We start from the raw sequence: 228,560 nt of genomic DNA, 5'->3' as shown, positions 1-228,560 counted from the left end.
GCGAGGTGATCGAGGTCACGCCTGGCACTGCCGTGACTTTTCTTGCGGGCTGGACCGGCGAATGCACCGTGCATGAGACCATGCGCAACATCTACATGCTTGTTTGAGGATTTTTGAGAATGACCACACCGAACTGGCCCGATCACAAAAACGTTGAGATGGAGGACTGGGGCCTCTCCAAGACGGCGATTTCAGGCGCGCCGCATGCGCATGGAAAAATCCTGTCGGTCAATGCCGATGGTTCCAGCGAATGCGGTATCTGGTCGTGCACGCCGGGTGAGCGGACGCTTGTCTTCGAGAATGACGAGTTCTGCTATTTCCTCGGCGGCAAGGGGTCTTACGTCCATGATAATGGCGAGGAAATCCCGGTCCATTCTGGCGCCATCGTGTTCTTTCCCAAGGGCTGGAGCGGCCGCTCGATCATCACCGAAACGCTCTCCAAGGCCTTCATGAGCCGCTGACGACAATAACAGGAAACACGCCAATGAGCACCGCACCATCCATGAAGAAGCCGCTCGAGCAGGCCGAGCTTGTCGACTGGGGGACGATCCCAACGATGATCGAGGGCGTCAGCCATGTCTCCGGCAAACTGATCCACAAGGGACCGAACGGCGAGAGCGAATGCGGCCTGTGGATCTGCACGCCCGGCAAGTGGGAATGCCATGTGACACGCGACGAATTCTGCCATTTCCTCGAGGGCCGCAGCACCTATGTGCATGAAAGCGGCGACGTGATCGAGATCACGCCGGATACGGCAGCGTTCTTTCCGAAGGACTGGAAGGGCGTCTGCACCGTGCATGAGACGATCAAGAAAGTGTACATGATCCGATGAGCACTGAGGCGTTCGATCCCGGCAGGCCGGTGCACTTTCTTCATCCATCCTACATTTCGTCGGGCGGAAAGCTGATGGACATCGTCAATCCCGCGACGCTAGCCGTCGAGGGCCAGCTCGCCGATACGACGGCGGATGAACTCGATGCAGTGCTAAGGCGGGTCAATGTGGCGCAGAGGCAATGGAAGCTGATCGACGCGAAGACGCGCGCGACGATCCTCCACCGCGTCGCCAACAAGATCGAAGCCACTGACATGCGCCGCTGCGCCGAACTGATGGTGCGAGAGCAGGGCAAGCCCTATCCGGAGGCGATCGGCGAGGTGGCCAATTGCGCCGGCGCCTTCCGCTATTTCGCCGAGATGGCACGCGACGAGGCGGGCAAGGTGGCCGGCACCACGCAGGCCGGGTCGTTCCAATATGCGCGCTACGAGCCGGTCGGCGTATCCGTCCACATCATGCCGTTCAATTTCCCTGTTTTGCTGATGTGCTGGACGGTCGCGGCCTCCCTCGCATCCGGCAATGGATGCATTATCAAGCCGGCGCTGGCGACTACGCTTTCGACGCTGAAATTCATGGAAGTGTTCGAGGCGCTGCCCGAGGGGCTAATCGCCTGCGTGCCTGGCGGCGCCGAGATTGCCCAGACGCTGATTGCCTCGCCCCTCACCCATGCCGTCGCCTTCACCGGCTCGGTCGCCGCTGGCAAGGCGGTCGCTTCGGCGGCGGCGGCGCAGATGAAACCGGCTGTCATCGAAGCCGGCGGTTCCGACCCGATGATCATTACCAAACATGCGCCGATCGATGTCGCGGCGGCTGGTGCCGTCACGGCAGCGTTCCATCTGACGGGCCAGGTCTGCACCTCGGCCGAGCGCTTCTTCGTGGTCGAGGATGTGCATGACGCCTTCGTCGCGGCATTCAAGGCCGAAACACTGCGGCTGCGCATCGGCAATGGCCTCGACAAGGCGGAGCTTGGTCCACTGGTCAGCGAGGCGGCGCGCGCCAAAGTGATCCGCCTCGTCGAGGACGCAAGGACCAAGGGCGCGACCGTCGTCTGCGGCGGCAAGATACCCGACGACCAGCCCATCGGCTGGTTCTACGAGCCGACGGTCCTCACCAATGTGACCATGGATATGGCGATCATGCGGGAGGAATGTTTTGGCCCCGTGGCGCCGATCATGAAGGTGCGGGACTTCGAAGAAGCAATCGAGCGCGCCAATGACAGCCCCTTCGGCCTCGGCGCCTCGGTCTTCACCACCTCGCTCGAAGAAGCGATGGAAGCTGCCGAGCGGCTCGAAAGCGGCATGGTCTGGGTCAACAACCCGATGATCGACAACGACGCCCTGCCCTTTGGCGGCTGGAAGAGTTCCGGCATGGGTCGCGAGCTTTCACGCCTCGGGCTGGATGCCTTCCGCCGCTCGAAGATGGTGATCATCGACCACAAACCGGTGCGGCAGGGCTGGTGGTATCCTTATCCCGACGACTGGTTTTACGAGACCGGCGGGCGAAAGCATGTCTAATTTTTCAGGAATTTCATCATGATCATCACCATTCTCGGCGGCGCGGGCTTCATGGGGGCGGGTATCGTCCGTGACATGATCTCGGATCGGGCCATCATCAACATCACGACGATTCGCATCTGCGATACGTCGCCGCCGCGCATGGAGGCGCTGGTCAATGAACTCGGCGACCCGAGGCTCGACCTGGTCGATCTTGATGTTACCAACCCGGCCAAGCTCGCCGCTGCAATCACGGGTGCCGATATCTGTGTCAATTGCGTGCCCACCCTGGCGGGTCACCAGATGGTGATCTTCGAGGCAGCCTTTGAGGCACGCGTGCCCTATGTCGATCTCGGCGGACTAGGCACGTATACCGTCAAGCAGATCGCCGAGAACGAGCGGTTCAAGGCGGCCGGCATGACCGCAATCACCGGGATCGGTGCCGATCCCGGCCTGTCGAACGTGATCTGCCGGGCGGTAGCCGATGAACTCGACGCAATCGAGAAGATCAATCTCTACTGGGCAGCCGAACTGGTGGGGCCGGAAAATCCGGTGCTGGTGCCGCCCTATTCCGTCTCCACGGTGCTTGCGGAATATGCGCATCCATCGACGCAGTTCCTCGACGGCCGGCATGTGAGTTGCGCGCCTATGACCGGTGTCGAAGTGATCGACCTGCCTGAACCCTGGGGCCGTTGCGAGTTCATGTATTCACCGCATTCCGAGCAGCTCACCGTGCCGCTGGCAGAGGGCATCGCCGAGAAGGGTATCCAGGAATTCACCTGGAAGCTCCACCTGCCGCATCGCGAGCACGAGGCGTGGGTCGGGCTGGTGAAGGCGGGATTCGGCGACTTCAACGAGCCGGTCGAGATTGGGGGCGCTGCTGTGAAGCCGCTCGATGTACTGGCGAAAGTTATCCAGCGAAATATCGAGAAGAACGCCGACAAAATACCGGCACAGGACAGCCACGAAATCCACTTCGCGATCGGCCGGGGAAAGAAGAACGGCCGGCCGGCGATGGCGCGTTGCGATGTGATTGTGACGCCTGACCCGATGTATGACGGCTATGTCGATGCCTGTACGTCGATGTGCGCCTCGATCGCCGTGCAGCTTTTGCTGAAGCACCCGAGGAAGCCGGGCGTCTATGCCCCTGAGGGGTATTTTGAAGCCGCGGACTTCTTCGCCGAGGCGGAGAAACGTAAGTTCAAGGTGACGAAAAGCTTCGAATATCTCGATTGATCGGCGCCGACAATTCGGCTCCGGACGTCAGGCAACACGGCTCTCCGAACGCTCTTCCTCACCCTCGCTCGGTTCGAACGGAACCGGGCGCGCGATCGCGTAGCCCTGCACATAGTCGACGCCGATCTCTTGGAGCGCCGCCAGGATTTCCTCGTTTTCGACAAGTTCCGCGATGGTCTGCCGGCCAGAGAGATGCGAGATCTGGTTGATCATCTCGACCGTCGTCCGGTCCATCCTGTCGGTCAGCATGTCGCGCACGAAGCTGCCGTCGATCTTGACGAAATCGACCGGCAGCCGCTTGAGATAAGTCAGCGACGACATGCCGACGCCGAAATCATCGAGCGCGAAGCGGCAACCCATGCCGCGCGCAGCTTTCATGAAAGCGACGGCCTCGTCTAGATCTTGGATCGCGGCAGTTTCGGTCACCTCGAAGCAGAGGGCGCGAGCGGGAACGCCGGTGCGCCTCAGTTCGCCGCACAGGAACGCGAGGAAAGTGTCGTCCCGGAAGGTAAGGCCGCTCAGATTGATCGCATAGGTGCCGCGTTCGGGATTGGCGCATCGGCTTATGATATCGAGCGCGTTGCGCACCACCCAGCGATCGATCGCGGGCATGATGCCGAAACGTTCGGCGGCGGGAATGAAGGCGTTCGGCGGGGTGATCTTGCCGTCCTCCTCCAGGCGAAGCAGGATTTCGCAGTGCTCACCAAGGGTTACGTCAGCTTTTGCCGGTGCAATGGCCTGGGCGAAGAGACGGAAACTGTCCTTCTCCAGCGCACGGTGAAGACGCTGCACCCAGCCGAGATCGACGGTGAACTGGGTCTGGGCCGCATCCGCCGACTCGAAGACATGGACGCGGTTGCGGCCCTTTTCCTTGGCGATGTAGCAGGCGACATCGGCGGCGCGCAGTGCCTCCTGAATGGTGAACTCGCCCTTGCGGAAATGCACCAGGCCGATGCTTGCGCTTATGGAATAGCGTTGGCCCTGCCACGTGAAATCGAGCGCTTCCAAAGCCTCGCGAAGCTGGGAGGCGATGGACCGCGCCTCTTCCTCCGTGGCATCAGGCATCACGAGGCCGAATTCATCGCCGCCGAGGCGGGCCAGCAGGTCATCCTGTCTGGTGTGCTTCAGCAGTTCCTCTGAGACGCGCTGCAACAGCCGGTCGCCAGCGGCATGTCCGCCACTGTCATTGACGGCCTTGAACTGGTCGAGATCGATGAACATCAGCGCAAGCGTCATGTCTGGCGCGGTCATCACCTCGCCGAGCGTCTGCTCGAACAGGCGCCTGTTGGGCAGACGGGTAAGCTCGTCGTGGTTGGCATTCCATGACAGCCGCTGCTCGATCATGCGGCGATGCGCCAGGAATGCGTTCAACCGCAAAATCGTGAGAATGACGAAGATAAGCGCTATGCCGACATTGCTCCAGAGCAGGACCTGCTGCATGCGTCGGATACTTATACCAAGCCGTTCGGAGAATTGCCGCGTCAGCGGCGCTACCTCGAGGTTGATGGCATCGAGCCGTTTCTTCAGGACCAGGCGCTCGGCATCGGAAAGCCGGGCGGTGTCATGGATAGAATCCGCAAACGACGCCGTTTTCAACATGCCGACATCAGCAGCGCGCCAATCCTCGACGGCGGCGGCCATATCGGGCACCCATCGAAAGTATTGGAACAACCAGATAAGTCCCGGGATATCGTCGGGGTGATTACCGCCTTTGCGGAAACCTTCAAACGCGGCCTCCACGTCAGGCGGATCGGCCTCGAGCGCTAGGCGCCCCTCGCGGTCACCAAGCGGTACTGCAATCGAGCGGCGATATTCCGCGAGGAATGACGGATCGCCCGAGTCCGTATAACGATTGAGATGGTATAGCGCGTGGAACTGCCCCTTGGACCACAGGCTTTCACCGGTGGCGTAAGCACGTAACGACGCTGCCACCTGCAGGCTGAAGATGGCAAGCGCCCCCTGAAGAAAGATGACGAGAACAAAAGGCCAGGCAACGGATATCAGCTTGAGACTGGCACTTCTCGCATGCATCATCGCCAACGCCCCTTCCCGATGCAAACAGCACGGGCTCGAAATCAGCCGTCATCATGAGGCGAGCATGTACACCGGACAAACATTGGTGCCAATTTCCAATATATCCGCATAATAGGCACGCTGTCGAGTGTCAGATTTAGCAGTCGTCAATACATTTGAGTGTAAATAGAATGAGGTATCATATTTTTGCCGGGCAGCCAAACCTGTGGGCCGCCCGACGATACTCGTTGTTTCCGCTACAGCGGCGTCTCACACCTTCACATACTTCCGCCAGTCGTGCTCTTCCTTGAAACCGAGAACCTCACGGATCTTGCGGTTCGAGAGCAGGCTCTCGTATTCGCCGATCTCGCGCTTGAAAGGTACGTTGGGGAAGAACCGCTTCGCCAGTTCACGGCTTGGCGTATTGGCGGACACCGTGTCGTTGGTGGCATTGAACACCTGGTAGCCCAGGCCTGATTTCTCGATGCAGAGATGGACGATCTGGCCGAGGTCGCGGGCGTCGATATAGGACCAGGCGATGCGCTTGCGCATTTCGGGATTGGCGAAGAAGATCGGGAACTGCTCGTATTCGTGCGGCTCTATGACGTTGCCAATACGCAAAGCATAGATGTCGGCGCCGGAGCGCTCGGCAAAGGCGCGGGCGGTCTTCTCGTTGATCACCTTGGAGAGGCCATAGGAATCCATCGGGTTGACGTCATAGTCTTCTTCCAGCGGGAAATGATGGAAATCGCGATGGCCCTCGGCGAAGCAGACGCCGTAGGTGGTTTCGGAGGATGCGACGATGATCTTCCTGACGCCGAGCTTCACCGCCGCCTCGATGACGTTATAGGTGCCCATCACATTGATGCGGTAGGTCTCGTTGTCCGGCTTGATCAGGATGCGCGGCACGGCGGCGAAGTGGACCACGGCATCGAAGGGCTGCACGCCCTTGCCGTGGTCAAGGTCGGGGAAATCCCGGTGCATGCTCATCGCGTTGAAGACCTGGCCGGAATCGCAGATGTCGGCCGTGAGATTGGTCACGTCGGGGTGGTTTAGTGGCACGAGGTCGATATTGTGGACCTCATAGCCGGCATTGACCAGCCACGGCACGGCGTGCCGCCCGGCCTTGCCCGAACCGCCGGTGAAGAAAATACGCTTGCCCATGACCGATCCTCCTGTTGTTGCCGCCCGGATTAATCACATTTTTCCGGGACGGCAAGGCGGAAGGTGTCAGCCGAACACCCGCCGCACCATCGGCACGATCCGGTCGGTCAGGCCGATCGGGGTGCGCGGCTGGTTGGCCGGCAGGTAGTGCGCCGGTTGGCCAGCGTCTTCCAGCATGTAGAGCGGCGGGTCGATCTCGCCGACGAGATTGACGAACAGGCGGCTGTGCGGGCTCGGCTGGCGCACGGTCACGCCATGCACGGAATCAAGCGAATTGATGAAGATGACCGCCAGGTTCTTGTCATAGGGCACCGTGCGGACGACATCGAGATTGTCATCGTCGATATAGGCGCCCTTGAACTTCTCGTGCCGCTCCGGCTTGCCCGAGAGGTCCCTGTTGTAACGGCTGATGGTCAAATCTCCGCCGATGGCGTCATAGGTCTTCGGCCGCATGTAGAATAGGCCGGAGAACAGCTTGTCGCCGGAATCGAGGTGGCTGGAACGGACTGAAGAGGCTTCGGTCACCGGCGTATTGCCGGAGATCATTGCATCCATCAGCACGTCGCGGTCGGCAAATGTGTCATGCTTGCGCACCCCGACCCGCAGTTTTTCCAGGCTCTGACGATTTGGAAAGCGCTCCGGATAGAGCGCATGAATGCCCTCGTAGAATACGTTCAGAATATCGCGATAAAAATCCTCGGATGCGTGATAGGCGATGAAATCCCGCCAGACCTGCGGCAGGTTCTTGTTGCGGCGGATTTTCCGCGACGCATAGTTCCATCGATGATTGTTGCGGTCGGCCTTGATGCCCATCGCCTCGGGCTTGGGGAAGCTCGCTTCGAGTTCGGCATAGAGATCGTCAGGCAGCGCGTTGGGGATCACGACATGCGGGAAAGGATCGAGCTGCAGGTCGGCGGCGGTGGCGCGCTGGAGGATGGAAAGGTTGCGGTTCATGGCTGTTCCGGAATGCTTTTCTCAGGTTTCGTAGCCTTGAGATAAGATGTCCCAAGACCAAAGGCAACCTTGGAATGCCGCCTGACCAATGACGGCAACGAAACATGAAAAGGCCCCGCTGTCACCAGCAGGGCCTCAATCTCTCAGATGGCAGTGCCGATTACTCGACGATGGATGCGACGATGCCGGCGCCGACGGTGCGGCCGCCTTCGCGGATCGCGAAGCGGAGCTTTTCTTCCATCGCGATCGGAACGATCAGCTCGACCGAAACCGTCACGTTGTCGCCGGGCATGACCATCTCGGTGCCTTCCGGCAGCGTGACGATGCCCGTCACATCCGTCGTGCGGAAATAGAACTGCGGACGGTAGTTGGTGAAGAACGGCGTATGACGGCCGCCTTCTTCCTTGGTCAGGATGTAGGCTTCAGCCATGAACTTCTTGTGCGGCTTGACCGAACCCGGCTTGCACAGGATCTGGCCACGCTCGACGCCGTCACGGGTGACGCCGCGGATCAGCGCGCCGATGTTGTCGCCGGCCTGGCCCTGGTCGAGCAGCTTGCGGAACATTTCAACGCCGGTCACGGTGGTCTTGGTGGTCGGACGGATGCCGACGATCTCGACTTCCTCGCCAACCTTGACGATGCCACGCTCGACGCGGCCGGTCACAACCGTACCACGGCCCGAGATCGAGAACACGTCTTCGATCGGCAGCAGGAACGGCAGGTTGATCGGACGCTCAGGCGTCGGGATGTAGGCGTCGACGGCGGCCATCAGTTCGCGGATCGAATCTTCGCCGATCTTCTTGTCGGAATCTTCAAGAGCGGCCAGAGCCGAGCCCTTGACGATCGGGATTTCGTCGCCCGGGAAGTCGTAGGACGACAGAAGTTCGCGCACTTCCAGTTCGACGAGTTCGAGAAGCTCGGCGTCATCGACCTGGTCGACCTTGTTGAGGAACACGACGATCGCGGGAACGCCGACCTGACGGGCGAGCAGGATGTGCTCGCGGGTCTGCGGCATCGGGCCGTCGGCGGCCGAGCAAACCAGGATCGCGCCGTCCATCTGTGCGGCGCCGGTGATCATGTTCTTGACATAGTCGGCGTGGCCGGGGCAGTCGACATGGGCATAGTGGCGGGCCGGCGTCTCGTATTCGACGTGAGCGGTCGAGATCGTGATGCCACGGGCCTTCTCCTCCGGCGCGGCGTCGATCTGGTCGTAAGCCTTGTATTCACCGAAATACTTGGTGATCGCAGCCGTCAGAGACGTCTTGCCATGGTCAACGTGACCAATCGTGCCAATGTTCACATGCGGCTTGTTCCGCTCGAATTTGCTCTTTGCCATTTGGATGCTTCCCTATTGTCGAAAGACGGCGGCCAACCCGTGAGCCGGGCTGGATTGCGCAGCCGTTTAGAGCTTTCGCTTGTATTGCGCAAGCAAAATTGTTGAAACCGCCGGCAACCCCGGCTGTGGCGCCGCAGGTGGTGTGTTTCCCGGCAAGATTCAAGGCCGTTGGCAGCTGACGGTGTGGTTTGTCGGCGGATGCCCATGAGCAGAACCAGCTTCAACCCGCAAGGAGGTTTTGTTTGGTCGGCCCTGACGGACCGCCGAGTACCCGACCAAGCAGAGACACGCGTTTTTTCTTCGGCCGGACCAGGTTGAAGACGACGAGCGCGATGAGGACGAGAAGCGTTGCCGGCCAGAATAGGCAGGCAAGGAAAAGCCTGAGCCTGCGACCGCGCAGATTGTCAGCGCTGCCTGCGCCCATCATCGCCAGAACGCAATAGAGAAAGATGCCCCATGCGCCCGCGATACTAAGCAACCAAACCCACATGCCCGCTCCCCGATTCTCGTTATGAGCGAGGCTAGATGTATATTAGCAATGGAGCAAGTGTCGATTATTTGTCGAAGCGAACGACAACTTGGCATGGTAAACACCCCTGTGGCCCGCAGGCGGGTGAATTGCCGTTCGGGCTCAGCCGGCGCGACAAACGAGGCCCTCGTTTCGGATTTCGGTGCGTGTAGCAGAGGGAGGACGATCAGGCATCATGGCGGCTCGTGTTTACGGCATTATCGTTGCCACCGCCGTTGCTTGTGGTGCGGGGTGGTGGACCTGGTCGCAGTATTGCGAGCAGTACGGGCTTTGTTATCCGGCGTGCCGGGTCGCCTCGAACGGCGTCGAGAGCTGGAAGCGTCTCAGCCCGGTTATCCGGCAATCCGAACAGATCACTGCCGCCGCCTCACCGGGGTCTGAATGCCTGGCGCTGCTCGATAAGGTCCGCACGGAATATCCCGGCAAGGATGTCGTCATCGATACGGTCAACATGGCAGGCGCCCGCAAGCCGGCACTCCATCATCGGTACGACTGCACTTTCCAGATTCGCGAACCGGTGTTTTATCTGGGCCGGAACGCGGAATGCGCTGTCATGGCGCCATGATCCGCAACACATTGGGCATGCCGATGAAGCGGTAGCGGACCCAACGAGCCTCCAGGCTTTCACCCACCGGGTTACAGACAGGTTTCACATGAAGGCCCAGTCCGGTTCCGCCTGATGGTGGTGACTGTTGAACACCAGTTCATCCTCTATGATGGTGCCATTGTGGACGCTGAAGCGCCAGACACCGGCACGGCCGCAATTGGACGAAGTGTCGAGCGCCAGCATCGCCGCCTGGTTTCCCGATCCCGGCATCTCGAACTGGAACGTGGAATTGCCGGAATTGACGCCGGCGCGTGCGACAGTACCGCCGAGGCCGCCCGAACCGCCCGAGGCATCGCCGGTCGTCCAGTTGAGATCGCCATAGCGGATGACGATCTCGGCATCGCCGCCGCCTTGGTCGAAGATCTCAATCTGGTAGGAGTTCGAGCGCGTGACATGACCGACAGCGTTGGTGTTGTAATAATCGACGCCGCTCCAGGTGGCGACGAAACTGTCATGGGCGCTGTTGTAGCCGTAGCTGACAGTTCCGCCGCCGCTCCTTGTGTCCACATCGGCCCAGAAAGCCGCGATGATGGGCAGGCCGGATCCTCCGCCGATCGAGCCGGGCGTGAAGCTGCTCAGGCCGCTGCCGAAGGTCAGGCTGCCGTTGTTGTTGACGAAGACCTCGGTGTACTTGGTCCCGAAGAAATTGAGGCCCTTTTCGAACGCCGAGGTCAGCGACGCCGACGAAAAGCTGTCATCGTTCGGGGCCAGCGTCGTGCCAGTGCTCGCGACGAAGGTCGAGGTAATCTCCACCGGCAGCGATGCGCCAGAGGCCGTGAAGCGCGTGGTTTCGATGCCTCTCAGGACATTCTTGTCGCCAGTGCCCTGATCGACGAGCGTGCGCGTGCCGCCAGAGACGGTGACTGTTTGCATGAACTTGAAGCCCGTGAGCTCGGCAATATCCTTCCCAGTGCCACCATCGAGCAGGTTGCTGCCGCTCCCGCCGATCAGGATATCGTTTCCATCGCCACCGAACAGGTAATCGGTACCGTCGCCACCGTCGAGCTTATCGTTGCCGTTGAAGCCATAGACGTAATCCCTACCGCCACCCGCGAGGAGTTCGTTGTCCTGCGTCTTCACGCCGATCAGCAGGTCGCGCGAGTTGCCATGGCTTGTCGTGTCGATGTTGATGAATTTGACATTCGACACAACCGCCTGATCGATCTCGTTGCCGTTCGTATATCCCTTCCTGGACGCTGGTGGAGCATCCGCATAAATCGCGTCTTTCATGATGTTGAAGTAGGTCGTTCTCGGCGCGGCGCCGAGTTCGGCGCGCATGACATTCTCGAACCGAACATTGTCACCGACATAATCGTGGGCCGCCAGCTGCGCGTCCGTCGGATCGAGGATGTTGTTGAGCGCATGCGAGAACTCATGCAGCAGCGCGACTTCGAAATTGTAGCGCACGGCCACGCCGTGCGAGTTGATCATATAGAGGTTGTCGAGATAGTGCGGCCCGATGTTGAGTATATTTGTGTCACGGTTAGCGTTGAATTTGTTGGCATTGTTGATCGTGACATCAGGTTCCACGGTCAACAGACGGTCGAACATTGCCTGCGCGCTCGGCGAGTTCAGGTATGCGTGCTTGATCGATACCAAGATCTGGCGCTTCTCCGCGACAGTATAGGTGGCATCGAGATGGATATGCTGTCTGATATCGCTATAGGCCATCGTCCCCTCCCAATGCCCAAACGCCATGGCATTCGCCCGGCGCCTTAGCCGCTGCTGGGAGCGGGTGAACGTTTCGGCCAATGCGTTAGCCAATCGTCAATTATTACACCTTCGCCTGGTAGATGTCTTGCATAAACAGCAGATTACTGAAATATTTTTTAGTAATTCCAAGTGTACCTCCAAATATATCTTTGGTTGTACTTTGGGTTTGGCCATACGTGCTTCGCACGGTACAAATCAGCCGTCCGACTATATCAGTCGGAGGGTGAGCTCGGAAATCGAAGACCGAGCGGCAAAATATCAGTTTGGTAATGTGGGACGAAGACCTGGAGCGGGTAACGGGAATCGAACCCGTGTATTCAGCTTGGAAGGCTGCTGCTCTACCATTGAGCTATACCCGCCTTGATCGATCGCAGGGACGAATGGTGGAGAGAGTTGGATTTGAACCAACGTAGGCTGAGCCAACGGATTTACAGTCCGTCCCCTTTAACCACTCGGGCATCTCTCCAGTCCGTCCGGATCTAGCGACCAAGCATTCAGACCGCAGGGCTGACCTGCAATCTGGGCCGGGTATATGACGAGCCAAGCCAATCCTGTCAACACGGTGTTCCAAAAAATTTCGGTATAATTTCAATGTGAGCCGATGACCCAGCCGAAACATAGGTCTATAGCAACCTGATGAGCAAAGATGAAAAAAGCGGCCATACGCCCAAGGACACCCATTACGCCACTCTCCGGCGCGCGCATCGCGACCAGAAGCGCGAGCGCGGCGAACTGCCGGCCAAACCGATGGGCGGCCCCAAGGCCAAGGCGCCGTTCAAGGGGCCGCAGCTACCGCCCGACACGGTGTGGCTCTATGGCATTCATACGGTCAAGGCGGCGATAGACAATCCCGAGCGCAAGCTGATCAAGCTGAAGGCCACCCAGAACGCACTGGCGCGGCTCGAACTCAGCGACGCCCAGATGGTGAAGCTGCAGATCGAGATGGTCAGCCCACAGGATATCGACAAGCTGACAGGGCCGGACGCCATCCATCAGGGTGTGCTGCTCGAAGCACGGCCGCTGCCGGTGCGGAAACTCGATTCGCTCAAGGACCGCCCTCTCCTGCTGGTTCTCGACCAGGTCACCGATCCGCACAATGTCGGCGCGATCATGCGTTCGGCGGTCGCCTTCGATGCCGGCGCGGTCGTCACCACCGAGCGCCATTCGCCGACCGAATCGGGCGTCATGGCGAAATCGGCCTCGGGCGCGCTCGAAATGATTCCCTATATCCAGATCACCAATCTCGCCGATGCGCTGGAAGAACTGGTGAAGCTCGGCTTCCAGACAATCGGGCTCGATTCGGAAGGTCCGGCGCCGCTCGAAGGCACGTTCTCGGGCAAAAAGATCGCGCTGGTGCTCGGCGCCGAGGGCAAGGGGTTGCGGCAGAAGACGCGGGCGACATGCGACAGCCTCGCCCGGCTCGACATGCCGGGCGCCATCAAGTCGCTCAATGTGTCGAACGCCGCGGCGATCTCGATGTATGCCGCACGCGCGTATCTGGCGAAATGATCAGTTAATTATCGTCGATATCGACTGGATGGCGGTCAGCGGACATCCGTCCTGGACTTCGGTCCAGGACGAGACGTTCAATTTCATCTCGCAGCGCGCCAGGTAGTTGCGCCCATCGACGCGCAGGCAGGACGTCTCGCCCAGCTGGAAGTGGACGCCGCGATTGCGGCATTTGCAATTGTGGGCATCGGCGATCGCGGGCAGAAGCATGACTGCCAGGCAGGGCATGAGAATTCTCAGAGAAAGCATGCGCACGCCCTCCAATTCCCCATCCCGTGAAACTACACCTGTTTCACGGAACGGTAAAGCGAAGGGCGTTGGGTTCCAGGGTCAGTCTGGCACGCGGCAGGTCGTCTCACCGGCACGCGGGGTGATGGTCACCGCCTTGCCGTCATACTTCAATGTCGCCTGGTATGAGATGACGCTCGGCAGTTGCTCGATCTCCTGGGCATAATCAGGCGTGCGCTTCTTCTCGGCGTCGTAGGCCGGGCCGCATTCCGGCAATTTCGCAATCGTGCCGAGGCCAAGCGTCTGGTTGAGCTTCTGGGCACAGGCCGCACCATCGAGATAGAGTGAGCAATCGGCCGAATAGGTCCTGGTATAGTCGACCGTGATATTGGCGCCGTCGACATTGATCGCCTGGAAATCCTCGCCCTCGAACGAATCTTCGAACAGCTTCTTCATGCTCTTCGTATCGATGACGACAAAGGGCATGCCGCCGTTCCAGCCATCGGCGGCCTGGAAGAAGACGAGATTGCCCTTGGTGCCGAGGAAATAGCGGGCGATATCTTCCTTGACCGGCTTTTCCTCGGGATCGTCGCGTACGCATTTGGCGGTTTCGGGCAGGATCGCCAGCTTTTCGGCACCGACCTCGCCAAGATCGACCTCCTTCACCATGAAGCCCTTGAAGCGATAGCAATTGACGACGTGCTTAGCATCGGGATTGGCCTTGTCCGCCGGCAAGTCGAGACTGTCGATCGCCACCGGTTCGTCGAACTGGGTCGGCGTGTCGTCATCCTCGGGGCTGCAGAGCGTTGGCGCCTTCTTGCCGATGGTCCATTCCAGCACGTCCCCCTTTTCCGCCAGTTGATGCTTGCCATCGGAATAGAGGACCCAAGGGTCGTCCGACTTGAAGGGCAGATTCAGTTTGGCGCCGTCGGCAAGCGTGACGGCAACGTCCTTTTCCGAGAAAAATGCGGTGAGCTTGGTGCCATCCTCGCAATTGAGCGGGAAGGGTTCGCCATCCTCCGCGGCATCCTGTGCGGCGGCCGGCGAGGCGAAAAATGTCATAGAGAACGCAATAGCAGCCAACCCTGCAAAGCCCAGTTTGCGGGATTTTTCGGCCCTTGACGGTGAATCTGTCCCATTCCGATACAACTGGACCATCTCTCATCTCCCCTGAAATATCCACGCAACCATTGCAACAGGCAGCAGTTGCGCGAACCAGCCAACATGTTCATTTTCAAGGCATATCGCAAACCGAAAGGTCTGAACATGGCTTTTGCGTTGTCTCAACTTTCCCGCCTGAGCCGCATCGCGGCGAGTTCCATCCTCATGCTGGGCGCTGCTTGCGTCGCATCCCAGGCAGGAACAAATCCGCTAGAGGATTTCAATTCAAGCGCACTCACCAGTGATTTCCGCGACCAGTATTCCGGCGTCGGCAACGCGACAGTGAACATCGACGTTCCTTATGGACTGGACGGCGCACAGAAATATGACGTCTACCTTCCCGAGAACCGCACGAACGCGCCGATCATCGTCATGGTGCATGGCGGGGCATGGACGGGCGGCGACAAGCAGGACGACGATGTCGCCGAGGCCAAGGCCGGCTTTTTCGTCGCCAAGGGCTATATATTTGTATCGCTCAATTATCGCCTGCTGCCGAAATCGGATCCGCTGATCCAGGCGGCCGACGTCGCACTCGGCATCGCCAACATCCAGAAGAACGCGATCAAGTGGGATGGCGACAACAGCAAGATCGTGCTGATGGGATCGGGCGCCGGAGGCCATATCACCGCCCTTCTTTCCTCCAATCCGTCACTGGCATCCGATCAGGGCGCTACAGTCTGGGCCGGTGCCGTCGTGCTGGAGACGGCGGCACTCAACATTCCCGGCATCATGTCCGACAGCCACGACTACCGCTATGACACGGCCTTCGGCAGCAACGCGGAATTCTGGGAGGACTCTTCTCCGGCACACCTGGTCGATTCATCCGGCGTGCCAATCCTCGTCGTATGCTCGACGGAGAGCAATGAGGATACCTGCGGCAAGGCCAATGCCTTCAAGCAAAGCGCGGACAATGCCGGCGTCAGCGTGACGGTATCGCCACAAACCCTGTCACCGTGGGAGGTCAACAGCCGGGTCGGCGTCTCGACCAGCTATACAGATACGATCGCCAGCTATATCGACTCGCTGCTCTGAGCACGGACATCGACAAGCAAAAGGCCCGGCTTTGATCAGTCGGGCCTTTTCGTATGCCACACGACGAGATCAGAGCCTGTACCTTTTACCTTGTCAGCAGTGGCTCCGATGGAAAATCTCCTGAAAATGCCGGTGTCGATCGCCGGCCTGGAGCAGAACGTGGTCGCGCTTAACCAGCTCCGGAAAATGCGCCACGACGGCGCTGGTCGGGTGTGAAACAGATTTTTTGCTTGAACGACCGGCAGAATATGGTAGGTCCTGCCCCGCTGCCCTTATAGCTCAGTTGGTAGAGCACCTGATTTGTAATCAGGGGGTCCCGGGTTCGAGTCCTGGTGGGGGCACCATTCCTGTTTGTGCGATGCCGCCCGCCAACCCATCGCGCGGGCGCGACTTCGCTCTGCTTCGTCGCACCTAATTTCCCAGAAGAAGAAAACGCGAAATTAGTCCGGCACGCAGGTCTGCCTGAAGGCGTCCCATGCGCCGTCCTGGCAGGGAACGTCGGCAAAGCCCGACCAGAGGAAGATCAGCACGGCACATACTACCACCGCCAGCACAAGCCATCTCATCGCGGACGCCTACAGCCTGCGCTTCCAGCCGGATCTCCACGCGATGAAGCAGAAAACGGCGGTTGCCACCACGAACACCGCATATGCTTGCCAATCCGAATTCATCAAGCGTCTCCTGTGCTCGCGGCCAAAACCATAGCGGCTTCGTATGGAAATCCCGTTAATGACAGGCTACTGCACCTGGATGGGCCGGAGAGCGAGGTCGGCGAGCATCCATGGAACCCTGCCCTCGCCGAATCGTTTCCTGCAAGGAGCAGGAATCCGTTTCAGGGATGACACGCGGTGGCTGCCCCACCAGCAGCAGGGAGATTCAACAATGGACAGGATACGCACCGTAAGCGGCACAGGGCCGGTTTTCATCGACAGCAATGCCGTAGGCCACTGCGCCTTCGAGATCAATGTCTACAAGGATCCCGAGGGCCGTGTGCGTGGCAGCGGCCACGTCATGGGTGAGAGCACGATTCTCGGCAAGATTTCCGCCGGCCAGCGCGTGGAGATCGGCGAGGGCGACAATGGCAAGCGCTTCGCGCTCGCAGCCGGCGAATGGTCGCCCGGTGACCGCCGGATCGACGTCGAGACGGGGCCTGACATCATTCATTAACGGAAAATCGACTGAGTGAGGAAGCGCGTCATGGATGACCCAAACATCAATCCCGCATGGGACGCATTCTTGGGTAAGGACACCAATTCCGGCGTCCTTAGACTCACCGCAAGCGTGATCGTCTTCGCGATGGTCGGCGGCACGCTGTTCTGGTTGATTGGATAACCCAATCGCCGCAAGAGCCTTTCACAACACCCGACAAGTCACTGTGCAAGCTTGTCGGGGCTTTGGACATGGACGGAATCGCGACCGGTAGCGCGCTTCTGGTCCATACGGCCAGGATTGTCATTGTCCGGTTCGGCCGGATCGACAACTGTCTGAGCCCGACCGCTGCGGGCGGGTGGAACGCCTGGCGGCAAGTCTGCGAGATTGGACCTGGCCTCTTCGATCGCCTCATGGTCTCCGACCGGATTGGCCTGATGCGCGACGTCGCGGCGGTCTATCGTGCGCGGATTGGTCATGGGACCTCCTATCGGCCGTTCGGAACGACGTCGCGCGGCAGTTCGCTGGCACGGGGCCGTTCGCGCGGCTCGTCATAGCCGCCCACCGGATCGGTCGGAGACTGCCAGTTGACGCCGCCGGTGACGGGCAGTTGATTGACGGTGGAGGGATCGGGCTGATCACCTGAAACCTCCGACATCGGCGGCGGCAATCCGCCGTCAAGGTGCACGCGGGTGGCAGGATCGTCGGCGGGGTCCTCTGGATCACCCAGCGCGGGATCATGGTCAATGCCGGGATCGGCGCCATGTTCATCTTGCAGAAAAGCCTTCTTGTCGTCGTCGGCCATGGTGGGCCTCCTGTCAGTACCAAATTCTGATATTGGACGCTTGCTCGGGCTCGTCTGGCGCCTTGCGCAGGCGCTCGCCGATCCGCGCCCAGAATGTACGCGCGCCGCGCGGCTGTTCGTCCTCCGCAAAGCCGTAGACAGGGCCGGTCTTCGGCCAGCTTTCGAGGCCGGCTAGCGGATGATTGGAATGCATTTCCAGGGAAGCGGGATTCATGAAGGCGGTCTCCTCGTCTCGGTCTGCCGGCCAAACGGCGGGCAAAGCCAAAGGTTCCGCATCAATTCCATTGTTCGTCATCGTTCGTGGCGGTCGCGGAACCGGCTTCGATCTCCGTGAATATTAGGTCCGGGTGCTGCCAAAAATCGGCAGCAGTCGCATCGCCGATGCGGCCGGTGCGAAAGCGCTGGATGTCACGAAGAGGGGGGTCAGATCAGAAGCCGTCGCGGCCACGGAACCGCCGCTGATAATCGGGATCGTAGAGCGAGCTTTCGCGGAAATCCTCGGCAGTGAGCCCCGGTCCCACGAAGATCAGCGCGGTACGCTCGATCGGCTCCTCGGCGACCAGCGCCTCGATCGTCGCCAGTGTGCCCTTGACGATCCGCTCATCCGGCCAGCTGGCCTTGACCACGATCGCCACGGGGCAATCGGCACCGTAGAGCGGTGTCAGCTCAGTCACGACCTGCGGCAGGGCGTGGATGGCGAGATGGACTGCAAGCGTGGCGCCCGTGCGGCCGAAATTCGCCAGTGTCTCCTGGTTCGGCATCGGTGAGGCACGGCCGGAGACGCGCGTCAGCACCAGACTCTGGGCGACCGAAGGGATGGTGAGCTCGCGCCCGAGCGCCGCCGCAGCAGCTGCGAACGACGGCACGCCAGGTGTCATCGTGTATTCGATCCCGTGGCGTTCCAGCCTGCGGATCTGTTCGGCCACGGCGCTCCAGACGGAGAGATCGCCGGAATGCAGGCGCGCAACGTCCTGGCCGCCGGCGGCGGCCATCAGATATTCCGCCTCGATCTCATCGAGCGACATCGGTGCGGTATCGACGACGCGCGCGCCGGGCGGGCAGTATTGCAGCAGTTCCGGCGAGACGATCGAGCCGGCATAAAGGCAGACGGGGCATTCGCCGATCAGGCGCGCGCCACGCAAGGTGATCAGGTCCGCGGCCCCCGGACCCGCTCCGATGAAATGAACCTTCATGACCGATCCTTCAAAGCTTTGACCCAGGACCACTGGGTGACGGGCATGGCCGGCCGCCAGCCCTGCATGGAGCCCACTGGCCCCGCGCGTGAAATGTCGATGCGGATCAGCGCGCCGCCGTGGCGCGCTTGAAGGCCGAGCAGTACCGCTTCCATTTCCAGCGTCACGCCGTTGGCGACCAGCCGGCCACCGGGCCCTAGCGCCGACATTGCCGCATCCATAACGCCGGGATCGCTGCCGCCGCCGCCAACAAAGATTGCATCAGGCCGGGCGAGATCGTTGAGTGCAGACGGCGCGCTGCCAGTCACCACGTGGAGACCAGGTACGCCGAAAGCCCGCGCATTGCGGGCGATGCGCTCGGCGCGTTCGGCATCCGCTTCGATCGCGATGGCGCACATGGCGGGATGGGCCAGCATCCATTCAATGGCGATCGAGCCGGAGCCGCCGCCGATATCCCACAGCAGTTCGCCCTTGCGGGGCGCCAGCGTCGATAGCGTCACCGCGCGGATTTCGCGCTTGGTGATCTGACCGTCATGCTCGAACAGGCCGTCATCCAGCCCGGATGCCAGCGGCAGGATGCGGGCGCCCTCGCCCGCAACAACTTCGATGGCGCAGATATTAAGCGGGCTAACAACCTCCTGCGAAAAACGCGCTGCAACGTGTTTCGTCACGCGTTCGTTCCCGCCGCCCAGCGCTTCCAGAACAATCAGGCCCGATTGCCCGAAGCCATTCCCGGCCAGCAGCGCTGCCAGTTGCGACGGTCCCGTCTCATCCGATGTCAGCGCCAATATGCGCGCACCGGGCTGCAGATGCGGCCGGATCAGGTCCAGCGGACGACCATGCAGCGACACCAGTGCCAGATCCTGCAAGGGCCAGCCGAGCCGCGAGGCCGCGAGGCTGAAGGAAGACGGCGCGGGGATGACGAACATTTCCGAGGGATCGATGGTTCGCGAAAGCGTCGCGCCCATGCCGAAGAAGAAGGGATCGCCCGACGCCAGCACGCAGACATTGCGACCGCGCGCTGCATTTACGAGTTCGACGGAATGTTCGATGGGCGAGAGCCACTGATGTCTCTCGCCGGTGATGAGGCTGTCAGCTAGTTCCAGGTGCCGCTTGCCGCCGCAAACCAGTTCGGCTTCGGCGATCCTGCGCTTGGCCTCGTCGCCGAGGCCCGCTATACCGTCCTCGCCGATGCCTGCTATTGTGAGCCACGGCGCGATTTTTGGGTTTTCAGCCATGGGCAAGCACCGCATCCTGATCCTCGGCGGCACGACCGAAGCGCGGCGACTGGCCGAGCGACTGGCGCAGCGCGTGGATATCGAGGCGACGATTTCGCTCGCGGGTCGTACGGTGGATCCGAAACCCCTGCCCTTGCCGACGCGTGTCGGTGGCTTTGGTGGCGCCGATGGTCTCGTTGATTACCTGGCTAACGAAAAGATCGATCTGCTCATTGATGCCACGCATCCCTTTGCGAACCGGATTTCCGCCAACGCAGCAGCGGCGTCCGAACGAAGCGGGTTGCCGGTTTTCGCCCTCTGCCGTCCTGGCTGGGAACGGCGGGAGGGCGACCAATGGATGTCCGTGGCCGATGTCGCGGGCGCGGTCAAAGCACTGGACGGCGTGGCGCGGCGCGTGTTCTTGGCGATCGGACGGCAGGAAGCCGGGCAATTCTCGGCCGTGCCTCAGCATGCCTATCTCGTGCGCAGCGTTGATCCGGTGGTTCCGCCGCTCGAAGTGCCGGACTGCCGCTATATCCTGGCGAGCGGACCGTTCGACGAGGGCGATGAAACCAGATTGCTGCATGAAAACAATATCGACGTGGTCGTCAGCAAGAATTCCGGCGGCGCAGCGACGTATGCCAAGATCGCCGCAGCGCGCGCGCTTGGCATCGAGGTCGTAATGATCGAGCGCCAAAAGCCGGCCGGTCTGAAAACCGTCGGCACGGTAGAAGCGGCGCTCGAGTTGATCGATCAAATGCTGCCTCCCGCATAAAAGCGCGGCGTATAGACGAGGTCGGGCTTGGCCTTGCGTGTAATGATCCGCGTCTCGGGTGAGCCGATCATGACACAGGTCGCCATGTCGGCGATCGATGCATCGGCCTCGGCGAGCGGCATCACCGTGATCTTCTCGTCGGGACGGCCGGCGGCGCGGCCGAAAATGACCGGCACTGTGCCCGGCAGGACCTCGCGCAGGATTTCGAAAGCCTTGCCCAACTGCCATGGCCGCGCCTTGCTGATCGGGTTATAGAGCGCAATGACGAGGCCCGCCTCCGCCACCAACCGCAATCGCCGTGTGATCACGTCCCAGGGCTTGAGATTGTCCGACAGCGAGATGGCGCAGAAATCGTGTCCCAGTGGCGCGCCCGCGCGGGCGGCGACGGCCAGCATGGCGGTGACGCCGGGCGTCACCACGATTTCGATCTCACGCCATTCCTCGGGTCCCTTGTCGATCGCCTCGCAGATCGCCGCAGCCATGGCAAACACACCGGGATCGCCGCCGGAGACGACGGCGACGTGCATACCGGCAGCAGCACGGGTGAGTGCGGCATTGGCCCGATCGAGTTCCTCGCGGTTGTCGGAGGCGATCTTGCGCTGGTCACTTCTCAGTGACAGACGATCGAGATAGGGGAAATAGCCGAAAAATTCCTCGGCCTTTTCCACCGCTTGCGCCGCCTCGGGCGTCATCTGCTCGGGGCTGCCGGGGCCGGTGCCGATGACGTAGAGCGTGCCGGTCATGGCTTGGTTTTCCAGCCGGGAACCAGCACAATCGAAAAGTACGGCGCCTCATCGTCGGATTTTGCAGCAAGTGGCGTCATTGCCGTGTTGGCCATGGTGCCGCGCTCGACGTAGAAGGCGTCGTTGATGCGGCCGGCCTCTGCCAGCGCGCGGCGGATCTTCGGCAGGTTGCGGCCGACCTTCATGATAACGGCGGCCTGGGTATCCCTTAGCCGGCGAACCAACTGGTCCTCGTCCAGCGTGCCCGGCAGGACGGAGAGGATGTCGTCGCCCTGCACGATTGGCAGATTGGCCTGGCTCCAGCAGCCGGACATGGCGGTGACGCCGGGGATCACCTCGGCGGAATAGCGGTTCGCCAGTCGCACATGCAGATGCATGTAGGAGCCGTAGAATAGCGGATCGCCCTCGGAGAGCACCGCGACATTGCGTCCGGCGTCGAGATGCGCCGCGATCATCTCGGTCGAGGCTTCGTAGAAGCCGGTGACCTGATGGACGTATTCCGGCTTCTGCCGATGAATCTCGGTGGTGACGGGATAGTAGAGTGGGAGTTCGATCGTGCCATCGCGAACGATGCCATCGACGATACCACGGCCATTGCCGCGCCGGCCTTCCTTGGCGAACCAGGCGAGTACATCCGCACTCTGGATCGCCTTGACCGCCTTGACAGTGAGCAGATCCGGATCGCCCGGTCCGGTGCCCACGCCGATCAGACGCCCGCTCATAGGCCCGGCCTCGCAAGCGAATTCAACGCGGCCGCCGTCATGGCGCTGCCGCCCAGACGCCCGCGAACGATCGCATAAGGTACGCCATAGGAATTTTCCGCCAGTGCCGCCTTGGATTCGGCCGCGCCGACGAAGCCGACGGGCATGCCGAGGATGGCAGCGGGCTTCGGCACCAGGCCGTCGCGCAGGAGTTCCAACAGGTAGAAAAGGGCCGTCGGCGCGTTGCCGATCGCCACCACGGAGCCGGCCATCCGCTCGCCCCAAAGGCGGATCGCGGCGGCGGAACGGGTGTTGCCGATTTCCTTGGCGACCCCCACGGTCTTGGGGTCGCGGAGCGTGCAGATTACTTCATTGTTTGCCGGCAGCCGAGCAGCAGTGACGCCGTGGACGACCATGTTGGCGTCGCAGAAGATCGGCGCCCCAGTGGCCAGCGCAGAACGCGCGGCATGGACGAAATCCTTCGAGAATTCAAAATGCTGGGCGGCATCGACCGAGCCTGCGGCATGAACCATGCGTACGGCGACATCGGCCTCGGCCTCGCTGAAACGGCTGAGATCGGCCTCGGCACGGATGATCGCGAAGGATTGCTCGTAAATGGCGTTCCCGTCGCGGATGTAGTCGTATTCGGTCATGTCTAGTCCAATATGAGGGCTGCCGAAATCCGGTCCGCGCCAAGCCTCGCCAGGCAATCGCGCGCGGTTTCGCCCGCTTCCTTAGCGCCTGCCACGAGGGACGCAAGCCTTTCCACGGCGATTCCCAAGTCTTTTGCGGCAATGTAGTGGGCGGGCTTGGCGGAGGCGACACCATTTACGACAAGGCCGTAGCCTGATGGCGCACCGACAAGCGTCAGCGGTGCGGCGGAGGGATGGGCGCAGCCCTTGGCACAGCCGGAGAGGTGGATGGCGAGGGAGCCGTCGAGCAGTGCGGGCGCGTGTCGTCGCAGGGCTTCGGCGGTGGCACGCGTGTCGTAGAAGGCGGACGCGCAGCCTGATGTGCCGGAACAGAGGGCGATATTGGCGCGGGGGTCGTTGGAGGATGTCCAGAAGTGGTGCCGGCGGGCGGCGGCTTCGGCTTGGAGGGCTGCATCGGGGGAAAGGCCGGTTAGGAAGAAGCCGTGCGCAGGTGATAGGCGGATTTCGGAAATGCCAATTGTTTCAATTGTGTCGATGAAAGCGATGAGATCGTCGGCGTTTGCCTGACGGTACGGGAAGGCGATGCCGAGGATGTGGTTTTCACCACGCTCTGCATCCGGAATACCCCCCTCTGTCCTGCCGGACATCTCCCCCTCAAGGGGGGAGATTGGGTGGAGTACGCTCCCCGCCTCAATCGACTTCCTGGCCAGGTTCGGGGCCAGTATACCGGGTAGAACTGCACCAAGCGGCGCGTCTGGAGCGAATGAGCCCCACGAGTCGATCTCCCCCCTTGAGGGGGAGATGTCCGGCAGGACAGAGGGGGGTGTGCCAAGATCGCGAATGCCGAGGAAAGGCTCGACGTCACGATGAACCGAAATTTCATTTGCCGACGGCTCATGGAGACTATCGAGCCCCGTGAGATCCACATCCCTGCCCCGGGCGATCGGCCCAATTTCGGCAATCTCTTCGAGCAAGCGGATGACCGCAGCGACCGCCCCATCCGCGCTTACCACAGCAATCGGCCGCGCCGTGCGATTGGTGCCACCGACAGCAAGCAGGAACTTCTCCTCATCGATCGCCGTCAGCCTTACATCGGCTGTCACATCGCCGAGATGAAACCGCCCGCGTCCGTCCACGATAACTGCCAGTTTCGGCGCCAGCACGAGCGGCGGGACATGGGTCTCGATCGCCTGCCGGATTTTTCGCGCCAGCTGGCGCGGATCGATCACTTCACTGAAATCGATGCCGGCAAGCGGCGGCACCTCGACCATCACGCCGCTGGCCGGGACGATGCCAGAAGCCAGCACAGCACGCTCGAACGGTGCGACCGTCTCGGGCCTGAGGCCCCTGATCTGCAGGCTTCCCCGGGCGGTGACTTCTAGAATGCCGTTGCCGAATTCCGCGGCCGCCTCGGCGATGGCGCGAAGCTCGGCGGTGGTGATCAGACAATCCAGCGGCCGCAGGCGGGCGAGCAGGCCGTCACCGGTCGGCATCGGCGCAGACAGCGTTGGACAGGCGCCGCGCCGGAGATCGTCGCTCACCATAGCCCGCTGTGCTGTCGCTCGTTGTGTCATCCGCCTTCCAAAACCGTTGCCCCGAACTAAACGCTTTTTGCTCCGACAGGGCAAGCAGCCCCGCAATTCGCCAATTCAAGCCTCGTCGAAATCGGCGCCCTTGCGAAGCAGGTAGATATCCATGATCCAGCCCATCTCTTCGCGGGCCTTGGCGCGGCGTTCCGCAATCTCGGCGGATTTTTCCGCGAGCCTGCCTGATATGGTGATCTCGGCCGGCGTGCCGAGATAGGCGCCCCAATAGATCATCGCATCGGGATCGTTGATATCGGAAAAGGCCTGCTGACCATCGAGCATCACGACCGACGTCTCGCTTTTCTCGGGAAAACTCTCCTTCAGTCGCCGGCCGGTGGTGATTTCCACCGGCTTGCCGACCAGATTGAGCGGGATGCGATGGGCGGCACAGAGCGCCTGTAGGCTGGTGATGCCCGCGATGACTGAATAGTCGAAGGCGACCCGATCGCGCGCCTTGACCCGCTCGATGATGCGGATCGTCGAATCATAGAGCATCGGATCGCCCCAGACGAGGAAGGCCCCGGTCCGATTGTCCGCGAGTTCGCCGCCGATCAGGCCTTCATAGATTCCGGCGATGGCTGCATGCCATTGGTCAACGCCTTGATTGTAGGTCCGGTCGGCGGTCTTGCGCTCGGGAACGGCGAACTCCACCGTGCGGCTATTCGGATTGGTGACGAAGCGCGAAACGATTTCGCGCCTGACGTCCGCGAGCTCGGTCTTCCTGGCGCCCTTGGTCGGGATGAACAGCACGTCGGCGCTATTGAGCGCGTTGATCGCCTGGATCGTCATATGTTCTGGATTTCCGGCGCCGATGCCGACGATGAGGATATTGCGCATGGGATGGTTCCTGGTCCAGGGCGAGTTTAGTCCTTCACTCCAGCACCTTCCATGCCTCGCTGCGCCATTCAGCGTCAAACAGAAACTGCCCGCCGATATCAGCCAAGGGCTTTTGATCGTTCAGGATTTGCTGTAGCACTTGCCCATCGCAACCAGATGATCGAGTGCCATGCCGCGCCAGTTCCGAGCCATTGCGTTCGCCGCCTCCACTGCCGATGAGGCGCAGATCGCGTCGCAGGAGCTTTCGGCGCGCTATGAAAACGTGTCCGCCGAGGAGGCCGATGTCATCGTCGCGCTTGGGGGCGACGGTTTTGTGCTGCAGATGCTGCACGCGACAATGAATTCCGGCAAACTGGTCTACGGCATGAACCGGGGGTCCGTCGGCTTCCTGATGAATGAGTATTCCATCGAAAACCTCCTCGAACGGATTGCACATGCGGTGGAGAATTCCATCCATCCGTTGAAGATGGAAACCGAGGATGAGCACGGCGATATCCGCGTCGAACTGGCGATCAACGAGGTGGCGCTGTTCCGTCAGTCCTATCAAACCGCAAAACTCCGGGTGCTGGTCGATGGCCGCCAGCGGCTCGCCGAACTGATCTGTGACGGCGTGCTGCTATCCACGCCTGCCGGCTCCACAGCCTACAATTTCTCGGCGCATGGGCCGATCCTGCCGCTCGAAGCGCCGCTGATGGCGCTGACTCCGATCTCCGCCTTCCGCCCCCGACGCTGGCGCGGCGCGCTGCTTCCCGAGCGCGTGCGTGTCGAGATAGAGGTGCTGGAGCCCAGGAAGCGGCCCGTGAATGCTGTCGCCGACAACAAGGAAGTCAAATCCGTCGTACGGGTGAAGGTCGAGCAGGCGAAGGATCATACCGCGTGGCTGCTCTCCGATCCCGACCACTCCTGGTCGGACCGTATCCTTGCCGAGCAGTTTTTGGACTGACGTCTGCGATTGGAGCACAAATCGCCGTTAATCACCTGATAATTCGCTCAAATCACGGGAAAAGCACCGTGAAGTGCTTGCCTCATCATGACTCTGATATATCAATATGTCTGGCGCTCTAAATGCGACACGCCGATAGCTGATATATCAGCAACGGAGAAACCATTGGCCGAAACCACAGAATCCCATGCGAGGCTCGCCTATCTCCGGCTTGAAAGCTTGATTGTGACGCTGGTGCTGGCGCCAGGCTCGATGGTGACGGAAAAGCAGTTGATCACGCTGGCCGGCTTCGGCCGTACGCCGGTGCGCGAGGCTATCCAGAAGCTCGAATGGCAGGGGCTGATCGAGGTCAGGCCCCGCGCCGGCTTGCAGATCACGGCACTGGACCCCGCCTACCCCGCGATGATCCATGAAACGCGACGCCAGTTGGAGCCCCTCGCCGCCCGGCTGGTGGCAGTCAATATCGGACCGGAGGCGCGCGAGGCCCTGATTGCCTGCGCCAAATCGATGACGGAATGTTCGGTGACCGGCGACAAGGAAGGCTTCCTGACCGCAGACAAGCAGTTCGACGAGATCCTCGAACAGGCCTGTCCCAATCCGTTCATCACCCAGGCGCTCTCGGCGCTGCAGACCCACTCGCGCCGCTACTGGTTTCACGCAGCCGATCAGACGGCGCTGGAGCGCTCGGTGGAGCTGCATGTGAAGGTCATCCGGGCGCTGCTGCAGGGCGATCCCACGGCAGCCGAGGCGGCGATGGCCGCTCTTATCGAAGGTCTTTCGGAAGACGACTGAACGCCAGGCGAAAAAATGCCCCGTCATGAAAATCATGACGGGGCTGGAGGTTTTGGGAGGAGAAAGAAATCAGTCGACGAAGGCGCGTTCGATGACGAATTCGCCAGGCTTGTTGTTGGCGCCCTCATTGAGGCCAGCGTCGATCAGGAGTTGCTTGGTTTCCTTGAGCATGGCGGCCGAACCGCAGATCATGCCACGGTCGATTTCAGGATCGATCGGCGGAACGCCGAGATCGGTGAAAAGCTTGCCATTGCGCATCAGGTCGGTAACGCGGCCCTGATGCGGATAGTTGGCATCACGGGTGACGGTCGCATAGTGCTTGAGTTTGACGCCGGCGATCTCGGAGAGGAATTCGTGATTGCGGATTTCCTCGACCAGGTCGAAGCCGTATTTCAGCTCGGAGACTTCGCGGCAGGTATGGACGAGGATGACTTCCTCGAACTTTTCATAGGTCTCGGGATCGCGGATCAGGCTCGCGAAAGGCGCGATGCCGGTGCCGGTCGAGAACATGTAGAGCCGGTTGCCGGGCAGCAGCGCATCGTTGACCAACGTGCCGGTGGGCTTCTTGCGCATCAGCACGGTGTCGCCGACCTGAAGATTCTGCAGGTGGCTGGTCAGCGGGCCATCCGGAACCTTGATCGAGAAGAATTCGAGTTCTTCGTCCCAGGCGGGGCTGGCAACCGAGTATGCGCGATAGAGCGGCTTGCCGTCGATCATCAGGCCGATCATGGCGAATTCGCCCGAGCGGAAACGGAACTCGGCGGGGCGCGTCATCCGGAAGCGGAACAGGCGGTCCGTGTAATGGTGAACCTCGGTCACCGTCTCGGCATAGACGCCGGCGGGAATGGCAACGGGTTCGATCTCTGTCTTCAATGCGGGCGCGTTCATTCGGTCCTGTTCCTCAAGGCGGTCATTCAGTCACGCTAGGCAGATATTACATTCCTGGCCGATATTGAAGGCATTGCGTTCCAACACGGAAATCCTTGGCGGAAAATGCTTTTTATTTTTGTCCGCACCAAATCAGCCGAGAACCACCATAGCCGATATGGTGGTTCTTGTCGATAAATTTGTTTGTGTACGAATGAATTTCCGCACAAGCAGCTGATTCAGGAAACCCGGCGCCAGCTATAGGACTTCGGATCTTCCGACTTGCGGGCGGTCGGCTGGTAGTGATTGTCGATGCCGGGCAGACGCCCCTCCTCCAGCCGTCGGATGGCAATCGGGTTGGTCACCGCAAAGCTGTTGATGCCGACGCGCAACATCAGCGGCAGCGGATCGATCAGCACATCGCCGACGGCGCGGATTTCGCCCTCGAAGCCCAGACGTTCGCGTAGCAGCGAGGCGTGGCTGAAGGCGCGGCCGTCGTTGAAGGCCGGGAAGGACACGGCCACCAGCGCGATCTTATCGAGATGGGGGGCAAGCGCCTTCACATTATCCGCCGGCAGGATCAGTACGCCAAGGCCAGTCTCGCCGGCTTCAGCCTTTTCGAGAAAGGTGGCCAGCGGCAGGATCGGCTTCTCGTTGCTGCCGGCCTTGGTCTCCTCGGTCTCGATCACCCAAGGGTCCTGGTTCTGAAAACCGGATTCGTTCCAGATCTTGGTCATATTGCTGCTCCTCAGGCGGCTTCGGCGGCAGCGCCGCCATAAAGAGCCGTCTTGAAGGGCTGCTGGCCCACCCGGCGATAAGCTTCCAGGAACGTCTCCTGCGGTGAAAGACGCAAGCCGAGATAGGTGTCAACCACGGTCTCGATCGCGTCGGTCACCTTTTCAGGCTCGAAGCCACGGCCGATGATATCGCCGATCGAGGTCTCGTTGTCGGCGGAGCCGCCTAGCGTGATCTGGTAGAGTTCGGCACCCTTCTTCTCAACACCGAGCAGGCCGATATGGCCGACATGGTGATGGCCGCAGGCATTGATGCAGCCGGAAATCTTGATCTTGAGTTCGCCGATCTCGGCCTGGCGCTCGGGCGAGCCGAAGCGCTCCGAAATCTCCTGCGCGACCGGAATCGAACGGGCATTGGCCAGCGCGCAATAATCCAAGCCGGGACAGGCAATGATATCCGTGATCAGGTTCGAATTCGCCGTCGCCAGGTTGGCCGGCTTCAGCGCGCGGTAAAGCGGCTCGAGATCGGCCAGCGCCACATGCGGGAAGATGATGTTCTGCTCGTGGCTGATGCGGATTTCGTCGAAGGCATATTCCTCGGCGAGATCGGCGACCAGTTCCATCTGCTCATCGGTGGCATCACCCGGAATACCGCCGATCGGCTTGAGCGAAATCGTCACCATGCCGTAATCTGGATGCTTGTGCGGCTTGACGTTCTGGTCCACCCAGCGGGCGAAATCCGGATCGGCCTTCTTCCAGCTCGCAAGGTTGGCCCAGCCTTCGGCACGGGGTGCCAATTCCGGCGGCGCGAAATAGCTGGTGATCGCCTGGATGTCGGCATCGGGCAGCTTGAGTTCGCCGTTCTTGAGTTCGTTGAATTCCGCCTCGATCTCGGCCGACAGCTTCTCGACGCCGGTTTCGTGGACGAGAATCTTGATGCGCGCCTTGTACTTGTTGTCGCGGCGGCCATAGAGATTGTACACGCGCATGATCGCTGTCGTGTAGGACAACAGGTCTTCCTCCGGCAGGAATTCGCGGATCCGCTTGCCGATCATCGGCGTGCGGCCCTGCCCGCCCCCGACATAGACGTCGAAGCCGAGTTCGCCCTTTTCGTTCTTCTTCAGATGCAGGCCGATATCGTGGACCTGGATCGCGGCACGGTCGTCCTTTGCGCCGGTGACGGCGATCTTGAACTTGCGCGGCAGGAAGGTGAATTCCGGATGCACCGACGACCACTGGCGCAGGATCTCGGCATAGGGACGCGGATCGGCGGCCTCGTCCGCCGCGGCACCGGCAAAATGGTCGGCGGTGACATTGCGGATGCAGTTGCCCGAGGTCTGGATCGCGTGCATCTCGACGGATGCGAGATCGGCCAGGATATCGGGCGTATCGGCAAGCTTCGGCCAGTTGTACTGGATGTTCTGGCGGGTGGTAAAATGGCCGTAGCCGCGGTCATATTTGCGGGCGATATGGGCCAACATCCGCATCTGCTTGGAATTCAGCGTGCCATAAGGAATGGCGACGCGCAGCATATAGGCGTGCAGTTGGAGATAGACGCCGTTCATCAGGCGCAGCGGCCGGAACGCATCCTCGGCAAGGTCGCCCGTGAGGCGGCGCTCGACCTGATCGCGGAACTGCGCGACGCGATCGTTGACGAAGGTATGGTCGAATTCATCGTAACGGTACATTTCTACTCAATCCCTTGGGTCATCACCCGTGCGGCGTCCCGCAAATCCGGTCAGATCATGTATTCGATGGTTGGGCCTTCGGCGCGGATGCGCTCTCGAAGCCGAAGCGGCCTGATCTGGCCCTCGATCTCCTCCACCTCGACAAGATTGACGTCCAGAACCTCGTTGTTGGCATAAGCCTTCTTGCCGATCGCTTCAAGACGTTCCGCGTCTTCCTTGGTATGCGCGACCTCGGACCGGCCGATCCATTCGTTCCAGTTGCCCGCCTTGTCGTACCATACGGCAATGCCGTCGTTCAGCCGGTTCGCGGTCAGGACTTGCGACGTAATCATTTCATGCTCCAGTGGACTCGGTGAGCGCCGGCTTGAAGGCAGCCAGCGGCTCGGAATGTTCGAAATTGGCGCCGGCGACCGCGTCTCCGATGATGACCATGACAGGGCCACCAAGATCGTGACGCGCCTCAAGGCCGGGCAGTTCCCGGAGCACGCCGTGCAACATGCGCTTGTCACGGCGGCTGGCATTTTCGATCACGGCGACCGTGGTCTCGGGTGCGAGACCTGCTTCCATCAGTCGGGCGGCAACGGAGGCCGCAACAGTCTTGCCCATATAGACGGCGATCGTAGCACCCGAGATGGCAAGGCTCGCCCAGTCCGGCAGGACATCGCCGGTCAGGTCGTGGCCGGTGGTGAAGATCAGCGACGAGGCGACGCCGCGCAGCGTCAGCGGCAGTTCGAAATCGGCGGCGGCCGCGAAGGCGGACGTGATGCCCGGTACGATCTCGTAGCTGATCGCGGCATTGCGGAGTGCCTGCATCTCCTCGGCGGCGCGACCATATACCAGGGGATCGCCGGATTTGAGGCGGACGACCCGCTTGCCCGCGCGGCCAAGTTCGACCAGCAGGTCGTTGATCTCATCCTGTGATTTCGAATGGCAGCCCTTGCGCTTGCCGACCGGAATGCGCTCCGCATCGCGGCGGCCCATGGCGACGACCTCCTCGGGCACCAGCGCGTCATAGACAATCGCATCGGCCTCCATCATCGCGCGCTGGGCACGAAGCGTCAGCAGATCCTCGGAACCGGGGCCGGCACCGACCAACCAGACATGGCCATCGACCTTGTCCATGGAATTCAGAAGCTTTGCAGCTTCGCGATCCGCATCGTCCTCGTAGCCGTTGTTGATAGCGTCGGCCACCGAGCCCGAGAAGAAGCGGCGCCAGAAGATACGGCGCGTCACGCCGCGTGGCAAAACGCGTTCGGCGGCGTCGCGATACTGGATCGCGAGCCGCGCCAGGCGGCCCAGCGACGGCGACAATGCCTGATCGATCTGGGCTCGGAGCATCTGCGCCAGCACGGGGCCAGCGCCCTCCGTGCCGATCGCAACGGCCACAGGCGCACGATTGACGATCGCTGGCGTGTAGAAATCGCAATGTTCTGGCTGGTCGACGGCATTGGCCGGGATTTTCAGTTCACGGGCGGCATCGACAATGGCGCGATCCTCGGCGGCATCGCCAGTGGCGGCGAAGACCAGCGTCATACCTTCCAGCATATCGCCACGGAATGGCCGCGCGACATGCTTGACATCCTTCTGGATCACCAGTGCCATCAGCGAGGCGATCGGTGCCTCGGCGATGAGCACGATGTCGGCGCGGGTATTGAGCAGCAGCCGCACCTTGGCAAGCGCTTCCTCACCATTGCCCACAACGGCGACACCCTTTCCCTCAATGCGGAAAAAGGCCGGAAAGACGCTCATCTGGTCATTCGGCTCGGACATGACTCAAATCCTGATTATCACTCATGCCCTTTTGCCAGACCGGGCGCCAGAAATGAAGCAACATGAATCTTGGCATCCGGACCCAAGTGTATTCTTTTGCTAGAGATTTCGCCAATGCGAGCATTCTGTTTTGTTGCTGGGCTGATATCAGCCAAAGATTGAAAAAACGCGACAATGAAGGACCGTCCGAATAATCTGTGCGTGTTGCGGCGCAGCGCTTTCCAATCGTCACGTACTGCCGCTAATGTCCGGAAACACCGTCCGGAGCAACCATGTATTTCAACCACACCTCTTCCGACCTTCTCTCGCGCCTCTTATCCGTGATGGAAAACGAGATCATTCCGCTTACCACGCGGGGCGTGGCGGCTGGCAACAAGGTGTTCGGCGCCGCACTCTTGCGCAAGTCCGACCTCTCGCTGGTCCTCGCCGAGACCAATAACGAGACGGAAAACCCGCTCTGGCATGGCGAGGTGCACACGCTCAAGCGCTTCTACGAGATGGGCGAGCGGCCCGACACGAAGGACCTGATCTTCCTGTCGACCCACGAACCCTGCACGATGTGCATGTCGGCGATCACCTGGGCCGGGTTCGACAATTTCTTCTATTTCTTCAGCCATGAAGACAGCCGCGATGCGTTCGCCATCCCGCACGATCTCAAAATCCTGAAGGAGGTGTTCGGGTTGGAGCCTGGCGGCTATCGCCGAAAAAATGCCTTCTGGAATTCGGTCTGGATGACGGACATGCTGGCTGATATCGATGCCGACCACCGCGCTGAATACGCGATCCGCATCGACGCCATCAAGGCGAGCTACAACGAACTCTCGGAGACCTATCAGGCCTCCAAATCCGACAATGCCATTCCGTTGAACTGATCATGAAACCCGCGAAGAATATCGATCGCCTCATCGAAATCATGGCCGCGCTGCGCACGCCGGTGACCGGTTGCCCATGGGATCTGGAGCAGAACTTCGAGACGATCAAGCCCTATACGCTTGAGGAGGCCTATGAGGTTGCGGATGCCATCGAACGCGGCGATCTCGATGACCTGCGTGATGAACTCGGTGATCTCCTGCTGCAGGTCGTCTTTCACGCCCGGATGGCGGAGGAACAGGGCGAGTTCGGCTTCGGCGAGGTGGTCGAGGCGATTACCACCAAGATGATCCGCCGCCATCCCCACGTCTTTGCGGTCTCCGATGCCGACGATCCGGTAAAGGTCAAGAAGCAGTGGGACGAAATCAAAACAGAGGAAAAGCGCGAACGTGCCGAGCGGCGCGTAAAGCGCGGTATCACCGAGGACTTCAAAGCCGGCCACCTCGGATCCGTGCCGCGTGCCCTGCCCGCGCTGATCGAGGCGCTGAAGCTACAGCAGCAGGCTGCGAAGGTCGGCTTCGACTGGTCGGAGCCGGAACCGATTCTCGACAAGATCGAGGAGGAGATCGGCGAATTCCGGGCCGCGCTGAAAAGCGGCGACAAGGCCAAGATCGCCGACGAACTGGGTGACCTCATCTTCGCGGCAGTGAACATCGGCCGGCATGTCGGCGTCGAGCCGGAGATGGCGGTACGCGGCACGAACACGAAGTTCCGGCGACGTTTTGCTCATATCGAACAATCGCTTGATGCCAACGGCGAAAGCCTTGACGAGGCGACATTGGAGCGGATGGAAGAACTCTGGCAGGAGGCCAAGGGGCGTTGAGCCGTTTCAGGCGCCAATGATCCGGTTTCGTCCCTCGGCCTTGGCCCGATAGAGCCTGCGGTCGGCGGCTGAAATCAGTTCAAGCAGGCTTCCACCGTCTTGCGGAGCAGCCGAGACGCCGATGCTGACGGTAACGGTGCGCTCGGCGGCGGCCTTCACGTTTTTCTCGATCTCGGACCTGATCCGCTCGGCGGTATCGACCGCAAGGCGGTGGCCCATATCCTGCGCCAGAATGACGAATTCTTCGCCGCCGAACCGGTAGACCATGTCGTTCTTGCGCACCGCGCCGGTCAGAATGCCCGCCAGACGCTTCAGCACCTCATCGCCCTCGAGATGGCCGTATTTGTCGTTGACCTCTTTGAAATGATCGGCATCGACCACCATGATGCTGATCTCGCGGCCATTCCGCACCGCCTCGCGGATGATTTCAGGGCCTTCGAACTCCAGCCGACCGCGATCATGGACGCCGGTCAGGCCATCCTTGCCAGTGCGCGCGAGAAGGTCCTGATAGCGCTCGCGATAGGTCAGGTCGTTGAAAACATCGGAGATGCCCTTGACCGGGCTCGCCGCGCCGTCCGACTTGAACAGCGAGAGATAGATGCCCGTGAGCGCGACGAACAACAGGTTCATCGCCATCTTCGCGACGAGCCCACCCCAGAAGACGCTCGCGGGCGCGCCGGTCAACAGATGGAGCACGCCGTAGAAGCCGATCTGGTCGAAGGCCAGCGTCAACATCCCGGCGACGAAGAAACGTGGCAGCATCCGGCGCCCGATGATCGAGCCGAGGCGTTCATAGATCAGGATGATGCCGATGGAATCGAGATAGAGCAGGCTCGTGCCCCATATCATCAGAATGCCGAGGTCGCGCAGGAACGGCTCATCGGATGGCATGCCGCCCGGCGTCAGCGCACCGCCATGCAAAGTCAGGATTTGCCCAAGAACAAAGCTGAGCAGATTGCCGATCAACAGGCCGTAGATCAGCTGGCGGACTGTCGGCGCATCCTCCTTGACGTATAGCAACAGCACCATCAGCAGCTTGCCGGCGAAAAACACCGCCGAGCCCGGCGAAATCGTCGCCATCGGCACCTGCACATAGAAGGTGGCTGCGAGATAGGTTTCGAGAAAATGCATCGTGGCGAGCACAGTGATGAACACGCCGATGCCGATGCGATGACGCCAATGCAGAAGCGTGATCAGGACCAGAAAATAGACGACGGCTTCAAGCGCCAGTACGATCACGTTATGAAGCTGCATTCCGTTTGTGCCTTGGGGCTAATCAAAGAAGATAACAGATATGCGTGTTCGCTTGCGCGGCGCTGCTGATTCTATTTAGACGCTATCAACCCGGAAGAACAGCTGAGCATACCCGTCGCGTCTGCACAGCGCGAAAACGAATGGATCAGTCTTCCCACGGGGCTGTGACGCCATTAGGCGTGCCGAGGCCGAGGCGGCGTTCCATCTCTATGGCTTCCGATTCCGACAGCCGGACGTCGAGACTGACCGAACCGTCCTCGCGGTCCTCCCGGCTATCGACGATCGCATGCTCATAGAACCAGGAGAGCATCGAGAGCTTATCGACCGGAACAACTACGGTGGCGACGGTCATGACGCCGGAAAGCTTTTCGCCGACGATGTCGAGCAGGCGACCGACGCCTTCACCGGTGATCGCCGAGACTGCAATCGTGTTGGTGGCGCCGGATGCCTTCTGAAGCAGCGCATCGCGAGATTCCGGTTCGACGAGATCGATCTTGTTCCAGACTTCGATGATGCGCTTTTCCTGCTCGCTCTCCTCGATGCCGAGATCGGTGAGGATTCGCAGAACATCAGCCGCCTGCGCGGCATTGTCGGGATCCGACATGTCCCTGATATGGAGGATGAGATCGGCCTCGAGCACCTCTTCCAGCGTGGCGCGGAAGGCGGCGACAAGATGCGTCGGCAGGTCCGAGATGAAGCCGACGGTGTCGGACATGATCACCATGCGGCCATGCGGCAGCTTGATGCGGCGCAATGTCGGATCGAGCGTTGCGAACAGCATGTTCTCGGCCAGCACGCCGGCCCCTGTCATCCTGTTGAAAAGTGTGGATTTTCCGGCATTTGTGTAGCCGGCGAGCGCGACGATCGGATGCGGCACCTTGCGGCGCTTGGCGCGATGGAGCTGGCGGGTGCGGCGCACATGTTCCAACTCGCGTTCGAGCTTGATGATCTTGTCCTGAAGCTGGCGACGGTCGGCCTCGATCTGGGTTTCGCCGGGACCGCCGAGAAAGCCCGCGCCACCGCGCTGACGCTCAAGGTGGGTCCAGCTGCGAACCAGTCGGCCCTTCTGGTAGTTGAGATGGGCAAGCTCGACCTGCAGCGAGCCTTCTTTTGTCGATGCGCGGCGGCCGAAGATTTCCAGGATCAGGCCGGTACGGTCGATAACCTTGGCGTTCCACGCCTTTTCGAGATTGCGCTGCTGTACCGGCGTCAAGGGATGATCGACAATGACCAGACCGGCATCGCCTTCGATGAGCTTTTCCTTGATTTCCTCGATCTTGCCCGAGCCGATCAGCGTCGCAGGTTTGGGTTGCGACACCTGGACGATCTCACCCGCGGTGATTTCCAGGTCGATGGCATGCGCGAGGCCAATCGCCTCTTCGAGCCGGCCTTCGCTGGTGCGCCCGTTGCCGGTTTCCTGTCCTGACTTGAGGACAGGCACAACGACGATGGCGCGCATCTCATCACGCAGGCGTTCGGTCTCGGGTACGAGCGAATCGTGGGAAGTGTCGCGTTCGTTGATTGTCATTGCTCCAAACGATGACGGGCGGCCGCTGCCACCCGATCGCTTCTTTCAGATTTCAGTGTTCGCGAGGAACCCGGCCCGTGGCCATTTGTTCCGTTCAGCCGACGCTTTCCTCGCCTTCGAACATCTGCACCGGCGAGCCGGGCATGATGGTCGAGATCGCATGCTTATAGACGAGTTGAGAATGCCCGTCACGGCGCAAAAGCACACAGAAATTGTCGAATGATGTGACGACGCCGGTCAGCTTGACGCCATTGATGAGAAAGATCGTGAGAGAAATCTTCTGCTTGCGAACAGTATTGAGAAATAAATCCTGTAGATTCTGAGAACGTTCAGCCATGTGCCCCGCCGCGTCTTTCGTTATTGCCGGCGCATTTTGCCGGATTATTGTTACTGCCTCCCGAGCGCCCGATGCCTCGTCGGACGACCCCCGTGGAATTGCTACCAAATAGATGTCTTTTCCGCAATGTCGAAAAAGGCTTCCCGGATTTTTTGGCTTACACTGCCGGGATGGCCGTTGGCAATCGGCTTGCCATCGATTTCGACGACCGGAAAACATATGCTGGTTGCGGCTGTTATGAATACTTCGCGAGACGCGAGCATCTTCTCGGCGGAGAACGCCTCTTCCCGGATCGTGATGCCGAGCTTGCCGGCGACGTCCATCAACGTGGTGCGGGTGATGCCCCGCAGGATTCCGTGCTCGGCCGGACGCGTCAGCAAGGTGCCACCCTCGTCAACCATCCAGACATTGGTAGCCGCGCCCTCCTTCACCGTGCCGTCCGCATCGACATAAATCGCTTCCTGGGCGCCTGCTTCCTTGGCCTGCTGGCGGACCAGCGCATTGGAAAGCAGGCCGACCGTCTTGATGTCGACCCGGTCCCAGCGGTTCTCCGGCACCGTTATCGCCTTGATGCCATTGGCATTCTTTGCGGCAATGATGGCCGGATTGGTGCTCTTCGCCGTCACCACGATGGATGGCTTCGTGTCGGGATGCGGGAAGACGTGGTCGCGTTTCGCAACACCGCGCGTGACCTGCATATAGAAGAGGCCGTTCTTCACGCGATTGCGCTTCAGTACCTCGCGGATCACGCGGACCAGCGCCGAGCGATGCATCGGCCAGGCGATCCTCAGTTCGGAGAGCGAGCGGCCCAACCTGTCGAGATGGCGCGTCATGTCGACGATCATGCCATGCCGGACTTCGCATACCTCATAGACGCCATCGGCGAATTGATAGCCACGGTCCTCGATATGCACTTTCGCATCCGCGTGTCTGACATAGCGGCCGTTCACATAGGCAATTCTGGTCATGCTGAAATCCCGAAAATCAAACGCCGAGGGTCTTGAGCTTGCGGTGCAGTGCCGAGCGTTCCATGCCGACGAATTCCGCGGTGCGCGAAATATTGCCGCCGAAACGGTTGATCTGGGCGATGAGATAATCGCGCTCGAACATTTCGCGGGCCTCGCGCAGCGGCAGCGTCATGATGTGCTGGTCGCCAGTCGAGGAGACCTTGGGCATGGTGTCGAGCACGTCGGCCGGCAGCATGTCGGCATTGATGGCGCTGTCCGGACCGTCGGACTGGGCGAGGATCAGCAGACGCTCGATATTGTTGCGCAACTGGCGCAGGTTGCCCGGCCAGTCATGTGCCTGGAGGATCGCCAGCGCATCGTCGCCGATCTTGCGCGGCTTTATGCCGGCATGGTCGCAGATCTGGCGCATGAAGATATCGACCAGGAACGGTATATCCTCGCGGCGGTCCGACAGCGGCGGCACCTTGACCGGCACGACCGACAGGCGGTGATAGAGATCCTCGCGGAACCGGCTCTCAAGGATCATCTTCTCGAGATTATAGGCGGTCGAGGAGATGATGCGGACATCGACCTTGACGCGCTTGGAGCCGCCGACCCGCTCGAACTGCTGTTCGACCAGCACGCGCAGGATCTTGTTCTGGGTCTCGCGCGGCATTTCGCCGATCTCGTCGAGATAGAGGATACCGCGATGGGCTTCTTCGAGCGCGCCTGTCTTGCGCGGCTGGCCGGGCGTACCCTCGGTGCCAAAGAGCGCGATCTCCATGCGCTCCGGCGTGATGGTGGCGGCATTCAGCGCCACGAACGGCCCTTCGGCGCGCGCCGACTTGCGATGTATGAGGCGCGCGACCAGTTCCTTGCCCGCCCCTGACGGACCGAAGATCATCACGCGGCTGTTGGTCGGGGCCACCTTGTCGATGGTCTGACGCAATTGCGAGACCGCCACCGACGTACCGATGAGTTCGGCGGTATCGCCGGTGCGGCGCTTGAGGTCTCGGACCTCGCGCTTGAGGCTGGAATTTTCGAGCGCACGCTCGGCGATCAGGATCAGCCGGTCGGCCTTGAACGGCTTCTCAATGAAATCGAACGCACCGCGCCGGATGGCATTGACCGCCATTTCGATATTGCCGTGGCCGGAGATCATCACCACCGGCAGTTCCGGATGCCGGTTCTTGATCTCGTCGAGCAGGCCCAAGCCGTCCAGCCGGCTGCCCTGCATCCAGACGTCAAGGAAGACCAGCCGCGGCACGCGATCGGAAATCGCGGCAAGCGCGCTGTCGCTGTCATGAGCCGTGCGGGTCTCATGACCCTCGTCGGAAAGGATCCCCGAGACGATCTCGCGGATATCAACTTCGTCATCTACTACCAGAATATCAGACGCCATGTGCCTCTACCTTCAGATTCTCGACCCCGGCGTTCTCCCCTCTTCGTGGCAGGATGACGCGGATCATAGCTCCATTTCCATTGTCGAAATCGGCTGGTGCATCGTGCAGCTCAAGTTGCCCGCCATGCTCCTCGATGATCTTCTTGACGATAGGAAGGCCAAGACCTGTGCCCTTCTCCCGCATCGTCATGTAGGGCTCGAGAATCCGGTGACGGTTCTCGTGCGGCAACCCCTTGCCGTTGTCGATCACGTCGACGATGACCCGGTCGGCGGCGGCATCGACGTGCGCGCGAATCATGATCTTGTGCTCGTCGCGGCGTTCGTCGGAGGGAATCGCTTCAATGGCTTCCTCGGCATTCTTCACCAGGTTCGAGAAGGCCTGGCCGAGCATGCGGGCATCGAATGCCCCGACGAGAGGCTCGTCACCCCATTCCTTGATGAAACGGACATGGCTGTTGCCCATCTCGCGCAGGAAGACCGTGTCCTTCAGGATATTCCGGAGATCGGCCTGCTCCATCGAGGGCTTGGGCATGCGCGCGAAGGATGAGAATTCGTCGACCATGCGGCCGATATCCTCGACCTGGCGGACGATCGTGTCGGTGCACTGGTCGAAGACGGCCCGGTCATCCGCGTTGATCTGCTTGCCGTAGCGGCGCTTCAGCCGCTCTGCGGACAGCGTGATCGGGGTCAGCGGATTCTTGATCTCATGGGCGATGCGGCGGGCGACGTCGGCCCAGGCGGTCGAGCGCTGGGCGATGACGAGATCGGTAACGTCGTCGAGCGTGATGACGAAGGACTCGTGGCCGGCATGCGATTCCTCGCGCGTGACCTGCACGCTCAGCGTCCGCTCCTTGCCACCGTGAACGATGCTGATCTGTTTGCGGAAGTCGTTACGGTAACGTGAGGTGGCTTCCGTAAGGACATCGTCAATATCAGGTGCGACATCGATAAGCTTTTTGCCGGTCAGATCCTCGGGCACTATCCCGAGCAGAAGTTCGGTCGAGGGATTGGCAATGTTGATCGTGCGGTCTTCGTCGACGCCGATGACGGCAGCCGTAACGCCCGACAACACCGCCTCGATGAAGCGACGGCGATCGTCCACCTCGTCCTTGGCCACAAGGATTTCATCGCGCTGGGTGCGGATTTCCGAGATCATCTTGTTGAAGGTGCGCGACAGCGAACCGACGTCGCCATCCACCACGCGGACCGGCACGATGACGTTGAGATTGCCGCCGGCAACATTGTCCGCCGCGTTGATCAGCAGCCTGATCGGCCGAACGATGCGATCGGCGACGGCGATGGCGGCCCAGATCGCAGCCAGCAGCACGATCAGTGTAAAGCCGAGATAGGTGATAGCATAGGCGAGCTGGGTCGTGGCCCTGCCCTCTTCCATCGCCTTGTATTCGGCGGCGTTGTTTTCCATCAGATGCAGCGCCGACATGACCTGCGGATCGACGGCGCGGATCGTGTAGAGGAAGCCATCGATCTCGCTGAGACTGATGATCGCGCCGACCAGATTGGTACTGCCTGGTGGAATGAGGGTCGGCCGACCGGAGACTGCGGCCTTCAGCGCATCGGGCGGCACATCGGGCAGAGGCGCCTCGGTGGCGATATCGGCTTTGATCTGGACGACACCCTCGCTGTTGACGACGAAGGCGCCGAGCATACCCCTGCCCTTGGCCTGCCGTGTCATCAGATCCACGAACCCCGTAGGATCGAGCGCATAGACCTGGCGGTTGCGGTCAAGATCGTTGGCCATGGAAATCGTCTGGCCCTGGAGATAGCTGGCATTCTCCTTGACATAGGCCTGGGCGACGCTGATCGAGGAATTGACGATTTGCCGCGTCTGTTGGCCGAACCAGCGGTCCAACCCGGCATTCAGCGTGATCGAGGCGATGACCGCGACGAGGATCGCCGGCGCGATCGCCACGATCGAGAACAGCGAAACGATGCGGATATGAAGACGGGCCGCGGCGCGGCCACGGGTGCGGGCCTTGATCAACCGGTAGATTTCATAGCCGACCAACGCCAGGAGCGCGATCACGAACAGCGCGTTGACGACCACAGAGGCGACGACAACATGGTCGACGGGTTCGATCGGCGTGAACCCGAGCAGGATGACCAACGTGGTGATGGCAGCCACCAGCGCGCCGCCGGCCACGGCAATGCCGGTGGTCGTGGAAATGCCGCGCCGGTCAAAATTCCGGCCGCCTCTCTCCTCCTGCGCTTCGGTCATACGTCGTCCATTCGTTTCGCGGTTGCGTGCGGCATCAGCGTCCCAGTCTCGTTATCGAAACGAAGGCACCCGCACAGACGCGCTGGGCGTGGCCAAAGGAATCGGCCGCCTTCAAGCAAACAATGCGTTGCTTTAGAGCAACGCATTGTGGCGAAAATGCAACGGACCTTGCCTTGATGTCAAGCCATGCGGGAGGAGCGATACACAGTAACGCCGAGTTCGCGAATCTTCTTGCGCAGCGTATTGCGGTTGAGACCAAGCAGATCCGCCGCCTTGATCTGATTGCCGCGCGTGGCGGTGAGTGCGGCCAGGATCAACGGATATTCCATCTCGGCGAGAACCCGGTCATAGAGACCCGCTGGCGGCAAATTGTCGCCGAATTCAGCGAAATAGCTGCGCATATTCTCTTCCACCGCTTGCGCGATGGAAACCGGACCGGAGCGCATGCCGGGCTTCTCTGCCGGGCTGGCCGCGATATCAGGCTTCAGTTCGGATTCGGCGATCTCGCGGGTGATCACGTCCTGCGGATAGAGTGCTGTCAGGCGTCGAACGAAATTTTCCAGTTCGCGCACATTGCCCGGCCAGAGATAGGCCTTCATCACGTCCAACGCCTCGTTGTCGAAACGCTTGGGTGCCATGCCCTCCTTCTCGGTCATCGCCACGAAATGGCGGACGAGATCGGTGATATCCTCGGTGCGTTCGCGCAGTGGCGGCAGACGGAGCGGCACGACGTTGAGGCGGTAATAGAGATCCTCGCGAAACAGGCCCTGGTTGATCGCCTGTTTGAGATCCTTGTTGGTGGCTGCGACGATGCGGACATCGGTGCGGATCGGCGTGCGTCCGCCGACAGTGGTGTATTCGCCCTGCTGGAGCACGCGGAGAAGGCGAGTCTGCGCCTCCATCGGCATGTCGCCGATCTCGTCGAGGAACAGCGTGCCGCCCTCCGCCTGTTCGAAACGGCCGGTCGAGCGGGCTTGGGCACCAGTGAAAGCACCCTTCTCATGGCCGAAGAGTTCGGATTCGATCAGGTCGCGCGGGATGGCAGCCATGTTGATCGCCACGAAGGGACCGTTGCGGCGCTTGCCGTAATCATGCAACGCCCGCGCCACCAGTTCCTTGCCGGTGCCGGATTCGCCGGTGATCATCAGCGTCAGGTCCGTCTGCATCAGGCGGGCCAATACGCGGTAGATTTCCTGCATCGCCGCCGAACGGCCAACCAGCGGCATGCCGTCCTGCATGTCGTCTTCCTGGCGCGGCGGCTTGCGCTTGGGCTCCGCGAGCGCGCGGCCGACAATGCCGATCAGTTCCGTCAGGTCGAAGGGCTTGGGCAGATAATCATAGGCGCCCTTTTCCGAGGCCTTGATCGCCGTCATGAAGGTGTTCTGGGCGCTCATGACGAGCACGGGCAAATCCGGCCTCAACTTCTTGACGCGCGGCAGCAGGTCGAAGGCGTTCTCATCCGGCATCACCACGTCAGTGATCACCAGGTCGCCTTCGCCGGCCGATATCCAGCGCCAGAGCGTGGCTGCATTCGACGTGATCCGTACATCGTAACCGGCACGGGAGAGCGCCTGGTTGAGCACGGTCCGGATGGCAGCGTCATCATCCGCAACGAGAATGGTGGCAGCGGTCATCTAAGGTTCCTAATCAAAATGGTGGTCCTCGCCCTGCCCGTTGGGAGAGACGGGCATCAGGACACGGAAGATTGTCTTGTTGTTCTGGCGGTCGCATTCGACGATGCCGCCGTGCCCGCCGATGATCTTGGCGACGAGGGCCAGGCCTAGGCCCGAGCCGTTGGTCTTGGTGGTCACGAACGGATCGAAGAGATGCGGCACCAGGTCGTCGGGCACGCCCGGGCCGTTGTCGATGACGCAGAACTCCAGCGGCAGCGAGATTTTCTCTCGCGATCCCGCGACTGAAATGCGGATGCCCGGACGGTAAGCGGTGGTCAGGATGATCTCGGCATCGCCCCGGTCGGCTACTGCTTCCGAAGCATTCTTGATCAGGTTGAGGAAGACCTGGACAAGCTGATCCCGGTTCGCATGCACCGCCGGCAGAGAGGGGTCGTAGTTCTCGCTGATCCTGATGTTCCGGGCAAACCCGGCCTTGGCAATCGCCTTCACATGATCGAGAACCGAATGGATGTTTATCGGCGCGCGATCCACGGGCCGCTCGTCGGAGAACACCTCCATGCGATCGACCAAAGAGACGATGCGATCGGTCTCCTCGCAGATCAGCTGGGTGAGCGCGCGGTCCTCGTCGTTGACCGACGTTTCGAGAAGCTGCGCCGCACCTCTTATGCCGGAGAGCGGGTTCTTGATCTCGTGGGCCAGCATCGAGGCCAGTCCCGTAACCGAGCGTGCGGCCGCGCGATGGGTGAGCTGACGGTCGATCTTGTCGGCCATCGAGCGCTCCTGGAACACCACGACCACCGAGCCGGGATCGGTCAGCACCGGCGCGACATAGATATCCACCAGCTTGTCTGCGCCAAGCCGTGGCGAGGACAGGTCCACCCGGTATTCGTTGACCGGCGCGCGGCGCTCGCGGACCTGGTCGATCAGCGTCAGCATCGGGCTGCCGAACGGGATATAGGCATAGATCGTGTGGCGCGCGAGATAGGCGGCGCTGGCACCGAAGAAGGATTCCGCTTCCCAGTTGGCAAACGCGATATAGCCGTCCTCATCGACGAGGATCACGGCATTCTGTATTGCGTTGAGCACCGAATTGGCAAGTTCGGCGTTCGCGGCCTTCGGTTTCTTTCGACCCTGGTCGTCGTTCATGCCGCCTCGCTCAGGGCGGGAGCCGCCGCTTCGAGAATGAGACGCCTGACGGACGCGACGACGAATTCCGGATCGCGCGAGGTCAGGACCTCGGATTTGACGCCTGACGGAACAAGCTCCGCATGGCGCTCCAGATACCACCCGACATGCTTTCGCGCATGGCGCAGACCACCCTCGGGGCCGTAGAAATCAAGCGTCATGCGATAGTGCCGCTCGAAGAAATCGGCGATTTCGCTGCGTTCCGGTGCTTCGCGCATGCCGGCGAGCACACCGGGATGCCAGGGGCGTCCTTGGGCACCGCGTCCGATCATCACCGCATCGGCACCCGAGCGGCGCAGGATATCGGCGATATCGGCCGGCGTCTCGACATCGCCATTGGCGACGAGCGGCACTTTGATCGCGGCCCGGACCTCGGCGATGCGGTCCCAGTCCGCCCTGCCCTCATAGAACTGCATACGGGTGCGGCCATGGATGGTGATCATCTGGGCGCCGAGCGCCTCGGCCTCACGGGCCAATATCGGGGCGTTGATGGAATTCTCGTCCCAGCCGAGCCGCATCTTGACAGTGACCGGCACCTTGACCGCCGCGACAGCGGCCGCAATCAGCGACAGCGCCAGTTCCGGCTCCCGCATCAGCGCCGAGCCGGACAGGCCGCCGGTCACTTTCTTGGCCGGGCATCCCATATTGATGTCGATGATAGACGCACCATTGGCTTCGGCGATGCGCGCGCCTTCCGCAAGATAATACGGGTCGCGGCCGGCGAGTTGGACGACATGCGGCTCGATGCCGGAATTCTTGAGGCGCGACCAGGATTCGGCGGTGTTGCCGACCAGTTCGCGGCTCGCCACCATCTCGGTGACGACATAGCCCGCGCCGCTTTCCCAGGCGAGTTGGCGGAACGGCAGGTCGGTGACGCCGGACATCGGCGCGAGCGCGACGCGGTTGCGAATTTCCAGCGGGCCGACGTGAAAGGCGCTTCGCAGGGAGGGTATGTTGGACTGCATATCTTTCAGGCACTCAATAATCGTGCATTATTTTTAGACATATCCGTTGGCGTTGCCAAGTGGATTCGGTGGCCGGCCTAAAAAACAAGCTGACATCCACTGGCCTTTGCCGTTAGGCGCCTATAAAGGCGAATGAAAGCAATAGCGGATCACTTGTGAATAATCATGACACTGCCTGAAGCGCCCAGGTTTGGCATATTGATCGTCGCTGCCGGGCGTGGTGAACGCGCAGGCGCCCATCCCGACGGGCCGAAGCAATACCGGCTGATCGGCGGCGTGCCTGTCATCACCCATTCGGTCAAGAAATTCGCGGCCTGGAAGCACACGGCGAGAATCGTCATCGCCATCCATGCCGATGACGAAGACCTCTATGCAAGCTGCAAGACCACGTTCCCCCCAGGAGCTGCCATCGAAACCGTTCTCGGCGGCGCGACCCGGCAGGCCTCGGTGCTGAACGGGCTCGAGGCCCTGGAGTCGAGCGGCATTACCCATGTAATGATCCATGATGCCGTGCGCCCCTTCTTCACGTCAGGCATGCTCAATGCGATTCTTGCCGCGCATATCGGAGGCGAAAAGGCGGTGCTGCCGGTCTGTCCAGTCTCCGATACGCTCAAGCGGGCTACCGACGACTTCTATATCGAAAGCACCGTCTCCCGCACCGGCCTTTATGCCGCCCAGACGCCGCAGAGCTTCGACTACCCGATGATCCTCGCCGGCCACCGGGCGGCTGCCGCGGCGGGCCTCACCGATTTCACCGACGATGCGGCGATCGCCGAATGGCAGGACATAAGGGTCAAGCTCATTGACGGCGACCGTGAAAACATCAAGCTCACCCTGAAACGCGATATCGAACTGGCGGACGAGAAGCTGATGCGAAACCACCTCCCCGATGTCCGCACCGGAAACGGTTATGACGTCCACCAGCTCGAACCCGGCGACGGGGTGACCCTTTGCGGCGTCAAAATTCCGCACGACCAGCGGCTGAAGGGCCATTCCGACGCCGACGTGGCGCTGCATGCCTTGACGGATGCGCTGCTCGCCACCTGCGGCGCGGGTGATATCGGCGATCACTTCCCGCCGTCCGACCCGCAATGGAAGGGTGCCGCCTCCCGCATCTTCCTCGAACATGCGGCAAAAATCGTGCGCGACCACGGCGGGACGATCATGAATGCCGACGTCTCCATCATCGCCGAGGCGCCGAAGATAGGCCCGCACAGGGAATCGATGCGCAGAATGCTGGCCGAAATGCTGGGTATCGAGCTCGAACGGTGTTCGGTGAAGGCGACGACGAATGAAAAGATCGGCTTCGTCGGCCGGGGTGAAGGCATCGCCGCAATCGCCACCGCGACGGTCGTCTATGGGAGAACACCGCAATGAGCAACGAAACCATCATATACGAGCTTGCCAGGGAGGTCGTGGCGCTCTGCGTCGAGAAGAACGTCATGATCGCGACGGCGGAATCCTGCACCGGAGGATTGGTGGCCGGCTGCATCACCGAAATCCCGGGTGCCAGCAAGGTGCTGGAACGCGGCTTCATCACCTATTCCGACCAGGCCAAGACAGAGATGCTCGGCGTGATGTCGATCACGCTCCGGCAATACGGCGCCGTCTCGAAGGATGTCGCGCTGGAAATGGCGCATGGTGCAATGTCGCGCTCGGAGGCCGGCATTTCGGTGTCAGTCACCGGCATTGCCGGCCCGGACGGCGGCTCGACCGGCAAGCCAGTCGGTCTCGTGCACTTCGGCGGCCGCCACTACAAGGGCGCGATGATACACCGCGAGATGAACTATGGCGATATCGGACGGCACGATATCAGGATGGCGGCGGTGGAAACGGCGCTGGAAATGATCATCGAACTCGCCAAGCTGGGCTGATCGCCTACGCTGCTGGGCTGTAAATCTTGTCCGCCCGCTTCTCGAAGGCCTCTGAGAACATGCGGAAGGCGCGATCGAACATCGAGCCCATCAACGCGCCGAGAATGCGGCTCTTGAACTCGTAGTCGATGAAGAAGACGACATCCGAGCGCCCCTCGCTCGTGTCCTCGAAGCGCCAGATATTGCTGAGATATTTGAACGGCCCGTCGATATATTTCACCTCGATCACACGCTCCTCGGGCTTGAGGAAGACCTGGGTGGTGAAGGTCTCACGGATCGCCTTGTAGCCGATGCTCATATCGGCCACCAGCAAGGTCTTGCCGTCGCGTTCCTTGCGGCTCCGCACCGTCAGGGCCTCGCAAAGCGGCAGGAATTCCGGATATTTTTCCACGTCGGCCACGAGCGCGAACATCTCGTCGGCGGTGTGGCTGGCTGGGCGGCGGGTTTCGAACTGGGGCATGATTTCGCGGCAATTATTGTTTCACTCGACTTATGTCGCCCGCGGCTTTTGCACAAGTAAGCCACTTTGACATTTTCGCCGTTGCGATGCGATAATCGGCGACAAGGCGCTGGCAACCGTTACCGCCCTGCCGTTGCCTGACCTTGTCTCGCATTCCTCGCACGCACAATTCGATACGCTTTGATGATCGCATCGGCATCGATCTCCGCCTGTTCGAGATCGGTCTGATAGTTGCACACAGAAAGCCGCATCACTTGCCGGCCGCGCCACTTGGCGCCTCCGGCGAACAAGCGGCCATCCCGCTGCAGTTCGGCGACGGTTTCGACCGTCATGGCATCGCCTGCTTCGTCGCCGAGATGTCCGCCGAAGCGGATGATCGCCTGATTGAGGACGACGTCATTGACGACCCCAATACCAACTTCCTGCGTCGCCAATTCGGCAACCCGGCGGGCTGCGGCGCAGTTCCGCTCGATCATCTCGGCAATGCCCGCGCGGCCGAGATGTTTGATCACTGCCAAGGTGGCGAAGCCGCGCGCCCGGCGGGAAAGCTCCGGCACGTAATGCGACGGGTCGCGCTCGTCCTCCGCCGCCGCCGGCAGATAGCTTGCGGCGATGGTCATGGCGCGGCGGTGCACAGCCTCATTGCGAACGATGGCGTAACCGCAGTCATAAGGCGTCTGGAGCCATTTGTGGCCGTCGGTCGCCCAGCTATCAGCAAGCTCGACACCCCTCGTCAGATGTCGGTACGATGAAGTCACCTGCGCCCAGAGGCCGAAGGCGCCATCGACATGGACCCAGGCTCCCCTCGCCTTCGCCATCGGAACGATCGCAGTGAAATCGTCGAAGCAGCCGGTGTTGATCTGGCCGGCCTGCACGATCACGATGACCGGCCCTTCCACGCTGGCGATTGCGCGCTCGAATTGCGGCACCACCATCCGCCCCTGCTCGTCCGTCGGTACGCGGACGACCCGATCGTGACCAAGACCAAGGAATTGCAACGCGGAAAACACCGTCGTATGGGCGTCGTCTCCGATGACGACGCTGATCTGCGGCGCGCCAAACAGGCCATTGCGATCGGCATCCCAGCCGGCCTGATCGAGGACAAAGCTGCGGGCGGCTGCGAGGCCGGTGAAGTTTGCCATGGTGGCGCCGGTCACGAAGCCGACTGAAGCGCTCGGCGGCAGACCGAGCATTTCCACCAGCCAGCGGCCCGCGATCAGCTCCGCTGCCGCCGCGGAAGGCGTCGCGATATGGTTGCCGGCGTTCTGGCCCCAGGCGCTGGTAAGCATGTCTGCCGCGACGCCGACCGGATGCGAGCCGCCGATAACCCAGCCGTGGAAGCGTGGCCCGGTCATGGCGTGCAAGCCGGGTTCCGCCTTTTCGACGAGATCGCGGATGACAGCATCCTCCGAGATTCCCGCTTCGGGCAACGGCTCGGAAAACAGATCGACGCAATCCGCATACATCCGCGCCGGATGATGCGGCCGTGTCGCCGAGCCCTCGCGAAAACGGGCAGCCTCGCGCGCAGCCTGCGAAAAAAGAGCGGCTATATCCATGACGTCCTCCTGATGGGCATCAAAGCCTTGATCAGGAGTGTCCTTCAACCTCGCTCAGGCTGCAACCCGAAAATATCGGACCAGGATGGCTTCAAGCGACGGCCTTGGCCAGCATCTTCTCGCGCGCCGCCTTCAGACGGGCAAAATCGTCGCCGGCATGGTGCGAGGAGCGGGTCAGCGGGCTCGAGGCCACCATCAGGAAGCCCTTGGTATAGGCGACCGTCTCGTAGGACTTGAACTCATCGGGTGTCACGAAGCTCATCACCTGATGGTGCTTGCGGGTCGGCTGGAGATATTGGCCGATGGTGAGGAAATCGACATCGGCGACGCGCAGGTCGTCCATCAACTGCAGCACTTCGTTGCGCTCTTCGCCAAGTCCAACCATGATGCCCGACTTGGTGAACATGGTGGGATCGAGTTCCTTGACCTGTTGCAACAGCCGGATCGAGTGGAAGTAGCGGGCCCCCGGACGGACCGTCAGGTAGTTCGACGGCACGGTTTCGAGATTGTGGTTGAAGACATCTGGCTTGGCGGCCACGACGCGCTCCAGCGCACCCGGCTTGCGCAGGAAATCCGGTGTCAGAATCTCGATCGTCGTCAATGGCGACGTCTCGCGGATCGCCCGGATCACGTGTTCGAAATGTTCGGCACCGCCGTCGTCAAGATCGTCGCGATCGACGGAGGTGATGACGACGTGGCTGAGGCCCATCTTCTTCACCGCCTTGGCGACGTTGGCGGGCTCTTCGCGATCGAGTGCCAGCGGGCGGCCGGTCGAGACGTTGCAGAAGGCGCAGGCGCGGGTGCAGATCTCGCCCATGATCATGAATGTGGCGTGCTTCTTGTCCCAGCACTCACCGATATTGGGGCAGCCGGCTTCCTCGCAGACGGTGACGAGGCGGTGTTCCTTCACCAGCGCCTTGGTCTCCTGGTAGCCCTTGGAGACGGGGGCGCGCACACGAATCCAGTCCGGCTTGCGCAGCACTTCGGTATCGGGCCGATGCGCCTTTTCGGGGTGCCGGACCCGCTTGTCGAGGCTCACAGTGTCGAGAATGGTGACCATCAGATTCCCCGCGGACGCAAAAACGAGGCCGCGGCGACACGCGCCACGGCCTCATTTGAAATAGTTCTAAAGTGAGACGGATTCAACTGCCGCGGCGAAGCATGCGCCCCAGCGCGATCAAGATGCAGGCGCCGATGAAGCCAATGATCAGATAGGCGATCCAGCCCGTGTACCCGACGTTCAGCAACGATCCGAGAATGAAATTCAGAAGCGCGGCACCGACGATGCCGAGAATGATGTTCATGAACAAGCCCATATTGGACTTCATAAACATTTCCGCGAACCATCCGGCCAGGCCGCCTATGATGATTGCCGCGATCCAACCTACGCCATTGAGTTCCATGGAAAATCCCCGATTCTTGAGTGTCTGACACGTCAAGAACGCCGAAAGCAGGGAAAAGTTCCATCGGGCCGCTGGTCATCAGGCGTTCAAGGCCCTGCCATAGGCGTCGAGCACGCTTTCCTTCAGCGTCTCCGAAATGGTCGGATGCGGGAAGATCGTGTGCATCAGCTCTTCCTCCGTCGTTTCGAGGTTCATCGCCACGACGAAGCCCTGGATCAGTTCGGTGACTTCCGCGCCGACCATATGGGCGCCCAGAAGCTCGCCGGTCTTCTTATCGAAGATCGTCTTCACCATGCCCTGGTCCTCGCCGAGCGCGATCGCCTTGCCATTGGCGACGAACGGGAAGCGGCCTACGCGGATTTCGCGGCCATCGGCCTTCGCCTTGGCTTCCGTGATGCCAACCGAAGCCACCTGCGGGTGGCAATAGGTGCAGCCCGGGATCTTGAGCTTGTCCATGGGATGGACATTGGGCAGGCCGGCGATCTTTTCGATGCAGATAACCGCCTCATGCTCGGCCTTGTGGGCGAGCATCGGCGGGCCGGCCACATCGCCGATCGCATAGATGCCCGGTACATTGGTCTTGCCGTAGCCATCGATGGCGATGAAGCCGCGATCGGTCTTCACGCCGAGGGTCTCTAGGCCAATGTTCTCGACATTGGCCTGGACGCCGACCGCCGAGATCATCCGGTCGGCGGTGATCTCCTGCGTCTTGCCGTCCTTGAGTTCGACCGTCGCGGTGATGGAATTAGCTGTTTTGACGACCTTCGTGACCTTGGTGTCGAGCAGGATCTTCATGCCCTGCTTCTCGAACTGCTTCTTGGCGAGCGCGGAGATTTCCGCATCCTCGACCGGCATCACCTGTGGCATGATTTCCACGACGGTCACGTCGACGCCCATGGTGCGGTAGAAGCTGGCGAATTCGATGCCGATGGCGCCCGAACCCATGACCAGCAGCGATTTCGGCATCTCATCCGGCTTCATCGCCTCGAAATAGGTCCAGATCAGCTTGCCATCAGGCTCGATGCCCGGCAACGCACGCGGACGGGCACCGGTGGCAATGATGATGTGCTTGGCGGTATAGGTACCCTCGCCCAGCGTGTTCTTCGGCAGCGGCGCCTGCGGCTCGACCGGCTTCTTGGTGGTCTTGGCGACGACGATCTCGCCGGGTTTATCCCCTGAGGAAGCCTTGGTCAGCTTCGCCTCGCCCCAGATCACGTCCACCTTGTTCTTCTTCATGAGGAAGCCGACGCCGCCGTTCATGCGCTGGGCGATGCCGCGCGAACGGGCGACGATGGCCTTGAGGTCGGGTGACACGGTGCCCTCGATCTTCAGCCCGTAATCGCCGGGATGCTTGGCATAGTGATAGATCTCGGCCGAGCGCAGCAGCGCCTTGGTCGGGATGCAGCCCCAGTTCGAGCAGATGCCTGCGAGATGCTCGCGCTCGACGATCGCGGTCTTCAGCCCAAGCTGTGCCGCCCGGATCGCGGCGATATAGCCGCCCGGACCGGAACCGATAACTATGACGTCATAAGCGTTCGACATGGGTGTTCCACTTCCTGGCAAATATTGGTGAGGCCCGTGGGCCTCACATTCCGAGCATCATGCGGACGATGGGCTCCAGCCCGCGCCCGATGGCGGCGGTATTCTCGGCATCGAGGTGAATGCCGTCGATCGGCGTCGTCTTCGCCACCGCACCGGCATCGAAGAAGCCGCAGCCGAGGTCGTCGGCAAGATCGCGATAGACGGAGGCGAGGTTGTGGCTCTCGCCGATCCGGCCTGCGAACATCGGCCCCAGCAGCGCATGGTCCGTCTCGCAGAACGGCGGCGGCGAGACGAGCAGGATGTCCGGCTCGCTCTCCATGCCCATCGGCCAGGCGTGATGACGGATGATCTCCACCAGCCGCGTCAGGCCATGGCCGACGATCACCGCATTGTTGGCGAAGACCGGCTTGAGGTCATTGGTGCCGAGCAGGATGATGATCAGGTCCAGCGGCGCATGGGTTTCGAGGATCGTCGGCAGCAGGCGCGCGCCGTTGCGATCACAATCGGCCGTGTGGTCATCATAGACGGTCGTGCGGCCATTCAGCCCTTCCGGGATGACCCGCACGCCGTGACCAAGGCCTTTCTGCAGCACGGACGGCCAGCGGTTTTCGTAGGCGTGGCGGGTATCGTTTTCCGCATCCACGCCCCAGGTCAGGCTGTCGCCAAAGCAGAGAACTGTTTTCATGTTGTTCTCCGATGTCTTAAACCAGCATGCCCATCGGGTTCTCGATATACCGCTTGAAGGCCCCGAGCAGTTCCGCACCCAGTGCGCCATCCACCGCGCGGTGGTCGGTTGACAGCGTCACCGTCATCACCTGCGCAATCACCATCTGCTTGTTCTTCACGATCACCCGCTCCTGCCCGGCGCCGACCGCAAGGATCGTCGCATGCGGCGGGTTGACGACGGCGGCGAAATTGGAGACGCCCATCATGCCCATGTTGGAGACCGAGGTCGTGCCGCCCTGGTATTCCTCCGGCTTCAGCTTGCGTTCCTTGGCGCGCTTGCCGAGGTCCTTCATTTCGTTGGAGATCGCCGACAGGCTCTTGAGCTCGGCATGGCGGACGATTGGCGTGATCAGGCCTCCCGGGATCGAGACGGCGACCCCGACATCGGAATGCTTGTGCTTGACCATGTTGCTGTCGGTCCAGGAGACATTGGCATCCGGCACGTCGCGGAGCGAGAGCGCGAGAGCCTTGATCACCATGTCGTTGACCGAGAGCTTGTAAGCCGGCTTATCATCCTTCTTCGGTGCCGCATCGTTGAGCTGGGCACGCAGTGCCAGCAGCGCATCGAGCTCGCAATCGACCGATACGTAGAAATGCGGAATCGTCTGCTTGGACTCGGTGAGCCGGCGCGCGATCGTCTTGCGCATGCCGTCATGCGGCACGAGTTCGTATGAGCCTGCCTCGAACAGCTTGAGCACGGATTCCTCCGACGCACCCTTTGGTGCGGCTGCCGGTGCTGCCTGTCCAACCGATGGGGTCGCTGCTGGTGCTGCCTTGGCGCCACCGGAGGAGACGGCTTTTTCGACATCCGATTTCACGACGCGGCCATGCGGGCCGGAGCCTAATATGGCTGAAATGTCGAGTCCGGCTTCCTTGGCCAGACGGCGTGCGAGCGGCGACGAGAACGTGCGCTCACCGGATTTTGCTTGCGGCGCCGAACCCATCGGGCTGGCAAACGCACCGCCGGTCACGACGTCGGATTTGGGTGCAGCGGCGGGCGCGGGCGTCGCGGCAGTTGCCGGAGCAGCCTCGGCCTTTGCCGGAGCAGCGCCACCACCGGATGCGGCAGCCTTCACATCCTCGCCTTCGCCAGCGAGAATCGCGATCACGGCATTGACCTTGACGCCTTCGGTGCCGGCTGGAACGACGAGCTTGGCGATCGTGCCTTCATCGACGGCCTCGACTTCCATCGTCGCCTTGTCGGTCTCGATCTCGGCGATCACGTCGCCGGATTTGACGGTGTCGCCTTCCTTGACCAGCCACTTGGCGAGGTTGCCCTCTTCCATGGTCGGCGAAAGGGCGGGCATGGTGATATTGATGGGCATGACCTTGCCTCCCCGTTACTTGTAGCAGACGGCTTTGACCGCATCGACGACTTCGCCGACATTCGGCAGAGCCAGCTTTTCGAGATTGGCCGCGTAGGGCATCGGAACGTCCTTGCCCGCGATGGTGATGACGGGTGCATCGAGATAGTCGAAAGCCTCGCGGCTCACCCGGTTGGCGATGAAATCGCCGACCGAGGACTGCGGATAGCCTTCCTCGACGGTGACCAGACGGCCGGTCTTCTTGACCGATTCGATGATCGCCGGCAGGTCCATCGGGCGGATGGTCCGGAGGTCGATCAGTTCGACATCGATGCCGATCTTTTCGAGTTCGGCGATCGCCTTCAGCGCATAGGTCATGCCGATGCCCCAGGAGACCATGGTGACATCCTTGCCCGCGCGATGCAGCCGCGCCTTGCCGATCGGCAACAGGAAATCATCCATCTTCGGCACGTCGAAGGTCTGGCCGTAGAGGATTTCGTTTTCCAGGAAGATGATCGGGTTGGGATCGCGGATCGCGGATTTCAGCAGGCCCTTGGCGTCGGCCGCCGTATAGGGCTGCACCACCTTGAGGCCTGGAATGTGGCTGTACCAGGCGGCGTAATCCTGGCTGTGCTGGGCGCCCACACGGGCTGCGGCACCGTTCGGGCCACGGAACACCATGGGCGCGCCCATCTGGCCGCCGGACATGTAGAGCGTCTTGGCGGCGGAGTTGATGATCTGGTCGATCGCCTGCATGGCGAAGTTGAAGGTCATAAATTCGACGATCGGCCGGAGACCCGCCATCGCAGCGCCGACGCCGAGACCGGCAAAGCCATGTTCGGTGATCGGGGTATCGACCACGCGCTTGGCGCCGAATTCCTGCAGCAGGCCTTGCGTCACCTTGTAGGCGCCCTGATACTCCGCGACTTCCTCGCCCATGACGAAAACGTCGGGATCGCGCCGCATTTCCTCGGCCATGGCGTCACGCAGTGCTTCGCGGACGGTGGTCGGCACCATTTCGGTGCCCGCGGGGATCGACGGATCGGCCGGAATATCAGCTTTCGGCTGGGCAGGAACGGGTGCGGAAGCGGCCGGTGCCGGCGCTTCGCTTGTCACGGGCGCCGGAGCAGCTTCAGCCTTGGCGGCAGGCGCCTTGGCGTCGGAGGCGCTCTCGCCGTCCTGCAACAGCAGCGCGATCGGCGCGTTGACCTTTACGCCCTCGGTGCCGGCGGCGACGAGCTGCTTGCCGAGCACGCCCTCATCGACGGCCTCGACTTCCATCGTCGCCTTGTCGGTTTCTATTTCGGCGATGACGTCGCCGGATTTCACGGTGTCGCCTTCATTCTTCACCCATTTGGAGAGGGTTCCCTCCTCCATGGTGGGCGACAGCGCTGGCATGAGAATCTCTATCGGCATCTTGGTTCACCTGTGGATAGTGTGCGGCGGCAGGCGCCTTGAAAAAGGTATCCGAATGAATGATGGAGCCAATGGCGGCTCCATCGCCTCACGCTTCGAGCAAAATATCCGTGTAGAGCTCGGAAACATCCGGCTCCTTGTCGGCCTGGGCGAAATCGGCGGCGTCGGCGACAATGTCGCGGACATCCTTGTCGATCGCCTTCAGGTCATCCTCGCTCGCCCATTTCTTTTCGAGCAACCGGGCGCGGACCTGTTCGATCGGGTCGTGCTCGGAGCGCATCTTCTGCACTTCGTCCTTCGAACGGTACTTCGCCGGGTCGGACATGGAGTGGCCGCGATAGCGATAGGTCATCATTTCCATGATGATCGGGCCCTTGCCGCTGCGGGCATGTTCGGCGGCCTCGTCGGTCGCGGCCTTGACGGCGCGGACATCCATGCCGTCGACCTGCATGCCGGGAATGTTGAAGGAGGCGCCGCGATGGGAGAAATCCGTCTGCGCCGAAGCACGGCTCACCGAGGTGCCCATGGCGTAGCGGTTGTTCTCGACGACATAGATCACCGGCAGCTTCCAGAGGGCCGCCATATTGAAGCTTTCATAGACCTGGCCCTGGTTGGCCGCGCCGTCGCCGAAGAAGGCGCAGGAAACGTTGCCGTTGCCGCGATACTGGTTGGCGAAGCCGAGACCGGTGCCGAGCGACACCTGGGCGCCAACGATGCCGTGGCCGCCGTAGAAATTCTTCTCCTTGGAGAACATGTGCATGGAGCCGCCCTTGCCCTTGGACAGGCCGCCCCGGCGCCCGGTGAGCTCGGCCATCACACCGCGGGCACTCAGGCCCATGGCCAGCATGTGGCCGTGATCGCGGTAAGCAGTGATCATCTGGTCGCCGTCCTTCAGCGCCATCTTCATGCCTATCACAACGGCTTCCTGGCCGATATAGAGGTGACAGAACCCGCCGATGAAGCCCATGCCGTAGAGCTGGCCGGCCTTTTCCTCGAAGCGGCGGATCAGCAGCATCTCGCGATAGGCCTTGAGTTCGTCCTTCTTGTCGAACTCGGCGATCGCCGGCGCCTTGGCCTCGCTCTTCTGAGTTTTGCCGGCGGCGGGTTTGCGAGCGGTCAGCGTCGCGGTCTTTCGCGTTGCCATACAATCCTCCCTTTTGAGCTTCGAGTTGCGGGGGAGGATAGAGAATAAAACCACACGCAGCAATGCCATAAATGCATGGCACACATTCGCTTTAAGTCACTGAAATGTCATATAAATTCAACTATTAACTTAATTCAAGTTAATATCAACTGCGCCGCAGCATAAATTCTTTGCAGCGCACACAATTGAATTCAATGGCTTACTTGAAAATCACGATTTCGTCGCTGCGGGAAACGTTGAGCGAGTAGCGCGCCTTCTCGTCGAGCATATCTTTCTCGAGTGACCCGTCGCTCATCAGCGAGACCTGGCGTTCGAGTTCCCGGCGCGCCTTGACCAGCCCATCCAGCTCGGCGACGCGCTCCAGGCGGCGGCGTTCGAAATCCTTCGCGGCATCCATGCCGAGATCGCCGTGGACGATGTGATAACCGAAATAGGAGAAGAAACCGGCGGCGAGAACAGGTGTCACCAGACGCCCGAGATACCGCTTCTTATGCTGCTTGGTCCACATTGAAATGCCTTGATACGCAGTACGATGGAATCACCATGAATCAAAATGTTTAAGCAAGCGTTGACCATGAATCCGGGGCCAAAAATAAATCCGGGCGGCATCGCTGCCACCCGGATTCATAAGTGATTCAAATTGTTTAGCTCTTGAGGATCGCGCGGCCTTCGTAGCGTGCGGCCGAGCCCAGCTCCTGCTCGATGCGGATGAGCTGGTTGTACTTGGCGGTGCGGTCGGAACGCGCCAGCGAGCCGGTCTTGATCTGTCCGCAGTTGGTGGCGACGGCGAGGTCGGCAATCGTCGAATCCTCGGTTTCGCCCGAGCGGTGCGACATGACGGCGGTGTAGCCGGCCTTGTGCGCCGTCTCGACGGCTTCGAGTGTTTCGGTCAGCGAGCCGATCTGGTTGACCTTGACGAGGATGGAATTGGCGACACCCATCTTGATGCCGTCGGTCAGGCGCTTGGTCTGGGTGACGAACAGGTCGTCGCCGACAAGCTGGACTTTCTTGCCGCAGAGATCGGTGAGCGTCTTCCAGCCGTCCCAATCGTCCTCGGCCATGCCGTCCTCGATCGAGGCGATCGGGTAGCGGGCTGCGAGATCGGCGAGATACTGGGCCATTTCACCCGGGCTCCGGACCTTGCCCTCGCCTTCCATATTGTACTTGCCGTCCTTGAAGAATTCCGTGGAGGCGCAGTCGAGGCCGAGGAAGACATCCTCGCCCGGACGGTAGCCGGCCTTTTCGATCGACTTCATGATGAAATCGAGCGCATCCGGGGCGCTGGCGAGGTTGGGCGCAAAGCCGCCTTCGTCGCCGACATTGGTGTTGTGCCCGCCGGCGTGCAGTTCCTTCTTCAGGGTATGGAAGATTTCCGAACCCATGCGGACCGCGTCGCGCAGCGTCTCGGCACCGACCGGCAGGATCATGAATTCCTGGAAATCGATCGGGTTATCCGCATGCGCGCCGCCATTGATGATGTTCATCATCGGAACGGGGAGCGTGTGCGCATTGACGCCGCCGACATAGCGGTAGAGCTGCAGGCCAGAGGCCAGCGCGGAGGCCTTGGCGACGGCGAGCGAAACGCCGAGGATGGCATTGGCGCCGAGGCGGCTCTTGTTCGGCGTGCCGTCAAGCTCGATCATCGCGGCGTCGATATCGCGCTGGTTTTCGGCTTCCATGCCGGAGATCGCTTCGAAGATTTCGGTGTTGACCGCTTCGACAGCCTTTTCGACGCCCTTGCCGAGATAGCGCTTGCCGCCGTCGCGCAGTTCGACCGCCTCATGGGCGCCGGTGGATGCGCCCGAGGGAACCGCGGCGCGACCGAGGCTACCGTCTTCCAGAAGCACATCGACCTCGACCGTGGGGTTGCCGCGGCTGTCGAGAATTTCCCTGGCCAGAATATCGATGATGGCTGTCATGTGCTTATCCCTGTCGTGTTGGCGGTGGATGCGGAGGTGTGCCCATCCCTTAGCCGAGATTTGCAAAATTACAATGGCAGCGCGGAAATTCGCCCTTGGAGCCAGAGAGCCGATGGATCGCGATCGCGGCCGGCAGCCTTTGAAGCATGAGCGAAGTTTTTCAGCGCTGCAACCAGGCATTAACCATACAGTACTACTGTTTGATGAGAGTTACGGATTCGCATGCACGGATCCGGGGGAACAAGAAGACATCGGCGCGCGGAAACGGCGCCATTGGGGGTCAACAAATGGCGTTCACCATTGCGAGAAACCTTGTAATCGGCGGCCTTGCGGTGTCGATTGGCATGTTTGCTTCATTCGGCCTGCAGCAGACCGCACTGCAGCGGCTGAAGGTCAATGGACCGGTTTACGAACAGGTGATCTACGGCAAGGACCTGATCGCCGACATATTGCCGCCGCCGCTATTCGTCGTCGAATCTTACATGCTGTCCTTCGAGGCCGGCGAGTTTCCCGAACTGTCAGAGGCCAATCTCGCCAAGATCGCCAAGCTGAAAGCGGCTTATGACGACCGTCGCGCCTATTGGCAGCCCACCCGCCTGCCCCAATCCCTCAAGGACGAATTGAACAACGAAGTGATCGCCAAGGGCGACGCGTTCTGGGCGGTGATGGCCGACGAGATCATTCCCGCGCTCAATGCCAAGGACAGCGTCAAGGTCGCGACCGCCACCGGCAATCTCCGGACCGTCTTCCATACACATCAGGACGCGGTCGAGAAGCTCGTTACCAATTCCGACACGTTCCTGAAGGGCGAAGAGCTGCACGCAGCAACAGAGGTCGAGACCTGGACGCTCGCCGCCAGTGCAGCCGCCCTGGGCGCTCTCCTGCTTCTGATTTCGGGGCTCTATCTTCTGCGCCGCAAGGCGATCCTGCCGATATCAGGCATGGAGGCCTACATGGGCAAAATCGCGGACGGCGATTATTCGGCCGAAGTGCCCTATGCGGAACGCAGGGACGAGATTGGGAAAATGGCGCAGGCAGTGGTGGTTTTCCGCCACAATTCGCTCGAGCGCAGGGAGATCCACCAGCGGGCTGCCGAAGCCAAAGAGGCCGAGATCGAACGCGAGCGGCAAGCGGCGGCCGAGAAAGCAGCCGAACAAGCCGAGCGCGACGACCTCATCCGGCATCTGACGGAGGCGCTCGGCGAACTGTCACGCGGCAATCTCGAATACCGCATCAGGCAGCGCTTCTCCGCGGCTTACGAAATGCTGCGCAACGAATTCAATGCGAGCCTGGACACGCTCTCCGCATCGATGCGGGAGATCACCGAGGCGACCGGCCAGTTGCGCAGTTCCTCCGCCGAAATCGCCAGCGCGACCGACGATCTCTCGAAGCGGAGCGAACAGCAGGCATCGACCATCGAGGAGACCGCTGCCGCGCTGGAGGAAATCACGGCGAATGTGCAGAGTTCTTCCTCTCGGGCCATCGAGGCCAGCAAGATGATGGCCGAGACCAGCCGGGGTGCCGAACACTCGGCCGGCATCATGCGCGAGGCGATCCAGGCGATGGAGAAGATCGCGGGCTCTTCGGGTCAGATCAGCCAGATCATCAACGTGATCGATGAGATCGCATTCCAGACCAATCTGCTGGCTCTCAATGCGGGTGTCGAGGCGGCGCGTGCCGGGGAAGCCGGCAAGGGTTTCGCTGTCGTCGCGCAGGAGGTGCGTGAACTCGCTTCCCGCTCGGCCAATGCGGCCAAGGAAATCAAGGTGCTGATCTCGGCTTCGTCCGATCAGGTCTCGACCGGCGTGGCGCTGGTCAACCGCACGGGCACGGCGCTCTCGGAAATCGAGGAACAGGTGGCCAGGGTAACCAGGCTGATCGGCGCTATCGTCACCGCCGCGCAGGAACAGTCGATCGCGATCGGCGAGATCAACGCCTCGGTCAGCACGATGGATGAGGTGACGCAACAGAATGCGGCGATGGCGGAAGAGACCAATGCCGCCTGCCAGGGACTGAACGAGCAGGCCCAGGCGCTGGAGCGGATCATCGAACGGTTCCGCGTCGCGAATGCGCCGGCTGGCGGCCGGATCTCGCGCGCGGCCTGATTTTCCATGATTTCAAAGAACAAAGGCCGGCTGATGTGCCGGCCTTTTGCCGTCAGGCTGCCTTGGCGATATCATCGATAGCGATGAGCTTTTCCAGCAATGCCGGCATGTCTTCAAGGCGCACCATGTTGGGGCCGTCGGACGGGGCATTGTCGGGATCCTGATGCGTTTCCATGAAGACGCCGGCGACGCCGACGGCGATGGCGGCGCGGGCGAGAACCGGCACCATGGCGCGGTCGCCGCCGGTCGAGGCACCCTGCCCGCCCGGCTGCTGCACGGAATGGGTGGCGTCGAAGACCACAGGCGCGCCCATCGCCGCCATGATCGGCAGCGCGCGCATGTCGGACACAAGCGTATTGTAGCCGAACGAGGCACCGCGCTCGCAGAGCAGGATGTTCGGGTTGCCGCTGTCGTTCAGCTTGGCCAGCACGTTCTTCATGTCCCAGGGCGCCAGGAACTGGCCCTTCTTGACGTTGACGACGCGACCGGTCTTGGCGGCGGCGACCAGAAGATCGGTCTGGCGCGACAGGAAGGCCGGGATCTGCAGGATATCGACGACTGGTGCCACCTCGGCGCAGTGCTCTTCGGTGTGTATGTCGGTCAGGACTGGAAAGCCGTATTCCTTCTTGAGGTCGGCGAAGACTTCGAGCGATTTTTCGAGCCCGATACCGCGCTTGCCGGTCAACGAAGTGCGGTTGGCTTTGTCGAAGGAGGACTTGTAGACGAGGCCCAAGCCCAGCTTGCCGCAGATTTCCACGAGCTTGCCGGCCATCATGAAGGCGTGGTCGCGGGTTTCCATCTGGCAGGGGCCCGCGATCAGCGTGAAGCGGCCGGTATTGGAGAAGCTGACCTTCTTGGTGCCCTCGCCGGCGGTGACGACTGCGTTGGTCTTCGACATCTGATTACTCCGAGAATGCAAAAAGGACGCCCTGGCCGGGCTCGTGCGGCACGACGATCATGCTGCGGGATTTCAAATGCAGGATGCCGGCTTCGACAAGCACCCGCTCGGTGACACGAATATCCGAGACCTTGAAGACGACCGCTTCACCGCGCAAGCCGCGCTCCGCCGACATTGAAAGGCCGAACAGCAGCCTCAGTTCAAGCGGATCGAACACCATTATGTCGGTATTGGCGGACTTGACCACCAGTACATCGAGGTCGTCGGCCACATTCTCCTGGCCGGTCACCGCCTGTAGATATGCGGAGAAATCAAGCGGTTCCTGCTCGGACAGCACCACGGTGCGGATGCCGATCACGCCGTTGGCGTGTTTTTCCAGCGCGGAGCGATCGGATGACGGCATGTTGATGCGCTGGCAGGTGAAGGCGAAGAAATCGGGTGCCCTGAGGTCGGCGGCGAAGGAGAGCTTGAAGCTCGGCGTGATCTCCGAACCATCGGGAAATTTCATCACCCGCGAGAAGGTCAGCTGATCGCCCGCCGATATGCCTTCGGCTTTGAATATCGCGTGGTCAGCATCGGCGTCATCGGTGCCCATGACGATCGCCGACAGACCCTCGGGTCCATTGCGGAACCGAAACGCGGCATCGCGGGCGACGAACTGGTTACCGGATTTCGCGGAAGCAGACGCTTCCTCTTCGCTGGCGACGCCGAGCGGCTCGAGATAGGTCTTGTCGGCGAAGAAGACGCAGGCATTTTCGGTGCCGAAGGGATGACGCGCATCAGCAGCGACCGTGAAGCCGAGCCGCGCCAGCCGCGCGCGGGCCGTGGCGATGTCGGTGACCGGCAGGACAAGATGATCGATAGGGCGGACGGGCATGCGAGTCCTTTCGATTTCGTTGGCGCCCTTTCGCATGATTGGGGCAGCAGGATCAAGGGGAATGCGGGTGGGCGCTGACATGGGTTCTCGTTCACGCGGGCCGTTTGCTCCGTGGTTTGACCATGCATGACCCCGATCCCTTCGCTCTTGGCAAAAAGGATCGGCCGGGGCACGTCGCCGTGCCGAGGTAATAGGCCCGCCTGTGGAACGGGCCGTTAAGACACGTCGCCGTGCCCCGTCAAACGGTGTCTCCATCCCCGAACTCGCCAGCACTGCCCCCGTATCTCCATCTTTTCGGGACTGGAGAACGATAATGTGTGCGCTACAGCGCACGTCCGGGGCGAAACTCAGCCTTTCGGCTGCCGTCCCCAGAGGACTGGCCCTTCTCGCGGACGCCCTGCATGGAGACTTACGTCGCTTCTCCACACCGGTCACCGGTCCCGCCTCGCCCTGACGCCTCAGGGTGTAGCCGATGCGGAACGCGAGGGATTATGGCATGGGTTTGGGGATTTGGGAAGATGGATGAGGATTATTTTCCTATATTGAGTGATAGGTTATTGATTTAATGAAAGGAAAAGTCAGGATCACGCTTAATCCAGTTCAAGAAAGACCCCGCCCCGAACCCCTCCCCACAAGGGGGAGGGGCCAACCTGTGGCACTCACCCGGACCAAAGCACCGTCTACCAAAATGCACCGACGAGAGTGCTTAGCGTTCAACGTTGAGCAGGGCAAAGCGGCGCAGCGGGTTAAGCCCCTCCCCCTTGTGGGGAGGGGTTGGGGCGGGGTCCTAATAAAGCGACACACCCCTAGCCTGCGGGAAAGATGACGGGTTTTGCTTTCTCGCGCAAACTGCGATAGCGAATATCTCGGGAACTCATCCCATCTCTACTCAGCAACCAACACAGGAGGCTACCATGTCCAAGAAACACCTCCACGACGTGAGCTTTTGAGGTCACGTCCAAACGCCGCAAATCCTTCCCATCCGAGACACGGGTGAAAACCGGGATCCGCGTGATCCACGGCGATGTCGAGCTGATCGAAAAACTCGGCCGCAACGACCCCTGCCCCTGCGGTTCACGGAGGCGGTTTCAAGAATTGCTGCCTGAAATCCGGCGAGTATGACGGGTCGCTCAGGGATCATTACTTTTAGAGAGCGGTAAATCGAAATATCGGGTCTGGCGCAAGCGCCGGACCCGTATTGCCTTGGATTGTTCGGCCGTGTCATACCGACACCCATGGCCTTCACCCTCCGTCAGCTCCAGTATTTCATCGCGGTTGCCGAAAACGGCACGGTCAGCGGGGCCGCGCAGGCGCTTTCGATCTCGCAATCCTCGGTGACGGAGGCGGTCAAGGAGTTGGAGTCCGATCTCGGGGTGGCGCTGTTCGAACGGCATTCACGGGGGTTGACGATCACCCATGACGGGCACCAGTTCCTCAGGCATGCGCAAAATATTCTGAGCCAGGTGTCGGATGCACGGCGGACCTTCGCCGACAAGAAGGACGAGATGAGCGGCTCGCTCAATCTCGGCGTCACCTCGCTTGTGGCGGGCTATGTGCTTTCCGATCTGCTCCGGCGTTATCGCCGCGCCTATCCCGGCGTCGATGTCACGGCGATCGAGGACAATGGCAGCTATCTCGAGCACCTGCTGATCGGCGGCGAGCTGGATATCGCGGTGATGACCATTTCCAACCTGCGCGACCGCATGGCGCTGCAGGCCGAGATCATCGAGACCTCGCCCTATCGGCTCTGGCTGCCGCTCGGTCACAAGCTGGGCGGCGCGGATATCATATCGGTCAAGGACATCGCGCAGGAGCCGCTGATCATGCTGACGGTCGACGAGATCGAGGAGAATACCGGCAAGCTGCTGACCGCGCTCGGCGCCAAGCCTCACGTCGCCTTCCGGACGCGGTCGGTCGAGGCGGTACGCAGCCTGGTCGCGACCGGGGCCGGGATCGCGCTGTTGCCCGACCTCGTCTATCGCCCGTGGTCACTGGAAGGTGACCGAATCGAAAGCCGAGACGTCTCGGGCGCACTGCCGGTGGTGCAGGTGGGCCTGGTGTGGCGGCGGGGGTCTAGTTTGCCGGCGTCGGCGAAGGAGTTTCTGCGGGTGGCGGAGACGGCGCGGGCTGTGCGGGACCGGTGAGGGTTCCTCTGGTTACAAGAGGGGCAAACTCCGAATGCCAACGCTCGATATCGGAAAAACCGATATCGATATTCTGAATAAAGAATTTGCGAAAGCGGCGAAAAAGAGGCTTCATGTCAACCGTGGGAACAAATCCAAAAACGGGAGACCAGAATGAAGACTTTTCTGAAGTCCACGACAGCACTCCTCATCGCCTCCAGTTTTGCCAGCCAGGCCGTTTCGGCCGAGGCGCTGAAGGAAATCGGGCCGGGTGAAGGCGAAGTTTCGATCGTCGCCTGGGCCGGCTATATCGAGCGCGGCGAAACCGACAAGGGTTACGACTGGGTCACGGAATTCGAGAAATCCACCGGCTGCAAGGTGACGGTCAAGACCGCCGCGACATCGGACGAAATGGTGACGCTGATGAACCAGGGCGGTTTCGACCTGGTGACGGCCTCGGGTGACGCCTCGCTCCGCCTGATCGCCGGCGGCAAGGTGGCGCCGATCAACACGGCACTGATCAAGAGCTGGAGCACGGTGGACGACCGCCTCAAGGATGCACCCTGGCACACCGTGGATGGCGTGCATTACGGTACGCCCTACCAGTGGGGCCCGAACGTGCTGATGTACAATACCAAGGTTTTCGGCGATAAGGTGCCCGACAGCTGGGGCGTGGTGTTCGAGGAACAGAACCTGCCCGACGGCAAGACCAACAAGGGCCGGGTGCAGGCCTTCGACGGCCCGATCTACATCGCCGACGGCGCGCTCTACCTCAAGGCGAAGAATCCGGAACTCGGCATCAAGGACCCTTACGAGCTGAACGAAGCCCAGTACACCGCCGTGCTCGAACTTCTCAAGGGACAACGCTCGCTGGTCGGCCGCTACTGGCACGATGCCATGGTGCAGATCGACGACTTCAAGAACGAGGGCGTGGTGGCATCGAGCTCGTGGCCGTTCCAGGTCAACCTGCTGGAAGCCGACAAGCAGCCGGTGAAATCGGTCTTCCCGAAGGAGGGTGCGACCGGTTGGGCCGACACGACCATGCTGCACGCCGAGGCCGCCCATCCAAACTGCGCTTACATGTGGATGGAACATTCGATCTCACCGAAGGTGCAGGGCGACCTCGCCGCCTGGTTCGGCTCGAACCCGGCAGTACCCGCAGCCTGCAAGGGCAATGCGCTGCTGACCGACACGGGCTGCGCGCATAACGGCTTCGAGAACTTCGACAAGATCAGCTTCTGGAAGACGCCGGTGGCGAAATGCGCCAGCCAGGGTGAATGCGTGCCGTATCATCGCTGGACGAGCGATTACATCGCGGTGATGGGCGGGCAGTAAGCGTATTTGGCATGGGGTGGGTTGGTATTCACCCCTCACCAACTTCGGCCAGGGGTTCACTCACGTTCACCCGGCCTTCGTATCCTCTCCCACAGGGGGAGAGGTAGGTGCCGCACGCGCCTTCGTCACTTGAAGCACGGGTGTGCCGCAAGTCTACCTCTCCCCTTGTGGGAGAGGATAGCAAGTCCGAACGAGACAAAGTCGAGTTCATGGACGCGCTTGGTGAGGGGTAATCTCTTCACAAGTAGTCAATTTCACGGAGACCCCCATGACCCCGGCAGTCACATTCCGCGCCGTGTCGCGCCATTTCGGCCAAGTGAAGGCTGTCGATCAGGTCAATCTTGAGATCGCCGAGGGCGAGTTCTTCGCCATGCTGGGGCCGTCCGGCTCAGGCAAGACGACGTGCCTCCGGCTGATCGCCGGCTTCGAGCAGCCGACCGGCGGCGAGATCGCGATCTTCGGCGAGAACGCCAATGGCGTGCCGCCGTGGAAGCGCAACGTCAACACGGTGTTTCAGGATTACGCGCTGTTTCCGCATATGAGCATCCTCGACAATGTCGCTTACGGGCTGATGGTCAAGGGTATCGACAAGACGACGCGGCTGAGGGCCGCTGAAGAAGCGCTCGCCATGGTCGCGCTGCCAGGCTACGGCACGCGCAAGGCCGGCCAGCTTTCGGGCGGCCAGCGGCAGCGCGTGGCGTTGGCCCGCGCGCTGGTCAACAAGCCCAAGGTGCTGCTGCTCGACGAGCCGCTCGGGGCGCTGGACCTGAAACTTCGCGAACAGATGCAGGAAGAGTTGAAGACGCTGCAGAAAGCGCTGGGCATTACCTTCGTCTTCGTCACCCATGACCAGGGCGAGGCACTTTCCATGGCCGACCGGGTCGCGGTGTTCAACAATGGCGGCATCGTGCAGGCGGGTACGCCCGAGGATATCTACCAGCGGCCGGCGTCGAAATTCGTGGCGGATTTCGTCGGGTCCTCCAACATCCTGCCGCCGGATTTCACCCAGAAGCTGACCGGCACGCGGGCATGGTCGACCGTCCGGCCGGAGACGATCAATCTTGGCGCCGCGACCGGCGATGCTCTGGGCATATCCGGCACGCTTGCGGCCCGCAGCTTCCTGGGCTCGGTGACGCGCGTCGGCGTCGATGTCGAGGGATTGAGGCTGCATGCCAACCTGCCGGCGGCGGCGACACTGCCGGCCGAGGGTGAAACCATCGTGCTCAATTTTGCGCGTAACGCGCTGCACGCGCTCGGTGATGCGGCATGAGCATGGTCACCTCACCCGCCGTGATCGCAAAAGAGGACGGCCTCGTCGGGCGGCTGTCGTCCACCTTCTGGCGGCGGCCGAAGCTGCTGCTGGCCTTGATGCTCGCCCCGCCAATTCTCTGGCTCGGAGTGATCTATGTCGGCTCGCTGTTCGCGCTCTTGGCGCAGAGTTTCTTCTCGCTCGACGATTTCACCGGCCAAGTTAAATACGAGCTGACGCTGTCCACCTATGCGCAGCTCTTCCGACAATCCAATTTCGACATCATCGTGCGGACCGTGGTTATGGCGGCGCTGGTGACGATTGTCTCGGCGATCATCGCCTTCCCCATCGCCTATTATGCCGCGCGCTATGCCAAGGGGCGGTGGAAGGCGCTGTTCTATCTCGGCGTGACGCTGCCGCTATGGTCGAGCTATCTGGTGAAAATCTATGCCTGGAAGATGATCCTTGCCAAGGAAGGCATCATTTCCTGGGTATTCGCCAAGCTGTCGCTGACCTGGCTGCTCGAAGCCTATCTGTCGCTGCCCGTGGTCGGCGGCAATTCTCTCTCCATCAGCTATACCGGCACGCTGCTGGTGTTCGTCTATGTCTGGCTGCCCTATATGATCCTGCCGGTGCAGGCCGCACTTGAGCGGGTGCCGGGCAACCTGATCGAGGCGAGCTACGATCTCGGCGGTTCGCCGAAGCAGACTTTCCGCCACGTGCTGTTGCCGCTGGCACTGCCCGGCATCATCGCCGGCTCGATCTTCACCTTCTCGCTGACGCTGGGTGACTACATCATTCCCGGCATTATCGGCTCGTCGCGGCTGTTCATCGGTCAGGCGGTCTATACCCAGCAGGGCACGGCCGGCAACGTGCCGCTCGCCGCCGCCTTCTCGGTTGTCCCGATCATCATCATGGCCTTCTATCTCTGGATGGCGAAACGCCAGGGGGCTTTCGATGCGCTCTGACAAGATCAATTCCGCCCCCCTCGCCCTGAAGCTTGCCGCCGGTGCCGGGCTGCTGTTCCTGTCGCTGCCGATCCTGCTGATCTTCGTCTATGCGTTCACGACCGAGGAGAAGAGCTTCAAGTGGCCGCCGCCGGGCTTCACCCTGCAATGGTTCGGCCGTGCCTGGGACCGGCCCGATGTGTGGGCGGCGCTGTCGCTTTCCGTGCAGGTCGCGGCGATCGCCACGGCGGTCGCCCTGGTGCTCGGCACACTGTGTGCGGCGGCCGTCGCCCGATCGAATTTCTTCGGCAAGGAGGCGATTTCGCTGCTTGTCATCCTGCCGATCGCACTCCCCGGCATCGTCACCGGCATCGCGCTGCGCTCGGCCTTCGGTATCATGGAGATCCCCTTCTCGTTCTGGACCATCGTGCTGGGGCACGCCACGTTCTGCGTGGTGGTCGTCTATAACAATGCGGTGGCGCGGTTCCGGCGCATGTCCGGATCGTTGATCGAGGCGAGCTACGACCTCGGCGCCAATGGTTTCCAGACCTTCCGTTACGTGATCCTGCCGAATATCGGCACGGCGCTGCTGGCAGGCGGCATGCTCGCTTTCGCGCTTTCCTTCGACGAGGTGATCGTGACGACCTTCACCGCCGGCCAGCAGACAACGCTGCCGATCTGGATGCTGGAGGAACTGATCCGACCGCGCGAGCGCCCCGTGACCAATGTCGTAGCCATGCTGGTGGTGCTGGTGACCTTCCTGCCCATTCTGGGCGCCTATTATCTGACCCGAGACGGCGCGGAGACCGCCGGATCCGGAAAATGAGCGAGGAGAGTAAAATGGATACGCAAATGCTGATCGGTGCGAAATTCGAAGCCGGGACCGAGATGGAGGAGCAGATCCTCAACCCGCGCACCGGCGAGACCGTGCTCGCGCTGCCCGAAGCCTCGACATCGCAGATCGATGCCGCCGTGGACGCGGCCGAGGCGGCCTTCGTGAGCTGGTCGGAGACGACGCCGGCGCAGCGCTCGAACTACCTGCTGAAGATCGCCGATGCGATCGAGAAGGATGCGGAAGGCTTTGCCGCGCTCGAATCGCTCAACTGCGGCAAGCCGATCAATGCCGTGCTGAACGATGAAATCCCGGCGATCGTCGATTGCTATCGCTTCTTCGCCGGCGCCATCCGCTCGATGCATGGGCCGGTGGCGGCGGAATACCTGGCCGGCTTCACCTCGATGGTCCGCCGCGATCCGGTTGGGATCATCGGCTCGATCGCGCCGTGGAATTATCCGCTGATGATGGCGGCCTGGAAGCTGGCGCCGGCGCTCGCCGGCGGCAACACGATCGTCATCAAGCCCTCGGAACAAACGCCGTTGACGACGCTGAAGCTCGCCAAGGTGTTCGCCGACATCCTGCCCGAGGGCGTGGTCAATGTCGTGCTCGGCCGTGGCGAGACGACCGGCAACTACCTGATCAACCACCCCAAGATCAACATGGTGTCGATCACCGGCGATATCGCCACCGGCAAAAAGGTGCTGGCGGCAGCGGCCAAGACGGTCAAGCGCACGCATTTGGAACTCGGCGGCAAGGCCCCTGTGATCATTTTCGACGATGCGGATATCGACGCCGCCGTCTCGGCGATCCGCACCTTCGGCTATTATAATGCCGGGCAGGATTGCACGGCCGCATGCCGCATCTATGCGCATGGCAAGATCTACGAGAAGTTCGTCGCCGACCTCGCGGCAGCCGTCTCGACCATCAAGTTCAACCAGGCCGACGACACCGAAAACGAGATCGGGCCGCTGATCTCCAAGCGCCAGCGCGACCGCGTTTCGAGCTTCGTCGAGCGTGCCGCCGAACTCGGCCATATGCAGATTGCCACCGGCGGCAAGAACGGTTCGGACGAGGGCTTCTTCTTCCAGCCGACCGTCGTGGCCGGCGCCAAGCAGGACGATGAGATCGTGCGCCGCGAAGTGTTCGGCCCGGTCGTGTCGGTCACCAGGTTCGGTGACGATGATGATGTCATCGGTTGGGCCAACGACAGCGACTACGGGCTGGCCTCGTCGGTCTGGACCAAGGACGTGTCTCGCGCCATGAAGGCAGCGGCCAAGCTGCAATACGGCTGCACATGGGTGAACACCCATTTCATGCTGACCAACGAGATGCCGCATGGCGGCGTCAAGCAATCGGGTTACGGCAAGGACATGTCGATGTACGCGCTTGAAGACTATACCGTCGTCCGGCATGTTATGATCGCACACTAGGATCGAGGAGCAGCGGATGGGCGGTAAGGTGATCGACAGGGATCAATGGGCCGACCATCCGGAACTCTGGAAGGGCGAATTCCAGGGCGGCGCGCATGGCGTCGATGTCTCGGTGGTTTTTTACGCCACCGACGAGATCGGCGGCGGGCCAAAGCTGCACAGCCACCCCTACCCCGAGACATTCATCATCCGGCTCGGCCGGGCGCTGTTCACACTCGGCGACGAGAAGATCGAGGGCAAGGCGGGGCAGATCCTGATCGCGCCCGCTGGCATGCCGCACAAGTTCGAGAATCTCGGACCCGGCCGGCTGGAGACGACCGATATCCATCTCGCCGGCGCGTTCTCGACCGATTGGCTGGAGTGACGCCATGGACGCGATGACGGCGACGATGCGCATTCTTGAGCCCTATCCCGGCATCTATGCCTATTACGACGGGCGGATCGAGGGCAAACGGCTGCATTCCGAAGGCCCGAACTGGGTGGATGATGGGGCATACAGCCTCGGCATTGCGTCCTATGCTGTTGTCGGTGACGGGCACGCTATTGTCTACGATACGCATATGACGATCGAGCATGCGCGGGCGATCCGCCGGCATCTCGAAGAGCTTGGCGTTGCAACGATCCAGGTCGTGCTCAGCCACTGGCATACCGACCATATCGCCGGCAACGTGGTTTTCGCCGATTGCGAGATCATTGCTCTGAAATTGACAGCCGACACAATGGAGGCGAACCGCGCGAAGCTGGAAACAGGCACGCCGCCAATCCTACCCCTGGTGATGCCGACGCGAACCTTCGAGGAGTCGATGGCGCTGGAGATTGGCGGACGGCGGGTCGAGCTTCACCATTTCAACATCCATAGCGCCGATGGTTGCGTGTTGTGGCTGCCGGAGGAGCGAATCCTGCTTGCCGGCGATACGCTTGAGGATACGGTGACCTATATTTCGGAGCCGGAGCATATCGAAACGCACATCGCCGAACTCGAGCGGATGGCGACGTGGCCGATCGAGCGCATTCTGCCCAACCATGGCGATCCCGACCGGATCGAAATCGGCGGCTATCACAAGACGCTGATCGATGCGAACCGGGAATATCTGGAACGGCTGATCGATCCCGAGGAATCTAGCCGCGCGCGCACCCAGCCTCTCCAGGAGTTTCTCGATAACGATATCTCAACGGGCGCGGTCATCTATTTCGCGCCCTACGAGACGGTGCATCGGGAAAATGTCGCGGCGGTCGGCCGCGACAATCCCCACGATTAACTGGCCGCGCGGCGGTAGAAGGCGAGCGAGCCGGCAAGGGTCAGCAGCGCGCCACCGCAGATGCGGTCGAGCCAGAGTGCGCCGTTGCGCTTGAGCAGGCGCACGGCCTGCGAGCCAAGCACCGCGTAGGCCAGCATGATCAGGAAGTCGATGGAGGCGAAGACAACGGCGAGCACGGCATATTGCTCGACCTGCGGCGCCGACGGCACGACGAATTGCGGCAGGAAAGCCGAGAAGAACAGGTAGCCCTTGGGATTGGTGACCGCGACCAGGAAGCTTTTGAGGAAGAGCGACAGGCGCGAACCGGTGCCGGCATCCGTGGCATTCAATGATTGGCCCAGCGATCCCTTCGAGCGCAGCAGCATGACGCCGAGGAAGGCGAGATAGCCAACGCCGATCCATTTGACCACCGAGAACCAGAACTCCGAGGCCGCCAGCAACGCGCCGAGGCCGAGAGCGACGGCGCCGATCAGCACGAAATCGGAGAGGACCGCGCCGAGCATGCCATAGATCGACCGGCCGATGCCGTGGCGGGAACCGTTGGTCAGCGCGAGCAGCACGGTGGGGCCCGGCGTGGCAATGCCGACGAAGGCGACGGCAGCGAATGCGAGGATCGTGAGTTCGGTCATGAGGGGGCTCCCGGGTTGTAGTGGTAGTTATGCAGCGCGGGAGGGGAAAGGCAAGATGCGCGAGAGCAGTTGAGTCGAAGAGCACATATCAACTACTCTAACGGCAAAGGGTCAGAGGCAAGCGCTCTGCCATTTTAGACATTATTTGGTGGGCGACCCGGCGTCGGAGGAAGACCTGCCTGGCGCCGGAAGGAGACACAAAGATGCAGTTTGATCAGCTCTGGGCAAGCTGGAACATGGGAAACTGGATTGAGACCGCCCCTCATCTGCCTGCCGGCATCTTCTCCCCGCAAGCGGGGAGAAGGGACTTGTGGCACGGTACGCTCCAACCGCCAGCTGTGCGAGAGAATGGGTTCGCAGGAAGTGCGGGGCAAATCCTTGCCTACATCGCCGCCACGGGATGCGGCGAGCCGTCGTAGGCCCCCCAGATCGACTGATCGAAGCAGATGACCGAGCCGGTCATTAGGCCCGATTCCGAGGACGAGAGATAGACGCAGGCGCGGGCGACTTCGGCGGGGTCGACGAGGCGGCCGAAGGGCTGGCTGGCGGCGGCCTTTTCCAGCCAGTCGGCGGGAGCATTGTGGAATTCGCGCTGGATGCGGTCCTCGCCTTCCGATGCCATCCAGCCGATGTTGAGGCCGTTGACGCGGATGCGGTTGCGGAGCAGCGCGTAGGCCGTGTTCTTGGTCAGCGTTTCGAGCGCGCCTTTTGAAGCGCAGTAGGCGGCGATGAAGGGCTGGCCGGCTTTGGCCGACATCGAGCCGATATTGACGATCGTGCCTTCGATCGTCTCGCGGCGCATGATCTTGATCGCCTCCTGCATCAGGAAAAAAGGCGCGCGGACATTGGCCGCGAACATGCGGTCGAAGAGTTCCGGGCTGGTATCGAGGATGGTGCCGCGATCGGTGATGGCGGCGGCATTGACCAAAGCGTCGACGCGGCCGAACTCCTGGTCGGCGCGGGCGATGACGGCGCGGACGTCATCGACATTTTCAAGATCGGCCTGCTGGTAAACGACCTTGGCGCCGGTGACTTCGGAAATCTCCCTGGCCTTGGCCTCACCCTTGGCGGCGGTGCGGCCGCAGATGACGATGCCCTTGGCGCCGCGCTCGGCGAATGTTCGGGCGATGGTGGCGCCCAACCCTTGCGTTCCTCCGGTGACGACGGCGATCTTGCCTTCAAGACGGGCTGCATTCTCGGACATGTGCTTCTCCTCCATTTATGACGCGGAAACCCCTCTCCCCGCCAGGCGGAGAAAGGGGTCGATTCTCAAACTATTTGCTGGGCTCAGGTCAGCTTCTTTTCGGACTGCAGCGCAAGCTGTTTCGTGAATTCCTCCGACGACCAGCCGCCGTCGAGCGCCTCGCCGAAGAGTGCGGCCTGGGTCTTGGGAGCCAGGCCGCCCTTGGGAGGATCGCGGTCGAGGTTGGTGGGGAAGGAATAGCCCTCGGCGGTCGCTGCGATGGCGTTGTCGGCGCTCGCGCGGTCGATGCGGCCATCGGCCAGCATGGCTTTCAGCGCCGGGAAAAGCGTCGCGCTCATCTTCTCGCGGCCGACCGATTCCATGGCGCGACCAAAGGCGGATGACACCTGCAGCAGGTTCGCCATGCGGAAAATGTCCTTCGAGCGGTTGGTTCCGGCGGCATGGATCAGCGAGGGGTTGAAGAAAACGACGTCGCCCTTTTCGAGCGGCAACTGGACGTGGTGCTTATCGAAATAATCCTGGAATTCCTGCCGGTTGGGAACGAGGTAGCCGAGCGGATAGAGCTGGCTGAAAGGCAGGAAGAGCGTCGGGCCGCTTTCGAGCGACATGTCGCAATGGGCGACTGCGCCCTGCAGCGTCAGCACCGGCGAGAGGTGATGGACGTGGGCAGGGAAACGCTCCATCTCGGCGACGGACTGGAAACCGAGGTGGTAGTCGCGATGGGCCTTCTGGGCAGAGCCACCCGGATTGACGCGGTTGACCTGCGCAGTCATCTGGTAGTGCGGGCCGAGCCATGCTTCGGAAGCGAGCGCAATGATCGGATTGGCGTAGTAGTGCGCAAAATTCTCGGGGTCGGCGAGGCAGTGCTTTTCCAGCGAGTTCCAGATGCGGTCATTGGCGCCGGGCTTGGCGAAATGGTCGCCGCCGCCGACCTTGCCCTGCTTCTCGTCGGTGATCACGGCGTCGAAAACACCGGTCGCCTTGTCGATAATAGATGTGTCGGTATAGGCGCCCTTGAACACCGCGACGCCGGGGCCGCGGGCGAAGATGTCGCAGATTTCGGCGAGAATTGCCTTGCGGCCGTCAGGCGTCTTCGTCGATTCGAGGACGGAAGTCGCGTCGTAGATGACGACGTTCTTCTCGATCGCCTTGGCGTGCGGGTAGTCGGAGAGCTTGGCCGTGAGCGCGATGGTCTGGGCGAAATCGTCGATGTCGCAGGCGGATTCGGTGTACCAGACGCGGTTGCTGCGGGCGGTGACGGGATTGTCGGTCTTCATGATTTCCTCCCTCGGGTTCGATTGCCCGGATTATAGGGGTGATTGCGGCCGGGCGAAGATGTGCTATCCATCAAAAATCCATCAAATCTGGACGGCACTGCAACATGGCCCACGCCTTTCTCATCAAGGACATCGCCTTCCAGGCGGGCCTGAGCACCGCAACGGTGGACCGCGTGATCAACGGGCGCGGCGGCGTGCGGCGGCAGACGGCGGCGCGCATCGAAGCGGCGATCAACGAGCTCCGGCAGCAGGAGAATGCCGCCGCAATGTCAGGCCGCACTTACGTGTTCGACATCGTGATGGAAGCGCCGGATCGTTTCACCAATGCGGTGCGTCGGGCGTTCGAGACCGAGGCTGCCGCGTTCCTGCCAACAATAGTGCGTTCGCGCTTCCATTTCACCGAACAGATGCGCGATGCCGATCTGTCACGGCTTATGGCGCGCATCCGGCGGCGCGGCAGCCACGGGGTCGTGCTGAAGGCACCGGATACCGGGGTCATCCGCGAGGAAGTCGCCATGGTTCGGGCGGCAATCCCGGTCATCACGCTGGTGACGGATCTCCCCGATTCGGGGCGCTTCGCGTATGCCGGCTCGGATAACCGGGTGGCGGGCGAGACCGCCGCGTATCTTATCGGCTCCCGGATCGGGTCGGCGGGCGGCACGGTGCTGCTGACGCTTTCATCGAGCCGCTTCCGGGGCGAGGAAGAGCGGGAGAGAGCCTTCCGTCGCATCGCGAGCGAGCGCTATCCCGATCTCGCGATAGTGGAAATCAGCGAGGGTTACGGCAAGGATTCGGCGACCGGCGCGCAGGTGCGCAAGGCGCTGGAGACCAACCGGATGATCGATGCGGTCTATTCGATCGGCGGCGGCAACCGCGCGATCATCGAGGCATTCGAGACGGCGGGACGCCCCCTTCCCGTCCATGTCGCGCACGATCTCGATGAGGATAATCTGGCGCTGCTGAAGGCGGAGAAACTGTCCTATGTGCTGCACCATAACCTGAATGCCGATGCGGCATCGGTGTTCACGACGTTCCTCGAAGGGCGCAAGGCTCTGCCGAAAATGAAAAGACCAGCGCTGTCCGCGCTGGTCATCATCACACCGTTCAACATTCCGGCCTAGCTGAACGGATAGAAGCCGTTACTTCTTCACGACGAGCTCGTAGGTTTCGGCATCTTCGCCGGCCCAGCCGCCGCCGAGTGCCTGGCAGAGCGCGACATAATTGATGTTGAGGTTTTTGGAGACCTCGGCCAGCTGAAGCTGGGCGCCGTAGAGCGATTCCTGCGCATCGAGAACGTCGCTGAACTCGGTGGTGCCGGCGTCGTTCAGCTCGCGGGCGAGCTGCTCGGCCTTGGTGAACTCGGCAACCGCGGTGGAGAGTCGCGAAGCGCGCATCTGCTCCTGCCGGAGTGCCACAACGGCGTCCTCAACTTCCCGAGCCGCTTGTATGACGGTCTGCCGATAAGCGAGATATTGCAGACGCGCACCGGATTTCGACAGATCGACCGCCGCATGCAGAGCGCCGCGATTGAATATCGGCAGGGTGATCGAGGGTCCGAGATTCCAGTTCGCGACCTTTCCGGCATTCGCCGTCCGCGACGCAGTGATGTTGCCGTTGAGGACAAGCTGCGGCCAAAGGTCGGACTCGGCGACGCCGATATCGGCCACCGCAGCGGCCAGCAGGCGTTCCTGCTGGCGGATATCGGGCCGGTTGCGGAGCAGATCCGCCGGGATACCCTCGGAGAACCGGACGCGTGGGCGCTTGACGGCGTTGTACTTCGTGTAGAGCGAATCGAGTTCGGCCGGCGTCTTGCCCAGCAGCGTCGCGATCAGGTTGATGTACTGCAGGCGCGCTTGCTCGAGCGCCGGAATGTCCGACGACGTCAGCGCGGCATTGGCCTTGGCGCGCGTCGAATCGAGTGTCGATGCCGAACCAGCTTCCACCTTCGCAATGGTGATGTCGGCGGTCTCGTTCTGGACCTCCAGGGAGCGCTTCGCGATCTCGATCTGGCGGCCGAGGCCTTGTACGTTGACATAGGCGTCGGCAACGGCGGCTATAATATCGAGGCGGGCCGCGTTCAGAGCCTCGCGTTCGGCCTCGATGCGCTCTTCTTCGCGCTCCTTGGTGCTTTTCCAGCCCAACGGATTGATGTACCAGGAACCGGACAGACCTTTCGTGGCACTCGATGTGTTGTTGGTAACCCATTTGCGTTTCGTGACCGGCACGGCGTCCACGCCGCCGGGGATCGCGACTATTTGCGTTCCTACCACAACAGGCTGCTTGTTGCGCTGCCCTGAAAGCGCGGCTGCAGCCACGGCATCAACCTGCGGCAGGTAGGCGTTGTTGGCAATCTTTGCCGTAGACATCGCTGCCTTGACGCGCTCGCGTGCGGCTTCGATGGAAAGGTTCTCGGCAAGCGCTTCGTCGATCAGGGCATTAAGGTTCCTGTCGCCGAAATTGGCCCACCACTTTGTGTCTGGATGAATCGTTTCGCCGCGCAGACCGGCGCGATATTTGTAGTTTTCCGTCAGCGTGACCTCGGGGCCAGCGACGAACTTTTCGGTCGAGCAGGCCGCCAGAATGGAACCGGCGGCGAGGAGGACAACAACGTTTCTCATATGTGGCATACTCGATGAATAAAATGTGGCCGGCGGCCGTAAAGCCGTCAGGGCTAGCTTCGCGCAGGCTGCACGCAATAAAGAGGAACCTGCCGTTTCATCGAACGTCATATCCCCTGCCCGCGCCTCACCATAGACATAATGCGGTGCGCGAACACAAGTCTCTTAACAAAAATTTACGAAGTGGGGCGAAAAGGTCACGCTAGGTCGAAATGCACGGCTTTCAAGCCCGAAGCGTCGATATTTTCGAGCGTGATGCGATCACCGCCGGCCCTGATCACCACGTCGTCGCCATCCGTGGACATGTGGTTGCGCCTCAGATCGCGAAAACTGTCGATGCCCTTGAGTCCCGCGAGACCGAGCACGTCGTGATCGCCTCCAACGATCTCGAAATCAGTTACCACATCGTGGCCGGAACCCGTCCTAAAGACGAATATATCGCTGCCGGCGCCGCCTTCAAGCGTGTCGTTGCCGATGCCGCCCGCGAGCCGGTCGCCGTCCTCGTCGCCGAACAGGCTGTCATTGCCGACGCCGCCATAGAGACTGTCATCACCCGTGCCGCCGTGCAGTTCGTCGTCGCCATCGCCGGCGGCGGCACCCGGCGTGAGGCGGTAGATCTTGCCGCTTAGGCTCACGGCGAGCAGGTTGCCGTCGCTGTCGGTCCCGAATGAGGAGATGTTGGAGAGATTCGCGCCTCTGATCTGATCCGTGCGCTCTACGGCGTCTTCCGCCTCGCCATCGACCATGCGCAGGGTATAAAACTTCCCCGTGATGAAGTCGGCGAAGACATAGGCGCCCTCCAGGCCGGGTGCCGGACCGTGATAAACGACCCCACCGGTCACCGAACCGCCGCCGCCATTGTGCGAATAGGTGAAGACCGGATCGGTCAAGACGAGTCCCATCGGTGGTTCGCCTGGCTCATTGTCACCGTCGTAATCGTCATCGCCTTCGCGGTAGTTCCAGCCGAAGTTCAGACCACCCGTACCGGCCGGGATAACGTCGATCTCCTCCTGCGCGTTCTGGCCGACATCGCCGACATAAAGGTCGCCGGTAGCCGGGTCGAAGGACATGCGCCAGGGATTCCGCACGCCCGACGCCCATATTTCCGGCGCGCCGCCGCTTACTGCATAGGGATTGTCATTGGGAATCCCATAATTCTTGCCCGGAAGATCCACACCATCGACATCGATGCGCAGGATCTTGCCGAGCAGATTGTCGAGATTCTGTGCATTACCAGCGGGATCGCCGCCGCCGCCGCCGTCGCCGACGCCGAGATAGAGCATGCCGTCATCCGGTCCAAAGACGATCGAGCCGCCATTGTGGTTGCCGGCATCCTGATGGGGAATCGTGATGACGGTTTCCTTGAACACGATCTTGTCGGGGTTGCCGTTCTTCGGTCCGTATTCCCGAACCTCAATGTCGCCATTCGATTTGGTCAGGTAGACGAAGAGACGGCCATTGTTTTCGTAATCCGGATGGAAGGCCATGCCGAGCACGCCGCGTTCACCGCCGGCGGCGAACCGGTTATCAGGGATATCGAGGAATTCCTTCTTCTTTCCCGTCTCCTCGTTGATGCGGTAGATGACGCCGCTATCCTTGGCGAGCGCATAGATAAAGCCGGGATCCCCATCGGCCACGAGGGTCTGCACAGCGCCGGAACCGATGTCGGCGATCTTCTTCGCCCGAATGAAACTGGAATTCTGCGAAAGATCGGCATCGCTGTGGCCATAGATCAGGTCGTCGCCCGCGTTACCGAACACAGTATCGGCGCCGTCGCCCGCCGAGATCAGATCGTTGCCGCCGAGCGCATTGATGATATCGCTGCCGCCAAGGCCGGTGATTATGTCGCCATCGTCAGTCAGGCCGTCGAGCGTTTCGGATTTGTTGGTGCCGTGTACATTGGCCATGGTCAATCCTCCAGCGCCAGCCGATGCCGGCGATTTCTCTCGTCCCACGCCAAGTTGTCATGGCTCTTTATGGCAAAGCAATGGTGGTACCGGCAGCCGGTGACAAAAACAAAGGCGCCGCCGGCAAGATCACCGGCGGCGCCTGGAAACTCTGGAAAACGTGCCTTACTCAGGCGTGGTGCTGAGGCTGATGGACGACCAGCCTGCGGATGGCGGCATTGACCGCCTCTGCCGAGGGAAACACCTGCTCGTCGAGATCCATGACATGGAACTTGACCGCGATGAATTTCAGCTTGCCGTTTTCGGGAATGGCAATCCCCACCGGTTCACCGGCATATTCTATAACTTGTTTGCTCATGACAACTTCCCTGCCGCCAGCTTCAAGGGCCGGCGCCAATCCAGATTGATTTTCAGATGACTTGTTGTGCGATCACACGCGCACGGAAAGACACATCATAATTCGCGGACCGCTGAACATTGGGCGGGCCGTCGTTCTTTGGGAAACAAGGCGATATCGAGAACGCATGTAACTCCCTCCGTCGATCGTTTTTCTTTCAAAATGACTCCCTGCCGACGTTGCGGCCAAGAGCAGCTTGCATATGGTATGCAAAGCAGGCATTTCAATGGCGAGCCTGCCGACCAGCGAGAAAATCTTTTTCAAGCATCTGATTCTTAAAGCTTTTGTGACAAATGCCCAGGCTCTGGGCGTAATATCAGGCAAATAGTAGAAGTGCCTAATTGTTGCGCAATTTCATCACTTCACGAAAATGTGTTGCGGTGCATAACTTTGCCTTAATTTCTTCCACTTTTGGCCATCACGGATATTGTCACGCGATTAAAATTGGTGTTCCAGTGTGAATGTTCCTGCCCGCCCAGTGCGACCAAAAATCGCGCCGTAACGGCCCTCCAAACGCACAATCCAGCACATCCGGTCTCACTTCGGGCCGGTTTGTGACAGAACTATTGCTGCGACGCACACGCGCGGCAAGCCGCATGCAGAGATTGGGAATGAAGGCCTTGAGTCATACGCAGGCAACTGAGTCATGGATTTGCGCGGCATCGCAAAAAAATCCGGCCACTCGGGAACCGCGCGCAACGATCATGCGTTAGGGAGCGCGTTCATGCCAGGTACAGACTAGCCCGGCTAATGGTCTTTTCAGATTGAAACTTTCTGCACCGCATAACGGAATCCAGAACATGAGCATGACTTCGCAACCGTGGACCGCCGAAAAAGCTGACACCGACGATCGCAGTATCGCGGGGAAAAAGGTTCTCCTTTACGGCATGAATTTCGCGCCCGAGATCACCGGCGTCGGCAAATATACCGGCGAGATCGCCGACTACCTGACCGGCCAGAAGGCCAATGTCACCGTGGTCACCACGCCTCCTCACTATCCGGGCTGGAGCGTGCGCGAGGGCTACAAGAACAATTATTCCACCGAGCGCAAGAACGGCGTGAACATCTTCCGCGTTCCGCTGTTCCTCAAGGAGAATATGGGCGGCATCTGGCGCCTTATCGCGCCGGTAAGCTTTGCAGCCACCTCCGCACCCGTCGTGCTCTACCACATCCTGCGCCATCGCCCGCAGATCGTCATCTGCGTCGAGCCGACGCTGTTTGCCGCGCCGCTTGCCATCCTCGCCGCCAAGGCGGTGGGCGCGCGTACCGTGCTGCATGTCCAGGATCTCGAAGTCGATGCGGCTTTCGCCGTCGGCCACATCAAGTCGCTGAATTTTCTCAAGAAAGCAGCCTACGCATTCGAGAAGTACACGCTCAAGGGTTTTGACCGCATCATCACCATTTCCGAGCGCATGGCCGAGAAGCTGGCGCAGAAGACCGGCAAGCCCTCGCAGGTGGCCATCGTCCGCAACTGGGTCGATCTCGAGCATATCTATCCGCTCGGCCGCTCCTCGGCTTATCGCCAGGAACTCGGCTATGCCGACGACGATTTCATCGTGCTCTATTCCGGCAATATCGGCGCCAAGCAGGGCCTCGACACGCTGCTCGAAGCGGCCATGCGGATCGAAAGCCAGAAGAAGATCAAGTTCGTGATCGCCGGCGAAGGCCCGGCCAAGCGCGCCCTCGTTGAGAAATACGGCACACTGTCGAATGTCAGCTTCCTGCCGTTCCAGCCGTATGAGAAGTTCAACGAATTCATGAACCTCGCAAACCTGCATGCGCTGCCGCAGGACCGCGGTGCTGCCGACCTCGTGCTGCCTTCCAAGCTCGGCGGCATGCTGGCCTCCGGTGCACCCGTGGTGGTGACGGCCGATGAAGGCACCGAGCTCGCGAATTTCCTCGGCGACAGCGCGATCATCACCCCGCCGGGCGATGCGGACGCGCTCTCGAAGGCGATCGTCAACGCTTCCAAGGGTGACCGCGAGGAGTGGAAGGACCGGCGTGCCGACCTTTCGCGCCGCCTCTCGAAGCGCGACGGCTGCATTTCCTTCATCAACGCCGTCACCGGATGACGGCAGACACGCCACAAAAAGCATCCCAGCAAGGCGCCTTTAGGCGCCTTGTCAATTTGGGCATGCTGATCGGCGGCTTCGGCATCGGCCAGGGCTCGATCTTCCTCGCCCAGACATGGCTCGTCGCGACTGGCAAGACAGAGCTGCTCGCTCTGTTCGGCACGCATTTCTCCTTCGCCATGCTGGGAATCATCGCGGTCGAAGCTGGATCGCTGACAGTGCTGTCGGCGCAGATCGCGCGAATCCTGCATACCGGGGCGGACCATGCCTCCGTATGGCGCAGCTATTGGGAGACCACGGTGTTCCGGCTCACGATCGCCCTGGCTCTGGTGCTCGTCGTCCTGGCATTCAGTGCCTCCGAGTCGCTGCCTGATTTTTCGCGGACCTATCTCATGTTCTCGCTGCCGGCGCTGGCAATCTGGGCCTTCAATGCGGCGGGCTTTCTCGACGGGCTGCAGAAGAGCGGTGTCAGCGGCATCACGGGTTCGATCGCCTATCTGGCTTCGGCAGTGGCGCTGTTTTTCGCGGCGAACCTTCCGGATCGCGAGGTCGGCATGTGGACGGGGCTGGCGCTGAGCTGCGGCTACGCGCTGACCATCATCGCACAGTTCGTGGCACTGGCGCTTGCCGGCTGGCGACCGCTCTGGGCGAAGCCGACGGCTTCCGGCGTGCGCACGGCCTTCATTGAGGAGAGTTCGATGCTCGCGGGCCTGCTGCCCGGCCAACTCTATTTCCGGGCACAGTTGGCGATAGCGGGACTGTTTCTCGGCACCTCGGCGACCGCGATGCTGGTCTATGCCAAGCAGATCGTCGGCGCGGCGAGCCAGATCGCGGGCTTTGCACGGCGCATCGAATTTCCGAGGCTGGTGCAGGCCGTGGCGGCGAACCCGGCGACAGGCATCGGACGGATGCTGCGCATCCAGAGGACCAGCTTCGTGATTGCCGGCCTTTTCACGCTTGGCATCGTCGTCGTGGCCTTGATCGTGGTGTCGCGCTTCAGCGGCTTCACGCACGATGCCTGGGCGTTCCTCGCGGTGTTCTGCCTGACGATCCTGACGGAGTCGGTGGGACAGGCACTGGTGCAGGGACTATTCGCGCATAACCGCTACCATGTAGCGGCTATGGCGCGAATCCTGGCTGTCGCGCTCGCCGTGATTTTCGGCTATCTCTCGGTCTCGATCTTCGGAGCTTATGTCTTCGTGCTCTCGGATTTCCTGTCTCATGCGACGGTGATCAGCCTGTCGCTCTGGTGGCTCATGAAAGTAACCCGCGCCGATGCCGACCGCCACGCTTGAACCCTCCGCGCCAACGCTGTTCGGCAGGCTCGCCCGGATCGACCAGTTCGGGCTGTTCCTGGCGGGCTTCATCCTGCTCTACGGTTTCGTGTCGCTGGTACTGGAGCATGGCGCCGGCATGATCGGTTTTGCCAAGACGCCCTACCTGAATGCCGGGACCTATGCCTATGCGCTCGGCTTTGCGGCGCTGATGCTCATTCTCAACCGCACCACATCGAAAGCGGCCATCCCGCATCCGCTGGCGATCCTCGTACTTCTGGCACTGCTGGTCTCGGCGATCACCGGCGTCGCCAATGGCAATGCGCAGCAATATATCGTCGGCTGGACGCTATATTTCGTCACCGGTGTGCTGATGTTCCAGATCTTCCGCCACCGAAGGGGCGATACGGGAGCGGCGGCTCGAGCGATTTCCACGCTCTTTGCCCTGCCCTTCCTGGCTCTGGTGCTCGCCTTCGCCGTCGCGTCGATCCCCTACAAGGACAATCACTACCAGTATGTGCTGTTCGAGGTGATCGCGCTCTATGCGATTCTGATCCGGAAGAGCCTGATCGAGAAGGCGATCGGCGCACTGATCTATCTCTTCATTCATCTCGGCTCGAATGACGGCTTTGTGCAGGTGGAAATCAACCGCGCCTCGATCCTCGCCGTCGGCGTGGTCGGGTTGATCTGGCTGCTCTACCGCAAATATCTCGTCACGATCTTCTTCCTGGTCTTCGCGGTCATCGGTGCCTTGACCTATGCGCTGTCGCTCGACGACCAGACCGTCGACACCCTGCCGCGCAACATCAAGGAGGCGATCCTGCTGATGAAGGGCGACGACATCTACAATCACGTCTCGTCCTACCAGCGGGTATTCGAGGGCGAGAAGGTGATGGAGGATTACCAGACCGCCAATGATGCCGAATGGCTGTTCGGCAAGGGGCTTGGCCGGACGGTGGATATGTCGGGCGCCTCCGATCCGACGCCGGGCCAGCATGCGTTGCTCGGCGCGCTAGAAGTCCACAACATCCACTTCCTGCACTTCGCGGTGTTCCACAAGTTCGGGCTGGTGGGGCTGGGGCTGTTGGCCGTGATCGTCGGTGGGCTGCTCTGGATGTTCTTCGTCGATCTCGCCACGCGGCGGCTCGACGATGTAGCGATGTTTTTCTACTTCTACCTTTTTTACGGCCTGATGTTCGCGATGCCGGCGTCGAACTTCCTCATCGCCAATCCGCTCTGGCCCGCCTTTCTCGGCATGCTGTGCTGGCTGAGAAGCGGCGCCCGATTGACCGAGACCCCAAGCCGCGCTTTGACTTGAGGCGGTTTGTCTGGCATGCGGATCAAACCTTATTTCGCGCATATTTCCGGGCTCTAAGCCCTGTGAAACCGAGACTTCCAGAAGGAAAGCCTGATGAAATTCATGATCGTCAACGCGTTTGGCCGCTCCAACCGGGGTGACTCGGTGCTGCTTGACGAATGCATTGCCGAAATCCGCGCCAAGTTTCCGGATGCCCAGATCGCGGGCGCCGTGTTCGAGGGGATAGATGCCGCGCGCGCCGTGCATCCTACCGTTGCCTGGTCCGAAAGGATCGGCAATGCCGGCGGCGGCGCGGTCGGCCGGCTCAAATCCCTCGTCTATCTGTTTGCTTCATGGTTTAGCGCATGGCTGCCCTTCCTCGGCGCGCTGCTGCCCGAGAAGCAGCGCCAGACGCTTGATGCGATTCGCGCGAGCGACGTCGTGATCTCCGCACCCGGCGGCTATATCCACGACACCAACTTCGCCTATTTCATCGCGCTCTTGCACATCCATCTCGGCACGATCATGGGCAAGACAGTGATCCTGGCACCGCAGAGCGTTGGGCCGATCGAGCGGCCGCTGTCGCGGGCCGTGGCGCGATATGTATTGGGCAAGGTGCCGTTTCTCTGCGCCCGCGAGAGCTACAGCTGGGATTTCCTGGCGCACGATCTCAAGCTGCCGGAGAAAACCGTTTATCGCACCGGCGACAGCGCGTTCTGGAACAGCCATGTCGAGGACAATCCCGAGCTGATCGACGGCGTGTATGAAAGCCTTGGTGTGGGCAAGGATGCGCCGATCTTCGGCATGACGGTCGTCAAGTGGTCGTTCCCCAAGTCGAAAGAGCCGGCAGTCATGCTGGGTCGCTACACCGATGCCGTGGCGCGAGCGGCGGACCATATGGCCGAGAAATATGGCCTGACGCCGGTGATCTTCAATCAGGTGTCGGAAGACCTCCCGGCATCGCTCGAGGTGCAGCGCAAGGCCAAGTGCCAGGTGATCGTCGACCAGACGAGCCGCGAGCCCGATGTGCTGCGCGCCATGATCGCGCGCTCCAAGGTGTTCCTCGGCACGCGCTTCCATTCCTGCATCTTCTCGATGATGGCCGGCCGCCCGACATTCGCGATCGCCTACCTGCCGAAGACCGAATACATCATGAACGATCTCAAGCTGTCGCACCGGCACACGCCGATCGACGCCATCGATTATGACTATCTTATCAAGACGATATCTCAGGATTATGAGAATTTGAGTCAAGCCGAAGCCGAGATCCAGAATGCCGTGAAGGTGTATCAGACCGAGTTCACCCGGTTGCAGGATATCCTCGCGCTGATCGGAACCAGGCGATGATCCGGCGGGTAGCGCTGGCGCTGCCGACGATCTCGCCGCTAGGCGGCGGCGTGGCTGAAGCCGCGCGGCTGCATGTGAAGGCGCTGTCATCGGCGGGCTTCGAGCAGATATCGGTCCACACGCTGGATGACCGGATGGACAAAGTCGATCCGAAGCAATGGGAGGCAGCTAGGCTCTACCAGCATCGCTTCATGGGGCCGATCAGCTACAGTTTCGCGCCCGCCATGGTGGCCTCACTGATGCAGGCCAAGCCCGATCTCGTGCATGTCCACGGCGTCTGGCAGTTTCATGTCGCGGCGGTGCATCTCTGGTCGATGCTATCAGGCAAGCCCTATGTCGTCTCGCCGCATGGCATGCTGGAACCATGGATTAGAGCACGATCGTCCAGGCTCAAGGGTGCGGTGTCGAGCCTCTACCAGAACAGATTTCTCAAGAAGGCCGGCGGCTATCACCTGCTGACGGAAAAGGAGAGCGGCGACGTCGCGGAATTCCTGACCGGTCAGCCGGCGCGCATCATCCACAATTTCGCCGAGCCGTTTTCGAGCGATGGTGCGAAGCCGGGCTGGTGGAAGCCGGAATTCGACGGTCGCGACATCTACCTCTTCCTCGGGCGTATCCACGAGAAGAAGGGCATCATGGAGCTGATGGATGCCTGGGCCCGGCTATCAAGCGAAAACGAGCAGTTCCGCAATGGCTCGGCTCTGGTATTTTGCGGCTGGAATGACGGGATCGAGGGGTTCGAGGCCAAGGTATCCGCACTCGGTCAGAAGTTCGGCAATGTGCTGTTCGCCGGGCCGCAATATGGACCTGACAAGAACCGCTCGATGGGCACGGCTAAGTTCTTCCTGCTGCCGTCCAAGAGCGAAGGCCTGCCGATGGCGATCCTCGAGGCCTGGGCCGCCGGCAAGCCGGCGATTATGTCGCCCGAATGCAATCTTGATATCGGCTTCGAACGCGGCGCCGCATTTCGTACCGGCTACACGGCGGATACGATCTATCCGTCGCTGGTCGCGGCGCATAATCTGAGCGGTGAGGATTGGGCGCGTGCCTCGGAGAATGCCAAGGCGCTGGTCGCCGCAGAATTCTCCGAACAGAGCGTGCGTGACGGATTGCTTTCGCTCTACAACGAAGCCGTGGAATGGAAGGTGAGAGGATGAGTGCACTCGACGCCGAGAAATCCAATGTCCGCGAGGGCGGTCCGAGCTTCTCGCTCAAGCACCGGATGTTTCGCGCCGCCTGGATGCTGACCTGGGCGCTGGCGGGCAGTTGGACACCCGTGCCGCTCCATGCCTGGCGGCGCCTGCTACTGAATGCGTTTGGCGCCAAACTCGCGCCCAAGGCCCGGATTTATCCCAGGACGACGATCTGGTATCCGCCGAACCTCGAGATGGAAGACCATGCCGTGGTCGGTCCGGGCGTCATTCTCTATAATATGGGTCCGATGAAGATCGGCGCCTACGCGATCATCTCCCAGCGCGCCCACCTCTGCGGCGGCACGCATGATGTCGATGATGCCAATTTCCAGCTCAAGCCGATGCCGATCACGATCGGATCGAAGGCATGGGTCGCGGCCGAGGCCTTTGTCGGCCCGGGCGTCACGGTTGGCGAAGGCGCGGTGCTTGGCGCACGTGGCGTTGCAGCCAAGGACCTGGAGCCCTGGGGCATCTATGCCGGCAACCCGGCAAGGAAGCTGCGCGAGCGCAAGCAGTTCTGATACGGTGCGCGCGATACCGAGGCTTGAAGAAGCGATCACACCAGAGAGGCCAGCAAGGCTACGAGTTGCCCCTGGCGATGCGTATCGGTCTTTTGAAAAATGGATTTGAGCCTGCTGCGGGCGGTTTCCCTGGTGATGCCAAGCGCTGATGCAGCGTTTTCGAGGGAGTCGCCGATGGCCAAAAGTGCCGCGAGACGTGCTTCTGCCGGCGTAAGCCCGAAAGCGCGGCTGAAGGCCTGCCAATCGGACTTGGCTGGCCCCATGATCTCATTGAGAAGCAGGAGCGCTCGCGCGGAAAGAAACGGGGATTTCGCCGCACCATCGACGGGCAGGATCCTGATCGCGAGGGGAGTGGCGTTCTCCCGTCGTACGATGATCGGGGGTGCGCACAAGATTTTGCCCTCGCGAAGCCCCCGCAGCCGCTCGATGACTTTGCTGTATTCCGCCGCCGCGTGACGATCGCGGAATATCAGACGCCCGCCGGCCACCTGGATGGCGGCGCCCAAGAGTTGCGTTGCAGCAGCGTTGGCATGGATGAACCTGCCGGTCTCATCGATCGCCACCACGGCTTTGCCCATTTGATCGAATGAATTGGCCACGGCGGACAAGGTGACGCGGCCAGCAAGCTCCGCAAGACTGCCAACTTCGTTCAGCCGCAAGGAAAATTGTTGGAGAATGGCTCTTTCACTCTGTTCGTATGGTCCTTGGCGTAGAGATCGATGCATCGTCAGGGACCAGATATCGGAACCACTGCGAATCCCGATGCCCGCCCACCACCTGCCGTCAAAGCGCGGCAAGAATTCTTCGAAGAACGGTGCACGATCGTCAGCGTTGGCCAGGTCCCGGTCGAGCGCAATTTCGCCTCGCATAAGCAGAGCCCTGGAACGCAGATGACTAACTCTGTCCTGTTCGGTCCAACTCTCGCGTACATAGGTCTCCAGGCAGTCCCTGAGGTTGGCAGTCGCCACAGCTCCTTCCGACCCGGTCTGAGGAATCAACCCCGCACCAATGGCGCCGACGGCCTGCGTGATTTCCTCCAAAACCTCTGCCCAACGCGCCGGCTCGGCAACGACATCAGACAAATGCATGGACGCATATTGCAAGCGCCTGATGTCAATCGCCACCATCCCACCCCAGCATGTGTGCCAAGCACGAAGGTGCACGGCAACCAACACTCCACCTCTCATAAAACCATATATTTCAGGTGACCGCAGCATAATTCGAGTATTGCACGGAAGGCTGCAAAGGAATTTCGCCGAAAACCTTCATTGCGAAAACCAGTCATGAACAACGCAGATCGTCGTATCGGCCAGGCGCGCCTTAGATAGTGCTGTTACACCACCTTTCGTGCGACGGGTATCCGGTTTGCAGCCGGTATACCACTCTCCCTGGGCGCTGGACTATGGCCGATCTCCTCCAACTGTCCTTCATCAACCCCCAAAAGGGGGTCTCATCGAAGGTTCCGCTGGTTGATGCTTCCCGGATCGATGGACACGCCAAGACGGATGCCGCGCGCCACCGGTAGCAACAAGATGACGAGACAGGGGTGGATGACCATGCATTCTTTCGTGAAACTGACAGGTACGATTGCTGTCACGCTGATTTTAGGATTGCAAGCACGCGCCTCCGGTATCGATCAGGCATCAACCTTTGACGTTGATGTCGCCATTGTCTTCGCGGTCGATTCCTCATCCTCGATCGACAGGGGCACTGCGGACCTCCAGCGGAACGGGCACGTTGCCGCACTGACTTCGCCCGAGTTCATCAAGGCCCTTTCCGGCAATCATCTCGGCTGCATCGGCATAACCTACTTTGAATGGGCAAGCCCGCAACAGATAAGAACCGTGTTGCCCTGGACGAGGATCTGCGGACGTCAGGACGCAGAAGCGGCGGCCCGGGTGATCAGTAGGAAAGGCGCCACCGGCTTCAGCCGCGGAGTGAGAGGCGGGACATCCATTTCCGCGGCCATAGGCGTTGCAAGTCTGCTTCTCGACCGGTTCCCCGGAAATGCCGATCGAAAGGTCATCGACATCTCCGGCAATGGAGAGAACAATGACGGCCTGCCCGTTTTGCAGGCCAGGGAGAAGGCGATCGACAAGGGGTACACGATCAACGCGATTGCCATTCCATCGAAAGACGAAGCTGCGCTGGGCCGCCCACTGGCATCCTATTTCGCGGAAGACGTCATAGGCGGTTTCCAAGCCTTCGTTATGGTTCCACGGTCGACAAGCGACTACACAAAGGCGCTGCGTCGGAAGCTGGTAACGGAGATAGCCCTGAACATTGGGCCGAACCTGGCTAACTCCGAGGAACGCCTCGGGTGGCGGCTCGTTACAACAGTCGCGGACGCTCGATATGGCGCATCCAAATGGTAGCATTGGCTGCAACCGAATGCGGCGTCGCCTGCATATCTAGAACTCAGCCCTTTGCGATTCTTTTGTTGAACGACGCCCGCGAGCCCGCAGCCGCATAGAGCGGAAGTTTTTTCAGGTCGGCGCGGGTCAGGATCACTCCGGCCAGCTTCGCCCGCACTTCCGGTTCGCTGTCGAGCAGATCGGCGATGAGCTGCGGCGTTGCCCTGCCCCATTGCGCGGCAAGCACGAAATTATCGATCACGGGTTCGGCGGCGCGGGCATCGGAGGCGGTCGAGAGCGGAGCAAGATCGATGATGATGTGCTGGTACTGGCCGCGAAGCTCCGACATGAAGGTCTTGGCGCGATCGGAATTGAAGAGACTGGCCGGCTCGACCGTGCGATCCTTCAGCACCATGGGCAGCAGGGAAATATTGCTCCTGGAATCATAGAGCAAGGTTTCGTCGGTGCTCTTGTTCTGGAGCACGGCGTCGACGAGGCCCTGTTCCGCTTCGGCGGCGAGCCAGTCGCTCAGGCGCGGGTCGCGGGCATTGCCGTCGATCAGCAGCACGCTGCGGCCCTGGTTGGCGAGGTGGGCGGCGAGGTTGGCGGCGATGATGGTCGCGCCGTCGCCGGCAAGCGCCGAGGTGACGCCGGTCACCGTGCCCTGCCCATCCTTCTGGTGGCCGATCAGCGCCACGGCGGCCGAGCGGATCGTTTCCCCGAAGACCGAATAGGATTCGAGCACCGAGCGGCGGGCAGGTTCGGGCAGCGGCGCGCCCTTGCCGATCGTCATGGTGCCGAGATTTTTGGTGCCGCCGCGCGGCAGGTAGCCGAGGAAGCGGATCCCGAGCGCCCGCGCAATGACATCGCCGTCGCGCGCGCCACGGTCGGTCAGTTCGCGGAAGCCCGCTATGGCGCAGCCGATGACGGCACCCAGGATGGCGCCTACCGCGACGAGGAAGGGCACACGCGGCGCCATCGGTGCGGCGGGCAGCCGGGCATCACTCATGACGACGACATCCATGCCGGGCAGTGCGCGGGCGATCATCATGTCCTGAAGCTTCGCCTGCAGTGCGTCCTTTGCCGGGCCGCTCGCGCGGTCGATCTCGCTCTGCAGCGCCGCGCGCATGCGCGAATTGGCCATATCATTGTCCTGCGCGATCTTCTGCTTGAACGCCTCGGCAAAGGCCTGCGCGACTTTCTGGGCGACTGCCGGATTGGGATGGGTGTAGGAGATCGCGGCGACATAGGTGCGGCCGACGCGCGACGCCTTCACATTGGCCTGCAGGGCGGCTACGACCTGATCGAGATCGAGCTTCCTGGCGGCTTCGTCTGTCGAGGCCATTTTCATGCCCAGGCGGGCGCCGATCCGTGCGATCAGTTGCCTGAGGCCTGAAGCCGCAGGCTTGGCGAAGTCGGCGTCGTTGACTAGATCCAGCCGGTCGGCGACGATGGTCGCGACCGAGGCGGATCTCGCCAGTTCGAGCTGGGAAAGGAACTGGCCCTCCTCTTCGGGCGTCGTGGTCTCGATGCCCTGACGGACCGGATCGGCCGCAGGGCCGGAGCGCACCATGATGGTTGCGGCCGAGGAATAGACCGGCACCTGGCTCTGGGCATAGATGAAGCCGAGAACCGCGCCAATGATCGTGAGAAGCGCCACGATCTTCCACCGACGACGAGCGACGGCGAAAAGCTGTTCGAGAACGTGGAGGTCGGGATTGGCAGTGGCCGGAAGGTTCAAGGAAACACCCTGTGCTCGAAGAATTTGATGTGGCTATTGGGGTATAGAGGCAGGCCGCGGCGCAATCAAGTTCGGGCCTGCGTCGGACTTGCAGGATCACGGAATGTCGTCTACGTCTCACCTGCCCGCAATCATGCGGGCGATGATCTCAGGGCGGGGTGCGATTCCCCACCGGCGGTAAGTGGAGTATTCCACAAGCCCGCGAGCGCTTTCCGGCCTGCCGGAAAGGTCAGCAGATTCGGTGTGATTCCGAAGCCGACGGTATAGTCCGGATGGAAGAGATCGGTTTGCCTTCAGCACCCGTGCGCGCATGGGTGATCGTCGGCGTCCGCTTGCCCTGATTCATGCGTTGGGAAAGAAAGGACACGACCATGAATCTTGAACTATCCAATATCGAACAATCCAGAATCACATCCTCGCGCCGCATTGCGTTCGTCTCTGCGCGCTGGCACCGGGACATCGTCGATAATTGCCGCGATGCCTTCGCTACGGAGATCGCCGCCCTCACCGGTGGGCGCTACGAGATCGACTATTTCGAAGTGCCGGGCGCCTTCGAGATTCCGCTTCGTGCCAAGCGGCTTGCACGAGGTGCGCGCTACGACGCCGTGATCGGCGCGGCGCTGGTGGTGGATGGCGGTATCTACCGGCATGAATTCGTGGCGCAGGCTGTCATCAATGGCCTGATGCAGGTCGGGTTGGAAACCGATGTGCCGGTGCTCTCGGCGGTGCTGACGCCGCATCATTTCCACAGCGGTGCCGAGCACCAGACTTTCTTTGCCGAGCATTTCCGCGTCAAGGGCCGGGAGGTGGCTGCCGCTTGCCTCGCAATCGTCGAGGAAGCCGGCGCACTCAAGGCTGCGGCGTAAGAACGAAAAAACCCGGATGCTCGCGCATCCGGGTTTCCTTGCCATTGCTGGCGGAAGAGATCAATTGCCGTTGACGGCGTCCTTCAGGCCCTTGCCTGCGGAGAACTTCGGAACGTTGCGGGCCGGGATGTTGACCTTTTCACCGGTCGACACGTTGCGACCGACAGAGGCTTCGCGGCGGCTCACGGAGAAATTGCCGAAACCGACGAGACGGACATCGCCGCCCTTCTTGAGTTCTTCCTGAACGGCGTCGAACACGGCGTCCACTGCGGAGGCCGCGTCGGTCTTGCTCAGACTGGACTTCTCTGCGACTGCTGCCACGAGTTCACTCTTGTTCATGTTTCCACCCCTTTCCTAGCTGGTTTGAAACGACTCACGTTGTTCTTGGGGCAGTTAAAGACTTCGACTGCCCGACCGCAACCCTGATACAGAAGTTTCCCGAGAAATCCAGCCTGTTTAGACGATTTTTCATAAAGAAATGGCCGGTCTGGAGACCGGCCATCCGCAATTTTGGGTCAGTTTGCCGCCAGAGATACACTCGCTGGCCAGAACCTGACAATCTTTCCGCTCAGTGAGCGATCGAAAGTCCCGCATCATCGACGGCGCCCGGCTTTACCGGTGCGGGGTCGAATGATTCGTTCCACTCGATCGCCACGGGCTGGCGAGCAAGCGCATGTTCGAGAACCTCGCCCACGCGGGAGACCGGAATGATCTCCATATTGTTCTTCACATTGTCAGGAATATCCGCCAGATCCTTGGCGTTATCCTGCGGGATCAGAACCTTCTTGATGCCGCCTCGCAGTGCCGCGAGCAGTTTTTCCTTCAGGCCGCCGATCGGCGACACCCGGCCGCGCAGGGTGATTTCACCCGTCATCGCGACATCGTGTCGGACCGGAATGCCGGTCATGACCGAGACGATCGCCGTGACCATGCCGATACCCGCCGACGGGCCGTCCTTCGGGGTTGCGCCATCCGGTACGTGTACGTGGATGTCGCGCTTTTCGAAGAGCGGCGGTTCGATGCCGAAATCAAGCGCCCGCGAGCGGACATAGGATGCCGCCGCCGAGATCGATTCCTTCATCACGTCCTTGAGGTTGCCGGTGACCGTCATGCGGCCCTTGCCCGGCATCATCAGCGCCTCGACGGTGAGCAATTCGCCGCCGACTTCGGTCCAGGCAAGACCGCTGACCACGCCGACCATATCCTCGCGTTCGGCTTCGTCATGACGGAAGCGCGGCACGCCAAGATACTGGTGCAGGTTCTCCGTGGTCACGTCGACCTTCAGCACCTTGTTGCGCAGAATTTCGGTGACCGCCTTACGGGCAAGCTTGTTGAGCTCGCGTTCGTAATTACGGACGCCGGCTTCCCTGGTATAGGCGCGGATGACTTCCATCAGCGCTTCATCTGATATCGAGAACTCCTTCGGCTGCAGCGCGTGGTCGCGCATCGCCTTGGAAAGCAGGTGCCGCTTGGCGATTTCCAGCTTCTCGTCTTCGGTGTAGCCGGCAATACGGATGATCTCCATGCGGTCCATCAGAGGTGCAGGGATATTCAGCGTATTGGCCGTGGTCACGAACATGACGTTCGACAGGTCATATTCCACTTCGAGATAGTGGTCCATGAAGGTCGAGTTCTGTTCCGGATCGAGCACCTCGAGCAGAGCCGACGACGGGTCGCCGCGGAAGTCCTGGCCCATCTTGTCGATTTCATCGAGCAGGAAGAGCGGATTGGCCTTCTTTGCCTTCTTCATCGACTGGACGATCTTGCCGGGCATCGAGCCGATATAGGTCCGGCGGTGACCGCGGATCTCGGCCTCGTCACGCACGCCGCCAAGCGCCATGCGGACATATTCGCGGCCGGTCGCCTTGGCGATCGACTTGGCGAGCGAGGTCTTGCCGACGCCGGGAGGACCGACGAGGCACAGGATCGGGCCTTTGATCTTGGAGGAGCGCGCCTGCACGGCGAGATATTCGACGATGCGTTCCTTGACCTTGTCGAGACCGAAGTGATCCTCGTCGAGGATTTTCTCGGAGTTGATAAGGTCGGTCTTGACGCGGCTGAACTTGCCCCAGGGCAGGCTCAGCAACCAATCGAGATAATTGCGCACGACGGTCGATTCGGCCGACATCGGGCTCATCTGCTTGAGCTTGCGGAACTCGGCATCGGCCTTTTCGCGCGCTTCCTTGGAGAGCTTGGTCTTGCCGATACGGGCTTCCAGTTCGGCCATTTCATCGCGGCCGTCCTCGTCGCCCAGTTCCTTCTGGATCGCCTTCATCTGCTCATTGAGGTAGTATTCGCGCTGGGTCTTCTCCATCTGGCGCTTGACGCGCGAGCGGATGCGCTTCTCGACCTGCAGGACGGAGATCTCGCCTTCCATGAAGCCGAGCGCCTTTTCGAGCCGGCCCTTGACGGACACGGTTTCGAGCATTTCCTGCTTGTCGGTCAGCTTGATCGACAGATGCGAAGCGACCGTGTCGGCAAGCTTCGAATAATCGTCGATCTGGCCGGCGGCGCTGACGACCTCGGGAGAGATCTTCTTGTTGAGCTTGACGTAGTTTTCGAATTCGGAAACCACCGAGCGCGACATCGCCTCGATCTCGACCGCGTCCTCTTCGGGCTCGGCAAGGATCGACGCGGTGGCTTCGTAGAAGTCCTCGCGGGCGGTGTAGTGTTCGATGCGGGCGCGCGCCCTGCCCTCAACGAGCACCTTGACGGTGCCATCGGGCAGTTTCAGCAGTTGCAGCACGTTGGCAGCGGTGCCGACCTCGAAGATCGCCGAAGGCGGCGGATCATCGTCGGTCGCATTTTTCTGGGTGACGAGAAGGATTTGCCGATCGGTTCCGATCACCTCTTCAAGCGCGCGGATGGATTTCTCGCGGCCCACGAAGAGCGGAACGATCATGTGGGGGAATACCACGATGTCGCGCAGCGGCAGAACGGGGTAATTCTCCTGACTTCCTTCAGTCGGGAATGTCTTTTTGGTCATTTCTTTCCCTTTCAAGTCCAAGCCTTAGACAAGGCCAGGGCGGCAATCCCTCACTAGGCGATGCCGACCTGTAGTAGCCGTTTCCGGCCACGCTAACAGGTGGCTATGCCGGGTGGACAATTCAAGCCTGATTCAGGCCACTCGAAACACCTGATGTCAAATGCCTGTCACAATCCCGAGATCAAATTAGCCAAGGCGGATGTTGCGAACCTTGCGCACAAGCCCGGGCCGGCAGAATCGTCGGGAAAGCAACGCTTTCACAGTCTTTTTTGCGCCTGTTGGGCGGGACGCGCAACGAAAAACATGCCGATATCGCGGGAATATTGCATCGCATACAATGAAAAAGGCCCGGATTTTGCCGGGCCTTGGATGGTATGGGCGGTGGGTAAGTGCCTTAGGCTGCCGACAGCATCCTTGTCTCGTCCTCACCGAACATGCGCTCCAGGTTGAGGAAGCAGATCATGCTGTCCTGGTAGGTAATGATGCCATCCGCGTAAGACACGGCCGCACTGATGTCAGGCACCGGCTGAAGCAGTTCCTGGCCGATCGTCAGGATATCAGAGACCCCATCGACCAGAAGCCCGATCGCCATGCCGTGAACCTCGGCCACGACGATGGCGCTACGCTCATTGGGTTCGGCCTTGATCATGCCGAGCTTGCGGGCGAGATCGATAATCGGAATGACGGTTCCCCGGAGATTCATCACGCCGAGAACATCCGGTGGCGTATGGGGCAGCGGCGTCGCCGGAGCCCAACCACGGATTTCGCGGATCGAGGTGGTGCGCACGCAGAAATCCTGATTGTGGAGGCGGAAGGCGATGATCTCCAAAATCTGGTTTGCGTTGCCGGCATTGCTGGAGTGAGATGAGAACATCAGAATTCCGACCATTCCTGTTTGAGTGCCGCGTTGCCCAAGCGTGCCGCACTCCATGCGCTGATTTTATCGGCTATTGACTGGAACAATGAGGCCTATTGCTTAAATCAAACTTAAGTCAAAACGCGAGTAATCGCATCCGACCGACGCTAAAGGTCATGTGGTATGGCCAAACGAAAAAGGCCCGGAAAAACCGGGCCTTCAATTCGAAGTTGGACTGGCCTCAAGCCGAAGCGGGAGCCTTGTCCTCACGCCGGTCGGCATAGATGTAGAGCGGACGGGCATTGCCCTTGACCACTTCATCCGAGATGACGACTTCCTGGACGCCGTCGAGCGTCGGTAGCTCGAACATCGTGTCGAGCAGGATCTTCTCCATGATCGAGCGCAGGCCACGGGCGCCGGTCTTGCGAACGATCGCACGCTTGGCGATTTCGCGCAGAGCGGTCTCGTGGAAATTGAGCTCGATGTCCTCCATCTCGAACAGGCGCTGGTACTGCTTGACAAGCGCGTTCTTCGGCTCGGACAGGATCTGGATCAGCGCATCCTCATCGAGGTCCTCAAGCGTCGCGATGACAGGCAGACGGCCGATGAATTCCGGGATCAGGCCGAAACGGACCAAATCTTCCGGCTCAAGGTCGCGCAGCACATGACCAACGCGGCGTTCGTCGGGAGCGGCGACCTTGGCGCCGAAGCCGATCGAGGTCTTTTCCGAGCGTGCCAGGATCACCTTTTCGAGGCCGGCAAAGGCGCCGCCGCAGATGAACAGGATGTTGGTCGTATCCACCTGCAGGAATTCCTGCTGCGGGTGCTTGCGGCCGCCCTGCGGCGGAACCGAGGCAACCGTGCCTTCCATGATCTTGAGCAGCGCCTGCTGGACGCCCTCGCCCGACACGTCGCGGGTGATCGAGGGATTGTCCGACTTGCGGCTGATCTTGTCGACTTCGTCGATATAGACGATGCCACGCTGGGCGCGCTCGACATTGTAATCAGCGGACTGGAGCAGCTTCAGGATGATGTTCTCGACATCCTCGCCGACATAGCCGGCTTCGGTCAGCGTCGTCGCATCGGCCATGGTGAACGGCACGTCGATGATGCGCGCGAGCGTCTGGGCGAGATAGGTCTTGCCGCAGCCGGTGGGGCCGACCAGCAGGATGTTGGACTTTGCGAGTTCCACGTCCTGATTCTTGGTGGCGTGCGCCAGGCGCTTGTAATGATTGTGCACCGCGACGGAAAGGATGCGCTTGGCCTGCTTCTGGCCGATCACATATTCGTCGAGCACCTTCATGATGTCCTGCGGGGTCGGGACCCCCTCGCGGGACTTCACCATCGAGGACTTGTTCTCCTCGCGGATGATATCCATGCAGAGTTCGACGCATTCGTCGCAGATGAAGACGGTCGGACCCGCGATCAGCTTGCGGACTTCATGCTGGCTCTTGCCGCAGAAAGAGCAATACAAGGTGTTTTTGGAGTCACCGCCGTTGCTTCCGCTGACTTTGCTCATAATACTTTCCTTCCAGAACGCCCGCGACACGAATGCCGGTACACGGGGGTCAAATCCTGACACCCCGGCATTGAGCGGAACTTGCCGCTGTTACAACGGGGCCTTGGGGACGCTAGCCAGGGCAGACAAACACATCTGCCAACAGGCGGCAACGAATCCCCCTCATCAGAGGGAGCCTATGTCATATTTCTTCAACATAGGCTTAATGTCCATTATTAACGAGCCCAAACCCAACCGCCTAGTCCCTTTCCATGACATTCTTGTCATGAAAAGGGCAAAACGGTGGATTACGCAGGCATCAAGCCTCCGTCTCGCCCTCGGCATCGACTCGCGACGTGATGACCTGATCAATCAGGCCCCAGTCCTTGGCCTCTTCCGAGGTCATGAAGTTGTCGCGGTCGAGTGCGCGCTCGACTTCTTCATAGGTGCGACCGGTGTGCTTTTCATAGATCTCGTTCAGGCGGCGCTTCATCTTGAGGATGTCGCGGGCGTGGCGTTCGATATCCGAAGCCTGGCCCTGGAAACCGCCCGAGGGCTGGTGCACCATGATGCGCGCATTCGGCGTCGCAAAGCGCGCGCCCTTGGCGCCGGCGGCGAGCAGAAGCGAACCCATCGACGCGGCCTGGCCGACGCAGAGCGTCGAGACCGGCGGACGAATGAACTGCATCGTGTCGTAGATCGCCATGCCCGAGGTGACGAGGCCGCCGGGCGAGTTGACATAGATCGCGATCTCCTTCTTCGGGTTCTCGGATTCGAGGAAGAGAAGCTGGGCGCAGACAAGCGCGGCCATCGTGTCTTCCACCGGACCGATCACGAAAATGATCCGTTCTCGAAGCAAGCGTGAAAAAATGTCTCCATGGCGCTCGCCCCGGTTAGTCTGCTCAATGACCGTTGGTATAATGGCCATCATGGTTTCAATCGGATCTTTCATGTCCATCCTTCACAAAGCATCTCCGGAAAGCCCACGTTTCCCGGGAATCATCACAAAATTCTTACCCCCTACATAGAGTGTCCGTACCCGAAACTTCAAGCCGTGCAGGGAATTTGCATGGCCGTACTTTCAGATTCGCGCTTAATGCGGGGTTAGGGCGGAAAGTATGGACAGGGAAATTGTCGGACAGGATGAAGAAAGGGTGAAGCAAGTGGTCGCAGTTGCAACCACTTGTCATTGTGGGGCCAAGCCTTTACCTGAACGTGCATGCCCGGACTTACCGATCGCGAACGCACGACCATCGCCCGCATCATCCGCGTCAACCACGCGGGCGAGACCGGCGCGATCCGGATCTATGCCGCCCAACTCTGGCGCGTCCGGCGTAGTTATCCCGACATGGTGCCGGCGCTCGAAAAGATGCGACGAGACGAAATCCGCCATTGCGCGATTTTCGGCGCGGCAATGATCGAGCGGGATACTCGGCCCTGCCGGGTCATGAGACTCTGGAGCCTCGGCGGTTTCGTCATCGGCTTCGCGACAGCACTCCTCGGCCGCAACATGATCTGGGTCTGCACCGAGGCGGTGGAAACCACCGTCCACAAGCATCTGATCGAGCAGTTGCATTTCTTGAGAGATCGCGACCCGGCGCTTTTCACGGCCATTGATGCGATCAAGGACGAAGAACTCGAACATCGCGACCATGCGATCGAGATGCAAGAGGGCCGAGGCTCGCTCGACCACATGGCCTATGCAGTGATCTCGACGCTGACCGGGTTGATGATCTGGCTATCGACCTGGGGCGACCCGTCGCTGATGGCGCGGGATTTGCGAGTGGATCAGGTATAAGCAATCTTGCCGGTATTGGTGGATTCGCGCTACCGCTTTGCGATGACCCAGATCCCCGCCTATTTCAAATTCGATCCCGCCACCCGGCATCTCTCGCTCGATGCCCGCGATCCCGCCTTCTATCGCGACCCGAACCGGGCCTATGCGGCCATGCACACGACTTCGCCCACCTTTGTCTGGGAAGAGGAAAAGCAATGGTACTTCACTGGCTACGACAATGTGAACGCGATCCTGCGCGACCGGCGGTTCGGGCGGCAGATCACCCATGTGGCGAGCCGGGAGGAACTCGGTCTGCCTGAACCCTCGCCACATCTGGCGGATTTCGACCGGGCCGAATCCAAGTCGCTGCTGTCGATCGAGCCGCCAGAGCACACGCGGCTGAGGACGCTGGTCAACCGTGCCTTTGTCTCACGCAATATCGAGCGGTTGCGGCCTGAGATCGCGGCGCTTTCGCACCGGCTGATCGACGGTTTCGAGAAAGATGGCGGCACGGAGCTTCTCGCAAGATTCGCCGAGATCATTCCCGTCACCGTGATCGCACGGATGATCGGCGTTCCCGACGACATGTGCCGGCAGTTGCTCGACTGGAGCCATGACTATGTGCGCATGTACATGTTCGGAAAGACGGACGAGGATGAGCACCGCGCCAACAAGGCTGCCCGGGAATTCGGCGACTATATCATCCGGCTTGCCGAGGAGCGGCGCAAGGACCCGCGCGACGACCTGCTGACGCTGATGCTATCGCCGGCGCGCGACGGGCAATACCTGACCGAGGAAGAACTGGTCTCCACCGCGATCGTGCTGCTCAATGCCGGGCATGAGGCCACGGTTCACCAGATTGGCAATGCAGTGAGTGTGATTCTGAAGAACGGCTGCGATGCCAAGGCCTTGTTCGCCGATTCGGCATCGACTGTCCTGACGGCGGAGGAAAGTTTCCGCATTTCGGCACCCGTGCACATTTTCAAGCGCTGGGTGCTGGAGGATCTCGAATTCGACGGGATGAAATTCCGCAAGGGCGACGAGGTGGGATTGATCCTCGCGGCCGCCAATCTCGATCCGAAGAAGTTTTCGGACCCCCTCGCCTTCCAGCCCGCGCGCAACGAGGGAATCAGCCTCTCCTTCGGCGCCGGCATCCATTTCTGCATCGGGGCGCCACTGGCGCGACTTGAGATGCAGATCGCGCTACCGATTCTGTTCGAGCGATTGCCAGGAATGCGGCTTGCGGCCCAGCCCGTGGTCAAGGATGTTTATCATTTCCATGGGCTGGAAAGATTGGATCTAGAGTGGTGACGAACGAAGCCCGTGGTTCGCTCACAAAGCGGAGCCGCGAGCTTGAGGGCGCCGCCGCCAAGCCAGATGGCGCCCTGAAGAAGGATCAAGCAGCGGCCTTGGCAGTGACGCCGTAGCGGCTTGCAGACTTGTCGCGGGATATCTGGCCACCGAGCGCGCCGCGCGCGGCCTCGAAGGCCTGCAGCAGATGCTGGTCTTCCATCGACGGGATGGTGACGAGTTCGCCAAGATCGTAGCCGGCAAGCGCGGCATCGACGAGGTCCTCGACATGCATGACGATCTCCTTGGGGTAGTTGCCGACGGAACCGCCGACACGGTCGAACAATTCGGTTGCAGTGATACCGGGCAGTACCGCCTGAATCCTGACGCCCTTACCATCGAGTTCGCGGGCGAGCGACTGCGTCATGCCGAGTACGAAGGACTTGGTGCCGCTATAGGTGCCGTTGAAAAGCTCGGGCGCGATGGCGACGCCGGATGCTATGTTGATGATGCCGCTCCCGCCGCGTGCGACGAAAGCCTGGGCAGCGGCGACTGCCAGCCGATTGGCGGCGGTGATATTAATCGCGATCATCCGGTCGAGATAGTCGATATCGTCATTGAGGAGCGGGCCTTTCGGGCCGATGCCGGCATTGTTGACCAGCAGCGTGATCGCCTCGTCGGCACGGAGCTTCGCCTCAACCCGCTTCACGTCGGATTGGTTCGAGAGGTCAGCGCCCAGCACTTCGACCTTCACACTGTGTCTAGCGCTCAGCGTGTCGGCGAGTTTGTTGAGGCGGGTCACGTCGCGCGCCACGAGCAATAGGTCGTAGCCCCTGCCCGCGAGCCGCTCCGCATATGTCGCGCCGATGCCCGCCGAGGCGCCGGTGACGAGTGCTGTTCCCAGGTTTGCAGTTCTAGCCATATCTGATCTCCTTCTGGCATTTACTGGTATATGCCACTATATTGCCTGCACTCTTGCGCATTGCAAGAGGGATGGATAAATTAATTGCATATGCCAGTAATTTCTCTGGCCCGGCGGTGGACAACGTGATGGCGGAAAAAACGGACGACAGTATCTGGATGCACTGCTCGAACACCGCGATACGCCGCGCGGCGCGCCAGCTCGGCCAGCTCTATGACGATTGCATGGAAGGCAGCGGCCTGAAGGGCACCCAGTTCGCGCTACTCTCGCAGATCGCATCGACCGGCGAACCGGCGCTGAAGCAGCTTGCCGAGGCCATGGTCATGGACCTCTCGGCGCTCGGCCACACGCTGAAGCCGCTGATCCGCGACGGCTATGTGGAACTGGTGCCCGATGCGGACGACCGGCGCGTCAAGCGCGCGCGGCTGACAGTGTTCGGGAAGAAAACACAGCAAGACTTGCTTGCCAATTGGCGCGATGCGCAGTCAAGGTTCGATCGGGTGTTCGGGAAGAAGAGGTCGGAAGAAATCCGCGAGGCGCTGGCGTTTGTTTCATCGCCGGAGTTTGCCAAGGCGTTTAGAAAGGATGGCCCGTAAGAGGCGTCTTGCCAGCACGACCCGGTTGTGCGACGCTTAGTTCGTTCGCTCATGGAGAAACGAGCATGGCTAGATCTGGGCGCCAAGAATCGAAATCGACTGGCTCGCAGACATGGATTGCACGCGACGCAAAATCCGGGCGCTTCGTCGAGATCAAGAGCGCAAAAGGCTCAGCAGTAGCTGAAGGTCAAGCTGCCAAGCGCAAAGCAGTGCCCGATCGTCGTCCTGGCCGTTTCAAGGGCGTTCTATCGGTGGGACCTGAGTTTTTCGAGCCGCTTTCCGAGAAGGATCTCGAGGAACTCAATGGTGCATGAGGGTGCTTCTGGATACGCATGCATTGCTCTGGTGGTTGGCTGATGATCCAAGCCTGTCCGCTACCGCGCGGCGAACGATTGCGGAAGTCGACAATACAATCTTTGTCAGCGCTGCGTCCGCCTGGGAGATTGCCACCAAATTCGCCAAGGGCAAACTACCCACAGCAGAGACCATCATACCAAACCTTGCCCAGATTGTTGCGGAAGAGGGCTTCCTCCATCTGCCGATCACGATCGACCATATGATCCGAAGTGCTTTCCTGCCCGGTGATCACCGTGATCCGTTTGACCGAATACTCGCGGCTCAAGGTATCATCGAAGAACTGGTTCTACTTTCAACGGATGAGAAAATGCGAGAGCTTGGGGTGAGCGTGTCCTGGTAGGCCTCATACCCTGATCACATAATCTTTCCGTGTGGTTTCAATTACTTCCCACGTCCCCTTGAAGCCCGGGCGAAGTATCAGCCGGTCGCCTGCCCTTAGGTGAATTTCCTCGCCGCCATCCTCGGTCACCACGGAATGGCCTTCGAGGACGTGGAAATATTCCCATTCGTCATAGACGATGCGCCACTTACCCGGCGTCGCCTGCCAGATGCCGGAATAGATGCCGCCTTCGGCCTCCTCGATGTTCCAGGTGGTGAATTGAGGATTGCCCGAGATCAGCCGGTCTGGCGCCGGTGCGCCAATTTCCGGAGTGATCTTGGTCGCGTCGAAGCCGACTGCCTTGTCCGTCATGCGTGCTCCAGAGCCTGTTCGAGATCGGCGATGATATCCGAGAGGTCTTCGATGCCCACCGACAGCCGCACCACATCCGGACCCGCGCCGGCAGCGATCTGCTGTTCTGGAGAGAGCTGGCGATGGGTGGTCGAGGCCGGGTGGATGACAAGCGAGCGGGTGTCGCCGATATTGGCGAGATGCGAGAAGAGCTTCAGGTTCTCGACGAAATTCTTGCCCGCCTCGTAGCCGTCCTTGAGGCCGAAGGTGAAGACCGATCCGGCGCCCTTTGGAGAGTATTTCACCTGCAGTGCGTGATTGGGGTCGTCCTCGAGGCCGGAATAGTTGACCCAGGCGACCTTCGGATGTGTCTTGAGCCATTTGGCGACGCCCAGCGCATTGTCGCAGTGGCGTTGCATCCTGAGCGGCAGCGTCTCGACGCCGGTGAGAATGAGGAAAGCGTTCATCGGTGCGAGCGAAGGCCCGAAATCGCGAAGGCCCAGTACGCGGGCTGCGATCGCGAAGGCGAAATTGCCGAAAGCCTGGTGCAGCACGACGCCACCATATTCCGCGCGCGGTTCGGAGAGCATCGGATACTTGCCCGACTTGGACCAATCGAAGGTGCCGCCATCAACGATGGCGCCGCCCATGGAATTGCCATGGCCGCCGATGAATTTGGTCAGCGAATGGACGATGATGTCAGCGCCATGCTCCAGGGGCCGGATGAGATAGGGCGTGGCCATGGTGTTATCGACGATCAGCGGCAGGCCACGCCGATGAGCGACCTCGGCGATGGCGACGATATCGACGAATGTGCCGCCAGGATTGGCGAGGCTCTCGATGAAGACCGCCTTGGTCTTGTCATCGATCAGCGCCTCCATGGTCGAGGGATCTGAAGTGTCGAACCAGCGGACGTTCCAGTCGAAATTCTTGAAAGCAGTGCCGAACTGATTGATCGAACCGCCATAGAGGCGGCGCGCGGCGATGAAATTGTCGCCCGGGCGCATGATATTGTGGAAGACAAGAAGCTGGGCGCCATGACCGGATGCAGTCGCGAGGGCCGCCGTGCCGCCTTCTAGTGCGGCGACGCGCTCTTCCAGCACGGCGCTCGTCGGGTTCATGATGCGGGTATAAATATTGCCGAACTGCTGCAGGCCGAAGAGAGCGGCGGCATGGTCGGAATTGTCGAAGACATAGGCGGTGGTCTGGTAGATCGGCGTGATTCGCGCCTTGGTGGTGGGATCGGGCTGCGCGCCGGCATGGATGGCGAGCGTTGCGAAGCCTGGATTGTCCTTGCTCATGGTATCCTCCCTCATGGTTGCCGGGATGATAGCGGTTTCATCCCAAGAGGACAGCCCGGCGCGGCAAATTTATCCGTCCAGTCTTGGAACGGCATTGACAGATTAGCCACCCTCAGGCGCGTTGGATCGACACGGCAACCCAGAGAAACCGCGCTTTTATACAATATCGATCTATTTTGGAGATTCCAGTGCGATGCCCGAAGTTCTGCACGCCCGGTACCAATAGAAGCAAACAAAAACACCCTCTTTCGAGGGCGGCCCGTTACATCACCAAGTCACTCGTCGCGATAGACCTTTTCACGGCGCTCGTGACGCTCCTGCGCCTCGATCGACAATGTCGCTATCGGCCGCGCATCCAGCCGCTTGAGGCTGATCGGCTCGCCGGTTTCCTCACAGTAACCGTAGGTGCCGTCGTCGATCCGCTGCATCGCCGCGTCGATCTTGGAGATCAGTTTGCGTTGGCGGTCGCGAGCCCGAAGCTCGATGGCCCTGTCGGTTTCGGAAGACGCCCGGTCGGCCAGATCGGGGTGGTTGGCGCTTTCTTCCGCAAGGTGATCGAGAGTCTCGCGTGCCTCGCGCAAGATCTCATTCTTCCATGCGACCAGCTTGGACCTGAAATAGGCCCGCTGTCTGGTGTTCATGAACTCCTCGTTTTCCGAGGGGACATAGTCGGCAAGATCGATATTCTCACTCAACGCGATTCTCCTGAAGAACATCCCGCACGCGCTGCCCTATAGCCCTACAAATGTGTTAATTCAAGCCGAAAGCGCAGGTAAGGTTATTTTTAAAACTGTTACAAACTTGCGCTAAGTGATTATTTTTTTATCAGTATTCAGAATCGACCCCTACTTCTCACAGGTCAGAACCGCCCCGTGGGGCCAGCCCGAGGCACCAGCGCGATTGACGTTTCAGGACGCCCCGTTTACGCAAAACGGGACACATTTGTCCTTCCCGCACCGGATTTGATCCATGCCGCCTGATAGCGCCGAAACATTCCGCCTCTATCTCATGAGGCACGCGCACGCCGGCTGGGCCACGCCCAATACAAGCGATTTCGAACGACCGCTCGACGAACGCGGACGGTTCGAGGCGCGCGATGTGGCGGCGCAGGCGCTGATGGCCGGAATAAGACCAGATGTGCTGATATCTTCGCCTGCGCTGAGGTGCCGCGAGACGACGGCCGCCTTTCTCGACGTGTTTCGCGACCTGAGATCGCAGGAGGACGAACAGCTTTACTCCGGTGGTTCGGACGCCTATCTCGGCCACATCGTGGCGCATCGTGACGTCGGATCGCTGATGATCATCGGGCACAATCCGATGATCGAGGCGCTCGCCCATCATCTTGCGCGGCCGAGCGCCATCATCGCCCCGATCGCCATGGGCTATCCCACGGCGGGGCTGCTGGCGCTCTCCTTTCCCAAGCCATTGCCGCACAAGATGCTGCATGCGGGCGAGGCCCTGCGCCTCATCGTTCCGTCTTTGACCTGAACGATTTCGTGCCTATATTGCGGGCTCAGATTTCTCTCGACGGACATCGCGATTGCCGCCCTCGCCCATCAATATCGCCGACGAAGCGCTGATCGCGCTTGAAAATCTCGCCGACCGGGCAACGGGTTTAATCAATCCCACCTTGCGGCTGGGCGTGACCGGGCTCTCCCGCGCCGGCAAGACGGTGTTCATCTCCGCCCTGATCCACAACCTTTTGAATGGTGGGCGCCTGCCGCTTCTCGAAGCGCAACGCTCCGGTCGCATCAAGTCCGTTCGGCTAGAGGAACAGCCCGATGACGCCGTGCCGCGCTTCCAATATGAAGATCACATCCGTGCGCTGGTGGAAAAGCGGCTATGGCCGGATTCGACGCGCGCGATATCCGAACTCAGGCTGACGATCGAATATGAGAGCGCATCGGCCTGGACCCGGCTGCTTTCGGCGGGCAAGCTGTCGATCGACATTGTCGATTATCCCGGCGAATGGTTGATGGACCTGCCGTTGCTGGACCAGGATTTCAGGACATTTTCCGAACACGCCGTGACACTGGCCCGTGGAGGGCGACGCGCGCCGCTGGGCGAAAAATGGTTGAAGCTCGCGGATGGCATCGCAGCGGATGCCCAGGCCGATGAAATGCTGGCGCGCGACCTGGCCGTCGAATTCACCGCCTATCTCAAGGCCTGCAAGGAGGACAAGCATTCCTTCTCGGCGCTCGCGCCGGGCCGCTTCCTGATGCCCGGCGATCTCGAGGGATCGCCGGCGTTGACCTTCGCGCCACTGGTCAATTTCCGTGAGGGCAAGCAGGCGCGGGGCAGCCTGGCGGCGATGATGGAGCGGCGCTTCGAGGCTTACAAGACCCATGTCGTGAAACCCTTCTTCAAGGAGCATTTCGCACGGCTGGACCGGCAGATCGTGCTCACCGACACTTTGCAGGCGCTTAACCGTGGGCCGGAGGCGCTGGCGGATCTCGAAAATGCCCTGGCCGATGTGCTGGGCTCGTTCCGGCCGGGCACGAATTCCTGGCTCTCCACCTTCTTCACCCGCCGCATCGACAAGGTGCTGGTCGCGGCAACCAAGGCCGATCATCTGCACCACGAAAGCCACGATAGGCTGGAGGCGCTGACGCGGCGGATCGTCGAGCGTGCGACGGACAAGATCGGCCGTTCGGGGGCGTCGATCGATGTCATCGCGCTGGCCTCGATCCGGGCAACCCGCGAGGCTGTCGTCAATCGCGACGGCGAGACGCTTCCCGTCATCGTCGGCACACCCATTCTTGGCGAGGAGATCAACGGTGAAGTCTTCGACGGCAAGCGCAAGACGGCGATCTTTCCCGGCGACCTGCCTGAAAAGACGGATATCTATTTCCGCGCTGAGAACCCTGAAAGCGGTGCGCCCGAACTGCCGCATATCAACATCGTCCGCTTCCGGCCACCCGCGATCGAGGAGACCGGCGGCGGCATCAAGCTGTCGCTGCCGCATATCAGGCTCGACCGTGCGTTGCAGTTCCTGATCGGAGACCGGCTGGCATGAGCAAGGAACCGCGCAAGCCGCAGAGTTTTTCCTTCGACGAGCCCATGGGGCCATCGTCGGCGACCCCGCGCCGGAGGCCGGAGGCTTTCGAGAGCGGCATCATGCTCACGCCGGAGGAGGACGATCCCTTCCTCAAGAGCCCCGAAGATGATCCCGCGCTGGCACCAGTCGCCCGGTCGAGGCGCAGCTTTCCCTTCTTCAGCATATTCGCTGGAGCGCTCGGTCTCATCCTGTCTGTCGCATTCGGGCTTTGGCTCGATCAACTGATCCGCGACCTGTTCACGCGGGCGGATTGGTTGGGCTATACGGCGATCGGCGTGACGGCGGCCGGTGTTCTGGCAGTGCTCGGCATGGCTGCGCGCGAACTCATCGCCATCCGCCGGCTGGCTTCGGTACAGGTGCTGAAGGACGAGGCGGAAAAAGCGGGTCTCGACCGCAAGCCAGCGCATGCCCGAGCGGTGGTCGCCAAGCTTGTCAGATTGTCGGAAAGTATCCCGGAAACAGCGGCCGGGCGTGCCGCGCTTGCCCGCACTGCAGACGAGATCATCGATTCACAGGGCCTGATGAGCCTCGCCGAGCTGGAACTGCTGGCACCGGCCGACCGCAAGGCGCGGCAACTGGTGCTCAACGCCGCCAAGCGGGTCTCGGTGGTGACCGCCGTCAGCCCGCGCGCACTGGTCGACCTCGGCTATGTGATTTTCGAATCGGCGCGGCTGATCCGTGCGGTGGCGGAAACCTATGGCACGCGTCCGGGGCGGCTCGGCATGTTCAGGCTGTTCCGTGATGTCATCGCCCATCTTGCCGTGACCGGTTCGATCGCCGTCGGCGACGGCATCGTGCAGCAGCTTCTCGGACATGGCCTTGCGTCGAAAGTGTCGGCGCGATTAGGCGAAGGCGTGATCAACGGGCTGATGACGGCGCGCATCGGCATCGCCGCGATGGACCTGCTGCGGCCCCTGCCCTTCAAGGCTCTCAGGCGTCCGGGCGTGTCGGATTTCATCGGCGACCTGACGAATACATCCGGCGGCAAATAGCGCGTCTCAGCTTGTCGTTGATTCAACTCTGGAAATTGCACCCGAAAAAGTGTAGCTATTTTGCAATAGCGGATTCAATCCCGGACCGGCTATCGGTTCTTAGGATTGCAAGCAGTGTACTTCATGTCTAATAGAAACCACGCATTAACCATTCTCGGCGAAGACTTGCCATCGAGTTGATCGCTGGCCCAGGGGAAGTTCTATGTTATCGCGCCTCAAGATGATTGCCACAGGCTTCGCGGCAGTTGCCATCACAACCCTGGCCGCTATCGGACCTGCCGAGGCAGCCAATCGCGACAAGGCCTTCTTCGAAGGCGTCCAGGGCCAGTGGACCGGACCGGGCGAAATCGTCGCCGGCAAGTACAAGGGCACGAAGTTCACCTGCACGCTCGCAGGCTCGTCCGACAATAACGGCAGCGGGATGACGCTCGACGGCTCCTGCCGCGTCGGCATCTTCAAGCAGCCGATGAAGGCGACGATCCGGAGTGCCGGCCGCACCTACAAGGGCAAGTTCCTCGACGGCGCGGAAGGCAAGGGCCTCGATATCGTCTCTGGCAACGTGACCGGCCAGAAGATCGTCGTCGGCATTACGCGCGCCAAGCTGAACGGCGCGATGATCGCCCGTCTCCAGGGCAAGAACACGATGACTGTCACGATTTCGGTCAAGGTCGACAACACGATGGTTCCGGTCATCGGCATGAACCTGAACCGGGAAACCGACGAGATCGCGGTCGGCTCGGTCGACTGAATATCGGTCAATTGAATGACGGGAGCCGGGCAATGCCCGGCTTTTTCATTTTGTGGCTTTCCACCAATGGCGACTTTCGTCAGCGACTTCAATGCCTGACGCATCGACCTCGGCAAGCCATTCCCGGACTGTCTTCCCATTGACTGTGAAATCAGGGGCGAAGTCGGCGAGCGGCATCAGAACGAAGGCGCGTTCGGTCATGCGAGGATGCGGGGTGGTCAGCTGGTCGGACTTGATCGCCAGTCCACCGAAATCGAGGATGTCGATGTCGAGCGTCCGCGGCCCCCAGCGCTCGGCGCGTACCCGGCGATTGACCTGCTCGATGCCGAGCGCCAGCCCCAGCAGGGGCACCGGGGAAAGCGTGGTCTCAACCTCGGCGGCAGCATTGAAAAACCATTCCTGGTCGGTCTTGCCCCATGGCGGCGTCTTGTAGAGGCGCGAAACCTGCGTCACCCGGCAGTCCGGATGCTGTTCCAGCATTTGAAGTGCCGACGACATGGCGGCGACCGGATCGCCGATATTGCCGCCAAGGCCCAGAAGTGCCGTGGATATGCGATTATTGTCCTGCATGATGCTCGATAGTGACCTGAACGTAATCGAGCACGCCGGCGACCGGCGCGTTCGGCTTGCGCAGCGTGATCTTGGCGCGGCGAATTTCAGGGAAACGCTTTTCGAGCGAGCGGGCAATTTCCATCGCCAGTGCCTCGATCAGGAAATAGCGACGCCCGATGACGATCTCCTCGATCACCTTGAAGGCCACGCCGTAATCCACGGTCGACTCGATCGAATCGTCTTCCAGCGGTCCCGCGGGCTGCACTTCGAGTTCGGCATCGACAAAGAAACGCTGACCGAGCACCTCTTCCTCGCGCATGAGCCCGTGGCGGGCGAAGAAGGCACAGTTGGCGAGCAGGATTGTGTAGGTCCCAGTCATGTCAGTCTCCCTGCCGGCCACTTATTTGCCGGTCGTTTCTGGCGCGCAGCATAGCATCCGCTACGATCAACGCATCCCTGTTGATTGCGACATTGTGGACGCGGAATATCGCCGCGCCAGCGTAACGCAACAGCGCGCTGGTCGCGGCCGTGGCGATATCACGATCAGGCGCCTCGCGGCCTGTCAGCGCGCCGAGGAAGCGTTTTCGCGACGTGCCGGCCAGCAGCGGGAAACCAAGCGCGTGAAGCTCGGCGAACCGGGCCGCCAGTTCGATATTTTCGCGCGGGGTCTCTTTGTTGAAGCCGAAACCGGGGTCTAGCACGATCGCTTGATCGGCGATGCCGGCGGCCTCAGCAATCTCGAGCGAATGGCGGAGGAATTCGAACTGGTCTTCGATCACATCAGGCAGCTTTTCGCGGCCCCGGCCCGTATGCATGATGCAGACGCCAGCGGATGTGCGGGCGACAAGGCCGGCTAGCGCCTGATCGCGCTGCAAGCCATGGACATCGTTGACGATATGGGCGCCGGCAGTGACGGCGAGCTCGGCCGTGGACGCCCGGTAGGTATCGATCGAAATCAGCACATCGGATCTGGCCGCCACCGCCTCTATCACCGGCAGAACGCGATCCTGCTCCTCTGCAGTAGAGACTTCAGCCGCACCCGGCCGGGTGGATTCGCCGCCGATATCGATGATATCGGCGCCGTCGTCGACAGCCTGTAAGGCGTGCCCGATGGCATCCGACGACGACGCATTGAGCCCGCCATCGGAAAACGAGTCCGGCGTCACGTTGATGATGGCCATGATGAGGCCTCGGGGGCCGAGCGTGATCTGCCGGCCATGCGCGAGCTTCCAGGCCACCGGATCGAAGGGCGTGGGCAATTCTGCGCCTTTCATGGTGCGAGCGAATTTTCGTGCTGATTGCATATTGCGCCGGAGGAGACAATGTCACAAGGATATGAAAGTAAGCCGGAGCGAAACATGAAGTGGTATCAGGACCATCTCAAGACAGTCATTGTGGCGCTGGCGCTTTCGGCGATCGCCCTGCCGGCGGCCAGCGAGACCATCATCCGCAAATCGATCACCTATTTCTCGATCGGCGGCAGCACCGCGTCCGATCTCGACCGGGAGATGAGCCGTCGTGGACCTCTGTCGCAGACGAGCGGCCGCAGGCATCCCGGCGCCACGCAGATCAAGTTCAACGGTTCGGCGACCTTCATCGGCAAGGACGGTCGCTGCCATATCGGCGGCGCCAAGGTCTCGCTATCGACCAAGCTCGTGCTGCCGCGCTGGTCCAACCGCCGCAAGGCGACCAAGGAAATGGCACTTCTCTGGGACACCCTGGCATCCGATATCAAGCGCCACGAGGAACGGCATGCGGAGATCGCACGCACGCATGCAAGGCAGTTGGAAAAGACCATAGTCGCCTTGCCCACGACACGGGACTGCGCGACGCTGAAGGCCAGGGTTAATCGCGTCTCACAGGAAGCCCTGATCGCCCATGACAAGGATCAGCAGCGCTTCGACCGCATCGAGGCAGCCAATTTCGAGAATCGGATGATTCGATTGCTGCGCTACCGAGTCGCAATTCGGCCGGTGAATTAATCCGGCGCCCCCGGCATTTCCGGATGATTTGCGTGTTTTTCCCGCAACGAGCCGCCAACCTTGTGCCAAACCTGCGCCCAATCCTGTGAATTGACCCTTTATATTCGCCCATTGCACTTGCGGTGTCGCTGAATTAGCGTTCTCATATCAATCGCGAGTAGCAGTTCGAGTGTTTCTTGGTAGTTTGGTTTTCTGTGGTTTCCCAAGGCGCATGTGAGTGGCTGCAGGTGTCTCCTCCCTCGCCTGTTGACGATGCGTCTCACTAGCCTCGCTCAAGAACAGAGCGAGGCTTTTTTTGACCGATAGGTCAGGGAATTGCCGCTCTCTCCCTATCAGCCCTGCTTTTCAGGAATATGAACGGTCAGCCCCTCAAGGGCATCCGTCATTCTGATCTGACAGCTCAGCCGCGAGGTCGGTCGCACGTCATAAGCGAAATCCAGCATATCCTCTTCCATCGGGTCGGGCTTGCCGGCCTTGTCGGCGAAAGCCTCATCCACATAGACATGACAGGTCGCGCAGGCGCAGGCACCGCCACATTCCGCCAGAATGCCGCTGATCGAATTGCGGATGGCGTTTTCCATGACCGTGGAGCCGGGGGCGGCGTCCAATTCGTGGCGCGTTCCGTCATTTTCAATGATGATGAGCTTGGGCATTATGACCTGAATTTCCGTTGGGGGAGGCTGGCGCATGTCGCGCAACAGCCTTTTCCAACAAAATCCATAGCGCGTCAACCGAAGGCAAGTATCGCCTCGAAGCGACGCAAAATGTCACGTCGCGGACGCGTGATGCGGGGCGAATACACCCCGCTGCCGTCCATTGTCAGGAGCGCGAAAGCGTGTTGATGAAGTTCTCGGCTTCCGTGATCGCATTGCCGAGCTGGATGATACCGGCCGCATCACCCGCCCTGCTCTCCACCTTCTCGGCGGCCGAGGAGACGTTGAACGCTCCGATGGCCAGCGCCGCACCCTTGAGCTTATGGGCAGCCTGGGTGATGATGTCTGCCTCGCCGCAGGCCAGTTCATTCATGCAACTGCGCGCCTGCCGGGCGAATGTGTGAAGAACCTCGAGTTCGAGGGCCTTGTCACCGGATGTCTGCTTGGCGAGATGAACGAGGTCGATCGGGCGATGCTGGGAAGGAGTGTAACCCCGGTAATTGTCGGGGGCTTCGAATGCGATACTCAACGCTGCCATTGTCTGGGTATTCCCTTGTTATGTTTGATTGTGGGACAGCCACTTTTCGAATAGACTGATCATCACATCCGCTAACGGAAAAATGCTTAATTGCGGCAATTTCACGGGCGGGAAACTACACTCATGGTTAATACGTTTTAAATCGCTATTTTCATTGCGTTTTCAGACTTCACTTCATGGCACGAGCGTTAATTTTCTGTTAACCATCATACCTTTGAAAACCCAAGCGATTGTATCAAAACGGCTTCTGTGCCACTAAGTTACGAGGTCTGGAGTGGCTTGCCTTGAGGCAGAGCACTTCTTTCCATGCGACAGTACGGCGTTTCATCGAATGGATCCATTGATGGATAAGCCCCCGTCGCGACGGATAAGCCGCCCCGGGGGAGCAGGCGCCGGTTCAGCCGGTTCCCTTCGCGGCTCACAGAATGAATGAGGCGAACGGGAATGGCGACGAAGCGCGACAACGAAGCGGTTGAGGAAAACGCCTACAAGGCGCTTGAGGATGCCCTTGCCATCGACTTCCAGGACGACGGCCGCAAGGGCGAGGCCCAGTCCGGCCGCAGCCCCGACGAGGCGCGTGCTTCCCAGGAAGACAACGCCCGGTCACTGGCACCCGAACAGGCGCCGAAGTCGCCGCAGCTCCGCGCCGCCAACGACCAGCGTTCCAATCTCCAACCGCAATTGCTGGGTGGAATGGACGCCTCCTCCAAATCCCCGATGCGCATGGCGGCCATCGCTTCCGTAATCTGGGTTCTGCTCGGCATTGGTGCCGCGCACCTGTTCTATGCGCCGGCTATTTGGGAAATCCGTTCGTTCCAGCAACTGGCCGCCCTGCCCGGCGCCTTTGGCGTGCTGGTTGCGACATTGTTTCCGATCGCGATCTTCTTCGCTTTCGCCAATATGATCGCCCGTGCACGGGAATTGCGCCAGGCCGCCCGTTCGATGGCCGAGGTCGCACTCAGGCTCGCGGAGCCCGAGAGTGCCGCGACCGATCGCATCATGAGCGTCGGCCAGGCGGTGCGCCGCCAGGTGACCGCCATGAACGAAGGCATCGAGCGCACCATTGCGCGTGCCTCCGAACTCGAGACGCTGGTTCATTCCGAGGTCAACGCGCTGGAGCGCAGTTATACGGACAATGAAATGCGGGTCCGCACCCTCGTGCAGGAGCTCGGCTCCGAGCGCGAGGCGATCGTCGGGCATGCCGAGCGGGTGCGCTCGTCGATCTCCGGCGCCCATGAACAGCTGAAGGAAGAGCTCGCGGCCGCAAGCCTCAACATCTCGCGCAATATCGCCACCTCCGGCGAAGCCGTCGCGAAGATGATCGACACTCAGGCGGCGATCTTCATGGAACGCTCGGGCATGGCGTCGAACTCGATCGAAAGCCTGCTTTCGGTCAAGACCGAGAACCTGCTGTCGGCATTGAGCGCCAGCGGCGTCGCCCTGGCGAACGATTTCGACAATCGCATCGACGCGCTGTCCTCGACGCTGCGCGAGCGCGGCAAGGCACTTCTGTCCGATTTCGAGACCCGCGCCTCGCTGCTCGACGCCAACACCGACAAGCTGAACAATGCGCTGCAGGAGCGCACCAAGCAACTCAACGAGACGCTGATCGCGCGCACCAAGCAGATCAGCGAGTCCCTCACATCGGGCGGTCAGGCGATCACTTCGGGCCTCGATGATGTCCTGAACTCACTGAATTCCGCGCTTGACGAAAAGGGTTCGACCTTCCGCCAGTCGATGCAGTCGGCTGCCGACGACGCGGTGATGGATCTCGATGTCCGTTCGAGCTTCTTTGAAGAGAAGCTGCGGTCCTCCGTCGAGGTGGTGTCGTCGGCTTTCGACGGCCGCCTCAATGAATTCGCCGCCGCCTTCGACCAGCGCTCGGGCACGCTCGACGCGAAGCTTTCCGAGAGCCTGGCACGGATCAACGATACGGTGGGCGGCGCGTGCGATGCGCTCGACAGTATCCTCGCCTCCTCGGTCGACCGCATGACGTCGTCCTTCGCCGGCCAGTCGATCGCGCTGGAGACCGCGCTCAGCACGGGCCAGGATATTATCGAGACGGCACTCGAAAGCCGGTTTGTGGCGATATCGGACGTCCTCGGCAAGGCGCACCAGCAGATCGAGGTGGGCTTCGGCGGCAAGGCCGACGATATGATCGCCAAGATCACGGACAGCGCCGAAGCGATCACGGTCGCCGTCAATTCCGGTCACGAAAAGATCGCAAGCGTGCTCGACGACAAATCGGCGCGGATCGAGGCGGCTTTCAGCGACAATCAGCAGCGGCTGGAAACGGCGGTTGCGCGCGGCACCGAACTCATCACCGGCAATGTCGAGGATGCCCGCACGCGGCTTGCCCGCACGCTTGGCGAAAATGCGATCACCATCGCGGCTACCTTTACCGAACATCAGGAAAAGCTGGACGAGAGCCTGCAGGCGCGCGCCGCAGCGGTATCCGACCTCATCAACAGCGGCGCCAGCAATCTGAAACAGGTGACGGACGAGTCGACGCGCCGCATCGCCGACGCGCTCGCCATGACCGACAGCAATATGAGCGGCGCGGTAACCGCCGCCGCGGACCGGATCACATCGACGGTGCAGGCCGCCGCCGGTGAGATCGGCAGCCGTGCGACCGGCGCCAGCAACGAGATCAACGAAGCCCTGCTGACGGCCACATCGGGGCTTTCCACTTCGGTCGAGCTTGCCGCCGACGAGATCGGCAGCCGGGCGGCTTCGGCCAGCGACCGGATCAGCGAATCCGTCATGTCGGCGACATCCGGTGTTTCGATTTCAGTCGATATGGCCGGCACCGAGATTCTCGAAAAGGCGACGGAAGCCACCAACAGGATCAATGAATCCGTGGCCCTGGCGACATCGGGTTTTTCCATCTCCGTCGATCAGGTCGCCAACGAGATCACCGACCGCGCAGCGGCGGCCGGCGACAGTATCACCGAATCCGTATTGTCGGCGACATCAGGCATTTCGGCCTCGCTTGACCTCGTGGCCAGCGAGATCGGCGAAAAGGCCGCGGAAGCCAGCAGAAGGATTGATCAATCCGTACTCTCGGCGACATCAGGACTTTCCGAGTCCGTTCTTTTGGCGGCGTCAGGGCTCTCCACATCCGTGGAACAGGTCGCCAATGAGATCAAAGTGCGGGCAACGGAGGCAAGTGGCAGTATCGGCGAATCCGTTTTGTCCGCCACATCGGGCATTTCGGCTTCACTGGATCAGGTCACCAGCGAGATCACCGCGCGGTCGACGGAAGCCAGTGGCAGGATTAGTGAATCCGTATTGGCCGCCACGTCAGGCATTTCGGCTTCCCTTCACCAGGTCGCCAGCGAAATCAACGAGAAGGCTTCGACGGCGAGCAGCGCAATCGACAATTCCGTTCTCTCCGCTACGACGGGGCTTTCAGCGTCTATCGGCCTTGCCGCCGAGGAAATCACCGGACGGGCGTCGTCCGCGACAGATCAGATCGCCGCCACCGTCGCGACGGTCACGGGCCAGCTTTCGACAGCGCTTGCCGCCACCAGTGGCGAGATCGCCCATGCCCTGTCGACCACGACGCAGGAAATCGGCAGCGTCTTGGAGAACGGCAGTTCCGACCTCTCCTTCCAGCTCGCCAACACGCACGAACTGATCCGTTCAACGCTGGAAGACCGCACCAACGCGATCACCATCGCGCTCGACGAAGGCCGCAAGCAGATCGACGAGACGCTCGCCGACCAGGCGACGAATATCGGCACCTCGATCGCGATGGGCGCCAATATGCTGGAAATGTCCTTCGAGGAAGGCGAGCAGAAGCTGCGCGAGCATGTCGAGCGCAGCGCGAAATCGATCAACGACTCGGTCCAGAACGCCGCCGTCGGCATGACCGGCGTCATCGTCGAACACACCAATGCCCTTTCCGATGCGATGGCCAAGAGCGCCGAAGGCCTCGGCGAGAGCGCGATGAGCTTTGCCGAGAAGATCGAGGCGCGTGAGAAGAGCCTGCGCCAAGTGCTGGACGCCACCGCCGACACGGTCGATGGCCGGATGCAGGCCAGCGCACTGGCACTGGCCAGCAATACCAGGAAGCTCGAAACCACGCTGACCGAGCGCGAAATGGCGCTGGGCGAAGCAATCGAAAAAGCCGCCGCCCTGCTCGAAGAGAAGCTGATGGCGACATCCGGCGCCGTGCAATCGCGACTGGAGAACGACCACGAGGCACTGCGGATCGCGCTCGATCACTCGGCGCTGACGCTATCGGAACAGACGGGAAGCCTGATCTCGCAACTCGACGCCAGCCGCGAGGCGCTGCGCGACGTGATCGAGACCGGCGGCAGCGTCGCAAAGGCAGGCATCGAACAGAGCACCATTGCGCTGAACCGGCAGGCCGAGACGCTGATCGCACAGATCGTTGCCAATCGCGAGGCGATCCGCCAGACGATCGAGGCGAGTGCTGAATCGCTCGACGAGCGCCTGCAGTCCGGTGCCGGCAACATGCTCAGCAATATCATGACGCTGGATATGAAGCTCGAGGAGCGCGAAATCGCCCTCAAGGAAGCCGTTGCCGAAAGTGCGACCAATCTCGACCAGATCATGCAGACGACGACTGCGGCGATTGCCGGACGCTTCGGCGACAGTGTCGGCGAGATCGCCCGCGCGGCCGACTCCTTCGGCACCCGGCTCGACAGCACGCTCGCCCAGATGGCCGAACGCTTCGACGCCACCGGCGGCAGGATCGAGTCGAGCATTACCCGGCTCGACACCGGTCTGCGCGACGACGCCGGCCGCTTCGCCGACAAGATCGACCTGGCAGGCCGTGAACTGTCCAGCCTCATCGACCAGCGCATCCAAGGCTTCGACAGCGCCACCGAAACCGCCGCGACGCTTATCGCGGAGACGTTCGACACGCGCACGGCGAAGATCGACGAGCGGCTCTCGACCATGGACAAGGCGCTCGGCATCGGCCTCGACAACGTGTCGAAGATGATTGATGGCAAGGCCTCTGGCCTCGCGACCTCGCTGCGCAGCGCAGTGATCGACGCGACCACCAATATGGACGAGACGGCACAGCGCGCGATCGAGAACGTCGCGAGCAAGGGCCTCGAATATACCGACGAAATGGCCGCCCGTAGCGCCGGCTTCTCCAACAGTCTCGCGAGCCATTCCGAAGAATTCGCCCGGACGCTGGCCGAGCGGGCCGAGGAATTCGCAGGCAAGCTCAACAGCCATTCCGAGGGTTTTGCGAGCACCGCGACGAGCCGCTCGGAAGAGTTCGCCCGCGCAATGGCCGAGCGGGCCGAAACACTTTCGGGACGTCTCACCGGCGATGCCGACGCATTTGCCTCGATGCTGGCCGAAACCAGCGCCAAGGTCACCACAGAAGCCGCCGCTGTCCAGCAAAGCCTTGACGCGACCGAAAAGGCGCTCGGTGCCCGCCACGAGACGATCCGTGCCACGCTCGATGACCGCACCCGCGAACTCAACTCGATGCTGGCGGCACGCTCCACGGAACTCGCACGCCTGATCGACGAGAAGGCGCAGCCGGCGCTCGACAGCTTTGCCGATCTCGGCCGCGAAGCCGCCGAAAAGATCGGCGCCGCCGCGCTCCAGGGCGCCGCACAACTCAGGTCGGAAAATTCCAACCTTGTCGCGGCGATTACCGCTCGTACAGAAGAGAGCGCACGTGCGCTCAACTCGACCGAACAGACGCTCAAGGACACGGTTACCGGGCTGATCGGCGCACTCGACCAGAGCAACACGGGCATCCAGAAGCTGGTGGAGGACGCCACGACCAATCTCGGCGCCGTCGACCAGAGCCTGAGCGCCGTGGCGTACCGCTTCGCGGAATCCACCAACAAGGTGTCCGACTCGATCCATGCCTCGACCCGCCTTCTTGAGGGCAAGGCCGACAGGCTGTCGTCGGTATCGGGCGATACGCTGCAGCAGATCGCCAACATTGTCGGCCGGTTCGACGACCATTCCAAGGTTCTGGGCCAGGCATCCGACCTGCTCGGTGCCGCACAATCGAACCTCGTCACAACGCTCGAAGAGCGCGAGGACGCGCTGCAATCCTTGGCCGTCGGCCTCGTGCATCGTTCCGAGGAGATCGAGAACACGATGCGGTCGCTCGCCGGACTGGTGGAAGCCGCATTCGACCGGGCGGAGAGCCGTTCGGGCCAGGTGTACTCCAACCTCAAGGGTTCGGTGCAGGCCTCGTTCGTCGACATCGGCAAGATCCTTGCCGATACCGAGAAGCGCGCATCCGACATCGCCGACAACATGAAGGCCGCCGTGACGGGTGCCGCGGAAGAGGCCTCCGCTGCCGTCGAAAGCACGCTCGGCAGGGCCAATGAACGCGCAGAGGACGTCGCCTCGCGGCTCCGGGCCAGCGTTTCGAACTCGCTCTCGGATGTCGATCGTCTGCTCGGTGAAACCGGCAAGCGTTCGATCTCCACCGCCAGCCAGATGCGCGATGCGCTCAAGGAAGCCGTCGAGGATGCGGTCAACCGCTTCACCGGTGCCACCGAGGAAATCCGCCGCACCGCCGGCGAAATCCGCAAGGAACTGAACGACACGCGCGCCGAACTCAAGCGTGGGGCGTTCGACCTGCCCGAGGAAGCCAAGGAGAGCGCTGCCCAGATGCGGCGCGCCGTCGCCGAACAGGTCAAGGCGCTGCAGGAACTTTCCGGCATTATCGGCGTGTCATCGGCGCATCTTGAGACACCGCGCGGCCGTTCGGAACAGCTGCGCGACGACAATTTCGGACCGACATCACTGCGTGAGCCGGAACCCGTCGTTCGCCGCCAAGCCCCTGTGGTGCAGCAGCCGGTGCAGACCGCAGTCGCGCGCCAACCCGAACCGATTGAAACCTATCAGGCGCCTGTCGAAGAGCCAGTTTTGCGCGCCGAACCGGTTCGCCGACCGGAGCCCGAGCAGCCTGCTCGCCGGGTAGAGCCGGAACAGCCGGTACGCCGCCAGCCCGAAGCGGACCAGAGCCGTGCCGAGCCGACCGGATTACGCGGCAGCCTCGGCATCGAGCGGCAGCCGGTCGCAACACCCCCTGCGGCAAGCCAGCCGGTGCGTGCCGCCGGCACCGAGCGTGCCCAGCCGGTCGAGCGCGCCGCTCGCCAGGAAGCCCCGCGCCTTTCCGAGGGACAGGGCTGGATCACCGACCTGCTCCGCAACGCCTCGATGGGTGATGACGACGGTGAGGACGAACCGCAACCACGTCGCGCAGCTACGAGCCAGGCCACTGTCCAGCAACCCGAGGCCCGCAATCCGCGCCATGTCGTGGAATCGCTCAACTCGCTTTCGGTCGATATCGCCCGCGCGATCGATCACGACGCCTCGGTCGATCTCTGGCGCCGCTACCAGCGCGGCGAGCGCGACGTGTTCACGCGCCGGCTCTACACGCTCAAGGGCCAGCAGACGTTCGACGACATCAAACGCAAATACGACAACGAGGCGGAGTTCCGCGTGGCCGTCGATCGTTATATCAGCGACTTCGAAAAGCTGCTTGCTGACGTCGCCCGCAACGATCGCGACCGCGTGCTGACCCAGTCCTATCTCACCTCGGATACGGGCAAGGTCTATACGATGCTCGCACACGCCGCCGGACGCTTCTCGTAAGGCAATCGCGCAGGCAAAGCTGCAAATTGGTGAGCCCCGGGCATTCCATTGTCCGGGGCTTTTCCGTTTAGGCAACTAACCGCAGCGGTCATGCGACGGCCGGCCGCCAGGCAATGACGCCTTCGGTCCGCGCACGCACCTCCGGCGTGGCGAGGCAGGTGGCGACGGCCTCATATCCGGGCGCGCCCGGATATGGCGCCACCCTGACAGGCGGACTGTGGTTTGCGGGGCAGAGAATGATCGCCTCGTCCGCCGTCACAGAGCCGAGGTCGAGGATCGCGCTGGAGCGGGTCATCAGGAACAACGGCTTTGCCTCGGCACCTTGACGCTTGAGATAGGCAGCAAGCGCTTCCTGCGTGGTATGATCGAGCCCCTGCTCCACCATGTCGATGACGAGAACGGACGCGGCTTGGACTTCCATTGCAACGAGAAGTGCCGTTAGCGCAGGCGACACCGTCGCGCCGTCTTCGATGAGCCAATCCTTGATCCGGCTGACGCACGTGTTCAACCCCGGGTCGGCCTCAAGCAGACGCACGGCCTCGCGGCCGCCGTTATCCAGCCTGTCCAAGCCAATGAACGCTGCATCGGGCAATGCGGCTGCAATTGCCTGCGCCAGCCGTGTCTTGCCACTGCCCAAGGGGCCGATAATGTAGTTGAGCGGGCGGATGTCGGAGAGTTCAAACCTTTCGCCGCCCCACGGCCACGGAAGATCGAATGCAGCGACGATTTCGGCCTCTGGACGGATAAGCCGCGTGAGGTCTGCGACGGAGGGAAGGCGGCCGGCAGCGATATCCATCCGGACGGCGCGCACTCTTTCGACGGTATCAGCTGCTTGCCTGATCTGCCCTTCGAGCCTTTCCTGATGCGCAGCCAATGCTGATTCTAGGCAATCGTGGTCGCCTCTCAGGACGCGCGCCACCTGGGCAAGGCTCAGGCCAAGACCCCGGAGCGCGACAATCTCGGCGGCACGCGCCATTTGCTCGGGACCGTAGACCCGCCAGCCCGCTTCAGTACGTTTGGGCGCGAGTATGCCGCGCTGCTCATAGAGACGCAGCGCTTTCGCGGAGACGCCGAGCCGCCCAGCGGCTTCGGACGCATTCAAGAATTGGGCGGAACGGTTCACGACTCACCTCTTGTCCTGTTGACCGTCCCGCTTATGGGATCGGTCCCAGGGGCAAGGTCAACAGGCTGACGGCGTAAACAGATAAGATCGCGTAGAATTGCGGAGGTGCGCCGCCTTCAAATCTGCTTCAAAGTCCAGATAACGATCTCGCTTGTAACCTGGGCGAAGGCAGCATCCAGCGCCGCGACATAAGAGCGATTATCCGATCCGCTGACAGGCACCGTGGCAGCGAACACCTTCTGCGACCTCACCGTGCCGTTGCGATCGTTCAGCAGCTTTGCCGAGATTTCGATGCTCGCGTGGGTCGCGCCATTGGTTTCGACCTGGAAGGCACGGATATCGGTGACGATCTGGAAGTCGATCGCCAGCCCCTCGCCCGGCTTGCCGACGCCGCCGAGACGGCCGGTGTTTTCGAACGCCTCGACCAGCTTGGCCTGCACCATCTTCGGCAGGCGGTCGCTCCAGCGGGCCTTGGAGAGATACTGGATCTCGACGCCGGAGAGGCGGATGACGACCTGTTCGGAATCGAGCGCCTTGAGCGCTGTCGGCTCGGGGATCAGGATCTGGCGGTTCTTGGCGGACGGGCCGGTGACCTCGGGCATCGCGGAGAGCGAGAACGTGTCCTTGTCGGCACTGCCGCCAAGGCAGCCGGTCAGCGACATCGCAGACGTGGCCAGCACCAGGGCTGTCACCAGGCGTTGCATGCCGCTCATCGAATTACCCAAGGCAAGCCCCCTCAACGCCGCACCCGACCCTTATATTCCTTGACTTCCTCGCCGCCGAAAATCAAGCGCTGCGGGTCCTGATCGAGCCGCGATACAGCATTGTTCAGGGTTTGCATCGTACGGCGCGTGTCGTCGACCAGCGCTTCGACATTTTTGAGGCCCGAACCGGTGAATTTCTGCAGATTATCCGCGATCGGACCAATCCTGGCGTTCAGCGTGTCAGCCACCTTTTTGAAGGATTGCAGCGTCGCCCGCGCATCGGCGAACAGCGACTTGGAATCGCCCGAACCCAGGAAGCTGTCGACCTTGGCGAGGATACCGTCAACCCGGCTGGACGCCTTGTTGATCTTCTCGGCGGTCTGGCTGACATTGGCGATCGTCTTGTCGATCTCCGGCCGGCGCTTCTCGATGTCGGCGGATATATTCTTGAAGCTGGAGATCGCGGTGCGCGCATCAGCCACCGCGACGCGGATGTCATCGAGCGAGGCGCCAACCTCCTTAGGGTCGATCTCGGCCATCAGCTTGTCGACATTGTCGAGCGTCTTGGAGACTTTCTCGCCGACCACCTTGTAGGCATCCGCCGTTTCCTTGAAGCTCTTGACGGTTGACGCCATGTCGCCGGACGCGAGAGCGAGGTCGCCGCTGACCTTTTCGGCATTCTTGAGGATATTGTCGATCTTCTTTGGATCGATCGCCTTGACCAGGCCATCCACCGAGGCAAGCGTCGAATCGAGGCGGCCCGAGAGATTCTTGATCGTGCCGGAGAGTTGGCTGACGCTTTCGAGGAATTTGTCGATACCCGGCGCATTGTCGCGCAGCGCGCCGGAAAAGGTCTCGACATTGGCGATTGTCTTGGACAGCGGCGCGCGATTATCCTTCACGAAGCCGGTGATCTCGTCGATGGCGCCCTCGGTTTTCAGCATGATGTCGCTGGCGGACGATACGAGATTTGTGAGGCCCGACTGCGCAGCGATGATCTTCGCCTCCTCGCCGCCATTGGCCTGGGTGACGAGAAGTTTCTCCTTCGACGTATCGCCACCGGAGAGTTCGATATAGGCCGCACCTGTCAGACCCTGGAGTTCGACCACCGCACGGGTGCCGGGATAAATTGGTGCCGTGGGCAGGACTTCGGTGACGGCCACCGAATATCGGGGGTCCTTGTCATCGAAGGTCAGCTGGCGAATCGAGCCGATCGGAATACCGTTGAAGCGGACGGGTGAGCCGACGCTCAGGCCGTTTGCCGAACCTTCGATCACGATCTTCAGCGGCTCCATCCTGCCTTCACGGCCATAGGCCTGCATCCAGTAAACAAAGCCGAATGCAGCCAGCACCACAAGCACTGTAAAGAAGCCGACGATCGCATAATTGGCCCTTGTTTCCATGGATTAATGTGTCTCTTGTCCGGCCTATACTCTGGTTGGCTTCGTCTTATCGTGCTTCGGTATTGAGCGGGCGCGTTTGCCTTGAAAATAGGACTGTACCCATTCATCCTGGCAATCAAGCATGTCGTCTATTGTTCCGGCGACCAATACACGTTTTTGTCCGAGAACGGCAATCCGGTCACACACGGAAAACAGGCTGTCGAGATCGTGGGTGACCATGTAGACGGTCAGGCCCAGCGTGTCGCGCAGCTTGGCGATCAGTTCGTCGAATTCGGCGGCGCCGATAGGATCGAGGCCCGATGTCGGCTCGTCGAGGAAGACCAGCGCCGGATCGAGTGCCAGCGCGCGGGCGAGTGCGGCGCGCTTGATCATACCGCCCGAGAGTTCCGAGGGGTATTTGTCGGCCGCTTCCGGCGCGAGACCCACGAGTTCGATCTTCAGCTTGGCAAGCTCGTCCATCAGCGACTGCGGCATGTCGAGATATTCCCGCATCGGGAACTGGATGTTCTCCTTCACGGTGAGCGCCGAAAACAGCGCGCCATGCTGGAAAAGCACGCCCATCTTCATGTCGAGCTCGAAGCGCTCGTTGTCGGCCAGGCTGCCATAGTCGGCGCCGAGGACTCGGATTTCGCCCGCCCGCCTCGGTATCAACCGCAATATCGATCGCATCAGTACCGATTTGCCAACGCCGGACGCACCGACGAAGCCGAGGATCTCACCGCGATAGATATCGAGATCGAGATTGTCGAGCACGACGTGGCTGCCGAAGCCGACCGTGATGCCGCGCACCGACAGCACGACCTCGCGCTCTTTTGTGTCCGCCGTTTGTTTTTCCAGGATCACTGGGCCCGCCTCAGAAATCGATCGCCGCGTAGAACATGGCAAACAGCCCGTCCACGAGGATGACGACGAAGATGGCCTTGACCACCGATGCGGTGACGTGTTGGCCGAGCGACTCGGCGCTGCCGCCGACTTTCAACCCTTCTACGGACGCCACGACGCCGATGATCACTGCCATGAAGGGTGCCTTCAATATTCCTGAAATCACCGTCGACAGATCTATGGCGCCCTGCAGGCGAGAGAGAAACACCGGATAGGTCACGCCGGAATAGACATTCGCCACGACCGCGGCACCAGCAAGTGCAGCGAAATTGGCGATGACCGTCAGCAAGGGCAATGCCAGTGCGAGCGCGAGCAGGCGTGGGAAAATCAGGACACCCACGGGGTTGAGGCCCATGACCTGCAGAGCGTCGATCTCCTCGCGCATCTTCATCGAACCGATCTCGGCGGTGATCGCGCTTCCCGTCCGGCCGGCGACCATGATCGCGGTCAGCAACACACCGATCTCACGAAGCTGGAGGATACCGACAAGATCGACGACGAAGACTTCCGCGCCGAAGTAACGAAGCTGGAAAGCGCCCTGCTGGGCGATGATCGCGCCGATCAGGAACGACATCAGCGCGATGATCGGCACGGCATTGACCGCCATCTGCTCGAGCTGGGTGAAGACCGCCGCCGGTGACAGGCCGCTGCCCCGGCCGAGCTTGAGTTGCGCGCCACGAACGGCCGATCCGATGATGTTGAACGCCTGGACAGCGTCATCGGCGATATTCATGACCTGCGCGCCGAGTGGCGTAAACGTCCGGTCGAACAGCGTCCGCTTTCCGTCCTCGTCCGCGGCTACCGGCAGTTCCTCGGGCAGCGCAGAAATCAGGTCCATCATCTCCTGATGGCCACCTGCGACCTTTACGTCCTTGGAACTGCGTCCGAGCGCCGTGGCAAGCCGCCGGATCAGCCAGGCGCCACCGGTATCGAGGCTTTCGATCCCGGTCAGATCAAGACGGACGGGACCGGAAAAACCACGCTTCTCGATGTCCTTGAGTTGCTTGTCGACCGCAGCGATGGTCGCGTTCAGCCACGCGCCGTAGAGCCGCAGGTTCGCGCCCTCCGCCGGATAATCGACCTCGAGTCCGGCCCTGAGCGCCGTCTCCGCCATAGCATCCTCTACGCGTTCACATTCAGTGCCGGCGATCAAACTGTTTTACTGTGCTAAAACAAGACGATTCGACTGGCTGGGTGGCATCTGGCATCATTCCGGGCGAGGGTTCAAGATAAAGCAGTGGAAGAAGCATCGATCTGGGAGCATTGGCCGTGACGCGTCACCTCGAAACAACAATCCTGACCTATCCGATCGCAGGTGTTTTCACCATTTCAAGGGGATCGCGGACCGAGGCGCAGGTGATCGTCTGTACGATCTCGGACCGGGGCGTGACCGGCCGCGGCGAGTGCGTGCCCTACAGGCGCTACGGAGAGACGCTCGCCAGCGTGGAAGAGCAAATCCTGGCGCAGCGCGATTTCGTCGCCGATAGCGGCAGCCGTCACGAACTGGTCAAGCGCATGAAGCCGGGGGCGGCCCGCAACGCCATCGACTGTGCCTTCTGGGATCTCGAATCCAAGCTCGCTGGTGTGCCGGTGGCGCGCGCGCTGGGACTGGCCGCCCCCAAGGCACTGACGACCGCCTATACGATTTCGCTCGGCGAGCCCGAGGTAATGGCCGAGAGCGCCGCCAAACACGCGGGCCGGGCGCTGCTCAAGATCAAGCTCGGAACGACTGATGACGAAAGCCGGATCAAGGCGGTTCGAGCCGCCGCGCCGAATTGTAGGCTCATTCTCGATGCCAATGAAGGTTGGACATCCGACAATATCGAGCACTATCTCAAAGTGTCGGCCGATTGCGGCGTGGACCTTATCGAACAGCCCCTGCCCGCAGGTAATGATGCGATCCTCGGTCGCATCCGCCACCATGTTCCGCTCTGCGCCGACGAAAGCGCTCATGAGACCGCCGATCTCGAACATCTCCGGGGCAAGTATGACGCGGTCAATATCAAGCTCGACAAGTCAGGTGGGCTGACCGAGGCCGTCGTCATGAAGCGGGAGGCCGAGCGACTTGGTTTCTCTATCATGGTCGGCTGCATGGTCGGGTCGTCGCTCGCCATGGCACCGGCGGTGCTGCTGGCGCAGGATGCGGCCTTTGTCGATCTCGATGGCCCGCTGCTGCTCGCCAGGGATTGCGAACCGCCGCTGCGCTACGAAGCTTCGCTCGTCTATCCGCCCGAGCGCGCGCTCTGGGGCTGAAGCATCATCGCGGCGACGACGAAGCCGACGCCGGCGACGGCCACGAGCGTCATGGCGTGGAAACCCTCGACGCCATAGGCCTGGAAGATGAAGCCCGACGACCAGGCCGTCAGGACGTTGAAGAGACAGACGAAGAATTGATAGAAGCCTTGCGCGGAGGCGCCGCGCTCGTCGCCCACCCTTGCCATCATGAAACGCTGGATGCCGACATGGATGATGGCGAAGGTGAAGGCATGCATGCTCTGCAGCGCCAGATGCGGCCAGAAGCCGTGGATCATCGGAAACAGGCTCCAGCGAGCGACGGCGGCCACCGAGCCGAACAGGATCAGCGACCAGATGCTGAAGCGCGCGAGATAACGCCCGGAGATGAAGAAGAGCAGGATCTCCGCCACCACGCCGGCGGTCCACAGGAAGCTGATCTGCATCCCCGTTATGCCATGTGCCGTCCAATAGTTCGTGGCGAAACCGAACAGCATGCCGTGGCTGCCCTGCACCAGTGAAGCGCCGATGATGACGAGCAGGAAATCGAGACGCCAGAACGGGCTTTTGTTGCCCAGGGTGTTTGCCGTCTGGTCAGCGGCGACAGGCACCGGCCTGCCCAAGCGCGGGGCGGACGCTGCGACCAGGATGGTGAGGACAAAGAAAAATGCCATGGATGGCAGGACCATCGAGCCGCCATAGAGATCCAGCAGCCAGCCGCCGGCCAATGTCGAAAAGACGAAGGCGACCGAGCCCCACATGCGCAGATAGCCGTAGTCGAAGGCCCAGCGCCGAACGCCGGTAACCAGCAGCGCCTCGGCAATCGGCACATATGGCGCGTAGAACAGGCTTTGGACGCCATAGAAGAATATGACCGGCCAGAAGGAATGGGTGAAGAACATCATCACTGTGGTGATGAAGGACACCACCGCCGACCAGATGAGAATGACCGCCCGGTCGCTGACGCGATCGGCGAGGAAGGCACCCAGGGGCATGCCGATCATGCGGACGAGAAAGGGGATCGAGACGATGATGCCGATCTCGATATCCGACATCTTGAGCTCTTCGAGATAGACCGGGAAATACAACAGCCCAATGCCGTTGACCATCATAGGCGCGCAGAACAGCAGTGCCGCCCGCCACGCAAAGAGGCGCGGCGCGTCAGCACGCGAGAGGGCATTCGTCGATTGCAGCATTTCAGTGCCTGGAACTTCCCGGACTGTCCCGATGCACGTCGCATCGGGATGAGAGACTCGGCGAATGGCTTCACCCGCCCGGTGATTCACCGCTACCACCTGGAGGCACGTACGCCAAGGACATCGCTACACGCATTTGCGGATAGTGTCCGGGCCATGCAATCATGCAACATCAGGGTCTCTATGAAAGCGCATGCATGTCGGTAATCTACCTGCTGGTGAAGATCGCAGCCGGGCTCGCGGTGGCGGCCTATCTGGCCATCGGCCTGCTTCTCTATGTCAATCAGGCGCGGTTCCTGTTTCCCGGCGCTTACATGCCCTTTCCGCCTGAACTCGATGGGTTCGCCTCGGCGGCCGGGCTGGAAACGCGGAAAATCAGGGCCAGCGATGGCGCCGAGCTTTTCCTGCTCCTGCACGCCCCGCAGTCCGGAAAACCCATCGTCATTACCTTTCACGGCAATGGCAGCTATCCCGAGAGCTATAGCTTTCTCTATGCCGGCTGGATCGCGTCGGGTTACGGCGTGATCGCGCCGGCGGCGCGTGGTTATCCGCGATCATCGGGTGCCGCCGACGGCGAAATGATGCAGCAGGACGCATTGGCCGTCCATGACTGGGCGGTGAAAGCCTATCCCGGCCATCCCGTCATCGTCTTCGGACAATCGCTCGGAACCTCGCCGGCGATCCGTGTCGCCGCGCATCGCAAGGTGGCTGGCGCGGTGCTGGTTTCGCCATTCAAATCCATGCTGTCGCTGGTCCAGGAAAAGATACCCTACCTGCCGATTTCGCTGCTGCTCAAATCGCCCTTCCGGACAGATCTCGATATCGGTGCGGTGACAGTGCCGATCATCATATTCCATGGCGATCGCGACACGCTGGTGCCGATCGCATCGGGCAAGGCGCTCGTGGCCATCGCCAAGACCGATGTCAGTTTCGAGGTGATCGCGGGCGCCGGTCATAACGACGGACTGTTCTCTCCCGACATGGTCGAAAAGATTGCCGGGTTTATTGAAGCGACATCGAGTACATCGCGCTAAAATTGTACTCGACGCAGCCAATATTCAGCTTTCCTCATTTCAGGAAAATGCAAAAACTAAACGATTTTTGCCGTAGAAAGTCATACGATTTGAATTTTATCGATTTGATTTTTCCAATCCTGCACATTCCATATTGATTTTCGCCAAAATCTCGCACTTTGTGCGATGCGGGATCGATCGCGATCCCGCCCCCAAATTCTTCCGACTTCATCCACGCAGATACAACCAGTGGATAGGCCAAATTCCTCGCCGCGGGAGGCACATGTGAATAACATTTATACCGGTCCGGTCTTCGAAATGGCCCGGAGCCAGTTCAACAGCGTCGCCGATTATCTGCAGATTCCAGACGGTCATCGCGACCGCCTGCTCTACCCCAAACGTGCCATCACGATCTCCGTGCCGATCAACATGGACAATGGCGAAATGGCCGTGTTCCAGGGCTACCGGGTGCAGCATCACCTGACGCTCGGGCCGACCAAGGGCGGCACGCGCTTTGCCCCGAATGTCGATATCGGCGAAGTCTCGGCGCTGGCGATCTGGATGAGCTGGAAATGCGCGCTGGCCGGTCTGCCCTATGGTGGGGCCAAAGGCGGCATCACGGTCGATGTCAACAGCCTGTCGCGCCGCGAACTCGAAGCGCTCTCGCGCCGCTACATGCAGGAAATGATCCCGTTCGTCGGCCCGCATATCGACGTCATGGCGCCCGACATGGGCACCAACGAACAGGTCATGGCGTGGTTCATGGATACCTATTCCATGTATCAGGGACGCACCGTCAACGAGATCGTCACCGGCAAGCCCGTCTCTTCGGGCGGCACCGAAGGCCGGCGCGAGGCGACGGGCCTGGGCGTCGCGCATCTCATCTTCCGGTCGATGGAGCGCTTGCAGCTGAAGCCCTCGGATTCGACCGCCGTCATCCAGGGCTTCGGCAATGTCGGCTCGTTCGCGGCCATTGAGCTTGCGCGACAGGGCGTCAAGATCATCGGCGCCTCGGACCACACGTCGTGCTATTTCGACAAGCGCGGTCTCGATGTGAACGCTATGGTGGAATACGCGGCCAGGAACGGCTCGCTGAAAGGCTTCTCGAACGAGCTTGCCTTCGACCCGGCCCAGCTTCTCGTGCAGCCCTGCGACATCCTCGTGCCGGCTGCCATCGAGAGGGTGATCGATGCGGACGTGGCGGCAAAGCTGCAATGCCGCATTCTCGCCGAGGCCGCCAATGGTCCAACCACGCCGGATGCGGACGCGGTGCTCGACCAGCGGCGTAAGGAGATCTTCGTCATCCCCGACATCCTGTGCAATTCCGGCGGCGTGATCGTGTCCTATTTCGAGTGGGTGCAGGATCTGCAGCAGCTGTTCTGGGGCAAGTCGGAAGTGCTCACCCGCCTCCGGGGCCTGCTCGACGACGCGTTCAGCCGTGTCATGGAGCGGGTCGAGAAGGACGACATCTCGCACCGGACAGCGGCGATGGCGATCGGCGTCGACAAGGTCGCAAAGGCCAAGGCGACGCGCGGCCTGTTCCCCTGATCATGCCAAGGGCGGCCTGGATATGTTTCAGGCCGCCTGGATTTCCGCTTCGCGGGCCTGCGGTATCATGATCGGAACCATCGGTCCGGCAAGTGTTTTGGGTAGTTCGACATTCTGCCAGCGGATCAGTTCCATGCGGCCGTCGAAATGCTCGACCACCGCAGTGCAGCTTTCCACCCAGTCACCGGTATTGATATAGGTGATGCCGTCGATATCCTCTATGACGGCATGATGGATATGGCCGCAAATGACGCCATCGACATCGTTGCGTCGCGCCTCGTCGGCGACGACACGCTGGAACTCGCCGATGAAATTCACCGCGCGCTTGACCTGCAGCTTGGCCCAGGCCGAGAACGACCAGTAAGGCAGGCCGAGCAGCCGGCGCGCCCGGGCAATCCAGATATTGAGCGCAATTGCCGTGTCGTAAGCCCAGTCGCCGAGATGGGCGATGAAACGGGCATTGCGGACCACGACGTCGAACTCGTCGCCATGCAGCACGAGGTAGCGCTTGCCGTCGGCGGCGACGTGGATCATGTTGCGGGCGACTTCGATGCCTCCGAAATGGATGCCGGGAAACTCGCGCATGAAGTCATCGTGGTTGCCGGGCACGTAGACGATCCGCGCGCCCTTGCGCCCCTTGCGCAGCAGCTTCTGGACCACGTCGTTGCAGTTCTGCGGCCAGTACCAGGAGCGCTTCAGCCGCCAGCCATCGACGATGTCGCCGACCAGGAAGATTGTCTCCGCTTCATGGACCCGGAGAAAATCCAAGAGGAAATCCGCCTTCGAGGCCTTGGAGCCCAGATGGATGTCGGAGATGAACAAGGTCCGGACCTTTAGGGCGTCGCGATTGTCAAGTTCGTCAAGCATGGCGATCCTCGTTTTGTCATCAACGGGAAAGCAGAGTCACGTATCACCTTTATGACAAAGGGTGCGTGAGGGCCGATTAACTCTGAAAGTTAAAGGCGTTTTCAGCTTTTTGCATCATAGGTTACATTAGATCCGTACCGATCACCCCGATTGCCCCATGCTCAAGACAATGATGACCGCCGCACTGCCGTTTGCGCTCGCTCTGGCTTTGGCCGGAGGTGCTGCCGCATCGCCCGTCTGCGACAGGCTGAACAGCGAACTGACCGTGCTGTCAGAGACATACAGCGCACCCGCCAAGGTGCGGAAATATGCCCGCGCCATCGCCGAGCAGAAGATGAGCATCCGTGACCTGCGCTCGCAATTGCGCGACACCGGCTGCTCCCAGGGCAGCCTATTCGTCATGGGCGGCGACAATCCCGATGAGTGCCAGGAGCTCGAAGACAAGATGGCGCGGATGGAAACCAATCTCGCCATTCTCCATGAAAAGCGCATCAGCCTGATGACCGGCGAGACCGAGGACGCCCGCCGTCAGGAAGTGCTGGCGGCGATCGACGAAAACAGCTGCGGCGACGAGACATTTCTTGCCAGCACTTCGCCTGGCGTGTCGCCGGAGGATTCCTTCGTGAGCGAGACGCCTGACGGCGTCGAAACGATCCGCGTGCCTTCCGAAGCCAATTATGACAACCAGCAATTTGTCGATCTTGGCGGCAGTGCGATCAATGGTTCGTACCGGACGATGTGCGTGCGCACCTGCGACGGTGCTTATTTCCCGGTCTCATCCCAGGCCTCACCGATGAGCTTCCAGCGCGACGCACAGGTCTGTTCGATGATGTGCCCCGGCACCGAGACCGAACTCTTCTATCACTCGATCCGCCAGGAGAGCGACGCGATGCGCTCGGCATTCACCGGCCGGCCATATGACGAACTCGACAACGCCTATCGTTACCGTACGCAGACGAGCACCAAGAACAAGGCTTGCGGCTGCGATTTCTCGCTCTACTACAAGGAGATGATGAAGCGCGAAGCCTTCATCAACAATCCGGAAAAGGTGCCCGAGAAAAAACAGAGCTCGATCGTGTGGATCAAGCCGGAGCTGCGCGGCCAGCTTAAGTCAGATGTCACTGTCACGCCGCCAGTCAAGGAAGCGAAGCTGCGCGACTACAAGCCTGATGGCCACATCCGCCAGATCGGTCCGAAATTCCTGCCTGACAACGAAACGCTCGACCTTCGCAATCCCGAAATGACGCTTCAGAACTGATTTCCTGCCCTCGCATTCGAGGCGGCAAGTCTCTAATGTCGGATCATGAGAATCGTGGTCTGAGGGAACAATGCGCCAACCGGTCGTCCTCCATTGGGGAATTTCGAGTTTTTTCGGCTGGGGCGTCTACGGACTGAACCTCGCGCTCAACTGGGCGGGCGATCCCGACATCGAGCCGCGAACCTCCTTTCCAATGCCCCCGGACCAGATCGTGGTCGATCCGCTGCGGCGGCTTTCATTAAGGTCCTTCGAGATCCAGAGCCGGCAGTTCATCGAACAGCTCAAGGCGCGCGCCGAGCAGAAGGTCAGCGTCGAGGCACCGGTGCTCGTGGCGCTGGGCAATGATTTCGGAACGTCGAAGGGACCGGCGAATACGGAACTCGTGGGCAAGCCATCGATCGGCGTGGTCTTCTTCGAGGTGCCGCATCTCTCGGAGGCAGTGCTGGATCGCGCGCGGGCTTTCCCCCTCGTTGTATGCGGTTCGACCTGGAACGAACAGATTCTGCGTGCGCACGGGCTGACCAATGTCACGACCGTGATCCAGGGCGTCGATCCGGCGCTGTTCCATCCCGCGCAGCGGCAAGGCGTGCTCGCAGGTCGGTTCATGGTGTTCTCGGGCGGCAAGCTGGAACTGCGCAAGGGGCAGGATCTGGTGATGGCGGGGTTTGCGCGCTTCGCCAAACGTCACCCCGAGGCGCTGCTCGTCACCGCATGGCATAGCCCCTGGCCGAAGCTGGCGGCGACGCTCGACCATTCGAGCCGTGCCGCCAAGCTCACTTTCGGCGAGAACGGCAAGCCGGATCTCGCGCAATGGGCGCGTGACAATGGCCTCGTCGACAACCAGTTCCTCGACCTCGGCTCGGTGCCCAATGCCCTGATGCCGCCGATCCTGCGCGAGATGGATGTGGCGCTGTTCCCCAACCGCTCAGAGGGCGGCACCAATCTGGTGGCGATGGAAGCGATGGCCTGCGGCGTGCCGACGATCATTTCGGCCAATACCGGTCATATGGACCTGATCGACGGCAACAATTGCTACGCGCTGGAACAACAGGCCACTGTTGCGGGTGAAGGTGGAGCGGTGGGCTCCGTCGCCGGCTGGGGCGATTCAAGCGTCGACGAGATCGATGACAAGCTCGAACAGGCCTATCGCGACCGCACCGACGCACGACGTCGTGGCGAACGTGGTGCGGCGAAACTCGCGGGCTTCAGCTGGTCACGGACGGCGGACCAGATGAAGCGCGTGGTCAAGCGGGTCACTGCTTGAGTATATCGCGGGCCTTCTCAACCGCCCGCGCGATCGCTGGCGCATAGGCTTCACCTGGCTTCTGCCGGCAAAGCGTCATGGCGGGATACCAGGGTGTGTCTTCCCCTCGCATCATCCAGCGCCAGTCGGGTGCCGACCTGAGTAGCGCGATCGCCGGACGGCCGAGTGCGCCCGAGAGATGCAGCGACGCGGTACAGACCGATACGACGAGGTCGAGTGCGCTCATGATTGCTGCCGTATCGAGGAACGCGTCCGCGCCGTCATCCATATCCGCTCCGGGATGCTCCATGGTGAAGGACAGGCCTTTGACGCGCCATCCGGATGGTGTATCGGCGGGCTCGAGGTCATCGGGTCCGAGTTTCTGGAGCGCGATCAGCCTTGTGCCGGAAAGCGCCGAGAATGGCGCCAGTTCCTCCGGCGACTTCAAGCTGCGTCCGCGTTCGGCTGGCGAATTGGGATTGCCCTGCCAGACGAAGCCGATCGCCTTTTCCGAGCCGCCGAGATGCAGCTTTTGGCGCCAGTGCGCCACCCTCTCGACATTTGCGGCCAGATACGACTGCATGACCGGGATCGAGCCCGGCGTGAGCTTGAGCCGATTCATCAAGCTCATCAGCGGAATCTGGAGATCGCCGCCGGAGGCACTGTGCTGGCCAACCACTTCGATTGGGAATGGCAGGGATTTAAGCAGGGCCTCGAGTTTTTCCGGCACATGAAAAACGATATCTCCACCCAGCGACTTGGCAAGCCCGAGCAGTTTGGCGAATTGGATCGTATCGCCAAGCCCCTGCTCCGAATGGACGATCAACGTCCGCCCTGCAAAGGGCTCGCCGCCCCAGACAGGGATACCCTTGTAGTCAGGCTTCTTGAAGAAACCCGGTGTATCCCAGCGCCATTCATATTCCGCGAAGCCATTGGCGTAGTCGCCGAGTTTGAGCAGCACGTGGCCGAGATTGTAGTGCCCCTCTGCCAGTTCCGGCCAATTCGCCGCGATCTGGCGCAGCAGCGCCGCGGCTTCTTCGAGCTCTCCCCAGTCTGACAGCAGGTTGGCGAGATTGTGCGCCGCGAGTTTCTGGCCGGGATCGAGTTCCAAGGCACGCCGGTAAAGAGCCGCGGCTTCTTCCTCCCGCCCGAGTTCCGCCAGTGCAATCGCCTGGTTCGAGATGACACTGGCGTTGTGGGGCTCCATGTCCAGCGCGCGCGAATAGCAAGCCGAGGCTTCGGCATGGCGGCCGATGTCATTGAGCGCATTGCCGCGATTGAACCAGAAGTCCGCCCGATCGGCGGCCAGGGGTTCGAGCCGCCTATAGACCTCGACTGCCTCCAGTTGCCGCCCGGCTGAGCGCAGGGCGGAAGCGAGATAGGTCAAGGTCTCGGCGGTTTCAGCGCCTGTATCCAGAAGCTGGCGGTAGAGCGAGATGGCCGCATCGAAATCCTGCGCCTTGTGAAGGTCGGTCGCCTCGCGGAAAAGCGCCTGGCCGGCCGCCGGCGTCATGCACCGACCATCTGCTCGGCCAGGTTAGCGCGAATGGCGTTCACCACGGGCTCCCACTCATGGACCTTCTGTTGACGGAACAGTTTGAGCGACGGATACCAGGGGCTTCTGTCGGTCTCGTTCAGCCAGCGCCAGTCGGCGTGGTATTTCAGCATGCCGAACACCGGCACGCCCAGTGTGGCAGCCAGATGCAGCGTCGCGGTGCAGGACGACACGACATAGTCGAGTGCCGCGATGGCATGGGCGGTCTCATGGAAATCGCCGAGCGCCTCGCCGGGTGAGATGAGCTTGTCGGCGAAATCCGCGTTGCGGAGCTGGTCGAGCCCGTCGGACTTCTGCAGGCTGATGAAATGGCTGCCGGGCAGCGAGAAGAGCGGTGCCAGTGCGGCCAGCGGCGGCGAGCGGCCGGCATCGGCGCGTGCCTTGGGATTGCCCTGCCAGATCAGGCCGATCTTGAGACCACCGGACGGAAGTTGCGATTTCCAATGCTGGATCCGCTCCGGGTCGAGCTCGAAACGCGCCGGTGGCGGCACTGTATCGACCGTGGTTCCGAACGCTACCGGCAGGCTCAGCATCGGTATCTGGAAATCAAACTTGCCGATTGGCGCGCCCTGTTCGACGATGGTGATCGGGCGCTCGGTCTGCAGGTGCTTCATCAGCTCCACCAGTGGACCACGGACTTCCAGCACCACACGACCAACGCGACGGGTCGCCTCGCTGACGAATCGGGCAAACTGGATATTGTCGCCGAAACCCTGCTCGCCGTGGATCATCAGCACCTTGCCTGGCGCGTTCTCGCCGTTCCAGCGCGGCTCCCTGAAGGTGCGTGGCCGCATTTCCTTGCTCTGCCAGCGCGCCTCATAATCCCTGAAGCCGCCGATGAAATCACCGTCGAAGAGCTTCGCATGGGCATGATCGAGGACCAGATCTGGATCCTTGGGGTCGAGCGCCCTCGCCTTTTCGAATGCGGCAAGCGATTCCGCGGGGCGGTGCATGTCGCGCATCAGGTTGCCGATGCCGCGATGGGCCTTGGAGAAATCCGGCCTGAGGGCAAGCGCCGCCCGGTAATTGGTGAGCGATTGCTCAAAATTGCATTCATCGCGATGGATGTTGGCAAGCGACAGATGGGATTCGGCCGTCGGCGTCGTCGATATGACCGATTCCAGCTTTTCAATCGCCTTGCCTATGTCGCCGACGCGCCGGAGCCCGATCGCGTAATTGGTCATCAGGTCGGCCGATTTCAGCCCGGCCCGCTCGGCGCCATCGAAGAAGACGACGGCACGATGATTGCGGTCCTTCTGCAGCGCCATGGCGCCCAGCATGTTCAGTGCGCCGGGCAAGAGCTTTTTTATTCCGAGCACATCGCCATAGAGATGCGTAGCCGTGTCATAATCATCCTTGCGCTGGGCCGCGAGCGCATTGTTGAAACTGGCGGCTGGATCGAACGGCTTGACCTCGATGCCATCAGGCATTTCCTTCACATGACGCTGCGCCAGATCGCCCGAAACGAGCTTCGCAAGCGCTTCCGCAAGGCGCCCGACGACGCCGGCGAAGGGGGCATCCTCGACCTCATTGCGAACGCGGCGGAAGACACGGGTTTGCGGATACCATGGGCTATCGGACCGCCCGGTCAGCCAGCGCCATTCCGGATGCGATTTCAGGATCACCCAGCACGGCTTGCCAAGCGCGCCGGCGAGATGGGCGACGGCCGTGTCCGAGGTGACGATGAGATCCAGGTTCATCATCATCGCCGCCGTGTCGGCGAAGGCGTTCGGGCCGGAATCGAAGTCCGCGCCGGGCTGCTCGATTTCAAAGCGGCCGTCGAGAGCCGCGATCTGCTCCTCGCCGGCACCCTTCTGCAAGGCGATCAGCCGGACGCCGGGGATTTTTGCCAAGGGTTCCAGACGCTCCAGCGGATAGGAACGGCCCTTGTCGACCTTGGGATCGGGATTGCCCTGCCACACCACGCCGACGCGGTAGCCGGGCTTTCGCGCCAGCCATTCCGCCCAGCGGGTCACACGCGACGGGTCGGCGGTCAGATAGGTCTCGTAGGCGGGGATCGTATCGAGCTGCATGCCGGTCAGGAACGGCAGGCTCATCATATAGGCCATGGCATCGACGGGCGGCACCTTGTCGCCGTCGCCGATCACGCCATCGACGCCGGGGATAGTGGCGAGAAGATGGGCGATCTTGCTGCGGCAGCCGATCAGGATCTTGGTCGCGCCGCGATCCTTCAGCCAGCGGGCATAGCGTGAGAACTGAAAGGCGTCGCCGAACCCCTGCTCCGCCATCAGCAGGATCGACAGGCCCTTCGGATCGCCGCCGCGCCAGTAAGGCACGTTCGGCCGCCCCACGGCGATGCCGAGCTTATCGGATCGCAGGCGCCCCTCGTAATGCTTGAAGCCATTGGTGAAATCGCCACCGTTGAGCAGCGCCATGCCGAGCGCCAGATGCGCATCGGCGTAATCCGGCCGCACGGCGATCGCCCGGCGGAAAGCCGCGAGCGCGAAATCGTCGCGGCCGGCCTCGAGTTCGGATATGCCGAGATTGTTCCAGGCCTCGGCATGGTTCGGATCGCATTCGACGGCGCGGCGCGAGAACCAGCAGGCGATCTCCAGCTCACCGTGATTCCGCTCATACACGCCAAGATTGCTGAAGGCGTCAGCATTCCCAGGGTCGCAGGCAAGTGCGCGTTCCCAGCTGTCAGCCGAATTCCTGTGACGCTTCGCGGCCGACTGGATCGCACCGAGTTGCACCCAGAGCCGCGCATTGTTGGGATCGAGATCGAGCGCCCGGCGCATGGCGGTCTCGGCATCTCCAAGCTGCTCCATGTCGGTCAGCACGGCCGCGCGCGCCGAATGCGCCGAAGCCGAATTGGGCTCGGCTGCGACGACCTTGTCGAGCATTTCAAGAGCCGCTTCGGAATTGCCGCCTGCGGACTCCTTTTTTGCCAGCGAAATCAAGGATGGCGTATGGTCCGGCTGGACATCGAGCGCGAAACGCACGGCGCGCTTACTGTCGTTGGGGCTGCCGAGACCATCGAGCAGGACGGCGTAATTGCTCCAGAGATCACCATTTCTCGGGCTCAAGGCTACAGAATGTGCCGCCAGCGGCAGCGCAAGCCGCGCATGATTGCGGCTGCGACGGCCGTCTTCCAATACCGCCATCGCGTAGAAATTCAGGAACGGCGCATCACCCTTGCGCCCGCCGGCGGCGGATTCGTAAAGCTCCCTCGCCTCCCGGAATTTGCCCTGCGTATGGAACTCTACGGCCTTGGCGCCATTTTCAGACGCTATCGAGGGTTGAACGGAAACATCCCCGATCAGCCGGTCGAGATCCTTCGTAGCCTCATCGATCAGCCCGGACCAATCGCCGAAAGCCCGCTGCCGGATGAGACGCATGGTGGGATACCACGGCGTCAGGACACCTTCGACGCCCCAGCGCCAATCCGGAATCGCCTTGAGCAGCAGCCAGACCGGCCGGCCGAGCATGCCGGCGAGATGAGCGATGGCGGTATCGGAGGTGATCACGAGATCCAGCGACATCATAAGCGCGGCGCTATCGACGAAAGCGTCGCGACCGGAATCGAACTCCAGCGGGGGCACCACGATATCGAGGCCTTCGGGCGACGGCTGGTCATGGCCGAAATGCTGCTGCAGTGAAATGAAATCCGCCTTATCAGACAGCCCGGCCAGTGGCGCGAAGGCCGAAAGCGGCACCGAACGGTCCTTGTCGATCGACGCATTGGGGTTGCCTTGCCAGGAAAGGCCGACACGCCATTTCTTGCCCGTCGAAGTGCCCAGTGCCGCCCACTGGCGGACACGCTGCTCCTCGAGGGCGATCTTGACAGCGGGTCTCGGCACTCGGTCCGGCGTTGCGCCGAATATTCGGGCGAGTGACATCAGCGGGACATGGACATCGTGCGCGGGCAGCGCGGCGTCGTCGGAAACAAGTGTAATGCCACCGGCCTTGAACATATCGAGCCGCGACAGAATGGAGTGAAGGCGGTTCTGACAGACGAAGATCACCTGACCCGCCCGTTCCGCTGCCTGCGGCAGGAAGCAGATGAACTGGAACGTATCGCCAAAACCCTGCTCATGAACAACGAGCAGGACCTCGTCCTTGATGTCCTCGCCATTCCAGACCGGGCTTTCGACTTTCGGTGACTTGTCGCGCGAACCCGCGACATCGGCGCGGAGCTCGAAATCGGCCCAGGCCTGCGACCAGTTGCCGGCCAGCATGTCGGTGATCGCCAGATTGTATTTGAGCACCGCCCATTCCGGCCAGTGGGTCAATCCCTTGCGGAAATGCCGGATCGACTCGCCGATGCGACCAAGATTGCGCAGCACGACGCCCTTGTTGGCAAAGGCGCCTTCGTGCCACGCTTGGCTCCTGAGCGTCTTGTCGTACGCTAGCAAGGCGTCGGTGTCGCGCGACTGCGCCTGATAGAGAACACCGGCGTTGTAATTGATCTCGGCATTGTCAGGCGCCCGGGTCAGCGCGCGCGCGATGTAGCTCTCGGCCAGCGGATAGTTGCGCGCCTCGATAGCAATATGCCCGGCCTGGCTGAGCAGGCCGGGGTGATCGGGCGCCAATTCCAAACCACGCGATATGGTTTCCCAGGCATCGGCGTAGAGTTTCAACCGGCTCTGGGCGAGCGCGAGATTGACATAGGCACCGACATTGTCGCCCCGGATGGCGATTGCCTGCTTGGCGGCCTCGATCGCGCGCTCGACATCGCCCGTCGCCAGCAGGGCTATGGCCTGGTTCTGGTGGACGCTCGCCTGCGCCGGATCTAGCTCGACAGACCGCTCGAAATGCGGCAGCGCCTCGCCGGAGCGGCCGAGAAGATGCAGCGTGACGGCGAGATAGTGATAGAGCGGTGCGCTCTCGAGTCCGTTGGCTCTGAGCATCTCCAGTGCATCGAGACTTTCGCCGAGACGCCCCTCGCTAAGCAGCTTGCGGCAGTCGTCCACCGTCATTTGCACTGCTTCCGCCTGCATTTGCGCTTTCAACAAGCCGTCTCCCAGATCACATGCCCGATAAATCACGGCCGGACGCTATTGACCGTCCCTTGTCCCGCGCTTGCCGGAACGTGGGTTCCCGTCGCTTCACTGGATCTTGTATGCCTGATAGGACTTCTCCTCGACAAGTCCCGAACCCAAAGCCAGGTTGACGTCACGTTTCAGCTCAGCCCGCTTATCGTTGGTAATGTAGACGGAACGTGCGAGAGACACGAATTTTTCGCTGAAATCGCCGGCATTCTCGCAATCGCGAATGTCGTCCTCGATATCCCAGAGCGCGGCATTGACATCATAGAGCGCCTTGGTCAGGCGGGACACTTCCGCATTGCCGGCATTGGCGCCAAGCCGATCCGTCAGCAGCGTCAGCTCCTTGCGGACATTCCGCAGCTTGGCCTCATCCTTCATCCGGTCGGACTTGATCTGCAATATGGTGATCTTGTCGACCAGTTCGCCCCATGAAACAGGCACTTCTATCATCGTGTATCTTCCCCAAAGTCGTAAGAATCAAGCTTTCCCGACTTTAGCTGAAAGACTACGGGATTGGAAAACGCAAAAAGGGCGCGACTTGCGCCGCGCCCTTTCGTTCGATTTAGAAACTTCTTCTTAAAAGGAGAAGTCGTTGGTGGTCAGGTCGTTTGCATTGACCAGGTTCAGCTTGACTTCCATGTCGGCCGAACCGTTGCCATCAAGGTCAACCTGCAGCGTATGGGTGCCATTGTCGAAACGAATTTCGGTATGGCCGCTGGAGGCAAATGCGGCGCCTTCGAGGTAGGTGAAGGTGCCGCCGGTCTGCAGACCGGAGAAGACCAGCTTGTCGGTGTTGGCAGTGAAGTCATAGATCGTATCTGCGGTACCCGTCGCGGACTGGTTGGCAGCCGTGAAGATGAACAGATCCGAACCCGTGCCACCGCTGACGTCCTGCAGGCCCTGGCTGAAGGTGATCTTGTCATCACCGGTGCCGAGGTCGATGCTCGCATCCTGCGTGCCATTCAGGATGATGACGTTCGAACCCGCACCGCCGATAACGACTTCCGCGTTGGAGATCGTTGCCGTGCCGGCTGCCGCAAAGAACACATAGTCGGTGCCCGCATCAGCGTCGATCGTCGTGCCGGAGTAGTTCGCCGTCAGCGTGATCGAGTCATCAGCGGCGCTGCCGGTGATGGTTTCGATCGAGGTGAAGGTCGCAGTGACTGCAAGATCGAACTCCAGGCTGTCATTGCCGGCGCCGAGGTTGAAGCTGCCCGCCGTGGTGGCCGTGTCGACGGTGACAGTGTCGTTGGACGTGCCGCCGACGATCGACTCGACGTTGCTGATCGTCAGGACGTTCAGGTAGTTGTCGAGCGTGACCTTGTCGGTACCAGCATCGAGGTCGATCTCGACGCCGTTCGCCACACCGATGAAGGTGATGCGATCGTCGCCGCCACCGCCGGTGATGGTTTCGATACCGCTGACCGTCACCGTGTTACCGGCGGCGCCCAGGATCAGTTCGTCACTGCCGGCATCGAGCAGGATGGTACCGGCATAGCTGGTTCCGGCCACTTCGATCTTGTCGGCGCCAGTGCCGCCGATGATCGTTTCGATATTGGCGACCGTCAGGTCGTTGGCCGCGTTGAACAGGACCAGCCTGTCGTCGCCACCGCCAAGGTCGATGTTGCCACCGACGATGCCACCGGCGAAGGTGATCGCATCGGAGGTCGCACCGCCGACGATCGATTCGACATCCAGCATGGTTGCCGTCACCGAGTCCGTGGACCAGGTAACGATGTCCGTGCCGCCATCGAGATCGAGCAGCTTGATGATGCTCGCGCCAGTCAGCGTGATTTCATCGACGGCGGCCGAACCGGAGATGGTTTCGGCACCCGTCACCGTCAGCGTTGCCCCGGTTGCGAAAGTCAGCGAGTCGGAGTTACCGGCCCCGAGATCGATCACGCCGCCCGTCCAGGCACCGGTCAGCACGATCGTGTCGGCCAGCGTACCACCGGTCACGGTTTCCACACCAACAAGCGTTGCGTTGTTGTTGTAGTTGCCGAACTTGATCGTGTCGTCGCCTGCCTTGAGATCCATCGTGCCGTCGAAGGCTTCGCCGAAAGTGATGCTTTCGTTGCCAACGCCACCGATAATGCTTTCGGTACCGTAGAGTGTAACCGTTGCACCGCTGGCACCCGTGTCGAGAACGTCCGCACCAGCGCCGAGCTTGATGACGCCGCCGGCATAACCGGTGCTGTCATTGAGGACGACGAGATCGGCGACGCCGCTGCCGTTGATGACTTCGACGCCAACCACGGAGACCGTGTTGCCGGCTGCGTTCAGGTTAAGAACGTCAGCGGTGCCGCCACCGAGGTCGATTTCGACCGCTGCGGTCGTGCCGAGCGAGATCACGTCGATGCCAGCCATACCGGTGATGGTTTCGGCATCGCTGACCGTGACGGTACCACCGCCGGCAGCCGTGATCAGTTCGTCGGTGCCTGCACCGAAGACGACCGTGGCACCAGCCGTTGCCGCACCGAAGGTCACGGTGTTGTCGCCGGTCCCGGAGGTGATGGTTTCAACGTTCCAGGCGGTGATAGTGGTATTCTCGTCATCGAAGATCAACTGGTCGATACCCTTGCCGAGATCGATTTCGCCGCCCTGGTATTCGCCACCCAACGTGACAGTGTCGGCCGAGTTGCCGCCGAGAACCGATTCAACACCCGTCAGCGTGACGGCGTTGACGAAGTTGCCGAGTTGCACCTTGTCGGTGCCGGCATCGAGATCAACTTCCGTCGATGCAGCGCCCGTGAAGATCACGGTGTCGTTGCCGATGTCACCGGTGATGGTTTCAACGGCCTTGACCGAGACGATACCACCGCCAGCAGCCAGCGTCAGATCGTCGTTGCCGAGGCCGCCGTCGATGCTGATGCCGAGCAGCGACGGGTCGCCGGCCGCACCGGTGACAAGCGTGACCACGTCCGCATCGGCCGAGCCGGTGATGCTTTCGACGCCCGTGAGGGTAACGTCGTTGGTGCCGCCCGCGGCGAGCTTGACTTCGTCCTTGCCGAGGCCGAGATCGATGTCACCCTGGAAGTCGTCCAGGAAGACGATCTTCTGGGCGCCGAGGTTGCCGGTGATCGTTTCAGTGTTGGAAACGGTTGCGGTCACGCTGGCGTTGAGGATGAGCGTATCGCCACCGATGCCGAGATCGACTTCCATCTTGGTCTGGTCGGCGGTCACGGTGATGAGATCATCGAAGCCCGAACCGGTCAGGGTTTCGACATTCGCGATGCTGGCGGTGTTGGTTGCATCGGCGGTCGACAGGTCGAGATGGTCGAAGCCGGTGCCGAGGTTGATGACCGAGCCCGTCAACTGATCATCTATATGGACGATATCGACAACCTTGCCGCCAACGATTTCTTCAACGCCCTTGAACGTCACATCGTTTGCGAAAGAACCGAGCGTGACCTTGTCGAGGCCGTCGCCGAGATCGATGTAGCCGCCCGTGAGCAGCGTACTGACCGTGACGACGTCGGTATTGTTGCCAGAACCGGAGGTGACGCTCTCAACGTTGAAGATCGTGAAAGTGCCGCCCGAGTCGCTGATGTCTAGGACGTCCGATCCGCCAGCCAGATCGATCAGTGCGCCAGCCGGATTGTCGGTGATGACGATCGTATCGGCGGAAGCCTTGCCGAGGATCGATTCAGCGCCGGAAACGGAGATCGTGTTGTCCTGATTGGCCAGGACGAGCGTGTCCTTGCCGAGGCCCGCGCCGAGATCGACAACGTAGGCGCCGCCAGCGGTGGTTGCCGTGTCGAGGATAACGTAATCGGAAGAAATGCCTCCGGTGATCGCCTCGACATCCTTGACGGTGAGCGAGTTGACAGCGTCAGCAAGCGTGAGAACGTCGGCACCGTCGCCGCCGTTGATGCTGGTGCGGGTCAGCGCGCCAACTGCAACGAACGTATCGACATCCGTACCGCCGATAACGGTTTCGATGCCGGAGATGGTGACGATATTGACGTTGTCGTCGAGCGTGAGCTTGTCGTCGCCGAGGCCGAGATCGATCTTGCCGACAAAGGCGCCATCGGTGGTGACCTGGTCAACGGCCGCGTTGCCGGTGATGGTTTCAACGCCCATCACAGTAACGTTGTTGGCGAACTTGCCGAGCTGCAGTCTGTCGCCAGTGCCGCCCTTCAGGTCGACCAGAAGATTGGCCGCGCCGAAGAAAGTGACGAAGTCGTCGCCGGCGTCGCCGGTCAGCGTTTCGACATTGGCGACCGAGATCGTGGTGCCGGTGTCATCGAGCGTCAGAGCATCGGCGCCAGCGCCGAGATCGTAGGAAGCGCCGGCAACCGTGCCATCGATGAACACCTGGTCCGCACCGGTGCCGCCGAGAACGCTTTCGACATTGAGAACGGTGATGACGTTGACGAAGTTGCCGAGGCGGACGATATCCTTGCCGAGGCCGAGGTCGACCTTGGTGGTTGCCGTTGCATCGGTGAAGGTAACCTGGTCGACGAGCGAGCCACCAACGATCGATTCGATTTCGGCAACCGCGACGCTGTTGGCAAAATCGCCAAGACGCAGTTCATCGACGCTGTCGCCGAGGTCGATGACACCCTTTGCGAAGGCCGTGGAGACCGTCACCACATCGTTGCCGTCGGCACCGATGACCGTTTCGATATTGGCAACGGTGATCGTGGCGCCAGCATCGGCGAGCGACAACTGGTCGTTACCGGCCAGGAGGTCGATTTTGGTGCCAGTGAATTCGGTGGCGAGCGTAATGATGTCGGACAGGATGTTGCCCGTCAGGATTTCGACATTGCCGATGGTGAACTCGTTGTTGAACTTGCCGAGAAGCACCTTGTCTTCGCCGGCACCGAGGTCGATGTCGACATTCTTGGCTGCCTGGCTGAAGATGACGTATTCGGTCGCATCACCGCCGACGATCGTCTCGATGTTCGACACAGTCACCGTGCCACCGTCGTCCGAGAAGGTGAGTCTATCATCGTCGCCACCAAGATTGATGGAGCCGTTGGTGATAGCACCGTCGAGAAGGATCAGATCGGAGCCCGTCGAACCCTTTACCGATTCAACGGACGTGATGGTGATGGTATTGCCATCACCCTGGAGCTCGAGCTTGTCGTAACCCCCGCCGAGATCGAGCTCGTCGGCGTCGGATTTTTTCAAGATAATAAGATCGGTCTTATTTGTACCCACAACGGTAGACAGGTCATTGACCGTTATCGTTGTACTGGCCGCAGCTGCACGAGATTTAGACATTAAATTGGCCCCTTATTTTCCAACTTCGGGCCGATCCTATGTGTCAAACCTTACTTAAAGCTTACTGGTGGTTACCGCAAAAGTTACACTTTTAAATATTTCTCTTAATGAGGCAGGCTAATTTTCTCTTGTGTAAAGTGGAAGTATGCCAATAGACGAATCAGTACCATCTATCCTCTGTGAAAGAGAGGCCAGTAATTCTTTCGGTGCGACGCCACGCTCCAGTATTCGTCCGATCGCCTCCAGCGATTCGTTAGAAGAAATGACGACAAGGTGATCCGAACCGAACGGTTCGACAATTTTCATTTCCTTCAGGGGCGTCTTAAACTGCGGCTCTCCATTCAGGACCATGTCCAAGAACTGTATCTCACCGGTGTTGGCGAGATTGAAGACCAACATATTCTTATAGTCACCGCGAATCGCATCGAATTTGATATGCTCATTGGCCAGATATATCTGCTGCTCCGGGGACACGATAATCCGGCCCGGATTCTGCGAGGCGATGGCTTTCAGGAAATCGAGCAGAATGAACTTGGAAACGATGTCATTGACCGTGAAAGGGCTGACTTTCTCGGCGACGATGTCGCCATTCGGCGAGCGGAACAGGCCGGTCGCAGCATCCCATTCATAGGTATGTACGCCTTTCTCGATGTCTTCAGGCATCACGTCCGTGCCCTTGACGGTGAGCGGCAGCAACGGGTCGAATCCCAGTTCGCGCGCCCGGACCATCGGCCGGCGACCGGTCTTTTCGGCCGGACGGACCGACGAAGACGCCATTTCCGGCATCTGCGTGACGCCGAACAGCGCCTCGTTCGCGTCACGGGCGGCCACCGGGGTGAATACGGGCGTCTGCAATGATTCGGAGCGCATCCTCACCGTTGCCAGCACATAGTCCTCAAGCTCGATTCGGGTGACGGTGCCGTCGGCATTGCGGTCGGCCTTGCCCTCCACCGCCCGTGCGAAAGCCCAGGAGAGCGCGCCGCGCGAGCGACCTTCGATCACCACCTCCGGCACCGGAAGCGCTTCCGAGGTTGCAGCCAGCATGGTCACGTTTGCCGGGGTGCGCGACTCGGGCTCGGTTACGACACTACTGCCGGCGCTGCCGCTGACCATGGCCAGCAATTCGCCGAGCACGCGGCTGTCGCCGAACTCGACATAGCGGAGCTTGCCCCTCACCGCCCGGTTCATGCCGCCTGCGTGGCACGAATCGGAGACAAAGACGACCTTGATGCCGCGCGTGCCCGCCTCGGTGAACCATTGATGCAATTCATTGTCGAAGACCGATTCCTTCCACGTCTCCTTGAGGTTCTTGGGGTCGAAGCCCGGCAGAACCCAGAACTCGTCCAGCCCGTCGTTCTCGTCGCCCTGGATGATCTGCTTGATCTGCGCGCCGTGGCCGGCATAGGTCACGAAGATCGTGTCGCCCTCGCGCGCATCATTGAGAAGCGTCGTCCAGGCGTTGACGATATTCTGCTTGGTCGCCTGCCGGTCCATGAGCGATATGATTCGTGTCGTGCCTTTGCGGCTGAGGGCCGTGGCAATATCCTCGGCATCGTTGCGGGCGCCATCGAGGCTCGGCACAGCCTTGTACTCGTTGATGCCGATCACCAGTGCGAAGGAATTGGCCGCCTGAGCCAGACCGGGCACGGCGAGAATCAGGCCAAGCATCAGAAAACGCAGGCAGATCGGCATGAAAGTCCCCCGGGGATTTGGCGCTGTACCAGAGCAGGGCGTAGAAATTGCCCTATTTCTATCAGAAACGGTTCGCGGATCACCGATATTCTGGCTTGGCGCAAAAAGATTCGCGCCAGCATGCCGTGCGAAACCTGCCTCACAAGAATAGGAGTGCCGCGCGAAGACCGTGCCGGGACGCTGCCCCTACGGCTGCACCCGACATCCAGGCCTGACGCGTATTTCGCAACGAGGAAAATCCCATGACCGGAACGGACAGGCAAACCGTCGAGCATCAGTCCCACGCGGCGGCGCGCACGGCCGCAGGGCAGGTTTCAAAATCCGGCAACGAGTTCACCGACGGCGTGCTCTCGGGATTCGAATGGAAAACCGCTGATATCACCTATGCCTTTCCGGATGCCGCGAACGATTACAGCTACGGGCCGGAGAAGAACAAGAATTTCCACGTCGTCTCGAGCGAGATCGAGATCGCCGTGCGGCGCATTCTGGATGCGGAAAGCGATGGCGTCATTGCCAATGACGGTTTCTGCGTTGAGGGCCTTACGAACCTGAACATCTCGGAAGGCGCCGACGACAGGACGGCGGTGCTGCGCTATGCCGAATCGAGCGAGGCCAATCCAACCGCCTATGCCAACTATCCCGGGAACGCTTCCGTTGGCGGAGATGTCTGGCTCGGCCGCACCAAGACGGACAGCTTCTATCCCGACGCGGAGATCGGCAGTTATGAGTTTGCCGTCATGATGCATGAAACAGGCCACGCTCTGGGCCTCAAGCATCCTCACAAGGCCGAAAGCTACGACAAGATCAAGACCGAACTCCACGGCCGGTACGACTCGCACGAATATTCGGTGATGACGTATCACAGCTATGCTGGTGTCCATCACTCGTTCCTGACCAACGAGATTTCCAGCTATCCGCAAACCTTCATGATGCTCGATATCGCAGCGCTGCAGCACATGTATGGCGCCGATTTCTCGACCAACAACGGTGCCACCGTCTACAAATGGGCGCCCGACAGCGGCAATACGCTTGTGAACGGCGCGGTGGGCATCGAGCCCAACGTCAATGGCAGTGCGGTCAATCGCATCTTCGCGACGATCTGGGATGGCGGCGGGGAAGATACCTACGATCTCAGTGACTATGACGACAGGGTGGTGGTCGATCTGCGGCCCGGAAAATCGTCGCTCTTCAGCCAGTCGCAGCTCGCCGACCTCGGCAACTTTGATGGCCCAGGCCAGCACATGGCGAGTGGCAATATCTACAATGCGTTGCTCTATCGGGGTAAGATGGAATCGCTGATCGAGAATGCCGTGGGCGGCGGCGGCGGCGACACCCTCACCGGCAATGCGGCCGACAACGACCTGACCGGCAACGGCGGCGACGACACATTCGTTTTCCGCAAGAATTCGAACCATGACACGATCACCGACTTCGGGATCGGCGCCGATGTGATCAATCTCCGGAGCTTCGATATCCAGAACTTTATGAAGCTTCTCGGCAAGATGTCGGATGGTCTGGGAGGGGTCGCGATCGATTTCGGAAAGGGCGATCTGCTACTGATCGAAGGCGAAACAGTTGCGACGCTCGATGTCGGAGATTTTATGCTCTGACAAATAGTTAGATCATTCTTTTAAAGCAATCTATGAAAAGCAATGGCCGCCCCGAGAGGCGGCCACGCTTGTATTACCTTGTGCCGGGAAACTACCCTGCGGCCGATCACTCGGCCTTGTCGGCAGCCTTCTTCTTCGGGGCGGCTTTCTTCTTGGGTGCAGCATCGTCCGCAGCTGCTTCAGCAGCGTCGTCAGCCTTCGCCTCGGTCTTGGCAGCGGCCTTCTTCTTCGGCGCTGATTTGGCTTCCTTGGCAGGCTTTGCGTCGCCTTCCTCGTCAGCCAGCAGCTCTTCCTTGGTCACGGTCTTGTCGGTGACCTGGATCTCGGTCAGGAGCTGATCGACGACCTTTTCTTCGAAGATCGGCGCGCGCAGGCCCGCGATCGCGCCCGGCGTGTTGCGGAAATATTCGATGATTTCCTTTTCCTGGCCCGGGAACTGCGAGATTTGGGCGTAAAGCGCCTTGTTCATCTCGTCCTCGGAAACCTCGACGCCACCCTTCTCGCCGATTTCGGAGAGAACGAGGCCGAGCTTGACGCGGCGTTCGGCGAGCTTGCGATACTCATCACGCGCCTTTTCCTCGGTCGTGTCTTCATCCTCGAAGGTCTTGCCGGACTGGGCGAGATCGGTGTTGATCTGGCGCCATATCTGTTCGAACTCGGCGTCGACGAGCTTCTGCGGCGTGTCGAAGGCGTAGAGCTGGTCCATCTGGTCGAGCAGCTGGCGCTTCAGCTTCTGGCGGGTCATCGTGCCGAACTGGTTCTCGATCTGGCCACGGACGATTTCGCGGAGCTTGGCTTCGGATTCGAGGCCGAGCTTGGAAGCGAGTTCATCGTTGATCTCGAGCTTGTCCGGGGCGGCAATCGCCTTGACGGAGACGTCGAAGGTGGCGTCCTTGCCGGCGAGGTTCGCGGCCGGATAGTCGGCGGGGAAGGTCACGGTGATGGTCTTTTCGTCGCCAGCCTTGAGGCCAACGAGCTGGTCTTCGAAGCCCGGGATGAAGCGGCCGGAGCCGATCACGAGTTCGGCGTTGGAATCCTTGCCGCCTTCGAAGGGAACGCCATCGACCTTGCCTTCGTAATCCATGGTGACGCGGTCGCCGTCGGCAGCCTTGCCCTTCTTTTCTTCGTAGGAGCGGGTGCTCTCGGCGATCTTGGCGATCTGCTCATCGACTTCCGATTCCGGGATTTCGACGACTTCGCGGGTCACCTTGATGCCGCTCACATCCTTGAGTTCGATCGCCGGGATCACTTCATAGGAGAGCGTGAATTCGAAATCGGCCTGGGCGTTGAGGATCTTGTCGGCCTGCTTCTCGTCCTCGGTCATCGCGATTTCGGGCTGGGTCGCGGACTTCTCGCCGCGGCCGGAGAGGATTTCCGTCGGCTGCTTCTGGATGATCTCGTTGACGAGCTCGGCCATAACCGATTTGCCGTACATTTTCTTGAGATGCGCAGGCGGTACCTTGCCTGGACGGAAGCCGTTGATACGGACGCGGTCCTTGACCTCCTGGAGGCGCTCGTTCATCCGAGCTTCCATGTCCTTGGCCGGAATAACGACCTTCAGTTCGCGCTTCAGCCCTTCAGCGAGCGTTTCAATAACCTGCATGTTCCTACCTTTATCTCTTCGCGGGCGGCGAAGTCCGGCCAGCCCGTCGTTTAAATGAGCCGCAACCGCCCATTCGTGGGGACGGCTTTATGCAAATTCACAAAAGTTTTGCAAGCGAAATGGGAGTCTGGCCCATCATTCAGGCTTATTTTTGCCCGATTCGCGCCATTGGGGGGGGGCTGGTGCGGCGAAGCGGAGCAAAGTCGGACCCGCGCGATGGGTTGGTTGGCGGCATCGCGCAAACTGGGAAATGGTGCGGGTGAAGGGACTCGAACCCCCACGCCTCTCGGCGCCAGAACCTAAATCTGGTGCGTCTACCAATTCCGCCACACCCGCATCCATGCAATCGACCGGCGAGCCGGTCGAAGCGGGCCGTCATTAGCACCGCCCCTGTTGTATGCAAAGGAAAATCTTGTCGGATTACGCGACTGGAATCGGCGAAAGCCTCGCGCTAGCCGCTGGATGTTAATATTTCATTAACTTATTTGCGTCAAAGTGAATATATGAATTGATCGCAGACGCCCTATCCGAGCCATGCGGCAGATGCATGGAGACCATGTCTATATTGCACTGCACAAATCGGAAAAGTCGTACTAGATTGGTCTCATCGAAAGGCGCAAGCTGATCGACAAAAAGCGGCCTTGGCGAGCCGCTGCCGGGGAGACCCGATGAAGAGCCCGCTCGGAAGAGCGTAAGATATTCGGAGAACGCGCACTCCTCCTCCCAGCGCTTCTCCGATTTGACTGGCAACACTCCTCCTCCCAGTTGTCAGTCATACTCAACGACGCCCGCCGGATCTCCTCCCCCGGTGGGCGTTTTGAGTCTGGGCCAAGCCTTGCGACGCCCAGATCATGCCCCGGCGTCAGCCAAAGATCTTCCCGCCGAATATGCGATATCGCTGATGTGCCTAACCGTTGGGCAATTGCCGCAAGTTCGCCGCAATACTGCCGCGAAAGCGGCCGAACTGTGAATTTTTTGTTAAATATTATAGAGACTTAAGGCAGTGATTTGCACGGAATGCATAGGTGCACTGCCGTCAATGCGCTGGTAAATGCTGCAGCGCAATACTATCTTCCAATCATCGAATTCAAGAGGCGGTGGTCAATCCGGACCGGAAGCCAGATCGAAAGGAAAATGCAAATGAACATCTCTCGCGCTTACAACAACTGGGTCAAGTATCGTCAGACCGTTACCGAACTCGGCCGCATGACCAATCGCGAACTTGCCGACCTCGGCATCGCTCGCCAGGATATCCGCAACGTTGCCCGCCAGGCCGTTCGCTAATCACTGACTGAACGATCCCTTGAGGGGGATCGATGCGGGGATTTGATCCCCAAACCAACACGTCCTCCCAAGACAGAAAAGCCGCCGGCGCAATCCGGCGGTTTTTTGTTGTCTGCAGGCAAGTCGACAATGCTGCACGTGCGAACGCGATCGAGACTGCTCGCCGGCCAATCTGCGCCCTGCCCGATTGCCTCGTCCAACTTCGAAGAAACCCTACTTTTTCAGTTCCTTGAGGCGTTAACCTATGGCGCGATTTTCATCTCGGCCTGTTTTCTGTGCGACGCATGCTTAAACGCATAGCAGGTGCATATTATTTGCACTGCACAATCTAATTATATGCGCGTATAACGACGTCAAGTTTGAAGCACGGCAAAAAGCCGGAGCAAATCAAGTCTAAAGAGGAAACACCGATGAACCCGCTTCGTATCGCCCTTAACTGGGTCCAGTATCGCCGCACTCTGTCCGAGCTCTCCAACCTGTCGAACGACACGCTCAACGACATCGGCGTCAACCGCTACCAGATCCGCAACATTGCGGCCCGCTCCTTCCGCTAAGGGATTTGCGTGAGAACGTTTTAAGACGCCGCCCCTCCCAGGCGGCGTTTTCGATTCCGGGCCTTGCCAGCGGGATTGGTCTAGCAACGATTTGGTGCTAATAGCCCGCCCATGACGAAAGCACCCTCTCCTATCCATATCATCGGCGGTGGCCTGGCCGGCTCGGAAGCTGCCTGGCAGATCGCAAGCCGCGGCATTCCAGTCATCATCCACGAGATGCGTGGGCTTCGCATGACGGATGCCCACAAGACCGACAACCTGGCCGAACTTGTCTGCTCCAATTCCTTCCGCTCCGATGACGCGACCTCCAATGCCGTCGGCGTGCTGCATGCCGAACTCCGGCTCGCCGGATCGCTGATCATGGCGGCGGCCGATGCGAACCAGGTGCCGGCTGGTGGCGCGCTCGCCGTCGATCGTGAGGGTTTTGCCGAGGCCGTGACGGCCAAGGTCATGGCGCATCCCCTGATCACCGTCGTGCGCGAGGAGATCACCGGCCTGCCACCCGCGGAATGGGACAAAGTGATCATCGCCACGGGGCCCCTCACCGCGCCCGCGCTGGGCGAAGCGATTGCCCGCGAGAACGGCGCCGATTCGCTTTCCTTCTTTGATGCGATCGCGCCCATCGTCCACCGCGATTCGATCGACATGGACGTGGCCTGGTATCAGTCGCGCTATGACAAGGTCGGGCCGGGCGGCACTGGCAAGGACTATATCAACTGCCCGATGGACCGTCAGCAATACGAGGCCTTCGTCAACGCGCTGATCGCCGGCGACAAGACCGTGTTCAAGGATTGGGAGCATGTGCCCTATTTCGACGGCTGCCTGCCGATCGAGGTGATGGCCGAGCGCGGGCCGGAGACGCTGCGCCACGGCCCGATGAAGCCGATGGGCCTGACCAATGCGCATAACCCCACCGTCAAGGCTTATGCCGTCGTACAGCTCAGGCAGGACAATGCACTCGGCACGCTCTACAACATGGTCGGCTTCCAGACGAAGCTGAAATATGGCGCGCAGACCGAGATCCTGCGGATGATTCCGGGCCTGGCGAATGCCGAGTTCGCGCGTCTTGGCGGCCTGCATCGCAATACTTATATCAATTCGCCGGTTCTGCTCGACACGAGCCTGCAGCTCAAGTCGCGGCCGGGGCTGCGGTTTGCCGGCCAGATCACCGGCTGCGAGGGTTATGTCGAAAGCTCGAGTATCGGGCTATTGGCGGGGCGCTTCGCCGCCGCCGAGCGACTGGGTGAGCCACTGGCGCTTCCGCCGGTCACCAGCGCCTTCGGCGCATTGCTCAATCACATTACCGGCGGACATCTCGTTTCGGATGACGAGCCGGGCAAGCGCTCGTTCCAGCCGATGAACATCAATTTCGGACTTTTCCCGGAACTGCCACCCGGCGCGATCACGCGCCCCGACAATGGCAAGCGTTTCAGGGGCAAGGAAAAGACGGCTGCGAAGAAGCAGCTGGTGGCTGAACGGGCGCTCGAGGATTGCCGCGCATGGCTCGGCCTGCCGCCGGCACCGGTCAGGCGTGACTTGGAAGCTGGAATTCCGGCTGAATAGCGGCGCTGACGCTGCCGAGGATCCAGAGCGACACTTCGGCGGCCTCCTTCTGTGAGCGGAACTCGAACGTGCCGCTCAGGGCCTTCATGCCGGGGAACTCGATCGTCAACGCTTTGCCGTCCTGGGATGCGGATAGCCGCAGCTCGGAGGGATCGATCAGGTGGCAAAGGTCTCGTTTGCCATTGCGGCGCATGACGCCGGTGCGGCCGGTCCACAGGCGCAGGAACACCATTTCGCCATCCGCGGACATCAGGACATGGCGGATCGCCTCGTCGGGATAGGCTCGGCCGAATTCAAGTATCGCCAGGCCAGCGTCGAATCGCTCTCCGTCGGCTTCCGTCCTGAGCAGATTGGTCGCCCAGAAGAAGAAGCCGAGAAACACCGACAACACGATGAACCAGAACAGCAGGGTCATGTCCGACTCTCAAGATTTCCGCATCTTCTTAAAGTCCGAAGCTTGCGCGAAATTTGAACGTGTCAGCATACCATAATGCTGTGGAAAGCCGCCAAGAAGCGCAAACGTGGTTACCGGCGCCTGAACATAAGCCCTCCCATCCGTCCAAAGCATGCCATATCCGGCAGCGAGTTGGAGAAACTCTGCCTCCGACATGCGCAAACAAAAACGCCGGGACATCAGTCCCGGCGTTCTCGCAAGCCAATCGTTGTGCCGATCAGTTCTCGGACACTTCCGCCGGACGTACCAGCGGCGTGATGCGGCGGATGGTGACGCGGCGGTTCTCGCGCTCGTCCTCATCGGTATCGATCTTGAGGTAACGCTCGCCGTAACCCTGGGTCACAAGGTTCTCGGCCGGTATCTCGAAGAGTTCCGACAGCACGCTTGCCACCGATTCCGCGCGCTCGTCGGACAGGACGAGGTTGGACTCGTCGGAACCCACGGCATCGGTATGGCCCTCGATCAGGAAGGTCTCGCCCGGATTGCGGTCGAGGATGGCACCGATCGCCTCCGCCACCTTCCTCAGGGATTTGGCCTGGTCTCGTGAAATCTCGGCGCTGGCCGTGTCGAAGGTGATCGTATCGAGGTCGATACGGCGCACCTTGTCGCGGATACGCGCGGAGTTCTTCACCTCGTCGACCGAATAGACACGCTCGACCTGCTCGACCGGCGGCTCGGAGAGGAACTCGTCATAGTCGCGGTCCGGATCGCTGGACACGTCGACAATATAGTCTTCGACCGGGATGCCGAGACGCATCGGCGGCAGTTCGTCGCCGGCGTCGCGCAGGTAGAGGCGATCGCGGCCGCGCTCGAGATCGGGTGAATAGAAGATCACGATCTCGACGTCGCGGTTGTCGATGCGCGAGCGGCGGATGATCTCACCCCAACGGTTGCGGATGGTGACGATCCGGTCGCCGTTCGGACGAATGACGATTTCCTTGATGCGGTCGTCGCGGAGACGCTCGTAGCGGATATCTCCATCCCGGCCGAGGCGTCTGCGATCATCGCTTCGGATGACGATCTTGCCGTCGAGGTCGAAGACCACGCGCACGTCGTCGCCCTTGCCGATGATCTTGCCGTCATCGCGGCGGTAGCCACGGAAGTCGTCGATGCGCTCACCCTTGACGTCGATGTCGTTCTTGATGACGATCTTGACGTCGGTGTTCTGCGCATCCTTGTCGGACTTCGGCACGCGGACTTCCTCGACCTGCTCACGCTGGCGCTTGCGGCGCTCGCGGTTGGCACCGCTGTTGTCGGCGTCTTTGTCGCTGTCGAGCACGGCAGCGCCATTCTCGACCGGCAGGACGACGGTGTCGGTGGTCTTGGACGGATCCTTGGCGACTTCCTCGCGCTTCTCGATCGCTTCGGGCGTCTCGGCCTGGGCACGGTCGCGCTTCTTCTTGCGGTCCTTGCTCATGTTGACGATGTCTTCGTCGGTCACTTCGCCGGCAGGCTTGGCGTCCTGCTGCCCGTCCTCGGCCTGCTGGGCGTCGTCAGCCTGCTGCTGCTTCTTGCGGTTCTTGCGCACCGGTTCCTCGGTGTCGGCAGCGTTCTGCTCTTCAGTCTGGTCATCCTGCTGGGCCTGCTTCTTGCGCTTGCTCTGATTGACGATGTCCTCGTCGGACACACCCTGATCGGCCTGCTGCTTCTTCCGATTCTTGCGAACGGGTTCTTCCACAGCCTCGGCGTTGTCCGCAGGCTGCGCTTCGTCCATCTGCTGTTCTTCGGCTTGCTTCTGCTTCTTGCGGTTCTTGCGAACAGGCTCTTCGACAGCCTCGGCATTGTCCGCCGGCTGGGCCTCGTCCGCCTGCTGTTCTTCAGTCTGCTGCTGCTTCTTGCGGTTCTTGCGAACCGGCTCTTCTACGGCCTCGGCATTATCGGCCGGCTGCATTTCCTGCGTCTGCTGCTCTTCAGCCTGCTTTTGCTTCTTGCGGTTCTTGCGAACGGGCTCTTCAACAGCCTCGGCGTTATCGGCCGGCTGCATTTCCTGCGTCTGCTGCTCTTCGGCCTGCTTGCGCTGCTTGCGATTCTTGCGAACCGGCTCTTCAACAGCCTCGGCATTGGCCGGATCAGTTACCTGCTCCTGAGCGCCGTCTTGCTGTTCCTGCTGTTTGCGGCGCTTCTTCGGAACTACTTCTTCCTCTTCGCTCTGGACGGCGATGAATGGGCTTTGAGTCTGGATTTCGGCAGCCGGCTTGATCATCGCGGCCGACACCGGCAGGCTGTAGCCCGCAAGCGCCATGAAGGGTATCGCGGCCGTGGCAAGAAGCCTTGTCTTGAAAGCCATGGGGTTGTCCTCTCGTTATGTTTCGAATCCCGGCCAGACCCTGCCCAGTTTGAGGGCTATTTTGTGGTCCCAGCCGTTGGGAACGGTGCCGTTTCTATTTGGTTCCGTATTTACCGCGCCTGAATCAGCGGTTCACATGGGGTTCAGACTCATTGACAAGCTTCCGCAAAGATTTTGTAACGACCGCGCCTTTCCTGTTGCATTTGTGGCGGGAACCGTAGGAATATTCAGCCTGCGCGCGTGAATTCGTCCGCGAGCCTACCGGCACCTGCTAAAACAAGAATGGGCCGGAACAACACTAGGGGAAGAAAAATGCGACTGACAAAACGTCTCGCCCTTGCAGCCACCGTATCCGTAATGAGTGCGTTTGCTGGTGCAACGCTTGCCGCCGACAAGCTCGTGATCGGCACGGAAGGCGCCTATCCGCCCTTCAACAATCTCCAGGCCGACGGCACCCTCACCGGCTTCGATGTCGATATCGCCAAGGCGCTCTGCGACGAAATGAAGGCCGAATGCACTTTCGTGGCGCAGGATTGGGAAGGCATCATTCCGGCGCTCCAGGCCAAGAAATTCGATGCGATCACGGCTTCTATGTCGATCACGGCGGAACGCAAGGAGAAGGTCGACTTCACCAACAAGTATTACAACACGCCGCCGGCGATCGCCGTGCCGAAGGATTCTGCTATCACCGAGGCGACCGAAGCCGGTCTCGACGGCAAGATCCTCGGCGCCCAGGCCTCGACCACGCATTCGAACTATGGCGAAGCGCATATGAAGAAGGCCGAACTCAAGCTCTACCCGACCGCCGAGGAGTACAAACTCGACCTCGTCAACGGCCGCGTCGATGCGGTGATCGACGATGTCGTGGTGCTCTCGGAATGGCTGAAGAGCGAGGACGGCGCCTGCTGCAAGATTCTCGGCACGCTGCCGATCGATCCCGTGATCAATGGCGAAGGTGCCGGCATCGCCGTGCGCAAGGGCGACGACGCGCTGCGCGAAAAGTTCAATGCCGCGATCAAGGCGATCCGCGACAATGGCAAATACAAGGAAATCAACGCGAAGTATTTCAACTTCGACGTCTATGGCGGATAATCCGCGCATATCGTCATAAATGCACGGCGGAAGGGTTGCCCTTCCGCCGTTTTTGTTTGAGATAAAAGATACAAGTCCGGGAACAGGACGGGGGAAAGCATGGAGAGTGAAGTCACCGTTGCGGCGGAGACTGACGCATCGTTTCTGGCGCCGCTATGGGGCGTCCTCGATTCGATTGCCGGCGCGATCTGGGCCGTGCTTCATCCCATACTGACCACGATCGACCCTCTTTGCGGCCCCGTCGGCATTTTCAAGCTTTTCTTTTCAAATGGCGTTCTTGCCTGCGGCGACACGGGCTGGGGCGATGATGTGGCCAGCGGCTTCTATGTCACCGCCAGCCTCGCGATCTGCACGCTTCCTCTGGGATTGGTGATCGGCTTCTTCATTGCGCTCGCCAAACAGAGCGACGAACCCTTCCTTCGCTCCGCCGGCGACATCTACACGACGATCTTCCGCGGCCTGCCCGAACTTCTGACACTCTTCATCATCTATTTCGGCCTGCCGCTGATCCTCGAGCAAGCGCTCAGGCCGTTCGGACGCACGGAGCCCGTGGCGATCAATCCGTTCATTGCCGGAATGGTCGCGATCGGCGTGGTCTTCTCGGCCTATTGCTCGGAAGTGCTGCAGTCGGCCTTCAAGGCGATCCCGCACGGCCAGTACGAAGGCGGAGACGCACTTGGACTGCACCGCGGGCAGACAATGCGGCTGGTGATTATTCCGCAGCTCGTCCGCATCGCACTGCCAGGGCTCGGCAATCTCTGGATGACGCTGCTCAAGGACACGGCACTGGTCTCGGCGATCGGCCTGCCCGACATCCTGCGCCAGAGCGGAATCGCCGCCAAAGTTACCAAGCAAGCCTTCTTCTTCTATGGCCTTGCGTGCATCCTGTTCCTGGTGCTGGCGATCCTGTCATCCTTCATCTTCTCATGGATCGAGACCAAGGCCCGGCGCGCGGAGGTACGACATTGAGTATCGCCGAAGCAATCATCCCACCACAGGCGCCGCCACCACTTGGCCTCAAGGCGTTCACGGCGAGCCGCCTCGCCGGAATCATCTTCATGGCAATCTGGCTTGCCCTGTTCGCCGGTCTCGCCTTTTGGATGGTCACGGATTTCAGTGGCGACAAATTCGCCAAATATGGTCCCCGCATGCTCTGGGGCCTCGGGCTGACGCTGAAACTGGTCGGAACCTCGCTTGTCCTTGGCGCAATCCTTTCGTTACCCATCGCGTTTGCACGTATGAGCGCATCGTCCATCGTGTCCTCGATTGCCTATGGCTATGTCTATCTGTTTCGCGGCACGCCGCTGATCATGCAGGTGTTCCTGATCTATTACGGGCTCGGCAGTTTCAAGCATGCCTTCGAAAGCGTCGGACTGTGGTGGTTCTTCAAGGATGCCTATTACTGCGCGCTGCTCGCGTTCGTGCTCAACACCGCCGCCTATCAGGCAGAAATCCTGAGGGGCGCTATCCTCAGTGTGCCGCGCGGCCAGAGCGAAGCCGCCAAGGCTCTTGGCATCCATGCAATCCCGACGTTCTTGAAGGTCATTCTTCCGCAGGCCTTGATGGTGGCGCTTCGCCCCTATGGCAACGAGATCATCCTGATGGTGAAGGGCTCGGCGATCGTCGCGGTCGTCACCGTCTTCGACCTGATGGGCGAAACCAAATATGCATATTCCCGCACCTTCGATTTCCAGATCTATCTGTGGGCCGCGATCCTCTACCTCTCGGTCGTCGAGCTACTCCGCAACGTCTGGAATGCGCTGGAAAAACGGCTGACGCGCCATCTCAAGAGGTAGGCATGCCGCGAGCATGCCATATATCGGGCCTATAGTTAATGCTCGGTTAAGGTTGTTGTCGTTTCATTGTCATGTTCACGCAATCAACCAAGACGAGGTTGCCATGACAAATGATATGGAAATGCGGCTCAAGGGCTATGGACTGACCACCGCCGAAATCCTCTATCGCATGCCGGACCACCAGTCGCTGCTGCAGAAATTCATCTGGCAACACTACGATCTGGCCCCGGAATTTCCCGAGATGAAATCCTTCCTGAAGTTCTGGAAGGAGAAGATCGAGGGGCCGCTGCACTCAGTGCGCTACGTGCATTGGAAACTGATCTCGCCGACCGAGTGGCGGGCGCTGAAGGGCGACTTCATCCTTCACTGACCGTTGCATTTGACCCAGCTCGTCTCTATGACCCGCGCAAACGGGTGACGAAGGCTTGGGCGATGGCGAAGAAAAAGAAGAAGATCGACGAGACGGCGTTGGCCGCCGCCTATAACGAAGCGCTCGCGCTTGAAAAGGCCGGCGATTTCGACAAGGCCGCAAAGGCCTATCAGAAGGTGCTGGCGCTTGATCCCGAAGACCATGGCGGTGCTGCCGTACGCATCGCGTCAATGGGTCTCGGCGACGCGCCACCGAAGGCGCCGGACGCCTATGTCGAAACTCTGTTCGACCAGCATGCGGCAGCCTTCGAAGACATTCTCGTCGACCAGCTCGAATACTGCGTGCCGCTGATGGTGCGTGAACGCATCGATACGCTGAAACTTGGTCCCTTCAAGAAGCTGCTCGACCTCGGCTGCGGCACCGGGCTGACGGGTGGAGCGTTGCGCGATATCTGCGGCGAGATGGTCGGGCTGGATCTCTCGGAGAAGATGGTCGAGATGGCCCACGAAAAGGACCTCTACGAGACGCTTTACGTCGCCGAGGCCGCCGACTTCCTTGAGGACAACGAGGACGGCCCCTTCGACATCGTCACCGCCACCGACGTGCTCCCCTATGTCGGCTTCCTCGAAGAATTGTTCTTCGGCGTCGCCGACAACCTTGAAAAAGGCGACCTGTTCTTATTCTCGTCCGAAACGCTTCCCGACGCTGTGCTCAACGGCCGCGACTTCATGGTCGGCCCGCATCAGCGTTTCGCGCATGCGGAGTCTTATGTCAGGAAGGTGCTTGCCTCGGCAGGCTTCGAGGTGGCCGAACTTGGCGGCATAACAGTGCGGCTTGAGGACGGAGAGCCGATACCGGGACATCTGGTGGTGGCGCGCAAGATTTTAGTCTAATTCAATCCATGACTGGCGGCCATTGCCGCGCGACATGGACGAGCGTCAATATCCAGATCTCGTCGTCGATCAATTCATAGACAAGACGGTAGTTGGGGTGCGGCACGAATTCACGCGTGCCTGCCACCTCGCCAAGACGGCCAAGCATGGGGAAACTACTCAATCGCTTGGCAGCTCGAGCAAAGAGCTGGTCCATGCGCAGCGCTGCTTCAGGATGCTCTTCGGCAATGTAAGCCAGGATATCGTCGCGATCGGCCTCGGCCTCTTCCGACCATCTTATCTAGGCATTCTTGTTGGCTATAGCGGCACGCCTGGCGGCGAATTTTGCCTCGACTTCAGCATTCGACAGTCCTTTGCCAGCCCTCAGCGATTTACGGGCCGCCTCGACCTTTCTCTCGACAAAAGCCCAGTACTCAGCATCGGGCTTCTCATGCGAACCAACGTAGTCAGACATGAAATCCCGCACGATATCGGACGCAGGACGATTTTCTGCTTCCGCTGCCGCGAGAAAAGCATCGTGAAGATCGGCGTCAATATCGAGGATGAGTCGAGCATTTTTCGTCATATCGGGCTCCTATACCCCAATCCTATCATTTAATGCCAGACAGACAAGCTAGCCTCTTTTCGCCACGCCGCCATTGCAATAAACCGTCGTTGGAAAAGAGGAGCATATCGCATGGCAAAAGTTGCCTTTATCGGTCTGGGCGTAATGGGTTACCCGATGGCGGGTCATCTCAAGGTCAAGGGCGGGCACGATGTCACCGTCTACAACCGGACGGCCATCAAAGCCGCCAACTGGGCTGCCGAATATGGCGGGCTGGTCGCTACCACGCCGGCACATGCAGCCGAAGACGTCGATTTCGTCTTTACCTGCGTCGGCAATGATGACGATCTGCGGTCGGTCACGATAGGGGACGAAGGCTGCATAGCCGGCATGAAGCCGGGCGCGACGCTGATCGACAATACGACTGCAAGCGCGGATGTGGCGCGCGAACTCGAAGCCGCTTGCGCCGCCAGGGGCTGCCATTTCGTCGATGCGCCGGTTTCAGGCGGCCAGGCGGGTGCCGAAAACGGCGTGCTGACGGTGATGTGCGGCGCCAAGCCTGACGTATTCGAACGCGCACGGCCGGTGATCGACGCCTATGCAAGGATGGTGGGACTGATGGGTCCGGCCGGGTCCGGCCAGCTTGCCAAGATGGTCAACCAGATCTGCATCGCGGGCCTTGTGCAGGGGCTTGCGGAGGGGGTGCATTTCGCCAAGCGAGCGGGCCTCGATGTCGAGGAACTGATGGCCGTGCTCGGCAAGGGTGCCGCCGGCTCATGGCAGATGGACAATCGCCACAAGACGATGAACGCGGGCAAGTTCGATTTCGGCTTCGCCGTGGACTGGATGCGCAAGGATCTTGCCATATGCCTGGACGAGGCGCGGCGCAACGGCGCCAAGCTGCCGGTCACGGCGCTGGTCGACCAGTTTTACGGCGATGTGCAGCAGATGGGCGGCAAGCGCTGGGATACGTCCTCGCTGCTGGCGCGCCTTGAAAAGAAATGACGCTCGGCCCGTCCTCGACATCGGAAGAGATCATCGCGCATCTCAAGGGCATGCGCGATGAGGCCAATATCGAGGGCATGGGCCGCTTTGGCATCGACACCGGGACTGCGCTCGGGATTTCCAACACGGTACTCCGGTCGATTGCCCGACAGATAAAGCGTGACCATGTGCGCGCGCTGGCGCTCTGGGCGAGCGACATCCGCGAAGCGCGCCTGCTGGCCGCCTTCACCGGCGAGCCAAAGAAGATTACGGCGGACATTGCCCGCGTCTGGGCCTCGGACTTCAACTCCTGGGAAATTGTCGATGGCGTCTCTGACCTCTTCTGTGACGCCGGGCTTCAAGACCAACTTCTGACAGAATTCGCCGAAGACGAGCGCGAGTTCGTACGCCGCGCGGCCTTCGCGATGATGGCATGGAGTGCCGTGCATATGAAGAAGGAGCCGGACGCCACCTTCGTCAACTGGCTGCCGCTAATCGAGACATACGCGACCGACCCGCGCAATTTCGTCAAGAAGGCTGTCAACTGGGCGCTGCGGCAGATCGGCAAGCGCAATGCAACTTGCCACGCCCCTGCCCTTGCTCTAGCCGAAAGGCTCGCTGCGAGCGGGGACAAGACCTCGCGCTGGATCGGCAAGGATGCGGTGAAGGAACTGTCGGGCGAGAAAGCGATGGCGAAGATCGGACGCTGATATCTGGCCGCTGAGCGCAAGCGGCAGGTCAGGGCGCCAGAAGCGCCCCGCCTAGTCCTAGTCTTCCATGCTCTTGGCTTGCTCAAGCATCATGTAGTCGAGCGGCAGCTCGGTCGTGTACTTGATCTGCTCCATGGCGAAGGCCGAGGAGACGTCGCGGATCTCGATCTTGGCGATCATGCGCTTGTAGAAGGCGTCATAGGCCGCGATATCGGGCACGGCGACGCGCAGGAGATAATCGACATCGCCCGACATGCGGTAGAATTCCACCACTTCAGGAAATTCGGCGATAACCTCGGAGAAGCGCTTCAGCCATTCGATGGAGTGGGCATTGGTGCGGATCGAGACGAAAACCGTGACCTTGGTATTGACCTTGATCGGGTCGAGCAGGGCGACACGGCGCTTGATCACGCCATCCTCTTCCATCTTCTGGATGCGCCGCCAGCAGGGCGTGGTGGAGAGCCCCACCTTCTTGGCGACGTCGGCCACGGCAAGCGTCGAGTCCTCCTGCAAAAGTCTGAGGATTTTTCTGTCGAGCCGGTCCATTTCATGCCTCCGGTAAAATAATTTTCTCTCTCATATATGAATCTTTGGAAAAAAGGGAAAGCCGTTTCAAGAAATCCACCGCAAAACTTGCGCGCGGAGTTCCGGCAGCAACTCCGCCTCGAACCACGGATTTTTCTTCAACCAACCGGTATTGCGCCAGCTGGGATGCGGCAGCGGCAGCAGGCCGGCCTCGAGATGGCAGCGCCAGTTCCTCACAGTGTCGGTCATCGATTTCGGGGCGCCGCTGCCCAGATGCCAGGCCTGCGCATAGCCGCCCACCGCAAGGATGAGCCTGACCTGCGGCATCGACGAGATAGCCCGCGCCCGCCAAAGCGGCGCGCATTCCTTTCGCGGCGGCAGGTCGGAGCCATGCGCGTCGTAGCCGGGAAAGCAAAAGCTCATCGGCAGCATCGCGAATTTCGAGGGATCGTAGAACTGGTCGCGGTCCACGGCCAGCCATTGGCGCAGCCGATCGCCCGACGCATCGTTGAACGGAATGCCGGTTTCCTGCACCCGTAAACCCGGTGCCTGGCCGGCGATTAAAATACGGGCGGTGGCGGACAATCTGGCGACGGGACGCGGCTCATGCGGCAGAGGCTTGACGGCCGCATCGCGACAGATGCGACAGGCGGCGATTTCGGCCAAAAGCCTGTCGATTTCAGCAGGACCAGATTGGCCGATTGGTAAACGTATGTTGCCGTCGGACTTCATGTCGTTATCGCACAGTCAAAAGCCGTCTTTCTGAAGTTTCCGCCGCACACCATTGATTCCAAATGTTATTTTCTCCGGTGCAGGCGGGAAGCATTTCGCCGTCATGGCAAACAAAGCCTTATCACGGAAGCATCTTCTTAATCATTGGCCGCTATTCTTCGGCGCAAGCGTGTTGTGCGGATTTCAGTATCGTATCATGAGTAAGAGCGCCAGTTCCTCGCCAGACAAGATCATCGTCTACCGCTCGCGCGCCTCGAAGAACCGCGACACGGCCAAGGCGGTCAAGGATACGCGGGAACGCCTGCAGACGTCCGGCCAGGCGATCAGCACTTATGAACGCGAAATGATGGATCTCCATCTCGCGGCCGTGCAGCAGAGCGCGGCGATCATGCCGCTCCTCATCATGATCGTCGGCCTCACTGCCAATTATTTCGACGGCGATCTCAACCTCTTTCCCTGGATGCTTGCTTCGCTGTGCGTGCATTCCGCGAACCTTCTGCTGGCCAGACAGGCGCGGAAGGGCAACAATTCCGCCGAGGATGCCGCGAAATGGCGTCGGCGGCTGATCGCGGGCCAATTGGTCGCCGGCGTCTGCTGGGCATGGTTCGCCTATAAGGGCTGCACCCAATGCGGCGCGAGCTATTTCTTCTTCTTCAAGGGCGCCACGCTGCTCGTCGCGTTGTCGGCTACGTCGTTCGCGATGTTCATGCTGCGCGGCGCAACGTTGTTCACCTTTGCGCCAGTGGTGCTGGCGCTGGCGGTGGCGTCCCTTATCGACCGCGATCCGCTCGATGTCGCACTGACGGCGGTGTTCACCGCCACGCTTGCCTTCTTCGCCTTCATGACCGACCGGCTCTACAGTTCCAACGTCAAACTGCTGTCCTTCCAGTCGGAAAAGGATGACCTGATCGCCGAGCTTGAAGTGGCGAACTCGATGTCCGACGAAGCCCGCCGCCGCGCGGAAGAGGCCAACCTCGCCAAGTCCCGCTTCCTGGCCTCGATGTCGCATGAGCTTCGCACGCCGCTCAACGCCATCCTCGGTTTCTCGGAGGTGATGGCGACGGAGGTCATGGGGCCGCTCAACAACCCGACCTACAAGGAATATGTTCAAGACATCCACGCATCGGGCCAGCATCTGCTCGACCTGATCAACGAGATTCTCGACCTTTCGCGCATCGAAGCGGGACGCTACCAGCTCAACGAGGAATCGATCCAGTTGGTCGATATCACCGAGGATTGCATCGGCATGGTGCAGCTTCGCGCCCGCGCCAAGAATATCCAGATCGCCGACCAATTCGAACCCGACATGCCATCGCTCTGGGCCGACGAGAAGGCGATCCGGCAGGTCATCCTCAATCTGCTTTCAAATGCGGTGAAGTTCACCCCACAGGGAGGCGAAGTGGTCGTCAAGGTGGGCTGGACGGCGTCCGGCGGCCAATATGTCTCGATCAAGGACGATGGGCCGGGCATCCCCGAGGAGGAAATTCCCGTCGTGCTCTCGGCCTTCGGTCAGGGCTCGATCGCCATCAAGAGCGCCGAGCAGGGCACCGGCCTCGGCCTGCCGATCGTGCAGGCGCTGCTGCACAAGCACGATGGCTCGTTCCTGCTGAAATCGCGCCTGCGCGAAGGCACCGAGGCGATCGCCATCCTGCCGGCCAAGCGCGTGCTGCAGTCGGTGCCCGCGGTCGAGGATATGCAGGCGATCGATCGGAAGAAGAAGAGCTTCGCCTGAGATGGTTCACCTTAGCCGGGTATTAAAGTCCGCATCATCTGCAAATGATTTGAGATCGTTATCGACGCTTTTCTTGTTGAGCATGTTGAGAAACGTGGGCTTATATTTCGGATTCAGCTCGAGCGTCTTATCGATTGAATACAACACATCTTCCTTGATCTTTTTCAGAACATCGTCCGGCGCGCCCGCGGCCTTCTGGTCCGTATAGTTCTGTCCATGAGCGGCGGCCATGAGAAACCAGAATCTCGGGACCGACACCGCCGGGGTCGATATCAGCTCGCTGCCCATTTCGATGGCCTGGAGAAAGCCCTTGCCCTTCACGTCATACAGCAATTGAGTCATGACGGAGAGCGCGTCGCGAACAGATGTCCGGTTGGTCGATGCCATCACCTTCAAGCCGGGACTTTCCTTGAGCGCGGACTTTTCCGCGATCGAAGTCAAGGTCTTAGACTCTTCAACAGTCAGCGTCGCGTTCGCCCCATTGTCGCTGTTGAACTCTCGCTCAACGTGATGAAAGAGATAGGATATCCTCAATCTCGTATACAGATAGACGCCAAGAAACCCTATGGTCAGGCCGGCCACCAGTACCGCTGGTCCGGCGTACTTCATATGCGCCACGACAACGTCGACGCCATTAATCTTCATGGTGTCCATCGGAGCAAAGAATTCTCCGAATTTTTTCAGACCCTCAAAGATATAATTTATCTGGCTCAGCCCAACGCCCACAAGCATGGTCGTGAGCCATTCGGAAATCTTTTCGAGATTGGAGTTGCTTCGCAACAGCGGTTGACGTTGTTCCAGGACGGCAGCATTAGGCGCTCCGTCCACCGCTGGTTTTTCGCTGTCGGGCTCTAATACCCTAGTGATCTTGTTCACATAGGGAACGGAAAAAATAAACCCAATCAGTCCGCCTGACAGCGCGGCCGCCGCGAACACTGTAAAACTCAACCCAATAGAATTGATCCAGGCCGCGCCGTAACGACTAAAGGATGCAAACGGTATGGCGATAGCGACGACTATACAGAGCCATACGAAAATCTTCCCCATCGCCGAGAAATCATTGGCGCTGCGAGATCTATCATCTGTCTTTTGGTTGCTATTCATCGAACTCTCCCCCCGGAAAGCCCGATCATCCATGGCGTATCAAGTGCCGTCTACTACGCGAACACAACCCAAAGTATATACAACACAGCTGCCGAGATTGTACAGAAGACCGCAAACGAACCCAGATCCTTGGCATGTTTGCCGGTGCGGGAAACTTCGGGCGAGACCCGATCGACGAGTTCCTCCACCGCCGTGTTCAATGCCTCGACACCCAGCATCAGCAGGAAGATAATCGCCAGGCCGACATATTCGGCAAGTGTCGCGCCGATCACGGCGAACAGTATGATGGCGCCAGCGAAGAAGATCATCTCGTGCCGGAACGCGGACTCGCCGAGCGCGCGCTTGAAGCCGGCCATCGAATAGCCGCCAGCGGCGACGAGATGCGCCAGGCCGTGTTTTTTCGCTTCCGGTTCTTCCATGCGTCGCTGGTTCCTTGATCGGGTATTTCCTACCGGCCCAAACTGTTTCAGGGCTGGCGCGTAAGAGCGCTCAATCCTTGTTGGAAACGCCCGCGGACTCAAATGTTGCCATGCCGGTATGGCAGGCGGCGGCGGCTTTTACGATGCCGGCGGCGAGTGCCGCGCCCGTCCCTTCGCCCAGCCGCATGCCAAGTGCCAGTAGTGGCGTCTTGCCGAGCTTGTCGATGGCGCGCATATGACCCGGCTCGCCGGAGACATGGCCGATCAGGCAGTGATCAAGCGCTGCGGGATTGGCGGCTTTGAGCACCGCAGCGGCGGCAGTCGCAACATAGCCGTCGATGATGACGGGGATGCGTTCCATGCGCGCAGCGAGAATGGCGCCTGCCATCGCGGCAATCTCGCGGCCGCCAAGGCGACGCAAAAGCTCCAGCGGGTCCGACAGGTGGTCCCGATGCAATTCGACGGCCTTTTCCACCGCCTCGATCTTGCGCTGAAGCACCTCGCCTTCCGAGCCCGTGCCGGGCCCGACCCATTCCTGCGCCGTGCCGCCGTAGAGCGCGTAGTTAATCGCAGCGGCGATCGTGGTGTTGCCGATACCCATCTCGCCAATGCAGAGCAGGTCCGTGCCGCCGGCGATCGCCTCCATGCCGAAGGCCATGGTGGCGGCGCAGTCGCGCTCCGAGAGCGCTGCTTCCTCGGTGATATCACCGGTGGGATAGTCGAGCGCCAGGTCGAAGACTTTAAGGCCGAGATCGTAGGCGGCGCAGATCTGGTTGATCGCTGCCCCGCCATTCGAGAAGTTGGCGACCATCTGCTTGGTCACTTCAGGCGGATAGGGCGTGATCCGCTGGCGGGTGACGCCATGGTTGCCGGCGAAGATGGCGACCAGCGGCCGGGTGACCGCCGGCTTGCGGCCGCTCCAGGCCGCGAGCCAGAAGGCGATCTCCTCGAGCCGTCCCAATGCGCCGGGTGGCTTGGTCAACTGGCTGTCGCGCTGGCGGGCATCGACGAGCGCTTGGGTGACCGGTCCAGGAAGGTTGGCGATAAGTTCGCGAAAATCGTCGAATGGAAGTCCGCTGGTGCTCATCGTCGTGCTCCGAATTCTATTCCAAAGAGTTGTTGCCGCATCTATTATCGGCAGAGTCGGGGCGCGGCAACCATAGTTACGCCGCAAAACGGCGCGGAGGAGTGCGGGGGCGCATGAAGATCAGTGATTTCGTAGACGACGTGGCCAGAAGCATCGGCTTCCTGAGCCGCATTCCCGTGCCTTCGCGGCACTTCATCGGCCATGACGGCACATTGAGCCGGGCGGTCGGCGCCTTTCCCGTCGCTGGCCTGCTGATCGCGCTGCCATCGGCGGCACTGTTCGCGGTCCTGCTCGCTCTGCATGCCGATCCGCTGCTTGCGGCCTTTCTGGCGCTCGGCCTGCAGGTGATCCTGACCGGCGCGCTGCATGAGGATGGCCTCTCCGACACGGCTGACGGCATCGGCGGCGGGCGCGACAGGGAAAGCGCGCTTGTGATCATGAAGGACAGCCGCATCGGTTCCTATGGCGCCGTAGCACTCATCCTGTCCTTCGCGATCAGGGGCTCGGCGCTGGCGGTGTTCGGCGCGGTGTTGACTCCGACGCAGGCGGGCCTCGCGCTGATCGGCATTGCGGCCCTCAGCCGGGCGGCGATGGTGTGGCACTGGTCGCTGCTGCCTTCGGCAAGAAGCGATGGCGTGGCTGCCTCCGCTGGCATGCCCGAGGAGACCGCGACGTCGTTGGCACTCTTCACCGGCGCGCTTATCTGCCTCGTGTTGACCGGTGGCGCCACGTCCTTCATCGAGGGCGTGGTAGTGATCGCGGCTGCAGGCCTCGCTTGCTGGGCCGCGACGCAATATATCGATGCGAAAATCGGCGGTCATACCGGCGACACAATCGGTGCATCACAACAATTGACCGAGATGGTGTCGCTTTCGATACTTGCCGTTTTGCTCTAGGCACCCGATATTCGCTTAAAAGCTCGCTTGACTGGTGAAATATGGAATCGCCCTGCATTCTCGTCTGTTCGATCGATGACAACACCGGCTACTGTTTCGGCTGTGGCCGCACCCGCGAAGAAATCGGGGCGTGGACGAGCTATACCAGCACCGAACGACGCGAGATCATGGCCGTGCTGCCCAAGCGCCTCGAAGGCGTCGAACGCCGGCCGAGGCGTGAAACGCGCCGGTCTCGCATGGCAAGGGAGAACCAGGTCTGATGTCACGTTTTCTGATCGCGGCCATCGTCATCCTCGTCGGCCTTCTGCTGATAACGGCAGGATTTTCCAATAGCGGGCGGCTGGATGGCGACGATGCCATGTATATGCTCTACTATGCCATGTGGGGCGCGCTCGTCGGCGGCGGCATACTGGCAAGTCAGCGCAATTGGGGTGAGGCTGCGCGCAATCTCGGCATCTGGCTGCTGATCGGGGTGGTGCTCTCCGCCGTCTATGTCTTCCGCACCGATGCGCAGAATTTCGCGTCCCGCCTCACGGCGGGGCTCATCCCGGGCCGCGCAGCCATGATCACGGACCAGAACGGCTTCAAGACCGCCGTACTCTATATGGGACAGAACGGGCACTACCAGGCCGAGGGCACCGTCAATGGCGTGACCATCCCGATGATGGTCGACACCGGTGCGACGACGATCGCGTTGAGCTTCGAGGATGCGGAGCGGCTTGGGCTGAACCCCAACGGCATGGACTTCACCTATACGGTGCTGACGGCCAACGGCCCTGCCCGCACAGCGTATGTCACGCTGCCGGAAATCGAGGTCGCCGGCATCAAGCGCACCAATGTCCGCGCCGGCATCGCCGAACGCGGCAAACTCAGTGAGAGCCTGCTCGGGATGAATTTCCTGTCGTCGCTCAGTTCGTTCACGATCGCCGGTGACGAGATGAAGCTGCAGGACTGACTGCGGTCAGAACAGGCTGACGGCGAAGCGCACCGAAATCACCAGCAGGAAAATGGCGAAGCAGACTTCGAGCTGCCGGCGGCTCAGCGCATGCGCCAGCCGCGCACCGTATGGCGCGAAGAACAGGCTGAGCGGGATGACCAGGATGACGGTGATCCAGTTGATGAAGCCCGTCGAGAACGGCGGCAAATCGCGGTCGCCCCATCCCGCCCAGATATAGCCGAGCAGCCCCGGTATCGAGATCAGCACGCCGACACCCGAGGACGTTGCCACGGCCTGGTGCACAGTGCGATTCCAGAGCGTCATCCAAAGGTTCGTCAGCGTGCCGCCGCCGACACCCATAAGTCCGGACAGCAGGCCGATTGTTCCGCCGGCCAGCCCGTTAAGGACGCCGCCGGGCATCTCGGTGCCGAACCGCCAGTGTTCCTGGTTGAAGAACATCTTGAGCGCGATGAGCAGCATCAGCATCATGAAGACCACACGCAGGAATTCGCCCGAAACATAGGCCGCGACCACCGAGGCAAGGATCGTGCCCAGCGGTATCCAGATCACCCAGCCCTTGAGCGCCTGCATATCGACAGCGCCTCGCGCCTTGTGCGCCTGGAATGAACGGATTGAGGTCGGCACGATGATCGCGAGCGAGGTTCCGACGGCAACGTGGGTCCGTACCGTGTCGGGCACATCGAGCAGGCCATAGACCTGGTAGAAAACCGGAACGAGGATCGCGCCGCCGCCAACACCGAACAGGCCCGCCAGCAACCCGGATACCGCGCCGGCGGCAACGAGCGCGGCGGAGAACATGAGGATTTCTGACAGGGGCGGCATGGCTTCATTCTCATTATGAACGGCCGGTCCTAGGCCTCATGGCTCGGCTCGACAAGTTCACCGGCGACAAAAGCGGTACGGCTACATTCTCGCCGGTTGTGTCTCCGATGACGAACTGCCTTGAAAATGGCACGACCAACACGTAAATCAGACGAGCGGACCGGGCCCCTCTGGCCCTCACCTTAAGTGATGGCGATGTCGGACCGCATGACAGGGCCCGTTTTCGAATGAACTTCGCGGGCTTTAACCTTGTAGACATTTGGAGATTTCTCATGAATTCCCCTCACGCCGGTCTTGTATGCCCCGCTTGCCGTGTTTCGCTCGTCATGAGCGAACGCGCGGGCATCGAGATCGACTACTGCCCGCAATGCCGTGGAATCTGGCTCGACCGTGGCGAACTCGACAAGATCATCGAGAAAAGCGCCCGTGAGACCGCAGTTGCAGCTCCCGTGGCGGCACCGCCTCAGCAGCAAGGCTATCCGCAGCAACCGTCCTATCAGCAGCCGCAGCAACAGGGCTACGATCCGCGCTATGAGCAGTCCTACGGACATGGCTATCCGAAGCGGAAGAAATCGTTCCTGGAAGAGCTGTTCGACTGATCGGCGGCAATCATTGCCAGAAATCAACGGCGGGCGACCCAGTGGTCGTCCGCCGTTTCATTTTCATCATCTCTCACAGGCTGCAGTGGCGATAGTTACGCTTGCGAGCCCTGAGATCGAAATGGAAATGGTCGCCGTGATAGGCGTCACCCGGCCCGAGGACGGTGGTGAAATACTTGCAGGAATCCTCACGCACCGTCTTCAAGAGGCCCTTCTCGCGGAAGGCGAAGAAGCTCTTCTTGCGGACATCGATATGCTTGCCGTTCTTCAGCGTGAAGCCGCCGATATCCATTGCATTGCCCTTGGCATGTTCCGACCACGGATTATTGGAGCGGGAATTCATCTTACGGCAGGAATAGGACGACATCTGGTGAATGGTCTTGATGCCCGAGAAGTAGCGGTAGCGCGACGACGGCACCAGTTCGTTCTTTACCCATTTGGCGAACAGCTTCGTCATCGAGCAATTGAGCGTCGCCGCCGGTTTAAGCTGAATACCGCCCCGGAACCCGGTCACCTTGATCGGATGGGCAATGCCGCATGAGCGACCATTGGAGATCGGCGGCAGCTCCTGGAATTTCACGCCCATTCGCTCGAGTTCAGACCGGCAGGCGCGGTCGGCCGAGGTCATCTCGGCGAAGCCGTCGGCCTCTTCGGTCGGATCGCTGGTGCGCGGAATGAAGGCGACCTGGGTCTCCTCGTCGACGTTGCGACGCTTCGAGGGCATGGTGATCTGGTCGGCCGAACTGGCGTCATTGAAATCCAGACTCTGGTCCGTGGCGACGCGCGTTGGCGCACGCTCGGTCAGATTATCCGTACCGATGCCATCGACAACCGGCTGGGTGGCATTGCCCTCGGCGATATCGACGGACTGTTCCTCGGCGAGGCTCGTCGGCTGCTGGACACCGAGCGCGGTATCCATATTGACGCCGTCTCCGGGGATCGAAGATTGCTGGAGCGGCTCCTCATCGATTTTCGGAAGTGGTTCTTCGTCGATCTTTGGAAGCGGCTGGCTTTCTCGATTGGCAAGGTTCGGCGTGTCGAGATAGTCGGTGGAGTCGGTCGTCTCCTGGATCGCGTTGTCCGGCGCGGCATAGGTGCTGGGAGTGCTGTCAGTGGTATCGACGGGATCGATCGACGACACCGTCGTCTCGTCATCGATGCTGCCGGGCGGCGTCATCGGCCCCGAACAGGCAGCAAGCGCGACGCTGAGGAAAACCGGCAGAAATGTCCGCCGTGATTGTCTTAAAAACGCAATACTCATTGGCACATTCCACCGGACATTCCGGAACTTGGTGCCACTCTAGTCATGCGTTGGTTAGCAAAACGTGAATTAATAAATGTGTATTAAAACATCCGCGATCCGGATGCCCGCCAGAGCCTCCATTGCCGGGAAAGCTGGGACGGCTGGATGGATTTTTCCAATACAGTCAGGCCGGCTTTTTCAGCACGGTTGAACACCGGTTCGGCCGAGGCAGCTGTGAGGAAGGCCAGCTTCGTGCCCCCGGCAAGCGAGGATTTCTGCGCCCTCGCCTTGGCGAGATGATCGCGGCCGTAGCCTATGAACGCGGATAAGGCCGCGCCGATGCGTTGTCTGTCCTCTCCCTTCAGGAAACCCGCCGCATTCAGCCCGACTGCCGACAGGATATCGCCCGGTATGAAGACCTGCCCTCGGCGCATGTGGATCGGCAGTAGGAGCAGGCAGCCCGCCACCAGCTGGGCGATCCCGGCATGGCCGGCCGGCTCGGAGACTCCTCTCGCATTTTCGGGGTCGAGGATCAGCGCGCCGAGCTGAATGAGCGCCGCCGAGGTCTCCCCGGCATAGCCTTCAAACGCATTCCGATCAGGCATCGGGTCGTCATAGAGATCGAATATCCGCGCTTCCGTCATCGCGGCGAGTGCCGAGCGTGGCAGGCGATGATCCGTGATCGCGTGGAGGATGCCGGCCGCGATGGGATTGGACTGGCTGTCGCCATGCGGCTGGCCCTCGATCAGGTCGCGCCAGTATTGCAGCCTCACTTCGCCGGGAAGCGGCTCGCGGATCAGGTCGCGGATGCGGGCGAGTTCGGCGCTGAAGGCGTAGAGCGCGGCAAGCGGCCCCCGCTTGTCCTCGGACACCAACAGGCAGGCGAGATAGCGATCGAGGTCGGTGGATCTCAGCGTGGCGAGGCAGGCCGCATAGGCTTCCTCCCGGGTCGATGCCATTGTCAGCCGTCCACCGCGATCAGCGCCGCAGCGACGGCACGCTCTTCGGCAAGCAGGATGTTGAAGGTGCGCACAGCCGCACCCGTCGACATGGGGTCGGCTGAAATGCCGGCGGCCTTCAGCCGCTCCCGCAATTCCCTCGGCAGTGGCCGCAAGGTCGTGCCCGTACCCACCAGCAGCACCTCGATATCGGCCGCTTCGGCAATCGCGCGCTCGAACAGATCCACCGTCAACGGATCGGCCTCCGTCGCCGCCCAGCCATGGATGCCGGACGGCAGGCACAGGATCGATCCGCGATGGCTCATGTCGGCGAAACGGAAGCCGCCATTGCCATAGGCATCCAGCGGCGCACGTCCGGGGAAATGCTGTTCGCGGATGACGATGCCCGCTGCCATCAGACGACCGGCTTGGCCGACTTCGCGCCGCTCTGGTTGGCTTCCTCTTTTTCCTTGAACATCGCGTCGGGCCGGAGCTTGAAGTAGATCAGCATCGGTGCCGCGACATAGATCGACGAATAGGTGCCGACGAACACGCCAAACAGCATGGAAATCGTGAACGACCGGATCACGTCGCCGCCGAAGAGCACGAGGCCGAGGATCGCGATGAACGTCGTGCCGGCCGTGAGGATAGTACGCGACAGCGTCGAATTCAGCGAGAGATCGATCAATTCCTCGAGCGGCATGGACTTATATCGTCGCAAGTTCTCACGCATTCGGTCGTAGATGACGACCGTATCGTTGAGCGAGAAGCCGATGATCGTCAGCAGCGCCGCGATCGCCGTGATGTCGAATTCCATTCGCGTATAGACATAGAGCCCGACTGTCATAATCGCATCATGCAGCGTGGCGGTGACGGCGCCGATGGCGAACTGCCATTCGAACCGGAACCAGATATAGACCATGATGGCGAGGAGCGAGAGACCGAGACCGATGGCGCCGGTCACGGCGAGTTCGCCCGATACCGACGGGCCGACCACTTCGACGCGGCGGAACTCGTAATCCTTTTCGAGGGCGCCGCGAATGCGGGCGACGACATTCTGCTCCGCCGTTTCCTCGGCCTGGCTCTGCACGCGGACCATGACGTTGCTCGGGTCACCGAACCCCTGGACCTGCGCGCTTGTGATGCCCAATTCTTCGAGCCTGTTGCGGATGTCTCCGGGGTCCGCGGCACCCTCCCTTGCCTTCATTTCGATCATCGAGCCGCCGGTGAAGTCGATACCGAGGTTCAACCCCATCGTCGCGAAGCCGATGATGGATGCCAGCGTCAACACAGCGGTGATGCTGAAACTCCAGTTTCGGATGCGCATGAAGCCGATCCGCGCGAAATCGAAGAATGCCGTGCGAACACCCTTCGGCACCGTCTTCGGACGGGTTCTACGCAGCCAGATGGCGATCATCAGGCGCGAAACCGTGTAGGCCGTGAAGACAGTCGTGACAATACCGATAGAAAGCGTCACCGCGAAACCGCGCACCGGACCCGAACCCATGTAAAACAGGATAATAGCGGCGATCAGCGTCGTCAGGTTGGCGTCGATGATGGTGCCGAACGCCTTCTCGAACCCCGACTCCATTGCCGACACAAGGGGCCGCCCCTGTTTCACTTCTTCGCGGAAGCGTTCGTAGAACAGCACGTTGGAGTCGACGGCTTGCCCGATGGTCAACACGATACCGGCAATGCCGGGTAACGTGAGCGTCGCGCCCAATGCGGAGAGGATGGCGATGATCATCACGATGTTGATGATCATCGAGATGTTGGCGATGACGCCGAGCGTGCCGTAGAAGAAAGTCATGAAGGCGCAGACGGCGACAAAGGAAATGATCGCCGCGGTGACGCCGGCACGGATGGAGTCTGCACCGAGGCCAGGTCCGACCGTGCGCTCCTCGATGACTGTCAGGGTCGCTGGAAGAGCGCCGGCGCGCAGCAGGACGGCAAGGTCATTGGCCGACTGGACGGTGAAGCTGCCCGAGATCTGGCCCGAACCACCGAGAATCGGTTCGCGGATGTTCGGCGCGGTGATGATCTTGTTATCGAGCACGATCGCGAAGGGCTCGCCGACATGCTCCTGTGTGACGCGCCCGAAGGTCTGCGAGCCATAAGAATCAAAGCGGAACGATACGATCGGTTCGTTGCCGGACTGCGAGTCGAAGCCCGGCTGCGCATCGACGAGGTTCTCGCCCGACAGGATGGCGCGCTTGACGAGCAGCATCGGGATGGGCGGGTCGTCGTTGGTGTAGACGACCTCTGATGTCGCCGGCGGCCTGGTATTGAGGGCATCCTGCGCCGACATCGAGGTATCGACGAGGTGGAAGGTCAGTTTGGCGGTCTGGTTGAGGATCGCCTTGAGGCGCTGCGGGTCCTGGAGACCCGGAACCTGGACGATGATCCGGTCGGCGCCCTGGCGCTGGATCAGCGGTTCGGTCGTGCCGAGTTCATCGACGCGGCGGCGGACGACTTCGATCGACTGGGCCACCGCCGAGCTGACGCGATAATCGATACCGCCGTCGGTCAGGTCATATTCGAAGGCGCCTTCGGATGTATTGCTCTCGGTCACTTCGGTGATCGAAGTGCCGGTCAGCCCGCCGCTGACGGTGGCGGTGATATCCTTGAGCGCGGTCTTCGTCGCGTCGATCTGGCTCGCGTCACGCAGCTTGAAGGTGATCCTCTGGCCGTTGCCGGCGAGGCCGGTATAGCCGATGCCGGCGCGACGCAGATTGCTGCGGATTTCATCGAGCAGTGTCTCGCGGCGTTCGGTAATGATATCCCCGCGCTCGAGCTTGAGCATGATGTGGGAGCCTCCCTGAAGGTCGAGACCGAGGGTCATCGACTGCTTGGGCACCCATGACGGGACATAATCGAGAGCCGCCTGCGACAGGAAGTTGGGCGTCGCCAACCAGACACTCAGGATGACGCTGAGCCAGATCAGGACCGATTTCCAGCGGGAAAAATAAAACATAAGGGCTCTCGATGCAGTTCATACAATACGCGGAAAAGCGGGCTTTCGCCCGCTTGTCGCTCTATCAGGGCTTGTTGGCGGCCTGCGGTTCCTTCACCGGCTCGCTCTTCACGCGCACTTCGGAAATATTGGCGCGCACGACACGGACACGGACGCCGTCGGCGATCTCGGTCTCGAGTTCATTGTCGTCGATAACCTTGGTCACCTTGCCGACAATGCCGCCGCCGAGCACGATCTGGTCGCCGCGACGGATGTTCTTCAGGATTTCATTGCGCTTCTTCACCTGCTGGCGCTGCGGCCGGAAGATCAGAAAATAAAACACCACGAGCATGGGAACGAAGAGAAGGACGATATCGAGACCTCCTCCGAGCGGCGACGAGGCTGCGGGGGCCGTTTGGGCGAAGGCGTCGGTGAAGATCATCATTTACTCCCGGACATGATAAGAGGTGCGGCGCTTGGATCAGGCCGCAGGCTGGTGGCGGGAATATAGGAATATGCCCCTCCAATGCAACAGCGCATTGATAGTTTGGCAGGCAAAACCCTCGATTTGCCACCGCTCCGGCCTTTCCGTGCCAGAGCGTCCATGTTAGCGCGTCGAGGAGACCATACATGCGGAGAGCCCGACATGAACGACGATGTCCTCAAATCGATTCTTGCCGAACTGAAACGGCTGGCCGATGCCGCCGAACGAAGCGCCGGACCGGTGGCAAGCCCGCCGATGTGGGACGCCGCCGATTGTTTCGTCTGGAACCCGGCCCAGACAGCGCTCGTGCCCGTTCCCAAGGTCAACCGCGTTGACCTGTCGCTCATTCGCGGCGTCGATCATGTCAAACAGATCCTCAGCGAAAACACGACCCGTTTTGCGAACGGCCTGCCGGCCAACAACGTTCTGCTCTGGGGGGCGCGGGGCATGGGGAAATCCTCGCTGGTCAAGGCGATCCACGCTGCCATCAATCAGGGTCGCGCAAAGCCGATGAAACTGGTGGAAGTCCATCGCGAGGATATCTCCACCCTCCCCGACCTCATGGAACTCTTGAAGAAGGCCGACCACCAGGCGATCCTGTTCTGCGACGACCTGTCCTTCGACAATGACGACACATCCTACAAGTCATTGAAGGCGGCGCTGGACGGCGGCGTCGAGGGCCGGCCGGAGAATGTCGTCTTCTATGCGACCTCCAACCGCCGGCACCTGCTCCCGCGCAACATGATCGAGAACGAGCAATCGACGGCGATCAATCCATCCGAGGCCGTCGAGGAAAAGGTGTCGCTGTCCGACCGTTTCGGCCTGTGGCTCGGTTTCCACAAATGTTCGCAGGACGACTATCTCGCGATGATCGACGGCTATGCCGACTATTTCGGCCTCGACGTGGCGAAGGACGAGATGCACCACGCGGCGTTGGAATGGGCGACGACCCGCGGCTCGCGATCGGGCCGCGTCGCCTGGCAGTTCATACAAGATATGGCGGGGCGGCTGGGGAAGAGGTTGGGACAGTCAGTAGTCCGTAGCGGCGGCGACCCGCAACAGAGCAGTCAAGTGCTGGAATGAACTGAGACGCGAATATCTATTCCTGCTGACTACTGACTATTCGCAGAAAAGCCCGGGTTTCCCCGGGCTTTTCCACGTCTTTCCATACGCAATACACCTGAAGGAAAGAAATTACTGCAGGAAGGTCATCGGATTGACGGCCGCCGCGTTCTGGCGAACCTCGAAGTGAACCTTGGGCCGCTTGGCGCCACCGGTCATCCCTGAATCGGCGATCACCTCGCCGCGAGTGACCTTGTCGCCGCGCTTGACCTTGAGGGCCGAGGCGTTGCCGTAGACAGTGACCGTGCCGTTGTCGTGGCGGATCAGGACCGTGTTGCCGAGGTCCTTGAGACCAGCGCCGGAATAGATGACCACGCCGTTCTCGGCTGCCTTGATCGGCGTACCCTCGGGAACCGAGATGTCAATGCCCGGGTTGCGGACGCCTTCGACATTCTGGCCGTAGCCGGCGATGACCGCGCCGCGGACCGGCCAGCGGAACTTGCCGATGCCGGTTTCGTCGGGTGCATCCTCGCCGTTGTCGGCGGTCTTCTGCACTTCCTCGACGCTTCTGTCAGCGACCGGAGGCGTGTAGGTCTTCGGCTTGGCGTCCGAGACTTCCTTGACCTTGCTGCCGGCCGGGATCGAAGCGGTCTTCACCGGATCGGCGCCCGGAACCGGAATGACGATCTTCTGGCCGATCCTGAGCGAAGCGGTGGTCATGCCGTTGGCGGCCTTGATCGCGTCGACCGAGACTTTGTGCTGTTTGGCGATCTTGTTGAGCGAGTCGCCCTGGGCCACGACATAGCCGGTTCCGTCAGATTCGCTGTTCTTCGCAGCCAGTTTGTCGCCGGTCTGCTTGTCGCGCGAGGCGGTGTTCGGCAGGATCGCCTTGTCCTGGTCCTTCGCCTTGGCGGGAACCGGTATCTTCTTGGTGTTGACGGCGAGTTCTGCCGGCACGCTCTTCGAAGATTTCACCGAGACGGGGATGATGATCGACTTGCCGTATTTCAGGTCGGCGCCGGATGCCAGCTTGTTGGCCTTGAGGATCTCGGACTGCGGGACCTTGTAGCGCGCCGAGATGCCCGAAAGCGTGTCGCCGCTCTTGATCAGGATGCGCGGCGAGGAGTCGGCGATCTTCCAGACCGACTTGACCGTGCCGGTCTTGATCGGATCTGCATCGACCTTCACCTTGGCCGGGAACGGCTGGTTGATCGCTACGTTCTGTTGAACCTTGACGCCGGGCGTCTTGAGTTCGGTGCGCTGGACGGTGGTCCTCGTTTCGATCGTCGATGTGCTGATCGGATCGTAGGAGACGTCCTGATTGGGATATGGCTGGTTCAGCGCTTGGTCGCCCGTCACATCGGCATCCGTCGCGTTGACGGAGGCCACATCCTGGCCCGGCGTCGGCAGCTTGCCATTGACGGCATTGACCTTGTGCGGCACCGAGTTGGTCGTGAGGTTGTCGGTCTTGGATGAGAAGAGCCCGTCGAAGCGGGTCACATCCGAAGAACAACCCGACGCTATGCCCGCGAGAAGCAGGGCCGCCGTCAGGCGAAGAGGAGAGGCATTTGCATTCATCATTTTTAAGGCACGCATGACTTGAACCCACGCTACGCATTTACTTGTAATGATTAAAGCGCGTTAGTCTTACTGGCGGGTTAACAGGCGGGGGCGCACTCAAAAAAAATCTGAAAAATGATAACCTTAACGGGAATTTACCTTTGGCCGGGCGTCAAAGCGCCAGAGCCATCTGATGGACGATGGGCTGGTACGGTGCCTCAAAAAGCTCCACCCGCTCGAAGCGGCTGCCGGTCTTGGTCAGCGCGATCATGCGGCAACTGCCGTTCTCCTGCAGGACAGGTGCGACCATCATGCCGCCCGATACCAGTTGCTCGGCATAGATGCGCGGCAGGGTCGAAAAGGCGGCGGTGACGACGATCCGGTCGAAGGTCCCCTCGCCCTGCAGGCCCGACGCGCCATCGGCCTGGCGGACGATGATGTTCCTCAGCGCGAGCTTGTCCATGCGCTCCTGCGCCGACGTGACCAACGTGCGGTAACGATCGATGGTCAGCACGCGTTCGGACATTCGGCCCATCACCGCTGCGGTAAAGCCGCTGCCGGTGCCGATTTCGAGCACGCGGTGGCTCGGCTTGAGCTTGAGGGAGTCGATAAGTTGGGCGGCGAGATCGACTCCTTCCATGAAGGAGCCGCATTCGATCGGGATCGTCCGCGACGACCAGGCGAAGGCGGCGTGCTCGGGTGGCGTGAACAGGTGACGCGGCGTCTGCTCGATGGCATTGAGCAGATCGGTTGCGGTAATCCCCTTGGCACGCAGGCGCAGGCAGAGCGCCGCGAAACCTTCCTTGCCACTTGCCTGAGACATGCCGAGCCTTCCTGCTACGCGACGACCGCCTTCTGGATCCGGTCGAGCAAATCATAGTCCGTCAGATCGAGCTTCAACGGCGTGACGGAAATCTTGTTCTCCTTCAGCGCATGGATGTCGGTTCCATCGCGGAAATCGCCCTTACGCGAATCGAACTTGAGCCAATAATAGGGCAGACCGCGACCATCCGAGCGTTTTTCGACATTGATGCCGAAATCAAGCTTGCCCTGTGCGGTCACGGCTATGCCCTTGATGTCCTCGGGCTTGCAGTTCGGGAAGTTGAGATTCATGAAGCTCCAGTCGGGCATCTCGACGTTGATCAGCTTCTTGAGCAGAGCGGGCGCGAAAGTCTCGACAATCTCCCAAGGGATCAGCCTCTCGCCATCGACATAGTTCGCGGCCTGCGAGATCGCGAAGGACTTGATGCCCTGCAGCGTGCCTTCGATCGCACCGGCGATCGTGCCGGAATAGGTGACGTCGTCGGCCATGTTGGCGCCGTTGTTGACGCCGGAGAGCACGAGATCGGGCTTCTTGCCGCCCAGAACTTCCCTGACGCCCATGATGACGCAATCGGTCGGCGTGCCGCGCAGCGCGAAATGTTTCTCGGAGACCTGCCGCAGCCTGAGCGGCTCGGAAAGCGTCAGCGAGTGGGCAAGCCCGCTCTGGTCGGTCTCCGGCGCCACGATCCAGACATCGTCGGAAAGCGTGCGCGCGATCCGTTCGAGGACCGCGAGCCCCTCGGCGTGGATGCCATCGTCATTGGTCAGCAGGATGCGCAAAGGTCAGTTCGCCTTCTCGATTTTCTTCAGGCCACCCATATATGGCAGAAGCACATCCGGAATTGTGACCGAGCCGTCCTCGTTGAGATAGTTTTCCACAACGGCGATCAGCGCGCGGCCGACAGCGACGCCGGAACCGTTGAGGGTATGGACAAACTTGATCGATCGGTCGCCCGGATCACGATAGCGCGCATTCATGCGGCGGCCCTGGAAGTCGCCGCAGACCGAGCATGACGAGATTTCGCGGTAGGTGTCCTGCCCCGGCAGCCAGACCTCTATGTCATAGGTCTTCTGCGAGCCGAAGCCCATGTCGCCGGTGCAGAGCGTCATGGTGCGGAAATGCAGGCCGAGCTTCTTGAGCACGTTCTCGGCGCATTCGGTCATCCGCTCGTGCTCGGCCTTCGAGCTCTCGGCATCGGTGATCGAGACGAGTTCGACCTTGTTGAACTGATGCTGCCGCAGCATGCCGCGCGTGTCACGGCCGGCAGAACCCGCTTCCGAGCGGAAGCAGGGCGTCAGGGCCGTGAACCTCAGCGGCAGCACATCGTGTTCGAGGATTTCCTCGCGCACGAGGTTGGTCAGCGGCACTTCGGCGGTCGGGATCATCCAGCGGCCATCGGTGGTCCTGAACAGGTCCTCGGCGAATTTCGGCAGTTGGGCCGTCCCGAATACGGCATCGTCCTTGACCAGCAGCGGCGGCTGGACTTCGAGATAACCATGCTCCTGGGTATGCGTATCCAGCATGAACTGGCCGAGCGCGCGCTCGAGGCGTGCCAATTGGCCCTTGAGGATCGTGAAGCGCGAACCGGCGATCCTGGCCGCACCCTCGAAGTCCATCCAGCCGAGCGCCTCGCCGATCTCGTAATGTTCAAGCGGCTTGTGGTTCCACATCGGTTTTTCGCCCGAGCGGCGCGTCTCGACATTGCCGTGCTCATCCTTGCCATCGGGCACGTCGGCGGCCGGAATGTTGGGGATGCGCGACAGGGTGTCGGTGAGCTCGGCCGAGAGCTTGCGCTCCTCGTCCTCGGCAGCCGGCAGCGAGGTCTTGATCTCGGCAACCTCGGCCTTCAGCCTTTCGGCGAGTTCGGAATTCTTCTGGCCCATTGCAATGCCGATCTCCTTGGAGGCGGCATTGCGGCGCGATTGCATTTCCTGCGCCTTCTGGACGATGGCGCGACGGCGCTCGTCGAGCGAGATGAGCGTGCCGGCAAGCGGCTCGGCGCCACGGCGGGCGAGCGCCGCATCGAGGGCGGCCGGATTGTCACGAATCCATTTGATATCAAGCATGGAGACACCATTGTGATGGTAGGGCGCGGAAACCCTGACGATTCCCTTTTCGACATGGGTTTTGGCGCGAAGAACCAAGAATTACAAGGGAAAGAATACGGGCGTTTGCGCCGCCTCAGGTCGAGGCGGCTTCTTCTTCGGCCTTGGTTTGAGATCGGGTCTTTTCGATCATGCGTGCAGCGATGATGGCCACCTCGTAGAGCATGATGGTCGGAATCGCGAGACCGATCTGCGAGATCGGATCCGGCGGCGTCAGCACGGCTGCGACGATGAACGCGATGACCCAGGCATATTTTCGCTTCTCCGCCAGCGTCGTCGACCGCAGAAGCTGCGCCCGCACGAGCAGCGACGTGACGACAGGCAACTGGAACACCAGGCCGAAGGACAGGATCAACGTCATGATCAGGCTGAGATATTCCGACACCTTCGGCAGAAGCTGGATCGAGACCTGACCTTCCTCAGGCAATTGCTGCATGTTCAGGAAGAACCACATCACCATCGGCGTGAAGAAGAAATAGACCAGCGCCGCGCCAAGCAGGAACAGCAGCGGCGACGCCACCAGAAAAGGCAGAAACGCGGCGCGCTCGTTCTTGTAGAGGCCGGGCGCGACGAACTTGTAAATCTGGGTCGCGATAACGGGGAAGGCGATGACCATGGCGCCGAACATGGCGACCTTGATTTGGGTGAAGAAGAATTCCTGCGGCGCGGTGTAGATCAGCTCGGCGTTCTTGACGTCGAGACCTGCCCAGATGACGGCCGTCCGGTAGGGAACGACCAGCATGTTGAACAGCGGCTGCGCGAAGAAGAAGCAGACGAGAAATGCCGCGAAGAAGGCCACGACCGCCCAGATCAGGCGACGGCGAAGCTCGATGAGATGCTCGATGAGCGGCTGCGGCTTATCTTCGATCTCGGTCATGCATCACCCGCTTTCGCGGCCTTTTTTCTTGGCGCGGGCTTCTTGACCGGCGCAGCCGCCGCGTCAGACGACACGACGTGGACATTATGTTCAGTGTGCTTTTCTACCGGCTTGCGCCCCACCGTCTTCCTGGCGGGCGGCGGGAAAGGATCGGCTTCCACCTTTGCGGGCTCGGCCTTCTTGCGCGCCGGGGCTTTCTTCACCACTGGCGCGGGTTCGAGGGCCACGGGCTCCGATGCGAGCGCATCGGCTTTCGTCTGCAACGTGGCATCGGGCTTCTTGCGGCTCTTCTTGGGCTTGGCCTCCGATGTCGCCCCGCTGATCACAGGCATGGCGGCAGCGGGCGGTATCGGGCTCATGACAGGCTCGGGATTGATAACCGGGTCCGAAGTCAGTTCTCCGACTTTGGTGCCGGTGTCGGCCGATGCCTTGGGCGTGAAGTCGCTGGCCTTCTGCAAATCGGACTTGATGCCCTCGCCAAGCTGGCGGAGCGGGTTGATCGCGTCGCGCAAGGAATTGCTGGGGTTGAGCTTGCGGACCTCGTTGATGCCCTTGGTGACATCCTCGAGTTCGGCCTCGCGCATGGCCTGGTCGAACTGACCCTTGAAATCATTGGCCATCGAGCGAACACGCGTCGCCATCTTGCCGAAATTGCGCAGCATTCCCGGCAGGTCCTTCGGACCGACGACAATGATCAGAATGAGCGCGATGACAAGAATCTCGCTCCAGCCGACTTCCAGCATATCGAACTTCCCGGAAACAGCGGACGGACTCCAGGCCCGCCCGGTCTCAATAACGGTTACTTTACTTCGTCGGCTTTGTGATCAACGGACTTCGAGGCGTCAACGGGAGCGTTTTCTTCTTCCGCCATGCCTTTCTTGAAGTTCTTGATGCCCTTGGCAACGTCGCCCATCAGTTCCGGAATCTTGCCACGACCAAAGAAGATCAGCACGACCGCCAGAACGATAAGCCAATGCCATACGCTAAAAGAACCCATATGCTCTACTCCCAGTAAGAGGTGTTTGACCTGATCTAGTCGCTTATTGCGGCTTTTTCAAACACCAAAGTGTCACGTTCGTTAACCGACAGGGTCACGTCGCGCAATCCCTGCGGAATTATATCGGCGCGTATGCGCGCCCGCACCGGCTCGTCGCATCCCTGGACTGCGAGCGTGAAGTGATCGACGACACCCAGGAACCGCCTGGAAACGACCCGTGCAGGCACTGCGCCGCCTTCGGTCTCCAGCCTGATCCCCTGTAGGCGGATGGCGACATCGACGGCCCTGCCCTCGCCAATGGCACCGGCGGCGAAAGTGCCGAGGGGTGTTTCCGCCCGGCCATTGCGAACCACGGCTTCAAAAGAATTCACCTCGGAGAAGAACGATGCGACGAAAATATTCGCAGGCCGGCGGTAAAGGTCGTCCGACGTGCCCACCTGAACCAGCCGTCCGTGCTGGATCAGCGCGATACGGTCGGCCATGCGCATCGCCTCTTCCGCATCATGGGTGACGACAATCGCCGTCGCCCGTGCCTCACGCAGGATGGCGAGCGTATCGGCACGGATGGAATCCTTGAGCCGGGAGTCGAGCCCGGAAAACGGTTCGTCCATCAGCAGGACGGCGGGACGTGGCGCCAGTGCGCGCGCCAGAGCAACACGCTGCTGCTCGCCGCCGGACAGGACATGCGGGTATTTATCGGCGTAATGCGTGAGGCCCACACGCCCGAGCGCGTGCAGCGCCTCCGCCCGCGCCTCGTCCTTGCGCATCGCCGTCAGACCGAAACAGACATTGTCGAGGATCGACATATGCGGGAAAAGCGCGAAATCCTGGAACATCAGGCCGATACCGCGCTTCTCGGGCGGCAGGAACATCTCGGGGCCGGCAATAACCTGATTGTTGAGCAGTACCCGGCCGGAAGCCTGCGCCTCGATGCCTGCGGCAATTCTGAGAAGCGTGGTCTTGCCTGAACCGGAGGGGCCGAGCAGACACAGGACCTCGCCCGGCTCTGCTGTCAGCGACAGATCGGAGATCGTATCCTTGCCGTGATAGCGATGGACGATATTCTCGAATGTGAGCCGCGCGGCGAATGTCACACCCGCTGTTGTCCGGTTTTCCCTCTGTGCTGGTATGGTCTTGTCTTTCGGCAAAATGTCTTCTCGGTCTTTTGGCAGAACGCGCCAAAGACGAGTTTATTCCTCTTCTTTACCGCCCGGTGTCAATAGACCGAGTTCCTCGAGATCGAGTTGGGTGATCGGATCCTCGTCGGCATCGAACTCCTCATCCCTGGGAACCGGCATCGAGAGATTGGCGGGAATGCGGCCCGACAACATGCCGGCCGCCTTGAGTTCGTCGACGCCGGGCAGGTCGCGGATTTCCTCCAGGCCGAAATGATCCAGGAAGTCGCGCGTCGTGCCGAATGTCACCGGCCGCCCCGGCGTGCGACGGCGGCCACGGAACTTGACCCAGCCGGCTTCGAGCAGCACGTCGAGCGTGCCCTTGGAGGTCTGGACACCGCGGATGTCCTCGATCTCGGCACGGGTCACCGGCTGGTGATAAGCGATGATCGCCAGCACTTCGAGGGCCGCGCGCGACAGCTTCTTGACCTCATGCTCGTCACGCCTCAGCGCGAAGGACAGGTCGGTGGCGGTCCGAAACGCCCAGTGACCATCGATCGATACGAGATTGACGCCACGGGCGGCATAGAGCGTGCGCAGTGCCCTGAGAATGGCGTCGATATCGCTGCCCTGCGGCAGCCGCTCAGTGAGATAGTTGGTCGAGACCGGCCCCGCGGAGGCGAAGATCAGGGCCTCGACGGTACGCGCCGCATCGCTTGCCAGAAGTTCAGCAAGTGCTGGCCCGGCATGGTTGTCGTTATCCGGATCCGGCTCAGTCATGGCCGGACTCCATGGCGAGGATATCGGCATCGGTCAACGGCTTGGCGCCGGTGCGCATGTAGATCGCGCCGAATGCGCCATCCTGCCGGACCTCGATGCGCCCTTCCCTGACAAGTTCCAGCGTTGCGGCAAACGAGCTGGCGACCACAGTCGCACGCTCCTCGGGATCGGCGAGATAGCGTAGCAGGAAGCGATCGAGCGCGGTCCACTCTTTGAGCTCCCCTACCAGCCGCGCCAGCATCAGGCGCGCCTCCGCGAGCGACCAGACGCGCCTGCGGGCGATGGTGACGTTGGTCACCGCATTGCGTTGCCGGAGCGCCGCATAGGCCGACAGCAGATCGTAGAGATTGGCAGCATATTCCGAGTTGTTTTCCTCGGCGATGATCTCCGGCGCGCCGCGCGCGAAGAAATCGCGGCCCAGCCGGTCGCGGTTCACCAGCCGGCCAGCGGCCTCGCGTATTGCCTCAAGCCGCCTCAGCCGAAATGCCAGGGTCGCGGCCAGTTCCTCGCCCGAGGGGCCGTCATCCTTGGCGGGCTGCGGTATAAGGAGCCGTGATTTCAGGTAGGCGAGCCAGGCTGCCATCACGAGGTAGTCAGCGGCCAATTCGAGCCGGACACGACGGGCGCTCTCGACGAATTCGAGATACTGCTCGGCCAGCGCCAGCACGGAAATGCGGGTCAGGTCGACCTTCTGGTTGCGAGCGAGATACAAAAGCAGGTCGAGCGGGCCTTCGAAGCCGGCGACGTCGATGACCAGCGCCGCTTCGTCCCTGTTAGGTGTGGCGCGCTCGGGATCGCCCCAGAGCTTTTCGAGCGGTGTGGCATCCGGTGGGCCTGCGCCTTGCTCAGCCACCCGCTCCTCCTTCAGGCCATCGGCAGCAGCGAGGCGAATTCCGCCCGCACCGCTGCTTCGTCCGCGCCATCGATCTTATCGAACGCCGCCAACACACGAGACGCACGCTCACGGGATCTACCTTCGAGCGGCTTTGCCTGAGCGACCACTTCCAACATCTCATCCATCTTGCCGTTGCAATGGAGAACGATATCGCAGCCGTTGTTGGCGATGTCACGCGCCCGTTCGCCTAGGGTGCCCTTCAGGGCATTCATCGAGGAATCGTCGGACATCAACAAGCCGTCAAAGCCGATATAGCCGCGGATAATCTCCTCGATCACCTTGGCCGATGTGGTCGCCGGATTTTCGGGATCGATCGCCGAGTAAACCACATGCGCGCTCATCGCCATCAACTCGTCCTTCAGCGCGACGAACGGCGCGAAATCATGCGCCTTGAGCTCATCGAGCGCCGTGTCGACCACCGGCAAATTGTGATGGGAGTCGGCCATGCCGCGCCCGTGGCCCGGAATGTGCTTCATGACAGGCAGCACGCCGCCCGCCTTGAGGCCTTGAGCCGCCGAGCTGCCCATCTCGGTGACGATAGCGGGCTGCTTGCCATAGGCGCGATTGCCGATGACGTCACTCGCGCCTTCGACCGGAACGTCGAGCACCGGCAGGCAATCGACGTCGATGCCGAGCCGAAGCAGATCGAAGGCATGCAGGCGCGACATCAGCCAGGCGGCACGGGTGCCCTTTTCGCGGTCGGCCTTGTAGATCGCTCCGAGATCGGCGCCCGAGGGATAGCGCGGGCAGATCGGTTCGCGGATGCGCTGGACGCGTCCGCCTTCCTGGTCGATCAGGACAGGGGCGTGGCGCCCGCCATGCACCGTATCACGCAGGCTGGCGACAAGATCGCTGATCTGGTTGGCCTCGCCGATATTGCGGCCGAACAGGATGAAGCCCCAGGGCTGCACATCCCGATAAAGGGCTTTTTCGTCCGCCGTGAGTTCGATGCCGCCGACACCGAGAATGACTGCTTTTGATTCGCTCATGGACCGATCATAGGTTCTGGGGTGAAAAAGGCGATGACAAGCAAGCGCTACCAACAGAAAAGGCGGGCATTCCGCCCGCCTGATCCTCAAAATACGGCAGTATTATTTGGAAACGAGGCAGCTTCCGCCGGCCTGCTTGTACTGCGAGCAGAGTTGCTGGGCTTCCTGCTTGCTGCCGGCCGGGATACGGACGCGGTAGTAGGTGCCCTTGTTCTTGATTTCGGCGCGCTTGATATCGACGCCACGCCCACCGATCACATTGGCGAATTTGGCCGAAAGCTTGGAATAGGAGTTCTGCGCATCCGCCTCCGACGGCAGCGAGGCGATCTGGATCACATAACTGCCGGCTGGCAGGGCGGCTGTTTCAGCCGGCTTCTCCACGGGATCGATGGAGGCCACTTCCTGCTGCTTGGCGGCCTTGTCCTGAACGTTGCCCTGGTCGGTGACAGTACCCACGACGGTGACCGGCTGGTCAACCGGGCGGACTTCAGGAACCGGCATGATCTTCGACGTCTTGACCTTGCGGACAGGGGCGTCTGCGACTTCGGCATTGGCAGCGGCGGTGACGGCGCTGTCGTCGGCGGCCTGGCTATCAACCGGCTTAGCATCGGTGGTTTGGGTGTCCGTCGCCGGAATCGAGCGTTCAACCGGTGTCTTGACTTCAGACGTATCCGCCGGCTTTTCCTCGGCCACAACAGGCACCTCGGCGGAATTCGCGTCCGCGAGGGGCTGTTTTTCCACTTTCGCCGGATCGATCGTGTCAGCCTTCACGACTTCGGTCTCGGCCACAACTGGCGGCGTGATGGATTTCGCAACGTCCTCCTGGACAGGTGCGACCTTGGTCGTCTCGACCGCCTTTACCGGTAGCTCGGCAACTGCTGCGTTCTCATCGGCGGGCGCGAGCCTTTCCGGCACGTTCTCGATCGCCTTGGCGATATCATCGCCAGACGTATCGACCGGCGTTGCGGCATCCTGTGCGGCCTTCTTGGCGATCTTCATCAGCTCGGCGTCGTTCGTGACCTGCTGCTGGATATCCTCGGCGGTCTCCTCACGCGCCATCAGCGATCCGTCCGACTTGACAACCATGGTCTTGACCTTGCGGGGAGAAACGCCGCTGGTCACCCGTGACGTCGTGGTAACCCGTTCGCGCTCTTCCTCAGGCAGCAATCTGGGATCGATCGTGTCGTCCGTCGCCGTCACAGCCGCCATGGCATCGTCGTCCATCGGCAGATTTTCGGGCATCAGCGTGCGCTGGACCACATCGACCGGTTCCTCGGTGGAGGAAAGGAGGCTCTCCTGCTTGGCAACCTCCGTCGTCTCACCCGATACGCGGTCATAGACGGCCTTGTTCTGGTTCGGCACCTGCCTGCCGCCCTTATCATCAGGCACGACCTTTACGGGATCTTTGTCGGCCAGAATGATTTTCGGCTCGGACGATGTCAGCATCTTGGTCTCGCCCGACATGAAGGCCCACACGCCAGCGCCACCGAACAATACGATGGCGATGGCTGAGCCAGCGAGCAAGGCCCAGGTCCGGCGTCCACGAACGGCCTTGGTCCGGCGCCGGTAGGTGGGCGTCAGTGCGACGCGGTCGGGGGTACCGACATTGCGGTTTTCGGTGAACGAGCGGCGGAAATCTTCCTCCAAGGCGCGCTCGAACTCGTCGAGTTCCATCGCTGACGTTTGTGCTGCCGGCGCCTGCGCCGAAGCGAACTGTGTATCGCCCTGGCTTGCCTGCCGCACCGGCTGGTTCGGCGTCTGGCTCGCGGCGGCGCCAAAAAGATTGGCCATGTCGGCATCGATATCGAGATCGTATTCGGCGTGCTGGGCCGGCTTTTCCTCGTCATGGACGACCGGAATTTCCGGCACGTCCATTTCCGCAAGTGCCTCGACCGCATCCTCTTCCAATACGATCTGCGAGGGATCGAACGGAAGCGAGGAATAATCCTCCTGCGGCGCCGGTTCGGATACGCGCATCGCGTAAGCCTGCGCGCGTCCCATATCGGCACTGGCGATTTCCGGGGCATCGACGTCGGCATCGGCGACCTCGGAAAGCGCTTCGGGGCTCGCCGTCACATCGTCATGCAGTTCCGCAAGGTCGAGTTCGATATCACCGAAATCGAGTTCGAAGCTGTTTTCGTCGAAGGCAATCTCTTCGGCGGCCGTCTCTTCAGGCGCTGCCTGGTGCGGCGCATAGGCGAGCGGCGCCTGTTCGACAACATCGAATTTGGGCTCATCGGCTGAGGAAAGTCCATCGAGGACATTTTCAACATCGGAGACCGGCGGCTGGATCAGGTCATCGGGCGTTGCGGCCTTCGCCTGGACGCCCCAGCGACCAGTGGTGTCACCGACCGGATATCTCTCCACCTCGGCCAGCAGGGCATCGAGGCCGTAATCGTGTCCCATGGATTGCGAGGCGACCGGGGAACGGTATGTTTGGCTCTCGTCCGCGACCGGCGGTGCCGAATGCTCGACGGCCGGCTCCACGGCAGAGACCTGCGGCGCGTCATCGTCATATCCGCCATGGAAAGGCGATGGCGCAATGTCTTCGATTTCGGCGGATTGCTGCACCGGAGCGGCATCGAATTCCGTATCAGAGAAATGCTGGCCGGATGCGGCATCGCTCATGTCGTCGCTGTCGAGCACGATATCGGCGGTCACGGCTTCATGGCGGGCGCTGGATTCCTGCTCGACGTCCGCCCAGTAGCTGGCGTCATCGACAGTGAAATCGGCCTGAACTTCCGGCTCTTCGTAAACAGGCGCAAATGCCTCATCTTCAGGCTCGACCACTTCGGGTGCCGCAACATATGACACGGCCGGTGTCTCGCCCTCGACTGCGTTTTGCGCCTCGAAGTCTTCAGCCTGTTCCGGAGCGGCGGCATATGCCTGCTCGTTCTGGACGTCGCGATCGTCATGGGACGGCTCGATCGCCAATTCGGGCACTTGGTAGAGAAGGAACGGATCGGCTGCGGCCGCTACAGGTTCGAGCTCGACAACAGCCGGCTCTTCGAATGACGGTTCCTGGCGGATGACTTCGGCCGTAACGGGTGCGACCGATGGCTCAGCTGTGGAAACATGGCGCGCATCGAACGCCGCGAACTCGCGCAGAATCTCGTCTTCCAGATCGAAGACGGGGTGAGATTCCGGGCGCACAGCCTCCTGATCGACGGCAAACTCCGTCGGCTTTTCAACTTCATGCAGCACAAAGGGAGCGAGATCAGGAACGACGTCGGCCTCGACATCCGGCAGGTAATCGACTTCGGGTTCCGGTTCGAATTCCGGCTCGGCGGCAGGTGGCGCCACGAACATTGGCTCCGCAGAGGGAGCGGCGGCAAACACAGGCTCCTCGACCGGCGCGTGGACCGCGACCGGCTCAGGTGCTTCGTATTGCTCGAATTCCTTGAGCAGTTCGTCTTCGAGATCGAACTCGGGTTCGCGGCGTTGTACTATGGCGTGCGGCTTTATTTCAGGCACAGGATCGAAACCGACAATGCGCGCGAGTTCCGCCAACGGATCGTCTTCGTTCAAGAAGTCTTCGCCCGTGTCCCGCCTTAACAACAGCTTATTGTCTGCCATTACCCACCACTCAATGTACGCCCGGAGGCCGGAGTTACCAGAGCATTGTGGGGAAAAGGTGACGCCTATCGCATTTCTTCCGGAGCAGAGGTCCCGGTTATTGACAAACCGGATTTCAACACCGCAGCGACTGCGCGCACCAGCCCAAGCCTGGCCATAGTCAGTTCTCGGTCATTATCCTTAACAAAACGTAAGTCGGCGTTTTTATTGCCCTTGTCATAGTGCGAATGCAATGCATTTGCCAGATCGTAGAGATAATACGCGACCCTGTGCGGCTCCATGGAAGCCGCCGCCGACTCGATCAATCTCGGGAATTCTGCCAGTTTTGCGACAAGTTGCAACTCGGTAGGATCATTGACGAGTTCTTGGGCCTTCGCGGCGAGTACTTCATCGTTCAGATCGAGGTCCGGAAATGCTTCCAGCGCCCGCCTGAAAACCGTCCGGCAGCGTGCATGTGCGTATTGCACATAGAAGACCGGATTGTCTTTCGAAGTATCCGTCACCTTGGCGAAGTCGAAATCCAGAGGTTCCGAATTCTTCCGGTAGATCATCATGAAACGCACCGCGTCGGAGCCGACTTCATCGACCACGTCACGCAGCGTCACGAAGTTGCCCGACCGCTTGGACATCTTGAATGGCTCGCCGTTCTTGTAGAGCTTGACCAGCTGGCAGAGCAATACTGTCAGCTTCGCCCTGCCCTCGGATACCGCCTTGGCGACGGCTTCCAGGCGCTTGACGTAGCCGCCGTGATCGGCGCCGAGCACGTAGATCATGTCGGTGAAGCCCCGATCGTACTTATCCTTGAAGTAAGCAACGTCGGCGGCGAAATAGGTGTAGGTGCCGTCGGACTTCACCAGCGGCCGGTCGATATCGTCGCCGACCTCAGTGGAACGGAACAGCGTCTGCTCGCGATCTTCCCAGTCCTCGGGAAGCTGCCCCTTGGGCGGCGGCAGCGTGCCGCGATAGACATGTCCCTTGTAGGTCAGGTCGTTGATCGCCTGCAGAATCGGCCCGCCATTGCCGGCATGCAGCGTCCGTTCCGAGAAGAACACGTCGTGATGGATGTTGAGGGCCGCGAGATCCTCGCGGATCATCGCCATCATCGCGTCGATCGTGCGATCCTTGATGATGGGCATCCATTCGGCCTCGGTCATGCCGCGCAGCTTCGAGCCGAATTCCGCCTTCAGCGCCTCGCCAACCGGCACGAGATAGTCGCCCGGATAGAGCCCTTCCGGGATCTCGCCGATCTTTTCGCCGAGCGCCTCGCGGTAACGCAGGAATGCCGAGCGCGCGAGAACGTCGATCTGCGAGCCTGCGTCGTTGACGTAATATTCCTTGGTGACGTCGAAGCCCGCGAACTGCATCAGGTTGGCGAGCGCATCGCCGACCACGGCGCCCCGGCAATGGCCGACATGCATCGGGCCGGTAGGATTGGCCGAGACATATTCCACATTGGCCCGGCGTCCAGCACCTGTCGAAGACTTGCCGAAATCCTCGGCATTGCGGATCACGGATGCGAGCAGGTGCCGCCAATAGGCGCCCGCCAGCTTGATGTTGATAAAGCCCGGCCCCGCAACCGAGACCGCCTCCACATCGTCGTCGGCCTCGAGATGGGGAATGATCTGTTCGGCTAGCGCGCGCGGATTCATCCCCATGGCCTTGGAGAGGATCATGGCGGCATTGGTTGCGAGATCGCCGTGGGAGGCATCGCGCGGCGGTTCGACCACGAGGCGGCCGAGATCGGCGACGTCGCGCTTGTCCTCGGGAATGACCTTATCGGTCAGGATTGCCTTGATCCGGGTCTCGAAGTCCGCAAACAAATTCATGTCAAAGTCCTTTTGCCGGCTACTGCGCCGGCGCCATTCTCGTCAATGCTGACTGATTTCGCGGCTGCCTAGCGCAAATCAGGAGTCTGGTCAAACAGCCGGTTGTGGGCGGATATGGCGAACGTATCGGTCATACCTGCAATATAGTCTCCGACGTGACGTGCCTTGGCCGCTTCCGGCATGCGCTGGATATGATCGTACCAGTAGTGGCTGCGCATTTCGAGCGGATCGGCCATGAAGGCCTGATAGAGATCCGTCACGATCTGCGCCGCACCTGCCCGTATCCGCATGATATCCGGATTGCGATAGATACGGGTAAACAGCAACTGCTTGATCTGCCGATCCGTGACCGCCATCTCATCGGAGAAATGCGCGAATGTCAGGCCGGCGGCGCGCACCTCGGCAGCGCTTTCCGGACGGACGTCCCTCAGATGCCCCTGTGACACGCCGATCACGTCCTCGACCATGCGGGTGATCTGCCGCCGCATCATCTCATGGGTAAACCGGCTCGTCTCCAATCCCGGATACTTGTCGTGGACTTCGCGCATCAGGCCGGCGAGGAAGGGCACGTCCTCCAGCATTTCGAATGTCAGGTAGCCCGAGCGCAGGCCGTCGTCGATATCATGGGTGTTATAGGCGATGTCGTCGGCGATCGCCGCGACCTGCGCCTCCAGGCTCGCATGGCTGGCGAGTTCCAGATCGTGCCGGTCATTATATTCGAGGATCGGCAGGGGAACCTCGCCGCGCGTCCCCTCGCCCTCGGCGTCGAGCAGCGGGCCGTTGTGCTTGACGAGGCCTTCGAGGCTTTCCCAGGTCAGATTCAGGCCGTCGAACTCGGCATAGCGGCGTTCGAGCTTGGTGACGATGCGGAGCGACTGGGCGTTATGGTCGAAGCCGCCATAGGGTTCGAGCACCGCATGAAGCGCATCCTCGCCGGTATGGCCGAAAGGCGTGTGACCGAAATCGTGGACCAGCGCCACCCCCTCGGCGAGGTCCTCGTCGAGCTTCAGCGCCCGGGCCAGCGCGCGGGCGATCTGGGCGACCTCGACGGTGTGGGTGAGGCGCGTGCGGTAATGATCGCCATCGGCGGCTATGAAGACCTGCGTCTTGTGCTTGAGGCGCCGGAAAGCCGTCGTGTGGACGATGCGGTCGCGGTCGCGCTGGAAATCGGAGCGCGTCGGGCTTGAGGGCTCGAGATAGAGCCGGCCGCGCGTCGCCCATGGATCGGCGGCATAATTCGCCCGCTCTCCCACGCCGAAACCCAGTGCCTGGCTGTCGATTGTCATATCCTTGATATTCCCACCCATTGACGGCAAACGCGCGCATTCATACCTATAGGATTGCGTCAATGAAAGCGTGAGATCATCAGATTCGCACGCCAAACCGGCGCAGACCACCGCTCGACGGACCTTGAACCCGCCTGGAGAGGACAATATGACGGAAAATATCACGCTTACCGACGCCGCGGCACGGCGAATCGCCACCATCCTGTCGAAGGACGCTGCGAAAACCGCGCTGCGCGTTTCGGTGGAAGGCGGCGGCTGTTCGGGATTCTCCTACAAGTTCGACCTTGTCGGCGAAGGCCTGGAAGACGATATCGTGCTGGAGAAGGACAAGGCCCGCGTATTGATCGACTCCTTGTCGCTGGTCTATATGGAAGGCTCGGAAATCGACTTTGTCGACAACCTGATGGGCCAGTCTTTTCAGATCAAGAATCCGAATGCCGTCGCAAGCTGCGGCTGCGGCACGAGTTTTGCCATTTAGCTCTTCATTCTTTACGCAATCCCGGACGGAAAACCGCTTCACACTTTTCTTGGAATTGCTCGAATAGGAACCCGACCCCGATGAAGATCGTCACCTGGAACATCAACGGGGTCAGGGCCCGCATCGAAAATCTCGTCGCGTGGCTGAAGGAATCCGATCCGGATATCGTCTGCCTGCAGGAAATCAAATGCCAGGACGAGGCGTTTCCACGCGCCGACGTCGAGGCTGCCGGCTACCATGTCGAGACGCATGGCCAGAAGGGCTTCAACGGCGTCGCGATCCTGTCGAAGAAAAAACCTGATGAGGTCAATCGCGGCCTGCCCAATATCGGCGGCGAGGATGAGCTGGATGAGCACGCACGCTTCATGGAGGCTGTATTCTCGACGGAAAAGGGTGTCATCCGGGTCTGCACGATCTATCTGCCGAACGGCAACCCCTCGAGCGATCCGGTCAAATATCCCTACAAGCTCAAATGGATGGCGCGTCTCGAAGCTTTCGCTCGCGATCGGCTGGCGCTGGAGGAACCGCTGGTTCTCGCCGGCGACTACAATGTCATTCCCGAACCGCACGACTGCTGGGATCCCAAGGTTTGGGAGACCGACGCATTGTTTCTGCCGACAACCCGCAACGCCTTCCGCCGGATCGAGAATCTCGGCCTCACCGATGCGGTGCGCGCCACCACCGACGACGCGCCGGCCTATACGTTCTGGGACTACCAGGCCGGCGCATGGCAGAAGAATTTCGGCATCCGCATCGATCACCTGATGCTGTCGCCCGAGGCGGCGGACAAGCTCGTGTCCACCGGCATCGAGAAGCATGTGCGATCGTGGGAAAAGCCCTCCGACCACGTGCCGGTCGCCGGCTATTTCAATCTCGAATTTGCCTGATCAGCGCAGGAACAGCAGGTCGCAGGCGAAGATAAGCCCATAGGCGTGGATCGCCAACGCGGCGTAATAGCCGAAGCCCGCGAACAGCCGCTCGCCGCCCGTCATATCATCCAGTTCCTCGCGCATCTTCACCGATGCGCGGTTGGAAAGGCTGAGCAGCGCCATCACCGCCAGACCGCCGAACAGGGCCTGCGAGGGGATGCCGATGCGCCAGCCGGCCCACAGGATCGCCGCCGTGACCAGGAAGGTGCCGCCGAGAAGGCCATCCTGGGTCGGAAACACCTGCCGCAGCACCTGCCCGCCATCGAACCGCGACATCGGCAACAGGTTGAGCAGATTGAAGGCCGACAGGATAAGCAGGAAAATGAGGATATAGCCGGCGATCGGCTGATGCGCGAACTGGGCGAGTGCCATGGAATGTGCCGCCGCCAGCACCGGCACCAGGAATGCCGAAAGTCCAGCACCCATCAGCGCGCAGGCGGCGACTTCGAAGCGGGAATTGTAGGGCCGGCTGCCGATCGCAAGCCCGCCGAGCAGCGGAATGAAGATCATCCGCACAGTCTTGTGGCCGAAGGCGCGATAGGCCGCGAGGTGGCCGAGTTCGTGGAGCGCGATCACCCCCGTGAGCATCGACGAGAATACCAGTCCGTCCGCCGACAGGCCGAAGAATGGCCAGAGCACCAGCGTCGAAATCACAGCCATCAGCATCTGCGTGCCAGGATTTTCGAACAGGCCGGTCTGCTCGACCTTGCCGGTCGCGAGCCAGCCCTCTAGCGCATTGAGCTCGCGGCGCAATGCGAAGAAGCGGAAAACATAGAAGGCAAGACCGCGATAGCGGTCGGTCTGCTCGATCACCAGTTCGGTGCCGCCAGGAGCCTCGCCGACCATGCGCCGCTCGGTATAGTTCCGCCAGAAGGATGCGTCGAGTGCGGAATCCTCCACCACCCGGGCATCATACGCGTGGCTCCACGGCCCGCTGACTTCGGCCACTTCCAGCGTGCGGCTGATCGGGTTGCCGCGGCGATCCGAATGGGCGAAGCGCTGCACCACCTTGCCCGTCGCCGCGCCCGGTTCGCTCGATATGACCTGGGGATACCAGAGAGCATCGCGACCCAGTGGATGCACAGCCTCCCAGATGCGATCCGGTTGGTCATGCAGCACCCGGCGCATGCGGATCGTCCTCAGCCCGATCGGGGCTGCCATCAACAGCCAGATCAGGCCGAGATTGGCAATCAGGAGGATCAGGGCGGGGATTGAAAGCGTCATGGAAAGTCCCGGAGCTCATCGGATCGACAAAGCGGATCAGAAGGCGACCCTAAGACTTCGTCATTAAGAATTAACCCTCTGACTTCGCTAAAATATTAAGATTCTGCTTCTATTGTGGACCCTGTCGATGTGAACGCTTTCTGAACATCCGGTTCAGCCTGGAATCAGCCAATCGGATTATAGTCGGATCATCGAATAACCGGGGCGTATCGGGCGTCTCATGTACAAGTGTGTATCTACCAGGACCGAGGTCATGACGGAGTTGATTGCTTTTGCGCTCGTATCGCTGATCACCGCATCGGTGGGCGCGACGCTGTTTGGCGCGACGGCATTGGCCGCCATTTCGTAAACTGATTCCGGAACAGGGCGTAACACGCTCGTTCCATTCAGGTTTTTCAGCCCGGCTCGTGCCGGGCTTTTTGATTCCGGCGCCTGGGATTTGCCCATTTCCCCCGCCATTCACGCACTTTCCGACCTCTATCCACTGAGTTGGGAAAAATATTCGTTTGCGCCCTTGTGTGCCCAGAATCCTTTTGCTACATGCTGCGCCGCCGGACACGTTCGGTACTACCACGATGCGGTCGTGGCGGAATTGGTAGACGCGCAGCGTTGAGGTCGCTGTGGGGCAACCCGTGGAAGTTCGAGTCTTCTCGACCGCACCAACTCACTTCAAGCTACAGCGCTGAAGTGACGATACTTTCCTGGCGAGCATGGAAAGTAGCTTTGACATCTTGATGATTTTCCAACCGCGAAATGCTACACGCGATGTGGCAAGGAGCGATGCCAAGAAGTCCCTTTCTCCCAGCCGAGACCTTATCCGACGCGGTTTCTATAACTGCCGGGATCGAAATGGTTCCCTGGGGTCCGGAAGCCTAGGTATTGCGCCCACCTCGACGGGCGGCGCAAAATTGTACAGGCGCTGAAAACGTGCTTCCTCGAAATTGCCACGCTCCGGCGGGATGTTGTGGAGCACGCCGATGATCTCTACTGGCAAAGCGGGATTCTCGGCCACCCTAACAAAACCGTACCCCGGAAGTCGCCGTGTAAACGGCGTAAAGCGACTTTGTTGCGGTGACGAACAGGCGGTTGCGACGCGGTCCACCGAAGGTGACGTTGGACACTGTCTGCGGCACCAGGATCTTGCCGAGCAGTTCGCCCTCCGAGGAGAAGCAGTGAACGCCATCGCCGGCGCTCGACCAGATATTGCCGGCTATATCACTGCGAAAACCGTCCGGCAGGCCCTTGTCGATCACGCAAAGTTCGTCGCCACCGACGAGCGTGCCATCGGCCCGGACATCGAAGGATCGGATATGGGCGGGCCAGTTCGAGTCGTGGCTGTGAGCGGAGTCGGCGATGTAGAGCTTGGATTCGTCAGGCGAGAAGGCAAGGCCGTTGGGCTGCCCGAAATCGCTGGCGACAACGGTGAGCATTCCGCTTGCAGGATCGAGGCGGTAGACATTGCGCGTCGCCTGCTCAGGCTCGGCCTTGTAGCCCTCGTAGTTCGACATGATGCCGTAGCTCGGATCGGTAAACCAGATCGTGTCGTCCGACTTCACCACCACGTCATTGGGAGAGTTGAGCCGCTTGCCCTGGTAGCTGTCGGCGAGCACCGTAATCGTGCCGTCGATCTCGGTACGGACCAGGCGACGCGCGCCGTGCTGGCAGGTGATGAGCCGGCCCTGGTTGTCACGCGTATTGCCGTTGGCAAAGTCCGACCGCGGCCGGAATACCGAGACTTCGCCATCCTGCGAATAGCGTAGCATGCGCTCGTTGGGGATATCACTGAAGATCAGGCAATTGAGATCGGCGAACCAAACCGGCCCTTCCGCCCATCGGCAATCCGAATAGAGTTCATCGAGCGCCGCACTTCCCACGACGAGATGGCGGAAGCGCGGATCATGTATTTCATAGATCGACGAATTGCTCATTTTCTATCCTTCCATTCCCGATGTGCTCAGCGTCCCGTCCGGAACTTGCCGCTCGCCACCAGGATGACGGCGATGATGATCAGCCCGGTCAGGATGAGCCGTACGCCTGCGCCAAAGCCGTAGGTGTTGAGCATCGACACGACCAGAAACATGAAGAGAGATGCGCCCCAGATGCCGGGCACGTTGGAATTGCCGCCCGCGACCGCCGAACCGCCGATGACGACGACGGCGATCGAGGTCAGCAGATATTCGGCACCCATATTGAGCGCGGCGCCGCCGGAGAAGCTTGCAAACAGGAAGCCGCAGATGGCGGCGAGCACGGCGCAGAGCACGTAGGTGACGAAGCGCGTGCCATCGACCGGGATGCCGGCCATGCGCGCGGCGAATTGCGACTGGCCGATGGCCGAGATCCAGCGGCCATAGATGCTCTTTTCCAGAAGAAGCCAGGCTGCCAAGGCGAGAACAATTGAAACGATGGCGATGTTGGGTACGCCGACCAGATCGGACGTCGTGAAGGTTGCGAGGCTTTCCGGTGGCTTGATGCGCAGGCCACGGTTCGACCAGATCGCCGTCGATTGGACGATGAAGCTCATCGACAGCGTGGCGATGATCGGCGGGATGCGCAGCAGTTTGATCAGGGCGTAGTTCAACGTGCCGATGACCAGGCCGACAAGGATCGCAATGCCGAGGCCGGCGAGCACCAGACCCTCGCCGCCATCCATGTATTTGAGCGACAGCGTGCCGGCGAGCGTCATGGTCGCCGGAACCGAGAGATCGATGTTGCCGGGGCCGAGCGTGATGACGAACATCTGGCCGATGCCGACCAGCACCGAAAAGGCAGCGAAGGTGAAGGCCGCCTGGCTGAGGCCACCAGCGCTGGCGCCGCCGGTGAACAGGATCGTGATCATCCAAACGATCAGTGTCGCGGCATAGGACCAGATCCACGGCTTGCGGGCGACGAAACTCATGCGCGCTTCTCCCGCTTTTCAGAGCGGTTGAGCAGCAGTCGAAGCCCGAGCACGATGATCAGGATCGCACCCTGCGCACCGATCTGCCAGTCCGGCGAGATACGCAGGAAGGACAGGAATGAGCCGGCCAGCGCCAGTGTCAGCGCGCCGATGACGGCACCCACGGGCGACACGCGACCACCGACGAACTCGCCGCCGCCGAGGATGACGCCGGCAATCGAAAGCAGCGTGTAGCGCAGCGCGATATTGGCGTCGGCCGAGGTCGTCAAGCCGACGAGCAGGATGCCTGACAGGACGGCGAGGAAGCCGGCGGCAGCATAGGCGCCGGCACGGATCGCCAGCACCGACCAGCCGGAGCGCTCGACCGAGCGTGCGTTGCCGCCCACACCGCGGACGAGCACGCCGAAGGTCGACCGCATCACGACGAAATGGACGACGAGGGCAATGATGACCGAGGCGACGATCGCCATCGGCACGAAGGGCGGCTTGGAGGTCATCAGCCAGCGCACCCATTCCGGCGCCGTGCCGCCCGGCGCGGGCAGGATGAGGACAGCGAGCCCGCCCCAGACGAAGCTCATGCCAAGCGTGACGACGATCGACGGCAATTCCCTGACATGGATGACGACGCCGAGCACCGCGTAAGCCGCGATCGCGCCTGCCAGGATGAGAATGCCGAGAAACGGATCGGACTGCAGGAAGGTTGCCGTCACGCAGGCGGCAAAGCTGACGAAGGTACCCATCGAGAGATCGAGGTCGTTGACCGCCATGATCATCATCTGCGCCACTGTCGCGAGCGCGATCGGAACGGCGAGATTGAAGAGCAGGTTGAGCCCGACATAGCTCATGGCGCGCGGCTGGATATAGAAAACGGCAGCAAGCAGCACCGCCAACGACAGCGCCGGCACGATCTGACGGATGGTCGAGGCGGAAAGGCGCATCATGCCGCCTCCCCCTCGAAGGAGGCTTCCAGCACCTTGTCCTCGGTGATGTCGTCGCCGGCGAGTTCGGCCGCGATGGCGCCGTTGCGGAAGACATAGACACGGTCACAGAGGCGGATCTCGTCCATTTCCGTCGAGTACCAGATGAAGGTGCGGCCGGCCGCAGCCTCGCTGCGCAGCATCGCATAGACCTCCTGCTTGGTGCCGACATCGACGCCGCGCATCGGGTCGTCCATCAGCACCATCGCAGCGTGGGTGGCGAGCGCGCGGGCGAAGAGAACCTTCTGCTGATTGCCACCCGAGAGCGACAGGATGCCGTTGGTCATGTCAGGCGTGCGGATCTCGATACGCCTCTTCCAATCTTCGCCGAGCACCGTCTCGCGATCTTCCCTGACGAAGCTGGCGGAGGACGAACTGCCGAGCGACGAGATCGAGAGATTGCGCAGGATGCTCCAGAGCGGAAAGGTGCCGTTGAGGCTGCGGTCACCGGCGACGAAGGCAACGTCGCGGCCGCGGCCCGGGAACCAGTCGCTGCTGAGCGTGCGATAGAGCGAAAGCAGCATGTCGGTCTGGCCATGGCCGGCAAGACCGGCAAGCCCGATCACTTCACCCTTGTAAGCGCGGAACGGCAAGCCGCGACCACGGATCGCTGGAAGATAGACGAGCGGCTTGCCACTGGTCTGGACCCCGCCGGCCTGACGCGCCTGTTCCTTGACGACATTGCCCATGGCCTGGACGAGGCTCGGGATATCGAAGCCCGACGTGGGGCGGCTCGCTACGACCTTGCCGTCCTTCATGACGATGATGCGGTCGGTGGTGGAGAGGACTTCACCCAAGATATGCGAGATGAGGAGCACCGAGCCGCCACTGGTCACAAACTTGCGGACATAATCCATCAACTGCCTGGCAAGACCGGCGTCGAGTGAGGAGGTCGGTTCGTCGAGAATGACGAGGCGCGGCGCATCATGGACGGTTGCGAAGGTGATCGAGATCTCCACCATCTGGCGTTCGGCGATTGTGAGGTCGCCGACAGCCGCGGTGCAATCGATACGATGGCCCGGGAAAATCTCGTCGAGCTTGGCGCGAATGATTGTCAGCGCCCTGCCGCGCCAACCGAAGCCCTTGAGCTCGGGATGCATGACGCGGGTGTTTTCGACCACGGTCAGGTTGGGGCAGAGCGAAAGTTCCTGGAACACGCATCGAACGCCATTGGCGCGCGCCACCGCAATCCCACTGCCGGCATCCCGACCCGCATAGCGCAGGGCGCCCCCATGCGGCCTCAGGCCACCGTTGATGACATTGACGATGGTGGATTTGCCGGCGCCGTTGTGGCCGACGAGCCCGACGCATTCGCCCGGCGCGATCGCGAGATCCACGCCATCGAGCGCCTTGACCGCGCCGAAATGGACCTTGACCCCTTCGGCGGCCACGACGGCCATATGCTCGGCAGCATCAGTCATGAACCCGGATTACGCTCGATATTGAAATGAAAACGAAGGGGGCCGGCGCGGCGGAACCCGCGCCGGCATTGTCTTTCTATCGTGCCGAGAGCGGCAATGCACGTCCCTACTTGGCCGTGTCGGCGATCACCTTCTTCGCATCATCGAGCGAGTACTCGACATTCGCCACGCCACCCTTCTGGGTGGAGGCGAGGTTCTGCTCGAGGTTCTCCTGGTCGATGCGCAGGAACGGCACGACGAGATCTTGCGGTACTTTCTGTCCATCGAGCACCTGCTGGGCGACCCAGAAGGCGAGCGTCGAAACACCCGGTGCGATCGAGACCGACATGGTCTCATAGCCGCTGGCGTCCTTCTCCTTTTTCCACCACTGCAGCTCGTCCTCGCGGTTGCCCATGATGATGAGCGGTGTGGGGCGCTTGGCTGCCGCGAATGCCTGAGCGGCGCCGTAGCCGTCCCCGCCCTGCGTCACGACAGCGGCGATTTCGGGCAGGCTTGGGAGGATGCCGGCGACATTCTTCTGGGCAACATCCTGCGCCCAATCTCCGTGCACCGAGCCGACGATCTTGAACTGCGGATATTTCGCCACACCTTCGTGGATGCCCTTGGAAATCTCATCATCGACGAACACCCCGGCAAGGCCGCGGATCTCGAGAAGATTGCCACCGTTGGGCATCTTCTTGGCGAGATATTCCACTTCGCTGAGACCCATCGCCTTGAAGTCGACGGCGATGCGATAGGCGCAGGGTTCGGTGACGATGCCGTCGAACGACACGACCACAATGCCTGCGTCGCAGGCTTCCTTGACGGCGCCGTTGAGCGCGGTCGGCGAAGCTGCATTGATCACGATGGCGTCATAGCCCTCAAGGATCATGTTCTGGATCTGGGCCGCCTGTTCCGTGGCCTGGTTCTCAGCGGTGGTAAACGGATCGGCCGCCGCAACAACACCGGCCTTGACGGCTTCCTTTGTAACCTTGTCCCAGCTCGTCAACATCGCCTGACGCCAGGAATTGCCCGCATAGTTGTTGGAAAGTGCAATTTTCTTGCTCGAAGTGTCAGCGGTCGCGGACATCGGCATAGAGGCAGCCAGCACTGCTGCTGACGCCAGGAGTATCATCCTGATCTTCATGTCTCTCTCCCTGGTGGTCGACCTTCAACTGGTCGGATTTCGCCCTCGTCCTCCACGAGACCGAAAATATTGTTGCACCGGGGCGCTTGTCCCCAGTAAAAACATGATGTCCCAGATCGATTTGGATGTATAGGCGAGTGAAGGCATCCGCCTTGCGGGTTCCCGCACCAAATATGCGGACTTCCGCAAGACGGGATGGTCTACGGTGCGGCATTATTTACATGGGATGGATGGCAGGAGACCGTCACACAGGGAGGAGTTCAAGCATGCTGGACCATGGCCCTACCCCTCTGCTCGGCCAGTATCTCACGATCTCCAGGCTCCTTGCCGGCCAGCTCGATTTCCATTCCGTCATCTGCGCGGTCGCGGCCGAAGTTAGCCAGATCATCCCCCATGATCACATGGATGTCTGCATCATCATGCTGGATGGTAAATACCATACCGCCCATGAAAGCCCATTCGAGACCGGCTGGGGGCGCAATCCACCCGCGCCAATCTCCAGCAGCCCCATCCGCTCGCTTCTCTATGGCGAAGTCGATACGATGATCACCGGCGACGCCTGCAACGACATCCGTTTCCACTACGAAGGAGCCCATTCGGCCCCGATCTTCGAGGGCGATCTCCGCAGCCGTCTGCACGTTGCGCTCAAGGCACAGGGCGATGTGATCGGGGCGCTGACCTGTTCGAGCCACCAGATTAATATCTACGGCGAAGACGATCTCGACAGGGCCAGATCGATCGCGGACCTGCTGGCGCCATACTTCTTCGCTCTACGCGCGGCCGAACAGGCAAAACGCTCCGCGATCGTGGAAACCGAAGCCCGGGCACGCGAAGAAGGTCTGCGTCTGGGCGCACTCAAGCTCACGGAGGCACTCGAAGTCGAGCGCCAGCGCATCGGAATGGATTTGCACGACCAGACGCTCGCCGACCTCACGAGGCTTTCCCGACGGTTGGAGCGACTAACGCATGCCTCCGATGTTTCAAGCGACATGATCGAGCCGCTTTTCCGCAGCTTGCAGCATTGCATGCACGATCTCAGGCAAATCATCGAGGAGGCACGGCCCGCTGTCCTTCAGTTGTTCGGGTTCGCACAAGCGGTTGAGAACCATCTCGAACGCTCGATACGCGACAGCGGCTCGGCGATCAAATGGGTGATAGACGACCGAACCGAAGGCCTGGTTGATAATCTCCCAAGAAACGTCGCGACAGCACTTTTCAGGATTACCCAGGAAGCCGTCAACAACGCGATACGCCACGCCAGCGCTACCGAGATGGCCGTCGAAATCATGGCCACGCGGAGGCATTTGAAGATCACTATCCGCGACAATGGTATCGGGATGGCCTCGACGCAAAAGCGCACAGGCAGCGGCATCGATAACATGCGGACACGTGCCCGGCTGATTTCGGCTCGCTTCGAAGCCGCAAAGAACAAGGATGACCCGGGGACATTCATTGAAGTGAGCCTACCCATTGAAAGCGTGGGTGAGTAAGGTGCAGGTACTCATTGTCGAGGACGACCCTCTCCATCGCTCCTATCTCAATGAGGCCGTGCGCGCGGCATTGCCTGAATGCGACCAGGTTATCGAGGCCGAAAGTGGCACCACCGGAGAGAGGCTTGCCCGCGAGTACAAGGCGGCGCATATCATCATGGACCTCCAAATGAGCGTGCGCAACGGCATCGAAGCGGCGCGCACGATCTGGAAGGAGCGGCCCGATACGCGCATCCTGTTTTGGTCCAACTATGCCGACGAAGCCTATGTCAGGGGTGTTTCACGGATCGTTCCGGAGGGCGCTGCATATGGCTATGTGCTCAAGTCCGCATCCGACGACAGGCTGCGGCTGGCGCTGAGATCGATCTTCATCGAAAGCCAATGCGTTATCGACCGCGAGGTGCGCGGACTGCAGCAGCGAAGCCAAAACCGCGCCGGCGGCCTGACCGAAAGCGAGTACGAAATCCTGCTTGATATTTCCCTGGGACTGACCGACAACGTCATCGCACGTCGGCGCGGTCTATCGCTTAGAAGCGTGCAGAACCGGCTGCAGCAGCTTTATGCCAAGCTCGAGGTCTATCGGCCTTATGGAGCCGATGGCGACGAAGGGCTCTTCAACCTTCGTGCCCGCGCCGTGACGGTGGCGATCCTGCGCAAGCTCCTGAATGCCTCATCGCTCGAAAAGGAAGATCAGGAGCTTCGATCCTGGCTCGACAGGCACCGGGACTGATCATGGGAGGTTCGGTCGCGCCTCTCCTCTAGGCTCGATTGACAACGGCCTCCAGGGCGGTACGCCTCTTCTTCAGCTGTCGTGGCAACTACCGATTCTGCGGAGAATCCAGCCTGCACCAAGCGCGCGGCAGATTGCCCTTCATCGGAGCGCGGTTTTGGAGATCCATCGGCCCGTCAGACCAACATAACGCCCAACTGGCAAGACTGCTCACGGACCGTCTTTCAGAGAAGCGCATCAGGCGAGGGAGTGTACTCGAAGCGAGGAGAGTAAAGTCTGCTTCGAGGTCTTGAGGTGGTCCGTCGCCGCCGCTATGGCTGCCGCGCCGTCCCGCGCTCTCAGCGCCGAGATCAGCCGCAGATGTTCGCCGATGGCGGCTTCGTTCCTCTGGCGCTCGTCGGTTTTGTCCCACTGGAAGTGATAGTGGAAGATCAGTGAAATAAGCTTCTGGAACTCGGCGGCGAAACGGTTGCGGACAGCACTGTCGATCAAAGTGTGGAACTCCTCGTCGAGCAATGAAAAGTCATGAAAGCGTTCGTCAATTTCGGCGGCAAGCCGCTCGTGCTTTCGCTCGAGATCGTCAAGCTGTTCCCAGATCGGGTCCTCGGGAGGAAGCTGAACGAAATGGGATACTGCATTCAACTCGAGGACCATCCGGAATTCGGATAGCTCGATCGCGAATTCGCGCGTGAATCCCACCAATTCCCATCCGCCCTTCGGTCGACGCCGCACAAGCCCAAACCTGCTGAGCGATGCTAGGAATTCGTGAAGCATATGGGGAGTCACGGGAAACCGACGCCTGAGTTCGGAGACGTTCAGGGCGGTCCCCGGGGGAACGTCGAAGCGCAAAATCCAGTCCAGGAATTGACGCTCCAGCTGCTGCTCATCGAGCATCCCTTCCTGGACCTCAAGCCTGTCTGTATCCTCAGGTGTTCTCAGCAGGCGCTTTTCCCGGCCCACCCAGGCAATGATCTTCTCGCCCTGGAGTTTCTCCAAAATCGCGCGCACGACCGTTCGGCTAACGTCAAGCCGAGTTGCCAAGTCATTCTCGGAGGGCAATTGGTCGCCGGGCGCCATCGCCTGGCAGAGTTCGAGCGTGGCGTTGAATGCCTCGCGGAAACGTTCGTCTGTCCTAGCCATTGAAATCCTGTCTATAGTCAGGCGCGAGACGTCGGCGACAGTAGATGGCCGTGTTGAAAGTGTCTCCTGCAAAGCCCACCGCATAGCCGAGGCCGTTCGAGCGGAGTTCTGCCATCCCCTCCCCGACGCACACAATTTTCAAGACCGATATCCCTTGCGATCACCCGAAGTGTATTTTATCATAAAATACCATTCATCATGAGACGCGAAATATGTCAATCACTCCGATCCTCCAGTTCGGCACGAGCCGCTTTCTGCAAGCCCACGCGGACCTGTTCATTTCTGAGGCCCTGGCTTCAGGTTCCGCGATGGGGCCGATCACCGTCGTGCAATCGAGCGGCAACGCGGAACGCGCCCGCCGATTGGCGGCATTGGCCGATCCGCAGGGCTACACCGTGAGGATCGAAGGATTGGTGGATGGGGTTGCCGTCCGGCAGGAAAGCCGCGTGACCTCGGTCAAGCGGGCCTTGAGTACCGAAAAGGATTGGGAGGAGATCAGGCGGATTTTCGTGGAAGAGGTCGAGGTCGTCCTGTCGAACACCGGCGACCGGGGCTACGTTCCGTCTCCGGCGGACGAGAGGCTGACCTACGATCAGAACTTGTCGTTTCCGGCCAAGCTCACGATGCTGTTGCACGCGCGGTTTCTCGCGGGCCGGAGTGGTCCTCAGATCATGCCGACCGAATTGATCGCGGAGAACGGGAGAGTTCTCCGGGAACAGGTGCTTCGGGCGGCGCAGCGCTATTCAAGTGAATTCGCCGATTGGGTTTCCACCCAGGTTCTGTTCGTCAACTCTCTCGTTGACCGGATCGTGTCCGAACCGATCGAGCCTGCGGGCGCAGTCGCCGAACCTTACGCCTTGTGGGCGATCGAGAACGTACCCGGTCTGCGAGTACCCTGCTCCCATACATGTGTTCAGATTGTCGAAGACCTCGGTCCCACGGAACGGCGCAAGCTCTACATCCTCAATCTGGGTCATACCTATCTCGTCGCCCAATGGCTCCGTAGCGGTCGACATCAGACCTACGTGAAGGACATGTTGTCCGATCCGGTGATCCGGGGCGATCTCGAGGACCTATATGGCGAGGAGGTCCTGCCGGTCTTCCTCGCGGGCGGTGATAGTGATGCCGTTGGCTACGTCTCGACGACGCTGGATCGGTTTTCCAACCCGTTCCTCGCCCACAAGCTGTCCGACATTGGCCAGAACCACGAACAGAAGCTGGAGCGGCGGCTTCGCGCGTTCGTCGATTGGGGAAAGGCGTTGGGGGTGGACTTGGCGCAACCCCGTCTCCTTCAGGCGCTGAACCCGGCAGTGTGACCGATCCGACATGTTTTGTTCTTAAACGATTAAAAACATTTGCCATCCAAATTTGTTTATAATAATAAAAAACCAAATTGCGGGAGGGCAAATGAAAAGTCAGTTGACTTCGAGCCGTCGGATGTTGAGCGGCGTATGCGTGGAGCCGGGCCGGTTCAGCCTGCTCGAGCGCGATCTGCCTGTCGCCGCTCCTCCAGGATGGGTGCTCATCGATCTCGCGGCTGCGGGCATCTGCGGCACCGACTACCACATTTTCGAAGGCAAGCATCCCTATCTCGAATATCCCCGCGTCATCGGACACGAACTGTCGGGATACGTGGCCGCGGACGCCGATGGATGGATCAAGGGCCAGCTGGTCGTGATCAACCCCTATATCGCATGCGGAAAATGCCGAGCGTGTCTGCGCGGCAAGCCGAACTGCTGCATGGCGATCGGTGTTCTCGGCGTCCACCGTGACGGAGGGATGTGCGAGAGGATCGCCGTCCCCGCCGGAAATCTATATGACGCGTCCGCATTATCGGTGCGGGATGCCGCTCTGGTGGAGTTTCTTGCAATCGGCGCGCACGCCGTACGGCGCTCCGAAGCGACCACGGGCGACCGGGTGCTCGTCACCGGAGCTGGTCCGATAGGTCTGGGGGCAGCGCTGTTTGCCCGGTTGGCGGGTGCCGAAGTCCATCTGATGGATATGAGCGCGGAGCGGCTCGAAGCCGCGAAGGCATTCGGCTTCTCCCGCCTGCACATGCCGGATCGGCATCTGCTGGAAGGCGAGTTGGCGGACGGCTTCGACGTTGTTTTCGACGCGACCGGAAGTCCCAAGGCGATGGAAGCCGGGTTCGGCCATGTGGCGCACGGTGGGACCTACGTTTTCGTCTCGGTCGTCAAGGGAGACTTGACGTTCTCCGATGCCGAATTCCACAAGCGTGAAATGAAGCTGGTCGGGAGCCGGAACGCCCAGACGCCCGACTTCTTGCATGTGATGGACGCTCTCGCCTCGGGCGATATCGATGGCGGCAAACTTGTCTCCACCGTCCTGGCGTTGGATGAACTGCCGGAAAGGCTGCCTGCGCTGGCAGCGGATCGGTCAGGCTTGATCAAGGTCCTCGTCGCTTTGCCCGCATGGAAATCAGGTCATGGTTGAACTCATAAGGCTCGAGTCGATCGACAAGCACTTTCCCGGCGTGCATGCGCTCAAAAGCGTGAGTTTTGACCTGCAGGCAGGCGAGGTTCACGCGCTGATGGGAGAGAACGGGGCCGGAAAATCGACGTTGATGAAGACTCTATCCGGTATCTGGCGGCCGGATGGCGGCACGATCCGGGTCGCCGGCAACGAAGTGACGATCCCCAGTCCGCACGCGGCGCAAGCCCTCGGAATCGGCATGATCCATCAGGAGCTCGCCCTGATGAATGATCTCACCGTCGCCCAGAACATCTTCATTGGCCGCGAACCTCGCAAGCGTTTCTGGCGACTGGATGAAGACGCCCTCAACCACGCGGCGCGAGAGATATTCTCGGCCATGAACGTCGCCATCGACCCGCGCGCGGAAGTGCGCACCCTGTCCGTGGCGCAGCAACAGATGGTCGAGATCGCCAAGAGCCTGTCGCACAAATCCCGCGTCCTTGTCATGGATGAGCCGACGGCCGCCCTCAACGACACGGAAGTGAACGAGCTTTTCACGATCATCGAGCGCCTGAAATCCGAAGGCGTCGGCATCGTCTACATCAGTCACAAGATGGACGAGATCAAAAAGATTTCGGACCGTGTCACGATCATGCGGGACGGCGCGTATGTTGGTACCGTCAAGGCATCCGAGACGCCGATTTCGAAGATCATATCCATGATGGTCGGCCGCGAGCTCGACAATACCGAAGCCGCCATCCCAGATCTCTCCGACGCGCCGACAGCGCTGGAGGTGCGCGGGCTTCGTCGTGGCAAGGCGGTTCAAGACGTCAGCTTCAGCCTCAAGGCAGGCGAAATCCTGGGATTTGCTGGTTTGATGGGAGCCGGCAGAACCGAGGTCGCGCGACTGATCTTCGGTGCGGACCGCAGAGAAGCCGGCGACATCATCGTCCACGGGAAAACGGCTGCCATCAAAAGCCCCAAGGACGCGGTTTCCGCGGGGATCGGATATCTTTCGGAGGACCGCAAGCATCTGGGCCTGGCGCTCGGTCTCGACCTGACCGCGAATGTCGGTCTGCCCAACCTCGCGCGCTTCTCGAACGGGATCGGCGTCATCGACGACGGCAAGCTTGCACAGATCGCCCGTGACTACATCAAGCAGTTGAGCATCCGCACTCCGTCGGAACGCCAGGAGGTCCGGCTGCTGTCCGGCGGAAACCAGCAGAAGGTCGTGCTGGCAAAATGGCTGCTGCGCAACTGCGACATCCTGATTTTCGACGAACCCACCCGGGGCATCGATGTCGGCGCGAAATCCGAAATTTACCGCCTGATGCAGGCCCTCGCCCAGGAAGGCAAGGCGATCATCGTCATCTCGTCGGAACTCCCCGAAGTGCTCAGATTGTCTCACCGCATCGCGGTGATGTGTGAGGGCCTCCTGACAGGCATCCTCCCCGGGGGGAAGCAAACGACACAAGAAGAAATCATGCATCTGGCCACCCAGCGCCGGGTGGAGATCGGGGGAGAAGCCGCATGACCATGACCATACAGACCGAGGTGAAGAAGCGGACGTCGTCCGGCGTTCATCAGAAGCTTCTCGCATTTGCCAGCCTGATCGCAATGCTGATCTTCTTCAGCCTGGCATCCGACAAGTTCCTGCAGACGTCCAACATCATCGGCATCCTCCAGGCCACGTCCGTGAACGGGGTTCTGGCAGTTGCGGTCACCATGGTCATCATAACGGGAGGCATCGACCTTTCGGTAGGAACGCTGATGACCTTCACGGCGGTGATCGCCGGCGTGGTCCTGACCTATCTGGGGATGCCGCTCCCGTTCGGCATCGTGGCGGCAATCGGCATGGGCGCCCTCTGTGGGTTCATCTCGGGCACGCTCATCGCCAGAATGAAGGTCCCGCCCTTCATCGCCACCCTCGGCATGATGCTTATCCTGAAGGGCGCGTCTCTCGTCATCTCCGGAACCAAGCCCATCTACTTCAATGGCACGCCCGGCTTTTCGCAAATTTCGACAGGTTCGTTGATCGGCACGGTCTTCCCGTTCCTTCCCATCCCGAATGGCGTGCTCGTTCTCTTTGTCCTGGCTGTGTTCGTCGCGTTTGTTCTCAACCGCACAGCCCTTGGACGCTACACGTTCGCATTGGGCTCAAACGAGGAAGCCGCGCGTCTCTCCGGCGTGGACACCGACTTCTGGAAAATCTGCGTCTACAGCCTGTCGGGCGGCGTCTGCGGGATCGCAGGTCTCATCATCGCTTCGCGGCTCAACTCCGCGCAGCCCGCGCTCGGCCTTGGCTATGAGCTGGATGCCATCGCAGCCGTGGTCATTGGAGGCACTTCCCTGGCGGGAGGCCGCGGCTCGATCCTCGGCACAATCATCGGCGCCTTCATCATGTCGGTCCTGCTGAACGGTCTCCGCATCCTGTCGGTGGCACAGGAATGGCAGACGATCGTGACAGGGCTGATCATCATCCTGGCGGTCTACGCGGACATGGTCCGCCGCCAACGCACCTGACCGGGCGGAGCCGCGTGTGACAGCGGCTGATGCCCCCAAGGAAATCTGAATCGTAACTCGGCATGTCGCCGAACATAGGAGGAGTGAGGAATGATTACGAGAAGAAACCTACTGGCAGCAATGAGCGCTGTCGCCATCCTGAGCGCCGGAGGGGTAGCGCATGCCCAGGACAAGATCTACATCCCGCTGATCTCGAAGGGCTTCCAGCATCAGTTCTGGCAGGCCGTGAAGGCCGGCGCGGACAAGGCTGCGGCCGAGTTCAACGTCGAGGTCACCTTCGAGGGTCCGGACAACGAGACGCAGGTCGACAAGCAGATCGACATGCTCTCGGCCGCCCTCGCCAAGGGCCCGCAGGCAATCGGCTTCGCCGCTCTCGACACACAGGCTGCCATCCCGCTTCTCAAGCAGGCGCACGATGCCAAGATCCCGGTCATCGCGTTCGACTCGGGTGTCGACAGCGACATCCCCATGACCACTGCAACGACTGACAACGTCGCCGCTGCGGCACTGGCGGCTGACAAGATGGCCGAGTTGATCGGCGGTCAGGGCAAAGTGGCGCTCGTGGTCCACGACCAGACGTCCCGGACGGGCATCGACCGTCGTGACGGCTTCGTGAACCGCATGAAGGAGAAGCATCCCAATGTCGAGATCGTCGACATCCAGTACGGTGGCGGCGACCAGCTCATGTCGACCGAGATCGCCAAGACGATCCTTGCGGCGAATTCTGACCTCAAGGGCTTCTTCGGCGCGAACGAAGGTTCCGCGATCGGCGTCGTCAACGCCATCAAGGAAACAGGCACCAAGGGCGTGATCGTGATCGGCTACGACTCCGGCACGGCGCAGAAGCAGGCCATCAAGGATGGAATCATGGCCGGGGCCATTACGCAGAACCCGGTCGGCATCGGCTACGAGACCGTCAAGGCGGCTGTCATGGCCCTCAAGGGCGAGACGCTCCCCAAGACGATCGACACGGGCTTCTACTGGTACGACAAAACGACCATGGACAACCCTGAAATCGCAGCCGTGCTCTACGACTGATCGAACCCAGGCTGGCCTGCCACGGTGGGCCAGCCGCTTCGCACAACGACGGAAATACCATGAATCTTGGACTTGAAGACAAAGTCGTCATCGTGACGGGCGGCGCGGCCGGGATCGGCGGCGCGCTCGCTGGAGTAAAGTGATGTCGTTGAACCATATTGTGCTCGCCGAGACCGATGACGTCGCGATAGCGCTTGCCGATCTCCCCGCGGGCACGAGCGTGGTTGGCGTGACACTGTTGGAGCACATACCGCGGGCACACAAGATCGCGCTCAGAGCGATCGCTCAAGGCGAACTCGTGCTGCGTTACGGTCAGATCATCGGCCAGGCGACGGCTGACGTCCCCGCGGGCGCTCACGTGCACGTCCAGAATCTTGGAATGGCGACACACTCGCCTGCCGAAGCGGGGTCTTCTATTGTTGCGGATGTCGAGCGAAATAAAGACCTCAGAACCTTCATGGGCTACAGGCGGGCCGACGGTCGTGTTGGCACGCGGAACTATCTGGGGGTCCTGACGTCGGTCAACTGTTCTGGATCGGTCGCCCGCTTCATCGCGGAAGAAGCCGAAAAGACCGACTGGTTCAAAGCCCTCAGGAACGTCGATGGGATTGTTCCGATCTCGCACGGGAGCGGGTGTGGGATGAGCGGTTCGGACGAGGGATATCAGACCTTGTTCAGGACACTGCGGGGATATGCCCGGCATCCGAATTTTGGCGGCATACTTCTCGTCGGACTGGGTTGCGAGGTCATGCAAATCCCGGGTCTGGTCGGCAAGGGTCGAATGCGCCCGGACAACAATTTCAGACATCTCACAATTCAGGAGAACGGTGGCACCCGCGTCACCGTCGAGCGTGGCGTCGAGGCGTTGCGCGAGATGGCCGAAATCGCGGACGCCTGTATACGCGAACCCGCTCCCGTGTCGGAACTCGTCATCGGCATGCAATGCGGCGGTTCGGACGGCTATTCCGGCATCACCGCCAACCCGGCGCTCGGCGTCGCGTCTGACATTCTGGTCTCGTACGGCGGAACGACGATCCTGTCCGAGACCTCCGAAATCTATGGTGCCGAGCATCTCCTCACCCGCAGGGCGGTCAGTCCGGCAGTTGCCGAAAAACTGCTCGATCGCATTCGATGGTGGGAGGACTATGCCGCTCGCAACGGCGGGGAGATGAACAACAATCCCAGCCCCGGCAACAAGAAGGGCGGCCTGACGACCATCCTGGAAAAAAGCCTCGGAGCGGTCGCGAAAGGCGGTTCCGCGCCGCTCGAAGAAGTCTACCTTTACGGCGAGGCCATCGACAAGAAGGGGTTCGTGTTCATGGACAGCCCCGGCTACGATCCCTGCTCCGTCACCGGGCAAGTCGCCTCCGGCGCGAACCTCATAGTCTTCACCACGGGCCGGGGCTCGGTTTCGGGATACAAGCCCGTTCCCTGCATCAAGGTCGCAACAAACTCCGAGATGTATGAGCGGTTGAAGGAAGACATGGATGTCAACACGGGCGACATTCTCCAAGGCGTTTCGCTCGCACAAAAAGGCCAGGAAATCTTCGACGCTTTTGTCCGTGTCGCGTCAGGGGAAGCGACGAAATCCGAGGCGCTGGGGTTCGGCGGCGTCGAATTCGTACCTTGGCAGACAGGAGCGGTGATGTGACGCGTCCTTGCAATCACTGGCGCCAATCGCAAGCCCGATAAGTATGGCCTCAAGCGGAAATCTATTCTACGGTTTCGCAGCAGCATTCCGGCTCACTTGCGCTATCACTTCGATTTACCGTCGGCCCATCGGCGTGCGTCGTGAAAACTGCTGGTCGGCCAGAACACCGAGCAGAATGACCGAGCCCATGACGGCGAAGTTGAGCGAACTCGGAATGCCGAGCAGGTTGACGAGATTCTGCAGCACCTGCAGCAGCACTGTTCCGAGCACCACGCCGACGATCGATCCCTCCCCGCCCCTTAGAGAACAACCGCCAAGTACGGCCGCTGCGATGGCGTAGAGTTCGTAGAAATTCCCATGCGACGAGGGCGAGATAGAGCGCGTGTACATGGCGATGAAGATGGCCGCGAGCGCGGTCAGCCCGCAGCAGATGACATAGGCCGCGATGGTAATTTTCGACGTACCGATGCCGCTGTAGCGCGCGGCCTCCTCATTCTTGCCGACAGCCAGCAGGTAGCGGCCGAAGACCGACTTGTGCAGCACGATGCCCATGATCACGGTGATGATCAGGAACGCGATCAGACTGTGCGGAATACCGTAGAACCTACCCGTGGTAAGCCATTCGAGCGTCGGAAAACTCGCGCCGAAGGGAAACCCCGCCGTCGCGTCATCGGTATAATAACGCGCCGCACCGCGATAGATCAGCAGGCCGCATAGTGTCACGACAAAGGGCTGGAGCCCGACCTTGGCGACGAGAAAGCCGTGCACGAGACCGATCAGACAGCCCAGCACGATGACGGCAATGAAGGCCAGGCTCCAGTGCAGCGTACCGAGCGCCACCAGATCGACGAATATCACGCCGAGCAGCGCTATGATCGAGCCGACGGAGAGCTCGATGCCGCCGGATATGATGACGAAGGCCTGGGCGATCGCGAAAATGCCGAACAGTCCGATCAGGTTGGCGGTGTTGGAGAGGTTGATCGGCGAGAGAAATCTCGGATTGATCAATGCCACGATCGCGCCCACGACCAGGATCAGGATCAGAAGCCACAGGTCCTTGCGGTTGATCATGCTTGAGGCTCCGGCTTTCCGTTCAATGTCATATCAGTGTCTCCCCACGGCCAGCGACATGATCGCCGGCTCGCTCAAATCCGCCCGCTCCAGGAAGCCGGCAATCGCCCCTTCGTGCATCACCGCGACACGATCGCTGACGCCGATGATTTCTTCCATGTCGCTCGAGATCATCAGGATGCCGACGCCCTGGTCCGCAAGGTCGCGCATGAGTTGGTAGATCTCGTTCTTGGCGCCGATATCGATGCCGCGGGTCGGCTCGTCGAAGATCAGCAGCCTGGGTGCCATGGACAGCCATTTCGCCAGCACCACCTTCTGCTGGTTGCCCCCCGAAAGCGATCCCACGCCGAGCGCGACATCCCTCGCCCTGATGTCGAGCTTCGACCGCTGCCTCTCGGCAACGCCGCCCTCGGCGCGCACATCCACAAGCCCACCGCGCGCATATCTAGGCAAGTTGGCGAGCGTGACGTTGTTGCGGATCGAAAAATCGAGCACCAGACCCGACCGCTTGCGATCCTCGGGGATCAGGTAAATGCCGCGCTCGATCGCATCGCGTGGTGTGTCAATTCTCGTCGATCTGCCATCGATTCGGATCGCGCCGCCCTTTGGCGGATCAAGGCCGAAGATGGTGCAGGCAAGTTCGGTGCGCCCTGATCCGACGAGGCCCGCCAGCCCGACGATTTCGCCGTGCCTAACCGTGAGGTCGACCGCACGATCCGGCCAGTGTGATGTCCTGATCTTGTCCAACTCCAGCACGGGCGTGCCCGGCGGCGCCTTGGGCGTACGATAGAGCGTCTTGAGGTCGCGCCCGATCATCTGCCGGATCATCGTATCCGCGTTGATTTGCGATCGCTCGAGTGCCGCGACCTGCTTGCCGTCACGGAGCACCACGACCCGGTCGGCGCATCGCTCGACCTCCATCAGCCGGTGCGAAATGAAAACGATGCTGACGCCGCCAGCCTTCAGCGCGCCAATGACGGCGATCAGGCGTTCGGTCTCGGTTGCCGTCAGGCTGGATGTCGGTTCATCCATGATGATCAGCCGCGACTTGCGCGACAGCGACTTGGCAATCTCGACCAGTTGCATCTCGGCAAGCGAAAGAGATCCGACGAGCGTATCGGGGCTGAATTCGGCACCCAGTTGCTTCAGAAGCGGGGCCGCAAGTTCGGTCACGCGCTTGTTGTCGATCAGGCGCAAAGCTCCGCCCATCAGCGGCTCGCGGCCGATGAAGATATTGGCCGCGGCCGTCAGGTTCTCGAAAAGATTGAGTTCCTGATGCACGAACGCGATGCCGGCGGCCATGGAACCGGCAACCGTCAGGCGGTTGGACTCGATACCATCCACCGTGATGCTGCCAGATGTCGGTTCCACCACGCCGCCGAGAATCTTCATCAGCGTGGATTTTCCCGCGCCGTTCTCTCCGACGATGCCCAGCACCTCGCCCGGCGCGACCGACAGGCTCACGCCATCGAGCGCCAGGACGCCGGGATATTGTTTGCTGACATTCGAGATCTGAATGAACGGGTCGGGCATTGCATCAATGTCTGGTGGCGAAACGCTAGCTATACAGGAAATACAGGCCGGCGGGAGGTTTGAGGACGTTGCCGGCCTGTATCCTTCGAGGTGTCAGCCGCCGATGCGCGACTTCAGTTCGGCCTCGAATGCATCGACATTTGCCTTGTCGATGATCGCCGTCGGCACGATGATCAGCTTGTTGGCGGGGACGACGGATTTATCGCCTTCGAGATACTTGGCCATCAGCTTCATGCCCTGGTAGCCCCATTCGTAAGGCTGTTGCACGACGGTGCCGGCGATCGTGCCTTCGCGAACGCCACCCAAGGTGATCGGATCCTCATCAAACGCCACGACGGTGATCTGGCCAAGTTTGCCGGCTTCCTTCAGCACCTCGTAAATGCGGGGCGGATTGTATGAATAGAAGCCGACCATGCAGGTGATGTCGGGGTTGGCGGCCAGCGCGTCCTCGACGTTTCGCTTGGCGCGCGTCATGTCGATGTCGTCGCCGCGCACGTCGATCAGCTCGACCTTGGAGCCCGCGATCACCGACTTCATGCCGTCGATGCGCTCGCGGGCATTGTCCGCGCCCGGCAGGCCGACGAAGCCGATACACTTGCCGCCATCGGGCAATGCCTTGAGTGCGATCTCGCCCGCCTGCTTGCCGGCATCGGTGTTGGACGAACCGATATAGGCGATACGATTGGTATCGGGCGCATCGCTGTCCGTGGTGAACAGCGGCACCTGTCCGCCGACGCGGTTGAGCGCATCGGTCGAGGACTTCGGATCGACCGCGCTGACCATGATGGCTGAAACGCCTGCGGCCACGAGGTCGTCCATCAACCGCTGCTGTACGGCGGCGGCCGCCTGCTCGGGATATTTCAAGCTCAGTTCGTAGTTCGGCAGTTCTTCCTGCGCCTTGCGGACGCCGGCTTCGGCCAGCTTCCAGAAGTCGGATGCGCCGTTGACGACGAATGCGAGCTGTTTCTTTTCCTGCGCCTGGGCGCCCGGCACGGTGAAGGCGGTCGCCACGAGCAGCGCTGCGATTGCATATCTCAGTTTCATGATTTCCTCCTCTGTCGAGCGTCATGCTCGAATTTTTGACAAAGCGCCTCCCTCCGGCAGTCCAGAAGGGCCGGTGAGACGTTGGCGGCGATGAAAACGGGTCCCGGAAGTCAGTGCCGGGACCCGGAGCACTGCCTACTTGGCAATGCAGGTCTCGGCAGTTTCCTGCGTGCATTCGTCGAGACCGGTGAAGATGATCGGCTCGACGGTCTTGCCCTCGATCAGTTCGATCATAACCGTCGGTGCGCGATAGCCCATTTCGAACGGCCGCTGTCCCACCTGCACGTGGCTGCGTCCGGCCTTCAGCGCATCCATCTGCGGCGGCAGGGTGTCACCGGCGACGATGGCGAGCGTCTTGGACTTGAGCTTGTCCATCACCTGGTCCGTAACCCCGGCATAGGCCTGCGGGGCGAACTGCGCCCAGCCGCCGATCAGCATGAAGGCTGTGAGATCGGGATGGGCAGTGAACGTATCCGCCATCTGCTGGTTGGCCAGATCGATCTGGTCATTGGTGAAGACCGGGCAACCGTCGATCTCGGTCCAGCCGCCTTCGCCGGCAAGCCGCTCGATTCCCTTCTTGCCCGACAGCGTATCACGCGTGCCGGCGGCACGTTGATTGATGTTGTCGGCCGCCACGTTTCCGAGCTGCAGGCACACCGTGCCGCCTTCGGGCTTCAGCTTTTTCAAATGCTCGGCGAATTTCACGCCCATCAGATAGTTGTCGGTGCCGAGGTAGGTCTTGCGTAGACCCGCATCAGCAGCGGAGAGATCGGCATCGATGGTCATGACCGGAATCTTGGGCTGGGCCTTCTTCAAGAGGTTCGCCATCAGCGGCGCGTTGGATGGTGAAATCGCGATCGCCACGACATCGGGGCGATTGAGCAGGTCCTCGACGATCTGCACCTCACCGGCTTCATCGGCGCTCGATGCGGGGCCTGTATAAAGGCATTTGTAGCCCGAGCTAGCATTCTCGGCATTCCACTTCTGGCAACCGAGATTGATCTGCTCGAAGAAAGGATTATCGAGGCCTTTGACCACGATAGCGAGGGTCTTGTCCGCACCATAAGCGGTCGCGGAGAGCCAGGCGAGAGCCGCCATGGCAAGAGAAGTCGTCAACAGTCGTCGCATGAATTCCTCCCAAAATTCTGGTTAACGTGACTTATAGACCGCCGCGGATCGCTCCGCGTCGGCTCTCAACCTGGATACCAGACCCTCCTCTCATCATTCGGGGAACGCTGGTATTGCCAGGAAGCTTCAATCAGCTTTTCGAGGTCATAGCGCGGCCGCCATCCGAGCTCGGCCTTGGCGCGGCTATTGTCCATCCAGTTGCTGACGTAATTGCTCTTGATGTCCTTTGACGGCAGGCCACGGGTTTTGGCGAGATGGTCCGCCAGCCGCGCATAATTGACCGGCTCATCCATGCAGATGTTGTAGAGGCGCTGGCGTGCCGCGGGCGCCACGAGCGCCAGCGATATCGCCGCGACCAGGTCGTCGACATGCACGAAATTCCTGTCGATAGGATGGCCCGATGCGTCGCGGAGCAATGGCACGGCGCCGGCGCTGCGGCATTCTCCGGCTTCGGCCTCGCTCACCATCGTCTTCCAATCCGGACCACCAAACAGATCGTCTCCAAAGGAGAGGCTGGCCTTGAAATCATCCTTCTCCATGATCCAGGGCGCGCGGACGCAGGTCCAGTCCATATCGTATTGGATGCCAAACTGCTGGACCATGACCTCTTCGAGCACTTTCGACAGCGCGTAACAGCCGGGATAAGCCATGTAGGGCGCGTCTTCGGTGATCGGCGCCGGATGCTTGTGGAAGAAATGGCCGACGGCGGCATCACCGCCAACGAGCAGGAAACGCTTCGCGTGCGGGCTGAGCCTGAATTCCTCCAACAGCCAGAACAGGCCTTTAACCGTGACATCCATCACCGTCTCGGGGACTTCCTTGCAGGTCGCGAGGTGAACCACATGGGTGATTCCATCAAGTGCCGCGCGGCAAACATCGCGCTCGGCGATAGAACCCTGCACGACCGAGAGCCTGTCGGTCTCGGGGAGAAGACGATTGTGGCAGAGAGCGCGCAGCCTGGTACCGGCATGCGTCGGGTCAGCCAAGGTCGCGGCAATGAATGCCTGCCCTACCTTGCCGGCTGCTCCCGTCACCAGAATATGCATTCCACCTCCCCAGGCAATGCAACTGTCATACTATCATATAAATCTATTTGTCTGATAAATCATTTTATATGCTTTGTCCAGCTATTGACGCGGGCGCCGGATTCCGGCCTAATCCGTGGGCCAGGCAGAGGAGGAGTGTATGGCGGTACTGAGACTTGAACAGGTCTCCAAGCATTTCGGGGCAATTCACGCGCTCAACAGCGTCTCGATGACGGTGGAGCAGGGTGAAGTGATCGGGCTGATGGGGGACAACGGCGCGGGGAAATCGACGCTGGTCAAGATTATCGCGGGGAATTTCCGGCCGTCTCATGGCCAGATTTTCATCAAGGACCGCGAAGTCTCGTTTCACAAACCTGTCGAGGCGCGCGAGAACGGCATCGAAATCGTCTACCAGGATCTGGCGCTGTGCGACAACCTGACGGCTGCGGTCAATGTGTTCCTCGGCCGCGAACTGACGCGCAATATCGGCCCTTTCAAGATCCTCGACTATCGCGGCATGAACGAGGCCGCGGGCAAGCTCTTCAAGGAACTGAAATCGGAAACCCGGCCGAGGGATCTCGTGCGGCAGATGTCCGGCGGCCAGCGGCAGGCGGTGGCAATCGCCAGGACGCGCCTCTCGTCGGCCGATATCGTTCTGATGGACGAGCCTACCGCCGCCATTTCCGTCCGTCAGGTCGAGGAGGTGCTCAACCTGATCCGCGAATTGAAGCGGCAGGGCGTCGCCGTCATCCTGATCAGCCATCGCATGCCGGACGTATTTGCCGTCGCCGATCGTATCGTTGTCCTGCGTCGCGGCACCAAGGTCGCCGACAAGCGTGCGGCGGATTCGTCACCCCAAGAGATCACCGGCCTGATAACCGGCGCGATCGAACTGGCATGATGGAGGGGGTGACACTGATATGACCATGGAAATGGACAAGGCGATCGACCGGCAAACGCACACGCGGCTGTCGCTGATCTTTTCGAAGCCGGAATTCTGGGTGTTCGTCGCTGCGCTTCTGGCCTGCCTGGCGCTCAGCGTGATCACCGACACATTCGCGACGCCGCAGAACCTGTTCAACGTGACGCGCAATTTCGCGTTCGTGGCAATCGTCGCGCTCGGCATGACCGTCGTCATCATATCCGGCGGCATAGACCTCTCGGTCGGCTCCATCCTCTGCCTGTCGGCGATGGTGCTGGCGATCTGCATGAATGCGGGTTATCCGCTCTGGGCAAGTGCCGGCGCGGCGCTCATCGTCGCGCTCTTCGTCGGCGCCATCAACGGCATGCTGATCGCCTATCTCAGGATACCGCCCTTTGTCGTCACGCTGGGCATGCTTTCCGTCGCCCGAAGTGCCGCGATGGTGTTGTCGCAGAACAAGATGATCTACCAGTTCGGCCCTGATGAAGCCCGGCTGTTCTGGCTCGGCGGTGGTTCCACTTTCGGCATCGCCAATCCGGTGATCGCGCTGTTCATTCTCGCCGTCATCACCGGCCTGATCCTGAAATGGACGCGTTGGGGCTGCCATGTCTTTGCCATCGGCAGCAACGAGAAGGCAGCCGTGCTGACCGGTATCGCCGTGCGGCGGCTGAAGATCACCGTCTACATGTTCTCCGCACTTCTGGCGGGCATCGCGGGCGTCCTGGAGGCAGGATGGCTTGGCGGCGTGACGACAAATCTCGGCCAGTCGATGGAACTCAGCGTCATCGCGGCGGCCGTCATCGGCGGCGCAAATCTGATGGGCGGCGCCGGCACGGTGTTCGGTTCGGTGGTGGGCGCGGCGCTCATCGAGATCATCCGTAATAGCTTGACACTGCTGGGGATAAGTACATTCTGGCAGGGAGCATTCGTGGGCAGCTTCATTGTCTTGGCGGTAGCTTTTGACCGGATTCGCGCAAGTCGCGAAACCGATGGATAAGGTGTGATTTCGGAACTGATATGCCAGACAACGGAGCCGATACGACAACCAGGAAAACCGGCAGGGTCGAAAACGCAAGCATTCCACGCGGCCTGGAAGGCAGCCGTATCGCCGGCTCGAGCGTCCATACTTCAATCGCCCAGGAAATCGGCTTGCTCATCGTGCAGGGTGAGTATCCGCCGGGCACCATTCTGCCCAACGAGGCGAAGTGGTCGGAAATATTCGGCGTCAGCCGGTCGGCGGTGCGCGAGGCGATCAAGATGCTGATGGCCAAGGGCCTGCTCGCGTCACGCCCCAAGGTCGGCAGTTGGGTCGAGCCGAAGGAACGCTGGAACCTGCTCGATCGCGATGTGCTGAGCTGGTATGCCAGCGCGCCCGACCGGCAGGCATTTCTCACCACGGTGCAGGAGTTCCGATACATTATCGAACCCGAGGCCGCAGCCTTCGCTGCCATCCGGCGCAATGACGATCAGATGGGCGAAATCAGCAAGGCGCTGAAGGAGATGGGCGAAGCCTCCACGCTTTCCGAACGCACGCGCGCCGACACCCGGTTCCACATGGCAATCCTTAAGGCATCCGGAAACGACCTTCTCGTGCCGCTTGGGGCGATGATCGAATCCGCGCTCAACAACCTCTTCGTCCATGTGACGCGCGAGGTGAACAGCCTGCGACATGCCCAGAAGATGCACGAAGCTATCGAGCAGAAGATTCGCCTGAAGCAACCGAATGCCGCCAGGCTCGCGGTGAGGAAACTGCTTGCCAACACGGATGATGTGATCGGCAGAAAGAAGTAGCGGACACCACCACCGTTAACATCATCGACACTTCCATCACGGCCGCGAAGGCACCGGCACGTTTACCCCGCATGAGGTTCGCACGACCAGATCGGTCTGCAACACCATCCGCCTGCTGGTCGATGACCGTGAGGAAGGGCGAGAGCACAGCGAGATGCTCGACACCTGATGAACGTGCCCACCTTCTACCAGGATACCCGCTGAGCCCTCATACCCTCTATCCGCCTCGGATCGACGACCGCCAAACCAGCTCCGCATGCAGGCGAACGCGTTCTTGCCTTGCCCCGGCGGCATCGCTTGACAGCCAGGCCACGGCGGCGGCGGCGATCTCATCGACCGGCTGGGTGAATGTGGTGAGATCATAGGATGCCCACGAGGCCTGTTCGATATCGTCGAAGCCGGCGACGCAGAGCTGGTCGGGAATCGAGATCGAGAACTGCCGCCGCGCCGCATCCATGAAGCCGCAGGCGATCAGGTCGGTGGCGCAGAAGACCGCGTCCGGCCGCTCGGGCAGCGTGAGCAGCCTTTGCGCCAGCACCCGCCCCGCCTCGTAACCCGTGTGGCCGTAGCGCGCGACGGTGACTTCCAGCCCGATCTCCTTGGCAGCGGCAACGAACCCAGCCTCGCGGGCCATCAGGCTCGGGGTGCCGGCCTCGGAGTTGGCGAAAGCGAGCTTGCGGCAGCCGGCGCGAACGAAGGCGGTGAGGACACGGCGCGCAGCCTCCGCATCATCGAGATTGATGCGTAACGGGCCTTCCTGGTCGTCGTCGCGATTGATGAGCACCAGACGCTGCCCGCTGTTAAGGCAAAGCTGGGCGATACGCTTGTCCGGAAGGCCGGAGAGAATGATCGAGGCATCCGCCCGATAGCGGATGGCCTGCCGGAGGGCCAGATCGACGCTGCCATCGGATCGGTCGGTATTGATCAGCATGGCGATCTTTCCCGACAGCTGCAATTGCTGCGTGACCGCCCGGATTAGTGCGGAGCGATAGGGCGTGCCGATCTCCGAGACGATCAGGCAGACGATACCGCTTTCATTGCGCATCAGGCCGCGCGCGAGATGGTTGACGTGGTAGCCGAGCGCATCGGCCGCCTCCAGCACCTTGCGCCGCGTGTCCTGGGAAACGCTGGCCCCCGGCGTAAAGGTCCGCGAAACCGCCGAACGCGAGACCCCGGCCCGCTCGGCTACTTCCTGTGCACTGACGAAAACCCTGCCCATGGCGCCCCAGTTGTTGACGGTATTGCACAGTTCTTCGCATGGATGTGCAATGCTGTGCAATGGCTGAGTACGCACAAATCTGGCTTCAAGCGAACAAAGCAGTTGACACGTGGTTTTCCTCCATGTCAGTTTTTGCACACGCTTGCAAAAGCGAACGGCGAGGAGACGCCGGGATCATCGAGGAGGATAGGATGAATTCTAAAAGCTGGATCATGGCCGGGCTGGCCGCAGGTGTTTCACTCTTTGGCTTTTCCGCGCAAGCGGCGGGCGATCTCAATCTGATCTGTTCGGCCGACGTCGTCATCTGCGAGCAGATGACCAATAGTTTCCAGAAGGATCACGACATCAAGGTCAACATGGTGCGCCTGTCGTCCGGCGAGACCTATGCCAAGATTCGTGCAGAGGCACGCAACCCGAAGACCGATATCTGGTGGGCCGGTACCGGCGACCCGCATCTTCAAGCAGCATCGGAAGACCTGACCCAGGAATACAAGTCCCCTATGCTCGCCGAGCTCAACGACTGGGCCGTCAAGCAGGCCGAAAGCTCGGGCTACAAGACGGTCGGCGTCTATGCCGGTGCGCTCGGCTGGGGCTTCAACACGGATATCTTCAAGGCAAAGGGCTTCAAGGAACCCAAATGCTGGGCCGACCTGCTCGATCCGGCCTTCAAGGGCGAGATCCAGATCGCCAATCCGAATTCGTCGGGCACGGCCTATACGGCGCTCGCGACGCTGGTGCAGATCATGGGCGAGGACAAGGCATTCGAATATCTTGGCAAACTCAACGCCAATGTCTCGCAGTACACCAAGTCCGGTTCGGCACCGGTGAAGGCTGCCGCGCGTGGCGAAACCGCACTCGGCATCGTCTTCATGCATGACGCCGTCGCCCAGGCTGTCGAAGGCTTCCCCGTCAAGCCGGGCGCGCCTTGCGAGGGCACCGGTTATGAAATCGGCTCGATGTCGATCGTCAAGGGTGCGAAGAACCTCGAAAACGCCAAGATCTGGTACGACTGGGCGCTCAAGGCCGATGTGCAGTCGCATATGAAGGATGCCAAGTCCTTCCAGCTTCCCTCCAACAAGAATGCGGAAGTTCCCAAGGAATCGCCGAAGTTCGAGGACATCAAGCTGATCGACTACGACTTCAAGACCTATGGCGACCCAGCAAAGCGCAAGGCGCTGCTCGAGCGCTGGGACACCGAAATCGGTGCAAACGCCAACTGATGCCGCTTTCGTGCCGGGCCGTCGGTTCCCCGCGGCCCGGCTTTTTCATCTGATCGAGGTTGGATATGGACAATAGCAGACGCCGGCTGACGATCGTGCTCGCGCTCGCCATTGCCGCCTTCCTCGTCCTGCCCTGGTATCGCATCGATGGCGGCTTTTATGGCTTCGGCTGGCTCGCCGGCTTTCCGGGCGAAGCATCCAGCGCGCCTGCCATTCTCCAGATATTCTCCCACGGCCGATGGTGGCTGGGGGTCGTGGCACTGCTTTTGCTGGCAGGCATGGGCGTGCGCTATATCGATGACCCTCACCGCCGCGGCACGCTGCTCGCCATAATCGGTGGCGCGGGCGTGATCTTACTTGCGCTTCAGGGCCTGGCGATCGGCTTTTCCGGCTGGACCTGGGGCATCAGCGAGAGCCTGTTCGGTACTCTGGCGGATGGCCAGCCACCGATGGGCGCTGGTGCAGTCGTGGCCGCTCTCGCCTTCGTGCTTGTCTTCGCCTTCGGCCTCGTCGATCGCGGAGCCATGCGCGGCGATGCCTTCATTGTCGCTTCGATCGCCATGCTGGTTTTCCTGGTGGTGATCTTCGTCTTCTATCCGATCGGCAGCATGTTCATCGGCGCATTTCAGGATTTCGACGGCTCGTTCAATGCGGGGGGATTTTCCAAGAACATCGTCGATCCCTCGATCTGGAGCCTCGATTGCGTGATTGGCGGCAATCGCTGCGGGGTCGCCTGGCGCACGCTGTTCCTGGCGATCATGACCGCCGCTGGCTCCACGCTGATGGGCCTCGCCTTCGCGCTGGTCGCCACACGCACACGCTTTCCCTTTAAGAAGGCGCTGCGGCTGCTGACCGTGCTGCCGATCATCACGCCGCCCTTCGTCGTCGGGCTGGCGCTGATCCTGCTCTTCGGCCGCTCGGGTGTGATCACTCAGACGCTCTCATCCGCCTTCGGCATCGAGCCCGGCCGATGGCTCTATGGTCTCACCGGCATCTGGATTGCGCAGGTCTTGTCCTTCACGCCGATCTCCTTCCTCGTTCTGATCGGTGTGGTCGAGGGCGTCAGCCCGTCGATGGAGGAAGCATCACAGACATTGCGTGCCGATCGCTGGCGCACATTCTGGCGTGTCTCGCTACCATTGATGAAGCCGGGGCTCGCCAACGCCTTCCTGATCGGCTTCATCGAAAGCATGGCCGATTTCGGCAATCCCATGGTGCTCGGCGGCAGCCATGGTGTGCTCTCGACAGATATCTTCTTCGCCGTCGTCGGCTCGCAGAACGATCCGACCCGGGCGGCGGTGCTCGCCATGATCCTGCTGGTCTTCACATTGTCGGCCTTCCTCGCCCAGCGCTTCTGGCTCTCCGGCAAGAATTTCGCGACCGTGACCGGCAAGGGTGATTCAGGCCAGCACGCGGCACTGCCGAAATCGGTCTCCATCGCGGTGCACTGGATGGTGGTTCCCTGGATGCTCTTCACCATCGTCATCTATTGCATGATCCTGTTCGGCGGCTTCGTGAAAACCTGGGGCCTCGATAA

General features: G+C 60.9%; 207 protein-coding genes, 5 tRNA genes and 1 riboswitch (2 of these 213 only partly in view). Of the genes, 86 read left to right on the top strand and 126 right to left on the bottom strand.

Features of this window, described 5'->3' with window-relative positions:
- The 5 genes in view from IHQ71_RS10750 to IHQ71_RS10730 are tightly spaced (at most 23 nt apart) and all read left to right on the top strand, a layout consistent with a single transcriptional unit that may run on beyond the window.
- Positions 1-107, top strand: the final stretch of a protein-coding gene (locus IHQ71_RS10750) for a cupin domain-containing protein (protein WP_258161953.1). It extends 256 nt beyond the left edge of the window; 107 of the gene's 363 nt are visible here — the last part of the coding sequence; its start codon lies beyond the left edge, outside the window; the stop codon is at positions 105-107.
- Between the two features lie 12 nt (positions 108-119).
- Positions 120-461: a cupin domain-containing protein gene (locus IHQ71_RS10745; RefSeq protein ID WP_258161952.1), complete on the top strand. Its 342-nt coding sequence runs from the start codon at positions 120-122 to the stop codon at positions 459-461.
- A 23-nt stretch (positions 462-484) separates the two neighbouring features.
- A complete protein-coding gene (locus IHQ71_RS10740; protein WP_258161951.1) occupies positions 485-832 on the top strand; it encodes a cupin domain-containing protein in 348 nt (115 codons plus the stop codon).
- Positions 829-2,346 (top strand): aldehyde dehydrogenase, encoded by a 1,518-nt coding sequence (locus IHQ71_RS10735; protein WP_258161950.1) that lies wholly within the window; start codon positions 829-831, stop codon positions 2,344-2,346. The genes IHQ71_RS10740 and IHQ71_RS10735 overlap by 4 nt, the downstream gene beginning before the upstream one ends.
- Before the next feature lie 18 nt (positions 2,347-2,364).
- Positions 2,365-3,561 (top strand): saccharopine dehydrogenase family protein, encoded by a 1,197-nt coding sequence (locus tag IHQ71_RS10730; protein ID WP_258161949.1) that lies wholly within the window; start codon positions 2,365-2,367, stop codon positions 3,559-3,561.
- 27 nt (positions 3,562-3,588) lie between these two features.
- Here IHQ71_RS10730 and IHQ71_RS10725 read toward each other — a convergent pair whose 3' ends face one another.
- The 5 genes from IHQ71_RS10725 to IHQ71_RS10705 all read right to left on the bottom strand — a co-directional run bounded on the left by IHQ71_RS10725 (position 3,589) and on the right by IHQ71_RS10705 (position 9,518).
- Positions 3,589-5,595 (bottom strand): bifunctional diguanylate cyclase/phosphodiesterase, encoded by a 2,007-nt coding sequence (locus tag IHQ71_RS10725; RefSeq protein ID WP_258161948.1) that lies wholly within the window; start codon positions 5,593-5,595, stop codon positions 3,589-3,591.
- A gap of 249 nt (positions 5,596-5,844) precedes the next feature.
- Complete coding sequence (locus tag IHQ71_RS10720) at positions 5,845-6,738, bottom strand: NAD(P)-dependent oxidoreductase (RefSeq protein ID WP_258161947.1); 894 nt, start codon at positions 6,736-6,738, stop codon at positions 5,845-5,847.
- Positions 6,739-6,804: 66 nt separating this feature from the next.
- On the bottom strand, positions 6,805-7,692 hold the full coding sequence (locus tag IHQ71_RS10715; protein ID WP_258161946.1) for a hypothetical protein: 888 nt from the start codon (positions 7,690-7,692) through the stop codon (positions 6,805-6,807).
- A 160-nt stretch (positions 7,693-7,852) separates the two neighbouring features.
- The gene (tuf, locus tag IHQ71_RS10710; protein ID WP_258161945.1) at positions 7,853-9,028 is read right to left on the bottom strand and encodes an elongation factor Tu; all 1,176 of its coding nucleotides are present in this window, start codon (positions 9,026-9,028) and stop codon (positions 7,853-7,855) included.
- Positions 9,029-9,248: 220 nt separating this feature from the next.
- Entirely contained in the window at positions 9,249-9,518 is a 270-nt protein-coding gene (locus tag IHQ71_RS10705) for a hypothetical protein (protein ID WP_258161944.1), read from the bottom strand.
- A 214-nt stretch (positions 9,519-9,732) separates the two neighbouring features.
- On the opposite strand from IHQ71_RS10705, the gene IHQ71_RS10700 reads away from it, so the two are divergent.
- Positions 9,733-10,122 (top strand): hypothetical protein, encoded by a 390-nt coding sequence (locus IHQ71_RS10700; RefSeq protein ID WP_258161943.1) that lies wholly within the window; start codon positions 9,733-9,735, stop codon positions 10,120-10,122.
- Between the two features lie 84 nt (positions 10,123-10,206).
- Here IHQ71_RS10700 and IHQ71_RS31890 read toward each other — a convergent pair whose 3' ends face one another.
- From IHQ71_RS31890 to IHQ71_RS10680, 3 genes are all read right to left on the bottom strand, one after another.
- Positions 10,207-11,835 carry a nidogen-like domain-containing protein gene (locus tag IHQ71_RS31890; RefSeq protein WP_308737941.1) on the bottom strand — a complete coding sequence of 543 codons (1,629 nt, stop codon included), beginning with the start codon at positions 11,833-11,835 and terminating at the stop codon, positions 10,207-10,209.
- A 327-nt stretch (positions 11,836-12,162) separates the two neighbouring features.
- Positions 12,163-12,236, bottom strand: a tRNA-Gly gene (locus IHQ71_RS10685).
- A 22-nt stretch (positions 12,237-12,258) separates the two neighbouring features.
- A tRNA-Tyr gene (locus IHQ71_RS10680) sits at positions 12,259-12,343 on the bottom strand.
- Positions 12,344-12,513: 170 nt separating this feature from the next.
- On the opposite strand from IHQ71_RS10680, the gene rlmB reads away from it, so the two are divergent.
- Positions 12,514-13,386 (top strand): 23S rRNA (guanosine(2251)-2'-O)-methyltransferase RlmB, encoded by an 873-nt coding sequence (gene rlmB / locus IHQ71_RS10675; protein WP_258161942.1) that lies wholly within the window; start codon positions 12,514-12,516, stop codon positions 13,384-13,386.
- Here the strand turns inward: rlmB and IHQ71_RS10670 are convergent, their stop codons facing one another.
- Together IHQ71_RS10670 and IHQ71_RS10665 are read right to left on the bottom strand one after the other, a co-directional pair.
- Entirely contained in the window at positions 13,387-13,635 is a 249-nt protein-coding gene (locus IHQ71_RS10670; protein WP_258161941.1) for a hypothetical protein, read from the bottom strand.
- A gap of 81 nt (positions 13,636-13,716) precedes the next feature.
- Entirely contained in the window at positions 13,717-14,676 is a 960-nt protein-coding gene (locus IHQ71_RS10665; protein WP_258161940.1) for a hypothetical protein, read from the bottom strand.
- A 204-nt stretch (positions 14,677-14,880) separates the two neighbouring features.
- Between IHQ71_RS10665 and IHQ71_RS10660 the strand changes: the two genes are divergently transcribed.
- Complete coding sequence (locus tag IHQ71_RS10660) at positions 14,881-15,807, top strand: alpha/beta hydrolase (protein ID WP_258161939.1); 927 nt, start codon at positions 14,881-14,883, stop codon at positions 15,805-15,807.
- Positions 15,808-16,075: 268 nt separating this feature from the next.
- A tRNA-Thr gene (locus tag IHQ71_RS10655) sits at positions 16,076-16,151 on the top strand.
- A gap of 96 nt (positions 16,152-16,247) precedes the next feature.
- On the opposite strand, the gene IHQ71_RS10650 is transcribed toward IHQ71_RS10655, so the two are convergent.
- Entirely contained in the window at positions 16,248-16,373 is a 126-nt protein-coding gene (locus IHQ71_RS10650; protein WP_258161938.1) for a hypothetical protein, read from the bottom strand.
- 316 nt (positions 16,374-16,689) lie between these two features.
- Here IHQ71_RS10650 and IHQ71_RS10645 point away from each other — a divergent pair, with 316 nt between their 5' ends.
- Both IHQ71_RS10645 and IHQ71_RS10640 read left to right on the top strand, forming a co-directional pair.
- Positions 16,690-16,974: a hypothetical protein gene (locus IHQ71_RS10645; RefSeq protein ID WP_258161937.1), complete on the top strand. Its 285-nt coding sequence runs from the start codon at positions 16,690-16,692 to the stop codon at positions 16,972-16,974.
- Between the two features lie 30 nt (positions 16,975-17,004).
- Entirely contained in the window at positions 17,005-17,139 is a 135-nt protein-coding gene (locus IHQ71_RS10640; RefSeq protein WP_258161936.1) for a hypothetical protein, read from the top strand.
- A 38-nt stretch (positions 17,140-17,177) separates the two neighbouring features.
- On the opposite strand, the gene IHQ71_RS10635 is transcribed toward IHQ71_RS10640, so the two are convergent.
- The 5 genes from IHQ71_RS10635 to cbiE form a co-directional block, all read right to left on the bottom strand.
- Positions 17,178-17,435 (bottom strand): hypothetical protein, encoded by a 258-nt coding sequence (locus tag IHQ71_RS10635; RefSeq protein ID WP_258161935.1) that lies wholly within the window; start codon positions 17,433-17,435, stop codon positions 17,178-17,180.
- 8 nt (positions 17,436-17,443) lie between these two features.
- The gene (locus IHQ71_RS10630; RefSeq protein ID WP_258161934.1) at positions 17,444-17,761 is read right to left on the bottom strand and encodes a hypothetical protein; all 318 of its coding nucleotides are present in this window, start codon (positions 17,759-17,761) and stop codon (positions 17,444-17,446) included.
- Positions 17,762-17,774: 13 nt separating this feature from the next.
- Positions 17,775-17,975 carry a hypothetical protein gene (locus tag IHQ71_RS10625; protein WP_258161933.1) on the bottom strand — a complete coding sequence of 67 codons (201 nt, stop codon included), beginning with the start codon at positions 17,973-17,975 and terminating at the stop codon, positions 17,775-17,777.
- Between the two features lie 214 nt (positions 17,976-18,189).
- Positions 18,190-18,954, bottom strand: coding sequence for a precorrin-4 C(11)-methyltransferase (gene cobM, locus IHQ71_RS10620; RefSeq protein WP_258161932.1), 765 nt, complete (start codon positions 18,952-18,954; stop codon positions 18,190-18,192).
- The gene (gene cbiE / locus IHQ71_RS10615) at positions 18,951-20,207 is read right to left on the bottom strand and encodes a precorrin-6y C5,15-methyltransferase (decarboxylating) subunit CbiE (protein ID WP_258161931.1); all 1,257 of its coding nucleotides are present in this window, start codon (positions 20,205-20,207) and stop codon (positions 18,951-18,953) included. The genes cobM and cbiE overlap by 4 nt, the downstream gene beginning before the upstream one ends.
- Between cbiE and IHQ71_RS10610 the strand changes: the two genes are divergently transcribed.
- Positions 20,191-20,946 carry a cobalt-precorrin-6A reductase gene (locus tag IHQ71_RS10610; RefSeq protein ID WP_258162805.1) on the top strand — a complete coding sequence of 252 codons (756 nt, stop codon included), beginning with the start codon at positions 20,191-20,193 and terminating at the stop codon, positions 20,944-20,946. The genes cbiE and IHQ71_RS10610 overlap by 17 nt on opposite strands.
- Here the strand turns inward: IHQ71_RS10610 and IHQ71_RS10605 are convergent.
- The 5 genes from IHQ71_RS10605 to cobF all read right to left on the bottom strand — a co-directional run bounded on the left by IHQ71_RS10605 (position 20,925) and on the right by cobF (position 25,466).
- The gene (locus tag IHQ71_RS10605) at positions 20,925-21,689 is read right to left on the bottom strand and encodes a precorrin-3B C(17)-methyltransferase (RefSeq protein WP_258161930.1); all 765 of its coding nucleotides are present in this window, start codon (positions 21,687-21,689) and stop codon (positions 20,925-20,927) included. The two genes, IHQ71_RS10610 and IHQ71_RS10605, sit on opposite strands and share 22 nt — an antisense overlap.
- Positions 21,686-22,411 carry a precorrin-2 C(20)-methyltransferase gene (locus tag IHQ71_RS10600; RefSeq protein WP_258161929.1) on the bottom strand — a complete coding sequence of 242 codons (726 nt, stop codon included), beginning with the start codon at positions 22,409-22,411 and terminating at the stop codon, positions 21,686-21,688. Before IHQ71_RS10600 ends, IHQ71_RS10605 begins: the two co-directional genes overlap by 4 nt.
- Positions 22,408-23,043: a precorrin-8X methylmutase gene (locus IHQ71_RS10595; RefSeq protein ID WP_258161928.1), complete on the bottom strand. Its 636-nt coding sequence runs from the start codon at positions 23,041-23,043 to the stop codon at positions 22,408-22,410. Before IHQ71_RS10595 ends, IHQ71_RS10600 begins: the two co-directional genes overlap by 4 nt.
- A 2-nt stretch (positions 23,044-23,045) precedes the next feature.
- A complete protein-coding gene (gene cobG, locus IHQ71_RS10590; protein ID WP_258161927.1) occupies positions 23,046-24,617 on the bottom strand; it encodes a precorrin-3B synthase in 1,572 nt (523 codons plus the stop codon).
- A gap of 75 nt (positions 24,618-24,692) precedes the next feature.
- The gene (gene cobF, locus IHQ71_RS10585; protein ID WP_258161926.1) at positions 24,693-25,466 is read right to left on the bottom strand and encodes a precorrin-6A synthase (deacetylating); all 774 of its coding nucleotides are present in this window, start codon (positions 25,464-25,466) and stop codon (positions 24,693-24,695) included.
- A 169-nt stretch (positions 25,467-25,635) separates the two neighbouring features.
- Between cobF and IHQ71_RS10580 the strand changes: the two genes are divergently transcribed.
- Positions 25,636-26,409 (top strand): NAD kinase, encoded by a 774-nt coding sequence (locus IHQ71_RS10580; RefSeq protein WP_258161925.1) that lies wholly within the window; start codon positions 25,636-25,638, stop codon positions 26,407-26,409.
- Between the two features lie 165 nt (positions 26,410-26,574).
- Entirely contained in the window at positions 26,575-27,201 is a 627-nt protein-coding gene (locus IHQ71_RS10575) for a GntR family transcriptional regulator (RefSeq protein ID WP_258161924.1), read from the top strand.
- Between the two features lie 69 nt (positions 27,202-27,270).
- Here the strand turns inward: IHQ71_RS10575 and IHQ71_RS10570 are convergent, their stop codons facing one another.
- The 5 genes from IHQ71_RS10570 to cysG all read right to left on the bottom strand — a co-directional run bounded on the left by IHQ71_RS10570 (position 27,271) and on the right by cysG (position 32,260).
- The gene (locus IHQ71_RS10570; protein ID WP_258161923.1) at positions 27,271-28,089 is read right to left on the bottom strand and encodes a ferredoxin--NADP reductase; all 819 of its coding nucleotides are present in this window, start codon (positions 28,087-28,089) and stop codon (positions 27,271-27,273) included.
- Positions 28,090-28,307: 218 nt separating this feature from the next.
- Positions 28,308-28,805: a DUF934 domain-containing protein gene (locus IHQ71_RS10565; RefSeq protein WP_258161922.1), complete on the bottom strand. Its 498-nt coding sequence runs from the start codon at positions 28,803-28,805 to the stop codon at positions 28,308-28,310.
- A gap of 11 nt (positions 28,806-28,816) precedes the next feature.
- The gene (locus IHQ71_RS10560; protein ID WP_258161921.1) at positions 28,817-30,490 is read right to left on the bottom strand and encodes a nitrite/sulfite reductase; all 1,674 of its coding nucleotides are present in this window, start codon (positions 30,488-30,490) and stop codon (positions 28,817-28,819) included.
- Between the two features lie 50 nt (positions 30,491-30,540).
- A complete protein-coding gene (locus IHQ71_RS10555; RefSeq protein WP_258162804.1) occupies positions 30,541-30,819 on the bottom strand; it encodes a DUF2849 domain-containing protein in 279 nt (92 codons plus the stop codon).
- Between the two features lie 4 nt (positions 30,820-30,823).
- Positions 30,824-32,260, bottom strand: a complete 1,437-nt coding sequence (cysG, locus tag IHQ71_RS10550; RefSeq protein ID WP_258161920.1) for a siroheme synthase CysG — start codon at positions 32,258-32,260, stop codon at positions 30,824-30,826.
- A gap of 272 nt (positions 32,261-32,532) precedes the next feature.
- On the opposite strand from cysG, the gene IHQ71_RS10545 reads away from it, so the two are divergent.
- Together IHQ71_RS10545 and mazG are read left to right on the top strand one after the other, a co-directional pair.
- Positions 32,533-33,132 carry a deaminase gene (locus IHQ71_RS10545; protein WP_258161919.1) on the top strand — a complete coding sequence of 200 codons (600 nt, stop codon included), beginning with the start codon at positions 32,533-32,535 and terminating at the stop codon, positions 33,130-33,132.
- Between the two features lie 2 nt (positions 33,133-33,134).
- Entirely contained in the window at positions 33,135-33,953 is an 819-nt protein-coding gene (mazG, locus tag IHQ71_RS10540; protein WP_258161918.1) for a nucleoside triphosphate pyrophosphohydrolase, read from the top strand.
- A gap of 6 nt (positions 33,954-33,959) precedes the next feature.
- Here the strand turns inward: mazG and IHQ71_RS10535 are convergent, their stop codons facing one another.
- The 9 genes from IHQ71_RS10535 to dusB all read right to left on the bottom strand — a co-directional run bounded on the left by IHQ71_RS10535 (position 33,960) and on the right by dusB (position 45,441).
- Positions 33,960-35,207, bottom strand: coding sequence for a diguanylate cyclase (locus IHQ71_RS10535; RefSeq protein ID WP_258161917.1), 1,248 nt, complete (start codon positions 35,205-35,207; stop codon positions 33,960-33,962).
- 145 nt (positions 35,208-35,352) lie between these two features.
- Complete coding sequence (hflX, locus tag IHQ71_RS10530; RefSeq protein ID WP_258162803.1) at positions 35,353-36,666, bottom strand: GTPase HflX; 1,314 nt, start codon at positions 36,664-36,666, stop codon at positions 35,353-35,355.
- A gap of 163 nt (positions 36,667-36,829) precedes the next feature.
- A complete protein-coding gene (gene hfq / locus IHQ71_RS10525) occupies positions 36,830-37,072 on the bottom strand; it encodes an RNA chaperone Hfq (RefSeq protein WP_258161916.1) in 243 nt (80 codons plus the stop codon).
- Positions 37,073-37,173: 101 nt separating this feature from the next.
- Positions 37,174-38,040 carry a D-amino-acid transaminase gene (locus tag IHQ71_RS10520; protein WP_258161915.1) on the bottom strand — a complete coding sequence of 289 codons (867 nt, stop codon included), beginning with the start codon at positions 38,038-38,040 and terminating at the stop codon, positions 37,174-37,176.
- Positions 38,041-38,056: 16 nt separating this feature from the next.
- Complete coding sequence (locus IHQ71_RS10515) at positions 38,057-39,421, bottom strand: sigma-54 dependent transcriptional regulator (RefSeq protein ID WP_258161914.1); 1,365 nt, start codon at positions 39,419-39,421, stop codon at positions 38,057-38,059.
- Positions 39,411-41,657: a PAS domain-containing sensor histidine kinase gene (locus IHQ71_RS10510; protein ID WP_308737939.1), complete on the bottom strand. Its 2,247-nt coding sequence runs from the start codon at positions 41,655-41,657 to the stop codon at positions 39,411-39,413. Before IHQ71_RS10510 ends, IHQ71_RS10515 begins: the two co-directional genes overlap by 11 nt.
- Positions 41,658-41,836: 179 nt before the next feature.
- Positions 41,837-43,291, bottom strand: a complete 1,455-nt coding sequence (gene ntrC / locus IHQ71_RS10505; protein ID WP_258161913.1) for a nitrogen regulation protein NR(I) — start codon at positions 43,289-43,291, stop codon at positions 41,837-41,839.
- 9 nt (positions 43,292-43,300) lie between these two features.
- A complete protein-coding gene (locus IHQ71_RS10500; protein ID WP_258161912.1) occupies positions 43,301-44,437 on the bottom strand; it encodes a nitrogen regulation protein NR(II) in 1,137 nt (378 codons plus the stop codon).
- Positions 44,434-45,441, bottom strand: coding sequence for a tRNA dihydrouridine synthase DusB (gene dusB, locus IHQ71_RS10495; RefSeq protein ID WP_258161911.1), 1,008 nt, complete (start codon positions 45,439-45,441; stop codon positions 44,434-44,436). The genes IHQ71_RS10500 and dusB overlap by 4 nt, the downstream gene beginning before the upstream one ends.
- Positions 45,442-45,606: 165 nt before the next feature.
- On the opposite strand from dusB, the gene IHQ71_RS10490 reads away from it, so the two are divergent.
- Both IHQ71_RS10490 and IHQ71_RS10485 read left to right on the top strand, forming a co-directional pair.
- The gene (locus tag IHQ71_RS10490) at positions 45,607-46,818 is read left to right on the top strand and encodes a bifunctional 2-C-methyl-D-erythritol 4-phosphate cytidylyltransferase/2-C-methyl-D-erythritol 2,4-cyclodiphosphate synthase (protein WP_258161910.1); all 1,212 of its coding nucleotides are present in this window, start codon (positions 45,607-45,609) and stop codon (positions 46,816-46,818) included.
- Positions 46,815-47,315: a CinA family protein gene (locus IHQ71_RS10485; protein ID WP_258161909.1), complete on the top strand. Its 501-nt coding sequence runs from the start codon at positions 46,815-46,817 to the stop codon at positions 47,313-47,315. Before IHQ71_RS10490 ends, IHQ71_RS10485 begins: the two co-directional genes overlap by 4 nt.
- Before the next feature lie 4 nt (positions 47,316-47,319).
- Here IHQ71_RS10485 and IHQ71_RS10480 read toward each other — a convergent pair whose 3' ends face one another.
- From IHQ71_RS10480 to eno, 11 genes are all read right to left on the bottom strand, one after another.
- On the bottom strand, positions 47,320-47,775 hold the full coding sequence (locus IHQ71_RS10480) for a type II toxin-antitoxin system RatA family toxin (RefSeq protein ID WP_258161908.1): 456 nt from the start codon (positions 47,773-47,775) through the stop codon (positions 47,320-47,322).
- Between the two features lie 119 nt (positions 47,776-47,894).
- Positions 47,895-49,331, bottom strand: a complete 1,437-nt coding sequence (locus tag IHQ71_RS10475) for an aspartate aminotransferase family protein (RefSeq protein WP_258161907.1) — start codon at positions 49,329-49,331, stop codon at positions 47,895-47,897.
- Between the two features lie 91 nt (positions 49,332-49,422).
- Positions 49,423-50,391 (bottom strand): lipoyl synthase, encoded by a 969-nt coding sequence (gene lipA, locus IHQ71_RS10470; RefSeq protein ID WP_258161906.1) that lies wholly within the window; start codon positions 50,389-50,391, stop codon positions 49,423-49,425.
- Positions 50,392-50,473: 82 nt separating this feature from the next.
- Positions 50,474-50,734: a GlsB/YeaQ/YmgE family stress response membrane protein gene (locus IHQ71_RS10465; protein ID WP_258161905.1), complete on the bottom strand. Its 261-nt coding sequence runs from the start codon at positions 50,732-50,734 to the stop codon at positions 50,474-50,476.
- Positions 50,735-50,812: 78 nt separating this feature from the next.
- Complete coding sequence (lpdA, locus tag IHQ71_RS10460) at positions 50,813-52,276, bottom strand: dihydrolipoyl dehydrogenase (protein WP_258161904.1); 1,464 nt, start codon at positions 52,274-52,276, stop codon at positions 50,813-50,815.
- 43 nt (positions 52,277-52,319) lie between these two features.
- Positions 52,320-52,961: an SGNH/GDSL hydrolase family protein gene (locus tag IHQ71_RS10455; protein ID WP_258161903.1), complete on the bottom strand. Its 642-nt coding sequence runs from the start codon at positions 52,959-52,961 to the stop codon at positions 52,320-52,322.
- Between the two features lie 16 nt (positions 52,962-52,977).
- The gene (locus IHQ71_RS10450) at positions 52,978-54,288 is read right to left on the bottom strand and encodes a pyruvate dehydrogenase complex dihydrolipoamide acetyltransferase (protein WP_374990016.1); all 1,311 of its coding nucleotides are present in this window, start codon (positions 54,286-54,288) and stop codon (positions 52,978-52,980) included.
- Positions 54,289-54,342: 54 nt separating this feature from the next.
- Entirely contained in the window at positions 54,343-55,722 is a 1,380-nt protein-coding gene (locus IHQ71_RS10445; RefSeq protein WP_258161901.1) for a pyruvate dehydrogenase complex E1 component subunit beta, read from the bottom strand.
- An 88-nt stretch (positions 55,723-55,810) separates the two neighbouring features.
- A complete protein-coding gene (gene pdhA, locus IHQ71_RS10440; RefSeq protein ID WP_258161900.1) occupies positions 55,811-56,866 on the bottom strand; it encodes a pyruvate dehydrogenase (acetyl-transferring) E1 component subunit alpha in 1,056 nt (351 codons plus the stop codon).
- A gap of 199 nt (positions 56,867-57,065) precedes the next feature.
- A complete protein-coding gene (locus IHQ71_RS10435; protein WP_258161899.1) occupies positions 57,066-57,374 on the bottom strand; it encodes a septum formation initiator family protein in 309 nt (102 codons plus the stop codon).
- 136 nt (positions 57,375-57,510) lie between these two features.
- Positions 57,511-58,785 carry a phosphopyruvate hydratase gene (eno, locus tag IHQ71_RS10430; RefSeq protein WP_258161898.1) on the bottom strand — a complete coding sequence of 425 codons (1,275 nt, stop codon included), beginning with the start codon at positions 58,783-58,785 and terminating at the stop codon, positions 57,511-57,513.
- Between the two features lie 287 nt (positions 58,786-59,072).
- Between eno and IHQ71_RS10425 the strand changes: the two genes are divergently transcribed.
- On the top strand, positions 59,073-60,890 hold the full coding sequence (locus IHQ71_RS10425; RefSeq protein WP_258161897.1) for a methyl-accepting chemotaxis protein: 1,818 nt from the start codon (positions 59,073-59,075) through the stop codon (positions 60,888-60,890).
- Positions 60,891-60,942: 52 nt separating this feature from the next.
- Here IHQ71_RS10425 and kdsA read toward each other — a convergent pair whose 3' ends face one another.
- Positions 60,943-61,788, bottom strand: a complete 846-nt coding sequence (gene kdsA, locus IHQ71_RS10420; RefSeq protein ID WP_258161896.1) for a 3-deoxy-8-phosphooctulonate synthase — start codon at positions 61,786-61,788, stop codon at positions 60,943-60,945.
- 4 nt (positions 61,789-61,792) lie between these two features.
- Entirely contained in the window at positions 61,793-62,665 is an 873-nt protein-coding gene (locus IHQ71_RS10415; protein ID WP_374989972.1) for a VOC family protein, read from the bottom strand.
- A 993-nt stretch (positions 62,666-63,658) separates the two neighbouring features.
- Here IHQ71_RS10415 and IHQ71_RS10410 point away from each other — a divergent pair.
- The 9 genes from IHQ71_RS10410 (at position 63,659) to IHQ71_RS10370 (ending at position 71,843) form a co-directional block, all read left to right on the top strand.
- The gene (locus IHQ71_RS10410; RefSeq protein ID WP_308737937.1) at positions 63,659-63,787 is read left to right on the top strand and encodes an SEC-C metal-binding domain-containing protein; all 129 of its coding nucleotides are present in this window, start codon (positions 63,659-63,661) and stop codon (positions 63,785-63,787) included.
- A gap of 113 nt (positions 63,788-63,900) precedes the next feature.
- Complete coding sequence (locus IHQ71_RS10405; RefSeq protein ID WP_258161895.1) at positions 63,901-64,809, top strand: LysR substrate-binding domain-containing protein; 909 nt, start codon at positions 63,901-63,903, stop codon at positions 64,807-64,809.
- Between the two features lie 153 nt (positions 64,810-64,962).
- Positions 64,963-66,123: an ABC transporter substrate-binding protein gene (locus IHQ71_RS10400; RefSeq protein WP_258161894.1), complete on the top strand. Its 1,161-nt coding sequence runs from the start codon at positions 64,963-64,965 to the stop codon at positions 66,121-66,123.
- A gap of 268 nt (positions 66,124-66,391) precedes the next feature.
- A complete protein-coding gene (locus IHQ71_RS10395; RefSeq protein WP_258161893.1) occupies positions 66,392-67,393 on the top strand; it encodes an ABC transporter ATP-binding protein in 1,002 nt (333 codons plus the stop codon).
- Positions 67,390-68,340 carry an ABC transporter permease gene (locus IHQ71_RS10390; RefSeq protein WP_258161892.1) on the top strand — a complete coding sequence of 317 codons (951 nt, stop codon included), beginning with the start codon at positions 67,390-67,392 and terminating at the stop codon, positions 68,338-68,340. Before IHQ71_RS10395 ends, IHQ71_RS10390 begins: the two co-directional genes overlap by 4 nt.
- On the top strand, positions 68,330-69,145 hold the full coding sequence (locus IHQ71_RS10385; RefSeq protein WP_258161891.1) for an ABC transporter permease: 816 nt from the start codon (positions 68,330-68,332) through the stop codon (positions 69,143-69,145). The genes IHQ71_RS10390 and IHQ71_RS10385 overlap by 11 nt, the downstream gene beginning before the upstream one ends.
- A 14-nt stretch (positions 69,146-69,159) precedes the next feature.
- The gene (locus IHQ71_RS10380) at positions 69,160-70,584 is read left to right on the top strand and encodes a gamma-aminobutyraldehyde dehydrogenase (RefSeq protein ID WP_258161890.1); all 1,425 of its coding nucleotides are present in this window, start codon (positions 69,160-69,162) and stop codon (positions 70,582-70,584) included.
- A gap of 16 nt (positions 70,585-70,600) precedes the next feature.
- Positions 70,601-70,948, top strand: a complete 348-nt coding sequence (locus IHQ71_RS10375; RefSeq protein ID WP_258161889.1) for a cupin domain-containing protein — start codon at positions 70,601-70,603, stop codon at positions 70,946-70,948.
- Positions 70,949-70,952: 4 nt separating this feature from the next.
- Complete coding sequence (locus IHQ71_RS10370; protein WP_258161888.1) at positions 70,953-71,843, top strand: MBL fold metallo-hydrolase; 891 nt, start codon at positions 70,953-70,955, stop codon at positions 71,841-71,843.
- On the opposite strand, the gene IHQ71_RS10365 is transcribed toward IHQ71_RS10370, so the two are convergent.
- From IHQ71_RS10365 to IHQ71_RS10355, 3 genes are all read right to left on the bottom strand, one after another.
- The gene (locus IHQ71_RS10365) at positions 71,840-72,472 is read right to left on the bottom strand and encodes a LysE family translocator (RefSeq protein ID WP_258161887.1); all 633 of its coding nucleotides are present in this window, start codon (positions 72,470-72,472) and stop codon (positions 71,840-71,842) included. The genes IHQ71_RS10370 and IHQ71_RS10365 overlap by 4 nt on opposite strands.
- Positions 72,473-72,854: 382 nt before the next feature.
- Positions 72,855-73,676, bottom strand: a complete 822-nt coding sequence (locus IHQ71_RS10360; protein ID WP_258161886.1) for an SDR family oxidoreductase — start codon at positions 73,674-73,676, stop codon at positions 72,855-72,857.
- 83 nt (positions 73,677-73,759) lie between these two features.
- Positions 73,760-74,953: a phytanoyl-CoA dioxygenase family protein gene (locus IHQ71_RS10355; protein WP_258161885.1), complete on the bottom strand. Its 1,194-nt coding sequence runs from the start codon at positions 74,951-74,953 to the stop codon at positions 73,760-73,762.
- A gap of 104 nt (positions 74,954-75,057) precedes the next feature.
- Here IHQ71_RS10355 and IHQ71_RS10350 point away from each other — a divergent pair, with 104 nt between their 5' ends.
- Complete coding sequence (locus IHQ71_RS10350) at positions 75,058-76,074, top strand: LacI family DNA-binding transcriptional regulator (protein ID WP_258161884.1); 1,017 nt, start codon at positions 75,058-75,060, stop codon at positions 76,072-76,074.
- Between the two features lie 18 nt (positions 76,075-76,092).
- Here the strand turns inward: IHQ71_RS10350 and IHQ71_RS10345 are convergent, their stop codons facing one another.
- The 3 genes from IHQ71_RS10345 to IHQ71_RS10335 all read right to left on the bottom strand — a co-directional run bounded on the left by IHQ71_RS10345 (position 76,093) and on the right by IHQ71_RS10335 (position 79,836).
- Complete coding sequence (locus tag IHQ71_RS10345) at positions 76,093-77,571, bottom strand: efflux transporter outer membrane subunit (protein WP_258161883.1); 1,479 nt, start codon at positions 77,569-77,571, stop codon at positions 76,093-76,095.
- Positions 77,572-77,768: 197 nt separating this feature from the next.
- Positions 77,769-79,478, bottom strand: coding sequence for a PQQ-dependent sugar dehydrogenase (locus IHQ71_RS10340; protein WP_258161882.1), 1,710 nt, complete (start codon positions 79,476-79,478; stop codon positions 77,769-77,771).
- Between the two features lie 169 nt (positions 79,479-79,647).
- Complete coding sequence (locus IHQ71_RS10335; RefSeq protein WP_258161881.1) at positions 79,648-79,836, bottom strand: hypothetical protein; 189 nt, start codon at positions 79,834-79,836, stop codon at positions 79,648-79,650.
- Positions 79,837-80,681: 845 nt separating this feature from the next.
- Here IHQ71_RS10335 and IHQ71_RS10330 point away from each other — a divergent pair.
- The 6 genes from IHQ71_RS10330 to IHQ71_RS10305 all read left to right on the top strand — a co-directional run bounded on the left by IHQ71_RS10330 (position 80,682) and on the right by IHQ71_RS10305 (position 87,579).
- Positions 80,682-81,947 (top strand): WcaI family glycosyltransferase, encoded by a 1,266-nt coding sequence (locus IHQ71_RS10330; RefSeq protein WP_258161880.1) that lies wholly within the window; start codon positions 80,682-80,684, stop codon positions 81,945-81,947.
- Positions 81,948-82,003: 56 nt separating this feature from the next.
- On the top strand, positions 82,004-83,242 hold the full coding sequence (locus tag IHQ71_RS10325; RefSeq protein ID WP_258161879.1) for a hypothetical protein: 1,239 nt from the start codon (positions 82,004-82,006) through the stop codon (positions 83,240-83,242).
- Entirely contained in the window at positions 83,223-84,539 is a 1,317-nt protein-coding gene (locus IHQ71_RS10320) for a hypothetical protein (protein WP_258161878.1), read from the top strand. The genes IHQ71_RS10325 and IHQ71_RS10320 overlap by 20 nt, the downstream gene beginning before the upstream one ends.
- Before the next feature lie 93 nt (positions 84,540-84,632).
- Positions 84,633-85,865, top strand: a complete 1,233-nt coding sequence (locus tag IHQ71_RS10315; RefSeq protein ID WP_258161877.1) for a polysaccharide pyruvyl transferase family protein — start codon at positions 84,633-84,635, stop codon at positions 85,863-85,865.
- Positions 85,862-87,022 (top strand): glycosyltransferase, encoded by a 1,161-nt coding sequence (locus IHQ71_RS10310; RefSeq protein WP_258161876.1) that lies wholly within the window; start codon positions 85,862-85,864, stop codon positions 87,020-87,022. The genes IHQ71_RS10315 and IHQ71_RS10310 overlap by 4 nt, the downstream gene beginning before the upstream one ends.
- Positions 87,019-87,579 carry a putative colanic acid biosynthesis acetyltransferase gene (locus IHQ71_RS10305; RefSeq protein WP_258161875.1) on the top strand — a complete coding sequence of 187 codons (561 nt, stop codon included), beginning with the start codon at positions 87,019-87,021 and terminating at the stop codon, positions 87,577-87,579. The genes IHQ71_RS10310 and IHQ71_RS10305 overlap by 4 nt, the downstream gene beginning before the upstream one ends.
- A gap of 35 nt (positions 87,580-87,614) precedes the next feature.
- On the opposite strand, the gene IHQ71_RS10300 is transcribed toward IHQ71_RS10305, so the two are convergent.
- Entirely contained in the window at positions 87,615-88,706 is a 1,092-nt protein-coding gene (locus IHQ71_RS10300; protein ID WP_258161874.1) for a PAS domain-containing protein, read from the bottom strand.
- Between the two features lie 423 nt (positions 88,707-89,129).
- Between IHQ71_RS10300 and IHQ71_RS10295 the strand changes: the two genes are divergently transcribed.
- Positions 89,130-89,954, top strand: a complete 825-nt coding sequence (locus IHQ71_RS10295; RefSeq protein ID WP_258161873.1) for a DUF1194 domain-containing protein — start codon at positions 89,130-89,132, stop codon at positions 89,952-89,954.
- 43 nt (positions 89,955-89,997) lie between these two features.
- On the opposite strand, the gene IHQ71_RS10290 is transcribed toward IHQ71_RS10295, so the two are convergent.
- Entirely contained in the window at positions 89,998-91,674 is a 1,677-nt protein-coding gene (locus tag IHQ71_RS10290) for a Wzz/FepE/Etk N-terminal domain-containing protein (RefSeq protein ID WP_258161872.1), read from the bottom strand.
- 140 nt (positions 91,675-91,814) lie between these two features.
- Positions 91,815-91,962, top strand: a riboswitch (FMN riboswitch).
- A gap of 83 nt (positions 91,963-92,045) precedes the next feature.
- Here IHQ71_RS10290 and IHQ71_RS10285 point away from each other — a divergent pair.
- Positions 92,046-92,540: a 6,7-dimethyl-8-ribityllumazine synthase gene (locus tag IHQ71_RS10285; RefSeq protein ID WP_258161871.1), complete on the top strand. Its 495-nt coding sequence runs from the start codon at positions 92,046-92,048 to the stop codon at positions 92,538-92,540.
- Between the two features lie 60 nt (positions 92,541-92,600).
- Here the strand turns inward: IHQ71_RS10285 and hupB are convergent, their stop codons facing one another.
- The 5 genes from hupB to IHQ71_RS10260 form a co-directional block, all read right to left on the bottom strand.
- Positions 92,601-92,879 carry a DNA-binding protein HupB gene (hupB, locus tag IHQ71_RS10280; protein ID WP_258161870.1) on the bottom strand — a complete coding sequence of 93 codons (279 nt, stop codon included), beginning with the start codon at positions 92,877-92,879 and terminating at the stop codon, positions 92,601-92,603.
- Between the two features lie 229 nt (positions 92,880-93,108).
- The gene (lon, locus tag IHQ71_RS10275) at positions 93,109-95,526 is read right to left on the bottom strand and encodes an endopeptidase La (protein WP_258161869.1); all 2,418 of its coding nucleotides are present in this window, start codon (positions 95,524-95,526) and stop codon (positions 93,109-93,111) included.
- A 394-nt stretch (positions 95,527-95,920) separates the two neighbouring features.
- The gene (locus IHQ71_RS10270; RefSeq protein ID WP_258161868.1) at positions 95,921-96,400 is read right to left on the bottom strand and encodes a chemotaxis protein CheW; all 480 of its coding nucleotides are present in this window, start codon (positions 96,398-96,400) and stop codon (positions 95,921-95,923) included.
- A 223-nt stretch (positions 96,401-96,623) separates the two neighbouring features.
- Positions 96,624-97,901, bottom strand: coding sequence for an ATP-dependent Clp protease ATP-binding subunit ClpX (gene clpX / locus IHQ71_RS10265; RefSeq protein WP_258161867.1), 1,278 nt, complete (start codon positions 97,899-97,901; stop codon positions 96,624-96,626).
- Between the two features lie 298 nt (positions 97,902-98,199).
- Positions 98,200-98,832, bottom strand: coding sequence for an ATP-dependent Clp protease proteolytic subunit (locus IHQ71_RS10260; protein ID WP_258161866.1), 633 nt, complete (start codon positions 98,830-98,832; stop codon positions 98,200-98,202).
- A gap of 267 nt (positions 98,833-99,099) precedes the next feature.
- Here IHQ71_RS10260 and IHQ71_RS10255 point away from each other — a divergent pair, with 267 nt between their 5' ends.
- Both IHQ71_RS10255 and IHQ71_RS10250 read left to right on the top strand, forming a co-directional pair.
- Positions 99,100-99,678 carry a demethoxyubiquinone hydroxylase family protein gene (locus tag IHQ71_RS10255; RefSeq protein WP_258161865.1) on the top strand — a complete coding sequence of 193 codons (579 nt, stop codon included), beginning with the start codon at positions 99,100-99,102 and terminating at the stop codon, positions 99,676-99,678.
- 42 nt (positions 99,679-99,720) lie between these two features.
- Positions 99,721-100,968 (top strand): cytochrome P450, encoded by a 1,248-nt coding sequence (locus IHQ71_RS10250; RefSeq protein WP_258162800.1) that lies wholly within the window; start codon positions 99,721-99,723, stop codon positions 100,966-100,968.
- Between the two features lie 85 nt (positions 100,969-101,053).
- On the opposite strand, the gene IHQ71_RS10245 is transcribed toward IHQ71_RS10250, so the two are convergent.
- On the bottom strand, positions 101,054-101,869 hold the full coding sequence (locus IHQ71_RS10245) for an SDR family oxidoreductase (RefSeq protein WP_258161864.1): 816 nt from the start codon (positions 101,867-101,869) through the stop codon (positions 101,054-101,056).
- Between the two features lie 128 nt (positions 101,870-101,997).
- Here IHQ71_RS10245 and IHQ71_RS10240 point away from each other — a divergent pair, with 128 nt between their 5' ends.
- From IHQ71_RS10240 to IHQ71_RS10230, 3 genes are all read left to right on the top strand, one after another.
- Positions 101,998-102,465, top strand: a complete 468-nt coding sequence (locus tag IHQ71_RS10240; protein ID WP_258161863.1) for a MarR family winged helix-turn-helix transcriptional regulator — start codon at positions 101,998-102,000, stop codon at positions 102,463-102,465.
- Between the two features lie 65 nt (positions 102,466-102,530).
- On the top strand, positions 102,531-102,779 hold the full coding sequence (locus IHQ71_RS10235) for a hypothetical protein (RefSeq protein WP_258161862.1): 249 nt from the start codon (positions 102,531-102,533) through the stop codon (positions 102,777-102,779).
- Positions 102,776-103,162: a type II toxin-antitoxin system VapC family toxin gene (locus IHQ71_RS10230; protein ID WP_258161861.1), complete on the top strand. Its 387-nt coding sequence runs from the start codon at positions 102,776-102,778 to the stop codon at positions 103,160-103,162. The genes IHQ71_RS10235 and IHQ71_RS10230 overlap by 4 nt, the downstream gene beginning before the upstream one ends.
- A 3-nt stretch (positions 103,163-103,165) precedes the next feature.
- Here the strand turns inward: IHQ71_RS10230 and IHQ71_RS10225 are convergent, their stop codons facing one another.
- From IHQ71_RS10225 to dksA, 3 genes are all read right to left on the bottom strand, one after another.
- The gene (locus IHQ71_RS10225; protein ID WP_258161860.1) at positions 103,166-103,513 is read right to left on the bottom strand and encodes a cupin domain-containing protein; all 348 of its coding nucleotides are present in this window, start codon (positions 103,511-103,513) and stop codon (positions 103,166-103,168) included.
- Positions 103,510-104,793: an O-acetylhomoserine aminocarboxypropyltransferase gene (locus IHQ71_RS10220; protein ID WP_258161859.1), complete on the bottom strand. Its 1,284-nt coding sequence runs from the start codon at positions 104,791-104,793 to the stop codon at positions 103,510-103,512. The genes IHQ71_RS10225 and IHQ71_RS10220 overlap by 4 nt, the downstream gene beginning before the upstream one ends.
- A gap of 275 nt (positions 104,794-105,068) precedes the next feature.
- Positions 105,069-105,488, bottom strand: coding sequence for an RNA polymerase-binding protein DksA (gene dksA / locus IHQ71_RS10215; protein WP_258161858.1), 420 nt, complete (start codon positions 105,486-105,488; stop codon positions 105,069-105,071).
- A 274-nt stretch (positions 105,489-105,762) separates the two neighbouring features.
- Here dksA and IHQ71_RS10210 point away from each other — a divergent pair, with 274 nt between their 5' ends.
- The 4 genes from IHQ71_RS10210 to IHQ71_RS10195 all read left to right on the top strand — a co-directional run bounded on the left by IHQ71_RS10210 (position 105,763) and on the right by IHQ71_RS10195 (position 109,591).
- On the top strand, positions 105,763-106,281 hold the full coding sequence (locus IHQ71_RS10210) for a histidine phosphatase family protein (protein WP_258161857.1): 519 nt from the start codon (positions 105,763-105,765) through the stop codon (positions 106,279-106,281).
- A gap of 52 nt (positions 106,282-106,333) precedes the next feature.
- Entirely contained in the window at positions 106,334-107,809 is a 1,476-nt protein-coding gene (locus IHQ71_RS10205) for a YcjX family protein (RefSeq protein ID WP_258161856.1), read from the top strand.
- On the top strand, positions 107,806-108,843 hold the full coding sequence (locus tag IHQ71_RS10200; RefSeq protein WP_258161855.1) for a YcjF family protein: 1,038 nt from the start codon (positions 107,806-107,808) through the stop codon (positions 108,841-108,843). The genes IHQ71_RS10205 and IHQ71_RS10200 overlap by 4 nt, the downstream gene beginning before the upstream one ends.
- Before the next feature lie 202 nt (positions 108,844-109,045).
- Complete coding sequence (locus IHQ71_RS10195; protein WP_258161854.1) at positions 109,046-109,591, top strand: hypothetical protein; 546 nt, start codon at positions 109,046-109,048, stop codon at positions 109,589-109,591.
- Between the two features lie 45 nt (positions 109,592-109,636).
- Here the strand turns inward: IHQ71_RS10195 and folK are convergent, their stop codons facing one another.
- Genes folK through folP form a run of 3 tightly spaced genes read right to left on the bottom strand, consistent with a single transcriptional unit; the run spans position 109,637 to position 111,417 of the window.
- Entirely contained in the window at positions 109,637-110,161 is a 525-nt protein-coding gene (gene folK / locus IHQ71_RS10190; RefSeq protein ID WP_258161853.1) for a 2-amino-4-hydroxy-6-hydroxymethyldihydropteridine diphosphokinase, read from the bottom strand.
- Positions 110,148-110,522 (bottom strand): dihydroneopterin aldolase, encoded by a 375-nt coding sequence (folB, locus tag IHQ71_RS10185; RefSeq protein WP_258161852.1) that lies wholly within the window; start codon positions 110,520-110,522, stop codon positions 110,148-110,150. The genes folK and folB overlap by 14 nt, the downstream gene beginning before the upstream one ends.
- Position 110,523: 1 nt before the next feature.
- Entirely contained in the window at positions 110,524-111,417 is an 894-nt protein-coding gene (gene folP / locus IHQ71_RS10180) for a dihydropteroate synthase (RefSeq protein ID WP_258161851.1), read from the bottom strand.
- An 84-nt stretch (positions 111,418-111,501) separates the two neighbouring features.
- Here folP and IHQ71_RS10175 point away from each other — a divergent pair, with 84 nt between their 5' ends.
- Positions 111,502-112,125, top strand: coding sequence for a DUF922 domain-containing Zn-dependent protease (locus tag IHQ71_RS10175; protein ID WP_258161850.1), 624 nt, complete (start codon positions 111,502-111,504; stop codon positions 112,123-112,125).
- A gap of 332 nt (positions 112,126-112,457) precedes the next feature.
- Here IHQ71_RS10175 and IHQ71_RS10170 read toward each other — a convergent pair whose 3' ends face one another.
- Together IHQ71_RS10170 and IHQ71_RS10165 are read right to left on the bottom strand one after the other, a co-directional pair.
- Positions 112,458-112,778 (bottom strand): (2Fe-2S)-binding protein, encoded by a 321-nt coding sequence (locus tag IHQ71_RS10170; protein WP_258162799.1) that lies wholly within the window; start codon positions 112,776-112,778, stop codon positions 112,458-112,460.
- A gap of 166 nt (positions 112,779-112,944) precedes the next feature.
- Entirely contained in the window at positions 112,945-113,316 is a 372-nt protein-coding gene (locus tag IHQ71_RS10165) for an Hpt domain-containing protein (RefSeq protein WP_258161849.1), read from the bottom strand.
- 444 nt (positions 113,317-113,760) lie between these two features.
- On the opposite strand from IHQ71_RS10165, the gene IHQ71_RS10160 reads away from it, so the two are divergent.
- On the top strand, positions 113,761-120,933 hold the full coding sequence (locus IHQ71_RS10160) for a hypothetical protein (RefSeq protein ID WP_258161848.1): 7,173 nt from the start codon (positions 113,761-113,763) through the stop codon (positions 120,931-120,933).
- Positions 120,934-121,021: 88 nt separating this feature from the next.
- Here IHQ71_RS10160 and IHQ71_RS10155 read toward each other — a convergent pair whose 3' ends face one another.
- The 5 genes from IHQ71_RS10155 to IHQ71_RS10135 form a co-directional block, all read right to left on the bottom strand.
- Positions 121,022-122,056: a MerR family transcriptional regulator gene (locus IHQ71_RS10155; RefSeq protein WP_258161847.1), complete on the bottom strand. Its 1,035-nt coding sequence runs from the start codon at positions 122,054-122,056 to the stop codon at positions 121,022-121,024.
- Positions 122,057-122,172: 116 nt separating this feature from the next.
- Complete coding sequence (locus IHQ71_RS10150) at positions 122,173-122,769, bottom strand: ABC-type transport auxiliary lipoprotein family protein (RefSeq protein ID WP_258161846.1); 597 nt, start codon at positions 122,767-122,769, stop codon at positions 122,173-122,175.
- Between the two features lie 23 nt (positions 122,770-122,792).
- Entirely contained in the window at positions 122,793-124,163 is a 1,371-nt protein-coding gene (locus IHQ71_RS10145) for an MlaD family protein (RefSeq protein WP_258161845.1), read from the bottom strand.
- A 24-nt stretch (positions 124,164-124,187) separates the two neighbouring features.
- Complete coding sequence (locus IHQ71_RS10140) at positions 124,188-125,003, bottom strand: ABC transporter ATP-binding protein (RefSeq protein WP_374990015.1); 816 nt, start codon at positions 125,001-125,003, stop codon at positions 124,188-124,190.
- A 13-nt stretch (positions 125,004-125,016) separates the two neighbouring features.
- Positions 125,017-126,159: an MlaE family lipid ABC transporter permease subunit gene (locus tag IHQ71_RS10135; protein ID WP_258161844.1), complete on the bottom strand. Its 1,143-nt coding sequence runs from the start codon at positions 126,157-126,159 to the stop codon at positions 125,017-125,019.
- Between the two features lie 155 nt (positions 126,160-126,314).
- Between IHQ71_RS10135 and dgcA the strand changes: the two genes are divergently transcribed.
- Positions 126,315-127,298, top strand: coding sequence for an N-acetyl-D-Glu racemase DgcA (gene dgcA, locus IHQ71_RS10130; protein WP_258161843.1), 984 nt, complete (start codon positions 126,315-126,317; stop codon positions 127,296-127,298).
- On the opposite strand, the gene IHQ71_RS10125 is transcribed toward dgcA, so the two are convergent.
- The gene (locus IHQ71_RS10125; protein ID WP_258161842.1) at positions 127,268-128,473 is read right to left on the bottom strand and encodes an MFS transporter; all 1,206 of its coding nucleotides are present in this window, start codon (positions 128,471-128,473) and stop codon (positions 127,268-127,270) included. The genes dgcA and IHQ71_RS10125 overlap by 31 nt on opposite strands.
- 197 nt (positions 128,474-128,670) lie before the next feature.
- Between IHQ71_RS10125 and IHQ71_RS10120 the strand changes: the two genes are divergently transcribed.
- A complete protein-coding gene (locus tag IHQ71_RS10120) occupies positions 128,671-129,507 on the top strand; it encodes an alpha/beta hydrolase (protein ID WP_258161841.1) in 837 nt (278 codons plus the stop codon).
- Positions 129,508-129,804: 297 nt separating this feature from the next.
- On the top strand, positions 129,805-131,034 hold the full coding sequence (locus tag IHQ71_RS10115; RefSeq protein WP_258162797.1) for a Glu/Leu/Phe/Val dehydrogenase: 1,230 nt from the start codon (positions 129,805-129,807) through the stop codon (positions 131,032-131,034).
- Positions 131,035-131,061: 27 nt separating this feature from the next.
- On the opposite strand, the gene IHQ71_RS10110 is transcribed toward IHQ71_RS10115, so the two are convergent.
- Entirely contained in the window at positions 131,062-131,901 is an 840-nt protein-coding gene (locus IHQ71_RS10110) for a UDP-2,3-diacylglucosamine diphosphatase (RefSeq protein ID WP_258161840.1), read from the bottom strand.
- A 157-nt stretch (positions 131,902-132,058) separates the two neighbouring features.
- Here IHQ71_RS10110 and IHQ71_RS10105 point away from each other — a divergent pair, with 157 nt between their 5' ends.
- Positions 132,059-133,159, top strand: a complete 1,101-nt coding sequence (locus tag IHQ71_RS10105; RefSeq protein ID WP_258161839.1) for a DUF2865 domain-containing protein — start codon at positions 132,059-132,061, stop codon at positions 133,157-133,159.
- 70 nt (positions 133,160-133,229) lie between these two features.
- Positions 133,230-134,423, top strand: coding sequence for a glycosyltransferase family 4 protein (locus tag IHQ71_RS10100; protein WP_258161838.1), 1,194 nt, complete (start codon positions 133,230-133,232; stop codon positions 134,421-134,423).
- On the opposite strand, the gene IHQ71_RS10095 is transcribed toward IHQ71_RS10100, so the two are convergent.
- From IHQ71_RS10095 to IHQ71_RS10075, 5 genes are all read right to left on the bottom strand, one after another.
- Complete coding sequence (locus IHQ71_RS10095; protein WP_258161837.1) at positions 134,413-135,915, bottom strand: tetratricopeptide repeat protein; 1,503 nt, start codon at positions 135,913-135,915, stop codon at positions 134,413-134,415. The genes IHQ71_RS10100 and IHQ71_RS10095 overlap by 11 nt on opposite strands.
- Positions 135,912-140,897, bottom strand: coding sequence for a tetratricopeptide repeat protein (locus tag IHQ71_RS10090; RefSeq protein ID WP_258161836.1), 4,986 nt, complete (start codon positions 140,895-140,897; stop codon positions 135,912-135,914). Before IHQ71_RS10090 ends, IHQ71_RS10095 begins: the two co-directional genes overlap by 4 nt.
- 129 nt (positions 140,898-141,026) lie before the next feature.
- Positions 141,027-141,416: a DUF6165 family protein gene (locus IHQ71_RS10085; protein WP_258161835.1), complete on the bottom strand. Its 390-nt coding sequence runs from the start codon at positions 141,414-141,416 to the stop codon at positions 141,027-141,029.
- A 126-nt stretch (positions 141,417-141,542) separates the two neighbouring features.
- Positions 141,543-146,102 (bottom strand): calcium-binding protein, encoded by a 4,560-nt coding sequence (locus tag IHQ71_RS10080; protein WP_258161834.1) that lies wholly within the window; start codon positions 146,100-146,102, stop codon positions 141,543-141,545.
- 210 nt (positions 146,103-146,312) lie between these two features.
- Positions 146,313-147,887: a caspase family protein gene (locus tag IHQ71_RS10075; RefSeq protein ID WP_258161833.1), complete on the bottom strand. Its 1,575-nt coding sequence runs from the start codon at positions 147,885-147,887 to the stop codon at positions 146,313-146,315.
- A gap of 242 nt (positions 147,888-148,129) precedes the next feature.
- On the opposite strand from IHQ71_RS10075, the gene IHQ71_RS10070 reads away from it, so the two are divergent.
- Complete coding sequence (locus IHQ71_RS10070; protein ID WP_258161832.1) at positions 148,130-149,497, top strand: M10 family metallopeptidase; 1,368 nt, start codon at positions 148,130-148,132, stop codon at positions 149,495-149,497.
- Between the two features lie 106 nt (positions 149,498-149,603).
- Here IHQ71_RS10070 and tig read toward each other — a convergent pair whose 3' ends face one another.
- Positions 149,604-151,100, bottom strand: coding sequence for a trigger factor (tig, locus tag IHQ71_RS10065; RefSeq protein ID WP_258161831.1), 1,497 nt, complete (start codon positions 151,098-151,100; stop codon positions 149,604-149,606).
- A 251-nt stretch (positions 151,101-151,351) separates the two neighbouring features.
- A tRNA-Leu gene (locus IHQ71_RS10060) sits at positions 151,352-151,436 on the bottom strand.
- Between the two features lie 804 nt (positions 151,437-152,240).
- Between IHQ71_RS10060 and IHQ71_RS10055 the strand changes: the two genes are divergently transcribed.
- The 3 genes from IHQ71_RS10055 to trmFO all read left to right on the top strand — a co-directional run bounded on the left by IHQ71_RS10055 (position 152,241) and on the right by trmFO (position 154,501).
- Complete coding sequence (locus tag IHQ71_RS10055; protein ID WP_258161830.1) at positions 152,241-152,384, top strand: DUF1127 domain-containing protein; 144 nt, start codon at positions 152,241-152,243, stop codon at positions 152,382-152,384.
- 410 nt (positions 152,385-152,794) lie between these two features.
- The gene (locus tag IHQ71_RS10050; protein WP_258161829.1) at positions 152,795-152,938 is read left to right on the top strand and encodes a DUF1127 domain-containing protein; all 144 of its coding nucleotides are present in this window, start codon (positions 152,795-152,797) and stop codon (positions 152,936-152,938) included.
- A gap of 111 nt (positions 152,939-153,049) precedes the next feature.
- On the top strand, positions 153,050-154,501 hold the full coding sequence (gene trmFO / locus IHQ71_RS10045; protein ID WP_258161828.1) for a methylenetetrahydrofolate--tRNA-(uracil(54)-C(5))-methyltransferase (FADH(2)-oxidizing) TrmFO: 1,452 nt from the start codon (positions 153,050-153,052) through the stop codon (positions 154,499-154,501).
- Here the strand turns inward: trmFO and IHQ71_RS10040 are convergent.
- Both IHQ71_RS10040 and IHQ71_RS10035 read right to left on the bottom strand, forming a co-directional pair.
- Positions 154,464-154,916 (bottom strand): hypothetical protein, encoded by a 453-nt coding sequence (locus tag IHQ71_RS10040; protein WP_258161827.1) that lies wholly within the window; start codon positions 154,914-154,916, stop codon positions 154,464-154,466. The genes trmFO and IHQ71_RS10040 overlap by 38 nt on opposite strands.
- Before the next feature lie 256 nt (positions 154,917-155,172).
- Complete coding sequence (locus IHQ71_RS10035; RefSeq protein ID WP_258161826.1) at positions 155,173-157,242, bottom strand: OmpA family protein; 2,070 nt, start codon at positions 157,240-157,242, stop codon at positions 155,173-155,175.
- A gap of 312 nt (positions 157,243-157,554) precedes the next feature.
- Between IHQ71_RS10035 and IHQ71_RS10030 the strand changes: the two genes are divergently transcribed.
- The 5 genes from IHQ71_RS10030 (at position 157,555) to IHQ71_RS10010 (ending at position 161,393) form a co-directional block, all read left to right on the top strand.
- Complete coding sequence (locus IHQ71_RS10030; protein WP_258161825.1) at positions 157,555-158,334, top strand: ABC transporter substrate-binding protein; 780 nt, start codon at positions 157,555-157,557, stop codon at positions 158,332-158,334.
- A 99-nt stretch (positions 158,335-158,433) separates the two neighbouring features.
- Positions 158,434-159,303: an ABC transporter permease gene (locus IHQ71_RS10025; protein ID WP_258161824.1), complete on the top strand. Its 870-nt coding sequence runs from the start codon at positions 158,434-158,436 to the stop codon at positions 159,301-159,303.
- Complete coding sequence (locus IHQ71_RS10020) at positions 159,300-160,130, top strand: ABC transporter permease (RefSeq protein ID WP_258161823.1); 831 nt, start codon at positions 159,300-159,302, stop codon at positions 160,128-160,130. The genes IHQ71_RS10025 and IHQ71_RS10020 overlap by 4 nt, the downstream gene beginning before the upstream one ends.
- 103 nt (positions 160,131-160,233) lie before the next feature.
- Positions 160,234-160,500: an usg protein gene (locus IHQ71_RS10015; RefSeq protein WP_258161822.1), complete on the top strand. Its 267-nt coding sequence runs from the start codon at positions 160,234-160,236 to the stop codon at positions 160,498-160,500.
- Between the two features lie 62 nt (positions 160,501-160,562).
- Positions 160,563-161,393 carry a methyltransferase domain-containing protein gene (locus IHQ71_RS10010; protein ID WP_258161821.1) on the top strand — a complete coding sequence of 277 codons (831 nt, stop codon included), beginning with the start codon at positions 160,563-160,565 and terminating at the stop codon, positions 161,391-161,393.
- A gap of 1 nt (position 161,394) precedes the next feature.
- Here the strand turns inward: IHQ71_RS10010 and IHQ71_RS10005 are convergent, their stop codons facing one another.
- Both IHQ71_RS10005 and IHQ71_RS10000 read right to left on the bottom strand, forming a co-directional pair.
- A complete protein-coding gene (locus tag IHQ71_RS10005) occupies positions 161,395-161,622 on the bottom strand; it encodes a type II toxin-antitoxin system RelE/ParE family toxin (RefSeq protein WP_374990014.1) in 228 nt (75 codons plus the stop codon).
- 51 nt (positions 161,623-161,673) lie between these two features.
- Positions 161,674-161,958: an antitoxin of toxin-antitoxin stability system gene (locus IHQ71_RS10000; RefSeq protein WP_258161820.1), complete on the bottom strand. Its 285-nt coding sequence runs from the start codon at positions 161,956-161,958 to the stop codon at positions 161,674-161,676.
- 111 nt (positions 161,959-162,069) lie between these two features.
- Here IHQ71_RS10000 and IHQ71_RS09995 point away from each other — a divergent pair, with 111 nt between their 5' ends.
- Together IHQ71_RS09995 and IHQ71_RS09990 are read left to right on the top strand one after the other, a co-directional pair.
- On the top strand, positions 162,070-162,942 hold the full coding sequence (locus tag IHQ71_RS09995) for an NAD(P)-dependent oxidoreductase (RefSeq protein ID WP_258161819.1): 873 nt from the start codon (positions 162,070-162,072) through the stop codon (positions 162,940-162,942).
- Positions 162,939-163,631 carry a DNA alkylation repair protein gene (locus tag IHQ71_RS09990; protein ID WP_258161818.1) on the top strand — a complete coding sequence of 231 codons (693 nt, stop codon included), beginning with the start codon at positions 162,939-162,941 and terminating at the stop codon, positions 163,629-163,631. The genes IHQ71_RS09995 and IHQ71_RS09990 overlap by 4 nt, the downstream gene beginning before the upstream one ends.
- Before the next feature lie 57 nt (positions 163,632-163,688).
- Here the strand turns inward: IHQ71_RS09990 and IHQ71_RS09985 are convergent, their stop codons facing one another.
- Positions 163,689-164,177 carry an Lrp/AsnC family transcriptional regulator gene (locus IHQ71_RS09985; protein ID WP_258161817.1) on the bottom strand — a complete coding sequence of 163 codons (489 nt, stop codon included), beginning with the start codon at positions 164,175-164,177 and terminating at the stop codon, positions 163,689-163,691.
- 66 nt (positions 164,178-164,243) lie between these two features.
- Positions 164,244-164,888 (bottom strand): uracil-DNA glycosylase family protein, encoded by a 645-nt coding sequence (locus IHQ71_RS09980; protein ID WP_258161816.1) that lies wholly within the window; start codon positions 164,886-164,888, stop codon positions 164,244-164,246.
- A 196-nt stretch (positions 164,889-165,084) separates the two neighbouring features.
- Between IHQ71_RS09980 and IHQ71_RS09975 the strand changes: the two genes are divergently transcribed.
- Complete coding sequence (locus IHQ71_RS09975; RefSeq protein WP_258161815.1) at positions 165,085-166,620, top strand: HAMP domain-containing sensor histidine kinase; 1,536 nt, start codon at positions 165,085-165,087, stop codon at positions 166,618-166,620.
- A 6-nt stretch (positions 166,621-166,626) separates the two neighbouring features.
- Here the strand turns inward: IHQ71_RS09975 and IHQ71_RS09970 are convergent, their stop codons facing one another.
- The 3 genes from IHQ71_RS09970 to cobT form a co-directional block, all read right to left on the bottom strand.
- Positions 166,627-167,724, bottom strand: coding sequence for a hypothetical protein (locus IHQ71_RS09970; RefSeq protein WP_258161814.1), 1,098 nt, complete (start codon positions 167,722-167,724; stop codon positions 166,627-166,629).
- Positions 167,725-167,777: 53 nt separating this feature from the next.
- Positions 167,778-168,143 carry a diacylglycerol kinase gene (locus tag IHQ71_RS09965; RefSeq protein WP_258161813.1) on the bottom strand — a complete coding sequence of 122 codons (366 nt, stop codon included), beginning with the start codon at positions 168,141-168,143 and terminating at the stop codon, positions 167,778-167,780.
- A gap of 70 nt (positions 168,144-168,213) precedes the next feature.
- A complete protein-coding gene (gene cobT, locus IHQ71_RS09960) occupies positions 168,214-169,230 on the bottom strand; it encodes a nicotinate-nucleotide--dimethylbenzimidazole phosphoribosyltransferase (protein ID WP_258161812.1) in 1,017 nt (338 codons plus the stop codon).
- A 113-nt stretch (positions 169,231-169,343) separates the two neighbouring features.
- On the opposite strand from cobT, the gene IHQ71_RS09955 reads away from it, so the two are divergent.
- From IHQ71_RS09955 to IHQ71_RS09945, 3 genes are read left to right on the top strand one after another with little or no spacing between them, the layout of a single operon-like run.
- Entirely contained in the window at positions 169,344-170,126 is a 783-nt protein-coding gene (locus tag IHQ71_RS09955; RefSeq protein WP_258161811.1) for an adenosylcobinamide-GDP ribazoletransferase, read from the top strand.
- A 41-nt stretch (positions 170,127-170,167) separates the two neighbouring features.
- Positions 170,168-170,386 carry a DUF1289 domain-containing protein gene (locus IHQ71_RS09950; protein ID WP_258161810.1) on the top strand — a complete coding sequence of 73 codons (219 nt, stop codon included), beginning with the start codon at positions 170,168-170,170 and terminating at the stop codon, positions 170,384-170,386.
- Positions 170,386-171,081 carry a TIGR02281 family clan AA aspartic protease gene (locus tag IHQ71_RS09945; RefSeq protein WP_258161809.1) on the top strand — a complete coding sequence of 232 codons (696 nt, stop codon included), beginning with the start codon at positions 170,386-170,388 and terminating at the stop codon, positions 171,079-171,081. Before IHQ71_RS09950 ends, IHQ71_RS09945 begins: the two co-directional genes overlap by 1 nt.
- A gap of 6 nt (positions 171,082-171,087) precedes the next feature.
- Here IHQ71_RS09945 and IHQ71_RS09940 read toward each other — a convergent pair whose 3' ends face one another.
- Positions 171,088-171,906, bottom strand: a complete 819-nt coding sequence (locus IHQ71_RS09940) for a sulfite exporter TauE/SafE family protein (RefSeq protein WP_258161808.1) — start codon at positions 171,904-171,906, stop codon at positions 171,088-171,090.
- Positions 171,907-172,178: 272 nt separating this feature from the next.
- Here IHQ71_RS09940 and IHQ71_RS09935 point away from each other — a divergent pair, with 272 nt between their 5' ends.
- Positions 172,179-172,505, top strand: coding sequence for a zf-TFIIB domain-containing protein (locus tag IHQ71_RS09935; protein ID WP_258161807.1), 327 nt, complete (start codon positions 172,179-172,181; stop codon positions 172,503-172,505).
- A gap of 73 nt (positions 172,506-172,578) precedes the next feature.
- Here IHQ71_RS09935 and IHQ71_RS09930 read toward each other — a convergent pair whose 3' ends face one another.
- The 5 genes from IHQ71_RS09930 to yajC all read right to left on the bottom strand — a co-directional run bounded on the left by IHQ71_RS09930 (position 172,579) and on the right by yajC (position 178,081).
- On the bottom strand, positions 172,579-173,766 hold the full coding sequence (locus tag IHQ71_RS09930) for an extensin family protein (RefSeq protein ID WP_308737936.1): 1,188 nt from the start codon (positions 173,764-173,766) through the stop codon (positions 172,579-172,581).
- Between the two features lie 83 nt (positions 173,767-173,849).
- Complete coding sequence (locus IHQ71_RS09925) at positions 173,850-174,707, bottom strand: phytoene/squalene synthase family protein (RefSeq protein WP_258161806.1); 858 nt, start codon at positions 174,705-174,707, stop codon at positions 173,850-173,852.
- Positions 174,708-174,709: 2 nt separating this feature from the next.
- Entirely contained in the window at positions 174,710-175,102 is a 393-nt protein-coding gene (locus IHQ71_RS09920) for an Mth938-like domain-containing protein (protein WP_258161805.1), read from the bottom strand.
- Positions 175,102-177,660: a protein translocase subunit SecDF gene (gene secDF, locus IHQ71_RS09915; RefSeq protein WP_258161804.1), complete on the bottom strand. Its 2,559-nt coding sequence runs from the start codon at positions 177,658-177,660 to the stop codon at positions 175,102-175,104. The genes IHQ71_RS09920 and secDF overlap by 1 nt, the downstream gene beginning before the upstream one ends.
- Before the next feature lie 64 nt (positions 177,661-177,724).
- Positions 177,725-178,081 carry a preprotein translocase subunit YajC gene (gene yajC / locus IHQ71_RS09910; protein WP_258161803.1) on the bottom strand — a complete coding sequence of 119 codons (357 nt, stop codon included), beginning with the start codon at positions 178,079-178,081 and terminating at the stop codon, positions 177,725-177,727.
- A 204-nt stretch (positions 178,082-178,285) separates the two neighbouring features.
- Here yajC and IHQ71_RS09905 point away from each other — a divergent pair, with 204 nt between their 5' ends.
- A complete protein-coding gene (locus IHQ71_RS09905) occupies positions 178,286-179,206 on the top strand; it encodes an ATP-binding protein (RefSeq protein ID WP_258161802.1) in 921 nt (306 codons plus the stop codon).
- A gap of 111 nt (positions 179,207-179,317) precedes the next feature.
- Here the strand turns inward: IHQ71_RS09905 and IHQ71_RS09900 are convergent, their stop codons facing one another.
- From IHQ71_RS09900 to IHQ71_RS09835, 14 genes are all read right to left on the bottom strand, one after another.
- On the bottom strand, positions 179,318-180,781 hold the full coding sequence (locus IHQ71_RS09900) for a LysM peptidoglycan-binding domain-containing M23 family metallopeptidase (protein WP_258161801.1): 1,464 nt from the start codon (positions 180,779-180,781) through the stop codon (positions 179,318-179,320).
- Positions 180,782-180,917: 136 nt separating this feature from the next.
- Positions 180,918-181,568 carry a protein-L-isoaspartate(D-aspartate) O-methyltransferase gene (locus tag IHQ71_RS09895; RefSeq protein WP_258161800.1) on the bottom strand — a complete coding sequence of 217 codons (651 nt, stop codon included), beginning with the start codon at positions 181,566-181,568 and terminating at the stop codon, positions 180,918-180,920.
- A gap of 14 nt (positions 181,569-181,582) precedes the next feature.
- The gene (gene surE / locus IHQ71_RS09890) at positions 181,583-182,347 is read right to left on the bottom strand and encodes a 5'/3'-nucleotidase SurE (RefSeq protein WP_258161799.1); all 765 of its coding nucleotides are present in this window, start codon (positions 182,345-182,347) and stop codon (positions 181,583-181,585) included.
- A gap of 3 nt (positions 182,348-182,350) precedes the next feature.
- On the bottom strand, positions 182,351-183,634 hold the full coding sequence (gene serS, locus IHQ71_RS09885; RefSeq protein WP_258161798.1) for a serine--tRNA ligase: 1,284 nt from the start codon (positions 183,632-183,634) through the stop codon (positions 182,351-182,353).
- Between the two features lie 115 nt (positions 183,635-183,749).
- The gene (tatC, locus tag IHQ71_RS09880) at positions 183,750-184,550 is read right to left on the bottom strand and encodes a twin-arginine translocase subunit TatC (RefSeq protein WP_258161797.1); all 801 of its coding nucleotides are present in this window, start codon (positions 184,548-184,550) and stop codon (positions 183,750-183,752) included.
- Entirely contained in the window at positions 184,547-185,293 is a 747-nt protein-coding gene (gene tatB, locus IHQ71_RS09875) for a Sec-independent protein translocase protein TatB (RefSeq protein ID WP_258161796.1), read from the bottom strand. The genes tatC and tatB overlap by 4 nt, the downstream gene beginning before the upstream one ends.
- Positions 185,294-185,349: 56 nt before the next feature.
- Positions 185,350-185,547 (bottom strand): twin-arginine translocase TatA/TatE family subunit, encoded by a 198-nt coding sequence (locus IHQ71_RS09870; RefSeq protein ID WP_258161795.1) that lies wholly within the window; start codon positions 185,545-185,547, stop codon positions 185,350-185,352.
- A gap of 35 nt (positions 185,548-185,582) precedes the next feature.
- On the bottom strand, positions 185,583-186,695 hold the full coding sequence (locus tag IHQ71_RS09865) for an ABC transporter ATP-binding protein (protein ID WP_258161794.1): 1,113 nt from the start codon (positions 186,693-186,695) through the stop codon (positions 185,583-185,585).
- Positions 186,696-186,737: 42 nt separating this feature from the next.
- Entirely contained in the window at positions 186,738-187,442 is a 705-nt protein-coding gene (scpB, locus tag IHQ71_RS09860) for an SMC-Scp complex subunit ScpB (protein WP_258161793.1), read from the bottom strand.
- Positions 187,435-188,295, bottom strand: a complete 861-nt coding sequence (locus IHQ71_RS09855) for a ScpA family protein (protein ID WP_258161792.1) — start codon at positions 188,293-188,295, stop codon at positions 187,435-187,437. The genes scpB and IHQ71_RS09855 overlap by 8 nt, the downstream gene beginning before the upstream one ends.
- An 11-nt stretch (positions 188,296-188,306) precedes the next feature.
- Positions 188,307-189,326: a beta-N-acetylhexosaminidase gene (gene nagZ / locus IHQ71_RS09850; protein WP_258161791.1), complete on the bottom strand. Its 1,020-nt coding sequence runs from the start codon at positions 189,324-189,326 to the stop codon at positions 188,307-188,309.
- A 102-nt stretch (positions 189,327-189,428) separates the two neighbouring features.
- Positions 189,429-192,854 (bottom strand): SPOR domain-containing protein, encoded by a 3,426-nt coding sequence (locus tag IHQ71_RS09845; protein ID WP_258161790.1) that lies wholly within the window; start codon positions 192,852-192,854, stop codon positions 189,429-189,431.
- A gap of 113 nt (positions 192,855-192,967) precedes the next feature.
- The gene (gene argS / locus IHQ71_RS09840) at positions 192,968-194,728 is read right to left on the bottom strand and encodes an arginine--tRNA ligase (RefSeq protein ID WP_258161789.1); all 1,761 of its coding nucleotides are present in this window, start codon (positions 194,726-194,728) and stop codon (positions 192,968-192,970) included.
- A 68-nt stretch (positions 194,729-194,796) separates the two neighbouring features.
- Positions 194,797-196,014 carry a deoxyguanosinetriphosphate triphosphohydrolase gene (locus IHQ71_RS09835; protein ID WP_258161788.1) on the bottom strand — a complete coding sequence of 406 codons (1,218 nt, stop codon included), beginning with the start codon at positions 196,012-196,014 and terminating at the stop codon, positions 194,797-194,799.
- A gap of 148 nt (positions 196,015-196,162) precedes the next feature.
- Here IHQ71_RS09835 and erpA point away from each other — a divergent pair, with 148 nt between their 5' ends.
- The gene (gene erpA, locus IHQ71_RS09830; protein WP_258161787.1) at positions 196,163-196,492 is read left to right on the top strand and encodes an iron-sulfur cluster insertion protein ErpA; all 330 of its coding nucleotides are present in this window, start codon (positions 196,163-196,165) and stop codon (positions 196,490-196,492) included.
- Between the two features lie 80 nt (positions 196,493-196,572).
- Positions 196,573-197,379 carry an exodeoxyribonuclease III gene (gene xth / locus IHQ71_RS09825; RefSeq protein WP_258161786.1) on the top strand — a complete coding sequence of 269 codons (807 nt, stop codon included), beginning with the start codon at positions 196,573-196,575 and terminating at the stop codon, positions 197,377-197,379.
- Here xth and IHQ71_RS09820 read toward each other — a convergent pair whose 3' ends face one another.
- Positions 197,380-198,645, bottom strand: a complete 1,266-nt coding sequence (locus IHQ71_RS09820; protein WP_258161785.1) for a hypothetical protein — start codon at positions 198,643-198,645, stop codon at positions 197,380-197,382. It abuts the gene before it with no gap.
- A gap of 577 nt (positions 198,646-199,222) precedes the next feature.
- On the opposite strand from IHQ71_RS09820, the gene IHQ71_RS09815 reads away from it, so the two are divergent.
- A tRNA-Leu gene (locus tag IHQ71_RS09815) sits at positions 199,223-199,307 on the top strand.
- A 351-nt stretch (positions 199,308-199,658) separates the two neighbouring features.
- Here IHQ71_RS09815 and IHQ71_RS09810 read toward each other — a convergent pair.
- The 5 genes from IHQ71_RS09810 to IHQ71_RS09790 form a co-directional block, all read right to left on the bottom strand.
- A complete protein-coding gene (locus IHQ71_RS09810) occupies positions 199,659-200,573 on the bottom strand; it encodes an SMP-30/gluconolactonase/LRE family protein (protein WP_258161784.1) in 915 nt (304 codons plus the stop codon).
- Positions 200,574-200,599: 26 nt separating this feature from the next.
- Positions 200,600-201,541 (bottom strand): ABC transporter permease, encoded by a 942-nt coding sequence (locus IHQ71_RS09805; protein ID WP_258161783.1) that lies wholly within the window; start codon positions 201,539-201,541, stop codon positions 200,600-200,602.
- Positions 201,538-202,479, bottom strand: coding sequence for an ABC transporter permease (locus tag IHQ71_RS09800; RefSeq protein ID WP_258162794.1), 942 nt, complete (start codon positions 202,477-202,479; stop codon positions 201,538-201,540). The genes IHQ71_RS09805 and IHQ71_RS09800 overlap by 4 nt, the downstream gene beginning before the upstream one ends.
- Positions 202,479-203,939, bottom strand: a complete 1,461-nt coding sequence (locus IHQ71_RS09795; protein ID WP_258161782.1) for an ATP-binding cassette domain-containing protein — start codon at positions 203,937-203,939, stop codon at positions 202,479-202,481. Before IHQ71_RS09795 ends, IHQ71_RS09800 begins: the two co-directional genes overlap by 1 nt.
- A gap of 106 nt (positions 203,940-204,045) precedes the next feature.
- Positions 204,046-205,065 (bottom strand): ABC transporter substrate-binding protein, encoded by a 1,020-nt coding sequence (locus tag IHQ71_RS09790; protein WP_258161781.1) that lies wholly within the window; start codon positions 205,063-205,065, stop codon positions 204,046-204,048.
- A gap of 266 nt (positions 205,066-205,331) precedes the next feature.
- On the opposite strand from IHQ71_RS09790, the gene IHQ71_RS09785 reads away from it, so the two are divergent.
- Positions 205,332-206,555 (top strand): GAF domain-containing sensor histidine kinase, encoded by a 1,224-nt coding sequence (locus IHQ71_RS09785; RefSeq protein WP_258161780.1) that lies wholly within the window; start codon positions 205,332-205,334, stop codon positions 206,553-206,555.
- Between the two features lies 1 nt (position 206,556).
- Entirely contained in the window at positions 206,557-207,285 is a 729-nt protein-coding gene (locus IHQ71_RS09780) for a response regulator transcription factor (protein ID WP_258161779.1), read from the top strand.
- A 237-nt stretch (positions 207,286-207,522) separates the two neighbouring features.
- On the opposite strand, the gene IHQ71_RS09775 is transcribed toward IHQ71_RS09780, so the two are convergent.
- Entirely contained in the window at positions 207,523-208,497 is a 975-nt protein-coding gene (locus IHQ71_RS09775; RefSeq protein WP_258161778.1) for a GntR family transcriptional regulator, read from the bottom strand.
- Positions 208,498-208,637: 140 nt separating this feature from the next.
- On the opposite strand from IHQ71_RS09775, the gene IHQ71_RS09770 reads away from it, so the two are divergent.
- The 6 genes from IHQ71_RS09770 to IHQ71_RS09745 all read left to right on the top strand — a co-directional run bounded on the left by IHQ71_RS09770 (position 208,638) and on the right by IHQ71_RS09745 (position 216,070).
- Positions 208,638-209,741, top strand: a complete 1,104-nt coding sequence (locus IHQ71_RS09770; protein ID WP_258161777.1) for a mannitol dehydrogenase family protein — start codon at positions 208,638-208,640, stop codon at positions 209,739-209,741.
- Between the two features lie 121 nt (positions 209,742-209,862).
- Positions 209,863-210,879, top strand: a complete 1,017-nt coding sequence (locus IHQ71_RS09765; RefSeq protein ID WP_258162793.1) for a zinc-binding alcohol dehydrogenase family protein — start codon at positions 209,863-209,865, stop codon at positions 210,877-210,879.
- Positions 210,872-212,392, top strand: coding sequence for a sugar ABC transporter ATP-binding protein (locus tag IHQ71_RS09760; RefSeq protein WP_258161776.1), 1,521 nt, complete (start codon positions 210,872-210,874; stop codon positions 212,390-212,392). Before IHQ71_RS09765 ends, IHQ71_RS09760 begins: the two co-directional genes overlap by 8 nt.
- The gene (locus IHQ71_RS09755; RefSeq protein ID WP_258161775.1) at positions 212,389-213,381 is read left to right on the top strand and encodes an ABC transporter permease; all 993 of its coding nucleotides are present in this window, start codon (positions 212,389-212,391) and stop codon (positions 213,379-213,381) included. Before IHQ71_RS09760 ends, IHQ71_RS09755 begins: the two co-directional genes overlap by 4 nt.
- 90 nt (positions 213,382-213,471) lie before the next feature.
- On the top strand, positions 213,472-214,419 hold the full coding sequence (locus IHQ71_RS09750; RefSeq protein ID WP_258161774.1) for an ABC transporter substrate-binding protein: 948 nt from the start codon (positions 213,472-213,474) through the stop codon (positions 214,417-214,419).
- Positions 214,420-214,561: 142 nt separating this feature from the next.
- Complete coding sequence (locus IHQ71_RS09745) at positions 214,562-216,070, top strand: UxaA family hydrolase (RefSeq protein WP_258161773.1); 1,509 nt, start codon at positions 214,562-214,564, stop codon at positions 216,068-216,070.
- Between the two features lie 114 nt (positions 216,071-216,184).
- Here the strand turns inward: IHQ71_RS09745 and IHQ71_RS09740 are convergent, their stop codons facing one another.
- From IHQ71_RS09740 to IHQ71_RS09720, 5 genes are all read right to left on the bottom strand, one after another.
- Positions 216,185-217,138, bottom strand: a complete 954-nt coding sequence (locus IHQ71_RS09740) for an ABC transporter permease (protein WP_258162792.1) — start codon at positions 217,136-217,138, stop codon at positions 216,185-216,187.
- A gap of 36 nt (positions 217,139-217,174) precedes the next feature.
- Positions 217,175-218,674: a sugar ABC transporter ATP-binding protein gene (locus IHQ71_RS09735; protein WP_258161772.1), complete on the bottom strand. Its 1,500-nt coding sequence runs from the start codon at positions 218,672-218,674 to the stop codon at positions 217,175-217,177.
- Positions 218,675-218,767: 93 nt separating this feature from the next.
- The gene (locus IHQ71_RS09730; protein ID WP_258161771.1) at positions 218,768-219,718 is read right to left on the bottom strand and encodes a sugar-binding protein; all 951 of its coding nucleotides are present in this window, start codon (positions 219,716-219,718) and stop codon (positions 218,768-218,770) included.
- Positions 219,719-219,853: 135 nt separating this feature from the next.
- On the bottom strand, positions 219,854-220,846 hold the full coding sequence (locus IHQ71_RS09725) for a sugar-binding protein (protein WP_258161770.1): 993 nt from the start codon (positions 220,844-220,846) through the stop codon (positions 219,854-219,856).
- A gap of 65 nt (positions 220,847-220,911) precedes the next feature.
- The gene (locus tag IHQ71_RS09720; RefSeq protein WP_258161769.1) at positions 220,912-221,892 is read right to left on the bottom strand and encodes an NAD(P)-dependent oxidoreductase; all 981 of its coding nucleotides are present in this window, start codon (positions 221,890-221,892) and stop codon (positions 220,912-220,914) included.
- A 139-nt stretch (positions 221,893-222,031) separates the two neighbouring features.
- On the opposite strand from IHQ71_RS09720, the gene IHQ71_RS09715 reads away from it, so the two are divergent.
- From IHQ71_RS09715 to IHQ71_RS09705, 3 genes are read left to right on the top strand one after another with little or no spacing between them, the layout of a single operon-like run.
- Positions 222,032-222,772 (top strand): ATP-binding cassette domain-containing protein, encoded by a 741-nt coding sequence (locus IHQ71_RS09715; RefSeq protein WP_258161768.1) that lies wholly within the window; start codon positions 222,032-222,034, stop codon positions 222,770-222,772.
- A 19-nt stretch (positions 222,773-222,791) separates the two neighbouring features.
- Positions 222,792-223,790, top strand: a complete 999-nt coding sequence (locus IHQ71_RS09710; RefSeq protein WP_258161767.1) for an ABC transporter permease — start codon at positions 222,792-222,794, stop codon at positions 223,788-223,790.
- Between the two features lie 20 nt (positions 223,791-223,810).
- Positions 223,811-224,584, top strand: a complete 774-nt coding sequence (locus IHQ71_RS09705) for a FadR/GntR family transcriptional regulator (protein ID WP_258161766.1) — start codon at positions 223,811-223,813, stop codon at positions 224,582-224,584.
- 217 nt (positions 224,585-224,801) lie between these two features.
- Here the strand turns inward: IHQ71_RS09705 and IHQ71_RS09700 are convergent, their stop codons facing one another.
- Complete coding sequence (locus IHQ71_RS09700) at positions 224,802-225,803, bottom strand: LacI family DNA-binding transcriptional regulator (protein WP_258161765.1); 1,002 nt, start codon at positions 225,801-225,803, stop codon at positions 224,802-224,804.
- 212 nt (positions 225,804-226,015) lie between these two features.
- Here IHQ71_RS09700 and IHQ71_RS09695 point away from each other — a divergent pair, with 212 nt between their 5' ends.
- Positions 226,016-227,023: an ABC transporter substrate-binding protein gene (locus tag IHQ71_RS09695; protein WP_374990013.1), complete on the top strand. Its 1,008-nt coding sequence runs from the start codon at positions 226,016-226,018 to the stop codon at positions 227,021-227,023.
- A gap of 65 nt (positions 227,024-227,088) precedes the next feature.
- Positions 227,089-228,560 carry the 5' portion of an iron ABC transporter permease gene (locus tag IHQ71_RS09690; protein WP_258161763.1) on the top strand. Its footprint extends 763 nt past the window's final position, so 1,472 of the gene's 2,235 nt are visible here — the first part of the coding sequence; its start codon is at positions 227,089-227,091; its stop codon lies off the right edge, out of view.

Source organism: Rhizobium sp. TH2 (assembly GCF_024707525.1).
Taxonomy (GTDB): domain Bacteria; phylum Pseudomonadota; class Alphaproteobacteria; order Rhizobiales; family Rhizobiaceae; genus Rhizobium_E.
Note: the sequence above shows the minus strand (reverse complement) of the source record. Positions and strands in the feature narration are given on the sequence as shown.

Excerpts from the sequence above, each read along its gene's own strand:
- IHQ71_RS10515 (WP_258161914.1), bottom strand. The coding sequence starts at position 39,421 with ATGGCGTCTGATATTCTGGTAGTAGATGACGAAGTTGATATCCGCGAG.
- IHQ71_RS10670 (WP_258161941.1), bottom strand. The coding sequence starts at position 13,635 with ATGCTTTCTCTGAGAATTCTCATGCCCTGCCTGGCAGTCATGCTTCTG.
- IHQ71_RS10315 (WP_258161877.1), top strand. The coding sequence starts at position 84,633 with ATGAAATTCATGATCGTCAACGCGTTTGGCCGCTCCAACCGGGGTGAC.
- IHQ71_RS10375 (WP_258161889.1), top strand. The coding sequence starts at position 70,601 with ATGGGCGGTAAGGTGATCGACAGGGATCAATGGGCCGACCATCCGGAA.
- IHQ71_RS09735 (WP_258161772.1), bottom strand. The coding sequence starts at position 218,674 with ATGCCCGACCCGTTCATTCAGATCTCGAATGTCAGCAAACAATATCCC.
- IHQ71_RS09805 (WP_258161783.1), bottom strand. The coding sequence starts at position 201,541 with ATGAGTTTCGTCGCCCGCAAGCCGTGGATCTGGTCCTATGCCGCGACA.
- argS (WP_258161789.1), bottom strand. The coding sequence starts at position 194,728 with ATGAATTTGTTTGCGGACTTCGAGACCCGGATCAAGGCAATCCTGACC.
- IHQ71_RS09745 (WP_258161773.1), top strand. The coding sequence starts at position 214,562 with ATGTCGTTGAACCATATTGTGCTCGCCGAGACCGATGACGTCGCGATA.
- IHQ71_RS10725 (WP_258161948.1), bottom strand. The coding sequence starts at position 5,595 with ATGATGCATGCGAGAAGTGCCAGTCTCAAGCTGATATCCGTTGCCTGG.
- IHQ71_RS10195 (WP_258161854.1), top strand. The coding sequence starts at position 109,046 with ATGTTATCGCGCCTCAAGATGATTGCCACAGGCTTCGCGGCAGTTGCC.
- IHQ71_RS10480 (WP_258161908.1), bottom strand. The coding sequence starts at position 47,775 with ATGCCCCAGTTCGAAACCCGCCGCCCAGCCAGCCACACCGCCGACGAG.
- IHQ71_RS09980 (WP_258161816.1), bottom strand. The coding sequence starts at position 164,888 with ATGAAGTCCGACGGCAACATACGTTTACCAATCGGCCAATCTGGTCCT.
- clpX (WP_258161867.1), bottom strand. The coding sequence starts at position 97,901 with ATGAGCAAAGTCAGCGGAAGCAACGGCGGTGACTCCAAAAACACCTTG.
- IHQ71_RS09965 (WP_258161813.1), bottom strand. The coding sequence starts at position 168,143 with ATGGAAGAACCGGAAGCGAAAAAACACGGCCTGGCGCATCTCGTCGCC.
- IHQ71_RS10225 (WP_258161860.1), bottom strand. The coding sequence starts at position 103,513 with ATGACGGACAAGGCAGTCGGCTTCGACGCGACCAAGATCACTCCGGAA.
- IHQ71_RS09800 (WP_258162794.1), bottom strand. The coding sequence starts at position 202,479 with ATGCGCCTTTCCGCCTCGACCATCCGTCAGATCGTGCCGGCGCTGTCG.
- IHQ71_RS10650 (WP_258161938.1), bottom strand. The coding sequence starts at position 16,373 with ATGAGATGGCTTGTGCTGGCGGTGGTAGTATGTGCCGTGCTGATCTTC.
- IHQ71_RS10010 (WP_258161821.1), top strand. The coding sequence starts at position 160,563 with ATGGCGAAGAAAAAGAAGAAGATCGACGAGACGGCGTTGGCCGCCGCC.
- IHQ71_RS10260 (WP_258161866.1), bottom strand. The coding sequence starts at position 98,832 with ATGAAAGATCCGATTGAAACCATGATGGCCATTATACCAACGGTCATT.
- cobT (WP_258161812.1), bottom strand. The coding sequence starts at position 169,230 with ATGAGCACCAGCGGACTTCCATTCGACGATTTTCGCGAACTTATCGCC.
- IHQ71_RS09695 (WP_374990013.1), top strand. The coding sequence starts at position 226,016 with ATGGCCGGGCTGGCCGCAGGTGTTTCACTCTTTGGCTTTTCCGCGCAA.
- IHQ71_RS10665 (WP_258161940.1), bottom strand. The coding sequence starts at position 14,676 with ATGACATTTTTCGCCTCGCCGGCCGCCGCACAGGATGCCGCGGAGGAT.
- IHQ71_RS10475 (WP_258161907.1), bottom strand. The coding sequence starts at position 49,331 with ATGGATATAGCCGCTCTTTTTTCGCAGGCTGCGCGCGAGGCTGCCCGT.
- IHQ71_RS10145 (WP_258161845.1), bottom strand. The coding sequence starts at position 124,163 with ATGGAAACAAGGGCCAATTATGCGATCGTCGGCTTCTTTACAGTGCTT.
- IHQ71_RS10350 (WP_258161884.1), top strand. The coding sequence starts at position 75,058 with ATGGCCCACGCCTTTCTCATCAAGGACATCGCCTTCCAGGCGGGCCTG.
- IHQ71_RS09970 (WP_258161814.1), bottom strand. The coding sequence starts at position 167,724 with ATGAATAGCAACCAAAAGACAGATGATAGATCTCGCAGCGCCAATGAT.
- cbiE (WP_258161931.1), bottom strand. The coding sequence starts at position 20,207 with ATGCGGTGCTTGCCCATGGCTGAAAACCCAAAAATCGCGCCGTGGCTC.
- IHQ71_RS10400 (WP_258161894.1), top strand. The coding sequence starts at position 64,963 with ATGAAGACTTTTCTGAAGTCCACGACAGCACTCCTCATCGCCTCCAGT.
- IHQ71_RS10305 (WP_258161875.1), top strand. The coding sequence starts at position 87,019 with ATGAGTGCACTCGACGCCGAGAAATCCAATGTCCGCGAGGGCGGTCCG.
- IHQ71_RS10240 (WP_258161863.1), top strand. The coding sequence starts at position 101,998 with ATGGCGGAAAAAACGGACGACAGTATCTGGATGCACTGCTCGAACACC.
- IHQ71_RS10450 (WP_374990016.1), bottom strand. The coding sequence starts at position 54,288 with ATGGAAGAGGGCAACCTCGCCAAGTGGCTGGTCAAGGAAGGCGACACC.
- IHQ71_RS10465 (WP_258161905.1), bottom strand. The coding sequence starts at position 50,734 with ATGGAACTCAATGGCGTAGGTTGGATCGCGGCAATCATCATAGGCGGC.
- cobM (WP_258161932.1), bottom strand. The coding sequence starts at position 18,954 with ATGAAGGTTCATTTCATCGGAGCGGGTCCGGGGGCCGCGGACCTGATC.
- eno (WP_258161898.1), bottom strand. The coding sequence starts at position 58,785 with ATGACAGCCATCATCGATATTCTGGCCAGGGAAATTCTCGACAGCCGC.
- scpB (WP_258161793.1), bottom strand. The coding sequence starts at position 187,442 with ATGACTGAGCCGGATCCGGATAACGACAACCATGCCGGGCCAGCACTT.
- IHQ71_RS09835 (WP_258161788.1), bottom strand. The coding sequence starts at position 196,014 with ATGACAATCGACAGCCAGGCACTGGGTTTCGGCGTGGGAGAGCGGGCG.
- IHQ71_RS10250 (WP_258162800.1), top strand. The coding sequence starts at position 99,721 with ATGACCCAGATCCCCGCCTATTTCAAATTCGATCCCGCCACCCGGCAT.
- IHQ71_RS10285 (WP_258161871.1), top strand. The coding sequence starts at position 92,046 with ATGAATCTTGAACTATCCAATATCGAACAATCCAGAATCACATCCTCG.
- trmFO (WP_258161828.1), top strand. The coding sequence starts at position 153,050 with ATGACGAAAGCACCCTCTCCTATCCATATCATCGGCGGTGGCCTGGCC.
- IHQ71_RS10370 (WP_258161888.1), top strand. The coding sequence starts at position 70,953 with ATGGACGCGATGACGGCGACGATGCGCATTCTTGAGCCCTATCCCGGC.
- IHQ71_RS10110 (WP_258161840.1), bottom strand. The coding sequence starts at position 131,901 with ATGCTTGACGAACTTGACAATCGCGACGCCCTAAAGGTCCGGACCTTG.
- IHQ71_RS10170 (WP_258162799.1), bottom strand. The coding sequence starts at position 112,778 with ATGCCCAAGCTCATCATCATTGAAAATGACGGAACGCGCCACGAATTG.
- IHQ71_RS10700 (WP_258161943.1), top strand. The coding sequence starts at position 9,733 with ATGGCGGCTCGTGTTTACGGCATTATCGTTGCCACCGCCGTTGCTTGT.
- folK (WP_258161853.1), bottom strand. The coding sequence starts at position 110,161 with ATGCAGGACAATAATCGCATATCCACGGCACTTCTGGGCCTTGGCGGC.
- IHQ71_RS09700 (WP_258161765.1), bottom strand. The coding sequence starts at position 225,803 with ATGGGCAGGGTTTTCGTCAGTGCACAGGAAGTAGCCGAGCGGGCCGGG.
- tig (WP_258161831.1), bottom strand. The coding sequence starts at position 151,100 with ATGCAGGTTATTGAAACGCTCGCTGAAGGGCTGAAGCGCGAACTGAAG.
- IHQ71_RS10000 (WP_258161820.1), bottom strand. The coding sequence starts at position 161,958 with ATGACGAAAAATGCTCGACTCATCCTCGATATTGACGCCGATCTTCAC.
- IHQ71_RS10235 (WP_258161862.1), top strand. The coding sequence starts at position 102,531 with ATGGCTAGATCTGGGCGCCAAGAATCGAAATCGACTGGCTCGCAGACA.
- IHQ71_RS09990 (WP_258161818.1), top strand. The coding sequence starts at position 162,939 with ATGACGCTCGGCCCGTCCTCGACATCGGAAGAGATCATCGCGCATCTC.
- dusB (WP_258161911.1), bottom strand. The coding sequence starts at position 45,441 with ATGCAGTCCAACATACCCTCCCTGCGAAGCGCCTTTCACGTCGGCCCG.
- IHQ71_RS09895 (WP_258161800.1), bottom strand. The coding sequence starts at position 181,568 with ATGTCTCAGGCAAGTGGCAAGGAAGGTTTCGCGGCGCTCTGCCTGCGC.
- IHQ71_RS10365 (WP_258161887.1), bottom strand. The coding sequence starts at position 72,472 with ATGACCGAACTCACGATCCTCGCATTCGCTGCCGTCGCCTTCGTCGGC.
- IHQ71_RS10415 (WP_374989972.1), bottom strand. The coding sequence starts at position 62,665 with ATGCCCGTCCGCCCTATCGATCATCTTGTCCTGCCGGTCACCGACATC.
- folB (WP_258161852.1), bottom strand. The coding sequence starts at position 110,522 with ATGACTGGGACCTACACAATCCTGCTCGCCAACTGTGCCTTCTTCGCC.
- IHQ71_RS10445 (WP_258161901.1), bottom strand. The coding sequence starts at position 55,722 with ATGCCGATAGAGATTCTCATGCCAGCGCTGTCGCCCACCATGGAGGAG.
- rlmB (WP_258161942.1), top strand. The coding sequence starts at position 12,514 with ATGAGCAAAGATGAAAAAAGCGGCCATACGCCCAAGGACACCCATTAC.
- tuf (WP_258161945.1), bottom strand. The coding sequence starts at position 9,028 with ATGGCAAAGAGCAAATTCGAGCGGAACAAGCCGCATGTGAACATTGGC.
- IHQ71_RS10075 (WP_258161833.1), bottom strand. The coding sequence starts at position 147,887 with ATGCCGATCTGCCTGCGTTTTCTGATGCTTGGCCTGATTCTCGCCGTG.
- IHQ71_RS09770 (WP_258161777.1), top strand. The coding sequence starts at position 208,638 with ATGTCAATCACTCCGATCCTCCAGTTCGGCACGAGCCGCTTTCTGCAA.
- IHQ71_RS10730 (WP_258161949.1), top strand. The coding sequence starts at position 2,365 with ATGATCATCACCATTCTCGGCGGCGCGGGCTTCATGGGGGCGGGTATC.
- IHQ71_RS09985 (WP_258161817.1), bottom strand. The coding sequence starts at position 164,177 with ATGGACCGGCTCGACAGAAAAATCCTCAGACTTTTGCAGGAGGACTCG.
- cysG (WP_258161920.1), bottom strand. The coding sequence starts at position 32,260 with ATGTCCGAGCCGAATGACCAGATGAGCGTCTTTCCGGCCTTTTTCCGC.
- IHQ71_RS09725 (WP_258161770.1), bottom strand. The coding sequence starts at position 220,846 with ATGCGACGACTGTTGACGACTTCTCTTGCCATGGCGGCTCTCGCCTGG.
- IHQ71_RS09870 (WP_258161795.1), bottom strand. The coding sequence starts at position 185,547 with ATGGGTTCTTTTAGCGTATGGCATTGGCTTATCGTTCTGGCGGTCGTG.
- IHQ71_RS10510 (WP_308737939.1), bottom strand. The coding sequence starts at position 41,657 with ATGACCGAAGCGCAGGAGGAGAGAGGCGGCCGGAATTTTGACCGGCGC.
- IHQ71_RS09920 (WP_258161805.1), bottom strand. The coding sequence starts at position 175,102 with ATGGCAGCGGGCATCGTCATCCGCGAACAGCATTTCCCCGGACGTGCG.
- IHQ71_RS09795 (WP_258161782.1), bottom strand. The coding sequence starts at position 203,939 with ATGACTGATGCTGCCGAGCATATGGCCGTCGTGGCCGCCGAAGGGGTC.
- IHQ71_RS10610 (WP_258162805.1), top strand. The coding sequence starts at position 20,191 with ATGGGCAAGCACCGCATCCTGATCCTCGGCGGCACGACCGAAGCGCGG.
- IHQ71_RS10220 (WP_258161859.1), bottom strand. The coding sequence starts at position 104,793 with ATGAGCAAGGACAATCCAGGCTTCGCAACGCTCGCCATCCATGCCGGC.
- IHQ71_RS10025 (WP_258161824.1), top strand. The coding sequence starts at position 158,434 with ATGGAGAGTGAAGTCACCGTTGCGGCGGAGACTGACGCATCGTTTCTG.
- IHQ71_RS09820 (WP_258161785.1), bottom strand. The coding sequence starts at position 198,645 with ATGACGCTTTCAATCCCCGCCCTGATCCTCCTGATTGCCAATCTCGGC.
- IHQ71_RS10660 (WP_258161939.1), top strand. The coding sequence starts at position 14,881 with ATGGCTTTTGCGTTGTCTCAACTTTCCCGCCTGAGCCGCATCGCGGCG.
- IHQ71_RS10405 (WP_258161895.1), top strand. The coding sequence starts at position 63,901 with ATGGCCTTCACCCTCCGTCAGCTCCAGTATTTCATCGCGGTTGCCGAA.
- IHQ71_RS10580 (WP_258161925.1), top strand. The coding sequence starts at position 25,636 with ATGCCGCGCCAGTTCCGAGCCATTGCGTTCGCCGCCTCCACTGCCGAT.
- IHQ71_RS09995 (WP_258161819.1), top strand. The coding sequence starts at position 162,070 with ATGGCAAAAGTTGCCTTTATCGGTCTGGGCGTAATGGGTTACCCGATG.
- IHQ71_RS10070 (WP_258161832.1), top strand. The coding sequence starts at position 148,130 with ATGACCGGAACGGACAGGCAAACCGTCGAGCATCAGTCCCACGCGGCG.
- IHQ71_RS10705 (WP_258161944.1), bottom strand. The coding sequence starts at position 9,518 with ATGTGGGTTTGGTTGCTTAGTATCGCGGGCGCATGGGGCATCTTTCTC.
- IHQ71_RS09950 (WP_258161810.1), top strand. The coding sequence starts at position 170,168 with ATGGAATCGCCCTGCATTCTCGTCTGTTCGATCGATGACAACACCGGC.
- IHQ71_RS10565 (WP_258161922.1), bottom strand. The coding sequence starts at position 28,805 with ATGACCAAGATCTGGAACGAATCCGGTTTTCAGAACCAGGACCCTTGG.
- IHQ71_RS10345 (WP_258161883.1), bottom strand. The coding sequence starts at position 77,571 with ATGAGAAACGTTGTTGTCCTCCTCGCCGCCGGTTCCATTCTGGCGGCC.
- hfq (WP_258161916.1), bottom strand. The coding sequence starts at position 37,072 with ATGGCTGAACGTTCTCAGAATCTACAGGATTTATTTCTCAATACTGTT.
- IHQ71_RS09935 (WP_258161807.1), top strand. The coding sequence starts at position 172,179 with ATGAATTCCCCTCACGCCGGTCTTGTATGCCCCGCTTGCCGTGTTTCG.
- tatC (WP_258161797.1), bottom strand. The coding sequence starts at position 184,550 with ATGACCGAGATCGAAGATAAGCCGCAGCCGCTCATCGAGCATCTCATC.
- IHQ71_RS10570 (WP_258161923.1), bottom strand. The coding sequence starts at position 28,089 with ATGAACGCGCCCGCATTGAAGACAGAGATCGAACCCGTTGCCATTCCC.
- erpA (WP_258161787.1), top strand. The coding sequence starts at position 196,163 with ATGACGGAAAATATCACGCTTACCGACGCCGCGGCACGGCGAATCGCC.
- pdhA (WP_258161900.1), bottom strand. The coding sequence starts at position 56,866 with ATGGCAACGCGAAAGACCGCGACGCTGACCGCTCGCAAACCCGCCGCC.
- IHQ71_RS31890 (WP_308737941.1), bottom strand. The coding sequence starts at position 11,835 with ATGGCCTATAGCGATATCAGACAGCATATCCATCTCGATGCCACCTAT.
- IHQ71_RS10425 (WP_258161897.1), top strand. The coding sequence starts at position 59,073 with ATGGCGTTCACCATTGCGAGAAACCTTGTAATCGGCGGCCTTGCGGTG.
- IHQ71_RS10105 (WP_258161839.1), top strand. The coding sequence starts at position 132,059 with ATGCTCAAGACAATGATGACCGCCGCACTGCCGTTTGCGCTCGCTCTG.
- IHQ71_RS10640 (WP_258161936.1), top strand. The coding sequence starts at position 17,005 with ATGGATGACCCAAACATCAATCCCGCATGGGACGCATTCTTGGGTAAG.
- IHQ71_RS10125 (WP_258161842.1), bottom strand. The coding sequence starts at position 128,473 with ATGCTGCAATCGACGAATGCCCTCTCGCGTGCTGACGCGCCGCGCCTC.
- IHQ71_RS09785 (WP_258161780.1), top strand. The coding sequence starts at position 205,332 with ATGCTGGACCATGGCCCTACCCCTCTGCTCGGCCAGTATCTCACGATC.
- cobG (WP_258161927.1), bottom strand. The coding sequence starts at position 24,617 with ATGACACAACGAGCGACAGCACAGCGGGCTATGGTGAGCGACGATCTC.
- IHQ71_RS09900 (WP_258161801.1), bottom strand. The coding sequence starts at position 180,781 with ATGCGTGCCTTAAAAATGATGAATGCAAATGCCTCTCCTCTTCGCCTG.
- IHQ71_RS10230 (WP_258161861.1), top strand. The coding sequence starts at position 102,776 with ATGAGGGTGCTTCTGGATACGCATGCATTGCTCTGGTGGTTGGCTGAT.
- IHQ71_RS10040 (WP_258161827.1), bottom strand. The coding sequence starts at position 154,916 with ATGACCCTGCTGTTCTGGTTCATCGTGTTGTCGGTGTTTCTCGGCTTC.
- kdsA (WP_258161896.1), bottom strand. The coding sequence starts at position 61,788 with ATGTCGAAGACCAACGCAGTCGTCACCGCCGGCGAGGGCACCAAGAAG.
- IHQ71_RS09975 (WP_258161815.1), top strand. The coding sequence starts at position 165,085 with ATGAGTAAGAGCGCCAGTTCCTCGCCAGACAAGATCATCGTCTACCGC.
- IHQ71_RS09945 (WP_258161809.1), top strand. The coding sequence starts at position 170,386 with ATGTCACGTTTTCTGATCGCGGCCATCGTCATCCTCGTCGGCCTTCTG.
- IHQ71_RS10055 (WP_258161830.1), top strand. The coding sequence starts at position 152,241 with ATGAACATCTCTCGCGCTTACAACAACTGGGTCAAGTATCGTCAGACC.
- IHQ71_RS10595 (WP_258161928.1), bottom strand. The coding sequence starts at position 23,043 with ATGACCGAATACGACTACATCCGCGACGGGAACGCCATTTACGAGCAA.
- IHQ71_RS09730 (WP_258161771.1), bottom strand. The coding sequence starts at position 219,718 with ATGAAACTGAGATATGCAATCGCAGCGCTGCTCGTGGCGACCGCCTTC.
- IHQ71_RS10485 (WP_258161909.1), top strand. The coding sequence starts at position 46,815 with ATGAGCAACGAAACCATCATATACGAGCTTGCCAGGGAGGTCGTGGCG.
- tatB (WP_258161796.1), bottom strand. The coding sequence starts at position 185,293 with ATGCTGGAAGTCGGCTGGAGCGAGATTCTTGTCATCGCGCTCATTCTG.
- hflX (WP_258162803.1), bottom strand. The coding sequence starts at position 36,666 with ATGCGCGCCATCGTCGTTGTGCCTGTCCTCAAGTCAGGACAGGAAACC.
- IHQ71_RS10200 (WP_258161855.1), top strand. The coding sequence starts at position 107,806 with ATGAGCAAGGAACCGCGCAAGCCGCAGAGTTTTTCCTTCGACGAGCCC.
- yajC (WP_258161803.1), bottom strand. The coding sequence starts at position 178,081 with ATGATCTTCACCGACGCCTTCGCCCAAACGGCCCCCGCAGCCTCGTCG.
- IHQ71_RS10740 (WP_258161951.1), top strand. The coding sequence starts at position 485 with ATGAGCACCGCACCATCCATGAAGAAGCCGCTCGAGCAGGCCGAGCTT.
- IHQ71_RS10320 (WP_258161878.1), top strand. The coding sequence starts at position 83,223 with ATGCCGACCGCCACGCTTGAACCCTCCGCGCCAACGCTGTTCGGCAGG.
- IHQ71_RS10745 (WP_258161952.1), top strand. The coding sequence starts at position 120 with ATGACCACACCGAACTGGCCCGATCACAAAAACGTTGAGATGGAGGAC.
- lipA (WP_258161906.1), bottom strand. The coding sequence starts at position 50,391 with ATGGTCACCATTCTCGACACTGTGAGCCTCGACAAGCGGGTCCGGCAC.
- IHQ71_RS10035 (WP_258161826.1), bottom strand. The coding sequence starts at position 157,242 with ATGGCTTTCAAGACAAGGCTTCTTGCCACGGCCGCGATACCCTTCATG.
- IHQ71_RS10545 (WP_258161919.1), top strand. The coding sequence starts at position 32,533 with ATGTATTTCAACCACACCTCTTCCGACCTTCTCTCGCGCCTCTTATCC.
- IHQ71_RS10560 (WP_258161921.1), bottom strand. The coding sequence starts at position 30,490 with ATGTACCGTTACGATGAATTCGACCATACCTTCGTCAACGATCGCGTC.
- IHQ71_RS10355 (WP_258161885.1), bottom strand. The coding sequence starts at position 74,953 with ATGAAGACCGACAATCCCGTCACCGCCCGCAGCAACCGCGTCTGGTAC.
- IHQ71_RS10500 (WP_258161912.1), bottom strand. The coding sequence starts at position 44,437 with ATGAACGACGACCAGGGTCGAAAGAAACCGAAGGCCGCGAACGCCGAA.
- IHQ71_RS10175 (WP_258161850.1), top strand. The coding sequence starts at position 111,502 with ATGAAGTGGTATCAGGACCATCTCAAGACAGTCATTGTGGCGCTGGCG.
- IHQ71_RS10050 (WP_258161829.1), top strand. The coding sequence starts at position 152,795 with ATGAACCCGCTTCGTATCGCCCTTAACTGGGTCCAGTATCGCCGCACT.
- lpdA (WP_258161904.1), bottom strand. The coding sequence starts at position 52,276 with ATGTCGAACGCTTATGACGTCATAGTTATCGGTTCCGGTCCGGGCGGC.
- IHQ71_RS09705 (WP_258161766.1), top strand. The coding sequence starts at position 223,811 with ATGCCAGACAACGGAGCCGATACGACAACCAGGAAAACCGGCAGGGTC.
- IHQ71_RS10115 (WP_258162797.1), top strand. The coding sequence starts at position 129,805 with ATGGCCCGGAGCCAGTTCAACAGCGTCGCCGATTATCTGCAGATTCCA.
- IHQ71_RS09765 (WP_258162793.1), top strand. The coding sequence starts at position 209,863 with ATGTTGAGCGGCGTATGCGTGGAGCCGGGCCGGTTCAGCCTGCTCGAG.
- IHQ71_RS10335 (WP_258161881.1), bottom strand. The coding sequence starts at position 79,836 with ATGAGCAAACAAGTTATAGAATATGCCGGTGAACCGGTGGGGATTGCC.
- IHQ71_RS10100 (WP_258161838.1), top strand. The coding sequence starts at position 133,230 with ATGCGCCAACCGGTCGTCCTCCATTGGGGAATTTCGAGTTTTTTCGGC.
- IHQ71_RS10380 (WP_258161890.1), top strand. The coding sequence starts at position 69,160 with ATGGATACGCAAATGCTGATCGGTGCGAAATTCGAAGCCGGGACCGAG.
- IHQ71_RS10160 (WP_258161848.1), top strand. The coding sequence starts at position 113,761 with ATGGCGACGAAGCGCGACAACGAAGCGGTTGAGGAAAACGCCTACAAG.
- IHQ71_RS10295 (WP_258161873.1), top strand. The coding sequence starts at position 89,130 with ATGACCATGCATTCTTTCGTGAAACTGACAGGTACGATTGCTGTCACG.
- IHQ71_RS10360 (WP_258161886.1), bottom strand. The coding sequence starts at position 73,676 with ATGTCCGAGAATGCAGCCCGTCTTGAAGGCAAGATCGCCGTCGTCACC.
- IHQ71_RS10390 (WP_258161892.1), top strand. The coding sequence starts at position 67,390 with ATGAGCATGGTCACCTCACCCGCCGTGATCGCAAAAGAGGACGGCCTC.
- IHQ71_RS10165 (WP_258161849.1), bottom strand. The coding sequence starts at position 113,316 with ATGGCAGCGTTGAGTATCGCATTCGAAGCCCCCGACAATTACCGGGGT.
- IHQ71_RS10625 (WP_258161933.1), bottom strand. The coding sequence starts at position 17,975 with ATGAATCCCGCTTCCCTGGAAATGCATTCCAATCATCCGCTAGCCGGC.
- secDF (WP_258161804.1), bottom strand. The coding sequence starts at position 177,660 with ATGTTTTATTTTTCCCGCTGGAAATCGGTCCTGATCTGGCTCAGCGTC.
- IHQ71_RS10330 (WP_258161880.1), top strand. The coding sequence starts at position 80,682 with ATGACTTCGCAACCGTGGACCGCCGAAAAAGCTGACACCGACGATCGC.
- folP (WP_258161851.1), bottom strand. The coding sequence starts at position 111,417 with ATGAAAGGCGCAGAATTGCCCACGCCCTTCGATCCGGTGGCCTGGAAG.
- IHQ71_RS09720 (WP_258161769.1), bottom strand. The coding sequence starts at position 221,892 with ATGCATATTCTGGTGACGGGAGCAGCCGGCAAGGTAGGGCAGGCATTC.
- cobF (WP_258161926.1), bottom strand. The coding sequence starts at position 25,466 with ATGCGCAATATCCTCATCGTCGGCATCGGCGCCGGAAATCCAGAACAT.
- serS (WP_258161798.1), bottom strand. The coding sequence starts at position 183,634 with ATGCTTGATATCAAATGGATTCGTGACAATCCGGCCGCCCTCGATGCG.
- IHQ71_RS09955 (WP_258161811.1), top strand. The coding sequence starts at position 169,344 with ATGAAGATCAGTGATTTCGTAGACGACGTGGCCAGAAGCATCGGCTTC.
- IHQ71_RS10150 (WP_258161846.1), bottom strand. The coding sequence starts at position 122,769 with ATGAGCGGCATGCAACGCCTGGTGACAGCCCTGGTGCTGGCCACGTCT.
- IHQ71_RS10630 (WP_258161934.1), bottom strand. The coding sequence starts at position 17,761 with ATGGCCGACGACGACAAGAAGGCTTTTCTGCAAGATGAACATGGCGCC.
- IHQ71_RS10455 (WP_258161903.1), bottom strand. The coding sequence starts at position 52,961 with ATGAAAACAGTTCTCTGCTTTGGCGACAGCCTGACCTGGGGCGTGGAT.
- lon (WP_258161869.1), bottom strand. The coding sequence starts at position 95,526 with ATGACCAAAAAGACATTCCCGACTGAAGGAAGTCAGGAGAATTACCCC.
- IHQ71_RS09790 (WP_258161781.1), bottom strand. The coding sequence starts at position 205,065 with ATGAAGATCAGGATGATACTCCTGGCGTCAGCAGCAGTGCTGGCTGCC.
- nagZ (WP_258161791.1), bottom strand. The coding sequence starts at position 189,326 with ATGAGCGAATCAAAAGCAGTCATTCTCGGTGTCGGCGGCATCGAACTC.
- IHQ71_RS10435 (WP_258161899.1), bottom strand. The coding sequence starts at position 57,374 with ATGTGGACCAAGCAGCATAAGAAGCGGTATCTCGGGCGTCTGGTGACA.
- IHQ71_RS10300 (WP_258161874.1), bottom strand. The coding sequence starts at position 88,706 with ATGGTGGCGATTGACATCAGGCGCTTGCAATATGCGTCCATGCATTTG.
- IHQ71_RS09715 (WP_258161768.1), top strand. The coding sequence starts at position 222,032 with ATGGCGGTACTGAGACTTGAACAGGTCTCCAAGCATTTCGGGGCAATT.
- IHQ71_RS10255 (WP_258161865.1), top strand. The coding sequence starts at position 99,100 with ATGCCCGGACTTACCGATCGCGAACGCACGACCATCGCCCGCATCATC.
- mazG (WP_258161918.1), top strand. The coding sequence starts at position 33,135 with ATGAAACCCGCGAAGAATATCGATCGCCTCATCGAAATCATGGCCGCG.
- IHQ71_RS09930 (WP_308737936.1), bottom strand. The coding sequence starts at position 173,766 with ATGAGTATTGCGTTTTTAAGACAATCACGGCGGACATTTCTGCCGGTT.
- IHQ71_RS09760 (WP_258161776.1), top strand. The coding sequence starts at position 210,872 with ATGGTTGAACTCATAAGGCTCGAGTCGATCGACAAGCACTTTCCCGGC.
- IHQ71_RS10095 (WP_258161837.1), bottom strand. The coding sequence starts at position 135,915 with ATGACGCCGGCGGCCGGCCAGGCGCTTTTCCGCGAGGCGACCGACCTT.
- IHQ71_RS10090 (WP_258161836.1), bottom strand. The coding sequence starts at position 140,897 with ATGACGGTGGACGACTGCCGCAAGCTGCTTAGCGAGGGGCGTCTCGGC.
- hupB (WP_258161870.1), bottom strand. The coding sequence starts at position 92,879 with ATGAACAAGAGTGAACTCGTGGCAGCAGTCGCAGAGAAGTCCAGTCTG.
- IHQ71_RS09940 (WP_258161808.1), bottom strand. The coding sequence starts at position 171,906 with ATGCCGCCCCTGTCAGAAATCCTCATGTTCTCCGCCGCGCTCGTTGCC.
- xth (WP_258161786.1), top strand. The coding sequence starts at position 196,573 with ATGAAGATCGTCACCTGGAACATCAACGGGGTCAGGGCCCGCATCGAA.
- IHQ71_RS10720 (WP_258161947.1), bottom strand. The coding sequence starts at position 6,738 with ATGGGCAAGCGTATTTTCTTCACCGGCGGTTCGGGCAAGGCCGGGCGG.
- IHQ71_RS10210 (WP_258161857.1), top strand. The coding sequence starts at position 105,763 with ATGCCGCCTGATAGCGCCGAAACATTCCGCCTCTATCTCATGAGGCAC.
- ntrC (WP_258161913.1), bottom strand. The coding sequence starts at position 43,291 with ATGACCGCTGCCACCATTCTCGTTGCGGATGATGACGCTGCCATCCGG.
- IHQ71_RS09710 (WP_258161767.1), top strand. The coding sequence starts at position 222,792 with ATGACCATGGAAATGGACAAGGCGATCGACCGGCAAACGCACACGCGG.
- IHQ71_RS09905 (WP_258161802.1), top strand. The coding sequence starts at position 178,286 with ATGAACGACGATGTCCTCAAATCGATTCTTGCCGAACTGAAACGGCTG.
- IHQ71_RS10385 (WP_258161891.1), top strand. The coding sequence starts at position 68,330 with ATGCGCTCTGACAAGATCAATTCCGCCCCCCTCGCCCTGAAGCTTGCC.
- IHQ71_RS10605 (WP_258161930.1), bottom strand. The coding sequence starts at position 21,689 with ATGACCGGCACGCTCTACGTCATCGGCACCGGCCCCGGCAGCCCCGAG.
- IHQ71_RS10490 (WP_258161910.1), top strand. The coding sequence starts at position 45,607 with ATGACACTGCCTGAAGCGCCCAGGTTTGGCATATTGATCGTCGCTGCC.
- IHQ71_RS10030 (WP_258161825.1), top strand. The coding sequence starts at position 157,555 with ATGCGACTGACAAAACGTCTCGCCCTTGCAGCCACCGTATCCGTAATG.
- IHQ71_RS10520 (WP_258161915.1), bottom strand. The coding sequence starts at position 38,040 with ATGACCAGAATTGCCTATGTGAACGGCCGCTATGTCAGACACGCGGAT.
- IHQ71_RS10395 (WP_258161893.1), top strand. The coding sequence starts at position 66,392 with ATGACCCCGGCAGTCACATTCCGCGCCGTGTCGCGCCATTTCGGCCAA.
- IHQ71_RS09810 (WP_258161784.1), bottom strand. The coding sequence starts at position 200,573 with ATGAGCAATTCGTCGATCTATGAAATACATGATCCGCGCTTCCGCCAT.
- IHQ71_RS10340 (WP_258161882.1), bottom strand. The coding sequence starts at position 79,478 with ATGGCCAATGTACACGGCACCAACAAATCCGAAACGCTCGACGGCCTG.
- IHQ71_RS10715 (WP_258161946.1), bottom strand. The coding sequence starts at position 7,692 with ATGAACCGCAACCTTTCCATCCTCCAGCGCGCCACCGCCGCCGACCTG.
- IHQ71_RS09755 (WP_258161775.1), top strand. The coding sequence starts at position 212,389 with ATGACCATGACCATACAGACCGAGGTGAAGAAGCGGACGTCGTCCGGC.
- IHQ71_RS10015 (WP_258161822.1), top strand. The coding sequence starts at position 160,234 with ATGACAAATGATATGGAAATGCGGCTCAAGGGCTATGGACTGACCACC.
- IHQ71_RS10735 (WP_258161950.1), top strand. The coding sequence starts at position 829 with ATGAGCACTGAGGCGTTCGATCCCGGCAGGCCGGTGCACTTTCTTCAT.
- IHQ71_RS10535 (WP_258161917.1), bottom strand. The coding sequence starts at position 35,207 with ATGCAGCTTCATAACGTGATCGTACTGGCGCTTGAAGCCGTCGTCTAT.
- IHQ71_RS09925 (WP_258161806.1), bottom strand. The coding sequence starts at position 174,707 with ATGGCATCGACCCGGGAGGAAGCCTATGCGGCCTGCCTCGCCACGCTG.
- IHQ71_RS10135 (WP_258161844.1), bottom strand. The coding sequence starts at position 126,159 with ATGGCGGAGACGGCGCTCAGGGCCGGACTCGAGGTCGATTATCCGGCG.
- IHQ71_RS10085 (WP_258161835.1), bottom strand. The coding sequence starts at position 141,416 with ATGATAGAAGTGCCTGTTTCATGGGGCGAACTGGTCGACAAGATCACC.
- IHQ71_RS10645 (WP_258161937.1), top strand. The coding sequence starts at position 16,690 with ATGGACAGGATACGCACCGTAAGCGGCACAGGGCCGGTTTTCATCGAC.
- IHQ71_RS10310 (WP_258161876.1), top strand. The coding sequence starts at position 85,862 with ATGATCCGGCGGGTAGCGCTGGCGCTGCCGACGATCTCGCCGCTAGGC.
- IHQ71_RS10120 (WP_258161841.1), top strand. The coding sequence starts at position 128,671 with ATGTCGGTAATCTACCTGCTGGTGAAGATCGCAGCCGGGCTCGCGGTG.
- IHQ71_RS10600 (WP_258161929.1), bottom strand. The coding sequence starts at position 22,411 with ATGAGCGGGCGTCTGATCGGCGTGGGCACCGGACCGGGCGATCCGGAT.
- IHQ71_RS10245 (WP_258161864.1), bottom strand. The coding sequence starts at position 101,869 with ATGGCTAGAACTGCAAACCTGGGAACAGCACTCGTCACCGGCGCCTCG.
- IHQ71_RS10270 (WP_258161868.1), bottom strand. The coding sequence starts at position 96,400 with ATGTTCTCATCTCACTCCAGCAATGCCGGCAACGCAAACCAGATTTTG.
- IHQ71_RS09750 (WP_258161774.1), top strand. The coding sequence starts at position 213,472 with ATGATTACGAGAAGAAACCTACTGGCAGCAATGAGCGCTGTCGCCATC.
- IHQ71_RS10635 (WP_258161935.1), bottom strand. The coding sequence starts at position 17,435 with ATGACCAATCCGCGCACGATAGACCGCCGCGACGTCGCGCATCAGGCC.